The 230,686-nt window shown below is 54.3% G+C and carries 197 protein-coding genes, 3 tRNA genes and 2 pseudogenes (1 of these 202 cut by a window edge); 30 read left to right on the forward strand and 172 right to left on the reverse strand.

Annotated features, from left to right (window positions below):
• Window positions 1-102 precede the first annotated feature (102 nt).
• The 9 genes from ACK8P7_RS02250 to ACK8P7_RS02290 all read right to left on the reverse strand — a co-directional run bounded on the left by ACK8P7_RS02250 (window position 103) and on the right by ACK8P7_RS02290 (window position 11,076).
• A complete protein-coding gene (locus ACK8P7_RS02250; protein WP_410042606.1) occupies window positions 103-1,719 on the reverse strand; it encodes a hypothetical protein in 1,617 nt (538 codons plus the stop codon).
• Window positions 1,720-1,977: 258 nt separating this feature from the next.
• Complete coding sequence (locus tag ACK8P7_RS02255; RefSeq protein ID WP_410042607.1) at window positions 1,978-3,801, reverse strand: glycosyltransferase family 2 protein; 1,824 nt, start codon at window positions 3,799-3,801, stop codon at window positions 1,978-1,980.
• 114 nt (window positions 3,802-3,915) lie between these two features.
• Entirely contained in the window at window positions 3,916-4,659 is a 744-nt protein-coding gene (locus ACK8P7_RS02260; RefSeq protein ID WP_410042608.1) for an ABC transporter ATP-binding protein, read from the reverse strand.
• 21 nt (window positions 4,660-4,680) lie between these two features.
• Window positions 4,681-5,469: an ABC transporter permease gene (locus ACK8P7_RS02265; RefSeq protein ID WP_410042609.1), complete on the reverse strand. Its 789-nt coding sequence runs from the start codon at window positions 5,467-5,469 to the stop codon at window positions 4,681-4,683.
• A gap of 57 nt (window positions 5,470-5,526) precedes the next feature.
• Window positions 5,527-6,300, reverse strand: coding sequence for a glycosyltransferase family 2 protein (locus tag ACK8P7_RS02270; RefSeq protein WP_410042610.1), 774 nt, complete (start codon window positions 6,298-6,300; stop codon window positions 5,527-5,529).
• A gap of 84 nt (window positions 6,301-6,384) precedes the next feature.
• Window positions 6,385-7,698, reverse strand: a complete 1,314-nt coding sequence (locus tag ACK8P7_RS02275) for a sugar transferase (protein ID WP_410042611.1) — start codon at window positions 7,696-7,698, stop codon at window positions 6,385-6,387.
• 78 nt (window positions 7,699-7,776) lie between these two features.
• Entirely contained in the window at window positions 7,777-9,531 is a 1,755-nt protein-coding gene (locus ACK8P7_RS02280) for a hypothetical protein (protein WP_410042612.1), read from the reverse strand.
• Complete coding sequence (locus ACK8P7_RS02285; protein ID WP_410042613.1) at window positions 9,500-10,366, reverse strand: glycosyltransferase; 867 nt, start codon at window positions 10,364-10,366, stop codon at window positions 9,500-9,502. Before ACK8P7_RS02285 ends, ACK8P7_RS02280 begins: the two co-directional genes overlap by 32 nt.
• 125 nt (window positions 10,367-10,491) lie before the next feature.
• Entirely contained in the window at window positions 10,492-11,076 is a 585-nt protein-coding gene (locus ACK8P7_RS02290) for a hypothetical protein (RefSeq protein WP_410042614.1), read from the reverse strand.
• A 591-nt stretch (window positions 11,077-11,667) separates the two neighbouring features.
• Here ACK8P7_RS02290 and ACK8P7_RS02295 point away from each other — a divergent pair.
• A complete protein-coding gene (locus ACK8P7_RS02295; protein WP_410042615.1) occupies window positions 11,668-13,089 on the forward strand; it encodes an ISL3 family transposase in 1,422 nt (473 codons plus the stop codon).
• Complete coding sequence (locus ACK8P7_RS02300; RefSeq protein ID WP_410042616.1) at window positions 13,089-13,310, forward strand: hypothetical protein; 222 nt, start codon at window positions 13,089-13,091, stop codon at window positions 13,308-13,310. Before ACK8P7_RS02295 ends, ACK8P7_RS02300 begins: the two co-directional genes overlap by 1 nt.
• A gap of 185 nt (window positions 13,311-13,495) precedes the next feature.
• Here the strand turns inward: ACK8P7_RS02300 and ACK8P7_RS02305 are convergent, their stop codons facing one another.
• The 14 genes from ACK8P7_RS02305 to ACK8P7_RS02370 form a co-directional block, all read right to left on the reverse strand.
• Window positions 13,496-15,085 (reverse strand): hypothetical protein, encoded by a 1,590-nt coding sequence (locus tag ACK8P7_RS02305; RefSeq protein ID WP_410042617.1) that lies wholly within the window; start codon window positions 15,083-15,085, stop codon window positions 13,496-13,498.
• 306 nt (window positions 15,086-15,391) lie between these two features.
• The gene (locus tag ACK8P7_RS02310) at window positions 15,392-16,207 is read right to left on the reverse strand and encodes a ComEC/Rec2 family competence protein (protein WP_410042618.1); all 816 of its coding nucleotides are present in this window, start codon (window positions 16,205-16,207) and stop codon (window positions 15,392-15,394) included.
• Between the two features lie 304 nt (window positions 16,208-16,511).
• Window positions 16,512-18,245, reverse strand: coding sequence for an O-antigen ligase family protein (locus ACK8P7_RS02315; RefSeq protein ID WP_410042619.1), 1,734 nt, complete (start codon window positions 18,243-18,245; stop codon window positions 16,512-16,514).
• 67 nt (window positions 18,246-18,312) lie between these two features.
• Complete coding sequence (locus tag ACK8P7_RS02320; protein WP_410042620.1) at window positions 18,313-20,538, reverse strand: LCP family protein; 2,226 nt, start codon at window positions 20,536-20,538, stop codon at window positions 18,313-18,315.
• A gap of 88 nt (window positions 20,539-20,626) precedes the next feature.
• On the reverse strand, window positions 20,627-22,042 hold the full coding sequence (locus ACK8P7_RS02325; protein WP_410042621.1) for an undecaprenyl-phosphate glucose phosphotransferase: 1,416 nt from the start codon (window positions 22,040-22,042) through the stop codon (window positions 20,627-20,629).
• Between the two features lie 470 nt (window positions 22,043-22,512).
• Entirely contained in the window at window positions 22,513-22,848 is a 336-nt protein-coding gene (locus tag ACK8P7_RS02330) for a DUF86 domain-containing protein (protein ID WP_410042622.1), read from the reverse strand.
• On the reverse strand, window positions 22,841-23,311 hold the full coding sequence (locus ACK8P7_RS02335) for a nucleotidyltransferase domain-containing protein (RefSeq protein ID WP_410042623.1): 471 nt from the start codon (window positions 23,309-23,311) through the stop codon (window positions 22,841-22,843). The genes ACK8P7_RS02330 and ACK8P7_RS02335 overlap by 8 nt, the downstream gene beginning before the upstream one ends.
• A gap of 631 nt (window positions 23,312-23,942) precedes the next feature.
• Window positions 23,943-26,615 (reverse strand): glycosyltransferase family 2 protein, encoded by a 2,673-nt coding sequence (locus tag ACK8P7_RS02340; RefSeq protein WP_410042624.1) that lies wholly within the window; start codon window positions 26,613-26,615, stop codon window positions 23,943-23,945.
• A 15-nt stretch (window positions 26,616-26,630) separates the two neighbouring features.
• Complete coding sequence (locus tag ACK8P7_RS02345; protein ID WP_410042625.1) at window positions 26,631-27,605, reverse strand: glycosyltransferase family 2 protein; 975 nt, start codon at window positions 27,603-27,605, stop codon at window positions 26,631-26,633.
• A 1,055-nt stretch (window positions 27,606-28,660) separates the two neighbouring features.
• Window positions 28,661-30,130 carry an alcohol dehydrogenase catalytic domain-containing protein gene (locus tag ACK8P7_RS02350; protein ID WP_410042816.1) on the reverse strand — a complete coding sequence of 490 codons (1,470 nt, stop codon included), beginning with the start codon at window positions 30,128-30,130 and terminating at the stop codon, window positions 28,661-28,663.
• A 221-nt stretch (window positions 30,131-30,351) separates the two neighbouring features.
• Window positions 30,352-31,614, reverse strand: a complete 1,263-nt coding sequence (locus ACK8P7_RS02355; RefSeq protein WP_410042626.1) for a class I SAM-dependent methyltransferase — start codon at window positions 31,612-31,614, stop codon at window positions 30,352-30,354.
• Between the two features lie 104 nt (window positions 31,615-31,718).
• The gene (locus ACK8P7_RS02360) at window positions 31,719-32,972 is read right to left on the reverse strand and encodes an NAD-dependent epimerase/dehydratase family protein (RefSeq protein WP_410042627.1); all 1,254 of its coding nucleotides are present in this window, start codon (window positions 32,970-32,972) and stop codon (window positions 31,719-31,721) included.
• Window positions 32,973-33,120: 148 nt separating this feature from the next.
• Window positions 33,121-35,637, reverse strand: a complete 2,517-nt coding sequence (locus ACK8P7_RS02365; protein ID WP_410042628.1) for a thiamine pyrophosphate-binding protein — start codon at window positions 35,635-35,637, stop codon at window positions 33,121-33,123.
• A 1,420-nt stretch (window positions 35,638-37,057) separates the two neighbouring features.
• Window positions 37,058-38,098 (reverse strand): hypothetical protein, encoded by a 1,041-nt coding sequence (locus ACK8P7_RS02370; RefSeq protein ID WP_410042629.1) that lies wholly within the window; start codon window positions 38,096-38,098, stop codon window positions 37,058-37,060.
• A gap of 46 nt (window positions 38,099-38,144) precedes the next feature.
• Between ACK8P7_RS02370 and ACK8P7_RS02375 the strand changes: the two genes are divergently transcribed.
• On the forward strand, window positions 38,145-38,384 hold the full coding sequence (locus tag ACK8P7_RS02375; RefSeq protein ID WP_410042630.1) for a hypothetical protein: 240 nt from the start codon (window positions 38,145-38,147) through the stop codon (window positions 38,382-38,384).
• Window positions 38,385-38,735: 351 nt separating this feature from the next.
• Here the strand turns inward: ACK8P7_RS02375 and ACK8P7_RS02380 are convergent, their stop codons facing one another.
• Window positions 38,736-39,503 (reverse strand): sulfite exporter TauE/SafE family protein, encoded by a 768-nt coding sequence (locus tag ACK8P7_RS02380; protein WP_410042631.1) that lies wholly within the window; start codon window positions 39,501-39,503, stop codon window positions 38,736-38,738.
• Window positions 39,504-40,688: 1,185 nt separating this feature from the next.
• Between ACK8P7_RS02380 and ACK8P7_RS02385 the strand changes: the two genes are divergently transcribed.
• Both ACK8P7_RS02385 and ACK8P7_RS02390 read left to right on the forward strand, forming a co-directional pair.
• On the forward strand, window positions 40,689-44,372 hold the full coding sequence (locus tag ACK8P7_RS02385) for an HRDC domain-containing protein (RefSeq protein ID WP_410042632.1): 3,684 nt from the start codon (window positions 40,689-40,691) through the stop codon (window positions 44,370-44,372).
• Window positions 44,373-44,687: 315 nt separating this feature from the next.
• Window positions 44,688-45,497 (forward strand): hypothetical protein, encoded by an 810-nt coding sequence (locus ACK8P7_RS02390; protein WP_410042633.1) that lies wholly within the window; start codon window positions 44,688-44,690, stop codon window positions 45,495-45,497.
• A gap of 789 nt (window positions 45,498-46,286) precedes the next feature.
• Here the strand turns inward: ACK8P7_RS02390 and ACK8P7_RS02395 are convergent.
• From ACK8P7_RS02395 to ACK8P7_RS02775, 77 genes are all read right to left on the reverse strand, one after another.
• On the reverse strand, window positions 46,287-47,465 hold the full coding sequence (locus tag ACK8P7_RS02395; RefSeq protein ID WP_410042634.1) for an ABC transporter permease: 1,179 nt from the start codon (window positions 47,463-47,465) through the stop codon (window positions 46,287-46,289).
• 73 nt (window positions 47,466-47,538) lie between these two features.
• Entirely contained in the window at window positions 47,539-48,726 is a 1,188-nt protein-coding gene (locus ACK8P7_RS02400) for an ABC transporter ATP-binding protein (protein WP_410042817.1), read from the reverse strand.
• Between the two features lie 248 nt (window positions 48,727-48,974).
• Window positions 48,975-50,183: an NEW3 domain-containing protein gene (locus ACK8P7_RS02405; protein WP_410042635.1), complete on the reverse strand. Its 1,209-nt coding sequence runs from the start codon at window positions 50,181-50,183 to the stop codon at window positions 48,975-48,977.
• A gap of 377 nt (window positions 50,184-50,560) precedes the next feature.
• On the reverse strand, window positions 50,561-51,166 hold the full coding sequence (locus ACK8P7_RS02410; RefSeq protein WP_410042636.1) for an ATP-binding cassette domain-containing protein: 606 nt from the start codon (window positions 51,164-51,166) through the stop codon (window positions 50,561-50,563).
• A gap of 175 nt (window positions 51,167-51,341) precedes the next feature.
• Window positions 51,342-52,076 (reverse strand): ABC transporter permease, encoded by a 735-nt coding sequence (locus ACK8P7_RS02415; protein ID WP_410042637.1) that lies wholly within the window; start codon window positions 52,074-52,076, stop codon window positions 51,342-51,344.
• 234 nt (window positions 52,077-52,310) lie between these two features.
• Window positions 52,311-53,078 (reverse strand): LamB/YcsF family protein, encoded by a 768-nt coding sequence (locus tag ACK8P7_RS02420; RefSeq protein ID WP_410042638.1) that lies wholly within the window; start codon window positions 53,076-53,078, stop codon window positions 52,311-52,313.
• Window positions 53,079-53,198: 120 nt separating this feature from the next.
• Entirely contained in the window at window positions 53,199-54,545 is a 1,347-nt protein-coding gene (accC, locus tag ACK8P7_RS02425; RefSeq protein ID WP_410042639.1) for an acetyl-CoA carboxylase biotin carboxylase subunit, read from the reverse strand.
• Window positions 54,546-54,563: 18 nt separating this feature from the next.
• Window positions 54,564-55,010, reverse strand: a complete 447-nt coding sequence (gene accB, locus ACK8P7_RS02430) for an acetyl-CoA carboxylase biotin carboxyl carrier protein (protein WP_410042640.1) — start codon at window positions 55,008-55,010, stop codon at window positions 54,564-54,566.
• Between the two features lie 125 nt (window positions 55,011-55,135).
• The gene (locus tag ACK8P7_RS02435) at window positions 55,136-56,149 is read right to left on the reverse strand and encodes a biotin-dependent carboxyltransferase family protein (RefSeq protein WP_410042641.1); all 1,014 of its coding nucleotides are present in this window, start codon (window positions 56,147-56,149) and stop codon (window positions 55,136-55,138) included.
• A gap of 1 nt (window position 56,150) precedes the next feature.
• A complete protein-coding gene (gene pxpB, locus ACK8P7_RS02440) occupies window positions 56,151-56,879 on the reverse strand; it encodes a 5-oxoprolinase subunit PxpB (protein ID WP_410042642.1) in 729 nt (242 codons plus the stop codon).
• A 210-nt stretch (window positions 56,880-57,089) separates the two neighbouring features.
• On the reverse strand, window positions 57,090-58,295 hold the full coding sequence (locus ACK8P7_RS02445; protein WP_410042643.1) for an NRAMP family divalent metal transporter: 1,206 nt from the start codon (window positions 58,293-58,295) through the stop codon (window positions 57,090-57,092).
• 528 nt (window positions 58,296-58,823) lie between these two features.
• Window positions 58,824-59,978 carry an ABC transporter substrate-binding protein gene (locus ACK8P7_RS02450; protein WP_410042644.1) on the reverse strand — a complete coding sequence of 385 codons (1,155 nt, stop codon included), beginning with the start codon at window positions 59,976-59,978 and terminating at the stop codon, window positions 58,824-58,826.
• 232 nt (window positions 59,979-60,210) lie between these two features.
• Window positions 60,211-60,603 (reverse strand): 30S ribosomal protein S9, encoded by a 393-nt coding sequence (gene rpsI / locus ACK8P7_RS02455; protein WP_410042645.1) that lies wholly within the window; start codon window positions 60,601-60,603, stop codon window positions 60,211-60,213.
• A 14-nt stretch (window positions 60,604-60,617) separates the two neighbouring features.
• On the reverse strand, window positions 60,618-61,046 hold the full coding sequence (rplM, locus tag ACK8P7_RS02460; RefSeq protein WP_410042646.1) for a 50S ribosomal protein L13: 429 nt from the start codon (window positions 61,044-61,046) through the stop codon (window positions 60,618-60,620).
• A gap of 354 nt (window positions 61,047-61,400) precedes the next feature.
• Complete coding sequence (locus ACK8P7_RS02465) at window positions 61,401-62,087, reverse strand: HAD family hydrolase (protein ID WP_410042647.1); 687 nt, start codon at window positions 62,085-62,087, stop codon at window positions 61,401-61,403.
• Window positions 62,088-62,185: 98 nt separating this feature from the next.
• Entirely contained in the window at window positions 62,186-63,124 is a 939-nt protein-coding gene (truA, locus tag ACK8P7_RS02470) for a tRNA pseudouridine(38-40) synthase TruA (RefSeq protein WP_410042648.1), read from the reverse strand.
• A 107-nt stretch (window positions 63,125-63,231) separates the two neighbouring features.
• The gene (locus ACK8P7_RS02475) at window positions 63,232-64,041 is read right to left on the reverse strand and encodes an energy-coupling factor transporter transmembrane component T family protein (protein ID WP_410042649.1); all 810 of its coding nucleotides are present in this window, start codon (window positions 64,039-64,041) and stop codon (window positions 63,232-63,234) included.
• Window positions 64,035-66,059: an energy-coupling factor transporter ATPase gene (locus ACK8P7_RS02480; protein ID WP_410042650.1), complete on the reverse strand. Its 2,025-nt coding sequence runs from the start codon at window positions 66,057-66,059 to the stop codon at window positions 64,035-64,037. Before ACK8P7_RS02480 ends, ACK8P7_RS02475 begins: the two co-directional genes overlap by 7 nt.
• Before the next feature lie 164 nt (window positions 66,060-66,223).
• Window positions 66,224-67,801, reverse strand: coding sequence for a hypothetical protein (locus ACK8P7_RS02485; RefSeq protein ID WP_410042651.1), 1,578 nt, complete (start codon window positions 67,799-67,801; stop codon window positions 66,224-66,226).
• Between the two features lie 184 nt (window positions 67,802-67,985).
• Entirely contained in the window at window positions 67,986-68,522 is a 537-nt protein-coding gene (locus ACK8P7_RS02490; protein WP_410042652.1) for a bL17 family ribosomal protein, read from the reverse strand.
• Between the two features lie 96 nt (window positions 68,523-68,618).
• On the reverse strand, window positions 68,619-69,575 hold the full coding sequence (locus tag ACK8P7_RS02495; protein ID WP_410042653.1) for a DNA-directed RNA polymerase subunit alpha: 957 nt from the start codon (window positions 69,573-69,575) through the stop codon (window positions 68,619-68,621).
• Between the two features lie 26 nt (window positions 69,576-69,601).
• Complete coding sequence (rpsD, locus tag ACK8P7_RS02500) at window positions 69,602-70,195, reverse strand: 30S ribosomal protein S4 (protein WP_410042654.1); 594 nt, start codon at window positions 70,193-70,195, stop codon at window positions 69,602-69,604.
• Between the two features lie 146 nt (window positions 70,196-70,341).
• Complete coding sequence (gene rpsK, locus ACK8P7_RS02505; RefSeq protein ID WP_036607960.1) at window positions 70,342-70,731, reverse strand: 30S ribosomal protein S11; 390 nt, start codon at window positions 70,729-70,731, stop codon at window positions 70,342-70,344.
• A gap of 142 nt (window positions 70,732-70,873) precedes the next feature.
• Window positions 70,874-71,242: a 30S ribosomal protein S13 gene (gene rpsM, locus ACK8P7_RS02510; protein ID WP_410042655.1), complete on the reverse strand. Its 369-nt coding sequence runs from the start codon at window positions 71,240-71,242 to the stop codon at window positions 70,874-70,876.
• A 21-nt stretch (window positions 71,243-71,263) separates the two neighbouring features.
• On the reverse strand, window positions 71,264-71,377 hold the full coding sequence (rpmJ, locus tag ACK8P7_RS02515; RefSeq protein WP_003022746.1) for a 50S ribosomal protein L36: 114 nt from the start codon (window positions 71,375-71,377) through the stop codon (window positions 71,264-71,266).
• Window positions 71,378-71,488: 111 nt separating this feature from the next.
• Window positions 71,489-71,707, reverse strand: coding sequence for a translation initiation factor IF-1 (gene infA / locus ACK8P7_RS02520; protein WP_007157657.1), 219 nt, complete (start codon window positions 71,705-71,707; stop codon window positions 71,489-71,491).
• A gap of 13 nt (window positions 71,708-71,720) precedes the next feature.
• Window positions 71,721-72,506 (reverse strand): type I methionyl aminopeptidase, encoded by a 786-nt coding sequence (gene map / locus ACK8P7_RS02525; RefSeq protein ID WP_410042656.1) that lies wholly within the window; start codon window positions 72,504-72,506, stop codon window positions 71,721-71,723.
• A gap of 69 nt (window positions 72,507-72,575) precedes the next feature.
• Window positions 72,576-73,223, reverse strand: coding sequence for an adenylate kinase (locus ACK8P7_RS02530; RefSeq protein ID WP_410042657.1), 648 nt, complete (start codon window positions 73,221-73,223; stop codon window positions 72,576-72,578).
• 82 nt (window positions 73,224-73,305) lie between these two features.
• A complete protein-coding gene (gene secY, locus ACK8P7_RS02535) occupies window positions 73,306-74,646 on the reverse strand; it encodes a preprotein translocase subunit SecY (RefSeq protein ID WP_410042658.1) in 1,341 nt (446 codons plus the stop codon).
• Between the two features lie 2 nt (window positions 74,647-74,648).
• On the reverse strand, window positions 74,649-75,092 hold the full coding sequence (rplO, locus tag ACK8P7_RS02540; RefSeq protein ID WP_410042659.1) for a 50S ribosomal protein L15: 444 nt from the start codon (window positions 75,090-75,092) through the stop codon (window positions 74,649-74,651).
• A gap of 11 nt (window positions 75,093-75,103) precedes the next feature.
• Entirely contained in the window at window positions 75,104-75,289 is a 186-nt protein-coding gene (gene rpmD / locus ACK8P7_RS02545) for a 50S ribosomal protein L30 (protein ID WP_410042660.1), read from the reverse strand.
• Between the two features lie 14 nt (window positions 75,290-75,303).
• The gene (rpsE, locus tag ACK8P7_RS02550) at window positions 75,304-75,813 is read right to left on the reverse strand and encodes a 30S ribosomal protein S5 (protein WP_410042661.1); all 510 of its coding nucleotides are present in this window, start codon (window positions 75,811-75,813) and stop codon (window positions 75,304-75,306) included.
• A gap of 21 nt (window positions 75,814-75,834) precedes the next feature.
• Window positions 75,835-76,197, reverse strand: a complete 363-nt coding sequence (gene rplR, locus ACK8P7_RS02555; protein ID WP_410042662.1) for a 50S ribosomal protein L18 — start codon at window positions 76,195-76,197, stop codon at window positions 75,835-75,837.
• Window positions 76,198-76,213: 16 nt separating this feature from the next.
• The gene (gene rplF / locus ACK8P7_RS02560) at window positions 76,214-76,756 is read right to left on the reverse strand and encodes a 50S ribosomal protein L6 (RefSeq protein WP_410042663.1); all 543 of its coding nucleotides are present in this window, start codon (window positions 76,754-76,756) and stop codon (window positions 76,214-76,216) included.
• A gap of 118 nt (window positions 76,757-76,874) precedes the next feature.
• A complete protein-coding gene (gene rpsH, locus ACK8P7_RS02565) occupies window positions 76,875-77,276 on the reverse strand; it encodes a 30S ribosomal protein S8 (protein ID WP_410042664.1) in 402 nt (133 codons plus the stop codon).
• Between the two features lie 330 nt (window positions 77,277-77,606).
• Window positions 77,607-77,792, reverse strand: a complete 186-nt coding sequence (locus ACK8P7_RS02570; protein ID WP_410042665.1) for a type Z 30S ribosomal protein S14 — start codon at window positions 77,790-77,792, stop codon at window positions 77,607-77,609.
• 12 nt (window positions 77,793-77,804) lie between these two features.
• Complete coding sequence (rplE, locus tag ACK8P7_RS02575) at window positions 77,805-78,344, reverse strand: 50S ribosomal protein L5 (protein WP_410042666.1); 540 nt, start codon at window positions 78,342-78,344, stop codon at window positions 77,805-77,807.
• A gap of 20 nt (window positions 78,345-78,364) precedes the next feature.
• Window positions 78,365-78,670: a 50S ribosomal protein L24 gene (rplX, locus tag ACK8P7_RS02580; RefSeq protein ID WP_410042667.1), complete on the reverse strand. Its 306-nt coding sequence runs from the start codon at window positions 78,668-78,670 to the stop codon at window positions 78,365-78,367.
• 12 nt (window positions 78,671-78,682) lie between these two features.
• Window positions 78,683-79,051: a 50S ribosomal protein L14 gene (rplN, locus tag ACK8P7_RS02585; RefSeq protein ID WP_410042668.1), complete on the reverse strand. Its 369-nt coding sequence runs from the start codon at window positions 79,049-79,051 to the stop codon at window positions 78,683-78,685.
• A 25-nt stretch (window positions 79,052-79,076) separates the two neighbouring features.
• Window positions 79,077-79,331 carry a 30S ribosomal protein S17 gene (gene rpsQ, locus ACK8P7_RS02590; RefSeq protein WP_410042669.1) on the reverse strand — a complete coding sequence of 85 codons (255 nt, stop codon included), beginning with the start codon at window positions 79,329-79,331 and terminating at the stop codon, window positions 79,077-79,079.
• Between the two features lie 17 nt (window positions 79,332-79,348).
• A complete protein-coding gene (gene rpmC / locus ACK8P7_RS02595) occupies window positions 79,349-79,552 on the reverse strand; it encodes a 50S ribosomal protein L29 (RefSeq protein ID WP_410042670.1) in 204 nt (67 codons plus the stop codon).
• Window positions 79,552-79,980 carry a 50S ribosomal protein L16 gene (gene rplP / locus ACK8P7_RS02600; RefSeq protein ID WP_410042671.1) on the reverse strand — a complete coding sequence of 143 codons (429 nt, stop codon included), beginning with the start codon at window positions 79,978-79,980 and terminating at the stop codon, window positions 79,552-79,554. Before rplP ends, rpmC begins: the two co-directional genes overlap by 1 nt.
• Before the next feature lie 2 nt (window positions 79,981-79,982).
• Complete coding sequence (gene rpsC, locus ACK8P7_RS02605; protein ID WP_410042672.1) at window positions 79,983-80,645, reverse strand: 30S ribosomal protein S3; 663 nt, start codon at window positions 80,643-80,645, stop codon at window positions 79,983-79,985.
• Window positions 80,646-80,660: 15 nt separating this feature from the next.
• The gene (gene rplV, locus ACK8P7_RS02610; RefSeq protein ID WP_410042673.1) at window positions 80,661-81,050 is read right to left on the reverse strand and encodes a 50S ribosomal protein L22; all 390 of its coding nucleotides are present in this window, start codon (window positions 81,048-81,050) and stop codon (window positions 80,661-80,663) included.
• Window positions 81,051-81,083: 33 nt separating this feature from the next.
• On the reverse strand, window positions 81,084-81,356 hold the full coding sequence (rpsS, locus tag ACK8P7_RS02615; RefSeq protein ID WP_410042674.1) for a 30S ribosomal protein S19: 273 nt from the start codon (window positions 81,354-81,356) through the stop codon (window positions 81,084-81,086).
• Window positions 81,357-81,375: 19 nt separating this feature from the next.
• Window positions 81,376-82,221 carry a 50S ribosomal protein L2 gene (gene rplB / locus ACK8P7_RS02620; protein WP_410042675.1) on the reverse strand — a complete coding sequence of 282 codons (846 nt, stop codon included), beginning with the start codon at window positions 82,219-82,221 and terminating at the stop codon, window positions 81,376-81,378.
• 73 nt (window positions 82,222-82,294) lie between these two features.
• Window positions 82,295-82,594: a 50S ribosomal protein L23 gene (gene rplW / locus ACK8P7_RS02625; RefSeq protein WP_410042676.1), complete on the reverse strand. Its 300-nt coding sequence runs from the start codon at window positions 82,592-82,594 to the stop codon at window positions 82,295-82,297.
• Complete coding sequence (rplD, locus tag ACK8P7_RS02630) at window positions 82,594-83,214, reverse strand: 50S ribosomal protein L4 (protein ID WP_410042677.1); 621 nt, start codon at window positions 83,212-83,214, stop codon at window positions 82,594-82,596. Before rplD ends, rplW begins: the two co-directional genes overlap by 1 nt.
• Window positions 83,215-83,239: 25 nt before the next feature.
• Entirely contained in the window at window positions 83,240-83,869 is a 630-nt protein-coding gene (rplC, locus tag ACK8P7_RS02635) for a 50S ribosomal protein L3 (protein WP_410042678.1), read from the reverse strand.
• 52 nt (window positions 83,870-83,921) lie between these two features.
• Window positions 83,922-84,239 carry a 30S ribosomal protein S10 gene (gene rpsJ, locus ACK8P7_RS02640; protein ID WP_410042679.1) on the reverse strand — a complete coding sequence of 106 codons (318 nt, stop codon included), beginning with the start codon at window positions 84,237-84,239 and terminating at the stop codon, window positions 83,922-83,924.
• A gap of 624 nt (window positions 84,240-84,863) precedes the next feature.
• Window positions 84,864-86,111: a cell wall-binding protein gene (locus ACK8P7_RS02645; RefSeq protein ID WP_410042680.1), complete on the reverse strand. Its 1,248-nt coding sequence runs from the start codon at window positions 86,109-86,111 to the stop codon at window positions 84,864-84,866.
• Between the two features lie 302 nt (window positions 86,112-86,413).
• Window positions 86,414-87,424, reverse strand: a complete 1,011-nt coding sequence (locus tag ACK8P7_RS02650; protein WP_410042681.1) for a class I SAM-dependent methyltransferase — start codon at window positions 87,422-87,424, stop codon at window positions 86,414-86,416.
• Between the two features lie 7 nt (window positions 87,425-87,431).
• Window positions 87,432-88,745 carry an acyltransferase family protein gene (locus ACK8P7_RS02655; protein WP_410042682.1) on the reverse strand — a complete coding sequence of 438 codons (1,314 nt, stop codon included), beginning with the start codon at window positions 88,743-88,745 and terminating at the stop codon, window positions 87,432-87,434.
• A gap of 168 nt (window positions 88,746-88,913) precedes the next feature.
• Window positions 88,914-90,128, reverse strand: coding sequence for a ribose-phosphate pyrophosphokinase (locus tag ACK8P7_RS02660; protein ID WP_410042683.1), 1,215 nt, complete (start codon window positions 90,126-90,128; stop codon window positions 88,914-88,916).
• A 186-nt stretch (window positions 90,129-90,314) separates the two neighbouring features.
• On the reverse strand, window positions 90,315-91,286 hold the full coding sequence (locus ACK8P7_RS02665; RefSeq protein WP_410042684.1) for an ATP-binding protein: 972 nt from the start codon (window positions 91,284-91,286) through the stop codon (window positions 90,315-90,317).
• Entirely contained in the window at window positions 91,261-92,070 is an 810-nt protein-coding gene (locus tag ACK8P7_RS02670) for a DnaD domain protein (protein ID WP_410042685.1), read from the reverse strand. Before ACK8P7_RS02670 ends, ACK8P7_RS02665 begins: the two co-directional genes overlap by 26 nt.
• A gap of 526 nt (window positions 92,071-92,596) precedes the next feature.
• Entirely contained in the window at window positions 92,597-94,000 is a 1,404-nt protein-coding gene (murC, locus tag ACK8P7_RS02675; protein ID WP_410042686.1) for a UDP-N-acetylmuramate--L-alanine ligase, read from the reverse strand.
• An 18-nt stretch (window positions 94,001-94,018) separates the two neighbouring features.
• Window positions 94,019-95,128: a TRAP transporter substrate-binding protein gene (locus tag ACK8P7_RS02680; RefSeq protein WP_410042687.1), complete on the reverse strand. Its 1,110-nt coding sequence runs from the start codon at window positions 95,126-95,128 to the stop codon at window positions 94,019-94,021.
• A 78-nt stretch (window positions 95,129-95,206) separates the two neighbouring features.
• Window positions 95,207-95,707, reverse strand: a complete 501-nt coding sequence (locus tag ACK8P7_RS02685) for a YcxB family protein (protein ID WP_410042688.1) — start codon at window positions 95,705-95,707, stop codon at window positions 95,207-95,209.
• Between the two features lie 102 nt (window positions 95,708-95,809).
• Window positions 95,810-97,144 carry a TRAP transporter large permease gene (locus ACK8P7_RS02690; RefSeq protein ID WP_410042689.1) on the reverse strand — a complete coding sequence of 445 codons (1,335 nt, stop codon included), beginning with the start codon at window positions 97,142-97,144 and terminating at the stop codon, window positions 95,810-95,812.
• 2 nt (window positions 97,145-97,146) lie between these two features.
• The gene (locus ACK8P7_RS02695; protein ID WP_410042690.1) at window positions 97,147-97,707 is read right to left on the reverse strand and encodes a TRAP transporter small permease; all 561 of its coding nucleotides are present in this window, start codon (window positions 97,705-97,707) and stop codon (window positions 97,147-97,149) included.
• Window positions 97,708-97,804: 97 nt separating this feature from the next.
• Window positions 97,805-98,968: a TRAP transporter substrate-binding protein gene (locus ACK8P7_RS02700; RefSeq protein WP_410042691.1), complete on the reverse strand. Its 1,164-nt coding sequence runs from the start codon at window positions 98,966-98,968 to the stop codon at window positions 97,805-97,807.
• Window positions 98,969-99,218: 250 nt separating this feature from the next.
• Window positions 99,219-100,037 carry a response regulator gene (locus ACK8P7_RS02705; RefSeq protein ID WP_410042692.1) on the reverse strand — a complete coding sequence of 273 codons (819 nt, stop codon included), beginning with the start codon at window positions 100,035-100,037 and terminating at the stop codon, window positions 99,219-99,221.
• Between the two features lie 129 nt (window positions 100,038-100,166).
• A complete protein-coding gene (locus ACK8P7_RS02710; RefSeq protein WP_410042693.1) occupies window positions 100,167-101,693 on the reverse strand; it encodes a sensor histidine kinase in 1,527 nt (508 codons plus the stop codon).
• A complete protein-coding gene (locus tag ACK8P7_RS02715) occupies window positions 101,686-104,319 on the reverse strand; it encodes an NYN domain-containing protein (protein ID WP_410042694.1) in 2,634 nt (877 codons plus the stop codon). Before ACK8P7_RS02715 ends, ACK8P7_RS02710 begins: the two co-directional genes overlap by 8 nt.
• A gap of 34 nt (window positions 104,320-104,353) precedes the next feature.
• Window positions 104,354-104,878 (reverse strand): shikimate kinase, encoded by a 525-nt coding sequence (locus ACK8P7_RS02720; protein ID WP_410042695.1) that lies wholly within the window; start codon window positions 104,876-104,878, stop codon window positions 104,354-104,356.
• Window positions 104,879-105,003: 125 nt separating this feature from the next.
• Window positions 105,004-106,722 (reverse strand): putative manganese-dependent inorganic diphosphatase, encoded by a 1,719-nt coding sequence (locus ACK8P7_RS02725; RefSeq protein ID WP_410042696.1) that lies wholly within the window; start codon window positions 106,720-106,722, stop codon window positions 105,004-105,006.
• 497 nt (window positions 106,723-107,219) lie between these two features.
• Complete coding sequence (gene rny / locus ACK8P7_RS02730) at window positions 107,220-108,713, reverse strand: ribonuclease Y (RefSeq protein WP_410042818.1); 1,494 nt, start codon at window positions 108,711-108,713, stop codon at window positions 107,220-107,222.
• Between the two features lie 297 nt (window positions 108,714-109,010).
• Window positions 109,011-109,457: a MarR family winged helix-turn-helix transcriptional regulator gene (locus tag ACK8P7_RS02735; RefSeq protein ID WP_410042697.1), complete on the reverse strand. Its 447-nt coding sequence runs from the start codon at window positions 109,455-109,457 to the stop codon at window positions 109,011-109,013.
• 183 nt (window positions 109,458-109,640) lie between these two features.
• The gene (locus ACK8P7_RS02740; protein ID WP_410042698.1) at window positions 109,641-110,339 is read right to left on the reverse strand and encodes a hypothetical protein; all 699 of its coding nucleotides are present in this window, start codon (window positions 110,337-110,339) and stop codon (window positions 109,641-109,643) included.
• A gap of 158 nt (window positions 110,340-110,497) precedes the next feature.
• On the reverse strand, window positions 110,498-111,058 hold the full coding sequence (locus tag ACK8P7_RS02745) for a regulatory protein RecX (protein ID WP_410042699.1): 561 nt from the start codon (window positions 111,056-111,058) through the stop codon (window positions 110,498-110,500).
• Between the two features lie 208 nt (window positions 111,059-111,266).
• Window positions 111,267-112,379, reverse strand: a complete 1,113-nt coding sequence (recA, locus tag ACK8P7_RS02750) for a recombinase RecA (protein ID WP_410042700.1) — start codon at window positions 112,377-112,379, stop codon at window positions 111,267-111,269.
• 371 nt (window positions 112,380-112,750) lie between these two features.
• Entirely contained in the window at window positions 112,751-114,121 is a 1,371-nt protein-coding gene (locus tag ACK8P7_RS02755; RefSeq protein WP_410042701.1) for a TolC family protein, read from the reverse strand.
• A 14-nt stretch (window positions 114,122-114,135) separates the two neighbouring features.
• The gene (locus ACK8P7_RS02760; protein ID WP_410042702.1) at window positions 114,136-115,317 is read right to left on the reverse strand and encodes a hypothetical protein; all 1,182 of its coding nucleotides are present in this window, start codon (window positions 115,315-115,317) and stop codon (window positions 114,136-114,138) included.
• Between the two features lie 121 nt (window positions 115,318-115,438).
• Window positions 115,439-118,630: an efflux RND transporter permease subunit gene (locus ACK8P7_RS02765; RefSeq protein ID WP_410042703.1), complete on the reverse strand. Its 3,192-nt coding sequence runs from the start codon at window positions 118,628-118,630 to the stop codon at window positions 115,439-115,441.
• Window positions 118,631-118,648: 18 nt separating this feature from the next.
• Window positions 118,649-119,812 carry an efflux RND transporter periplasmic adaptor subunit gene (locus tag ACK8P7_RS02770; protein ID WP_410042704.1) on the reverse strand — a complete coding sequence of 388 codons (1,164 nt, stop codon included), beginning with the start codon at window positions 119,810-119,812 and terminating at the stop codon, window positions 118,649-118,651.
• A gap of 88 nt (window positions 119,813-119,900) precedes the next feature.
• A complete protein-coding gene (locus tag ACK8P7_RS02775) occupies window positions 119,901-120,569 on the reverse strand; it encodes a TetR/AcrR family transcriptional regulator (protein ID WP_410042705.1) in 669 nt (222 codons plus the stop codon).
• A 252-nt stretch (window positions 120,570-120,821) separates the two neighbouring features.
• Here ACK8P7_RS02775 and ispE point away from each other — a divergent pair, with 252 nt between their 5' ends.
• Both ispE and ACK8P7_RS02785 read left to right on the forward strand, forming a co-directional pair.
• Window positions 120,822-121,739, forward strand: coding sequence for a 4-(cytidine 5'-diphospho)-2-C-methyl-D-erythritol kinase (gene ispE, locus ACK8P7_RS02780; RefSeq protein WP_410042706.1), 918 nt, complete (start codon window positions 120,822-120,824; stop codon window positions 121,737-121,739).
• Window positions 121,740-121,765: 26 nt separating this feature from the next.
• Window positions 121,766-122,482, forward strand: a complete 717-nt coding sequence (locus tag ACK8P7_RS02785; RefSeq protein WP_410042819.1) for a GntR family transcriptional regulator — start codon at window positions 121,766-121,768, stop codon at window positions 122,480-122,482.
• A gap of 85 nt (window positions 122,483-122,567) precedes the next feature.
• Here the strand turns inward: ACK8P7_RS02785 and ACK8P7_RS02790 are convergent, their stop codons facing one another.
• From ACK8P7_RS02790 to ACK8P7_RS02805, 4 genes are all read right to left on the reverse strand, one after another.
• The gene (locus ACK8P7_RS02790; protein ID WP_410042707.1) at window positions 122,568-124,895 is read right to left on the reverse strand and encodes an AAA family ATPase; all 2,328 of its coding nucleotides are present in this window, start codon (window positions 124,893-124,895) and stop codon (window positions 122,568-122,570) included.
• An 88-nt stretch (window positions 124,896-124,983) separates the two neighbouring features.
• A complete protein-coding gene (locus ACK8P7_RS02795) occupies window positions 124,984-126,177 on the reverse strand; it encodes an exonuclease SbcCD subunit D (protein ID WP_410042708.1) in 1,194 nt (397 codons plus the stop codon).
• 198 nt (window positions 126,178-126,375) lie between these two features.
• Entirely contained in the window at window positions 126,376-127,821 is a 1,446-nt protein-coding gene (locus tag ACK8P7_RS02800) for a low temperature requirement protein A (protein ID WP_410042709.1), read from the reverse strand.
• 207 nt (window positions 127,822-128,028) lie between these two features.
• Window positions 128,029-128,898, reverse strand: a complete 870-nt coding sequence (locus tag ACK8P7_RS02805) for a phosphoribosylaminoimidazolesuccinocarboxamide synthase (RefSeq protein WP_410042710.1) — start codon at window positions 128,896-128,898, stop codon at window positions 128,029-128,031.
• Between the two features lie 230 nt (window positions 128,899-129,128).
• Here ACK8P7_RS02805 and ACK8P7_RS02810 point away from each other — a divergent pair, with 230 nt between their 5' ends.
• Together ACK8P7_RS02810 and ACK8P7_RS02815 are read left to right on the forward strand one after the other, a co-directional pair.
• Window positions 129,129-129,704 carry a CidA/LrgA family protein gene (locus ACK8P7_RS02810; protein WP_410042711.1) on the forward strand — a complete coding sequence of 192 codons (576 nt, stop codon included), beginning with the start codon at window positions 129,129-129,131 and terminating at the stop codon, window positions 129,702-129,704.
• Window positions 129,705-129,706: 2 nt separating this feature from the next.
• The gene (locus tag ACK8P7_RS02815) at window positions 129,707-130,399 is read left to right on the forward strand and encodes an LrgB family protein (RefSeq protein WP_410042820.1); all 693 of its coding nucleotides are present in this window, start codon (window positions 129,707-129,709) and stop codon (window positions 130,397-130,399) included.
• A 54-nt stretch (window positions 130,400-130,453) separates the two neighbouring features.
• Here the strand turns inward: ACK8P7_RS02815 and ACK8P7_RS02820 are convergent, their stop codons facing one another.
• The 4 genes from ACK8P7_RS02820 to ACK8P7_RS02835 form a co-directional block, all read right to left on the reverse strand.
• Window positions 130,454-131,551: a sugar kinase gene (locus ACK8P7_RS02820; RefSeq protein ID WP_410042712.1), complete on the reverse strand. Its 1,098-nt coding sequence runs from the start codon at window positions 131,549-131,551 to the stop codon at window positions 130,454-130,456.
• A 116-nt stretch (window positions 131,552-131,667) separates the two neighbouring features.
• Complete coding sequence (locus ACK8P7_RS02825; protein ID WP_410042713.1) at window positions 131,668-132,393, reverse strand: HAD family hydrolase; 726 nt, start codon at window positions 132,391-132,393, stop codon at window positions 131,668-131,670.
• 496 nt (window positions 132,394-132,889) lie between these two features.
• The gene (locus tag ACK8P7_RS02830) at window positions 132,890-133,663 is read right to left on the reverse strand and encodes a YesL family protein (RefSeq protein ID WP_410042714.1); all 774 of its coding nucleotides are present in this window, start codon (window positions 133,661-133,663) and stop codon (window positions 132,890-132,892) included.
• 125 nt (window positions 133,664-133,788) lie between these two features.
• Entirely contained in the window at window positions 133,789-135,339 is a 1,551-nt protein-coding gene (locus ACK8P7_RS02835) for a BCCT family transporter (RefSeq protein ID WP_410042715.1), read from the reverse strand.
• 192 nt (window positions 135,340-135,531) lie between these two features.
• Here ACK8P7_RS02835 and ACK8P7_RS02840 point away from each other — a divergent pair, with 192 nt between their 5' ends.
• The gene (locus ACK8P7_RS02840) at window positions 135,532-136,158 is read left to right on the forward strand and encodes a DUF6553 family protein (RefSeq protein ID WP_410042716.1); all 627 of its coding nucleotides are present in this window, start codon (window positions 135,532-135,534) and stop codon (window positions 136,156-136,158) included.
• Window positions 136,159-136,170: 12 nt separating this feature from the next.
• On the opposite strand, the gene ACK8P7_RS02845 is transcribed toward ACK8P7_RS02840, so the two are convergent.
• The 22 genes from ACK8P7_RS02845 to ACK8P7_RS02950 all read right to left on the reverse strand — a co-directional run bounded on the left by ACK8P7_RS02845 (window position 136,171) and on the right by ACK8P7_RS02950 (window position 169,067).
• Window positions 136,171-137,214 carry a galactose ABC transporter substrate-binding protein gene (locus ACK8P7_RS02845; protein WP_410042717.1) on the reverse strand — a complete coding sequence of 348 codons (1,044 nt, stop codon included), beginning with the start codon at window positions 137,212-137,214 and terminating at the stop codon, window positions 136,171-136,173.
• Between the two features lie 38 nt (window positions 137,215-137,252).
• The gene (locus ACK8P7_RS02850) at window positions 137,253-138,230 is read right to left on the reverse strand and encodes a sugar ABC transporter substrate-binding protein (protein ID WP_410042718.1); all 978 of its coding nucleotides are present in this window, start codon (window positions 138,228-138,230) and stop codon (window positions 137,253-137,255) included.
• Window positions 138,223-140,403 carry a sensor histidine kinase gene (locus ACK8P7_RS02855; RefSeq protein ID WP_410042719.1) on the reverse strand — a complete coding sequence of 727 codons (2,181 nt, stop codon included), beginning with the start codon at window positions 140,401-140,403 and terminating at the stop codon, window positions 138,223-138,225. The genes ACK8P7_RS02850 and ACK8P7_RS02855 overlap by 8 nt, the downstream gene beginning before the upstream one ends.
• A 94-nt stretch (window positions 140,404-140,497) precedes the next feature.
• The gene (locus ACK8P7_RS02860; protein WP_410042720.1) at window positions 140,498-142,129 is read right to left on the reverse strand and encodes a response regulator; all 1,632 of its coding nucleotides are present in this window, start codon (window positions 142,127-142,129) and stop codon (window positions 140,498-140,500) included.
• Between the two features lie 122 nt (window positions 142,130-142,251).
• Window positions 142,252-142,650: a hypothetical protein gene (locus tag ACK8P7_RS02865; RefSeq protein ID WP_410042721.1), complete on the reverse strand. Its 399-nt coding sequence runs from the start codon at window positions 142,648-142,650 to the stop codon at window positions 142,252-142,254.
• A 167-nt stretch (window positions 142,651-142,817) separates the two neighbouring features.
• Window positions 142,818-143,822, reverse strand: coding sequence for an ABC transporter permease subunit (locus tag ACK8P7_RS02870; protein WP_410042722.1), 1,005 nt, complete (start codon window positions 143,820-143,822; stop codon window positions 142,818-142,820).
• A 31-nt stretch (window positions 143,823-143,853) separates the two neighbouring features.
• A complete protein-coding gene (locus ACK8P7_RS02875; RefSeq protein WP_410042723.1) occupies window positions 143,854-145,362 on the reverse strand; it encodes a sugar ABC transporter ATP-binding protein in 1,509 nt (502 codons plus the stop codon).
• Window positions 145,363-145,469: 107 nt separating this feature from the next.
• Entirely contained in the window at window positions 145,470-146,588 is a 1,119-nt protein-coding gene (locus ACK8P7_RS02880; protein WP_410042724.1) for a galactose ABC transporter substrate-binding protein, read from the reverse strand.
• A gap of 310 nt (window positions 146,589-146,898) precedes the next feature.
• Complete coding sequence (locus ACK8P7_RS02885; RefSeq protein ID WP_410042725.1) at window positions 146,899-147,831, reverse strand: glycosyltransferase family 2 protein; 933 nt, start codon at window positions 147,829-147,831, stop codon at window positions 146,899-146,901.
• A gap of 47 nt (window positions 147,832-147,878) precedes the next feature.
• A complete protein-coding gene (locus tag ACK8P7_RS02890) occupies window positions 147,879-148,835 on the reverse strand; it encodes a phosphorylcholine transferase LicD (protein ID WP_410042726.1) in 957 nt (318 codons plus the stop codon).
• 99 nt (window positions 148,836-148,934) lie between these two features.
• Window positions 148,935-150,284 carry a lipopolysaccharide biosynthesis protein RfbH gene (gene rfbH / locus ACK8P7_RS02895; RefSeq protein WP_410042727.1) on the reverse strand — a complete coding sequence of 450 codons (1,350 nt, stop codon included), beginning with the start codon at window positions 150,282-150,284 and terminating at the stop codon, window positions 148,935-148,937.
• Complete coding sequence (gene rfbG, locus ACK8P7_RS02900; RefSeq protein WP_410042728.1) at window positions 150,281-151,492, reverse strand: CDP-glucose 4,6-dehydratase; 1,212 nt, start codon at window positions 151,490-151,492, stop codon at window positions 150,281-150,283. Before rfbG ends, rfbH begins: the two co-directional genes overlap by 4 nt.
• A gap of 122 nt (window positions 151,493-151,614) precedes the next feature.
• Window positions 151,615-152,388, reverse strand: coding sequence for a glucose-1-phosphate cytidylyltransferase (rfbF, locus tag ACK8P7_RS02905; protein ID WP_410042729.1), 774 nt, complete (start codon window positions 152,386-152,388; stop codon window positions 151,615-151,617).
• 124 nt (window positions 152,389-152,512) lie between these two features.
• Entirely contained in the window at window positions 152,513-153,937 is a 1,425-nt protein-coding gene (locus tag ACK8P7_RS02910) for a hypothetical protein (protein WP_410042730.1), read from the reverse strand.
• Window positions 153,938-154,013: 76 nt separating this feature from the next.
• Window positions 154,014-155,720: a hypothetical protein gene (locus ACK8P7_RS02915; protein ID WP_410042731.1), complete on the reverse strand. Its 1,707-nt coding sequence runs from the start codon at window positions 155,718-155,720 to the stop codon at window positions 154,014-154,016.
• A gap of 10 nt (window positions 155,721-155,730) precedes the next feature.
• Complete coding sequence (locus tag ACK8P7_RS02920) at window positions 155,731-156,549, reverse strand: glycosyltransferase family 2 protein (RefSeq protein ID WP_410042732.1); 819 nt, start codon at window positions 156,547-156,549, stop codon at window positions 155,731-155,733.
• A gap of 98 nt (window positions 156,550-156,647) precedes the next feature.
• Entirely contained in the window at window positions 156,648-160,346 is a 3,699-nt protein-coding gene (locus tag ACK8P7_RS02925) for a glycosyltransferase (RefSeq protein WP_410042733.1), read from the reverse strand.
• The gene (locus ACK8P7_RS02930; RefSeq protein WP_410042734.1) at window positions 160,346-161,815 is read right to left on the reverse strand and encodes an ABC transporter ATP-binding protein; all 1,470 of its coding nucleotides are present in this window, start codon (window positions 161,813-161,815) and stop codon (window positions 160,346-160,348) included. The genes ACK8P7_RS02925 and ACK8P7_RS02930 overlap by 1 nt, the downstream gene beginning before the upstream one ends.
• Before the next feature lie 157 nt (window positions 161,816-161,972).
• Window positions 161,973-162,794 (reverse strand): hypothetical protein, encoded by an 822-nt coding sequence (locus tag ACK8P7_RS02935; RefSeq protein WP_410042735.1) that lies wholly within the window; start codon window positions 162,792-162,794, stop codon window positions 161,973-161,975.
• A gap of 141 nt (window positions 162,795-162,935) precedes the next feature.
• Window positions 162,936-165,524, reverse strand: a complete 2,589-nt coding sequence (clpB, locus tag ACK8P7_RS02940) for an ATP-dependent chaperone ClpB (protein ID WP_410042736.1) — start codon at window positions 165,522-165,524, stop codon at window positions 162,936-162,938.
• Window positions 165,525-165,888: 364 nt separating this feature from the next.
• Window positions 165,889-167,733: a phospho-sugar mutase gene (locus tag ACK8P7_RS02945; RefSeq protein ID WP_410042737.1), complete on the reverse strand. Its 1,845-nt coding sequence runs from the start codon at window positions 167,731-167,733 to the stop codon at window positions 165,889-165,891.
• Between the two features lie 2 nt (window positions 167,734-167,735).
• Window positions 167,736-169,067 (reverse strand): sugar phosphate nucleotidyltransferase, encoded by a 1,332-nt coding sequence (locus ACK8P7_RS02950; protein WP_410042738.1) that lies wholly within the window; start codon window positions 169,065-169,067, stop codon window positions 167,736-167,738.
• A 375-nt stretch (window positions 169,068-169,442) separates the two neighbouring features.
• Here ACK8P7_RS02950 and ACK8P7_RS02955 point away from each other — a divergent pair, with 375 nt between their 5' ends.
• The 11 genes from ACK8P7_RS02955 (at window position 169,443) to ACK8P7_RS03005 (ending at window position 180,511) form a co-directional block, all read left to right on the forward strand.
• Window positions 169,443-169,940 carry a prepilin peptidase gene (locus ACK8P7_RS02955; protein WP_410042739.1) on the forward strand — a complete coding sequence of 166 codons (498 nt, stop codon included), beginning with the start codon at window positions 169,443-169,445 and terminating at the stop codon, window positions 169,938-169,940.
• Between the two features lie 171 nt (window positions 169,941-170,111).
• Complete coding sequence (locus ACK8P7_RS02960) at window positions 170,112-171,146, forward strand: hypothetical protein (protein ID WP_410042740.1); 1,035 nt, start codon at window positions 170,112-170,114, stop codon at window positions 171,144-171,146.
• Between the two features lie 119 nt (window positions 171,147-171,265).
• Window positions 171,266-172,447: a CpaF family protein gene (locus ACK8P7_RS02965; protein WP_410042741.1), complete on the forward strand. Its 1,182-nt coding sequence runs from the start codon at window positions 171,266-171,268 to the stop codon at window positions 172,445-172,447.
• On the forward strand, window positions 172,383-173,174 hold the full coding sequence (locus ACK8P7_RS02970) for a type II secretion system F family protein (protein ID WP_410042742.1): 792 nt from the start codon (window positions 172,383-172,385) through the stop codon (window positions 173,172-173,174). Before ACK8P7_RS02965 ends, ACK8P7_RS02970 begins: the two co-directional genes overlap by 65 nt.
• A gap of 2 nt (window positions 173,175-173,176) precedes the next feature.
• Window positions 173,177-174,607 carry a hypothetical protein gene (locus ACK8P7_RS02975; protein ID WP_410042743.1) on the forward strand — a complete coding sequence of 477 codons (1,431 nt, stop codon included), beginning with the start codon at window positions 173,177-173,179 and terminating at the stop codon, window positions 174,605-174,607.
• 125 nt (window positions 174,608-174,732) lie between these two features.
• A complete protein-coding gene (locus ACK8P7_RS02980) occupies window positions 174,733-175,038 on the forward strand; it encodes a Flp1 family type IVb pilin (RefSeq protein WP_410042744.1) in 306 nt (101 codons plus the stop codon).
• Between the two features lie 11 nt (window positions 175,039-175,049).
• A complete protein-coding gene (locus tag ACK8P7_RS02985; RefSeq protein WP_410042745.1) occupies window positions 175,050-177,131 on the forward strand; it encodes a DUF5702 domain-containing protein in 2,082 nt (693 codons plus the stop codon).
• A 138-nt stretch (window positions 177,132-177,269) separates the two neighbouring features.
• Window positions 177,270-178,154, forward strand: a complete 885-nt coding sequence (locus ACK8P7_RS02990) for a hypothetical protein (RefSeq protein ID WP_410042746.1) — start codon at window positions 177,270-177,272, stop codon at window positions 178,152-178,154.
• A gap of 117 nt (window positions 178,155-178,271) precedes the next feature.
• Complete coding sequence (locus ACK8P7_RS02995) at window positions 178,272-178,805, forward strand: hypothetical protein (protein ID WP_410042747.1); 534 nt, start codon at window positions 178,272-178,274, stop codon at window positions 178,803-178,805.
• 136 nt (window positions 178,806-178,941) lie between these two features.
• Window positions 178,942-179,181 carry a hypothetical protein gene (locus tag ACK8P7_RS03000; protein WP_410042748.1) on the forward strand — a complete coding sequence of 80 codons (240 nt, stop codon included), beginning with the start codon at window positions 178,942-178,944 and terminating at the stop codon, window positions 179,179-179,181.
• Window positions 179,174-180,511 (forward strand): DUF6382 domain-containing protein, encoded by a 1,338-nt coding sequence (locus ACK8P7_RS03005; protein ID WP_410042749.1) that lies wholly within the window; start codon window positions 179,174-179,176, stop codon window positions 180,509-180,511. Before ACK8P7_RS03000 ends, ACK8P7_RS03005 begins: the two co-directional genes overlap by 8 nt.
• Before the next feature lie 66 nt (window positions 180,512-180,577).
• On the opposite strand, the gene pepT is transcribed toward ACK8P7_RS03005, so the two are convergent.
• From pepT to ACK8P7_RS03020, 3 genes are all read right to left on the reverse strand, one after another.
• On the reverse strand, window positions 180,578-181,867 hold the full coding sequence (pepT, locus tag ACK8P7_RS03010; RefSeq protein ID WP_410042750.1) for a peptidase T: 1,290 nt from the start codon (window positions 181,865-181,867) through the stop codon (window positions 180,578-180,580).
• A 166-nt stretch (window positions 181,868-182,033) separates the two neighbouring features.
• A complete protein-coding gene (locus ACK8P7_RS03015) occupies window positions 182,034-183,386 on the reverse strand; it encodes an MATE family efflux transporter (protein WP_410042751.1) in 1,353 nt (450 codons plus the stop codon).
• A gap of 17 nt (window positions 183,387-183,403) precedes the next feature.
• Window positions 183,404-184,195, reverse strand: a complete 792-nt coding sequence (locus ACK8P7_RS03020; RefSeq protein WP_410042752.1) for an SDR family NAD(P)-dependent oxidoreductase — start codon at window positions 184,193-184,195, stop codon at window positions 183,404-183,406.
• A gap of 127 nt (window positions 184,196-184,322) precedes the next feature.
• Between ACK8P7_RS03020 and ACK8P7_RS03025 the strand changes: the two are divergent.
• Together ACK8P7_RS03025 and ACK8P7_RS03030 are read left to right on the forward strand one after the other, a co-directional pair.
• Window positions 184,323-184,889 (forward strand): annotated as a pseudogene (locus ACK8P7_RS03025) (DUF6382 domain-containing protein).
• 142 nt (window positions 184,890-185,031) lie between these two features.
• A complete protein-coding gene (locus ACK8P7_RS03030; RefSeq protein ID WP_410042753.1) occupies window positions 185,032-185,445 on the forward strand; it encodes a hypothetical protein in 414 nt (137 codons plus the stop codon).
• Window positions 185,446-185,592: 147 nt separating this feature from the next.
• Here ACK8P7_RS03030 and ACK8P7_RS03035 read toward each other — a convergent pair whose 3' ends face one another.
• The 8 genes from ACK8P7_RS03035 to ACK8P7_RS03070 form a co-directional block, all read right to left on the reverse strand.
• Window positions 185,593-186,903 carry a serine dehydratase subunit alpha family protein gene (locus ACK8P7_RS03035; RefSeq protein ID WP_410042754.1) on the reverse strand — a complete coding sequence of 437 codons (1,311 nt, stop codon included), beginning with the start codon at window positions 186,901-186,903 and terminating at the stop codon, window positions 185,593-185,595.
• A gap of 312 nt (window positions 186,904-187,215) precedes the next feature.
• Entirely contained in the window at window positions 187,216-187,866 is a 651-nt protein-coding gene (locus tag ACK8P7_RS03040; protein ID WP_410042755.1) for a GntR family transcriptional regulator, read from the reverse strand.
• 123 nt (window positions 187,867-187,989) lie between these two features.
• Complete coding sequence (locus ACK8P7_RS03045; RefSeq protein ID WP_410042756.1) at window positions 187,990-188,757, reverse strand: ThiF family adenylyltransferase; 768 nt, start codon at window positions 188,755-188,757, stop codon at window positions 187,990-187,992.
• A gap of 241 nt (window positions 188,758-188,998) precedes the next feature.
• Window positions 188,999-189,748, reverse strand: coding sequence for a phosphotransferase family protein (locus tag ACK8P7_RS03050; RefSeq protein WP_410042757.1), 750 nt, complete (start codon window positions 189,746-189,748; stop codon window positions 188,999-189,001).
• Window positions 189,749-189,863: 115 nt separating this feature from the next.
• Complete coding sequence (glgB, locus tag ACK8P7_RS03055) at window positions 189,864-191,945, reverse strand: 1,4-alpha-glucan branching protein GlgB (protein WP_410042758.1); 2,082 nt, start codon at window positions 191,943-191,945, stop codon at window positions 189,864-189,866.
• A gap of 199 nt (window positions 191,946-192,144) precedes the next feature.
• A complete protein-coding gene (locus ACK8P7_RS03060) occupies window positions 192,145-193,467 on the reverse strand; it encodes an alpha-amylase family glycosyl hydrolase (protein WP_410042759.1) in 1,323 nt (440 codons plus the stop codon).
• A 2-nt stretch (window positions 193,468-193,469) separates the two neighbouring features.
• On the reverse strand, window positions 193,470-194,633 hold the full coding sequence (locus ACK8P7_RS03065) for an aminotransferase class I/II-fold pyridoxal phosphate-dependent enzyme (protein ID WP_410042760.1): 1,164 nt from the start codon (window positions 194,631-194,633) through the stop codon (window positions 193,470-193,472).
• The gene (locus ACK8P7_RS03070; protein ID WP_410042821.1) at window positions 194,630-194,914 is read right to left on the reverse strand and encodes an Lrp/AsnC family transcriptional regulator; all 285 of its coding nucleotides are present in this window, start codon (window positions 194,912-194,914) and stop codon (window positions 194,630-194,632) included. The genes ACK8P7_RS03065 and ACK8P7_RS03070 overlap by 4 nt, the downstream gene beginning before the upstream one ends.
• Here ACK8P7_RS03070 and ACK8P7_RS03075 point away from each other — a divergent pair.
• Complete coding sequence (locus ACK8P7_RS03075) at window positions 194,874-194,972, forward strand: zinc finger domain-containing protein (protein ID WP_410042822.1); 99 nt, start codon at window positions 194,874-194,876, stop codon at window positions 194,970-194,972. The genes ACK8P7_RS03070 and ACK8P7_RS03075 overlap by 41 nt on opposite strands.
• A gap of 20 nt (window positions 194,973-194,992) precedes the next feature.
• Here ACK8P7_RS03075 and ACK8P7_RS03080 read toward each other — a convergent pair.
• The 10 genes and pseudogenes from ACK8P7_RS03080 to ACK8P7_RS03125 form a co-directional block, all read right to left on the reverse strand.
• Window positions 194,993-195,112, reverse strand: a pseudogene (locus ACK8P7_RS03080) (winged helix-turn-helix transcriptional regulator); the annotation flags it as partial.
• Window positions 195,113-195,193: 81 nt separating this feature from the next.
• The gene (locus tag ACK8P7_RS03085) at window positions 195,194-195,925 is read right to left on the reverse strand and encodes a hypothetical protein (protein WP_410042761.1); all 732 of its coding nucleotides are present in this window, start codon (window positions 195,923-195,925) and stop codon (window positions 195,194-195,196) included.
• A 344-nt stretch (window positions 195,926-196,269) separates the two neighbouring features.
• Entirely contained in the window at window positions 196,270-197,106 is an 837-nt protein-coding gene (gene proC, locus ACK8P7_RS03090) for a pyrroline-5-carboxylate reductase (RefSeq protein WP_410042762.1), read from the reverse strand.
• 472 nt (window positions 197,107-197,578) lie between these two features.
• Window positions 197,579-198,007, reverse strand: coding sequence for an ATP synthase F1 subunit epsilon (gene atpC, locus ACK8P7_RS03095; protein ID WP_410042763.1), 429 nt, complete (start codon window positions 198,005-198,007; stop codon window positions 197,579-197,581).
• A gap of 132 nt (window positions 198,008-198,139) precedes the next feature.
• Window positions 198,140-199,549 (reverse strand): F0F1 ATP synthase subunit beta, encoded by a 1,410-nt coding sequence (atpD, locus tag ACK8P7_RS03100; RefSeq protein WP_410042764.1) that lies wholly within the window; start codon window positions 199,547-199,549, stop codon window positions 198,140-198,142.
• Between the two features lie 12 nt (window positions 199,550-199,561).
• Window positions 199,562-200,470, reverse strand: coding sequence for an ATP synthase F1 subunit gamma (gene atpG, locus ACK8P7_RS03105; RefSeq protein WP_410042765.1), 909 nt, complete (start codon window positions 200,468-200,470; stop codon window positions 199,562-199,564).
• A gap of 177 nt (window positions 200,471-200,647) precedes the next feature.
• A complete protein-coding gene (atpA, locus tag ACK8P7_RS03110; RefSeq protein WP_410042766.1) occupies window positions 200,648-202,696 on the reverse strand; it encodes a F0F1 ATP synthase subunit alpha in 2,049 nt (682 codons plus the stop codon).
• Window positions 202,697-202,699: 3 nt separating this feature from the next.
• Window positions 202,700-203,206: a F0F1 ATP synthase subunit B gene (atpF, locus tag ACK8P7_RS03115; protein ID WP_410042767.1), complete on the reverse strand. Its 507-nt coding sequence runs from the start codon at window positions 203,204-203,206 to the stop codon at window positions 202,700-202,702.
• Between the two features lie 43 nt (window positions 203,207-203,249).
• On the reverse strand, window positions 203,250-203,471 hold the full coding sequence (gene atpE, locus ACK8P7_RS03120; protein WP_410042768.1) for an ATP synthase F0 subunit C: 222 nt from the start codon (window positions 203,469-203,471) through the stop codon (window positions 203,250-203,252).
• A 184-nt stretch (window positions 203,472-203,655) separates the two neighbouring features.
• Window positions 203,656-204,342, reverse strand: coding sequence for a F0F1 ATP synthase subunit A (locus ACK8P7_RS03125; RefSeq protein WP_410042769.1), 687 nt, complete (start codon window positions 204,340-204,342; stop codon window positions 203,656-203,658).
• A gap of 363 nt (window positions 204,343-204,705) precedes the next feature.
• Here ACK8P7_RS03125 and ACK8P7_RS03130 point away from each other — a divergent pair, with 363 nt between their 5' ends.
• Window positions 204,706-205,596 (forward strand): LysR family transcriptional regulator, encoded by an 891-nt coding sequence (locus ACK8P7_RS03130; protein ID WP_410042770.1) that lies wholly within the window; start codon window positions 204,706-204,708, stop codon window positions 205,594-205,596.
• A gap of 52 nt (window positions 205,597-205,648) precedes the next feature.
• On the opposite strand, the gene ACK8P7_RS03135 is transcribed toward ACK8P7_RS03130, so the two are convergent.
• The 5 genes from ACK8P7_RS03135 to trmB form a co-directional block, all read right to left on the reverse strand.
• Window positions 205,649-207,250: a peptidoglycan-binding protein gene (locus tag ACK8P7_RS03135; RefSeq protein ID WP_410042771.1), complete on the reverse strand. Its 1,602-nt coding sequence runs from the start codon at window positions 207,248-207,250 to the stop codon at window positions 205,649-205,651.
• Window positions 207,251-207,470: 220 nt separating this feature from the next.
• A tRNA-Lys gene (locus ACK8P7_RS03140) sits at window positions 207,471-207,543 on the reverse strand.
• 25 nt (window positions 207,544-207,568) lie between these two features.
• Window positions 207,569-207,641, reverse strand: a tRNA-Lys gene (locus ACK8P7_RS03145).
• Between the two features lie 25 nt (window positions 207,642-207,666).
• Window positions 207,667-207,739: transfer RNA gene (locus tag ACK8P7_RS03150), tRNA-Lys, on the reverse strand.
• Between the two features lie 167 nt (window positions 207,740-207,906).
• Window positions 207,907-208,575, reverse strand: coding sequence for a tRNA (guanosine(46)-N7)-methyltransferase TrmB (gene trmB, locus ACK8P7_RS03155; protein WP_410042772.1), 669 nt, complete (start codon window positions 208,573-208,575; stop codon window positions 207,907-207,909).
• A 396-nt stretch (window positions 208,576-208,971) separates the two neighbouring features.
• Here trmB and ACK8P7_RS03160 point away from each other — a divergent pair, with 396 nt between their 5' ends.
• The 4 genes from ACK8P7_RS03160 to ACK8P7_RS03175 all read left to right on the forward strand — a co-directional run bounded on the left by ACK8P7_RS03160 (window position 208,972) and on the right by ACK8P7_RS03175 (window position 215,026).
• Window positions 208,972-210,276: an SH3 domain-containing protein gene (locus ACK8P7_RS03160; RefSeq protein ID WP_410042773.1), complete on the forward strand. Its 1,305-nt coding sequence runs from the start codon at window positions 208,972-208,974 to the stop codon at window positions 210,274-210,276.
• 157 nt (window positions 210,277-210,433) lie between these two features.
• On the forward strand, window positions 210,434-211,141 hold the full coding sequence (locus ACK8P7_RS03165; protein WP_410042774.1) for a response regulator transcription factor: 708 nt from the start codon (window positions 210,434-210,436) through the stop codon (window positions 211,139-211,141).
• The gene (locus tag ACK8P7_RS03170; RefSeq protein ID WP_410042775.1) at window positions 211,141-213,315 is read left to right on the forward strand and encodes a sensor histidine kinase; all 2,175 of its coding nucleotides are present in this window, start codon (window positions 211,141-211,143) and stop codon (window positions 213,313-213,315) included. The genes ACK8P7_RS03165 and ACK8P7_RS03170 overlap by 1 nt, the downstream gene beginning before the upstream one ends.
• The gene (locus tag ACK8P7_RS03175) at window positions 213,305-215,026 is read left to right on the forward strand and encodes a D-alanyl-D-alanine carboxypeptidase family protein (protein ID WP_410042776.1); all 1,722 of its coding nucleotides are present in this window, start codon (window positions 213,305-213,307) and stop codon (window positions 215,024-215,026) included. Before ACK8P7_RS03170 ends, ACK8P7_RS03175 begins: the two co-directional genes overlap by 11 nt.
• Before the next feature lie 46 nt (window positions 215,027-215,072).
• Here the strand turns inward: ACK8P7_RS03175 and ACK8P7_RS03180 are convergent, their stop codons facing one another.
• Together ACK8P7_RS03180 and ACK8P7_RS03185 are read right to left on the reverse strand one after the other, a co-directional pair.
• Window positions 215,073-215,666, reverse strand: coding sequence for a M48 family metallopeptidase (locus ACK8P7_RS03180; RefSeq protein WP_410042777.1), 594 nt, complete (start codon window positions 215,664-215,666; stop codon window positions 215,073-215,075).
• Window positions 215,659-215,889: an HPr family phosphocarrier protein gene (locus ACK8P7_RS03185; protein ID WP_410042778.1), complete on the reverse strand. Its 231-nt coding sequence runs from the start codon at window positions 215,887-215,889 to the stop codon at window positions 215,659-215,661. Before ACK8P7_RS03185 ends, ACK8P7_RS03180 begins: the two co-directional genes overlap by 8 nt.
• A gap of 435 nt (window positions 215,890-216,324) precedes the next feature.
• Between ACK8P7_RS03185 and ACK8P7_RS03190 the strand changes: the two genes are divergently transcribed.
• Complete coding sequence (locus ACK8P7_RS03190) at window positions 216,325-216,927, forward strand: hypothetical protein (RefSeq protein ID WP_410042779.1); 603 nt, start codon at window positions 216,325-216,327, stop codon at window positions 216,925-216,927.
• Between the two features lie 171 nt (window positions 216,928-217,098).
• Here ACK8P7_RS03190 and ACK8P7_RS03195 read toward each other — a convergent pair whose 3' ends face one another.
• From ACK8P7_RS03195 to ACK8P7_RS03255, 13 genes are all read right to left on the reverse strand, one after another.
• Window positions 217,099-218,589, reverse strand: coding sequence for a UxaA family hydrolase (locus ACK8P7_RS03195; protein ID WP_410042780.1), 1,491 nt, complete (start codon window positions 218,587-218,589; stop codon window positions 217,099-217,101).
• Window positions 218,590-218,771: 182 nt separating this feature from the next.
• On the reverse strand, window positions 218,772-220,265 hold the full coding sequence (locus ACK8P7_RS03200; RefSeq protein WP_410042781.1) for a tagaturonate reductase: 1,494 nt from the start codon (window positions 220,263-220,265) through the stop codon (window positions 218,772-218,774).
• 256 nt (window positions 220,266-220,521) lie between these two features.
• The gene (locus ACK8P7_RS03205; RefSeq protein ID WP_410042782.1) at window positions 220,522-220,980 is read right to left on the reverse strand and encodes a MarR family winged helix-turn-helix transcriptional regulator; all 459 of its coding nucleotides are present in this window, start codon (window positions 220,978-220,980) and stop codon (window positions 220,522-220,524) included.
• 79 nt (window positions 220,981-221,059) lie between these two features.
• A complete protein-coding gene (fabZ, locus tag ACK8P7_RS03210) occupies window positions 221,060-221,464 on the reverse strand; it encodes a 3-hydroxyacyl-ACP dehydratase FabZ (RefSeq protein ID WP_410042823.1) in 405 nt (134 codons plus the stop codon).
• 167 nt (window positions 221,465-221,631) lie between these two features.
• Window positions 221,632-222,915, reverse strand: coding sequence for a beta-ketoacyl-ACP synthase II (fabF, locus tag ACK8P7_RS03215; protein ID WP_410042783.1), 1,284 nt, complete (start codon window positions 222,913-222,915; stop codon window positions 221,632-221,634).
• A gap of 31 nt (window positions 222,916-222,946) precedes the next feature.
• A complete protein-coding gene (fabG, locus tag ACK8P7_RS03220; RefSeq protein WP_410042784.1) occupies window positions 222,947-223,702 on the reverse strand; it encodes a 3-oxoacyl-[acyl-carrier-protein] reductase in 756 nt (251 codons plus the stop codon).
• A gap of 117 nt (window positions 223,703-223,819) precedes the next feature.
• Window positions 223,820-224,878: an ACP S-malonyltransferase gene (locus tag ACK8P7_RS03225; protein ID WP_410042785.1), complete on the reverse strand. Its 1,059-nt coding sequence runs from the start codon at window positions 224,876-224,878 to the stop codon at window positions 223,820-223,822.
• Between the two features lie 104 nt (window positions 224,879-224,982).
• Window positions 224,983-225,909: a nitronate monooxygenase gene (locus tag ACK8P7_RS03230; protein WP_410042786.1), complete on the reverse strand. Its 927-nt coding sequence runs from the start codon at window positions 225,907-225,909 to the stop codon at window positions 224,983-224,985.
• 9 nt (window positions 225,910-225,918) lie between these two features.
• Entirely contained in the window at window positions 225,919-226,932 is a 1,014-nt protein-coding gene (locus ACK8P7_RS03235; RefSeq protein ID WP_410042824.1) for a ketoacyl-ACP synthase III, read from the reverse strand.
• Window positions 226,933-227,037: 105 nt separating this feature from the next.
• Complete coding sequence (locus tag ACK8P7_RS03240) at window positions 227,038-227,964, reverse strand: acetyl-CoA carboxylase carboxyltransferase subunit alpha (protein ID WP_410042787.1); 927 nt, start codon at window positions 227,962-227,964, stop codon at window positions 227,038-227,040.
• Window positions 227,961-228,995, reverse strand: coding sequence for an acetyl-CoA carboxylase, carboxyltransferase subunit beta (gene accD / locus ACK8P7_RS03245; RefSeq protein WP_410042788.1), 1,035 nt, complete (start codon window positions 228,993-228,995; stop codon window positions 227,961-227,963). Before accD ends, ACK8P7_RS03240 begins: the two co-directional genes overlap by 4 nt.
• A gap of 84 nt (window positions 228,996-229,079) precedes the next feature.
• Complete coding sequence (acpP, locus tag ACK8P7_RS03250) at window positions 229,080-229,301, reverse strand: acyl carrier protein (RefSeq protein ID WP_410042789.1); 222 nt, start codon at window positions 229,299-229,301, stop codon at window positions 229,080-229,082.
• A 423-nt stretch (window positions 229,302-229,724) separates the two neighbouring features.
• A protein-coding gene (locus ACK8P7_RS03255; protein ID WP_410042790.1) for an AAA family ATPase crosses the window boundary here: on the reverse strand, window positions 229,725-230,686 show its end. The gene runs 1,957 nt beyond the window's last position; only the last 962 of its 2,919 coding nucleotides appear in the window; the start codon falls outside the window, past its right edge; the stop codon is at window positions 229,725-229,727.

Below are 230,686 nucleotides of genomic sequence, written 5' to 3' on the forward strand. Positions count from 1 at the left end.
ACCCTTTGGGGAGCTCTGTTAGAGTTACCCTTTTATAGCCACTGATAAAAAAGATAATTTTCTTCTAATCTATGCTTGACTTTTCATAGCTGGTCTCCTACATTAACGCGATAGTTCATAAACATTATAAACCGTGCTGAATAATGGTTTCCAATCTTTAAATCCGAGTGTAGTGCAGACTCTCTTTAAAATATCTTCCTGATCATACGTATCGCACACATATAGAATCATATGATCCTTGTTTGTATTAATTCTACTTGCAAGTGATTCTATGTTGTCTGGCGATTCCACGAATACAATGCCCATATGCTCTAGCTCCAGAGCATTCTGCACCATCATATACCAGTCCGTCGTAATATAGAGACATGTATCACCTTCATACTCCTGTATGATATTTACATGATCCTTATATTCTGGATAGAGATACTGTACATTCTTTCCATCAACTCCGTATACAACAGTCACACTTGCAAATATCAGCATGATAGCAAATACTATTTTTTCCGGAATCCAATAATGTAGTATCTCATAAATCATGAATGTTGCAATTAGTGCAATCACAGGATATATTCCAAACAAATATCGAGCTGATAAATATGGTGCAATTTTTGAAACAAGCACAAAATAGCAAACTGTCATGAAAAGCATACAAAGAATAGATATCCATCTCTTCTTTTCTTCATTCACAGTATCTGCCGTTTTAGAATCCAATTGTTCTGACTTATCATGCTTCTTTTTTCTCCCCGAAGCGGTGAAGGTCACACCACCTCCGATCAAGAGAATCAGCAGCAAAATATTTATAGAATTTGCAAATAATCCTTGGCCTATAATCTTCCAAAATGTCTTTGCATGACTGAAGAGATCCGAAACGCTAAAGAGGTTCTGAACTGCTTCACTACCCCTCTGATCAGAGAATAGCTTATAGAAGGCTATAGGGAAGGTCAGCTCTACCAAAAGTAGACTCGCAATCATAGACACACAATATTTCAGTAAATCTGCTATGCGCTTATTAAAAAGAAGATAGAAAAAATAAAACGCAGATGTAAAAAACGCTACAAGGAAAAAGTAGTAATGTGTCATAAAGCCTAAATAGGCTACAACGATTAATAACAAATAGTCCTTCCCGGGCATCTTGTTATCCATAATCCACTTTGCATGAAGATCCATGAGTGCCATAACCCATACAGTCAACAGCACGTACATACGGATATATACAACATTACTAATCGCACCTGCGCTGAATCCATAAACGATTACAGGGATCAAAGCTACCCATTCGTTTCTGAAAAGGCGCTTCGCTAATGTAAATAGTATGAGCATCGATATCGCAAAGTATACAATATTTGGCACAATGCCATACCACTTACTAAATGTGTTCGGGAAGAACGACGAAACTGTATGAAGCCCCATATAAAACAGTGGAGGATGGAAGTCATTGGCCTGATTATAAAACACTGAGCCATACGCAAAACGTTGGTTTGGGAGTACAGTCAAATAGTCACGAAAATAGCTCCCAGTTTCCCATCCTCTAGTAAATCCGCCATTTGAAAACACGTGTGGATGATAGTAACTGTTGGCCAAACCATAAGACCATAATTCATCTACAAAATATCCCTGCTTCGCATTCCCATAATAAAACATGCAAAGCAATTGAAGCACTAAAATCAAAATGAATACCCATATTGCAACTTTACTATGCTTACCTTTCACTTCAAACACTCCACATTAATAATTTATCTTCTCTTGCGTCGTAACAGTTCATGCACTTCTGTTACAACATTAGTATAGCACTACAGATTCCATAGGCGAATGAGGGTAGCCTCAAACTCCCCTAGTTAGCCAATGGGTGGCTGAACTGTTACATTTTAGGTGCTGATTTCTTCTCGAAACACTGATTCCAATTTTGCTGGACTGGCACCTCCAGCGCAACGGAATAATCAGTATTCCAAGTAATAATCTAGAAAATTCTTCATACTATTATATATCTAGATACCCCTTCCAAAACTCTACCGAAGTCATCTTATCTTTATTTTCACGATACTTTTCTACTACTGCTGCGCTTGTATTTTTATACTTCAATAAAACACTCTTATACCGTTTACTTAATTTCCGATATTTATCTTTACTTAGCACTCGCATACATCCAGTCTTCAAATCAGGGTTCACAGCCAAAAGATTTTTATGCCAGAAATTATGTTCAGGGGAATAGGACCAGTCATATGCCACAATTCCAGGTTCCTCTTTTAATACGCTTTCAAAGCAAAATCGATGTCCATTATATGTGATACGATATAACCATTTACGCAAAAAGTTTCTTGGCGGATCCTGATATACCTCATTTAGCTCTATATCTAAATCAGGAAATTCTCGAAGATCGACCATTTTCTCATTCTTCTTGCTTTTCTCCTTCATGATCTGCTCCCCCAGATCCTGCATTATATACTCCGGGCCTTTTAAGAAATCCTCTATTGCATCCAAAATCAGTTCGGCTCCATTATAATCCAAAGAAAGCATACGGGCTCGAAAAAGTTTCGTCATACGATTCATGAAATTCACCTTTGGGCAAACTCCACTTACAGCCTGCAAAATGAGGCTATTTCTATGAACCTGATATAACTCCATAGAAGCATTAAACTTATACGTGAATCCCATATGCCAGATGCAAATACCATTCATAGTAATAAATTTGGCATGATTTCGGAGGCTAAATTCCACATCATCTCCACGAATAAATAACGGAAGCGGAAGACCATTTTTCTTAATCATCTGCATTGGAATGCAACAGAACCACCAGCCTGCATACATATACTGGCGATCCAAATACTCCTTATCGCATTCCAATATATCTCTCAAAAATATATGATCCAGTCTGTTTTTCTGTGGTCCATAGGAACCATTTGAATGCACAAATCCAACGTCCTCATGTTGAATACTCATATCTTCATAACAGAGCATGGCTCCACTGACAAAATATTCGTCAAATTCCGGCTTTAACATTCTCAATAGATAAAACATACGGCGAATGCTTTCAGGCAAAATAATAACATCATCATCCATAAGAAGTACATGCGTTATACTCTCTGGCTGCTCCATTGACTCAATCATGCCACGCGCAAAGCCTCCAGAACCGCCTACATTCTTATTTGGATGAATCTTAATCTTACCGGAATTCCATTGTTCAGGAATTAACGTTCTTCCATTATCAATCACATGAATCCATAAATGATCTTTAATTTCATCATCACTATCCAGTAAATCCTTTTGTAATAGTTTTAAATTTGACTGAATAAACTTTTCTTTCTTAAAGGTTGTTGTTGCAATAGAAAGGTTCACTGTTCTCTGATTTTCGTCAGAAAACGCCCCCTCAAACCACCCCTCAAACAGTTCACAATCTGAGTCAGTTTCAATTTCAAATGCTAATAATGCACTTTCCGATTCAGGATAATACATTACAATTTCGTTAGGCTCATCATAAGTAAATATCTTTTCAGCTAAAACTGTCTTGACTGGATTATGCACATTCAAAGTATACCCGACAAGGCGTACGCAGCATTTTCCCCGCAGGTTCAAATGAAGTTTCACCTCTTGAATATCTGTATATTTCTTCCATTTATGCAATGAGAAAGAGTTTAAATATGACATAAAATCCACTACATGATATTTCGGTATGCACAATACCCCCTGTTCTTTATCATACCGCATTCTTTCACCACGATAAAATAAACTCCACTGGGTTTCAAATTTGTCCCCCTCTGGAAACAGCAGATTTTGTAATTTTAAATATATTCGTTTATCATTCATATTATCCTATATCCTTCCATATCAAATTATTCCTGACATACATTCATACTCTAGAAGACAGTTTTCTCATAAACCATCCTCAAATGTCATTTGCATTGCCAAAGAGAACATGCATCATTCTCTCTCAAACCTTAAATACTCTTCTGCAATTATTTCTACCGCACCTATATCCTTTATAACTCCTCTATCCAACCACAGGGCCTTCTCACATACATTTCTCACAGAATCCATATTATGAGATACATACAATAATGTTGTTCCTGCATTTCGCATATCTGTCATGCGCTTCTCACATTTTTGTTGAAACGCATAATCACCGACTGCAAGTACCTCATCGCAGATAAGGATGTCCGGCCGTACCACTGTGGCAATCGCAAAGCCGAGACGCGCCGCCATACCGGACGAATAGTTTTTAATCGGCATATCCAGAAAGTCTCGTAGCTCTGCGAAGTCGACGATTTCATCAAAATGCTCTTCCATGAACTTATGGTTATAACCTAAGACTGCGCCGTTTAAAAAGATATTCTCTCTGGCAGTCAGTTCCCCGTCAAATCCTGCACCTAATTCGATGAGTGGTGCAATTGAACCATTCACCGTCACAGTTCCTTTGTACGGTTTCAGAATACCGGAAATCAGCTTCAGCATCGTAGACTTGCCAGAGCCATTGGTGCCAACCAGACCCCAGGCCTCTCCTTTTTTCACTTCGAAGCTTACATCCTTTAATGCAAGAAATTCCTGAAACATGAGTTTCCCCTGAACAAGCTTCACAAAATACTCTTTCAGGTTGTCTATGCGTTCTGTAGCCATGTTAAAGCGAACCGTCGCATGATCCACCTTTACTGCAATATCTGTATCCACGTAAATCTCCTTTAGTCGATGTTAAATATAAAGAATGAATTTGTCCTGTGATTTAAAGAAAACCCAGGTGCCTAGAACAAGCATGGTCAGTGCTACTACAAACCCATACAGAACCAGCCGAGGATCCGGGCAGGCTCCATCCAGAACGATCATGCGGAACTGCTGAATATAACTATAGAGCGGGTTTAGGTGCTTTATTCCTCTCTGAAGCCATACCGGCAGTTGCTGAATCGGATAGAAGATCGGCGTCAAATACATCCATGCGGTGATAACCGCAGACCAGATGTACTGAATATCTCTGAAGAAAACCGTTGTGGCAGAGAGGAACATACCCATGCCCAGACAGAAGATATACACTTGTAACAGAATTACCGGAACAAAAAGAATCCACGGCGTGATTATCACATGACAGAATATGAAGACGATCAGCATAGCGCCAAGTGAGAAGAGCATATTCACGCATGAACTTGTAACTGTTGATAGGGTGAATACATATTTTGGTACATAGACCTTTTTAAGAAGTGATGCGTTTCCCAGAATAGCCCACATCGATTTATTCGTTGCCTCTGAGAAAAAGTTAAAAATCGTCTGGCCGATGATCAGATATACCGGATAGTTCGCAATATCAAAACGGAACATATGTGAAAACACCAGTACCATGATGCACATGATAAGCAGTGGATTCAATATGCTCCAGATATACCCTAAGAATGATCTTCTATATTTTAATTTGATGTCCTTCGATACAAGTTCATGGAATAAATCTTTGTACCCAAAGAAGGTACGTATTCTCTCTTTCATTTTCTCCATTAATCTATGCTTCTCCTTGTTGTTAAATATATAGATTATATCATATACGCTCTAATTTTACTTTATCTTCCTGTATTTCATGAAGCTCCTGAGTGCATAATGCATCCAGTTTTTGAATGCCGAAGACACGCTAAGCCCAATATGACGATACGCCCGGAATGTCATGGCAGCAGCTTTCAATTTGTTTCCAGATCTAGAGGACTTCATGACGCGATAAATCAGTAATGGTTCATCCAGACCATAGGCTTCTATCTTTTCTTTTTTCAGAATCGTAAGCCAGGTCACGAAGTCTTCATGTACTTGATCCGAGCATGGCATCGGATATTTCAGCATCAGCTTTCGCCTGATCATGACCGATGAACACGATACCACATTCTGTTTTAACAAATCTTCGAAGTCTACATGTTCCGGGACATGAAGTACAGAAGATAAAGGCAATCCATTTTCATCAATGAATGATGATCCGGCAAACAGAAAGTCATGCTTTCTCTCCGGCGCATCTTTATCTAACTGCTTCTTCAATTTCAGTTGCTTTTCGAGTTTATCCGGTGCCCACAGATCATCGCTGTCCAGAAATGCGATCCAGTCGCCAGAAGCCATCCTAACTCCAGTATTACGCGCATGGGATACGCCTTTATTCCCCGGCAAATTCATCAGATGAATCCTGGAATCTTTCGCTGCATATGATTCTACGATTTCAGCTGTACGATCCGAACTGCAATCATTCATCACCAGCACTTCAAAGTCTGCATACGTTTGTGCACAGACGGAGTCCAGGGTTTTCGCTATATACTTTTCAGAGTTGTAGCTGGGAATAATTACCGAAACCATCTCACCTTACCTAAATCAGACATACAAAAATTTATACCAGAAAGCAAAACTCCTACGTTATCACATTTCCAAACGATTGCGTTATCAATTACTGGATTTCAACGCATCTTCAAATCCATCATCGACGCCCTCTGCCGCATCCGAAGTAAAAATTACCTGTATGGTTTTCATCAGAATTTCAATATCCAGAGAAATACGGTAATTCTGAATATACATCAGATCCAGCTTCAGCTTATCATACGCAGTCGTATTATACTTTCCATACACCTGCGCATATCCTGTAAGACCAGCCTTGACCTTCAGCCGGTATGCAAATTCCGGAATCGCCTCTTCGTACTTCGCAGCAATCGCCGGGCGCTCCGGGCGAGGTCCCACCAGCGACATATCGCCCTTCAGAATATTGAAAAACTGAGGAATCTCATCCAGACGTGTTGCACGAATGAAATGACCGACCTTTGTAATTCGATCATCATCCTTCTGTGAAAGGCGTTCCTTTCCATCCTGCTCCGCGTTTTCCTTCATACTGCGGAACTTGTAAATATAGAAGCTTTTTCGGCCATATGTAAGCCGCTCCTGCTTATAAAATACACTTCCATGATCCTCCAGCTTGATAGCGATGGCAACAAGCAGCATGATCGGCGACGATATAGTCAGGAGAATCAGTGAAATGATGATATCCATCAGTCGTTTCATCACTTTACTCTCTATCGTCAGGCCTTCATTTCTCGCCATCAGCATCGGAGTATCAAACATATGCTGGCTTTCACTGGACCGTATGATAATATCCGATATTTTAGGTGATACATACGTGCGGATATTCCGAGCATAGCAGTACTTCAGAATATCATTTCGGCTTTTTGCACAGATATCACAGATGACCACACCTTCATACTGCGGAATCATCTCAATCACGCGCTCTATTCCTTCATCGATTGAAACAAGTCCACTGACTGTAAATCGATCGGTACGATTCGCAATTTTCCGAATCAGGCTGGCTGCCGGCCGATCACCATACACCATCAGTACCCTACGTGGCGGATAAGCTCTCAGATAAATCTTGTTGCAGGCCCATGCCCATGGAATAGAGAAGATCATCTGCACAAGTGTCATAAGCATAAGCGGCAGCGCATTTTCCAGATGCTTCGTCAGCAGGATAATCATGACATATGCACCCATATTTGTAATGATTGCTCCCACCGTCTGGGCAAATATGATATTAAACACACGTATATATCCGTTTTTCCAGCCGTTATAAATTCGTACCACCAGATACATCGCGATCACATAGACCGCCATGATCAGATAATGGCCTTTACGCCAGAACATTCGCTCCATCCGCAGATTATAGTACTTCGACCAGGTCAGCCAGAAGGCCACTCCATAGATGGTTAAAAGCATAATGCAGAACAACCCCCTCAGGAGTCTTCTATATTGACTTCGATTATCCAAATTCATTTCTCGTTTCTATATGATTTTTCAAGCATCAAGCTTGAGATATTTTCTCCAGAATGCTGCATTCTGCATGGTCTGGATCTTACAGCGATATTCTCGCTGTGCCTTTCTGTATTGTGTAGCAATCAGTAAATATGTCCTTCCAATCGTACATAGTACGCCCATAAGTTCACGCCAGCTCTTATGAACCACAATGCCTGTCTGCGAATCCGGATCAAACAGAATAACATTCTTTTTCCGAAAAAGAGCATATGGGTGAATCCCCATCGGATACGCATACACTTTATCACGCTGTGACGGCAGGAGCCATCCATTTACTGTAATCTGATATTTCCATTTATTCTTTACGATATATTTCTGATATACATCCGAAATATTCTCAGGCTTTTGATAATTCTTAATTTCGTTTTTCAGGCCATCATCTGCCGTCAAATCATCTATCGGCAGCATTTTGTAGCCAGCATCCATCAATTCGCGATTCTTTTCCTGCGGATTTAGATTCTTCAAATATTCTGGACCTCTGCAGAAATCTCTGACCGCCATGTAGGTCATATTCACATCCTTATAACGGAAGCGAAGTGTATTCGCCATGAACCGTTTGAAAATATACCTCTTCATGAAGCGAAGATTACCATCCTGAAAATAAACTGCATTTGTCAGCATGATATTTCGTATATCATAGTAGGATAAGCTTGATGCACGCTTATTCTCGAACACGGAATGCCATACATTGATGCCATTCAGCGTCATGACACCATTCCGGTTTCGCAGTCCATACTCCACGTCATCCATATGAAGGAAGAATGGAATCGGCATGTTATCTTCACTCACGACAGATAGCGGATAGCAGGCATACCACCATGCTGCATAATCCCCCTGACGTAGTTCTTCATTTTTCATGACATGGGCAAATGTCCGTAGATCCATCCCCTGATTCGTCACAATCGGATCACCACCAGCCCAGTTTGCTGCCACCTCATGTAAGGTATAGCGACGATCAAGGCGCAGCATTGCCCCCGCTACACTCGACTGTTTATACCGATCACGCGCAAAAGAAAGAATCCCATAGGTACGTACCAGTGCATCTGGATTCAGCACGATATCATCATCCATAAAAATCATATGCGTAAGATGCAGTTCTTCTTTCTTCTTTTGGATTTCAAGAATTCCTCGTGTAAAGCCACCGGTTCCACCCGCGTTCATATTCGGATAAACATGGATATGCTCATCCTCCAGCTTCGCTGCATCCAGTGACTGCCCGTTATCGCTGATAAAAACATGAATCTTATCATGCAAAGGAGATTCAGGATTCGTCAGAATCGCGTCTTTCAGCACGCCGATATTATGATATACGAACTCTTCTCTTTTATATGTACAAATATCAAGCGCAAGTGACACTTCCTGTTCAGGCGCATCTTTCGTATAAAAATATCCAGACTTTATCGGCATTACAGAACTGTCATCGATATTACGGACCGCAAAGTAAATAAATCTGCTAGTCTTTCCATACTCTATAGGGATGTCAACAGATTCTGCCTGTGGCATTCCGATATCCACTGAAGAAAGGATGCCATACTCATCATGAATTTCTATATGAACAGCTGAAGCACATGATAAATGAAGCCGAATATCCTGCACTGTCGTGTATGTTCTCCACTTTTCAAGTGAAAATGCGTTAAAATATGTATCAAGAAAAAATGTTCTATCGCTCACATGATAGAACATAGACGTATCACTGCATATCTGCTTATCTGGCTGCAGAAGATTCTGCAATATCATTGTTCATTCTCCGTTTTTTCTGCTTCGCTATGTCATTCGCTATAATCCCATCTAGGGTATACTTAAATGACTGCCAAGATGTAACATAATCTTTATATAAGTCTTTTTTTACTAAGGTATAGTATGCTGCATACAAAATGGATAGTGGAAGCCCAAGCATATAGCGATTTGTTATCCCCCGCTTATAGAAGAAGTCTCGATCAAAGCCATTAAACCAGGTTGATTCGGTCTGCGCCACTGTACCTATACTTTTCGGAACATAATACGCTTTCAGCCCCGCTTTTATACAGTCTCTCAGAAACTTGACCTCTTCGCCTCCGCCATTTCCGGTTCCGGCACCCATATCTTCATCAAATCGAATCCTACTCTCTATTATAGATTCTCTGCGGAATGTTATCTGCCATGACGCGATGCGCATCACGGTCCATTTCGTAAGGCGCTGCGTTTCCTGTTTCAAGCGACTCGGCTGATTCAAAATGCGGAAGCATATAATATCTGCATCTGGCAGTTTCCGATACGCATCTAAAATCGTATCTCTATAATCAAAATCCAGTTTCTCATCATCATCACATAATAGACAGACATCTCCTTCTGCATGCTGAATCGCAAGGTTTCGGCTGACAGAAAGACCTTTCGAATCCGTCGTCAACATCCTTCTTCTATGCCCATCGTTAACCTCTAAAGACATCTGTTCGATTCGACGATGAGTATCAGCAGCTCGACTATGGCTACCAGGGCATTGATTAATCATAATCGCATCTGTATATATCCCAGTCACATCGAACATCTGCATAGTTTCCTGATTCAAGCAGGAAATAAGCACCTCTAAATTCATAAAAATCCCTCTTAGTAAATACTAAGAGAGATTCTAACACAAATCATATTATATGAATAGATATACGCTCATCTCGTGGTTACAATAATATCAAAGCACCGCATTATGCCAATTTTCAAAAATGGTTAATTTGTTGCCGAAGTCGATTCTTCTGCGTCAGAGCTTTCCTCATTCGTCATCTGCTCTAGTGCTTCTTTTACAACGTCTCCATCTACACTTGGATCCAGAGGAATCTCTCCTCCAGCAGGAATGGTCTCATCATAGAGTGTTTCGCCGCCACTGGTCACTTTATATGTGTAACTATAGATATCATACACAGAACCAAACTGTGTATCGTCCGCTTTCTTCAGACGAAAATCCTGAATATACGCATTATTTGCAATCTGCTTCGTCACATCAGAGAGAAGTACCAGAACAGCCTCATCACTGATTCCCTGATGAACATCTATTTTAACTTCTATCGTTTTCTGTTCGTTATCACCATCAATCTCTAAATCGTTGATAAACGGAAAAACATCTGTCTTTCGAGAAAAGACATCGATAACATCATTATTCAGCTGAACAAAGTCCATATCATATGGGGCGTCCGCTGCCATCGTCGTCATATTCGGCGCTTCTACCGGTGCCTTATAACTAGGCTTGCATGAAGCCATCGACACAGCAGAAATAATCATCACTCCAAGAATCAGCATTTTTTTCATATATTTCATAGGTCACTCTCCTCTTCTCACATAGAGTCACTGCATTTCCGTATATTTTAACCATCATGCAGCTTCACTATCGCATTAATTTAAATAATATAACGACGCTAATCATACCATCAATATACAAAAATGCAAAGTCGATTCACAATTTCTTCATGAATCAATAATTGTCGTACGTCTAAAAGCGAACCGTCCCAAACTTCGTCTCAACGCATGTAGAATAAGATTCGCTTTAAGTCAATACAAAAAGAACGTTTGGAGATTTCTCGGGTCTCCAAACTTATTGAGGGTCTGCGTTTTTGAGGGTTTGGTTTGAGGGGCTAACTTGAGGGGCTGGTTTGAGGGGCCAGTTTGAGGGTTTAGTTTGAGGGGCTGTACTCATATAAGTAGACATAAGAGATTTGAGTTCTCATAACAAACCTATAAAGAGAATCTTTTCGGAAACGCTCGGTGCCAGCCGAGCGTTTTCTATTTCATGTATAAAACCGCCCTACTTCCGGATTGATCCGGTTGTAAGACGGCTTTATTTGAGGATTGTCCTCAGCGCCTCTCTTCCATTACGATAAGTCTGCCAAATATTATACTGAAGGAGGTACTATGAACAGTATAGCAGACTTACTGGGTCTCGAAGATCCAAACATTTCCATTTCTGACATCCAAATCGAAGGGCAAACAAAAACGCTCACAGTAGAGACGAGGCCATCGTGCACCTTCTGCCCTGAGTGCGGTTATCGTATGCATTCCCGTGGCGTAAAAGTCAGATCTATTTCTCACCCTATTTTCCAGGATGGTTACGCGCTCAAGATCAAGTTGAAGCAGCGCCGCTGGAAATGCACGAATCCTGACTGTAAATACGACATTCAGGAAACCTTCAAATTCGTCGATAAGAATCGACGGCGCACGAATGCTTCTGACCTGCTTATCATCGAAGCCTTTCGTGATCTGAGTCAGACATCTGTCGATATCGCCAAGCGCTTTCACACGACGGACACCTATGTCAATGAAGTCTTCGATCGATACATCAAGCTTGATCGTTTACCTCTGACCGATATCATCTCCGTAGATGAAGTTCATACGGAAATCCTTGATTCCTCTGACTACTCCTTAATCATTCAGGATTTTTATACAGGAGATCCGATCGATGTTTTGATAAGTCGGCGACAAAAGGATACTGAACCTTACTTTGCCGCCATCCCTATTGAAGAACGGCTCAAAGTGAGATATCTCATCTCGGACATGTACAATCCTTACATTCAGTTCGTTGATAAATACTTCCCGAATGCAACACCTGTAGTCGATTCGTTTCATGTCGTGCAGTGGATAATCCATCACATCGAAATGTTTATCAGAAAGCAAATCAAGCAGTTTAAAGAAAGGGATAAAAACGAATTCCTGCGAAAGCATCCAGAAATCAACTATACGCTTGACCGTCCCAGAATTCCTTTATCTGATGAGGTCTATATCCTGCAAAAGTATCGCTGGCTCATTCTTTCGAATCAGAACAACATAACCTATCATGTTGATCTTCGCCGGGACACACACTTTGGTCGCATGATGAATACTTATTCGTATGAAGACTACTTATTTCGGTACGTTCCACGGTTACGCACACTACGCGATTTAAAGGAGATGTACATATCATTCAATATCAGGAATGCAGGTGATCCAGTAAATGCAGCCAAAGAACTCGACGAACTTATCGCGCATTACCGTAACTGTGGTGATTCCATCTTTAAGGATTTCGCTGGAACTTTATACCGATACCGGAATCCGATCATCACATCGTTTGTGATGGTAGAAAAATGCGGTCCTGGTGGTATTTACGATGCACGTTTATCCAATGGTCCAATCGAATCGCTAAACAGAAAAGTAAAAGATTTAAAACGGGCCGGTCGCGGTTATCGGAACTTCGAGCATTTCCGTAACCGTTTTTTATTTTCTACAAGAAACCGACCGGTACTTAACGGCATATCTGATTCACGTCAGGTGCAGTATTTTGATGAGGAGGATTTTGACTGATGAAAACCATTGACATTTCGATAGATGATTTGCGTTCGCTACTTGATGAATTAAGAGAACTGGAGCAACTTTCCATGGAGCTGAGTTCTGAAAATGACTACTTGCATGGCTTTGTAACTTATAAGAAGTTAAATGCCGAATTCAATCATTTCAGAGAGAACGCTCATCAAACAAACATGATTGATGGCGAAGAGATGCCGTTTCCAATCTGGACTTTATAACAGCCCCTCAAACTGGCCCCTCAAACCAGCCCCTCAAACCAAACCCTCAAACTAGACCCTCAAAAACTCCATTAAAATAAGGGGCAGACCCTCAAGTCCGCCCCTCAACAAGATCGACAAACCCTCAAAAAGTTTGATGATCCGATTTCTCTCCAAACGTTCTCTACTGATTTAAGAAAGCGTAATTAGAAAAGGTCCTTGTTCCAAGTATTTTCCTTAGTGGTGCCGTCTTCATTCTTGGTGCTTCTCATATCGTCGTATGTCTCCTTATCTGGAGCACAGTTAACGATCTTACCATCCTTATTAGTTCTCCAGTACTGGTCATTCTCATCCTTTACAGTCTTGGAAGTAACCTTAGTACCAGAAGCATTTACAAGGTAGAGGTCGTGGTTTGCGTTAAGCTCAGCAACGATATCATTGTAGTTTGTGTACATAGCAACTGGGGTCTCACCCTCAACCTTAACAGCTGCATAGTTGTTGTCATCGTCGCTTGATGGCTTAAGGATCATACCATTGATGAGGTACTTCTTGATATCCTTGTTGTACTTAGTGTAAGCCTTACCGTTCTTCTTATCGAAGTAGAACTGATATGTGCCATCATCAAGCTCGATGTTCTGGTAACCGAACTTCATAGCGCCATCCTTAGCCTCATCGTTAGAGAAGAATGCGATGTCGCCGAATGTGGTGTTGATCCACTGATCACGAGAATACTTATCCCAATCAGCTACAGTACCCTCATAGTCCTTAGCGTCAGCAGAAATCTTTACAAAGCCCTTCTTCATGCGGCCGATCTCATCAAAAGCGTACTTCTTACCGTTGATCTTCTTGATCTGATCAACAACAAGCTTACCGCTCTTGTCTGCATAGAACCAACGATACTCATCGTCCTCGTTGTCAGAAAGGTCCATGTCCTCAGCCGGAATAGCATAAACCCACTGATTCTTTCTGGTAGAACCATCGCCATTCAGGTAAGAAACAGATGCCTTAGCTGAATCGAAGCCACTGTTCATATCAGACCATGTAGACTTAGTAGTATCATAGTAAGCCCACTCGTCAATCATGTGACCATCAGCTGCGAATACATAGTAAACGCCGTTGATCTTCTTACGCTTAGTGGCCTTTACTCCATCGCTACCAAAGTAGAACCAGTAGTTCTCAGTATCATCATCATCCTCTACAGCGATCTGAGCCCAGCCAGTCTGTGCATGACCATCATTCCAGCCGCTGAAGTAGTATTCAGCTTCCTTCCAACGATCCTCAGTAGTATCATCCTGAATCTGATAGTTATCCTCGTCAACCCAGCCATAGAGCATGTGGCCTTCCTCGTTGAAAGCATACTTGAGGCCGTTGATGGTCTTAAGCTTGTTCTTGGAAAGCTTAGTGGAATCAGTGGTGTAAGCCTTACCATCGTTTCCGAAGTAGTACCACCAGTACTCAGCATCAAGATCAGTAGCGTCGTCGTCCATAGCTACAGCCTTCCAGGTGTTCTTTACCATAGCGCCGTACTGGTCAACGTAGTAGTACTTGGTCTTGCCATTGTTGCTGGAAGTATCCTCGATCAGCTTATCGGTAGCCATAACTCCGTCGCTGTCAAGATAGAACCAATTTCCGTTTGCGGACTTCCACTCGTCAACAACCTCTGTGCCATCGTTGTTCAGGTATCTCCAAGCGCCTGTTGAGTTATCCCAACCTGCTGCCATAGAAACGGCTGAAAAACCAAGAGCAAGAAGTGCTGCAGTTGAAAGTGTTGCCATTACCTTTGTCTGCTTCTTCATAATAAATGCACTCTCCTTTTTTTCTTTTCGAGCCTGTAGGCTCAGTTACGGTGAGATTATACCTCTAAGCGTGCTACCTTGCAAGTCCTTTTCTTACGAGGTTCCGCGGAGGAAGTACTTGCTTCGTACTCTCTCATCATTTACGAGGTTATCTTACTGCGATTCGATCAGAATGTATATAACAGAGTCATTACTAATTCTTACGAATTTCTTAATGACTATCTTTCGTACTTCTTAATCAAATCTTAATAATTAACCTATGTCTGCGATTATACATGTTTTTCACAGGATTGCAAGCACTTTTTATCACATGTTGGGTGAAGGCACGCCGAGATACATGTGCACATCGCCATCCTTCAGGGAGCGGTTATCCTTAACTCCGAGGGCGTCCATCCATGCTCGGGTCGTCAGGGTAGCCCATGGGCCGCTGCCGATGCCGCCGCCGTTATCGTCATTCCAGAGCCAGGCAGGTGTCGGCCAGAGGCAGGTGCTCGGTGCGATCAGTGCATAGGCGTCCTGATCTACGCCCTGCTGCCCGTGGTGTGCCATCTGTACGATATCGGATTTCAGTTCGGCTGCGGTGCAGGTTTTCATCAGGTCTTTTCCGCCGTCGTAGGCGAGATCGCCGAGGATCAGGATAGACTGGCCGCTCACACAGATCTTATAGACCATACTGCTGTTGTTTACACCGTTATAGGTATATACGCCACGGTTGTTTAATACCCGGATATTTACATCATCGATGCTGATTTCTGTGCCACGGCCGATATTATGCGTCACGGTACCGACCGGAAGCTTCATAAAGGCGCTCAAGAGCTGATCTGCGATGCCCGCTCCCGTCGGGGAAACCTGGCGATACCAGTCCGGCGTTGCCAGTGAGCAGTAGATCTTTTCGATTTTGATTTTTCGGGCGGTATCATTCAGAATCGCGCAGAGTGCGCCGACATGATCCTCGTGCGGATGCGTGATGAGCCATGCATCTACCTTTCCGCCCTGCTGCAGGATAAGTGATGACAGTTTATCTGCATCCGCTTCCCAGCCGCCATCGATGACGATGAGCTTTCCGTGTGGGCTCCTGATGACGATGCTTAGATTCTGCGCACCTGTTGTGCTTCCCAGCATCCACAGTTCACCCACACCACTTGCCCCGGACGAAGCCGTAGTGGATATCGTCGATGTCGACGATGTCTGTGCGTTATACGCTCCTGGTATAAGTGATGTTCGGGATGTCGTCGTATCGATAATCGGTGCGGCCTGTACTGGAATCATACTGTTCATCGTACATATCATGAGCAGCAGGCAGACAGCCATCACTCGAGAGATGCAGCTGCTTTTCCTATTTAAGGTCTTCAGAGAATTCAAGTTAAATTTCATAGCTTCTTTTCCGTTTTCACTATTCCTGTTTTCTATTCCTATTTTCTGTTTTCTATTTTCGTTTTTCCATTTCTGTTTTCCCATCCGCTGATTCCCTTGCGATGCTGATTCCCATATAGAGAAGCATCATCAGAATCGGGGTCGTGATCGGAATGGCGATATTGACGACCGCCTGAACCGCATACGCGAGCACTGCGAATCCGCAGGCGATGGCAAACATATTCTTCGGTTTTTTAAACATCTGTCGAAGGCCGGTCGTCAGTATACCAAGATACGTAAGCGTGCCTAGAATCCCGATGGTGGTAATATACTCTATATACTCGTTATGTGCCGAATCGAAGTAACCATAGCCTGCTGCCTGCATAAGCTTCTTAAAGCGATCCATCGTGATGATGTAGTAGGTATCCGGTCCATATCCGATCAGCTTTTTCAAAAGACCTGCATCGTTCACAAAATAGTCGCAGGCCAGGCGCCAGTTCAGTCCTCGACCGGTTCCCCAGCTGTCGCTGAACATCAGGATATTGTGATACGGTGCCCAGATGTCTGCATGGTTTCCGCTGTTTGCATCGATCAGGATTCCCAGCGTTACGGCCACACCGAGTACAACAAGCAGTGTCCAGATCCGTCTCGCACGCTTCGCAATCTGATTTTCCTGTAGCGCTTTCTTCGGTCGGAAGAAATAAACCATCATGATGGTGAAGGCCCAGAGCAGGACAACCAACACGAGAAATGGTTTGGTTTTTCCCAGGGTCACCAGTACACTTCCACCATCGCAGTCTGCCATCGTCGCACGGCCGACAGTCAGCTGTGCCGTGACCGCAACACTCGTAGCAAAGCTGCTGAGCGCGATAAAGTATCGTGCGATGGCCTTCGTATCCGTCCATGCAACAAACGGAAGGAAAGCAAAAACAGCGGCCGCTGCGAGGAGTCCGTTATCGCTGATGCCCATTACCATCGCGAAGGACGAAATCATAAGCGGAATCCAGCAAAGAAGGGCTTCCTTCGTTTCCTTCGAAAGAACAAACATCGCTGCAGAAGCGCCGAGATGCAGGGCAAGCATATTGGTGTAGGTGTTGATGTTTCCAACGCTCGATACGAAGGTATAAATATACCGTGGATCCGTTCCGTCATGAAAATGGAAGAGGTCCAGAAGAAAGAAATCGGTGAAGCCCCAGATTTCAGGAAGGCATTCCAGGGCGAGATAAGCGTAAAGATGCCATTTCTTAAAGTGATAAAATCTGGTTACCAGCCAATAGGCTATAAAGAACATCAACCAGAGAATCAATCCGTTAAAACGCCCCTCATTTCCCCAGAGTGCTTCATACTGGTAGTCCGCGAAAATCACCGACAGGGTCATGATAAAGATCAGGGCGATGAAGCAGATGTCGGTCTTCGTGAGCTTCCTCTTCAGGACGTTCCACTTCAGATTCTCTCTCAGCTTCGCGGTGAGGGCACCGCCATTACGACGCTTATCGGAAATCAGATAGAGGATGCCCAGCACGAGAAAGAGGATGCCGTAGATGAGGGTCGGGATCCAGTAGAGCTGGAAGCGGAATTTCAGGATATCAAAGTACTTATCGTGGGTTGCGAGTGGGAAGATGCAGAGATAGAAAAGCACGTAGATGGTCATCAGGGTGCTGGTGATGCGGCTGAAGTGCTTGTTAATGCGAGCGCTTTCAGGATCATCCTGCTGGTTCACTGCTGCTCTGGCCGCTTCAGCTTCTTTCACTGCCGCTACATCCTTCACTGCTTTCTCTGTGTTTCCTGCTTTCTTTTGCTTGCTCATGGAGAAGCTCCTTTATTTCTTAATATGACATAATCCGGCTGTTCGCGTAGCGTACAGCCGGATTGTTTTACATGCCAGGGCCTTCGATCAGGTCGTCTGAGCTGTTCGAGCCAGGGCCGCCAGGGATGATCTCGGCGGAACTGCTTGTTTCGGTTTTGTGTGAGCCGGAGCCTGGGCCAGCGGTGCTTGTGTTGTTCATGCTGGAGCTGGAGCCTGGGCCGGCGGTGCTGCTGTTATGATTCGAGCTGGAGCCGCCCGGGCCGTCGTAGCTGTTCTCCGGGGTCTTGCCCGGCTCTTCGATGGTTTCCTTCTGGCTCTCCTTCGTCTCCGAGCTGTTGTCCTTCTTCGACTCCTTCGTCTCGTCCTTCGAGTTTTCCTTCGTTTCCTTCTGGTTTTCCTTGGTTTCCTTCGTCGGACCTTCGATGATCTCGCCCTCGTCGGTCTCAGATTCCTTGGTTTCGCCTTCCTTCGTTTCCTTCGTCTCGTCGGACTTCGTCGTTTCCGTGTCGGCCTTGATCTTATTGCCTTCGGCATCCGTCTCGTAGATGTACTTGCCGTTCTTGTCGACGCCCTTGATCAGGTAGCCGTTCTTGTCGGTCTTCGGGACCTTGACGACATTGCCGTCCGCGTCGGTTTCGGATTCCCTCGTTTCGTCGGCCTTCGTCTTCTCGATTTCGTCCTCGTCGGACTTCGTGAACTTCTTATCCGACTCCTCCGTCTCCTTATGGCTCGCATAGTAGCCGGAGTCGTCCGAGATTTTCTGGGAGTAGCGCTTCACCGCATCCGATACGGTGTAGTTCTCATCCGCGAAGAGGATGCTGTGGAGCCAGACAACATTGGACTCGAGTGTCGCTGGGATGACGCAGGCGCCCTTCTTCCCCATCATCTGATCCTTCAGATCCTTCGGGAAGCCGACGGACTCGCGGATATTGTAGCGGGAGATGCCCTTCGCGAGCTCGATGATGTCGGCGGTGTCGATGTTGAAGGCCACCTGTGGGAGCACGGTGTCGATGATCTTCGTGAGGGTCGCGAGGTCGGTCTTCTTCGCGAGGTCGAGGCACTGCGAGATGACTTCACGCTGACGCTTCGTACGCTCGAAATCGCTGTCCATGTAGCGGAGGCGGGCGTAGGCCACGGCCTGGACGCCGTTCAGGTGCTGCGGGCCGGCCTTCTTGATGTACATGGCGGCCGGGTTCTGTGCGCTGATGCCGGACTTCAGGCAGGTTTCGTGAATGTAGGCATTCATATAGTAGAAAGCTGCCTTCGAGACGTCGATGTCCACGCCGCCGAGGAGGTCGATGACGTCCGCCACGGCCTTCCAGTTGAAGGTGACGTAATTCTCGATGTCGAGGTCGAGGTTTTTATTCAGCATCGCGACGGCCTGCTCCGGTCCGCCCTCGGCGTAGGCGGCGTTACTCTTCGAGTAGCGGTCACCCTTTCCGATGTTCAGGTAGGTGTCACGGTAGACGGAGGTCAGGGTGATATCACCAGTGCCCATGTTGACGTTCGCGATGATCTGTACGTCGGCGTTCGCGCCCTTGCCGACGTCGCCGTTACGGGAGTCGACGCCGAAGACAGCGACGGTCCAGTAGCCGGACATCTTCTGCTTCTGGGAGATGTCGATGTTGTCGTTTCGCACCTTGCTGACGTCAAAGGCGACGTCGGCGGTCATGTGCATGTAGCGGAAGACGAAGCCGAAGCCGAAGATGCAGATGAGGGTCAGGAGCTCGACGATCACCATGGTGATGATGCGGGTGCGGCGGGCCTTCTTCTTTTTGTCGCGCATGCGGCGCTCGTAGTCGGCGTCGAACTGTCCCTCGCCGATGCTGTTCAGCTGGCGGACGCCCGGCTGGGCCTCCTGCGGCTTCACTGGCGTCGTGCGACGCGGACGGGCGTCGGATCTGGATGCCGGTCGTGCACCAGTGGTGCCGATCGTCGGGCGGGTGCCCGGGGTGTCGGACGGGCGGGTGCCGGTAGCTGAGCGAGCGTCCGATACCCCGGCAGCTCCTGCGCCGGTCATGCCAGCCGCTGTGCGGGCATCCGGTGAGTGCGGGGTACGGGCTGTGCCATCTGCAGCTCTGGCTGCTCTTCGCTCCGCTTCCATCTCTGAAAGATATGGGTTGCTGCGACGAGCTGTCGCCGCGTCACCGCTCTGCGGGTTCATGGCCTTATCCATGAGCCGGCCGGCCATCTGCTTATCATTTACGATTCGATCTTCGAGTGCGCGCTGTTCGGCTTCTGCCTCTGCCTGCGTGTGCGGGCGGCGCGTTTCCTTGCCACTGTCAAGTGCCATTCGTTTATCCTCATACTGCGGGTTGCAGCTACTTTTCAAAAAAACTTAGACGATTTTACCATACTTGCCCCGCTTCAGCAATTTTTACTTAATATGCATTTTTGTTTACGAATCCTTTAAAAATCGTGAGGAACAGGATTTTTACGTCGAGGGACATGGTCCAGTTCTCGATGTACCAGATGTCGTACTTCACGCGCTCGTAGATCGAGGTGTCGCCGCGGAGGCCGTTGACCTGGGCCCAGCCGGTCATGCCTGGGCGGACCTGATGCTTGATCATGTAGCGTGGGATTTCCTCCTTAAACATCTCGACGAACTGGGTACGCTCCGGGCGCGGGCCGATGAGGGACATCTGGCCGGCGAGGACGTTGAAGAACTGCGGGAACTCGTCGATGGAGGTTTTCCGAATGAAGCGACCGACGCGGGTGACGCGCGGGTCGCCCGGGACGGTCCAGCCCTTCTTTTCGTCTGCTTCGGTCTGCTGCACCATGGAGCGGAACTTATACATCATAAACGGCTTGTTATGAAGGCCGACGCGCTCCTGCTTGAAGATGATCGGGCCCGGCGAGGTGAGCTTGATGAGGGTCGCGACGACGAGCATGATTGGGCTGAAGAGGATGATGCCGACGAGGGCACCGCAGATGTCGACGGCGCGCTTTGCGGTGGCCTTGACCGGGTCGGTGAGCGGGACGTTCCGGATGTTGATGACCGGGAGGCCGTCCATGTCTTCGGTGACCGGCTTCGAGTGGATGATGTTGTTATAGTCCGGGATGAACTTCGTGTGGACGCCGGACTTCTCGCAGACGTGGACGATCCCGTCGAGCTTCGCATAGGCTGCGAGCGGCAGAGTGATCGCGATTTCGTCGATGGTGTTCTGCGCGAGGATGTGCTCGAGCTCGGAGATGCGGCCGACGACGCGAACGCCCTTGTAGCCTTCGCCGACTTCGGCGATGTCGTCGACGATGCCGTAGATGTGGTAGCCCCAGTCCGGGTTGCGGCGGCAGGCGTCGATGAACTGGTCGGAGGCGTCCGAGAAGCCGACGAGCATGACGTGCTTCTGGTTGAAGCCCTTCCGGCGGAGGCGCGAGAGGATGTAGCGGATGCCGAAGCGTTCGATCGTCGTCAGGGTGATGTCGATGATGGAGAACGCGACGAGCATACGGGTCGAGAAGTTGCCGAAGTATCCGGAGCGTCGGAACGCGAAGAGGATCGAGGTCAGCAGCATGAGGCCGACGGCGCAGGCCTGGCAGATGTGCCAGAGCTCGGCGCGCTTTGAGTGGGTGCGCTTCGGCTCGTACAGGTGGAACGCCCAGTAGAGAAGGAGGTACGCCGGTACGATCGGAATGAGCGCAGCGAAATAGACCTGCGGCGGCAGTACGCCGTGGCCCGCCGGGAAGATCGGTGCGACGATCGTCAGGAGCCATGCGAGAGCGTAGGACGCGCAGATGATGAGGACGTCCAGAAGGACGTGAAGATTATTTAAAAAACGCTGGTTATCTTTAATCATACTGGGAGTATACTCTATTTTTCTGAAAAACCTAGAGCAAGGATGTTAGAAATTTCTTAGGATTTCGAGATGATCGTAACATTTTCGATAAGACGAAGCCCTCGTGATAGATCTGCTTTTGCGATTTTTCTTGTGGCTGGCGCTGCCGCGCGAGAATGGGTCGCGATTTCCGGCGAACTGCCGCGCGCGGCCCGGAAATTTTCAGTAGTGTAACGGGCGAAATAAGTGAAAATCCGCGCCACTATCCAATAGTGGGCGATTTTTCTAATAGTGGATATTTTCAATAGTTTTTATCATTTTCCTCCGGGAGCAAAACTATCTATGATTTCATAAAACGGCACTTATTGGATAGTTTTCAGCTGGCTGACGCTTTTCAAGAGGAAAATCATATCCACTATTTTTGAAATCGTTCAATATTAGATAGCGCCATCCGATTTAGATAATATTCCTTACAGGATAAGTTTGATGATTTATTCGATATCCTCCAAATCCTCCAGGAGCTCCGGAATATCTTTTTTCACGGTATCATATACGATTGATAATACGACATTGCCATATTCATGGACGATTCGGTTGCGAAGGCCTTTCATCGCCCGCCACGGAATCGTCGCATGCTGCTGCTTAAATTCCTCGCTTAATCGATCTGAATTCTCTGAAATCTGTATCAGACGAAACATCACGGAATCAACCAAAAGTTCGTTTTCCTCCAGTTCTCCCTGAGAGATATCTTTCGTATGTGCGATGATAAAGCGAAGGTCCGTGATAACCTTCTGGAGGTAATATTTGTTTGTTTTCTTGTTATCCATACACTTTAATACCATCCTTCAGTATTTCGTTTACGAGTTCAAGATTATCTTTTAGCTGTTCCAGATTCAGCAGGTCCACTTCTTTTTTTAAAGCCTCCCGCAGGTCTTCGACGAGTTCATAGAACTTCATGCCGGAAACCGTGGTCGAAATCAGCAGATCTACATCGCTTGTTTCCGTCGCTTTTCCCTTTGCGTAAGAGCCGAACAGATAGCAATAGTCTACATCATAGGCTGCGAAAATGTCGCGGCATACATCTTTTATTCTCTGGATACTTAAGATGCCATGGCTTTCATCGATGAATCCATACTGGTCCAGCTTCTGTATCATATAGACATATTTCGGCGTATTCTGCTTTTTTTCATCCGTTTCATAGTTCTGGTATGTACGAACCGGGATGCCCAGGTACTTCGCACACTCGACCTGGGTCAGTTTCTTTTGCTTCCTTAATGTTCTTAATTTCATTTCACTGCTCATAAATTCACTTTTCAGAAAAAAGTTAGCTGTTCTTGCTACCATAATTTTCATCGAATATACTGCTGTTTCGTTCATTATATCATCAAGCAAAGAAATACGCAGCAAAAATACGCAGTTATTGCGTTCTTATACTCATGCAAATATGCGATTATTGCGTATTATGTTTTCTGATGACACGCAATTTTTGCGTGTCATTGCATGTGCAAACATGCAAAAATCACGTGTAGTTAAGAATATGTCATATTTTCAGTGCTTTTGTACTAATTTCGTACATATTCTCAACTAAATGCTACGCAGCCATTTCCCGAATCGAATATTTGATGACCTGTAGCCGTTGCCTGGAGCGGGAACGGAGTCAAGGAACAGTACGCTGGACGCATTTATGCGTCCGGGCAGTCCTTGACTGAGTGACACGGATCACCCTGCTGCCGAGAAAGGATCCACAAGATCCTTTCCTGCCTCCCCGACGAGGGGCGGGTCCGGGCAGCGCCCGGCACTGAATGTTCGGCCTCGCTATCATCTGGATGGGCTTCAGAGCTCTTTGTGGTAGATGCTTCCATATAGAAACCCCGGCATGCAAGGCAAGCCGGGGGGGTCATTTGTCTTCAATTATCTGGTTTTACGACTGGGTGCCGGCGTCGGGGCCGTCCCAGACGATGCCTTTCAGGAGGGCGTAGTGCATGGGTTCGCCGACCTGTTCCTGGGTGAGGTCCTTCAGAGCGAAATTGGCCTTGCGGAAGGTGAGGGCCGGGCTGTAGTACGGGTCGCCGTCGCGGAGGATGTCCTTCCAGGTGGTGCCGAAGGTGAGGATTTCTGAGTGGAAGCGGGCGAGCTTCTCCGGGGTGTCTTCCATGCCGCGGGACTTCGATTCGTAGTGGTAGAACTTCGCGTATGGGTTATACACGACGAGCTTTCCGAGGGCGCGAACCTTCATGCAGTAGTCGACGTCGTTGAAGGCGACGGCGAGCTTCTCGGTGAAGCCGCCGACCTCGTCGAAGAGGCTGCGCTTCGTGAGGAGGCAGGCTGCGGTGACGCAGGAGTAGTCCTGGATGCACTTCGCACGGTGCATGTAGCTGAGATCCGAGTCGTGAGTACGTACGAAGGCGGCACCGGCGATACCGCCCATGCCCATGATCACGCCGGCGTGCTGAATGTCTTCGTCCGGGTACAGGAGGCGTGCGCCGCAGATGCCGACGTCTTCGCGCTGTACGTAGCCGATCATCTCATCGATGGAATCCGGGTCGATCTCCTCGATGTCGTTGTTCAGGAAGAGGAGATACTGGCCGTGCGTGAACTGGACGCCGTAGTTGTTGATCGCGGAGTAGTTGAACGGACCGTCCCACTTCACGACCTTCACAACCGGCTGCAGAAGAACCGATGCCGCTGCGCTGTGATAAGCCGATACCTGGGCCGGATGCGATACTGCGGAGCTCGATTCCGCAGTCGACGCAGCGGATGTGGTCGAAGTTTCCGAAGTGTTCAGCGCACCGCAGGTCGCCGGATCTGCGAAATCCGCCGGGAGCTCTTCCGGGAATCGGTTCTTCAGTGCTTCGTAGTACGCCCAGGTTTCTGCCTGATCCGAGTTGTTCTCGACGATGATGAACTCGAGGTTTTTATAGTTTCCGGCGGCGAGTGAGGTGATGGCCTGATCGAGGTCGGCGCTGTGGTCCTTATTCGGGATCACGACGGAGATCAGCGGCTGCTGATTTTCGTAGATCGGGTGGTAGAAGCCGTAGGTGATGCCCTGCTCGACCTTCTTTATCGGGAGGCCGATGCGCTTGCAGTGGTCGTACACGGCACGTGCGCCGGCTTCGAAGGCGTAGAGCTTCGCTTCCGGATGCTGCGCGGTGGACGCCTGGTGCGCGCGCCAGTGATACAGCACCATCGGGATATGGATGATGTTGCTGCTCGTAAAGCGGCCCTGACGGAGCAGCGCCTGATCGAGCGGGTTCAGCGCCGCGGCGAGGGCCGGCTGCGTACTCTCCCTCGGCTCAGCACCAGCCATCGTCGACGTCACGGCATCACTCTGCTGCGCGTCCGTGACTGTGTTCGCGCCAGAAGCATTGGCGAAGGAAACGAGACGGGCGTGCTCCATGGCCTGGGCTTTTTCGGTGGCGCGGAGGATGAGGTCGTAGTCCTGGGCACCGTCGTAGGCGCTACGCTCGTAGATTTTCTGGCCGTCGGCAGCGGTCTCGGCGATGGCGTCAAGGAGGCTGCGGCGGGCGACGAAGAGGTGGCAGATGTAATTCACGGAGCGGAGCAGGTCCGGGTTGAAGTCGGTCTTGAAGTGCGGCTCGAAGTAGTAGATGTCCTCGAAATCGACCTTGTCCTCGTCGGAATAGAGGACCTGGACGTCCGGGTGGGCGTTGATCGCGCGAACGCACTCATAGAGGGCCTGCGGCTCGAGCTCGTCGTCATGGTCAGCGAGGACGATGAAGTCACCGGTCGCCATGCGGATCGCGGCGTTGGTGTTCTCCGCGATGCCGAGGTTCTCCGCGAGGGTCGCATAGCGGAAGCGGCTGTCTGCGGCGGCGTACTCAGCGAGGACCTCCTGTGGTGTACGGCCCTGCGCCGGGTCGTGCTGGATCTTCGCGTACGGGGTCGCGTCTACGAGGCAGACCTCGAACTTCGGGTAGGTCTGCTCATGGATCGAGTCGAGCATGCGGCGGAGGAACTTCTCCGGGGTCGCGTAAACCGGAATCACGATGGAGAAGGTCGGCTGCATCGCGAAATCAGTGGCACTCTCCCGCTGCTTCGCGAGCTCCTCGTCGGTGATGCGGACCTTCTTATACCACTCGTTGTAGTCGTAGTCGTCCTGGATGTTCTGGATCTTGTGGACGGATTTCTTAAAGAGGGCGCGGAGGCCGTGCTTCTGGAAGTACTCCCAGGCCACCTCGACGGTCTCCCAGTGGAACAGGGCGAGGAGCTTCTCGCGTTTCCGGTGGGCGACGGAGTTGAACTCCTCGAGGATGTGGTCGGTGAACTTCATGCGCTTCGTCTGGCCGTCGGCCTGCAGCACGAGGATGCGGGTCTCGCCCTGTGCGTACGGAGTGTGCACGTCGAAGCCGAGGTCTCGCTGGAGCGACCCGTGGGCCTTCACGACATCGCCGAAAAAGGCATTGACCACCTCATCACGGCGTACAGAGGACACGGTCGTGCCCGGGACAGGGTTGCCTGCCTGATCCACGACCGTGAGCTTCACTTCTTCTTCTGGATTTGAGCCGAAGGCCCAGCCCTGGAGCATGAGTTCGCCCTCACGCGCCAGCGCGATATCTACTTTAAATCGTAACATGATATTTCCTTTATATTATTTTGAGGCGTCCGCCATGCCGCCGATCATCGCGTCCTCCGGGAAGTTCAGGCGCTCCTCCTCGACGACGAGCGGGCGGCGCATGACGCGCTGATTGATGCTCAGGATGTACTCGCCGAGCAGGCCGATGAAGAAGATCTGCACGGAGCCGAGGAAGAGCATGCCGATGAGCATCGGGGCCATGCCGGCTGGGAAGCGATCCCACCAGATGAGCTTCATGATGAGGTAAATGATGGCGATCAACATGCTGATGCCGCTGCAGGCGGCACCGAAGAACACCGCCATACGGAGGCCGACCTTCGTGTAGCTCGTGAAGCCGAGCATCGCGGCGTCGTACAGGGTGTAGAGGTTGTTGTGTGTGATGCCGGCGCGGCGCTTCGGCTGGGTGTACGGAATTTCCTTCCGGTGGAAGCCGAGCTCGGCGACGATGCCACGTAGGAACGGGGTCGGGTCGTTCAGCTGCCGCATGACGTCGATGAAGGCGTGGTCGTAGAGGCCGAAGCCGGTGAACTGCGCGATCTGGTCGACGGAGGACATCTTCTTTATGAGCTTGTAGTAGAGGCCGCGGAGGGCGTACATGAGCGGATTTTCCTTCGAGTGGGTCTTCACGCCGATGGCGATCTTATAGCCCTCCTCCCAGGCTGCGACGAACTGCGGGATCATCTCGATCGGGTCCTGGAAGTCGGCCGCCATGAGGATCGTGGCGTCGCCGGTGGACTGCAGCATCGCGTAGTACGGACTGTTGAACTGGCCGAAGTTCTTCGCATTGAAGATGGCCTTCACCTGCGGGTCCTGTGCGCAGAGGCCGCGGATCAGCGTGCGCGTCTCGTCGTGGGAATCGTTGTCGATGTAGAGGAGCTCGTAGCGGTACTGAGGGAGGTCGGAAGCGAACATGCTCCGAAGGGCCTCGTAAAGCGGAACGACGTTCTCCTGCTCGTTATAGCATGGAATGACGATGCTGATGGTTTTCAAAATCTTATCTCCTAACGTGAAGGTGATTTGTGTGGGCGCGAGGGCCGCCGCTGTCGCGACATGCAACACGACCATGACGGATGCATGGCGACGGGCGGACACGCGAGGGCCGGGGCGCGGGGGCACTATACCTGGCTCGAGGCGGTAAACCGCGGGCACGCAGGCCCGAATCTTATCTATATTACACTCTATGGGTGAAGGTGGCAAGATTTGGGACGGGATTTATATGCGGAGGTTTGGGATGGGATTTATATACGGAGGTTTGGGATGGGATTTATATACGGAGGTTCAAACTTCGTATCCGGTCAGCCTGGGTGAAGCTATCTGGAGAAAAGGGAAGCAGAATGATCATACTTGCCCTTTTGTTTTGCTGGATGTGCGTTGGTTTCTCTGCATTTGACGCTGCCGCGCGAGCATACGGACCGATTTTCAGGTGATTATGGCGCGCGGCCCGGAAATTTTCACTGGCGAACCGGGTGAAATAGATGAAAATCGACGATGCTATCTAATAACTGGCGGATTATAAAAGAGTGGATATTATTAACATCATTTATCATTTTGTGCACGGTGCTAAAAATATCCACTATTTCATAATCGGGCACATATTGGATAGTTTTCTGTAAAATCATGCATACGCATATAAGCGTACCATCCAATTTGCCTGGATTTTTCAAATAGTAGATATGTATTTCGGGCTCCAGAGAAGAATTGTTATAAGCAGATATCCAATTAACCTTTATTTATAAAATACTGGATACTCGAGCCCGGATTCCTCTTTTGAAATAAGGCTTTTCATATCCAGTATTTTCAAAATCGCCTAAGAGTGGATATTTTCCAGTCATCTTCGACCATTCCAGCCTAGAAACATAGCCATTATTTTCAAAATCAAGCCATATTGGATAGGAATCATTTTAAAACGCTTATCATGCCTGCAGTTGAAGTTTTCCTGCTCCGCTCGGCCTGAGAAACTTGGCGGTTATCTTCCTAACCAATTAAATGCAAGGCCAACCATCGGGTAGCACTCTTATAATTATAGTAACACCACCCTCTGCACCTTAGATTTTTACAGCGATCTTGATGGCTTTTCGTTCTTTCATGTCGTCGATGGCCTGGGCGATCTGGTCGAGGCCGTCGTAGTGCTCCGTGATGAAGATGGACGGGTGCACGCCGCTCTCCTGCACGATCTGCATCACGTGTTCGAGGTTCTGGCGTCCGCCCCTGCTCAGGGAGAACTTCAGGGTTTTTCCGGCCATGCCACGACCGATGGAAAACTTCGGGATCTGGATGCAGTCGATGTTGTCGTTCAGCGTCACGGTGTGTGCTTTCCTGAGCACGTCGCCTGCTGCCTGTGCTTCTGCTTCGACAGCTGCGGCGGTGCTGGTGAGGTAGGTTTCGGCGCTGTTCATGGCTTCGAGGGTTTTCAGCTCGCCGCCCTGGGTGTCGAGGTCGGCACCGTAGTACATGACGTTCGAGACGACGCCGGTGCCGTACTTCACCATGTCGATGGCCTGCGGAAAGGCGAGGTCATCGCCACCGCAGATGAGGACCTTATCCGCGCCCTTCGTCTGTGTCTTCGTGAGGACGTAGTTCACGACGGGCGAACCGGTGGAATTTGCGAGCGGATGCATGCCCTGTGGAAGCGGACAATGCAGGCGGCGATAGTTCAGCACTTCGATGTGACAGCCTGACTGCGCAGGGGCCTGACTCTGACTTCCGCCCGAAGCGGCTGAAGCACAATCTGGCGACACGGCGTCCGGCACTGTAGCTACGCAGTCTGGCGACACGGCGTCCGCATGCTGCTCTCTTCCATCTTCTGCTGCCATAGAAAGGCTGGTGACGTCACCGCCCGCCGGAACTTCCGGAACGCCGTGTACCGACATCGCTGGGGCGAAGTCACTCATCGACTCGGCGATGCGGACATTCTCCGGGCGGGAGCCGACGGCGTAGATCGTGCGGGCACCGGCGAGCTTCGCGCCGAGGATGGCGGCGAGGCCGATGGCCCCGATGCCCATCACGACGACGGTGTCGCCTGGCTTGACGCCGGCTTCTTCGACCGCGGTGAAGCCGGTCTGGAGGACGTCAACGCACATGAGGGCGTCCTCGAGCGTGAGGCCGTCCGGGATGTGTGCGAGGTTGCGGTCCGCGTACGGAAGGTAGAACAGCTCCTGGAAGGCACCGTCGATGGTGTTTCCGAGCATGTGGGCGCTGAAATTATGGCCCGCATGTGCATAGTTCTCCTCGACGTCCGGCTGACTCCAGTCCGGGGTGATCGCGGATACGGCGACGACATCGCCGACGTGGAAATCCGTCACCTCCGCGCCGACTTCCTCGACCCGGGCGATGACCTCATGACCGAGCGTCAGGTCCGGGCGCTTCGGGCTGCCCTGCCAGATGGTATGGACGTCCGAGGTGCATGGCGAGACGAGCAGCGGCTTCAGCAGCGCGCCATGCGCGGCGAGGAGCGTCGGTCGCGCCTTCTCGATGTAAGCGATATTTCCTTTTCCTTTCAGCACCAGTGCTTTCATCATCTTCGTTCCTTTTCATCTTGATATACATCACCATTCAGACAGAAAACAGGTCCAGGAAATACTTAGGAATGTCAAGCCAGGTGCTGCTCAGACTTCCCGAAGTTCTGGTAGCTGAACGGGAACCTGATGTCACAAACTGCCAGATTCTCATCCATATGACATTATGTATTTCACAATCTCTATTCTGAGCGATGCTTGGACATGAAGTATCAAACTGTTTACCGGTACTCCTCAATCCGGTCCGTGCGGAGCACGAGGATGCGGACATTTTCGTCGAAGCGTTCGCGGATGATGCCAGCGATTTCGTCGGTGTAGCCCGGGGCGACGATGAGGATCTCGTCGACCGGGTGAGCGACGGCGTAATCCGGGGCCACGATCGGGATGTGGGAGGCCGGCGAGAAGCGGCCCTGCTTGAACGGGGCGGAGTCGATGATATACTCTACTCTTCCGCCGAGCTTCGTGGTGGCGGCGAGGGTGAAGCCCTGGTGGCTCGCACCCCAGATGGCCATGGTCCGACGACTCTCCGAGAGGTGGTCGATGTGTGCATTGACCGAGGCAGAGAGACGGTCGTAGCTATCGCGCAGGGCGGACACGTCGATGAGGCGACCGCTGTAGTGGAGCTCGCTGAGCTCGTCCGGGTCGGCCTTCCGTACGATGGCCTCGATCGTGTCACGGTTCACGAGGTCCATGCTGAGGAGCTCGAAGCCGCAGTCCTGCAGAAGCTTCTGGAGCGTGAACTCGGTGTAGTTCGCGATGTGGTCGCGGAGCAGCTCGTAGTAGCCGTTGTAACGGAGGATGTACTCGAAGCTCGGGACGGTGATGAGGCCGAGGGCCTGCGGCTTCAGGTTGCGTCCGATGTTCCGGAGCATGTCGCACGGATCCGGCTGATGCTCGAGGAAGTTAAACTGCACGAAGGCGTCGAACGGACCCTCCGGGTAGCGCACGTCGCCGGTCGCGAAGCCCTCGTAGACGCGGTACTTTTTATCGGCAACAGCATTGGCCTCCTCGACGAGGGACGGCTTATGCTCGAGGCCGACGAGGTGGAGCGGGGCGGCGTTCGGCTGGCCGGACAGGGGATCACGCGCCTGGTCGCGAGCGAGCGCAGCGGCACCTTCCGGATCCTCGGCGAGATTCTGCCACATGCGGAGGAACTCACCGCGGCCACAGCCGACCTCCACGATACGGCGACCGTGGATGTGGTGCTCCTGCATGGCGGTGAGGAGGCGCGCGTACTCCTCGTAGCGGAGGCGGGTCATGGTGCGGGTGCCACCGCCGGCGCGGATGACATCACGGTAATAGTCGACCGGCTCGGTGTCGAACTGGACGAGGCCGCAGGACGGGCACTGGCAGAGGGTGAGGCTCAGCGGATGGTCCTCCGCGAGCTCCGACGCTGCCGGGATGTTCTGCGCACTCGCCGGCATGTCGTCGAGGGTCATCAGCGGCGACAGTGCGTGGCCGCAGGCGATACAAGTCATGTTCATATATAAGTCCTTTCATCGGTCATAAGCATGCACTTTTCGAATTTTTGTCACCTGGAAATCTACATCATCAAATAAATGTTAAAAGTGTATGCAGCATCCGTGGCTCATGATTCTGAGCCTTCTTCTCGCATCGTTTTCAGGAGCATGCCGATGCCGGCTTCGAAGGAGATTTCCTGGTGGAAGCCGAGGCGCTGGAGCTTGAGGATCTCCGGCGACATGTTCGCGGCGCCCTCTGCGTTGTTCGCGCGGGTGCCGAAGCGGAGCTCCGCGCCAGTTGGGGTTACGCCAGCGGCGGTGTCGGTGGTCTGCCCGCCCGCAGTTACGGCTTGGGTTGCGCCAGCGGCGGTCGTCGCGTCCCCGTCCGCCGTCGTATCCGCATTTGCGGCGAAGCGGGCGGCAATGGCGTTCATGGCGATGACGTACTTTTTCAGCATGCGGGAGTCGGAGCCGGCGATGTCATAGATGCCGGTGCGGGTGTCCTCGGAGCTGAGCAGGATGCGGATCGCGCGGGCAAGGTCATGGACCTCGAGGTAGTTCCAGCGCTGCTCGCACGGGCCGAGGGTGACGGCTTCGTGGCGGAGGGCGGCGCGAAGCACGGTGTTCACGAGGCTCGTTTCATGATCACCGCTGCCGTACACGCTGTAGATGCGCATATGGATAAACTGCATCGGCGCGTCGTCGTAGATTTCCGAGAGGAGGCTCTGCTCGGTCGCCCAGCGGCCGAAACTGAGCTTCGCCTTTCCGTAGGGACTCACCGGCAGGGGCACGCGATGATTGCCGCGGCCATACTCTGCCTGGGAGCCGGCGAAGAGGAACTTCCGCGCACCGAGCAGCTTCGCGTAGAGGTAGGCCTTCTTCGCGTTCTGGATGTTCTCGATCTGGATGTTCGTGTCGCTGCGGCCCGCGGAGCCGACACCGTCCCACGCGAAGTGGATCCACGCATCGATGAGGGGCGCGGCATCGTCGGCCAATGCAGGCAACGGCAGGTGGGTGGCGGACGGCGGTGCAGTGACGGCAGGCGCAGAGCTGCGAGCAGGAACCGCCACCGCGGCCTGCATGGCGGCTGCCGTGCCGGAATGGCCGGCAGGCTCGGCGCTGCGGTCAGGGGTCGCCGGCGCCTGATCCAGGCCCAGCACCTCCGCGTAGTGTGTTTCGCCGAGCTCGGCTTCCGGAAGCTCACTCAGGTCGAGAAGGACGGTCCGATACGTAGGATACGCGCTGATGCCATGCGCATCGAGCTCCTGCGCGCGCCGGCTGCCCGGGCGCACCGCGCCGATGACCTCATGGCCCTCCTGAAGCAGAAGCTTCGCAGTATACAGTCCCAGAAAGCTGGTGACACCCGTGATAAGCACTCGCACGATGATTTCTCCTTCTTACTGATCTTCTGGTTTTTCACAAAACCAGGAGAATTCTGATTTCAGCATTACTGCATCCCACAAAACCCTTCGTTTGTCAACCGAGGGTCGTTTTCCTCCCAAAATCTAATGTCAATCCAGCTGAACTCACTCATTTGCCAACCCGCGGGACGAGCATGATCCGGTCCATCTCCTCGTCCGGGAGGTATGGCGCGAGGTCCTCGAGTGGCGGGCTGATGATGCTGCCGTCCGGGAGGCGCTTCGCGGCGGACTTCGGGAGGAACTGCTGGGTCAGGGTCACCATGATCTCGCAGATGGCCGGGCCGTCGGTCGCGAGGGTCTCTGCGACCGCGTCGTGCAGCTCTTCGTTGTGATGCGCGCGGATGAACGGGAAGCCGTACGCGTGCGCGATCTTCTCCATATCCGGGAAGCTCAGGTCCTGGACGCCGCCCATGCCCGAGTCGACGCCAATGCCTACAAGCGGCTCTCCGCGGAAGAGGTTGGTCTGCGTCTGGCGGATGCTGTGGTAGCCGCCGTTGTTGATGATGAAGATCTTGATCGGCAGCTGGTGGCTGATGATCGTCTGGAGCTCCTGCAGGTTCATCTGGATGGAGCCGTCGCCGGTGAGGACGAGGATGTCATGCTTCTCGTACGCCGGATAATGCTCGTCGCGTCCGGTCCAGTACGGGTCACGGAGCTCAGCGGCGAGCCGGTCATCGGCGGATTCATGGAAGGATGGATCCGCAGCCAGTGCCGAATAATCGTGGTCCTGCTGCGCGTCGCCTGCATTGGCATCCGCTGTTTCCCGTGGAAGCGAGGCGTCCGCGCCACCGCATGGGGTCGCCTCAACGGAGGCATGCACGGCCACCGCAGCACCGATCGCCGCCGGGAGTCCATAGCCCATCGAAGCGACGCCGTCCTGCGAGATGAAGCGGGTACCTGGCTTGATGCGGTAGGCCTGTCCGCCCGCCACGCACGGGGAGCCGTTGCCGACAACGGTCACCTGGCCCGGGGCCGCCTGGTCGGAAAGCTCCTTGATGAGCGCGTAGACGTTGGCGAAGGACGCCGGGTCCTCCGGGGACAGCGTCGGATCGCTCGGCGCGAGGTATTCCGGCAGAATCGTCGGGTAGTTGTCGCGGTAGAACGCACAGGTCGCAAGCCAGCTGAGGCGGGTGCCCTCATTTTTAACATCCTGACGGGCGAGCTCCGTGTGGCAAACGCGGAGGGCGTCGTCACGGAGGAGGCCTTCACCGCCCTGGAAGAGCGGGTGCGCCGGGGTGTGGCCGAGGACGTGGAGCTCGCGGAGCAGGCACTGCAGGAGCTGACGGGCGTCGGCGTGCACGGCGAGGTCACAGTGCACGGACGGCTTCCGAAGCTCCTCCGCATCGATGTCGTTCACGATCACGTAGGCGTCGCGGGCCCAGCTCTTGAAATCGTAGCCGACCTGACGGATGTTGAGGCGGGAGCCAATGCTGAGAATCAGGTCTGCATTCTGTACGGCGAGGTTGCCCGGACGGTCACCGCGGCCACCCGGACGGCCGACGTAGAGCGGGTCGTCGCTCGGGATGATGTCCGGACCGTTCCAGCCGACCACGACCGGGATACCGAGGCGATGTGCGACTTCCAGGAAGAGCGACTCGGCGCCCGCGATGCGGATGCCGTTGCCCGTATAGAAAATCGGACGACGGCTCGCGCGGATCTTCTCGAGGATGGTCTGCACCTGCTGCGGATCCACCGGCGGCACAGCTGCCTCACGCTTCGACGTGTCGGCATCCGCCGGGATACGGTGCGCCACTGCATAAGCCTCGGCCGCCACGACGTCCGGGGACGTCATCGCAGCTGCAGAACCGGATACTGCCGGGATGCTGGCAGCGGTGCCAGTGACGGATGCTCGGGCGACTGCATCAGCCTGAGCGGAGGTGACGGTTGCATGGTCGACTGCATTGGCCTGCGCGACGGTGACGGTTGCGTGATCGACTGCATTGGCCTCATACGGAGAGCGCGCGAAGGCGTTCCGACAGCGCGGGTAGGCGTCGGAGCGCGTGGTGGCGTCCGTGGAGGTAGCCCAGCCGTCGCCACCAGCTGCGTAATCCGCCGGGTCGAAGCCGATCAGCTCGTCCGTCTCGATAAACTTTCCCTGGATGTCGACCGGGATGTCGAGCCAGCAAGGGCCCGGGCGGCCGGTCTGGCTGAGATAGATGCACTTTTCGAGCGCGTAGCGGACGCGGTACGGGTCGGTCAGCATCTCCGAATACTTCGTCATACAGTCGATAGACTTCGTGATATCGAACTCCTGGTCGCCCATCGCGCGGAGGCGGGTGCCGTTCTGCTCTTCTGCCCAGCGCGCGGTGTTGTCATAGCGGACCTGACCGGAGATGATCAGCATCGGGATGGAGTCGAGCCAGGCACCGAGCACGCCGGTGATGGCGTTGGTGCCGCCCGGGCCGGAGGTCACGCAGAGAAGCGCCGGTCGGTTGTAGATGCGGGCGTAGCTCTCGGCGGCCATCGCGCAGGCCTGCTCGTGGTGCTGGTAGAGCGTGTGCATGCCCTTCTGGTGGCCGAAGGCGTCGTTCAGGTGCATGGCTCCGCCACCGGTCACACTGAAGTTCTGGGTGATGCCGTTTGCGACGAGGGTTTCAGAAATGTAGTTCGCAAGCTTGATTTTCATTACTTACTCCTGCTTTTCGTGAGGAGCGCGGCTCCTCGTGATGTAGTTTATTTCGAGGTCGTGCGTCGGCCGTGCAGCCACGCGCATAACCATGATATTCGGTGAAAGATCGAGGCCGGGTGTTCACGTTCCGGACGACTGCATTGGCCTCATGTGAGCGGCGGTCTCGACGACTGCGCGGGGCTCGGAAATGCGGTGTTTCGGGCGACCGCACGGGGCTCGGAAATGCGGTGTTTCGGGCGACCGCACGGGGCTCGGAAATGCGGTGTTTCGGGCGACCGCACGGGGCTCGGAAATGCGGTGTTTCGGGCGACCGCACGGGGCTCGGAAATGCGGTGTTTCGGGCGACCGCACGGGGCTCGGAAATGCGGTGTTTCGGGCGACCGCACGGACATCGAAAAAGTCACGTTCGGACGACGGCATGGAGCCGAAAAAGTGGCGTCCCGGGCAACGGCTCGGGAATCGGAAAAGCGGTCTTTCTAGACTTTCTATTGTACTAGTTCACGGGAAGCGGCGCAAGGGGCCAGGGGATGAAGGACAGTAAGGCTCCAGAGGACAGGGGACGAAGGCCAGTAAGGGGCGCGCCGATGAGTTACCGTTCTAACGTACTTAAGTCAAGGTGTGGCTGGGCGGACAGTAACACCGAGGATGAGGGCGATAAGAGTGAGATACGATGGATATCCCGATGAGAAGCATTCAAACGCAGCAGACAGAAGCGAACCTCGCAGGCTCCACGATCGAGTTCGCGAAGAAACATCCAGGAGCAGCTGAAAGAAACATCACTCTCAGCATGGCCAGACTGCCTGACGGCTGGACTGTCGTACCCGTATCTAATTTGGATCGAATTTCAGAATAGTGGATATACTTTTTGCCTAAAATGTTTGAATACGAATGCAAACTATCCAATTACTGGCATATTTAAAAATAATGGATATTAAAGTCTTTATTTCGTAAGAGAGTTCTGCTCTCTGGTATCCATCTTTAAAAAAAAGATGGATTATTGGATATGCACCCACAGAAATTCTTCTCTGAATGTAAAAATCTATATCCATTATTTCAGAAGGCAAGGTTTATTGGATAGTACGCTTATAAACGCCTGCCGGATTTTGAAGAAAACTATCCAATACATGTCATATTTTGAAATCGTGGATATTCACGCTCCTCTCAGGAAAATGATAAAAAATGTTAAAAATAACCACAATTTCAAAAAGCGCCACTTATTGGATAGTAACATCGATTTCCGTTAATTTCGGACGCTGCGCCAAAGAAATATCCGGCAGTGCCTACGTCGAGTGTCACTAGTGCGCGCGAAACAGATCGCTGATCGGAGATTGCGGACAGCGCCTTCGTCGAGCGCCGCTAGTGCGCGCGAGACAGATCGCTGATCGGAGATTGCAGACAGTGCCTTCGTCGAGCGCCGCTAATGCACGCGGGCCAGATAGTGCTCGAGGAGGCGGCGGTTTACGCCGTCACTTCGACGGAGGTCGCGGGTGTCGTCGAGGAGGCGACGGCAGGCATTGTAGGCGGGTTCGCCGCAGATGTCGACGCCGAGGATATGGATGTCGGGGCCCATGGCGAAGCGGTCGAGCTCGTGCCGGAATTCTGCTTCGGTCATGATGCCCTGGTCCCAGTTGGTGCGCAGCACTTTTCGCGAGAGGACGTCCTTATCGATGGAGATGTAGACCGGGAGGTGGAGCGCGTCGAGAAGGTGTGGAAGCTCGCGCGCGACGCGACCATCCAGGATGTCATCCTCTGTGAAGCAGCAGACGCGGACAGGTGCGAATGCGCATGGACGCTGACCGTCGGCTTCCCGGCGCACGGTTGCAGTTGAGCGAGGGGGCTGATCGTTGGCTTCCCGGCGCACGAATGTCCAGCTGTGGGATGCATAATCCGCCGCTGATACGTAGAATGGCCGAGCTGCCGCCGATACGCGGGGAGGGTGATTTGCGGCTGAAGCGAGAGGCGGCTGACCCGCGGCTGAAGCGTGGGTCGCCTGATCTGCGGTCTTCCGCCGTTCAGTTGCTGTTTCGGACATGTTTTCATCGCTGAAGCTGTCTTCATCCGCGAGACTCTGCAGCTCACGTTCGATGATGTCGGCCTGGGCACATTCAGGGCCAATGATGAGGACGGCGCGGCAGTGGCTGTTTCGGAGGAGAACGTCGCGGATCCAGGAGCCGCAGCTCATGAGGCCAGGGAAGACGGGTTTTCGGAGATCGACGTGATGGTCATAAACGACGAGTGCGAAGTCTTCGCTGATTTTTTCGCACCAGAAGCGCGTGAGGTAATGGAAGTTGCCGTTGTCAAGGAAATGGATGCCGCGTGCCGGGAAGTCCGCGATGCGACGACGGATTTCATCCGCGGCGGCATCGTCGCAGAAGCCAGTGGTACCGGACAGCGTGGTGAAATCGAGGATGCTCGGAGTGAACGGCGAAGACGGCGTGCGCGCGACCGTGGCCGACATGCACCGCGGTGATATAGTTTGCGCGCACGCGGGGCTGCCAGAGACGATGAACGACGCGCAAGATGCTGCTCGTACAGGTGCGGAGTCGCCGGAGCCTGCAGCCCGCGCGGTTGCAGGGCCGCTGGATGTTGCGAGCGACATGGGGCGGTCGAACGGCGCGCCAGATGCAGCCCGTGCGTTTGCAAGGCCGCTGGATGCTGCGAGCGATACGGGCGCGGGGCCACTGAGGGGCGTGAACGATGCTTCACAGCTGCGGGATGTGCTGCTCTTCTGCTCTGAAATATAGAACGTTTCGTCTTCGTAGATGTGCGTGAAGTTCATGATGACGACGGGATCCTGCATGTGCCTGCCTCCTTTTCGCGTTTATGCGGACGGGTGCCTGTGTCGAGGGCACCTGCATTGGCCACTGAAACGGTGGCTTTTAAAACTGTATTTTACTCGGTCGGGGATGTGGGTGCAAGTGTGCTGCGGGTCAAAAAAAGAGCGTTGCGATGGGACGCAAAGCTCTTAAGATGCATAGGATCTTTTCAGTAGCCCGGATGTGGGAAATGGCACACGGACGGTCGACGCTGCATGCTGCTTCGAAGGTGCCTCATAGGATGTACTCGCTGACAACCTTCATGCCTTCGAAGATGCCTCACAGGATATACTCGCTGACGACCTTGATGGCGAGGAGAACGAGTACGACGAGGATCGACGGGCGAACGATTTTCATACCGTTTTTCATCATGAGGCCGGCGCCGATGTAGTTACCGATCATATTGCAGATGGCGCACGGGATGCCGATCAGGAAGACGGTCTGGCCGTGCAGGATGAAGATCACGAGGGAGGTGATGTTCGTCGTCAGATTGATGACCTTCGTCTGGCCGTTGGCGGTTTTGATGCCAAGCTTCGCGAAGACGGTGAAGGCGATGATGAGGAAGGTGCCGGTGCCTGGGCCGTAGAAGCCATCATAGAAGCCGATGATGAGCGCGGCGAGGATGGCGGTCACGTACACTTTCGGGGTGTCCGTCTGCGCTTCTTCGACATTGTCGTGAAAGATGTGGCGGTTCAGGACGATGAAGGCGGTCACGGGCAGGACGACGAGGAGGATCGTGACGAGGACCTGCTCCGGGATGAGGAGGCTGATCCGGGCACCGATCGAGGAGCCGATGACGGCGGCGACGATGGACGGAATGGCGAGCTTCCAGTTGACGAGGCCTTCGCGGATGAAACGAACGGTCGCGACGGTGGTGCCACAGCAGCTGGAAAGCTTGTTGGTGCCGATGGCGTAATGCGCCGGGAGGCCGGCGAGCAGATAGGCCGGAAGGGAAATCAGACCGCCACCTCCGCCGATGGCGTCGACAAGACCGGCGAGAAATATAAGCGGACAACAGATAAGATAGGTCAGAAATGTGATGTGCATAGTGATGGTACCTCAGTGTGTGGTGGGTATGGCCGGGCGCGGCAAGCGCAGCAGTGCGGCAGGCGTGGTGCGGGCGGCGGGCTCAGCGGCCGCAGTGCGGGGCGGGCAGCGGCGCGGGGCGGCGACGCGGGTGCGGTGCGGGCGGCGCGGCGGGCGCAGCAAGCGGAGCCATACAGGTTCCGGTCGTCTGCATTGGCGCAGCTGAGCATGCCTGAATAATGATGTTCATGTTATACTTTTCTCTTCGCAAGCGCAAGTCCTGAAATGAATATGATCTCTATATCTGAAATGAATATGATTTCTATATGCGGTGGTTGGAGAGCGAGCGGCCATCTAGCCAATATTGGATGCGACGGCCAACTATCCAATATATGACGATTTTTCAAAAGATAGTTATGATTTTCAGGTTGACAAAGGATTTATCCTGGGAAATTATCCACTTCGGTGCTTTTTCGAAATTACTGGATATAGTAGCTGCTAATTCAGAAAGCCTGCTCTTCTTTGAATAACCACTATTATAAAATGTCACGATTATTAGATACTTATTCCTTGAAATCAAATCAATCATCACCCAAAACACTATCGGTTATTTTTCTAAAAGCACTTTTCTAGATAGTACGCTTATATGCGTATGTTCTTTTTTTCGAAAAAATATCCAAAATATAGGCTTTTCAAAAATAGTGGATGATTTATTAAACTGCCAGGTGGTAGATGGATCCGAGACAACAAGTTCGGACGATTTCGAAGCAGTGACATAATCGTAGGTAATACCGCAGGCAGCTGTTAAAAGCAAATATAGTCCGTTTGTCGACCTTGTCAAAAGCAAGGACTTATATTACGATACAGATATACAAAACGACGGATTTTTTTAAGAACGCATGCAGTTATTCTATACAAGCTATAGGCACAGCATATACTTTACACTGATTTCTGCTCTTTACTTTCTGCCTTCTGAATTTTGATTTCAGAATTCTAATTTCGTCGTTGCTTCTTTTCAGAATTCTGATTTCATCGTTGTTTGATTTCAGAATTCTGATTTCGTTGTTGCCGTCTTGATTATTATATTCCGAGCGAAAGGAACTACTCGAAATGCCCGATGTACATCGATCTGAAGCTTCTGTGAAGTCCGCCATATCAACCACCTCCACCTCTTCCCTACAGAAATCATCTGGAGAAACTAAAAACATGGCAGCCGCATGTCCGGCGGTCGATGATGTACAGTCTTCTCTGCCGCCTCCGAAAAAGCCACAGCACATGACATGGGCAATGTCTCTGGCCTCAGCCTATGCGCGTATTTTTTCTGCGTTGGAAAGCGGCAGGGATGTGCTGGCGATGCCACCGGTCGGTTCGCTTCGTCTGGACTGCTACCGGCAGCTTGTGAAGCAGCTTATAGGCATCACGCTGATCATTTCTTCATATAAAGAGCGTATGGAAAAAGAAATCGACATCCTCGAAAAGGATGGCATCCCTGCGGCGATGCTGCATTCCGGACTGTCGGATTATGCCATGGCTGCACAGCTCGAGCGCATCCGACGCCGTCATTTCCAGGTGCTCTTTGCCTCACCGGGCCTTCTGGAGGATCCGAAAATGCGCTCGTTTCTCGTCTTCAAAACGACGATATCTCTGATCGTCATCGACGAAGCACAGATATGTTCGATCCACGCACCACATTTCCAGCCGCTCTATCACTCGATTCCACTTCTGCTGAAGGATCTCGAACGCCATGCAGCAGTCAGACAAGCGTCGGGAGAGCCGACCATGCCTTACCGAGGTGCCGCTTCCGGTACTTCCATCGAAGGATCGCCCGAAACAGACTCTTTCAGTGCTGTTCATATCGAAGCATCTGAACGGCGGAAATTCACAGCATCCTCCCGTCCGCCGGTCCTTGCGCTGACACTGCCGACAACGCGTCAGATGGAGCAGGATATCGGACACTTTTTCTCACTTCAGCATCCACTTCTCGTCCGTCACGCGTTTGAATGTCCGAATCTCTTTCTATCCGTGCATCGCCCGCAGCGCAAGGCACCATTTCTTCTCGATTTTCTGCGCCGCCACGAAGATGAGGCAGGCATCATCTACTGCACCGAGCATCGGCTGACGGAGCACATCGCGCAGCTGCTCAATCGCAGCGGTTTCCCGGCATTGTCCTACCACGCAGGTCTGACCCGCGAGGAACGCATGGCGAATGCCCGTGCATTCTGCGCCGGCGCAGCGTCGTCCGACCAACAGACCTCAGGAAGTCGGCATCCGAACGCACGAATGACAGATGCCCACGCTTTCTGCGCCGGCACAGCGACGGCGGCCCGACAGACCTCAGGAAGTCGGCATCCGAACGCACGAATGACAAATGCCCGTGCATTCTGCGCCGGCGCTCCTTCGTCCGACCGGCGTATACAGCGGCCGTCCACACACGATGCCGAGGCCCATGCCGGTGCCCGGATCCTCGTCGTGACGCCGGATCCTTTTCTCGAGCTCGACCGGTCGGATGTGCGTTTCGTGCTGCACTACACGATGCCGGAAAGTCTCGAGCGCTACTATCAGGAGCTCGTCCACGCGGGGCGTGACGGACTTCCGGCCGAATGCATTCTCCTCGCGAACGAGCGCGACTTCGAGCTCCAGCGCACGAAGCTCGAGAAGGTGACGCTCGGCTACCCGGCGTATCCGGAAGCCGTCGCGCAGGTGAAGCGACAGTTGGAGGCGATGCGTCGCTACGCGATGACGCACCAGTGCCTGCGATCCTTTCTCCGGGATTATTTCGGGGGTGAAGATCCCGTCGATTATGAAGTCATCACGCTGCCGTCGCGGAATCGCGTGCTGACGAGCGCAGAGCTGCCGGTCGACGAAAGTCTGCGGACGATCCGACAGTCCGGACACTACCCGAAAAACCGCGTCCAGAAGGTGTCGATGCAGCTCAAGCGTGCGGAGAAGCAGCATATCTTCATCCGCTACGCAGATCAGGCATACATGAAGAACCAGGCTTACAAATATGAACATCTCCGCACGGATCCATGGGAGCTGTGCGAGCCCGGCATCCGCGTGCAGCGCTTCCGGGCATTTTCCATCCCACGTGACAGCTGCTGCGTGAACTGTGATCCGGAACACTTTCTCGAAGAAGACCGCTATGGCATCAGCGACACCATGGGCCTGCAGGAACGGATGCGCGAACATCGGCACCAGCTCGAAACGGATATGGATGTCGGGCGGAAGATCCGTCTGTGGAAGGCAGGCGAAAAACCGTACCACTTTGATTATGATGCGCACACGAAGTGCACAGGAAGGATTATGGCGATGCGAAAAGTCGAATATCAGAAAACAGCAGCTACGATGGCCGCGGTGCTCGGTCAATCATCCAAATCGTCGATCGAAACACCTGCGCACGCATCGACTGCGCCGGGGGCATCATCAAGCGTGCCAGAATCCCCAGCGGACGACCGTCTCCCGGCTACCACGCCATGCGAGGGCAATGCCTCTGTCCGGACCAGTGATGGCAAGGCCGGCAGGGGCGGATATGCGCGTGGCAGCGATGACGAGGCCGGCAGTGTCGGATATGCCCGGACTGACGATGCCGAGGCCGGCAGGGGCGGATATGCCCGGACCAGCGATGGCGAAGCGGAAGCACAGCAGCTTCGGCTGCTTGAAAACGCCCGTCTCGAGATTTCGCCCGAGATGCGGACACACCTGCTCGGAAATCTGAAGGCGCTTCGGAAGCGGCTCGCGATGGAACGGAGTGTGCAGGCGTATCTGATTTTCACCGACAAATCACTGGTGGAGATGTGTCGTATGCTCCCGCTCACCCGCGAGGAATTCGCACGCATCTATGGCGTCGGTCAGCGGAAGCTGGAACTCCACTACGAAGCCTTCACCGATGAGATCCGGAAAGCCCTCGATCCTGCGTATGTCGCAGATTTCTATGAAAACGTGTCGGAAGAGATGCAGGTGGATATGCAGGATGGTACCGGAGCCTGTGTGACCGGAGAGCGTACCGGCATGAATGACTCAGCGGACCCGGTACGCGTCGCAGAGTTCTATGCAAATGCGTCGGAAGAGGTTCAGTGTACAGCCGGAGAGCGTACCGGCATGAATGACTCGGTGGACGCTGCACGCGTAAAGCGGGCGCCAGGTACATATGCGCCGTCTTCAAATCCTGTCATACCGACGAGTGTTATAAAGCCGATTCCACAGGAAAGGTCAGAATCACAGAGAAATCCGAAATATCGTTTCATCCCGGATGATGTCCTGCTGGCCTTCCTCGAGGAGAAGTACCTGCAGCAGCGGACGCGAAAGCAGGTGAAGAAAAAGCAGGACTTCTTCCTGACCGTGGCAGAAGCCGCCTCCTTCCGCTGCGCAGATGGCCTGCGCTCGCCGGAAATCGCCGCGCTTCTGAACGCGCTCGTCGCGGAAGCGGAGGAAATCTCTTCTACGAACAGTCCCATCGCGTCAATCGATGTCGGCGTTTCGGACAATGGATCAACATCAGCCGCAGTAGCGACGGAGAACCCGGGCGAAACGCAGACATCGAATGCAGTGGCGATGGAGAACCCGGGCGAAATACAGATATCAGATGCAGTGGCGGCGAAGAACCCGGGCGAATTAACGAATCAGCCGAAGCTGCGCGTTCGGGAACGAAAGAAGCTGTCTGGTGCGACCATCAATCGAAAGCTGGCGGAGCTTGGCTATCTGAAATTAAGCGAATACAGATTCAACGGCAGGCCGCATCAGACCTTCCTCCCAACCACCAAAGGAGAGGCTGCCGGCATTGTCCTAGGCACCCGTAAGAGCCAGGGTGGCGTGGACTACCCGACCGCTTACTTCAGCGCAGCCGCCGCAAGCTGGGTCGCGACGCTGTTCGTCCGGGACGAGACGAAGTGAAGCCGGAAACATTGGCAGACCATGCAGAGGTCCGAGAAATGGCGGGAGCTGGGGCTCGGGATGACAAGTGCAGGCGCTGCAGATGCCGAAGATGACAAACAAAGACGATGCAGATGTCGGAGATGACAAACACAGGCGTTGCAGATGCCGAAGATGACAAACACAGGCACTGCCGGGGCTCGAGATGACAAGTGTATGCGAGCATGGCCCGGTGGGAAAGCATGGGCGGACGCTGCCTGTCATCAGAGAAGTACAGACATGAAACACAAGCGTCATGTTTTTTTAGGAAAACCACTTGACGATATAGGGAGGATTATGGATTTATCTGAAAAAATGAAATATGAAATCGAGCGGCTGCAGCGTACTCGCACGCAGTATGAAGGCTGGCTGGAAACCGCGCCGGAGGGAACGATTCACTTCCAGGCGAATCCACAGGGCTGGAGCTGGCTCTATCGCGCACCAGACTCTGAGAAAGCACGTTATCTTTCAAGAACAGAGGTGGAGCTCGCAGAAAAGCTAGCGCTGAAGCGTCTCTATCGTGCCCGGCTCAAGGATATCGATCAGCAGATCGCCGCCTACTCAAACTGTTTGAAAGCGCTGGAAAAAGCTCATCGAGTAGAGCATTTGCTGGAACGTTCAGAAGCACTGCGCGTATTGACGGCCCACTACCTCTACTATTTGCCACAGGATCTTGCGGAGTGGGTCAATGCTGACTACGAAAAAAATCCGGCAAATCCGGAAAATCTGAAAGTGCCTACAATAGCTGGTGAATATGTTCGTTCGAAATCCGAGCGCGCAATTTACAACCTGCTGCGCAATGCGAATCTTCCATTCCGTTATGAATGCAAGTTGGAGCTGGAGCATGCCCGAAGGCCGAACTATCCGGATTTTACGATTCTGAATCCAAATAATGGGAAGACCTACTACTATGAACATTTCGGCATGATGGATGATCCGAATTACCAGCAGGACTTCTTAAGCAAGATGCGAACCTTTCTGAATAACGGAATCTATCCTGGCGTGAACCTGATCATGTCGTTTGAAACAAAGGATACGCCGATCGATGAGGTTTATGTGAATCATCTGCTCGAATACTACTTCGGAAATGTGATGGAAAAAAGATAAATATTTGTCTGTTGTGGATTTCAAACGCTGTCAAAATGTGGTCGCAGATGTAATTTGAGTCCAAAGCATTCAGTTGATCAGTGATCCACATCCAGTCAGTCAACGATATCTACATTCTTTCATATTCGAAAATACTGGATAAAATTGGCAGATCCATGAACACCTTTGCCGGATTCAAAACTATCCACTATTTTAAAATCAGATCCTTTTTGGATAGTTTTGCTCGAAATCGCACATACGCTTAAAAGCGTACTATCTATAATAGATTCCTTTTGAAAAAGGTGGATAGTTGATTTGGCTATTAATGCTCCATTTGGCTAAGGGCATATCCAATATGTAATCTTTTCGAAATTTATAGATAGTCCAGTATGAAGCTTGCTTCGGAATAAAAGGATTGAGTATCCATCATTTAAAAAATCGTCCAATATTAGATAGTTTTCTCTCGTAGGCTCATAAAAAACGCCAAATAGATATCCAGTATTTTTAAAATCCGCTGATACTAGATACTGCGTCGCGGGACGGCTTCCGCTATGGATACGGATTGTCAATACGGAGGAAGCTGAGCACGCTACAATGTCTGCTTTCTAATCGTGGACGGTACTAATGTCAGAAAAACTGAAACCGCGTCGCGGGACCAGTTTCGAGGTCCTGCGGCGCGGTTTCTCTCATGTTTCAAATATATTCGTATGACATCGGCGAAAGCATCCGTATCCATAATCTTCACGCGCGGATGTCCGAGCTCATGCTCCCTGGAGCCGAGCTCGATTTCTGCCGGCGTTCTTCACGCCTTCACGCGCGGATTTCCTTCCGCATGAAGCTGATGTAAGCGAGGGCGAAGCCGATGACAACTTCCATGATCATGGCGACGAGGTGCGGCCAGATCTGAAGGAGCGACTGTCCGAGGCTCAGGTACGAAGCGAGGGCACCGTTCTGGTACTCGACGAGTGACATGATGTCGAGGGAGCGGACGTTCGGGTTCATGAGGACGGAGGCGGCTTCACTGAAGAGGTAGTACGGCGAGATACGGTTGATGCCGGTCTGCAGGCGGTACGCGCTGATCACATCCTGCGCAGAGGCATGGGTACCGGCGAACATCGCGTTTGCGAGGCCGCTCGCCACGAGCGAAAGGAACATGGTGAGGAAGAGCCAGAGCGCGATGGAGGAAAGCGCCGAGGTCGCGGCATGGCGTGAAAGTGTCGAGAAGAGGACAGAAATCGCGAGCCATACCGAGATGTACACGCCGCTCAGCAGCAGAAAGATCACGAGGCGCACCCACTCTTCGGCCACCGGCTTTGTGCCGCTCAGCAGCAGCCCGAGTCCGGACAGAACGCCACCGAGTGAAAAGACCGTCAGGAAGACGACCGTCGCACCCGCGAGGAACTTCGCGTTGATGATGGTATCGCGGTAGATCGGCTGTGCAGCGAGGCGGTTCAGCGTGCCCTGCGCCTGCTCGTTGTTGATGGCGTCGAAGCCCAGCATGATGCCAAAGATCGGACCGAGGAAGCCGAGGAAGCTCTGGAAGCTGTAGATCGAGCTTCCGGCGGTCGTAAACAGCTTCAGAAACTGGAATTCACTGACGCCCTGTCCCTGGGACTGTGCGGCCAATGCTGTCTGCCGGAGCGATCCGATGGCGCCGTAGAGGCTCGCCACCGAGACGATCATGAGGAGCGCAAAAAGTGCCCAGAAGCGACGGCTGCAGAGATGATCCGCGAGCTCCTTCCGGTAGAGCACCGCCATGCCGCGGCGGTTGGTCCGTACATTCGACGCATGACTTTCCGGTGTCTCGCCCGGCAGGAGATCATCCTCCTCCATGAACCAGTCGACGATTTTTTTCAGCAGGTTCCCGGCAGATTTCTTACCTGCATCTGGCGTTGTAGCCTTTGAAGCCTCCATCCCATCATTTTGTGCGTCAAATGGAGATGATTCTGCTGCAGTCGCAGAAGCTTCCGCTACAGATCCTGTCATCATATTTATGCCAGCCGCATTTATCGAAACACTGCCATGCATCGGTGCCGCTCCAACTCTACTGCACTGCGAAAAATCAGCGGCTGCGCCTGAGAAGCTTCTCTCTGAGTGATCGCTTTTCTGTCTTGTTTTCTGTGTGATTTGTGCGATTGTCATAGTTCTCGTCACCTCCTGCTTTTTCGAAATATTTGCGATAGATTTCATCGAGGTCACCGCCACGCTCGTGGAGCTCGCTGAGAAGATATCCGGCGTCCGTCAGCTTCCGGAAGAGCTCCGCGCGGATGTCGCGGCCGGACTCGACGTGGAGGGTTCCATCCTCCTTCACGCCGACGAGACGCACGCCCGCGATGCCGCGCACCAGAGCCTTCAGCTCTTCGGTCTCGCCAGACGCGCTCTCTTCCGCTGCGCCGCTCTTCACGGCAGATGTCGAGGTCCCATCCGCAGAGGCCAATGTCTCTGCCGTGGTCTTCATCGTGTCCCGTTCTGCATATGCATCCGACACTGTTCTATGCGCTGCAGCACGCTGCCCATTCGCAGTCTTCTCTGCGCGGAAGTCTACCATATAAAGGCCTTCGTTCTGCAGCTGTTGTCCGAGCTCGTCGATGCGTCCGCAGGCGATCATCCTTCCTTTTACGAAGATGCCGACGCGGTCGGATATTTCCTGGATCTGGTAGAGCTCGTGGGAGGAGATCAGGATGGTACGACCATCCTTGACGCTCAGCTCACGAATCAGCGCGGTGAGCTCACGCATGCCGGACGGGTCGATGCCGAGGGTCGGCTCATCCATGATGATGATTTCCGGATCCTTCATGAGAACATCGGCGATACCGAGACGCTGTCGCATACCACGTGAATAGGTGCCGGTTTTTCGATCAGCGGCGTAGGTCATGCCGACCCGCTCGAGGAGGCCGCTGGCCCGCTCTTCCGCTTCTTTTCGTGTGAGGCCGTTCATCATGCCGGAGAAAATCAGGTTCTCACGACCGCTCATATCCGGATAAAAGCCGACATTATCCGGCAGGTAGCCGACGATTTTTTTGACCGCCAGCGCATCGCGCGTACAGTCGAGGCCGCTGATTTCAGCGGTGCCGGACGTCGGATCCGTAAGGCCGAGCAGCATCAGGGTCGTGGTGGTCTTACCGGCGCCATTCGGACCGAGCAGACCGAAGACCTCGCCCTTATGAATCTCAAGGTTCAGGTGATCGACCGCGGTCACGTCGCCGTACTGCTTCACCAGCTCGCTGGTCCGGATGATGATCTCATGCAGTCCCTCATTCCGCTCGGAACGCCAGTCGGCAGGGTCCCCGACCGCCTCATCGCTGTCGACAGATGCCTGGTCTGTACACTTCTCGCTGCATGCGCCACCCGCTACATGCGGATGAAAAAATCGGGCGCTGCATTCAGGCTTCGTCGCCCCAGCGCTGCCGGCGACTTCCGCAGCGCACTCGGCGTAGTGGTCGTCTGCATTGGCCGTGACCCGCGTGGCGACTGTTCTATTCTGAAGCTCGGTCATGATCAGTGCCTCCCGTACTTATGGAATACCTCGCCGAGGCCGCAGATGACGGCTGCGATGATGAGGATGCCGACGACGCCCCAGAGGGTCGAGGTCTTAACGGTGACACGGAAGGACTGGTCGAGCGAGGTGTCTTCATTCTGTGCGCTGACGGTCATCGCGTAGTCACCGGACATGGCGTCCTTCGACGGGGTGACGTACATGACGACGTCCTTCTTCTCGCCGGCCGCGAGGGTGTCGATCGTGCTCTCAGAGAACTCGATGGTCCAGCCGGACGGTGCCGTGGTCGTGAGGTTCACGTTGTTTAGGTCGATGTTGCCGCTGTTGGTGACGGTGATCGGAACCGACTGCTTCTTGTTGACATTCGCGTCGAAGCTGAGGGTGACGTCCGTGGTCGTGAGGTCGATCTTATAGGTGCCGGTGATGGTGACCTTCAGGGTCTGGCTCAGGCTCTGGGCTGAGCTCGTCGCGGTGATCGGGATCTCGTAATCGCCGGCAGCGACCTTATCCGGCGGCGTTACAGTGACGGTCACACTCTGAGAGCCGTGGGCATCGACGTCGACGCTGGACGCGGCATTGCTCGCACCACTCGGCTTGAAGCTGACGGTCCAGCCGGTCGGTGCATCGGCGGCGAGGCTGTAGGTCTGGGCACCTGATGAATTATTCTGTACGGTGGAGTTAAAGGTGAAGGTCGTGCCGCTCGCGCCCTGCTGCTCCGGGTAGGTGGTCGTGAGCTGGTTCGTGCCCGTGGTCTCGTCGGAGACATTGATCGTCAGCTGGAGATCACTGCTGGCCTCGCCCGCGCTCGCCGCATGCAGGAGCACGTTGTAGCTGCCCTTCTGTGCGTCGTCCGGGACGGTCACACTATAGGTGACGAGGCCGTCGTTCGAATCCGCGACTGCACCAGACTTCACGAATACGTTCGAAACCTCCTTGTTGTTGCCCTCGAAGTAGCCCTTCCAGCTGTCGTCGAGGCCGCTCGCGCTGAGGCTCGTGTTGAGGCCCGCGCCGGTCTGGTTCGTGAAGTCGAGGCTAAAGTTCAGGGTGTCGCCCGGCTTCGCGGTGATGCCCGTGTAGTCTGTGGACATCTCGAGTCCGCCTGCGGCCAATGCCGGCGTCGCGAGGCAGGTGGCGCTGAGTAAGGTAAAAGCGCCCACGCAGGCTGATAAAGCAAGTGCATGAGCGCCGGAAATATGTTTCGAAGTAGTCATGATGTTTCCCCCAATAAATTTCAGATTTGTTGGAGGATTTTTCTTCTCCAACTAAAAGCTGGTTTTAGTCGGAAAATGTGTTTCAATTGTGTTCAGAATAAGTTGATTTTGTGAATTCAGGAGGGCGATGTCCAGTACCCCGGAGGGCAGGTGCCGGAAACACAATACTCCGAGTTCGGAAGACTCTAAAATCGCATCCCTAAGAAGCACTAAGCCCTCTGCAATCACTGAGTTTTCTTGATGAAAACTCAGCGTTGCAGAGGGTGCTGAGGAAAATTGCACTAAGTGCTTCTAAGGGATACGATTTTGATTCTTCACGAACTCTCCGTATGGCTTCCGGCACCTGTCCTCCGGGGTACTGACTAGCTTCAACAAATTTATCTGGCTTTCAGATGCAATATTCTCATCTGTGGAAGTCCTTCGGTTTCGTGGGTGGCGAGGATGAGGGGGCGGTGGGCTTTGGTTTCGAAGATGTAGTGGATGACCTGCTGGCGGGTCTGGTCGTCGAGGCCGGTGAAGGGTTCGTCCATGAGGAGGAGGTCGGAGGCGGGGAGGAGGGCGCGGACGAGAGCGACGCGGCGGCGCATGCCGCCGGAGAGTTCGCGGACCGGCTTCGTGAGGGCGTCTTCCGGGAGGAGCTTCGCGAGTTCTGTCGCCGCTCGTTCACGGGAAATCATCGGCGAAACGGCGGAGACATTGGCGATCGCATCGAGCGAATCCAGAAGACGGTCCTCCTGAAAGACCATGCCGATCCGGAGATGTGCGCCGGCGGTCGCGGCCTCGCCCATCGTGATGTCGATCGTGCCGCTGTCTGGTTTCTCGAGCCCGGCGAGGATGCGGAGCAGGGTTGTCTTTCCGACGCCGGACGGGCCGAGCAGCAGGAGGTCGCGGTTGTCGGCCTGGCTGTCGATGCGGAAGCTGAGGTCGTCGAGGACCCGCTGGCCGTCATAGGATTTGGTGAGATGATTGCATGTAAGCAGCATGATTTCTCCTTTGATTGTTGCAGGAAAGCCGGAGGGCCGGCACTAGAAGCACAGTACTCCGAGACCGGTTCAATCTAAGCCAGGGACCCTAAGCGGCACTAGGCCCTCCGGATTCCCTCCCTACTTGAACATTTTCTGTTATAAAGCTGTGCCTGAATCTGGCATCATTTTTGTGTCATTTCTGGTGAAACAGTGCGCGGAATCCGGCGAGGAAGAGGTGCTCGAAGAGGTACGAGGTTAGGATGATGGCGATCGTCCAGCTGAGGAGTTCGCCGGTTTCGAGGTAGATCTTCGCGTTGTAGAGGCCGTTGCCCATCGAGCCGAGGGGCTGGCCGATCACTTCGGCGGCGACGCCGCTCTTCCAGGCCATGCCGAGCGCGGTCTGGAAGGCGCTGTAGAGGTACGGGAAGAGCGCCGGGAGGTAGATGAAGCAGAGGCGGCGCGTGGTCGGCATGTGAAAGACCGTCGCCATCTCGAGGAGCTTCGGGTCCGTCGCCTTCAGACCGCTCAGGGTGTTTAAATACAGGAGCGGGAGGACGACGAGGGCGCTGATATAGAGGGAGAGCATGCGGTTGCCCGCCCAGATCAGCAGGATGATGACGAAGCTCGCCACCGGCACGGCCTTCAGCGCGAGGATGAAGGGCGCGAGGAGTTCCTCGAGGAAGGGGCGGCGGTAGCTTTCCCACGCGAGGAGGATGCCGAGCGCAGAGCCGATCAGGAAGCCCGCGATGATGCGGACGAAGCTGAAGGCGAGGGACTGCCAGAACATCGTGGTCTGGAGCATTGCCCCAAGCGAACGGAGCGTCTCGACGGGCCCCACCATCAAAATCGAGTTGTGAATAAGAAACGCCAGCGCCTGCCAGAGCAGAAGCCAGAAGGCGATGATTAGAAGTTTCCTTGATGTTTTCATAATATTCCCAGCGCCGACGAGGGCGCGTACATTTCGTTACTGTTCACTTGTGGTTCGGCAGGCAGTAGCCACGCCTTGACTTAATTACGTTTGAACAGTAACTACGTTCAGTAGACGTCAAGAAGCCGGCCAGGGCATACACGCCCTGCCGACTCCTCTATTCTATCATATATTTACAGCATCTGTGCAAGCAGACAGATCATGATGCCGACGGCGTTTGGGACGCGATCGCACTTACAGCATCTGCGCAAGCGGACAGATCTCGATGCCTTCCTTCGTGAGGGTCTCGCGGATCTTTGCGACGAAGGCGAGGGCCTTTGCGCCGTCACCATGTACGCAGATGGAGTCTGCCTTCAGCGGGATGTCCTTTCCGGTGATGGCGGTGACCTTCTGCTCCTTGATCATGCGTACGACGCGGGCGATGGCCTCGTCTTCGTCGGTGATCATCGCGCCTTCCTTCGAGCGGTTCACGAGGGTACCATCCTCCTCGTACGCGCGGTCGGCGAAGACCTCCGAAGCGGCACGGAGGCCGCAGTCCTCGGCGGCGCGGATCATCTCACTGCCGGAGAGGGCCATGAGGATCAGCTTCGGGTTGTACTCTGCGATGGCTTCGCAGATGCCGTGTGCGAGCTTGTAGTCCTTCGCGGCCATGTTGTAGAACGCGCCATGCGGCTTCACATGCTGCATCTCCAGACCGGCGGCCTTACAAAAGGCATCCAGTGCGCCGATCTGGTACAGTGTATAGGCCTTCGCTTCCGCCGGGCTGATCGTCATGTTGCGGCGACCGAAGCCCATGAGGTCCGGATAGCCCGGATGTGCGCCGACATGGATGCCGGCCTCCCGTGCCATCTCGATGGTCTTTTTCATCACGACCGGATCAGATGCATGAAATCCACATGCCACGTTGGCCGAGGTGATCAGCGGGATGATCTGATCATCCGAGCCCAGGGTATAGCGGCCGAAGCTCTCGCCGAGGTCGCTGTTTAAATCTACACGATACATCGTTTCTTCCTCCTGTTATCCATCATTCGCGTGAGGTGCCACCCCTCGCGCCATGCTGACCGAGGCTGCATGCTGCCCCGGTCCTGCCCTGTACAGATGTCCTGCACTTCGAAGTCTGCATCACGTAAGATGCATGATGTCCTCGATGAAGCCGGTATCCGCCTTTCCTTCGGCGAAAACCGGATGCTTGATGATCTGGTACTGGAAGTCGAGGTTCGTCTCGACACCGACCACGAGCATCTCGTTGAGGGCGGAGCGCATCTTCATGAGGGCGGCTTCTCTCGTCGGAGCATGGACGATCACCTTCGCGATCATCGAATCATACTCGGACGGGATCCGGTAGCCGGTATAGAGTCCGGTATCGACGCGGACGCCGTTGCCGGCCGGCAGATGCAGGTGCTTCACCACCCCCGGGCTCGGCATGAAGTTCTTTGCCGGGATTTCCGCGTTGATTCTGCACTCGATGGCATGTCCACGCGGCTTCACATCCTCCTCCGTGAAGCTCAGCGGTTCGCCCGCCGCGACACGGATCTGTTCGATGATGAGATCGGTGCCGGTCACCATCTCCGTCACGCCATGCTCGACCTGGATTCGCGTGTTCATCTCCATAAAGTAGAAGTGCCCCTGCGGGTCCACGATGAACTCGATGGTGCCTGCATTGGTATACTGTACAGTCTTCGCTGCGAGGATCGCACAGCGGTTCATCTCGGCACGGGTTTCGTCGTTGATGGCCGGGGATGGCGACTCCTCGATCAGCTTCTGGTGATTTCGCTGGACGGAGCAGTCACGGTCGCCGAGGGCGACGGCATGACCGAAGTCATCCGCCATGATCTGGATCTCGACATGGCGAGGCTTCTCGATATAGCGCTCGATGTACATGGTGTCATCCCCGAAGGCGTTTGCAGACTCGCGCTGCGCGAGGCCGAACTCAAACTCAAATTCATCCTCAGATGTCGCGACGCGCATGCCCTTGCCGCCGCCCCCGGAGGAGGCCTTGATGATCACCGGATACCCGATCTCACGGGCGAGCTTCTTTCCGGTCTCGGCATCGTAGACCGGCTCGCGGGTGCCCGGAACGACCGGCACACCGGCATCCATCATCGTCTTTCGGGCATGGGACTTGTTGCCCATGCGGTCGATGACGTCGGCGTCCGGACCGATAAAGGCGATGCCGTTTTCCTTACAGCGGCGTACGAACTCACTGTTCTCCGACAGGAAGCCATAGCCCGGGTGGATCGCATCGGCACCGGTGTTGATGGCTGCCGTGATGAGCTGGTCCATATTCAGGTAGTTGTTTTTCGCCGGACCCTCTCCGATGCAGATCCGCTGATCCGCGAGCTGCGTGTGCAGACTGTTCTGGTCCTCCTTCGAGTAGACCGCGACACTCTGGATGCCCATGTTCCGGCAGGCCCGGATGATGCGGACCGCGATCTCGCCTCGATTGGCAATTAGTATTTTTTCAAACATCGGCCGCGCCTCCTGTTCTTATAGTTTCTTTACGCGGAACAGAGGCTGACCATACTCGACCTTCTGCTCATTGCTGACGAGCACGGCCTCGATCTCGCAGTCATAGTCCGCCTGAATCTCATTCATGAGCTTCATCGCCTCGAGGATACATACCGTCTGACCGGCCTTCACATGATCGCCGACCTTGACATAGGCCGGTACATCCGGTGCCGCAGCGGAGTAGAAGGTGCCGACGATTGGTGCGAGGATCAGCTCGAACTCGTCCGCGGCCTCCGCCTTCTCTTCTGCAGCGGCCGGCTGTGCCGGTGCTGCGGCCAGCGGTGCAGCCGGAACGCCAGCGGCGATCACCGGTGGATGGGTGAGCTTACTCATCGTGATCTCCGTCTCCCCATCTCGGATGGAAAACTCTGTCAGGGAGGAATTCTCAACGATCTTTACCAGTCCTTCAATCTTCTCTAAATCCATATGAACATCTCCTTATCATCAATCTATAACCACTTCTGACGCACTGCCTGCACACCGGTCGGCTTCCCGCTTCGGTCTGCACGTGCCCCGCATACAGAAGTTCGTATCGTTTACTCCGGTCCCGATCAGTCTTCATCCGGGAACAGACGGCGGATGCGCTTCGCTACCTGCCGCACAACCAGTACTTCCTTACATGGCTTATGGATCAGCGCGTGCATCGCGATGTAGCTGTTTTCCTCTTCCTGATACAGTCGCTGTGCTTCCTCGACGGACACCGCCTCGAAGCGGATCTTCTGATCGGTCTTCCGCTGTACCAGCTTCGGAATGTCGACACTGATGACCGTCGCGATCTTCGCATAGCCACCGGTGGTCTGTCGGTCAGCGAGCAGGATGATCGGCTTGCCATGCGACGGCACCTGGATGGAGCCGAGCGCGATTCCCTCTGAAATGATATCCGAGGTGGTCTTCGGTGCGATAAACGGGCCCTCGAGTCGACAGCCCATACGGTCGAAATCACTGGTGACGGTATACTCCTCGTTCAGGAAATTATGGATGCCCTGCTTACTGAACATGTCATCCTGTGGGCCCATCACCACGCGGAGCGTCACGCTCTCCTCGTCATACTCGTGAAGCTCGAGCTTTCTCGAGAGGAAGAACGGGAGGTAATTCCGCTTGATACGGAAGCTGATATAGTCGCCCTCCATCAGCTTTCTTCCCTTGAAGCCACCGATCTTACTCTTTAAGCTCGTGCAGCGGCTGCCCATCACGACCGGAATCTTGAGATAGCCGGAAAAGGCGATGTAGCCGCGGCTTCCGGTGCGCGCACTTCCGAGCTTCAGAATATCGCCCTTTTTCATATAGAGTGCCGTGTACATCGGCGCCGGCTCCCCGTTCACCTCCGGATGAAAATCACCGCCGGTGATGGCGATGATGCAGGCGGACGTAAACTCCAGCGTCGGTCCGATCAGGGTGAACTCCAGCACCGCCTCGTTCTCCGGGTTATCCAGCAGAAGGTTTGCGATCTTAAAGGAGCGAACATCCATGACGCCGGAAACGCCGAAGCCCTGGCTCTGGTATCCGGTGCGCCCCATATCCTGCACGGTCGTGAGCAGTCCCGCTTTTAATATACGAATTCCCATACTACACCTCACCTTCGCGAATCGTGCACTCGTATTCACCGCGTGCCACCTGCTCCTTGATTCGCAGGTACTCATCCTCATCCACCGGCACGAAGCGGATATAGTCGCCCGCCTCGAACAGGATCGGCGTTTCACGCTCCGGATCGTAGGTTTTCACCGGTGTCATACCCATCAGCTGCCAGCCTCCCGGCGAGTCCATCGGATAGATGCCGGTCTGGGAGCCGCCAATGCCTACACTGCCGGCGTCGATTTTAATTCTCGGCGTCGCGAGTCTCGGTGTGTGCAGGCGCTCATCGAGACCACCGAGGTAGCAGAAGCCCGGCAGGAAGCCGAGCATGTAGATCAGGTAATCCTTCGAGCTGTGGAGAGCGATGACCTCCTCTTCGCTCATGCCGGCATGCTCCGCGATGAATGCAAGGTCCGGACCATACTTACCGCCATAGCAGACCGGAATCTCATACACCTTCTTTTTCTCGCTGCCTGCACTGGTTTCCACCTTCAGGAGCTTCTTCATCCGCCGTGTGATCTCCGCATAGGAGGTGACACGCGGATCATAGTTGATGAGCAGAGAGCAGAAGGCCGGGATGACATCCAGCACACCTTCGATGTGCTGCTCCTTCATGAGCTCCACCATCGATTTGATCTTTCGATTGATCTCCGGGTTGATCTCGTGACCGAACTCGATCAGCAGCGAGCTGTCCCCGGCGGTTAAGATACGAATATCTTCCATACTGTAAATCTCCTTTCTCCAGGTAAGACGCGGTACGTAAACCTGAAGACGATATCATGTCATGCATACGGGTCTACCACATCCATGTGTCCGAAATGTGTTGCGTAGACCGTTCTATATATGTGCAGAAAATTGGTACAGTGAAACGCTGTACCAATTCCCTGTGCTGCATCGGTTCCGGCTCAGATCACCCTCGCCGCTGCAGGTCTTTTAGAATAATCCGCCGATCTTCGTAACGAAGGTCGGGATGCCCATATAGGCCGATAAGATCACGACGAGGACGCCGAGTACCAGCAGGACGGTCGGATGATGATAATCCGCACCCATGATCGACTTCTTCTGGGAAGCGATGAGGCAGATGCCGAGGGTGATCGGAAGGATGAGGCCGTTGAATGCACCTGCGAGTACGAGGAGGGTCGCCGGATTTCCGAGGACGATCATCACGGCTGTCGAAACGACGATGAATCCGATGATGACGGCATTCTCGTTCTTTGCGATCGCCGGGTGGAAGGTCTTTAAGAAGGATACAGAAGTGTACGCGGCACCGATGATGGAGGTTACGGCTGCACACAGAAGTACGAGTCCTGCGAAGCGGTATCCGATCTCACCTGCACCCTGCTTGAACGCGTCTGCTGCCGGGTTCGACGCATCGAGCTCTACACCTGCCCTGCTGACAACACCGAGCACGGCGAGGAAGAGGAAGATACGTACGATGGTGGCGATGCTGATACCCATGACCGAGCTTCTGTTGATTTCGGCTGCATTGTCCTTACCGGTGATGCCGGCATCGATCAGACGGTGCGCACCGGAGAAGGTGATGTAGCCGCCGACGGTGCCACCCATGAGGGTCAGGATTGCCGGGAAGAGTGGCTGAATACCGGTGGACGGCGCGACGGTGTTCTTCAGTGCATCACCTACCGGTGGCTTGACCACGATGATCACGATAAAGATGACCACGATCATGATGGCGCCGAGAACCTTCGTCAGGGTGTCCATCGCGGATTTCGCGTTCTTGAAGAGGAAAACGACGATGGCGATGGCTGCCGCGATGACATATCCGATGGTGGTCGGAATACCGAGCAGGGTGTTCAGGCCCAGCGAACCGCCGCCGACATTGCCGATGTTAAAGACGAGGCCGCCGAGCACGACCATGAAGGATACGAAGTAACCGAGTCCAGGGAGAACCTTGTTCGCGACATCCTGTCCGCGAAGACCGGTCGTACAGAGTACGCGCCAGATGTTAAGCTGTGCGACCGCTGAGAGAATGATCGATACCAGGATGACGAAGCCGAAGCTCGCCTTGTACTGGCCGGTAAATGTGGCGGTCTGTGTCAAGAAGCCAGGTCCGATCGCGGATGTGGCCATCAGAAATGCTGCTCCTAAGAGCGCGCCGCTGCTTTTTTTCTTCTCACTCATGATGAAGTCCTCCTGTTCTGGAAAAGTTCGCAGTTTCTGTGTCTTTAACTGCTGTAGAATACAGAAAACATAAGCCCCCTTCTTTTTCTGCACGTGTCTTTTTGTTTCAAATCCCCTGTTTCATGAATCCCGAAACATGTTCAGAGCGATCTTTATAACTTAAAGCAATCACTTGCTCTGATGAAATAAGTATGCGTCATGATTTGTAGAATAGCAAGTAGAAATCGAGCGTCAGTCTTTCGGATTTGGCATATCAGACATTCTTGATGTGTCTTTTAAGTTATCACAGAGTGATCCTGAACCCCGGAGGGCCGACCACAGAAGCACAGTACTGCGAGACCGGAAAAATCACAAATTGGGCTCTAAGAACCAGTAAGCCCTCTGCAATCGCTGAGTTTTCTTCATAAAAACTCAGCGTTGCTAGAGGGTCTAAGGAAAATTACTAACTGGTTCTAAGAGCCCAATTTGGATTTATTCACGGTCTCTCCGTATGGCTTCTGTGGTCGGCCCTCCGGGGATTTCATGACATCACTTCTGGATGTAATAGAAGTCGTCGTCTGGCATGGTGCCGCCGACGGACTTCGGGTTTGCGTCGAAGAGTACCTGGAGGTAGCCTGCGAGGTCGGTCTTCAGCTCGTCACCGGCGATGGCGACGATGTTGCAGTTCGGGAGTGCCTTCTTCGCTACCGGTGCCTTCGCGATGATGCCGTACTTCGCGACGAGCTCTGCGGTGGCGTCGACGTCGGTGGCTGCCTTTTCTGTGGATGCCTGGTGATCGGCGATGAACTGGTCGACTTCTGCGGCACGGTTTTCGAGTACTTCGTTACGAACGACGGTGACGCCGGTGAGGAGCTTCGAATCCGGGGATACGCTCTTCCACTCGTCGGTGAGAGAGAAGGCGACCTTCAGCTGGTCGTTCTGCGCGGTGGCCACGGTGACGAACGGCTGTGGGAGGATCGCGATCTGGGCTGGATCCTGCTTCAGGAGCGCGGCGATCTCGGTGGCCTCGGACTTAAACTGCACGTCACAGTCGGTGACACCGTTCTTCTCGAGGAGATAGTTCAGTACGTACTCCGGGGATGCGCCCTGGCCGGTGGAAAGTACGGTCTTGCCGGCGAGGTCCTTCACGGACTTGATGTTCTCATCGCCGGTCACGCAGTAGAGCACGCCGAGGGTGTTGATGTCGATGGCGCTGACGCCGTGGTTCGTCTTGTTATATGCGACCGCGGCTACGTTCGCCGGGAGCAGGGCGATGTCGAGCTTGCCGGAAACGAGCTCACTCATGATGACGTCCGGCTGGCTCTGCATCTCGAAGCTGTAGCCGCTCTTCGCACCGCTCTCGACCTCACTCATGAGATTTACGAGGCCCATGGTGGTCGGGCCCTTCAGGGAGCCGACACGCAGCACCTCGTCCGAAGCCTCGCCGATGGTCAGCACTTCTGCCGCACTGGTCTCTTCGGTCTTTTCTGCGGCAGCGGTTGTTTCTGCTGCGGTTTCCGTCGCCTTCTCTGTTTCCGCAGCCGTCGTCTCCTCAGCAGCAGCACTCGTCTCCTGGCCGTCTGCATTGGCCTCAGTTGCAGCTGCGGTCGTCGCCTGCGGGGTGGTGGATGCGCCACAGCCGGCGAGCATCGATGCCGCGAGTACAGCGGCAAGCATCCTATTCCAATATTTCATTTTTTTCATCATCGTCCTCCTGATCAGCATGAATGAAATTCTGGTCTCTGCCCCACGCGACACCGCATACCGTTGTAGCGAACGGGGCGATGACGCGGAAGCAGACTGATTGTGAATTATATCTCAATCATCATAATCTTATCTCGGCAGATAAGCAAATTCTAAAAGAAATACAATAGAAAAACCCGGAAAGCCGAAGCTTTCCGGGTCTGATGCACCTGAATGCACTGTGGAGATGTAATTATCGCTTGCTGAACTGAGGTGCGCGACGAGCGGCTTTGAGGCCGTACTTCTTTCTCTCCTTCATTCTCGGATCTCTGGTGAGGAATCCTGCCTTCTTGAGTGCTGGTCTGTACTCAGCATCCATCTCGCAGAGAGCTCTTGCAATACCGTGACGGATTGCACCAGCCTGGCCAGCGATACCACCACCGCAAACATTTACGAGGATGTCAAGCTTGCCCTCGTTCTGAGTCAGAACGATCGGCTGATTAACGATGGTCTTGAGGGTATCAAGGCCGAAATACTCGTCGAGGCTTCTCTTGTTGATTGTGATCTTACCAGTGCCCGGCATGATGTATACTCTGGCAACGGAAGACTTTCTTCTACCTGTACCGTAATTTCTGTTTGTAGCCATTGTAATATCCTCCCTTAGAATGTAAGCTCAACAGGCTTCTGTGCCTGGTGCTTGTGATCTGCGCCAGCGTATACGAAAAGCTTCTTATACATCTGTCTGCCTAATGGTCCGTGAGGAAGCATACCCTTAACAGCATACTCGATTACCTTCTCAGGCTTGTTATCGCGAAGCTCACGAAGTGTGGTCTCCTTCATGGAACCTACATACTTAGAGTGTGTGCGATAAACCTTCTGATCCAGCTTCTTGCCGGTTACAGCGATCTTGTCTGCGTTTACGATGATTACATAATCGCCGCAGTCAAGGAACGGTGTGTAGGTTGGCTTGTTCTTTCCACGAAGAACCTTAGCAACCTCTGATGCAAGACGTCCGAGCGTCTTGCCCTCTGCATCTACTACATACCACTTTCTGTCGATTGTAGAAGCTGTAGCTACGTATGAATTCATAACAACCTCCTGTGATAAGGCTACTTACTCTGGTCTCTGTCCAAAACAGAACTTCTGTAAAACGGTCACCGCATTTGGGTTTGAATGCTCGCGCTCTGCAAGTGGTCCACTCTGAGACTGATTTCAGTATTTAATGTAGCCTGGGTCTCAGTTTCTGAGCCCTTGCTTAATTAGTTCCCCGTCGCATTCCGGACATGATATGCCCCTTCAGGCGACAGCTTTAATAGTATATGCGGAATCGTTCGGCCTGTCAATGGATTTTCGTGAAATTCCGTTGACAGGCCGAACCCACAGGCCGGACTCGGAGTACTGTGCTTCTGGTGGCAGCGCTCCGAGTCCGGCCTTTGTATCCGTTCATTTCAGTCCAGAGATTTCCTTCGGGAGGGACTCCATCCACGGGATGATACGGTCGAGACTGTCGATCTGAGCGTCACAGAGGTCCACGAGACCGGAGAGGTCATTCATGTCCGGGATGCCGAGCACATAGCCACCGGCGGCGTAACCAGCCTTCACGCCGTTTACAGAGTCTTCCACGACGACACAGGCGCGCGGGTCTACACCGAGGCGCTCTGCGCAGATGAGGAAGAGATCCGGCTCCGGTTTTCCGTGGGTGGTGAGGTCACCGCAGCCGACGAAGTCGAAGGTATCCTCCATCTTCGCTTCGCGGAGGTAGTGCATGACCTGTGGGGTGCGTGTGGAGGAGCCGATGGCGATCTTATAACCGTGCGCCTTCAGCCAGGCGAGGGTTTCGTCGAGGCCCTTCATCTTCGGCACGCCTTCGCGGTCGACGTAGCGGAACACCTCTTCCATGCGAATCGCGCGCTCTGTGGCGTAGCTGTAGCCCGGATTCGCGGCTTCGAAGACCTGTGATCCGTACTCGAGGGAGGCACCGCGCATCTGATCGAGCATCTCGTCGTCGATGTGGAAGCCACGGATCGGTGCGAGCTTGAACCACATTGTGCGGTACAGGCGCTCAGTATCGAAGAGTGTACCGTCCATATCGAAGATAAATGCCTTAATCGGAAGTCTCTCTGAAGTCATACTGTTTCTCCTTTTTTCTGCAGATACGTTTATATCAAATGGTCTCTGCATCTTGGCCGATATTCGGCGCGTTCCATCTTGCTTTCACAGACTGGGTATCATTCATTTTCAGAAACCCTATCTTGTGTGGCCAATGTCTTTATATCCCCATCGTCACGCGCATCATCTGCGGTGGCGGCTTCGTCGTAGTGAAGTGCGCAGAGGCACAGTCCGTGCGCGGGCACGGTCGGTCCCGCGGTGGTTCTGTCCTTCGCCGCCAGCATGGTCCGGATATCCTCTGGCGCGCGTCGTCCGTTTCCGATGACGAGGAGCGTGCCGACGATGATGCGGATCATGTGGTAGAGGAAGCCGTTGCCGCGGATGCGGATGACGAGCTGTGAACCCTCCTCCAGGATATCGATGCTGTAGATTTCGCGGATGGCGTCGCCACCGTGTTCGAAGACCTGGCTGTCCGGGTTCACGAAGCTCGTGAAGTCATGGACGCCGACGAGCTCACGGGCGGCTGCCCGCATGCGCTCGAGGTCGAGCGGGTAGGTGTAGTTGTACGCATAGAGGCGCGTCAGCGGGTTCGCGACGCGGCCATGATCGATGCGGTATTCGTAGCACTTTTCGTGTGGCACGAAGCGCGGGTGGAAGTCCATGCTGACCTCGTCCGCCTGCATCACACGGATGTCCGGGGGCAGGTAGCGGTTGATGGCCTTCGGAAAGTTCGCCGCCGGGATCGTGCTTTCGGTGTCGAAGCAGGCGACGTTCCCGAGCGCATGGACGCCGCTGTCGGTGCGGCTTGCGCCCACGACCGGGAGGATGCCCGGAGCTGCGGCTTCGTCTACATGGTCTGGTGACGTCAGCGGATCCAGACTTTTTTCCGGTGCTGCGCCGTAGACGGCCTCCTTCGGCAGGAGCTGTCCGAGCGCACGCTGGAGCTCGCCCTGGATCGTCGGGAAACTGCCCTCCGGGTGGGCTGCTGTAGGCTGCTGGATCTGCCAGCCCCGGTAGTTCGTGCCATCATATGCGATTGTGAGCCTGATTCTTCTCATCTGATCTTTCCTGTGCACGCTGCTTCCTCCGCAGCGCCATAAAAGTGAAGGTCGCCTGCATTGGCCCAGGAAAGGCGATGCGGCGACCAAAGTCATGGGTGTCCGTGTCAGAACGGCAGCGCCACGAAGCGGGAAACCACAGACAGGCCGAGGTAGAGGAGCATGAGGGCGTAGGCGATGCGGTCGCGCGCAGCATAGCGAAGCGGCTTCATCTTCGTACGACCCTCGCCGCCGTGGTAGCAGCGGGCCTCCATCGCCATCGCGAGGTCGTTCGCGCGGCGGAAGGCACTGATGAAGAGCGGTACCAGGATCGGCACCATCGCCTTTGCGCGCTGGAGCAGATTCCCGCTCTCGAAGTCGGCGCCGCGGGCCTGCTGTGCCTTCATAATCTTATCCGTTTCCTCGATGAGGATCGGGATAAAACGGAGTGCGATCGACATCATCATCGAGATTTCGTGGACCGGCACGCCGACCTTTTTCAGAACGCCGAGTCCCTTCTCGAGGCCGTCGGTGAGCTGGTTCGGCGTGGTCGTCAGTGTCATGAGCGAGGAGCCGAGCACGAGGAGGATGAGACGTGCACCCATCATGAGCGCGATGTGGAGACCCTCACGGGTGATCTTCAGAATCCAGAACTGCACGAGCACCTCACCTGGAGTCAGGAAGAGGTTGAAGCTCACGGAGATCAGGAGCAGAATCACGATGCTCTTAAGCCCCCGCGTCATGAAGCGGAAAGGCACGTTACTGATTTTGATGAGGATCGCGAGGGCGAGCGCGGCGACGCCATACATGATCCAGCTCTTCACGATGAAGAGGGAGATCAGGAAAAGCACGGTGCCGAGCAGCTTCACCCGCGGGTCCAGGCGATGAATCACGGAGTCGACCGGATAGTACTGTCCTAAGGTTACTTCTCTCAGCATACGCCGTCCTCCTTTCCTTCCTCTTCTCTACTGTCCTGCGGAGCCGCTGCGGCTGGCTTGATCTGAACATCCTGCGCCGGCGAGCCGTCGGCTGCTGTCCTGCTGTCCTGAGCTGTTTTCACCGGTTGTTTCCCGGCAAGGGATGTCGTATAGCGCTTCCAGAGGTCCACGATGGCATCACACATCTCATCCACGGTGTCCGGGCGGTCCTTGAAGCGGATACCGACATCCTTCAGCTCATGGATAAGGTAGGTCATCTGCGGTGCGCCGAGTCCCATCTCCTCGAGATCGAGGTAGCGCTTGAAGATCTCCTCCGGAGTGCCGCTCATGCGCAGCTCACCGTGATCCAGCACGATAACCTGCTCCGTGTAGCGTGCCACGTCGTCCATCGAGTGTGATACGAGGACGATCGTCATGCCGCTCTGCTTATGCAGGAGCTGGATCTGATGGAAGAGGTCGTCTCTTCCGGCCGGGTCGAGGCCGGCGGTCGGCTCATCGAGGATCAGAATCTCTGGGCGCATCGCCAGTACGCCGGCGATCGCAACACGCCGCTTCTGTCCGCCAGAGAGCTCAAACGGCGACTTCTGCCAGAACGCCTCGCCGAGGCCGACCATACGCAGCGCTTCCTCTGCACGCTTCCGTGCTTCTGCCTCCGGCACCCCCTGGTTCTTCGGGCCGAACATGACATCCGTGATGACGTCGACCTCGAAGAGCTGATACTCCGGGTACTGGAACACGAGGCCCACCTTGAAGCGAAGCTCCTTCATGTTGAACTCCGGTGCATAGATGTTCAGGAAGCCGTCCGGGCTGACGAGCGCGGCTGCATCCGCTGCCTGTGCCGCCTTCCGGGTCTTCGCGCTCTGGTCCTTCCGCGGCTTCCGGAAGTCGGTGTCGTCCCGGAACTTCACTTCGATCGTGCCCTCCGTCGCTTTCAGAAGGCCGTTCAGATGCTGGGTCAATGTTGACTTGCCGGAGCCTGTGTGGCCGATAAATCCGACGATGGAGCCCCGCTGGATCTCGAAGGAGACATCCTTCAGGGCATAGCTCTCCATGGCCGTACCCTTCTGATAGACATGGCTTAAATGCTGTACGCGGATGACCGGATCGGTGATGTCCATATGAGCCGGCTTCTTCTTCACGAAATTCGGCTCGAAATCCACCTGCTTCGGAAGACAGCACTGGAGACAGGCCACGAGCTCCTCGCGGGTGAGGACGGCATCCGGTACCGGCATCCCGGCCTTCTGCAGCTTCCACGCAAGCTCCGTCACCTCCGGTACATCCATGTGGATGGCCTTCAGCTCCTCGACATGGCAGAACACTTCACGTGGTGCGCCGTCCATAACGACCTTACCGCCGTCCATGACGATGATTCGATCCGCATCGACGGTTTCCTCCATATAGTGGGTGATGAGGATGATCGTCACACCCATCTTCTGATTCAGCTCCCGGATGGTCTCGATCACTTCTTTCCGACCGCTCGGATCGAGCATCGCCGTCGGCTCATCGAGAACGATGGTTTTCGGAAGCATCGCCATCGTACCGGCGATCGCGACACGCTGCTTCTGCCCGCCACTGAGACGGTTCGGGGACTTCATACGGTACGGCACCATATCGACGGCTTCAAGCGCACGATTCACACGTGTCCAGATCTCGTCGGTCGGTACGCCGATGTTCTCCGGGCCGAAGCCGACATCCTCCTCGACGACGGAGGCGATGATCTGGTTATCCGGATTCTGGAAAACCATGCCGGTTTCCTTTCGGATATTCCAGATTTCCTTTTCATCCTTCGTATCGCGGCCACTGACGAGCATGGTTCCCTCACTCGGCAGGTTGAGACCGTTGATGAGCTTTGCCAGGGTCGACTTGCCGGAACCGTTGTGGCCGAGCACACACACGAAGCTCCCGGCCTCGATGGACAGGTTGATGTTATCCAGGGCCCGGGTCCTCTCTACGACTTTATCGTTCTCATCTGTGCGGATGTAGTCATACGCCAGATGTAATGCATCTATGATTTTCAATTTGTTAACCTCATATCAGCTTTGTGGTTTATAGCCCAATTAGTATATTAGAAACGGCTGAAAAACACAAGAGCGGACCCCTGTGGTCCGCTCTTTCATACATTTTCAGGTAGCAGTTTGGGCAGGGGCCCCTACCTGAACGGGTATGATTTTTAATTCGATCTTCAGTGCACCCAGTGGCCGTCGGCGGCGATGGTGTACCCGCCGAGGACGGTGGTGCTTTTCGCCATGTGGCCGTAATTGCTGTCGTTTTCCGAGGTCTTCGGATAGAAGTAGTAGTACTGGTCCTGGCCGCTGCTGTCCTTCATGATGACCCAGCCGGTACGCATGCGTCCGTCATGATCGAAGTAGTAGGTCTTCGGTCCGACGATGGCGATCTGGTTTTTAAACATCATACCGTAATATGGGCCTTCAGCCGGATTGAAGTAGTACCATGCGCCGTTGATCACGGCCCAGGAAACCTTCATCGCCCCGGAATCCCTGAGGTAATAGGTGGCGCCGTTGGTATCCGTGTAGAAGCCGGTCAGCATACGACCGCTCGCATCGAAGCGATAGTAGTGATCCTGCCAGAGGAGCCAGGTGTTCGCCATGTTCTGACCGGTCACGGTACGGAAGTACCAGCTTCCGCCGCTCTTATACCAGCTGCCGCTGAGTGCGCCCTGTGACTGTGTGCTGCCGTTCGTCGTATCGCCGTACACCGTATAGGTCGTGTTGTTTCCCGTACCGAGCGTTTGCGTCCCGGTCGTGGTGCCAGTTCCGGTGCCAAGGTTGACTCCCGGGAGGGTGCTCGTGTGCCCGGTGTTTGCATTATACACCGTATAGGAGGTACCGGAGTTATACAAATCGACGCCGGTGCTTGTACCGTTCGTACTGATCACCGTGTTCGTGCTGCCGGAACCGTAGAGGTTGGTGATCGTCTGATTCTGGTTCTGATTCAGGATATACGTGCCATTCGGATACTGACCGGAGCCTGAAGAGATCTGACTCTCCGTGACGATCAGGCTGTCGGACTGAATGCCGAGGGACGCCTGTCCACCACTCTGGCTCGTTCCATACGGTATGCTGCTGACCTCGAAGTAATACCCGCCAGCCCGTGTCATATACGGATACAGGTTCAGGTTCGTCTGGTCGGTCGTGATCGTCGTAACGCGGCTTCCATCCCGGAAAAGCGTCACCTTATAGTAGCCGGAGCTCATCGTCGGCTGACCCCAGGTCGCCATGCCGAGGGCCGTACTCCATCGCGGGCTAACCGGCTCGCCGTAAGTGCCCTTGATCCCCTTCAGTGAAAGAACGACGCGCAGCCCATAATTTCCGATGGTCTGAGCCGATACGAAGGTACCGCCGCTGATACGGACGTTTGAGCTGTTATACGAGCCGTTGAAGTAGTAAAACGTACTGTAGCCATTGGCGTGTTCCTTCTCCTGGGCTGAAAGGTAGAGGAGAACCTTCGGCTGCGTGCCCACCGTAAGGCTGCCGTTCGTGTCATACCACTCTGCACTGTCGATGACATACTGGTCGGTATCCGGGACAGCGAAATCACTCTCGGACAGGGATGGAAGCTCATGATCTCCTCCCTCGAGGCTCAGATCCTTCAGATAGTCTGAAACCGTAATCTTCACCGTACTGATACGTGCATTTCGATCGGCCGCCCAGACGGTCACACTCATCATCAGAAGCAGGACGATAAGCAGCAGGCACTGCCACAAGGATCGTTTCGCGCTCTTCTTCATCTGTCTTTTCATACGAACCTCCCTAGTATTCTCTAATCTAAGTATACTAGACCAGGATCAACAATCAATCTCAAATAGTTTACGAAATTCTGACGCACCACGCTGCGGATGGCCCTCTCATGGATATGTACAAAAAAGACGAAACCATCCGAAGATGATTTCGTCTTTAAAAAATCGCCTGATGTTCTCTTAAGCATTAAACGAGCTCAAGAAGAACCTCCATAGCAGCGTCACCCTTACGGAGACCGATCTTTACGATACGAGTGTAACCACCGTTACGGGTAGCATACTTCGCACCATACTCGTCGAAAAGCTTGGCAGCGAGATCAACACTCTTGGTGTTCTTCTTCTGACCAGCCTTAGCTGCAGGAACCTCCGTTACCGGGTAAAGGTATGCAAGCATCTGACGACGTGCATGAAGTCTGGATGGCTTATCCTTCTTGATGGTCTTCTCGATCTCGTCATAAACGGTAACCTTCTTACCATCAACTACTTCCTTTACACGCTTGCCATCGGCGTCCTTACGAGCAACCTTAGCCTTAACGGTAACCTCTTCGTAGTTGTCCTTCTCACGAACTGCAAGTGCGATCAGCTTCTCAGCCTGCTTACGAACTTCCTTCGCACGAGCCTCGGTTGTAACGATCTTGCCGTTTGCGATCAGAGAAGTGGTCAGTGCGCGAAGCATGGCCTGTCTCTGGCTGGACTCTCTACCTAACTTTCTATAATTTGACATAATCTATTTCCCCCACCGTGCACTTCGGTCTTACCGGTTTTTATGTATCTCAGCTTCTGCAGCTCCCTGCAGACGAATCAGACCATCCCGGATGGATCACTCCTCCTGAGTGGAAAGGCTGAGATTTAACTCCTTCAGTTTTGCAAGAACTTCCTCAAGTGACTTACGACCCAGGTTACGAACCTTCATCATATCATCCGGTGTCTTCGCACAGAGCTGCTGTACGGTGTTGATCCCGGCTCTCTTGAGACAGTTATATGAGCGAACGGAAAGCTCCAACTCATCGATGTTCATCTCGAGGATACGCTCCTTACCGTCGACTGGTTTCTCAACCATAACTTCGGTCGTCTGCGTATTCTGAGACAGATCAATGAAGAGGGTCAGATGCTCGGAAAGAATTTTCGCTGCTTCAGAAACAGCATCATCCGGGCTCATCTTACCGCTGGTAAATACATCCAGTGTCAGCTTATCGTAATCGATCTTGTTACCGACACGTGTGTTGCTGATGGCCATATTTACACGCTCTACTGGTGTGTAGATCGCATCCACGTCGAAAACTCCTTCCGGAAGTTCTGCGATTCTGGAACGGTCTGCACCGACATAGCCTCTGCCCGATGTGATGGTGATTTCCATCTCGAGCTTCGCATCCTGAGCGTCAAGAGTTGCAATCTTCTGCTCCGGATTCAGGATCTCCAGACCTTCTGCCAGCTGGATGTCGGACGCCGTAACGACGCCCTCACCCATATGCGAAAGATATACAACCATTGCGTCATCGGAGGCTGAAGTGTTCTGAATCTCGAGACTCTTAAGGTTCATGATGACCTCAGTCAGAGACTCCTTTACACCCGGGATCGCATCGCCATCCCGATCGGCACCGGTAATCTTGACCTGAGAAACTGCAGCACCGGTCAGAGCAGAGAGCATGATGCGCTTCAGCGCATTGCCCAGCGTAGTACCGTAGCCTCTTTCCAGCGGCTCGCATACGAATCTGCCGTACTTCTTATCATCTGAAATCTCAACAATCTCAATGTTTGGTTTCTCAAAATCGAACATGCAATGCCTCCTTTATTGCAGGCTAATTATTTTGAATACAACTCGACGATAAGCATCTCGTTTACTGGAACGTCGATTTCCTCTCTGGAAGGAAGCTGCTTTACAGTCGCCTTGAGGTTCTCCTGGTCGCAATCGATCCATGCCGGAACCATACGGCCGTTGGTAACCTCGAGGATATCCTTAAATCTCTGAAGAGACTTCTTGGACTCCTTGACAGCAACTACATCGCCAGCGGATACAAGGTAGGAAGGAATGTTAACAACCTTGCCATTTACAGTGATGAGTCTGTGATCAACGATCTGACGTGCCTCACGACGAGTACGAGCAAGGCCCATACGGAAGATCACATTATCCAGACGAGACTCAAGAAGAACCATGAGGTTGGTACCGGTCTGTCCCTTCATCTGGTTAGCCTTTGCATAGTAGTTACGGAAAGGCTTCTCAAGTACGCCATAGATGAACTTCGCCTTCTGCTTCTCACGAAGCTGAAGACCATACTCAGACATCTTACGACGCTGGTTTCTGAGCTGTCTGTTTGACTTCTTATCAATTCCTAAGAATACAGGGTCAAGTCCGAGTGACCTGCATCTTTTAAGTACGGGAGTTTTGTCAACTGCCATAATTCTTTCTCCTTATAATATCAAGTAATTTACGTGATACGTCCTTTACACCCGTGGGCTTCGTCGGACAGATCTGCCGCTATTTTATACATACTGCGGCCTATGTCTGTGGTGAATCAACTCAAGATAATCCAGAAAAATCAGGATTATACTCTTCTGCGCTTTGGTGGACGGCATCCGTTGTGTGGAACCGGTGTTACATCCTTGATGGAAGTAACCTCGAGACCGTTGGCCTGGAGTGCACGAATAGCTGCCTCACGTCCTGATCCTGGTCCCTTAACACTTACATCCACATACTTTAAGCCGTGTACTAAAGCTGCCTTAACAGCAGTTTCAGCAGCCATCTGAGCTGCATATGGAGTAGATTTTCTTGAACCCTTGAAACCAAGACCACCAGCACTTGCCCATGAAAGAGCGTTTCCTTCAGCATCTGTCAGTGTAACGATAGTGTTGTTGAAAGATGCCTGAATATGTGCCTGTCCGCGTTCAACGTTTTTCTTTACGCGCTTCTTTGTAATTCTCTTACCTGACGCCATATTAAAACTAACCTACTTTCCTTTTTCTGTCTTCCTGTATTTAAAACATGAAGATCACAATAGTTACTTCTGATTCTACATCAGTGTGATCATTTCTGATCTGGACTTTCTCTTACCTTAAAGAAGAATACTCTCTAATAGATTACTTCTTCTTGTTAGCAACAGTCTTACGCGGTCCCTTACGTGTTCTGGCATTGGTCTTGGTCTTCTGACCTCTAACCGGAAGGCCTCTTCTGTGACGGATGCCACGGTAGCAGCCGATCTCCTGAAGTCTCTTGATGTCCAGAGCTGTTGATCTTCTGAGGTCACCTTCTACTACCTGGTGCTCAGCGATGTAGTTCGCAAGCTCCTTGACTTCATCGTCAGTGAGATCCTTAACACGTGTGTCAGGGTTAACGCCTGTTGCCGCGAGAATCTTATCAGCGCTGGACTGACCGATACCATAAATGTATGTCAGACCAATCTCGATACGCTTCTCTCTCGGTAAATCGACACCTGCAATACGAGCCATTTTTGTTTCCTCCTGTAAAAATTAACCTTGTCTCTGCTTGTGCTTAGGGTTTTCGCAGATAATTCTGATAGAGCCTTTCCGCTTGATGACTTTGCATTTCTCGCAGATAGGCTTTACTGATGATCTTACCTTCATAGTAATTCCCCTTTCTAATAACGAATTCGAACAAAGTTGCCGTATCATTCTAACAAAGCGCTCCACTATTGTAAAGCCCTTTTTAAAGGAATTGTAAGAATATCGACCGCTTTATTTGTCTCTCCAGATGATACGTCCCTTGGAAAGGTCGTACGGTGAAAGTTCGATGGTCACCTTGTCACCTGGAAGAATTCGAATGTAATTCATACGAAGCTTTCCGGAAATGTGTGCCAGTACCTGATGGCCATTCTCAAGCTCAACCTGGAACATGGCATTCGGAAGTTTTTCAATTACTTTGCCAGTAATCTCGATTACATCTGATTTAGACATTCAGTTCTCCTTCTTATTTATTTAATGTGATTAATAAACTCTTATCCTCACCCGGCATCGTCAGCAGCTCCGGCTCACCGTCGGTGATGAGAATCGTGTTTTCATAGTGGCAGGAAAGACTGCCGTCATCCGGAACGACATTCCAGCCGTTATCCCGTGTATGGCAGATCGGTGATCCTAATGTGATCATCGGCTCCACCGCCAGTGTCATACCAGCGCAGAGCTTCGGTCCTTTCCGATGCATATCATAGTTCGGAATTTCCGGATCCTGATGGATCTCCGCTCCGATACCATGTCCGCAGTATTCTCTCAGGATGCCACAGCCCTGAGACTCTACATAATTACCGATGGCCGACGTAATATCGTTCAGATGATTACCGGCGACGGCCTGCTTCATACCTTCGAAGAAGCTCTGCTGGCAGACTCTGATCACCCGCTTCGCATCCTCGGAAATCTCACCCACCGCCCAGGTTCTGGTCGCATCTGCATTATAGCCATGATAGCTGGTGCAGGTGTCGATGGAGACGATATCACCATCCTTCAGAATCACATGACGATCAGGGATACCATGGATGACTTCTTCGTTGACAGAGATGCAACAGGTTCCCGGGAAGTCATATAAACCCTTCATGCTTGGGAAGCCACCGAGCTTCCGCATGATGCCCTCGGCCAGTTCATCCAGTTCCTTCGTGCTGATACCAGGGGCGATCTTCTCTCCGAGACGATTGTGCATCTCGAAGAGAATCTTGCCTGCCTCACGCATCAGTTCGATTTCACGTTTTGATTTGATTTCGATCATGAGTACTTCTTTCTGAATACGCTTAATGTTTTACAGCAGAGGCTGTTCTGTCACTCACCTTCCGAAGAATCAGTTCTCGGAAAGGATCGCTACGACATCCTCAAATACCTTCGGAAGCTCCTGTGTTCCATCAACTTCACGAAGCACGCCGGCGGTCTTGTAGTACGCGATGAGCGGCTCTGTCTGCTGATGGTAAACATTGAGACGATCCTTTACGGTCTCCGGCTTATCATCCGAACGAATGATGAGCTCGGTACCGCACTTATCACAGATGTTTTCTGTCTTCGGTGCTGCGTATACGATATGGTAGGTTGCACCACACTTCGGGCAGGCACGTCTGCCGGACATACGCTTGATGATGGCTTCATCCGGAACATCGATGTTCAGTGCGAAGTCGATCCGATCGCCCTGGCTCTTCAGTGCCTCTGTCAGACTTTCCGCCTGCGGAATCGTACGTGGGAAACCATCGAGAACATAACCGTTCTTACAGTCATCCTGTGCGATACGATCCAGCAGCATTCCGATCGTTACCTCATCCGGAACCAGCTCGCCCTTATCGATGTAGGACTTTGCCTTCTGTCCGAGCTCTGTACCACCCTTGATGTTCGCACGGAAGATATCACCCGTCGAAATGTGTGGAATATCATACTTATCAGCAATCTTGATCGCCTGTGTACCCTTACCGGCACCAGGCGCACCTAACATAACAATCTTCATTTGCGTTCTCCCGATAGTACTATAGTAATAAACACTGATAGCCTCCCCAGATCGTATGTCTGAGGAGGCTTGGTGTTGACGATTAATCGTTCAGGAATCCCTGGTAGTTTCTTACAACCATCTGAGACTCAATTGCCTTCACGGTCTCAAGCACGACACCGACGATAATGATCAGAGACGTACCGGCGAAGGAGATACGACCAACATTGAACACTCCGGAGATAAAGATCGGAATGATCGCGACGATGGCCAGTCCTGTCGCACCGATGAAAATAATATATGTAAGAATATTATCAAGGTAATCGCTGGTTGGCTTACCCGGACGGATACCCGGGATAAAACCGCCCTGTTTCTTCATGTTATTTGCAATCTCTAACGGATTAAAGGAAATCGATGTATAGAAATATGCAAAGAAGTAAAGCAGCAGAATGTAGATCACCAGTCCGATCGAGTAGATCGGTCTGTCCGGATTGCACCAGGAGCCTGAGTTCAGTGCCATAAGGATCTGACCAGGAATCGTGCTGTAATCCACCTTGATGATCTGACCGACCACAACCGGCATGGTCATCAGTGAGCTGGCGAAGATAACCGGCATAACACTTGCTGTATTGACCTTCAGAGGGATGTTGGAGGACTGTCCGCCCACCAGGCCTCTGCCCTGCACACGCCGGCTGTACTGAACCGGGATGGTTCTCTGCGCGTCGTTGAGGATGATCGTAAATACAACCAGTCCGATAATTGCTGCAACGATGATGATCGCTGCGACAACCATCGTTGCCACATTCTTTCCGCTTATGAATCTGATGTACAGCGTCTGGAAATCGCTCGGAACAGAAGACAGAATATTGAAGAGGAGGACGAGGGAGATACCATTGCCCACACCCTTATCTGTGATCTGCTCACCGATCCACATCAGAAGTGCCGAGCCCGCCGTCATCGCTATAACAGCGATCGCGATATCAGCGATCTTTCTTCCTGTGCTCGCCTCGGCGAAACCGATCAGAAGTCCCTGACCGCCAAATCCGATAGCCATCGCAAGTGACTCGATAAGAGCCAGACCGATCGTTACGTATCTGGTGTACTCAGTGAGCTTCTTTCTTCCCTCTTCACCATCCTTCTGCATCTCCTCGAGGGCCGGAATGGCCACGGTGAGCAGCTGGATGATGATGGATGAAGTGATGTACGGTGTGATGGACAGTGCGAAGATCGACAGCTGCTCGAAGGAGCCACCGGTCATCGTATTGAACCAACCGAATGCATCATTATTGGACATGCTGTTAAACAGCTCGCTAAAGTACTGCGCGTTCACACCCGGGATAGGAAGATTCGATCCAAACCTAATTACTACGAGCATCAGGAAAACGAACAGAAGCTTTTTCCTCAGTTCTTTTACCTTAAATGCATTAAGTAGTGATTTGAACATTATCAGATTACCTCACAGGTGCCGCCTAAAGCTTCGATCTTCTCCTTAGCAGATGCTGAGAAAGCATTCACCTTTACATTGAGCTTCTTTGTAAGCTCGCCGTTACCAAGAATCTTAACGCCATCGTTAACCTTCTTGATGATGCCCTTCTCGAGAAGAGCCTCGATGGTTACTTCCTCACCCTCGTTGAAATGAGTGTCAAGAGTAGAAAGGTTGATACCTGTGATAACCTTAGAATTACGATCAGTGAATCCTCTCTTCGGGATACGTCTGAACAGAGGCATCTGACCACCCTCAAATCCTGGTCTTGGTGCTCCAGATCTTGCCTTCTGGCCCTTTGCACCCTTACCTGCGGTCTTGCCGTTTCCTGAACCATGGCCACGGCCACGTCTGAAGTTCTTTGACTGCTTTGCGCCGTCAGCCGGCTTTAAATTAGCTAACTCCATTTTATGCCTCCTTAGATTTCTTCAACTTTTACAAGATGGTTAACTCTCTGAATCATACCTCTTGTAGCACCGTTGTCCGGAAGCTCTACACTCTGACGGATCTTACGGAGACCAAGAGCCTGAACAGTAGCTCTCTGCTTAGGGATAGCTGCGATTGGAGACTTAACAAGTGTAATCTTTAACTTCTTATCTGCCATTTTGATACCCCCTATTAACCTGTGATCTCAGCTACAGTCTTGCCGCGGAGTGCAGCAAACTCCTCAGGAGTCTTCATGGAAGTGAGGCCCTGAAGGGTAGCGAGTACAACGTTTGTCTTATTGTTCGAGCCCAGAGACTTGGTACGAATGTTCTTGATACCAGCAAGCTCAAGTACAGAACGAGCAGGACCACCAGCGATGATACCAGTTCCTTCCGGTGCCTTCTTCAGAAGAACAGTAGAGCTTCCGAACTTACCAACATAATCGTGCGGCACGGACTTCTCCTCGGTTACAGGGATTGTAACGATAGCCTTTACAGCAGCCTCACGAGCCTTACGGATCGCCTCTGGAACCTCGACTGCCTTACCGATACCACAACCTACATGACCATTGCCGTCACCAACTACTACGAGAGCAGAGAATCTCATGGTACGACCACCCTTAACGGTCTTCGCAACACGCTTGATGGCTACGACGTTGTCGTTTAATTCTAACTGATTTGCATCAATTCTTTCACGCTTCATCTTGCTTGTTTCTCCTCTCGATTAGAATTCAAGGCCAGCTTCTCTTGCAGCATCTGCGAGAGCCTGAACCTTACCATGATACAGGAAGCCGCCACGGTCAAATACAACCTGCTTGATTCCCTTAGCCAGAGCCTTCTCCGCGATGGCCTTACCAACGTACTGAGCAGCCTCAATATTGCTTGTGTTCTCTAAGTTTGCATCCTTATCAAGAGTAGAAGCAGCGCAAAGAGTGTTGCCTGCTACATCATCGATAATCTGTGCATACATATGCTTGTCAGATCTGAATACGGAAAGACGTGGTCTCTCTGGAGTACCAGAAAAACGGTTTCTAAGTCTCTCGTGCTTCTTCTGGCGAAGTTCAGCTTTATTTCTCTTACTTACCATTTCACTTTCCTCCTAATTATTTCTTACCTGTCTTACCAACCTTACGTCTGATGATCTCATCAGCATACTTGATACCCTTGCCCTTATATGGCTCCGGTCCTCTCTTGCTGCGGATCTCAGCTGCGTACTGACCAACTGCTTCCTTGTCAATGCCGCGAACGAAGATGGTATTTGTGCCATCAAGTACAGTCTCAACACCCTCCGGATCTTCCATGGTAACCGGGTGAGAATAGCCGAGTGTAAGGGTCAGTGTCTTGCCCTGCTTCGCTGCTCTGTAACCTACGCCGTTGATCTCAAGCTTCTTCTCGAAGCCGTTGGTTACACCATCAACCATGTTGTGGATGAGCGCTCTGGTAAGTCCGTGAAGGGACTTCTCCTTCTTATTATCGTTTGGTCTGGTAACAACGATCTCGCCGTCCTTCTGCTCGATGCCGATTTCTGGAGCGAACTGCTTCTCAAGAGTACCCTTCGGTCCCTTTACAGAAAGAACGTTGTTGTCCTTCATCTCAACAGTAACGCCTGCTGGGATTACTACCGGTAATTTTCCGATACGTGACATACTAATGTCTCCTCTCTTAAATTCTCTGCCTTTTCAGACAGTTTTCAGATTACTAGTTACTATTTGTAAGCCTGTTCAGACTGTTCAGAATATAGTTTAGTGGGTTAATTAAACTAAATTACCAAACAAATGCCAGAACTTCGCCGCCTACGCCCTTTGCTCTTGCTTCACGATCAGTCATAACGCCCTGATTGGTGGAAACAATGGCGATACCAAGACCGCCCAGTACGGAAGGCATGTTCTCCTTGCCAGCGTATACTCTCAGACCCGGCTTGGAAATCTTACGGATGCCGCCGATGATCTTATCGTTCTTCGTAGCGCCATACTTAAGAGTAACCTTGATGTCCTTGAACTTGCCGTTGTCAACGAGCTCATACTTTGCGATGTAGCCCTCATTTACCAGGATGTCAGCGATAGCAAGCTTCATCTTGGAGGATGGGATAGTTACTGTCTCGTGCTTTGCAGTGTTTGCATTACGGATTCTTGTAAGCATATCTGCGATTGGATCACTCATACTCATGTTTACGGATATCCTTTCTTAAAAAAATATAGTTTGTTATATGTCCTTATAATTTCGGACAAAGCAAATGCCGCGTCAACAGGGTGATCTCACCTGACCAGTCCATAGGATACGTGATCCGATGCTTAGTCAAATGGCACAGCATATGCTGTGCGGCCTGCGGCGCAACATTTACATTATAACCATTTTTCTCCGAGTTGCAACCCGGTCCGGCGTATCTTTTTGAAGTAAATTATGTACTTCTTTAAATACAATCCAGAAATTATCGCCCTTAACAACACAATCCCGAAGGATCACATTGCCGCAGGCTCAAATGGTGAAAGGTCCTGATTACCAGGAAGCCTTCTTAACACCAGGGATCTCGCCCTTGTATGCAAGCTCACGGAAGCATACACGGCAGATACCGTACTTCTTAAGAACAGAGTGAGGTCTTCCGCAGATCTTGCATCTGGTATATGCTCTGGTGGAGAACTTCGGAGCCTTCTGCTGCTTTAACTTCATTGATAACTTAGCCATATTTTCCTCCGATTACTTTGCGAACGGCATGTTGAACAGTCTAAGAAGCTCTCTTGCCTCTTCGTCCGTCTTTGCAGTCGTAACGAAGATGATATCCATACCTCTTACCTTATCAACCTTATCAAACTCGATCTCAGGGAAAATGATCTGCTCCTTGAGGCCAAGTGCATAGTTACCTCTGCCATCAAATGCGTTCGGGTTAACGCCTCTGAAGTCTCTTACGCGCGGAAGTGCGAGGTTGATCAGACGATCAGCGAACTCGTACATTCTCTCGCCACGAAGAGTAACCTTACATCCGATAGCCTGTCCCTCTCTGATCTTGAAGTTTGCAACAGACTTCTTCGCCTTGGTGGTTACAGCATGCTGACCAGTGATGATCTCGAGATCACGCACTGCACTGTCGAGAACCTTGGAATTTTCCTTAGCTTCTCCAACGCCCATGTTGATAACGATCTTATCAAGCCTAGGAATCTCGTTAACGTTCTTGTAACCGAACTTCTTCGTCATAGCTTCCTTGATCTCGCTATTGTAAAGATCCTTTAATCTAGCCATCTTAAAATTCCTCCTTTCTCTTACTCAACGACCTTACCGGTCTTCTTCGCAACTCTTACCTTCTTGCCGTCCTTAACCTCGAAGCCTACGCGAGTAGCCTGTCCGTCAACAACGAGCATCACGTTGGAAGCGTCGATCGGAGCCTCCTTGTGAAGGATGCCACCCTGCGGGTTAACCTGAGATGGCTTCTGGTGCTTGGTTACCATATTGCAGCCTTCAACGACTACCTTATTGGTTGCCGGGTCAAAGGAAAGGACCTTGCCCTGCTTACCATTGTCCTTACCGGCAATGATCTTTACCATATCGTCTTTCTTAATTCTACGCATCTGGCAACCTCCTTACAGTACTTCCGGAGCGAGGGAAACGATCTTCATGTAACCATGATCACGAAGCTCTCTTGCTACCGGTCCAAAAATACGTGTTCCCTTAGGTGTTCCATCGTCCTTAAGGATAACAGCTGCATTCTCGTCGAACTTGATGTAGCTGCCGTCCTTACGACGGATATCATCAACGGTTCTTACTACAACAGCCTTGACAACGTCACCCTTCTTTACCTGACCGCCTGGGATGGCATCCTTCACGGATGCGATGATTACATCTCCGACAGCAGCATATCTTCTGGTTGAGCCACCCATAACGCGGATGCAAAGAAGCTCTCTTGCACCTGTGTTATCAGCAACTCTAAGTCTTGTTTCCTGCTGAATCATATAATGCTCCTTCCTTGCCTCTTAATTACTTAGCCTTCTCAACGATCTCAACAAGTCTCCATCTCTTTGTCTTAGAAAGAGGTCTTGTAGCCATCACCTTAACAGTGTCGCCTACGCCAGCTTCGTTGTTCTCGTCGTGAGCGTATACCTTAACGGTTCTCTTTACGATCTTACCGATGACAGGATGCTTAACGTGATCCTCGATAGCGATAACGATGGTCTTGTCCATCTTTGCACTAACGACCTTACCGGTACGTGTTTTTCTCAGATTTCTCTCCATTGTTGTGCTCTCCTTTCTCACGCTTTTGCTTTCTCTGTGATAACTGTCTGAATACGCGCGATGTTCTTGCGAACCTCGGTGATTCTTGCTGTATTATCGAGCTGGTTGGTAGCGTTCTGGAATCTCAGATTAAAGAGCTCCTTCTTTGCAGAAACAAGCTCAGCATTGAGCTGCTCTGTTGTCTTCGCCTGTAACTCTTCTACGTAAGTTTTCTTCTTCATTAGTTATCACCGCCTTCCAGATCGGCCTTCGTAACGATCTTGCAGTTGCAAGGAAGCTTGTGACTAGCAAGTCTAAGTGCCTCTCTTGCCGTCTCCTCAGGTACGCCGGAAATCTCAAACATTACTCTACCTGGCTTAACTACAGCTACCCAGTACTCTACAGCGCCCTTTCCGGAACCCATTCTGACGCCGAGTGGCTTAGCTGTGATCGGCTTGTCAGGGAAGATCTTGATCCATACCTGACCGCCACGCTTGATGTATCTTGTAAGGGCAACTCTGGCTGCCTCGATCTGATTGGATCTGATCCAGCAAGGCTCAGTTGCGACAAGACCGAACTCACCATAAGTAACCTTATTACCTCTCGTAGCCTTACCCTTCATGTTTCCACGAATCTGCTTACGATACTTCGTTCTCTTTGGCATTAACATAATTACTTATCGCTCCCTTCCTTGGTATTCTTGGTAGGAAGAACCTCTCCCTTGTAGATCCATACCTTCACACCGAGTCTGCCGTATGTGGTAGCAGCCTCAGCGAAGCCATAGTCGATGTCAGCTCTGAGTGTCTGAAGAGGAATGGTCCCCTCGGAATAGAACTCACGTCTTGCGATATCAGCACCGCCGAGACGACCACTTACAGAAGCCTTGATACCAAGTACGCCGGACTTCATGGTTCTCTGCATTGCCTGCTTCATCGCTCTTCTGAACGATACACGGTTCTCAAGGGACTGCGCGATGTTCTCAGCTACGAGCTGTGCATCGCGATCCGGTCTCTTGATCTCCTTGATATCGATGTTGACATTCTTGGAGGTAAGCTTCTGAACTTCCTTTCTTACCTTCTCGATCTCAGCGCCGCCCTTACCGATAACGAAACCTGGCTTAGCAGTGTAGATCACTACGCGAACCTTATCGTTTGCAGCTCTCTCGATCTCGATCTTCGCAATTCCTGCAGAGTAAAGTCTCTTCTTCAGGAACTTACGGATGTTGTAGTCTTCAACAAGTGCATCTGAAAAAGTATTCTTGTCAGCATACCACTTGGAATCCCAATCTTTAATAACGCCGACTCTCATGCCGTGCGGATTGACTTTCTGACCCATTTATATGCCTCCTTCTTACTTTCTCTCGTCTAAAACTACAGTAATGTGTGAGTTTCTCTTCAAAATTCTGTAAGCTCTGCCCTGTGCTCTCGGATGAATTCTCTTCATCGTAGGAGCTGCACCAGCATAGCACTCAGCAACATAAAGATTATCTCTGTTCATGTTGTTGTTGTTCTCTGCATTAGCAGCAGCAGACTCAAGAAGCTTCTTAACTAAAGTAGAAGCGTATCTAGGATTGTATGTAACGATACCGAGTGCCTCGTCGAGGTTCTTGCCTCTGATGGCGTCAAGAACGAAGCATGCCTTCTGTACGGATACTCTTGCATATGAAAGAGTAGCTGAAGGTCTCTTTACAGTATTCGCATTTCTCTCTCTCTTAATCTGAGATCTATGACCCTTTGACATTTTAGAAATGTCCTCCTTTCAAATATGCGTGAGTTATGCTCTCTTCTCGTTGCCAGTGTGGCCGTGGAAGGTTCTGGTTACAACGAACTCTCCGAGCTTGTGTCCAACCATGTCCTCTGTAACATATACAGGAACGTGCTTTCTACCGTCATGAACTGCGATGGTGTGACCAACAAATGACGGGAAGATGGTGGAACGACGAGACCAGGTCTTGATAACGGCCTTGTTTCCGGAAGCATTCATATTATCGACAGCCTTCTTCAGCGAAGCGTCAATAAATGGTCCTTTTTTAACTGAACGTGCCATATTATTCTCTCCTCCTCAATTACTTGATGGCTCTACCATCACGTCTTCTGATGATAAGCTTGTTGGAAGCCTTCTTCTTATTACGTGTCTTAAGACCAAGTGCTGGCTTACCCCATGGAGTGCAAGGACCAGGTCTTCCGACAGGTGCCTTACCTTCTCCACCACCGTGCGGGTGATCGTTAGGGTTCATGACAGAACCACGAACAGTAGGTCTCCAACCCATGTGTCTCTTTCTACCAGCCTTACCAAGGTTGATGAGGTTGTGGTCACCGTTACCTACAACACCGATGGTTGCACGGCACTCTACAGGAACCATTCTCATCTCGCCGGACGGAAGACGAAGAGTTGCATACTTGCCTTCCTTCGCCATCAGCTGAGCAGCGTTACCAGCAGAACGTACCATACGTGCGCCCTTGCCAGGGATAAGCTCGATTGCGTGAACGTTTGTACCTACAGGAATCTTGGAAAGCGGTAAGCAGTTACCAACTCTTGCCTCAGCCTCAGGTCCGTTCATAACCTTCATACCGTCGGTCAGACCGTTCGGTGCGAGGATGTATGCCTTCTCACCATCAGCATAAGCGATGAGTGCGATGTTGGCTGTTCTGTTCGGATCATACTCGATTCCGATAACAGTTGCAGGGATACCATCCTTGCTGTTTCTCTTGAAATCGATGATTCTGTACTTCTGTCTGTTTCCACCACCCTGGTGACGAACAGTGATCTTACCCTGATTGTTTCTACCAGCGTTCTCCTTTACTGTAGAAAGAAGAGATCTCTCCGGAGTCTTCTTCGTAATCTCAGAAAAGTCAGAACCGGTCATGTTTCTTCTCGAAGGTGTATAAGGTCTATATGTCTTAATACCCATGACTTATTTTCTCCTTTTTACTAGTCACGTATAATAGAGAATTTTTCACGTGACGTACTATGCTATCTGTAAATTAAAGGCCCTTGAAAATCTCGATTTCCTTGGAATCCTCAGTTAAAGTAACGATAGCCTTCTTCGTTGCAGCTGTCTTGCCGAGCTTGAGACCTCTTCTCTTGGCCTTGCCGTCAGCGTTCATCGTATTTACAGCCTTTACCTTTGTACCCTCGAACATCTTCTCAACGGCCTCACGAACCTGAGCCTTGGTTGCGTCCGGATTTACAAGGAATGTATACTTCTTGGATGCCATCTCGCCCATGGACTTCTCAGTGATAACCGGGCGGAGAATAACGTCGTAATACTTAATGTCTGCCATTATGCGTATACCTCCTGGATCTTCTCTACAGCTGCCTTCGTAGCAACTACAGTCTGGTACTTAAGAACGTCGTATACATTGAGCTCGTTCACACCGGCTGTCTTGATGTCAGCGATGTTTCTAGCAGAAAGAACGGTGTTCTTATCGTTCGAATCAAGAAGAACGAATGCCTTCTCAACCTTGAGTGCATCCAGCATAGCCTGGAAGTTCTTGGTCTTGATCTCGTCGAACTTGATCTCATCAACAACGATGAGCTTGTTCTCCTGAACAGCGTTGGTGAGTGCAGACTTAAGAGCTGCTCTCTTCTCCTTCTTGTTCATGGTTGTTGTATAGTCACGTGGTACCGGTGCGAATACAACTCCGCCGCCCTTCCACTGCGGTGCTCTGATGGAGCCCTGTCTTGCATGACCTGTGCCCTTCTGTCTCCAAGGCTTTCTTCCGCCTCCGGAAACCTCTGCACGAGTTAATGCCTTCTGTGTGCCCTGACGCTTGTTTGCAAGCTGAGCAACAACTGCGAGGTGAAGGAGATGCTCATTGATCTCAACGCCGAATACGGCATCGTTAAGATCCATCTTTCCAACTTCCTTGCCCTGCATATCAAATACTGATACGTTAGCCATTTATGTGTTCCTCCTTTCGTACGTTTCAGGCCTTCACTGCTTCTCTGACAGTTACAAGAGCCTTCTTAGGTCCCGGTACAGCTCCCTTTACAAGAAGCAGGTTGTTCTCAGCATCTACCTTAACGATGGTAAGGTTCTGAGTTGTAACCTTTACAGCACCCATGTGTCCTGGCATTCTCTTGCCCGGAAGTACACGTGAAGGTGTTGCGGCAGTACCATTGGATCCTGCGTGACGGTGGAACTTGGAGCCGTGGCCCATCGGTCCTCTGGACTGGCCATACTTTCTGATAGCGGACTCGAATCCCTTACCCTTGGAAATAGCGGTAACGTCGATCTTGTCGCCCTCAGCGAAGATGTCAGCCTTGATCTCGTCCTTAACGTTGTAGTTCTCAGCGTCCTCAAGTCTGAACTCCTTCACAAATCTCTTGCAAGGAACACCAGCCTTGTCGAACTGACCCTTCATAGGCTTGTTTACGAGATTCTCTCTCTTATCCTGGAAGCCTACCTGGATCGCTGCGTAACCGTCGTTCTCAACAGTCTTAACCTGTGTAACAACACAAGGACCAGCCTGAAGTACAGTTACTGGAATTAACACGCCATCTTCGTTCCAGATCTGTGTCATTCCTACTTTTGTTGCTAAAATAGCTTTCTTCATGTGTTCTCCTTTCTACAGCGGAGCCCGATTTCTCAGACTCATACTAGAATCATTACTTGTTCTTCATCTTGATATCGACATAAACGCCAGCCGGCATCTCCAGTCTCTGAAGAGCATCCATGGTCTTCTGGTTCGGACTGATAACGTCGATAAGTCTCTTGTGTGTTCTCTGCTCGAACTGCTCACGAGAGTCCTTGAACATGTGTGTAGCACGAAGGATGGTTACGATCTCCTTCTTCGTCGGAAGTGGAACCGGACCGGATACCTGTGAACCCGTCTTCTTGCAGTTCTCCACAATCTTTGCGGCTGACTCGTCTACAAGGACGTGATCGTAAGCCTTAAGTGTGATTCTCATTACTTGACTTGCCATAAAAAAAGTCGCCTCCTATCGGTGATTTGACGATAAGTCGGTGACTGTACATTAACGCGCACACCTGTCCCATGTGAGATAAAGGATCGATCTGCGCAAATCCATCTGCTGTTTGATGGATTAAATTGTAGTACAGTGACCTGCCGTCAGTTTCTAAACTAGACATTCGCTCCCTGAAGTTCTCTTACATGACTTATACTTGGTTGCCGTCTCAACTCTCAGGCGGAGCCCGGAGGCTCACTGGATCCAAAGGATACTGTTGTACGGATCTTGGCTTTCGTCCATGCAAGCAATCTTCATTTCAACGCTATCATGTCACAGCGTGTACAAAGATAACACACATGCTTTTTTATTGCAAGCAATTTTTCTGAAAACGTGCATAAAATCCGATACACGTTTCCACACTGCCGTGTGTATCACGATATAATGTACAGCACAGCAGGTAACCACCTCGCTGTGCGTGTCATATCATACCATCTGTTTTTCTGAATTGCAAGACCTTTTTTGATCGCAGTTCAGCGGGGACCCGGACTGCAAACGAACGAATGCAACCATCTGTTCTATACTAGAAGAGAGCCCGCTCCTTTCGGAAACGGGCCCTCTTCTATTATAGAAAGGAAATCATCAGTCGATGTCATCGACATCCGGCGGAGTCGCGGTCATCGCCTCGAGGCTGCCATCGAGGTTTGCCTTCAGCGTACCGTCGGCATTAGTCGATACCTTATTACCATCCGCATCGCGGAGATTTGTTTTACTCTTCATGACCAGTCCGGAGTAAGAGATGACGTAGTTCTTTCCATCTACGTAGCAGGTCTGGTACTTCGCACTCTGATCCGCCTGCTGCAGTCTGCCCTCATAATAGAGGTAACCGTTCTTCACGCCGGTGTAGCCGCGGCCGTTGCTCTCTGCATAGTAAGTGATCTTATCGCCATCCGCCTCCGTCATCACGAAACGTCCGGTCTTTACCGAGCAGTCTGCCCTACTGGATCCACAGTAGTAGTAATGCACGCTTGCGTCAGTCGTCGTGGAGCCCTTCTGCATGCCATATACCGGATTTCCCTTTTCGTTGAAGAGGTACTTCTTACCGCTGATCGACTGCACGAGGAAGTTGCCGGTCGTACCAGCTGCCGGTCGTCCATTCGAGCGGAAGTAGAAATACTCTACATCACCGCTGGCGAGACTCTCATCATAGGAGCCGTCGCTGTTCTGCGGTCCGGTCGTCGTATACCAGGTGTTCTCGATCAGCTGGCCCTGCTTGAAGTGATCGTCGGTTTTCATCGCGAAATACATGTATCCGCTGATCTCCGGGGTCGTATCCTGTACCTTCGACCATCCGAGCTGCATCACGCCATTCTCATCGAAGCCGTACTTGAGACCATTGATGGTCTTTACGGTAACGTTATAGCTGTCAGACGCGTACTTTTTATTCGTTCCAGTGGCGAAGAAATACCAGGCTGCATGATTCGTGCTGTAGTTCACATCGTCCTCATAGAAGCTCTGGTCCTCCTCCGGAATCGTCAGGTACTGCCAGCCTGAAACAGCGGCACCTGTGTTCGGATTACAGTAGTAGCTGTTTCCATCTACCCAGCCGGTCTGCATCACACCCATCTCATCGAAGTAGTAGCGATAGCCGCCGACGGTCTGCCAGCCGCCCTTTTTCAGGGTGCCGTTCCCGGTAGCGTAGTACCAGATCACCTGACCGTTGCTCTCCGCCTTGATCCAGGCGTTCGCCGCCACGGTTCCGTTATCCTGCATATATACCGGCTCGCCGCTGGTGTTCGTCGTCCAGCCGGCCGCAAATGCACTCGTCGCGGAAATCACCGCAAGCGCACTGGCTGCGATCAGAAGTTTTCTAAGCTTTTCTTTCATCATATCGTATCCCTCCGGACCCGGCTCTACCGGCCCCAACGCCTGTGGATGCACTGGCTCCGGTCGCCGCCGTCCTCTTTCGGACCGGATGTATGCGCTCGTGTGCGCCTCACCGGACGATTTTCCAGTCTGCATCATACTTATGCTATAATAATAGCCTTTCACTCATGCAAATGCAATTTCTATTCCATGAAGAATACTGAATAATCCCGGCGAAATGCTTACGATTCTCTTACATTCACACGCGTCACCGTGGCTTCGTTCGTCACGCCTACCGCCTTCGGCCAATGCTGTTTTCTCTACTATTATGACTTTTCGCAGCTTTCCCAGCGGCCGCTGCAGCCGCATGGCAGCACGAGTCCGGTTTCCGTCACCGGCAGGCCGACCTCTTCCGAGTGGATCACACCGCCGAGGCGTGCACGGATCGCCGTGCCGAGCATATAGCTCATGACCGCCGGCTGCAGTCCGGTCGTGTAGGAATTGATGAGGAAGAAGATGCTGTCTTCCGTCAGCAGCTTCGCCGCCTGCTGCACGAGCGGATAGACCGAATCCTCGATCTTCCAGATCTCCCCCTTCGGTCCACGACCATAGGATGGCGGATCCATGATGATCGCATCATAGGTATTGCCACGACGGATCTCTCGCTCGACGAACTTCATACAGTCGTCGACGAGCCAGCGGATCGGCGCATCCTTGAGATGGGAGGCCTCTGCGTTTTCCTTCGCCCACTGTACCATGCCCTTCGAGGCGTCCACATGGGTCACCTGGGCACCAGCCGCGGCCGCGGCCAGGGTCGCACCGCCCGTATAGGCAAAGAGATTCAGCACCTTCATCGGACGGTCGATACCTGCCTGCTTCCGACGCTCCACTTCCCCGAGGATACGATCCGCGAACCAGTCCCAGTTCGCCGCCTGCTCCGGGAAGAGACCGGTATGCTTAAACGTAAACGGCTTCAGGTGGAAGGTCAGGGTGCGTTTTTCTATAGGAAGCTTCTCGAGCTGTGCATAGACCGGTGCCGTCGGGCAGTAGGTCGCACGCACGTCCGGCTTCAGGGTCGAGGCGGCCGCATCCGCGCCACCGAGCACGTAGGAAATCTTCCACTGCTTCGGAAGATCGAAGAACTCCCACTCGCCGCCGCCCTTGTTCGAGCGATGATAGTGGCCGTTCAGCTTCTTCCAGTACGGATTCCGGAAGGGTGTCTGCCAGATAACCTGTGGATCCGGGCGACGGAGGATATACTTCCCCCAGCGCTCCAGCTTGTCGCCGTTTGATGTGTCGATAACTTCATAATCTTTCCAATGATCTGCAATAAACATAGAACTCCTATCGTCCTCCGCTGAGAATTTTCCACTGCAGCGGCAGGTACCGTTTCAGTACACGCTTCAGCCCATACGCGGCCGCGACAGCGACCACCGGGGTCAGCAGGTACAGCGCGAGGCGCACCGCTTCTCCCCATCCGTCGTACGGAATGCCCAAGTACTGTATCATATAATACTGTGCGCGCGCAATCGGATAATGCACTGCGTACAGAAAGAAGCTGTTTTTCATATAGGGTTTCGCTTCCGGCAGACGGTCTCCGGGCAGGACGAACCAGACGCCGAGCACGAGCAGCAGTCGTCGCACGATGGCGACGAGCGCCTGCGGACCACTCCCGGACAGTGAAAGCACAAACAGTGGAAGCTGCTGAAGGCACTTTCCGATCCAGCGCGCCAGTGCCCCTCCGCTCATCAGGTAGGCCGGCATCGACATCCGCGCGATGCCGCTCCCATCATAGAGCACGAAGCTCATCAGCTTCGCCGGGGTCAGGATCTGCAGCAGCCATGCTAGCAGCAGGAGGCCAATGCCGGCGATGCGGCACCCTCTCTCCATGGAGCTGCGACGCTGACGGGCGTTCGCTGCCACTGGCAGGACGACGATCTCCGCCTCCCCTTTCACCTTTCCAGGCATCGCCTTCCGGAGAAGCCGGGCGTCCGCTGCGGCGCCTTCGAACAGCCCCCGTCCATGACAGGCGAACAGGGCGCCGACGTCATAATAGATGAGGGCGTCTGAATTGACCAGCGGGAGCGTGGCGCCTGCACCGATCGCGGTGGCGAGCAGGAGAAGTGACAGAAGCATAACGAACGCGTTCCGGAGCAGCAGGTAGAGAAGAGGCGCGAGGAGCGTCAGCAGCATCAGCTGGTACATATACCAGAAGGTCGGATTACAGCTGTGGTTCGCAGCAGCCTCACTCATCGCCGTGAGGGAGAAGTGCCGACGGCCGGTCAGCACGTAAGCGAGATACCAGAGCACATTCCATGCGCCATAGGGTACGAGCAGCGACCAGACCCGCTCCTGCCACTTCCGCCCGATATCCCGGAAGCCATGCAGTGTCCGGAAGAAGAGGTAGCCGGAGATCAGAAAGAATCCCGGCACCGCCATCTGCCCGAGGGCGTTCGACAGAAGGTGCTCGACGTGGCCGGCGACGCCGGTGATGCCGGCAAGCTCTGCACCGGTATGGTCTGCGGTCAGGATCATCGAGCTGAGCGTCGTGTTGTCGATCGCGAGGTTTACGCTGTGAATCAGGACGACGAGCAGGGACATCAGGAAGACGTACCAGTTTATTTTATTTCGAAATCTGTTTTCTTGTGTCGGATTCATAGCCTTTATTTTACATAGAAAAAGAGCCGCCTGCAACGGCGACTCTTTCGTATATCGATCCATATATCGGTCAGCGGATCCTGTGGATCGGAACGTCTTTTGATACACACTGCCATCTCCGGGCAGTTGGTTCAGTATCACGTCCGAACACGGCACAATCCATGCGATTTACAGTGGAAGCTCCATCTGCTGGGTCATCTCCTCGCGATGTGCTCTGTAGGCAGCGACCTTATCGTTGATTTTCTGGCTGGAATCCAGGATCGAGGAGATCGACATATCATGATTCAGGTTGTCGATGATGAGGGCGATGTACTTCGCCATATCGACGCTGATGTACCACGGCTTCGTCAGAAGCTCCGGCTGCTGGTAGATCAGGTTCGTGGTGAAGACACCGTTTAAGGTGCCGTTTGCGTACGCCTGGTCGAACTTGTTGAAGCCGGAGGTGAAGAGACCGAAGGTGCAGCATGCGAAGACACGTCTCGCCTTACGCTCCTTCAGCTCCTTGGCCGTATCGATGAGGGACTCACCGGAGGAGATCATATCGTCGATGATAAATACATCCTTACCCTCTACGTCTGCGCCGAGGAACTCATGGGCCACGATCGGGTTACGGCCGTTGACTACCTTTGAGTAGTCACGTCTCTTATAGAACATACCCATGTCGATGCCGAGCACGTTTGCGTAGTAGATCGCACGGCTCATGCCACCCTCATCCGGAGAGATGATCATCATGTGGTTCTTATCGATATCGAGGTCCTCTACATGTGCGAGGATCGACTTGATGAACTGGTAGGAGCAGGAGATGTTGTCAAAGCTGTCCTGCGGGATCGCATTCATGACACGTGGATCATGTGCATCGAAAGTGATGAAGTTCTCCACGCCCATCGCATGAAGCTCCTGGAGCATCATCGCGCAGTCGAGGGACTCACGTCCGGTACGCTTGTGCTGGCGGGACTCATACATGAACGGCATGATGACATTGATGCGCTTCGCCTTGCCGGTCGTCGCTGCGATGACGCGCTTCAGATCACTGTAGTGATCATCCGGGGACATGTGGTTCACCTGGCCGAACAGGCTGTAGGTCTGTGCATAGTTCATGACGTCAACCATCAGATACAGATCTACGCCACGTACGGTCTCGAGGATGTTCGCCTTCGCCTCACCGGAGCCGAAGCGGGACACCTTCGCCTGTACGATATAGCTGTCCTTCTGGTAACCGTTGAACGCGATGGTCTCCTTGTGATCACTCTCACGCTGGGTACGCCATGTAGAAAGATACTCATCGACCTTCTGGCCCAGTGGCTGGATCGAATCGAGCGGCATCAGCGCCAGTGGTCCCACCGGGATACGCTCAATAAACTCTGAAGTTCTGGAATCTGACATTTCTCTCTCCTCCTTAGAAACGTTCCAATCTCAAATCAACCTTCTTTATATATGTAAACAGTCATGACTGTCAACATTTTTTTACCATACATTCTATAACTACAGCTTTTTCCATAACAGTACAGACAGAGGACCCGGTGGGCGGTAGCTTTTTCCACCTATCCCAGAGGCCTATGGGCTTTCGGCTCAGCGCAGCCTCTGGTCCACTCCGTAGAGCGGGATGTAGTCGTACTCCGCCATGATACGGGAGACGATACGATCAGAATAACGGTCCTGCATCGCCCGGAAGTTCAGATTCGTCGAAATCATCACGGACTTGTGCAGTACCATCCGCTGATTCAGCACATAAAAGAGACGCGAGGTCGTATAGCTGTTGTTCATCTCCGTACCGAGATCGTCGATCACGAGGAGATCGCAGTTCAGGATCGCATCCTCTGTTTCCTCCTGCTCCTCCACATCATGCCGGAGCGCTCTCGAAAAGCTGTCGAAGAGATCCGTGCTGGTGAAGTAGATCACCGAATGGTAGCTGTCCATCAGCGCCTTCGCCACACAGTTGATGAGGAAGGTCTTTCCGGTACCCGGATTTCCCATCAGGATCACGTTGCCGTGCCGCTCATCGAAGTTCTGCGTCCAGTCCAGCAGCAGATTCCGGACCTCCGCCATATACTGACGGTTCGTCTTTCCGCCCGCACCATCGATCAACTCCCGATCATCGAAGCGTGTGAGATCGAAGTGATCGAAGTTCTGTGTTCGTACGATACGCCCAAGATGGGACTGCTGATAGATAAACTGCATCTGCATATTTTTGAAGCAGTGACACTTCTCTCCACCGATGAAGCCGGTATCCTGGCAGTCCGGACAGGTATACTGCATCTCGAGATAGTCTGCCGGGAAGCCGTTTCGCACGAGCAGATCCTTCTTCTCCTCGCCGATGGCGCGGATATGGTCCTTCAGGTTCCGAAGCTCCTCCTTCTGTCCCTCGCGCATCAGCTGGAGCGTGCGCCCCGCCTCTGCGCGCACAGAAGCCTCCAGAGCCTTCAGCTCCGGAAGCTTCTGATACGCGTCCTTTTTCCGTGCCTCGAGATGCATCGCATCCTTCATCCGACGGACGTCATAGACGTGCATGATTTGATTATACTGTGCATTCGTGAGTGCCATTCTTCATCCTGTCCAGCACACGCTTCTGTGCGATGCTGTCATAATCGATTTCTGACTTTTCGATGTTAAGGAACTTGTTGTTTCTGGAGCTGGAACCACGGGTCTTCTTTTTCGTCTTCTTCTCTTCGAAGGACCTGATCAGCTCCCGTGCCTGTGCCAGCGTGACGATGCCCTGCTCGTGCCAGTTGATCGCGACAGCCTGCAGATACTTGCTGGTCGTCTTCTTGATGCTCGCACAGTACTCAAGCAGATACTCGATGACATCTGCCTGCATGTGGAGATCTTTATACATATACTGAAGCGTCTCCACCTGACGGATGCTCGGAAGTGTCGGCAGCACATGCTTCGCCACAAACAGAATACCGGCGAACTCCTCGTCATCGAACACATCATCGACGGTACCGGAAAGCTTCTCGAGCTTCTGCTCGGCCTGCTCCATCGCCTGTGCCGGAATCGCGGTCGAAACAGCCGCCGCAGCGCTCTGCGCCTCTGCTTCCGCCTCCATATCGCAGGTCTCGCGGAGCTCCTCGCGAACGAGGGCATCGGTCCCCGCCTTAAAAACGCCCTGCTTCTCCCAGTAGCGCACGGCACGCTCGATATCACCGTCGGTCAGGTTCAGTGCATCCGCCGCATCCGTCACCGTAAACTGCTCTCCCTTATGCCGAAGCATCAGAAGATATACTTTTATATAATCCCCGTTCGCCGATCCCAGATACTTATCCAGAAAATCGTTCGAAATACAGGTCGCATGTACCGCAAGGTTATCAACAATATTTGTGCCCATCTCAACTACCCGGTTCTATCTACATTCCGTGATACGGAAATCTACAGTTAAAAAAATCCGATGCAAAATCGATCACGCAGACGTCGTTCTCAGGGTACGCGCCCACCGCAATGCCCGGTGGCAGAACCACCGTTTGCTTCGGTGAAATGATGATAACACAGGGTGCAAAGCTCTTCAACCGATCCAGTCCACAACTTTATCCACCTAAGTTATCCACATCGCGGTGGATAATGTTCACAGCTGAAAAGTCAAGACCTACATCTCGATTCTAAATTGTTTACAATTTTATTGCAATGTGTAAAAGCGCGTAAAATCGATGTCAAGAGCGGCAGCGGATTGTATTTAAATAGTACAATCCGGTGTTTATCCACAGCATAGCGGTGGATTTCCATTAATATCTGTTGATGAAAACTTATTTCTTTTTGGTAAACGCTTACATTTTCAGTCGGATCTGGCAGGTGGCCCGGCGGGATTCGTAATACAAAATGAGGCCAGAACCCGCGTAAGGGGTTCTGGCCTCGTCTGATCAGGCTTCTTCCACGATGGCACCCGGCTGCTTCAGCAGGTCGTCGCCGACCTTATAGATGTCGCCCGCGCCCATCGTAATCAGGACATCCCCCTCCTCTACATGCTGCAGGAGGAAGTCCTCGATGTCTTCAAACTTCGGAATGTAATATACATTTGTATTCTGCTCGAGCATATGCTTCCGCAGATCATCGGAGCTGATGCCGATGGTGTTCTTCTCTCGTGCCGCATAGATGTCCGCCAGCACGATCTCATCCGCCTGGCTCAGCGCGCCTGCAAAATCATCCAGCAGCGCCGCCGTACGACTGTAGGTATGCGGCTGGAATACGATCCAGAGCTTCCGGTGCGGATACTTCTTCGCCGCCTCGATGGTCGCTGCGATCTCCTGTGGATGATGCGCATAGTCATCGATGATGGTGAAGCCGTTCACACTGCCCTTCTTCTGGAATCGGCGATCTGTACCGGTGAAGCGCTTCAGACCACGCAGGATCGTCTCCATCGGGATATCGAGAGAGCGAGCGACGGCAACCGCCGCAAGCGAGTTATAGATATTATGCTCGCCGGTAACGCCGAGCTCCACCTGTGCCAGCTCTTCGCCCTTATAGAAAAGGGTATAGCTCGGGTGTGCGAACTTATCGTAGCTGATGAAGTTTGCCGTATAGTCTGCATCCTTCTCGTGTCCGAAGGTGACTACCCGGCACTTCAGCGCCTGCGTGAAATACTCACTGTGCTTGATGTCCTTATTGATCACCAGCAGGCCATCCTCCGGCAGCTTCTCTGCGAAGAGCTTAAAGCTGTGACGAATATCATCGATGTCCTTAAAAAAGTCGAGGTGATCGGCTTCGACGTTCAGGATGACCTCGATGGTCGGGAAGAAGCTGAGAAACGAGTTCGTGTACTCACAGGCCTCCACGACGAAGGTCTCCTGTCCACCGACGCGGATGTTTCCACCGATGTCCTTCAGCATGCCGCCGACAGAAACGGTCGGATCCTTATGCGCCTCGAGCAGGATCTCCGTGATCATCGAGGTCGTGGTCGTCTTTCCATGGGTGCCCGAGACATTGATCGCCTCCTTATAGTTCCGCATGATCTCACCGAGAAGCTGGGCCCGGGTCAGCATCGGGAGATTCTTCTCCTGTGCGGCTCTGAACTCCGGGTTATCCGGGTGAATCGCCGCCGTATAGACGACGACGTCGATGTCATCTGTGATGTTCTCTGCCATCTGCGGATAGTGGACCACCGCGCCCTGCGCTGCCAGCTGGTCGGTCAATGCTGACTCATGGCTGTCAGAGCCGGACACCGGAAACTTCCGTGAGAGCAGGATCTCGGCGAGACCGCTCATGGAAATACCGCCGATACCGATGAAATGAACGTGTACAGGCTTATCAAACTGAATCTGATACATATATTCTCTACCTTCTTATCAATCTCTTATTTCATTGATTTTTTCAACGAGTTCAGCATAATCCCCGCAGTACTTTTTGTAAAGAGGATAAACCGCATCCCGGAAGCGCTTCTTTTCCCGCTCTGGCAGCACGATTTCGACGGTGCCCTCCCGAAGGCACTTCTCCCGTGCACTCGTTTCACGTGCCGTCCAGAGCTCACGCTCATAGAGGCCGGCCGCATCCGCACAGCGCTGAATCGTCGCCTGATCCTCCGCGGAAAGCTGCTCCCAGGTCGCACTGCTGACGAGCATCAGCTCCGGAACGCGCATATGCTCATCCACGGTATAGTACCGGGCGATTTCGTCATGCTGCATCGCCTCGTAGGACGCCCAGTTATTTTCCGCGCCATCGATCTCACCGGTCTGCAGCGCATCCTTGACGGCTTCGTAGACGATCGGCACGGCTTCCGCCCCCAGCGCCTCGACCATATCTTCTGCGAGTTCTGCCTGCTGGACACGGATCTTCATCCCCTGCATGTCCTCGAGGCAGTGGATCGCTTCATCCGTCGTATAGAAATTACGAACGCCGGCATCAAACCAGGAAAGTGCAACCATACCGCTTCCCTGGAAGCTGTCCTTCACCTGTGCACCGATCTCCCCATCCAGTACCCGCCACATATGGTCTCGGTCCTCATATAGATAGGGCAGCTGCAGTACGAGCGTTTCTTCACTATAGTCCGGCAGATTCGAGAGCGAACAACGACAGAAATCGATGCCACCATAGGATACCTGTCGTACCGTAGAATCCTCATCCCCGAGCTCTGCGTTCGGATATACACGTATCTCGATGCGGCCATCGGTTTCCTGGTTCACCTGGTCTGCAAAGCGGCGTGCTGCCTGGACGGTCGGATAATTGCCCGTCTGGTTATCGGCATAGCTGAACACATATTCCGGGACCTTTCTCTGCCTCTCCTGTGATGTCTGCGACTGATTCGTCTGTGCGTCTGTGATCCCCGCAGCATCCGCACTCGCTGTCGACGCCACACCGGCACCGCCTGTACTCTGCGAGCTCGCCTTCTTCGACGCATCGGCCGCTGCCGTACTGCATCCAGGCAGCTGACTCAGCAGAACGACGCCGCCAAGACTCAACAGCAGGCACTTTCTGCGTCCTCTGAAAGAAAAAATCGTCTGTCTCTTCATGTCACTGCGTCTTTTCACTGTCTACCGTCACTTCGTCTTTTTCGCCGGATGAGCCTTCACTGCACTTGCCTCTGCAAACTGCAGGAAGGATTTGCTTTCTTCTTTACTCTGAAAGGCATAGCCCGGAATCACCAGTCCGTGTCCACGTCCAGTGTACAGTACCGTCAGATTCAGAAAGCGACGAACCGCATAGATTTCCTTCCATGTCAGTGTCTGGTGCTGCTCCCCTACGGTGATATAGATATGCTCCTCCGAAAATGCAAGCTCTGTATCCTCCTGGATCTTCACTGCATTTTTTCTGCATCGAACATAAACGATAAGCGGCTGAATGAGCGGGAAATAAACTGTACCGATCGCTGAAACGATGAGCCAGCCCATCCAGTGATTTCCGTAGCTGGCACCCGCGAGGACCGCCATCGCGAAGGTAAAGACGACATTGACCACGCCAACCAGCGAGCTGTACTGATAGATCATCGCGAGCTCCCACATCTCCTTCACGCCGTTTCTGTATTTAAAATGATAACGCATGCATGCACCTCTCTTCCTGTTTGCATCCATCTTATAAAAAAAGCACGGCGGATTCAACCGCCGCGCTTTTTAATCGCATAAATTCACATGTAGACACGCTGCTTACAGCTTGCCGATCATGGAAAGAACACCGGTACCCTGCTGTACATATCCGAAGAGCTTCGGAATGAGGAGGGAGATGTTCGGAATGAAGGTGATCATCATGAGTGCGACAACCATCATTACATAGAACGGAAGCATCGCTACGACGATCTTCTCCATCGGACGCTTCGCAATCGCTGCACCGATAAAGAGAACCGAGCCAACCGGCGGTGTCAGAAGACCGATACCACAGTTGAGAACGAGGATGATACCATACTGAACCGGATCCATACCGATGGACATAACGATCGGAAGAAGGATCGGGGTCGAAATCAGGATGATCGGCGCCATATCCATGATGCAGCCGAGGATCAGAAGGATGAGGTTCACGAGCAGTGCGATGACAACCGGGTTGTTCGAAACACCGGTGATCAGGTTTGCTGCGAGATCCGGAACATGGAGTCTGGTCAGGCAGTAGCCGAAGATCGAGGAGGTAGAGATAAGGATCAGCACGATACCAAGGGTCTCTACACAGCTGTCGAGGCACGCCCATGCCTGCTTCCAGGTGATACCCTTATAAACGTAAATCGATACAAGCAGTGAGTAGATAACGGCGATCGCAGCAGACTCCGTCGCTGTGAACACGCCGGCTACGACACCGACTACGACGATCAGGATGCACAGCAGTGCCCAGATGGAGGTTGCGAGGCTGCGTCCCAGTCTCTTCAGTGAGAACGGCTCACCCTTCGGATAGTGTCTCTTCTTCGAGATGATGTAGGAACCGATCATCAGGGAACCTGCGAGAACAACGCCTGGAAGGTAACCTGCGAGGAAGAGCGAACCGATGGAGATACCACCTGCCGTGGTCGCGTAAATAACCATATTGTGGGATGGCGGAACCAGCATACCCTCAACAGAGGATGCGATGGTAACAGCCGTCGCAAAGTCAACATCATAACCACGGTTTACCATCATCGGGATCTCAAGAGAGCCGAGGGATGCGGTATCTGCAGAAGCGGATCCGGAGATACCACCGAAGAAGTAGGATGCCAGGATGTTTACCATGGCGAGACCACCGGTCATCCAGCCGACGAAGGCGTCTGCCAGATCCAGCAGCTTCTCAGAGATACCACCGGTTCCCATGTATACACCCATGGTGATGAAGAACGGAACGGCCATCAGGGAGAAAGATGAAATACCCTTTACCATCTGCTGTGCAACGGTGTTCAGCGGAAGTCCCTGATACATCAGGCAGCAGACCGATGAAAGTGCTACAGAGTACGCAATCGGCACTCTAAGGAAAACCAATGCGAAGAATGTAATCAGGAGAACTGCAATAGCGGTTGTATTTGCCATAATTATTTCGCCTCCTTTTCATCCGGTGTATCAAAATGCATGCCGTCATCCGGCTTATAATTCTTATCCAGAATGTGCTCGATATCGATCACTAAGCGCTCCAGCTCGAAGAAGATCATCGCGAAGCCGGCCAGCGGAATCGGGAAATACATCCACTTCTTACTGAGCCATGGCATGGAGATGAAGGAACCCTTCGCACCGATGCCGTTTGCATACTTCCAACCGACGATCAGCATGATGAACGCAAGTACCATGACAGCGATATCATCGAGAAGATCCAAGGCCTTCAGAAGCCCCGTCGGAAGATAACGATCGAAGGTCGTCATACGAATATGCGCATTACGACGGATAGCCAGTGCCGCAGAAAGCACGGACATATAGGCCATCAGTGTCAGGATCGTCTCCTCGCCCCAGCCTGGCGCCGGTAAGAAGGTGAGGTAACGTCCCAGTACAACCCAGGTCATGATGAGGATATCAGCCACGAGAAGCAGCTTACAGAGCACCATGACGATTTTGTAAACCCAATCATAGATTGGCTCAAACTTTTTTAAAGCGTCAAGCATAGAATCCCCCTTCTAAAACTATGAGGTGCTCACGGACACGCCGTGAGCACCTCACTACATGTCATTCGAAAATGACGTTTGGTTACTTTTTTACAGATTAAGCAAGTGCCTTGATCTGATCAAGCACATCCTTAAGCTCGCCGGTAGCATACTCCTCGGTGATCGGTGCGCATGCAGCCTCCCACTCGGACTTGTCAGCGATCTCGATGACGTTGCAGCCACGACCCTTGAGCTCCTCGAGAACCTTATCCTCAGTCTCAGCAGCGATCTTCTGGCAGTAATCAGAAGCGATCTTGGAAGCCTCGGTGATAACGTCTCTCTGGTTGTCGGTCAGCTTGTTGTTCCAGGACTCATCAGAGATAACAACCTCGATTGCACCCAGTGTGTGACCATCCAGTGTAAGGTTTGGACCAACCTCGTCGAAACGGTTGGAAGCGTAGTTTGCGATCGGCTGACCAGCACCATCAACGGTGTTTGTCTGAAGTGCGGAGTAAAGCTCGGTCATGGAAACAGATGCAGGGTTTGCACCGAGAGAAGAAACCATCTTCTGCATGATCGGGTCATTGGAAACACGGATCTTCATGTTCTTAAGATCAGCAACGGTAGAAACCGGCTTGCTCTCAACTGTAAAGAAGTGTCTGAAGCCCTCCTCGCCGTAGAAGAGACCCTTGATACCAACACCAGCCTCCTCAGACTCGTTCAGAATCTCTGCACCGAGATCGCTGTGTACGAAGTTCCAGAAATGCTCTCTGGACTCGAAAACGTACGGGAGAGAAAGAAGAACGGACTTGGATGCGCCGTAGGAAGTCAGCGCGAATGCAGAGATACGGGACATATCGATGTCTCCGCCACCGCCGAGCATAGAGTCAAGAACGTCCTGCTCTGCGCCGAGTACGCCGGATGCCTGAAGGTCGATGGTGATGGAACCACCGGAGATTGCCTCAACAGCCTCCTTGAACTTGGTATCCATCTGTCCGCAGATAGTACCCTCGAGCGGGTTAACCTCAGCCATGGTCAGGGTAACCGCCGGATCAGCTGCTGCAGCCTCGTTTACAGTGTACTCACCGTCTGCTGCTGCGGCCTCGGTCGTCTTCTCCTCTGCTGCTGCAGTGGTCTCCTCAGCTGCGGCCTCAGTAGCTGCCTCGGTTGCTGCTGCAGTGGTAGCTGCTGCAGTGGTCTCAGCCGGCTTGGATGAGCCACAGGCTGCAAGGGATGCAACCATGGTTGCGGCGAGAACGCCACTTAAGATTCTCTTCTTCATAATAGATATCCTCCATTTTGTATAATTTTGACATCCACACTCTGCGGATGTCTTTCACACACAAGCACATTATAAAGAACAATCCTGCGTGGAAACAGAGGAAAATTCTGACATTTGCCGTACTATTTTAACATTTTGTTCACATTTGTTATTCACTTTTATCAAAGTACACAAAACAAGAAACCATAATCTGTGCGATACTCACAACAGATTATGGCTTCTCTCACCATTATGACGTTTTTATGAACAATCAGCCCAGCTGATTTCGATACTCAGATGGGCTCATGCCGGTGATCCGGCGGAACACCTTCGTGAAATAATTACTGTCCGCATAGCCGACCCGCTGGCCGACTTCCTTTACGTTGCAGGAAAGCTCAGCGAGTGCCTTCTTCGCGAGCTCTACCCTGTACTCTGTCAGATAGGTCACGAAATTCTTTCCGAAGTTCTGCTTGAAGAGCTTACAGAAGTACGCCTCGCTGTAGCCGAAGGCACTTGCGATATCGAGCACGGAAACGTCCTCCATATAATGCGCCTCCACGTAGCGGCGCATGCGGGATACGATCCGGTCCTCACCACTCTCTTCCTGCGCGTGGTCTGCTTCGCCCTCCCCCGGCGTTTCCACTCCGGAGGATCCACCTGCCGCTGCTTCCGTCTCCACCTGTGGCAGCGGCTGAAGCTGACCCGCCTTCACCTGATCGACATAGTGCATCGCCGAATCAATCGAGAGAAACAGCTCCGTCTCATCATACGGCTTCAGAAGATAATCGAGCGCATGCACGGAAATCGCCTTTCGCGCATAGTCAAACTCGTTAAAGGCGGTCAGAAAGAGGATGGCACAGTTCCGGTCCTTCTGCCGGATCTGCTCCGCTGCCTCCAGTCCCGTGATACCGGGCATCTCGATGTCCAGCAGCAGGATATCCGCCCCCTTTTCCTCATACAGCTTCAGTACCTCACGTCCGTTCTCCGCCTCATAAAATACCGCCGATTCCTCACCGAACTTCTGGCGCAGCTTTTTCAACAGTACCTTCCGCTCGATGGCCTCATCATCTGCCACCAGGATTCTGTACATACCAAGCTCCTTTCCTCCATATAAACTGAAACCTGACGGGATCTGCTCCCGTTCGTCTTAAGAATTTCGTAAGGGGGTCTGACCCCATAAAATTTTTCTAAACAAAATCTAAAGCCGAAGTTTATGGGGTCAGACCCCCTCCAGCGCCGGACGCGGTTCCACTCCCTCCCGTTCCTGTGGGATCGTCAGTGTGATGCGTGTACCGACGCCTTCCTTTGCGTCAATGCGGAGATCGCCACCCTCCGGATAGAGTGTACGAATCCGGCGATAGATATTGCCGAGACCGATGCCGATCCGCGCCGTCTTATTTTCCTCCGGGTTATGCATGCGGGCGTTCAGTGCAGACAGCCGCTCTTCCGCGATGCCCAGTCCGTCGTCCTCGATCAGGAGGGTGACGATCTCGCTCGTCGAATCCTCGGTCACGGTAACCGAGACTGTACCGCCCTGCTCCTTCTTCGACAGACCGTGTACGATGGCATTTTCCACCAGCGGCTGCATCGTAAAGGACGGAATACGAATATGGCTGACGTCTTCCGGCGTGTTCACCTGATACTGTATGCGACTTCCGAAACGCATCTTCTGAAGATACATATAGTTTTCAGCGATGCGGAGTTCCATATCGATCGGCACGATCTGCTCGCGTGTGTTCAGATTATACCGGAAGAGCTGTGCAAGCGACTGCGTCATCTTCTCGGTCGTCGGGGCATCCTCGAGATCCGCCATGGAGCCGATCATATTCAGTGTATTAAAGAGAAAATGCGGGTTGATCTGACTCTTCAGCAGCTCGAGCCGATTGGCATTGAGCCGTTTCTCCATCTCGCTGTTCTCGAGCTTCTCCTGCTGCAGCAGCTCTGTCATCCGATGGTTTTCCTGAATCGTCTGGATATTCTCCTCCATCGCATGCTTCATATCGTTAAAGATCGACACGAGCTCACCGAGATCGTCCCGGTTTTCTACATGGATATCCTCTCCAGAGAAATCGGAACGAGCGATGCGCTGCGCCTCCTGGCTGAGCTCCCGAACCGGCTTCGCGATGGATTCCTTCATCACGTTTCCCATCTCCACGACGATGACGAGCATAATCAGGGTGAAGTTGATAAAAATAAACGGCAGCACCCGGAAGAGCGGGAGCTTCTCGGTATACGCACTCGAGCCAGCCTCTACGGTCAGCTGCAGCAGCCGGCGGGAATACTGCTCGAGGTAATCCTCCCGCTGATTGTATTCATTGAGACGCTTCAGGAAGCCGGTCCGGTTCATGCTGTCAGACAGCATCTCATCACGGAGCGCCGCATACTGCTGATACGCATTCCGGATATTCCAGGTACGGGCATAACGTTCCGCTCCGATGATTTCATAATCAAACGGAAGCGCTTCGATCGAGCGTTCCGTACGGTGAATCGCCTTCTCGAGCATATCCCGTGCCGTTTCGGTACCGGCAGAAACATAGCTGTCGAAGGCAAGGCCCTCCTCTTCCATCGCTTTCATAAAGGACTGGCAGGCGCGGTTTTCATCGAGGAGCTGACCGTAGTCCCGGAGAGAATAGTTCATCGTGAACATGGCGAAGCCGGCCGAGACCAGTATGATGAATACGATCACAGCCGCAAAGCTCTGCACCTTCCGGTCGATGGACATACGCCACCACTGACGTTTAAACATGCCACTCCTTTCGGATCTCTCCTTCACAGCGCTGCACCTCGCGAAGCAGGTCCTGGGCGGACCACAGGACGGCACCACTTCCCCAGGTGATGACCTGCACTACCTTATCTGAGGTCGCCACGGTGACGTTATACTGCTTCGAGAGCTCGTGGGTCTCCTCCTCGATGTACTCGTCGGCCGTCATCGCTTCCCGCGTGAAGACCACGTAGATATTATGGTACTTCGTCTGCTCTACGACATGCCCTGCCACACGATAGGCATCGAACACGACGATCAGCTCGATGCCGGTGTAGCCGGCATAGTTCGACAGGATATCGAGGAGCTTTCCACGCGCAGCATCGAGATTCACCGCGGCCAGTGCCTTCAGCTCCTCCCAGGCAAATACGATGTTATAGCCATCCACGAGCAGATAATTCTTTTTCTTCACCAGCGGTTTCTTCGTCCGGCGGTTCTCTGCGAGATTTTCTTCCTTTTCCCGTGCACGAATGGTGCGGGCACTCGCGATATTCATGTCCTTCGCCCGGTTTTTGATCGGTCCGTAGGTACGCACGAAGATATCCTCGAGCTCCTGATCCGCGATGTAATGACCGCCGCTCTTGTAGCCCTCGTCCTTCTTGCCCTCATGCATACGCTCGAGGCGCAGGGCATCCGCTTCGAAGTCGCGCTTCTCCACCGGGCCCTCCAGCTCGAGCGGCGACTCGACATGCATGTAGCTCTCCACCTCGTCAAACGGCACGATGAAGCCGGTACCATGCGCACAGAAAACGGAGGAGCATGGATTCAGGATATCCTGATCCGGGTCATAGCCCCGGGCAAGGATTACCTCCTCCGGATTATGACAGCGGTCGTAACCGCTGAAGCGCAGAGAGAGACTACCCAGACCCTTCGTGTAGGCCATCAGCTCCTGATGGTAGTTCCGCATCCGAACGACCGGTGCGGTACCCTCGAGCACTGCCCGCTCCCCCTTCATCTCCGGAGAGCCGAAGTGTGCATTCATATTCGAGAGATCCGTCATCGCACGGCCGATATAGTCGGTCGGAATGTCGAGCGTGAAGGCATAGTACGGCTCCAGCAGGATGTTCTCCGCCTTCCGGAGTCCCTGGCGCACCGCACGGTAGGTCGCCTCACGGAAATCGCCGCCCTCGGTATGCTTGTTGCTGGCCCGTCCGGCCACGAGTGTGAAACGAAGATCGGTGACCGGGCTGCCGGTGAGTACACCGATATGCTCCCGCTCCTTGAGATGGGTCAGTACGAGACGCTGCCAGTTGATGGCCAGCGCATCGGTGGAGCAGTCGGTTCGGAACTGAAGACCGCTGCCACGCGGGAGCGGCTCCAGCAGAAGATGCACCTCGGCATAGTGTCGAAGCGGCTCGAAATGGCCCACACCCTCGACCGGTCCTGCAATCGTTTCCTGGTACAGGATGCGACCGGCCGAAAATCCGATCTCGATACCATAGCGTTCCTTCACCATACGCTTCAGGATCTCGGTCTGGACCTCACCCATGAGATGAATGTGAATCTCCTTCTGCGCACTGTCCCAGCGGATATGGAGCTCCGGGAATTCGTCGGCGAGCGACTGCAGCTTCCGATAGAGCTCCAGCGCATCCACATCTTCGGATACGAGCTGATAGTCCAGCACCGGGCGCAGACTCGGGTCACGTCCTGCCGGCTCACAGCCGAGGCTGTCGCCGGTCTTCAGTCCCGGAAGATCCGGGATCGCCACGACAGATCCGGCTTCCGCCGTATCCGCAGTGGTATACTTCACACCGCTGTAGAACCGAAGCTCCGGCACCTTCTCGCCCGGCAGAAGCTCGGTACGCACCTTCAGCTCGCCACCGGTAATCTTCATATAGGAAAGGCGATGGCCCTGCGCATCCCGTCCGATCTTAAACACGCGGGCCCCGAAGCTCGTCGGATAGAGCGGAATTTCGATCAGCTGGTACATCCCCTGGAGCAGTGCCTCCACGCCATCGCCCTTCAGGGCCGAACCGAAAAATACCGGAAAGAGCTTCCGGTCGAGGATCATGTTCCGTACATCCTTCGGCTCGAGGTCACCGGTTTCGAGGAAGCGCTCCATGCAGTGCTCGTCACACATGGCGATATTTTCCTTCAGCGCGTCGGACATCGCATAGCGACCGGCCTCGCTGAAATCAACGAGGCTCATACCGAAGTGCTTTTCCAGATCCGCCATCAGGGCCGGCTTCTCCGTCCCCGGCTGATCCATCTTGTTTACGAACACGAAACACGGAACATGGTAGCGTTCCAGCAGACGCCATAGGGTCTCGGTGTGTCCCTGTACACCATCGGCACCATTGATCACGAGGATCGCATAATCCATCACGGACAGAGTCTTCTCCATCTCGGCGGAAAAATCCACATGTCCCGGCGTATCGAGGAGGGTCACCGCGATATCCTGAAGCTGAAAGCTCGCCATCTTCGAAAAGATGGTGATACCGCGTTCCTTCTCCATCTGGTCTGTATCGAGGTAGGCATCACCTTTATCGACACGCCCCAGCTTCTGGATGCGTCCGGAGCTGTAGAGGATCTGCTCCGAGAGGGTCGTCTTTCCTGCATCTACATGCGCAAGGATGCCCAGCACCAGGCGTTTCGTATACTTATCTGCCATCTCGTTTTTTCCTGCTCTTCCTGTGCTGCCAGATTTACTTCGGCAGCTTCAGTTCATCCTTATACTGTGTTGTGAAGATCCTGCGCAGCTCATCCACGACCTGTCCCAGGCTTTTGCCGCGCTCGTCGATGCGGATATCCGCATACTTTTCATAGAGGCGGGTGCGTTCATCATACAGGTCCTTCAGTGTGTATCCCTCCGGAATCGCGACGCCACGGTCGACGATGTTCCCGATGCGGCGTACCATCTCATCGTAACTGATGTCGAGGTAGACGACCTTACCGATGGAACGGAGGTGCTGCATCGCCCAATCCTCGTAACAGATGGAGCCGCCCGGTGCGATGACCGCGTTCTCCACATCGAGACCTGCCGCGATATCGCCTTCGACCTGCAGGAAACCCTGCTGTCCTTTTTCAGCGATGATCTCCTTCAGAAGCTTCCCCGTCTTCTCCTGGATGACGATATCGACATCCACGAAGTTCATTCCCAGTCGCTTCGCCAGCAGTACCCCGACGGTAGACTTGCCGCTGGATGGCATTCCGATCATCGTAATATTCATAGTGTCTCCTCTCTGTTCTGTTTTAACGTCTGAAGGGCGGACTTCAGCCTCCGCTCGTCGGAGCCAGAAGTCTGCCCTCCGGTGCATTCGTCACGACTGCCGCTTCAGACTGCACGAATGTCTGTTTACAGCTGTTCGGCGAAAAGGGTGAGCTGTGGCACAAGCTGCTTCTTACGGGAAACCACACCTGGAAGCTCGACGGACCAGGCATCGAGCACCTTCCCGTCTTCGCTTCGTGCAGGTCTCCGCACAGATTCTACGGCGAAGGCATTGTTCACGAGCGGACCTGCGCCGGCTCCGATGGCCAGGAGGTCGGTACTGCGCTCGAGGATGTTGGTCAGCATGATGAAGCTCATGTCGATCCCCTCGATCTTCATCGCCTCAAGGGCGAAATCCTCCAGCTTGTCCTTCATGCTTTCGAGCTCTTCCTTATTCAGGGAGGTCACCTGGCTGACACCGAAGTCGACCTTGCCGGCCTTGAAGTGCTTGAAATCCTGGTAGAAGATTTCCTTGATGGTTTTTCCCTTCAGGTTCGAGCCGGCGGAGAACATATCGAAGGCGTACTTCTCGATATCGACACCGACGATCTCCGCGAGCTCACGTGCGGTCTTCTCGTCCTTCGGCGTGCAGGTCGGCGAGCGGAAGAGCAGGGTGTCGGAGATGATCGCAGACATCAGAAGACCGGCCGTCGTACGATCGATCTCTACGCCGCTCTCACGGTACATCATCGTGATGATCGTCGAGCAGCAGCCGAGCGGCTGGTTTCGGAAGTATACCGGGGACATGGTCTGCACGGCACCGATCTTATGGTGATCGATGATCTCGAGGATGTCGGCAGATTCGATGCCCTCGACCGCCTGTCCGGCTTCGTTATGATCCACGAGGATGACCTGCTTGCCATGATTTCCGAGGAGATTTCGGCGGGAAATCATGCCGAGGTAGGTACCGTCCTTACTGAGGACCGGGAAATCACGGTGACGTTTGTTTGCCATGATGTCATGGATATCATCCACGAAATCGTCCTCGGTGAAGGTGATAATATCATCCTCCGTCATGAAGTAGTTGATCGGCATCGACTGGTTGATGAGTCGCGCTGCGGTATAGGCGTCGTAGCTGGTGACCATGATGATCATGCCGTTCTGCTCGGCCAGTGCCTTGATGGTCGGAGAAACATCGGCCCCCTCACAGATGATGATGCAGTCGGCACCGTTATCCATCGCAGAGAGCTGATTCTCCGCACGGTTTCCGAGGAGGACGATGTCGTGCTTCTCGATATAGTAGGACATCATCTCCGGGTTTGCGGCTGCGATCAGCACCTTACCCTCGGTGCAGAAGCGCTTGACATCACCGGTAACGACGGTCGCTTCCAGTGTTTCCTGAATATTTGAAAACTGCGTATGTGCCTTCGAGATGATCTGCGAGTCATAGACATTGAAATAGGACTTCGCGATATCGCCGATGGTGATGACGCCTTCAAGGGCGTTCCGTTTCGTGACGACTGGAAGGGTGACGACATTGCCCTCATTCATGATGGTCCATGCCTTCTTGAGGGACATGTTTTTATTTACACCCGGGGTCTGACGGTACTCGATATCGGAGACCTGGGTCTTTACGGTGGTGATCAGCCGCGGTTCTGGAACCTCGAAGTAATCGAGGACGAAGGCGGTCTCACGGGATGGCTCGCCGGCGCGGCAAGGGATGTACTTACTGCTGCCAGTGATTTTATTTTTCAGGTTTGCGTATGCGATCGCAGCGCAGATGGAGTCGGTATCCGGGTTACGATGGCCCGTAACCAGCACCTCACGCTCCGTGTTGTGTGGGATCAGTGTTTTATTTTTCGGCATGTATTCTCCTCACAGATAAAGCTAAGTTTCCTTGTTATACGTTACCACAAATGCGACGGCAACTCAATGCAGGTACTCGAAAAGGGACATGGCCGGTGAGCGGTTACTTTACTGCTCAAACAGGGGACCCGGAGGGGCGGCTAAAGATGACGGTTCCAGCGGCAGTCAAAATATTTCGAAAAGTGAAAAGCATTTACCGTTTGTTCATAATTTATTCATATTTCGATACTATATTAACAATGTACAGAAAATTAGATAAAGAAAATCCTCTGTATGATATGAATGTTGGTATTTTTCTCCAATTGATAGATTTTTCATAATTGCCCCGGTGGAGCTTCGGCTTCACCGGGGTCTCCTCATTTCAGGGAGAACCTTCCGACTGAAAGCTCATCGGTCAGCACCACGCATAAAATCCTACAGTTCTGTGAATATATAAGAAATCCCTGCAGGGCATCGCCTGCAGGGATTTCTCTACATCATATGATGATTTATTCTGTTTACTTCGCGTAGTCTACGGCGCGGGATTCGCGGATCACGTTGACCTTGATGACGCCAGGATACTGCATCTGATCCTGGATCTGCTTCGCGATATCGTGTGCCATGATGGTCATATCATCGTCGGATACCTGATCCGGGACAACCATGATACGTACTTCTCGTCCGGCCTGAACAGCGAAGGACTTCTCTACGCCCTTGTAGGAGTTCGTGATATCCTCGAGCTCCTTCAGACGATTCGTGTAGGTCTCGAGAGACTTACGACGTGCGCCCGGACGGGCTGCGGAGATCGCGTCGGCTGCGGCGACGAGGCAGGCAATCAGAGATGTCGGCTCGGTACCGCCATGATGGGATGCCACGGTGTTGATGACCACCTCCGGCTCATGGTACTTCTTGCAGAGATCGACGCCGAGCTGGACATGCGTTCCCTCCATATCATGATCGATAGCCTTACCGATATCATGCAGCAGACCGGCTCTCTTCGCCATACGAACGTCGAGTCCGAGCTCCTCGGCGAGGAGTCCGGAAATCTGGGCGACCTCAACGGAGTGACGCAGTGCATTCTGACCATAGGAGGTACGGAACTTCATACGGCCGAGAAGCTTCACCAGCTCTGGATTCAGGCCGTGTACACCGACCTCGAGGACAGCGGCATCACCCTCCTCACGGATGGTTTCGTCGACTTCCTTCTGTGCCTTCTCTACGACCTCTTCGATTCTCGCCGGATGGATACGTCCATCGACGATGAGCTTCTCGAGGGCGATTCTTGCGACCTCTCGACGCACCGGATCAAATCCGGAAAGAACAACCGCCTCCGGCGTATCGTCGACGATCAGCTCTACGCCGGTCAGCTGCTCCAGTGTACGGATATTACGTCCCTCACGGCCGATGATGCGGCCCTTCATATCATCATTCGGAAGCTGCACGACGGAAACGGTCGACTCGGTCACCTGATCAGCTGCACAACGCTGAATCGCATCCACGATATAGTTGCGGGCACTCTTTTCGGCCTCTTCCTTCGCCTGATTATCATACTCGCGAATCATCTTCGCATAATCGTGCTTTGTGTCCTCTTCGAGGGACTTCAGAAGCTCTGACTTCGCCTGATCTCTCGTGAGACCGGACACACGCTCGAGCTCCGTCACCTTCTGATTATGCAGCTCGTCGATCTCGGCTTCCTTCTGCTGCATCCGATCCTGCTGTTTCCGGAGTTCCTGTTCCTTCTGATCCAGGGCCACAGCCTTTTTCTCAGAGGCTTCCTCTCTCTTCAGCATACGATGCTCGAGATCGGATACCTCCTTACGACGGTCCTTGATCTCCTTATCAAGATCGTTTTTCGCCTTTAACGCCTCTTCCTTCGTCTCGAGAAGAGCTTCACGCTTCTTATTCTCAGCTGTTCTGATCGCATCATCGATGATCTCTCTGGATTTCTTCTCAGCGGAGCCGACTGTCTTTTCGAAGTCACTCTTTGCCTTGTTTGTTCCAGCGAAGAACATGATGAGGCCCACCACAACGGCCACTGCCACAACGATAACGATGGTCACTTTGTGTTCCTCCTTCACTATTATGTTGTTAATGTACAAACAGATATGTGAACGAGTCAAAACGGCAGACTGTCCGTCCCGGCCCAGACCAATTCTATTTATAATACAGCTTATATTTGAAATTATTTTCAAATTACATTAACTCAACCATTTAATTTTATATAAATATAACAATCATGTCAACAAAAAGGGGAAGAACAAAAAACTGCCCGCAGCAGGCTGCGAACAGTTTTTCATACATAGCGTTTCCTATGCGATGGACGCTTCAACGCCGTCCAGGGTCTTATAAAGCAGTGTATACAGTGCATGGATCTCATCCTTCTGAAGCTGCATACATGCGTTGATTTCCTGTGGAATATCGAGTGCGTCTTCCCGAAGCGCTTCGCCCTTCTCGGTGATGGAGACATCCAGCGCACGCTCGTCGCTGTGAGAGCGGGCCCGTCGGATGAGTCCCTTCGTTTCAAGTCGCTTCAGCAGCGGGGTCAATGTACCGGAATCCAGGTACAGATTCTCTCCGAGCGTCTTTACGTTCACACTTTTCTTCTCCCATAACACCATCATCACGATGTACTGCGTATAGGTCAGATCCAGTTTATTAAGGAACGGCTTATAGTGCCGTACGACCTCCTTCGCACATGCATAGAGCGGGAAGCAAAGCTGGTTTTCCAGTTTTAAGCAATCGTATTTATCTGCCATGATACCCTCCGGCTTTTTTTCGTCACGAATCGGTATCTTAGCATATGCGGCCCGGGCATGCAATTATATTTTGCACGACAGATCTGCTCCGCAGTAACGAGTCACCGTTCAGGCAGTGGGGCCCGAACGGGCGGCAACGAAGGCGCAGTACTACGAGACCGGTGAAATCTAAGCCGGGGACCCCTACTTTCTGAACGGTGACCGTAACGAAAAGAGGAGATGCACGAGAAAGGAACCGAGGACGACGCAGCCGAGGTACAGAAGGATCCCGACCGGGCGTCCGATGACGGCATCGATCGAACGAAATACCGGCTGAGAGCTGAGATGATATGGCGTAATGTAGAACATATCACAGTCGCCATAGCGATGCAGTGCGATGTTGATGAGCTCTGCGAGGACGACGGCGATGCCGAAGATCGGGAGGGTACGCCGGAATCCCCGACAGGATCTGTCCGAAAGTCCAGTGGCATGAATATAGAGCGCCGTCAGCAGCATCACGATATGCCAGATGAAGCCATGAGCCGTCAACAGCGGATGTCCCGGATGCAGGAGGCCTTCATGTACGATCAGTGCCAGTGCACCGCCGAGAAAGCCGTAGTCCTGCAGAAAGGTCAGGAGGGCCCGTTTGATGATGAAGGCACGCCGCCCTGTACGCTTCCGCAGCATACCATAAAGGAGGGCGAGGTACATCGGGAGGGAACAGAGCTGAAACGGGAAGTACCAGACATTATACTGTCCGCCCTCCACGAGAAGCCACAGCGTCAGCTGCTTCCAGAGTTCCATCGCGATCAGCACGATGCCGGCGACGACGACCGGCTTTCCATACCTCTGATCCCGCGCCAGCGCCTCTCGCATCCCGGATTCACTGTTTTCAGATTCCATTACGGATGTTGCTTTTTCGGATTCTGTTGTATCTCCCCTGTTCTTCATCTTCTCATGCAGCCTCTCACGTACGTATGCGTCCGCGCATCGATACCGATGCTTCATCCCCATCTTTTACGCTTCCTGTGATCATCTGTCAAGGCTGCAGGGGGAAGAAGCTACAGGCTTTCTTCAGCATCGAGCGCCAGTGCCCGCGTCACGAGCTCATAGCTGAAGCCCTTCCGGAGCAGTGCGGCATAGAGCTTCCGCTTCTCCTCTACGCCGAGTGCCTCCGTATCCTTACACTTCTTACGAATCGCCCGCTGCACGGCTGCAAGCTCCGCGTCGCCGGCGCGCTGGTCGTCTGCGCGGAAGGCATCCATCGCCGCGCGGATTTCCGCCTGTCCGACGCCCCGCTGGTAGAGCTTCTGCTCGATCTCCCGGAGCGACTTCTGTCCGGCATAGGTTTTAATCAGCTGCTCGGCGAAACGACGGTCATCGATGTACCCATAGCGCTTCAGCATCTTCATCGCTTCATCGATGATGTCCTCTGTGTATTTTCCGGATTTCCGAAGCTTCTCCCGGAGACGGGACTCGCTCTTCTCTGCGTGCTCGATGAGATAGAGGCAGCGCTCCTTGCAGCGATTCACGAGCTTCTCCCGCTCACTCAGCTGATCCGGATCCAGCACATATCGCTCACCGCCACCATGCTCTCTCTGAAAATCTTCCAGACTTTTCAATTCATCTTCCTTTCACATACAGCTGACCGAAGACATGAAAACGTTCCGTGGTCCGATCATGCGTGAAAACCGATTGCTCTTTTCTATCATATACAGAAAAAGCCAGCCGGATCATCCAAAAGGATCATCCGGCTGATGATTATCATGCTTACATCCGCACTTCTCTCACCCACTGATACGTACCCGGGTTATAGAGTATCTGCGTTCTTTATACTTCATCCTGCTCTTCCGTGTCTGTATCCGGCATCTGCTGCGCAGCCGCAGCTGCCGCCTCAGCAAACTCGTCCTTCGGCAGGCCGTACTTCTCGCGTACGAGGCCTTCGATCTCCGCCATGACCGCCGGATTCTGACGGAGGTACTCCTTCGCATTCTCACGGCCCTGTCCGATCTTTTCGCCATTATAGGCGAACCATGCTCCAGACTTCTCGACGATGTTCTCATTGACCGCAAGATCCAGGACGTCACCGGCCTTCGAGATACCCTCGCCGAACATAACATCGAACTCTGCCTGCTTAAACGGCGGGGCGATCTTGTTCTTTACCACCTTTACACGTACACGGTTACCGGCGGCATCCCCGTTCTGTTTCAGGGTCTCCACCCGACGGATATCCAGTCGTACGGAGGCGTAGAACTTCAGTGCCCGTCCACCGGTCGTCGTCTCCGGGCTTCCAAACATCACGCCGACCTTCTCACGCAGCTGGTTGATGAAGATCAGGATACAGTTCGACTTCGCGATGACCGCCGTCAGCTTACGAAGCGCCTGCGACATGAGTCGAGCCTGCAGACCGACGTGGCTGTCGCCCATCTCACCATCGATCTCCGCCTTCGGAACGAGGGCTGCGACCGAGTCGATGACCAGGATATCGATCGCGCCGGAGCGCACCATCGTCTCGGCGATCTCCAGTGCCTGCTCACCGGAATCCGGCTGGGAAATATAGAGATTATCGATATCAACGCCGATGTTCTGCGCGTACTTCGGATCCAGTGCATGCTCTGCATCGACGAAGCCGGCGATCCCGCCACGCTTCTGTACTTCGGCCACGGCATGGAGCGCGAGCGTCGTCTTACCAGAGGACTCCGGTCCATAGATTTCGATGATTCTTCCCTTCGGGTAGCCGCCGGCACCGAGCGCGATATCCAGGGAAAGGGATCCGGTCGGTACGGTTTCGATATTTAGATTTGCGGCGGACTCACCGAGCTTCATGATCGAGCCCTTACCAAAATTCTTTTCGATCTGTGTGAGTGCCACATCCAGGGCCTTCAGCTTCTGCTCATGATCCTGATTATAGTCAACCGGTGCCTTACTGGTCTTCGCTGCCATGTCTATCCTCCATAAAAACGTATGTTCTTTTAATTCATCATTTTAAGCTTAAATTCCATCTCTGTCAAGGAGTTACTATTTCCTTTGCACGAAGTATAGCATAGTGTTTATTCTTTGAATATAGTCGTTATACCGACCATAGTCTGTCTGCGGACCATAGTTCTAGTCTGCGGACAGACTAGAAAAAACGATGCACAAAACCCGCACAGGAGACGCTTTTTCAAGCTTTCCGACATCCCGTATCCTAGCACACGGGGCGCGCATAATTTTGCACATCGTTCATTAAAAAATTTATTACAGTCAGGACTGGAACCCGGTGTCTCTTCCGAAGGTACATCGGAAACCACCATACCACGATGAAAGCGAAGGGCTCACAGAATTCCCTGCAGTGCGTTCTGGTAGTTCAGCACCGCCGCAGAGGCGTTGATGGCGGACATGTCCGCCTGCATCTTCGATGCGATATACTGCACCGATGCGGCCTTATAATCCGTGAGGCTCATCATACCGGCCGCCAGCATACGCTCCGCCGAGTCCTTCTGACGGTCCGCGATCCGGAAGCCGAGCTGCGCCGACTCCGCAGTCGTCCCCGCCTGCACGGCCGTGTTATAGAGCTCCGTCATCGTGATATTGAGGTTCTGCTCCGCCGACCTCCGCTGGATATCCGTCGCGGTATAGCCGGTGATGTTCTTATCGACCGTCCCCATCGCACTGCCATAGGCTACATTATGCAGCCGTGCCTCGGCGATGTCCGCCTCGATGTTCCGACCGGCCATGAAGCCCGCGTCATACGCCGGAAGCTTTCCGATCGTCACCTTCGCGGTATCCGCCGCATTCCATCCGAGCGTCAGCGCGATGGCGTCCTTCACGGAACGCAGCTTCTCCTCGGTGTCGGAGAGGCTCAGCTTCGCGCCATCGAGATTCACCTTCGCCTGCTGTACCTCGAGTGCCGTCGCCGAACCGAGAGCCTGCTGCCGCACAGCACGCTCATACATCCCTTCGTACATCCCGACCTGGTCCGCGTACATCTCCCGAAGCTCCACGAGACTCTGGTAGCCCACGAAAGCACCGTTCATGCCGGATATCAGGGCCACCTTCGTCGGGTGCAGTCCCTGCTTCAGCTTCGTCACAAGGGTCGAAATACCACTTTCTGTCTGGTTCTGGTTTCCGGCCAGACCCGTGCCGCCGGCAGTACCGATCATGCCTTCCAGCACCTGCACCTGCATCAGCAGCGCCTGCTTCTCCTCCGCGCTCGTACTATCTGCCGCCCGATCCCGGAGATCCGAGATGGTATCTCTCAGATCACGGATCGTACTCGACAGCGCATTCGTCATCTGCACCATGCCGTCGGCTCGTCCATCGATCATCGCCGTCTGCGTGCGCCCGATGATGCTCCGGTACTCCACGAGATCCGGGATCTCGCTGTACTCGATGACATCATCCATGAGCGCTGCCCAGGTGGCGTCATCCATCCCGTCCGGACGCCCTGAGGCATCCTGCCCCGTCAGCGTGTGGCTCTCACCGTACAGCGGATGGCTGACGATCGTGGTCGCGGCCAATGCAGGCGATCCTAAGCCGTAGGCACCGAGCGTCAGGATCAGAAGCGCGGTCATAGATTTTTTCTTCTTCATCGTCACTCTCCTGTTTATACGATCATCGTCGTGGCAGGCACGCTTACGACCTGTGCAGCCATACAACTCCGGCGTACCCTGTACGCCCTCGTCACGCTGATCGATCAGATGCATGCTTATCCGTCACGTCAGGACGCACTGCTGCCCGCGAGGCCGTCACGGCCGGCGAGGTAGCTGAAGTATGCACTCTGAAGCGCATAGCGATCGAGCTTCACGGTATATTCTGCTGCCGCCGCACTGTACTGTGCATCCTCGAGATCACGCGCACTCGCCGCGCCTGCTGCGTAGCTGCGGGTCACACGTCCGAGGGTCGTCTGCTGATTCTGAAGATTCAGCTCCGCCTTCCGAAGCTCATTCTGTGCACTCAGGACGGCATTGTAGCGGGCCGTCATGTTTGACTGCACCTGATTCTCGTCGTTCGTCACGGTGATCTGCGTCGTGTTCTTCGTGCCGTCGCTCTCGGCGAGCGCGAGCTTCCGCTGATCGATGCGCAGCTGATAATTATTCTGAAGTGCCGTCTGCGTATCCTGGGCGAGATCGAGTGCCGCAATCATCGCGTCCGTCACCTCCGGCACCGCACAGATCTGCGGCGTCGCATCATAGTTCCAGCCGAGGTTCACGAGCACGGTCTGCCGTGCCTTCGTGGCATCCGCGGTCGCGGCCTGCAGTGCAGCCTCGGCATCCTTCGCCGCCTTCTGTGCCGTCAGCACCTCGAGCTCCGTACCAGTGCCCGCCTGCAGCTTCCGCTCGGCGACGCCTATCTTCGTCTCGTTATACTCCGCCGTCAGCTGATCAAGCTCCTTCGTAAGCTCCGAGGTATAGATCGCGATGATCTGCTGCCGGATGGCCTCCGTCATGTTCCGCTCGGTCTTCTGATTCGTGAGCTCCACGATCTGACGGTCCGAATTCTGAATCGTCGTTTCGATCCCCGCGAGCGAGGTACTCCGGGTCATCTCTGCCGTGGCATCCGAGATGTCTCCGTTTCCCAGCGAATTCGAATACGTGCTCTCGATGGCGTCGAGCACATCATCGTAGTCGAGGTCATAGGTGCCGCTGTTCTCGTTATTCCGGTAGTTCAGCCACATCGCCGACACCGTCGGATTGTACTCATGCACGAGGTCCTGCAGCTCATCCCAGCTGATCACATCATCACGCAGCGTCGCCCACTGCTCCACCGTCCGCTCCCGCTCATAGGAGGTCTGCGCCGGCGCATAGTCCACCGTCGCGCCCGTCACGGCGAGGACCTGTCCGGACATCGCCATGCTGAGCACGAGCGTCAGGGCGGTCATCTGCTTTCTGCTTTTCTTCATTGAACTCTCCTTTTCGACGGACCGTCACATCCCGGCGGTCCGCCGCCTGTTTCTGCCAATGCAGGCATCCTGTCACGTTTCCGTGGCTATTTTATCACGAGTTAGCATATACTAACAGCTTTTAATCTGGAAATCCGTCGGTCATATCCGAATCGTTCATCGGGGTCGGATCATCGTCCGGGGTACCGTAGCGCTCCCACTCCGATGCAGCTTTCTGCTGATAATACTCGGCCGGATTACGGTCAACCATATAGCCGGCCTCCGGAACATCCCGCTCGACGTTTCTCTTCCGCTTATCCATGACCGCATAGTAGGTCGGCAGCATCAGAAGCGCGAGGAGGGTTGAGGCGGTGAGACCGCCGACATCGACGAGGGCGAGGCCCTGCATCATCTGTCCGTTGTCGCCGATGCCAATTGCCATCGGAATCATGGACACGACGGTCGTGAGGGTCGTCATCAGGATCGGGCGAAGTCGGGTCGCACCAGCCTCGATGAGGGCACGCTGGAGCGGCATCGCCATACGGTACTGGTTCACGGTATCGACATAGAGGATGCCGTTGTTTACGACGGTACCGATCAGCATCAGGAAACCGAGGAGGGACGGCATGGAGATCGTCGCATCCACGATCCACAGCAGGAAGAAGGAACCGATCAGCGCAAACGGCAGGGTCGTCATGACCATGAACGAGAAGCGCATGGACTCAAACTGTGCCGCCATGACCACCCAGATCAGGAAAATCGCGATGACGATGGCCATGCCCAGCGAGCTGAACTCCTCCATCATCATTTTCGTGCTGGAGCTCTCTGCGTAGCCGATACCGTTCGTGAGATACTTCGCGATGACCTCCTGATCGATGGTCTTCGAGGTCATTTTATCCGCGAGATCCGTGTAATCCGCCGTGATGGTCAACTGATACTTACGATCATCACGTACGATGGTCGCCGGAGAATCCTCGAATTTAATATCACAGAGATCCTTCAGCTGTACCTGGGTGCCGGTCGGCGTGCTCAGGAAGATATCCTCTACCTTCTGAAGATGGTCATACTCATCCTTCGGGTACTCGACCTTGACATCCACATCCTCATCGTCGACCTGCATGGTCATGGCCTTCGTACCGGACAACATGCTGTAGAGCTGCTGTCCGACCTGTACCGGGGTCAGGCCCTCGGCGGCCGCCTTGATCGGATCAACATGGAACTTGATGAGCGGTGCCGCATTCTCGAGCGAGGAGTGAACGGCGGTAACATCCTTCCGCTGACGAAGCTCGTCAATGATCTGATCGGAGGCCTCCTTCAGCTTGTCATAGTTCGTCGAGGTGATGATCGTAGAGTAGGTATCGTTCGAAGTCGACATCGTCGACATCATACTGTAGGACTCCACGGTGATGACCGCGTCCTTCGTGCCATCGAGGGCCTTCCGCCATTCGTTCGCCTTTTCCTTCGTGGACATGCTGCGATCCTTCTTCAGGTACGCCGTCACACTGTTGCCGCCACTGCTCATCATCGACATCATGCCCGAGCTGCCGGCGCTCACCATATAGTCCTCGGTGTCCGGATCGGCCGCGACCATGGCCTCGATGTTCTGAAGGATCTTATCTACCTCCTCGATGTTGAGACCTGGCTTCGTCGAAACCGTGATATCGATCTGGCCCTGATCGGTCTGCGGCATCATCTCCATACGGATCCGGGATGCCAGAAGGAAGGACAGAATCAGGAGACCGACGGTCGAGATAAGCACCATCTTCTTATGCCGAAGCAGCTTCTCCATGATCCGGCGATAGCCACCCTGCATGCTGCGGACCGCCTTATAGGCCGGTGCCTTCGTGTTCTCCTTCGGCTTATAGAAGACGAAGCAGAGCGGTACGACGGAAACCGCCGAAATCAGCGAGGCGATCATACAGAACACGATGGTGAAGCCGAGCGGTGCGAAGAACTGTCCCGACAGACCAGACATGAAGCCGAGCGGCAGGAATACGACGCAGGTCGTGACCGTCGATCCGAGAACGGATTCTCCGACCGTCTTTACGGCCTCGACCGCTGCGCTGCGCCGCGTCTTCACGCCGATCGCCACATACTTATCCATCGCACGGAAGCAGGCCTCCAGGACGACGATCGAGTTATCGACCATCATGCCGACGCCGAGCACCAGCGCAGACATCGTGATCATGTTGAGGGAGTAGCCCATCGCCCACATCGCGATGAGGGCCGTCAGGATCGAGATCGGGATGGAGGTACCGACGATGAGGGATGCCTTCCAGTCACCGAAAAAGATGAAGATGATGACCATCGAGATGATGACGGCGGCAATCATGGTCTGGAAAACGGATGAGAGCGAGCTCTTGATCATATCGGCCTCATCCTGTACGACGATGATGTCGAGGTTCTCGTCCTTCGCCTTCAGCTCGTTCACTTCGGACATCACTTCCTTCGACATGGAAACAGCGGAGGAGTCCTGGGTCTTCGTGATGCTCAGCATCATCGTATCGTTGCCATCATAACGGCCGATGGCCGCCTTGTCCTCCAGTGCGAGCTGCACGAGGGCGATGTCCTTCAGGTAGATCGTACTGCCGTTTCCGGTGACGATCGGGATATTCTGAAGCGACTGCACATCCGGGTAGCTGACCGAGGTGGTGACGGAAAGATCCTGGCTGCCGACGCTGGTCGTACCCGCCGGATAGCTGAAATCTGCGGCACTGACAAGCTGTGCCACGGTCGACATGGAAAGATGATACTGCTTCAGCTTCTCCGGAATCAGCTGGATCTGTACGTACTGCTTCTGTCCGCCGGTCGTATCCACCGACGCAACCGTGCTCAGCTTGTTGAACTCCGGTGCGATGTCATTCTCGACATAGTTGTACATGTTTTCCTGCGTCGGATTCTGGATGGTGAGGTACATGGACGGCTGTCCGTTCATGCTCATCTCGAGGAAGGTCGGATCATCTGCGCCATCCGGAAGCTTCGACTTGATGGCATCCATTTTCTTTTTCAGCGCATCATAGGCCTCATCCATATCCGTACCATACTCATACTGGATGATGGTCATGCCGTAGTTTTCTGCGGAACGGGAGGTGACCTCCTTCACATCCGACAGGACGGATACACCGTCCTCGATCGGCTTCGTGATCAGCTTATCCACATCCTCCGGTGACGCGCCTGCATAGGTCGTGGTGACGATCATCATCGGCATCTCGATGTCGGACATGAGCTCCATCTTCTGGTTCGTGATGGACATGAATCCGAAAAAGATCAGACTGACGACCACGAGGAAGGTGGTAACCGGTCTTTTCAGGACAAATTCGGTTATTTTATGCATAGTATTCTCTCCTCAGGTTCAGTCTGCTGCGTGGGTCTCTTCCGTCTCTGCACCTGTGGATGCATCCTCGGTCGTCTGGCCATTTGCATCCACGATGCGGACCTCGGCACCATCATAGATGTCATCGGTCCAGCTGTTCACGATCTGCTCCGTGCCATCGAGGCCATCCGTCACTTCATAATACTGATCATCGGAGATACCGGTGGTGATGAAGACACGCTTCACGAGGCCATTTTCATAGGTGTACACGTATGGATTTCCACCGGAATAGTACACCGCATCCACTGGGACGAGAAGGGCATGGTCCGCCTTCGCGGCCACCAGCGAAAGCTTCGTGCTGCTGCCGTCGGAAAGAGCGTCGGCACCGGAAAGGGTCGCCTCTACCGGGAAGAGTCCCGACTGCGGATCCACGAGCTTCGTCAGCTTCGTGACCGTACCACTATAGCTGCTACCGTTCTTTTCCACCGTCACGGTCTGACCCAGCGTCAGGTTCTGAAGGACATCCTCGGTCACGTTAAACTTGACGACCTTCGCGCCGGTACCGGTGATGACGCAGAGCTGAGAGGACTGGGACACCATACCGTGCAGGGTCATGTTCTGGTTCTGTACGACGCCGGCTGCCGGTGCGGTCACCGTAGCAAACTCCACCTGAGTATCGTAGTTCAGCTTCGCACTCGCCGCCTGGGCCTTCGCAGCATCCACCTGGGAAGCTGCGGCCTTCGCGGAGTTCGCGGTCTGGTTATAACTCTGCACCGAGATATCGCCGGACTCGTAGAGCGGTGTCATACGATTCACCGCATCCTGCGCCGTCGCGGCCTGCTGCGAAGCCGCCTGAACGGAAGCATTGGCCGCCTCCATCTGAGACTTCGCGGCATCGATCTGCTTCTGGTTATCGATCTTCGCGATCGGCGCGCCCTCCTCAACGGACTGGCCGTTCTGAACGTAGATCTCGACGAGTTCACCGGCCACCTTCGGGGTGATGTAGTAGGTGTCGGACGGCTGAACCGTACCCATAAGCGCGGTCGTCTGCTCGATGCTTCCCTCCGTCGCCGTGGTCAGCGTGACCGCCGGCAGTCCCTTCGTCTGCATCTCCTCCTGTGGCTTCATCATGCGCGTCGCCACGAGCCCTGCAAAGCCGAGTACGATGACGGCACCGATGGCGATCTTTACCTGTTTCTTCATATATAATCTCCTGTTTTCTGATCTTGTAATTTTACTGTTCCTTCACATCCGGGTCCTGGCCAATGTCGTCGGCCTGAACACTTATGGCTTACGCGCCTGCGCTCACATCGCCGATCGGCGCCTCCCCCACACGAAAATGCGGATCCGCACCCTCTCGCAGGATGGCAAGCTCTGTTTCAAAGTTTCGAAGGACACGCGCGTGCTCCTCCGGCGCATGTGCGACCAGCGCCATCACGGTCATCATCGCGATGGCGTTTCCGAGTCGGATGATGACGGCAAACTGTCCCGGACGATCGCTATGACGGAAGCAGGTCGGATCGATCTGCCTTCGGAACCACTCGTTCTTCATGCACTCCGCATGGTCCATCTTTCCACTTTCGGTGAACGCAAGGATACGCTGCATCATACCGCTCTGCATCATGATGTTGATGTCTTCCTGTATCGAACCCTGATCGATGAGCTTTTCGATGCTGTACACCCATTCATGAAGCGCTTCCCAGTAGTTCCCCTGCTTTCGAAGCAGAAGTTCCCGGAAATACTGCTCGTTTCGCATCCCCTCATCGCGAAATACATAGTGGAGAAGATCCAGCTTATCCTCGAAGTAGGTATAGAAGCTACCGCGAGAAATCCCGGCCTCCTTGATAATCTGATTGATCGAGGCATCCTCGAACGGGACCCTCGCAAATTCATGCCTTGCTGCCTGTAATATTCTGTCTTTTTTATCCTGGGAAAGCTTAAGAAATCTTTCCGTCGCCATAGATTCTCCTCTCCTTGACGGCACCTCGAATGCTCCGCATATCGTCGCTTCACGTCGGTGCCGGTTTCGTCATGTTAAAAAGATGACATGTCATCACCAAAAGTGACAGTCTGTCACTCATGTCAGAGAGTATACTCATCCACTTTTCTTTTGTCAATAGAGCAGAGGAGCGCTTGCTTTAAACGTCGGGATGCCCTAAAATAAGAGTAATGTATACAAAGGCCAAAATACAAATCAAGGAAACAGGGAGTTATGAATCATATCAAACTTCAGGCATATGGAAAAATCAATCTGTCGCTCGACGTGCTGCGGCAGCGCCCGAACGGTTATCATGATGTTCGCATGATCATGCAGACCGTGAAGCTCCACGACAACATCGATATCGAGCGCACCGACAGGCCGGGCATCGTGCTGAAAACCAATCTGCCGTTTCTGCCGGTCAACGAAAACAATCTCATGTACCGGGCGGCGAAGATGCTGATGGACGAGTTTCATCTCGAGGGCGGTGTGAAGATGAATCTTCGAAAGATCATCCCGGTGGCCGCCGGCATGGCCGGAGGATCTGCGGATGCGGCCACGGTACTGTACGGTATGAACCGGCTGTTTGATCTCCGGCTGAGTCTCGAAGAGCTGAAGAAGCGTGGCGTCCAGCTCGGGGCAGACATCCCGTTCTGTCTCATGCGCGGGACGGCACTTTCCGAGGGCATCGGAGAGATTCTGACTCCGCTCCCGGCACTGCCGGCCTGCTCGATCGTGCTCGCCAAGCCGGCGATCTCGGTATCCACGAAGGCCGTCTACGAGAACCTGCATGTAAACACGCTCCCGGCGGAGGCACACCCGGATGTGGATCAGGTGATCGAGGCGCTGAAGGCGCGGGATGTACGCGCAGTCGCCGGACGGATGGGGAATATCCTCGAAACCGTCACCAGCCGGCAGCATCCGGAAATCGACGCCATCAAAGAGCGTATGATGGCGCTCGGCGCACTGAATGCCATGATGTCCGGCTCCGGCCCGACGGTGTTCGGCCTCTTCGATGATCCCGAAAAGGCACAGGCCTGCTATCAGGCGCTGCTTTCCGCGAAGGAAAGCGGCCTCGCGAAGCAGGTATACCTCACCGAGCCATGGTTGCAGCCATCCAGAACCTCACCGAGCCGTCCGGCTCGCCTGTGAACGACTTTCTTCGGAGGACAAGTACAGTGATGAATGATTTTACAGTAAATATGAATGAATATCTTCCTTTACGGGATCTCGTGTTCAACACACTCCGTCAGGCGATCCTGAAGGGCGAGCTAAAGCCGGGTGAGCGTCTTATGGAGATCCAGCTCGCCGAGAAGCTCGGTGTCTCCCGTACACCGATTCGTGAGGCGATCCGAAAGCTGGAGCTGGAAGGTCTCGTACTGATGATTCCGCGTCGTGGTGCCGAGGTCGCGAAGATCTCCCACAAGAATCTGCAGGATACCCTCGAGGTGCGTGGTGCCCTGGAGGAGCTGGCGACGGACCTCGCCTGTCAGCGGATCACGGACGAAGAGCTTCGTGAGCTGAGCGCAGCCGAGGATCATTTTCAGAAGGTCGTGAAGAACGGCGGCACGGAGATCGAGATCGCCGAGGCCGACGAGGCCTACCATGACATCATCTATAAGGCCTCCGGAAACGAGAAGCTCGTCCAGATGATCAATAATCTCCGGGAGCAGATGTACCGCTATCGTCTCGAGTATATCAAGGATGAGGCGAAGCGTGGCATCCTCGTGCATGAGCACGAGGAGATCCTGCAGGCGATCCGGATCCGTGATCTCATCCACGCGAAGACACTGATGAAGGAGCACATCGATAATCAGGAGATGACCGTTTCGCAGAACCTCGTTGAGGAAGCAGAGGCCACTTCGGAAGTTGGGAAGAAAACAAGAAAACGTTAAAAAAGACGACCGCGCTGCATCTTCAGTATGTAGCGAACAGAAAAACCACCGTACAGCCTGCGTAAGGCTTGTACGGTGGTTTCTTTTATTTACGGCTATCATGACAGGTGAAGTAAATCACCTGGTGGTCACGGGCGATGGCCTCGAGGAAGCGCATGCCGCCCTCGACCTTCGGCGGATCGAGGTTGATGAACGGGTCATCGAGGAGGATGAACGGCTTCTCCTCCTTATACATGGCGTCAATGAAGGCCATGCGCCGCGCGAGCTCCACGAGGTTCCGGTAGCCGGCAGAAAGAAGCTCCGTATTACGTGCCTCCCCTTCTGCGAGGAGATGCACGTTAAAATCCGCATCCATGCGGAACGGAATCGCCGACGGCGAGGAGACGACCGCTTCACTGCCTGCTGCTGTGTCCGTCAGCGAAGACGTCACGTGTGCTGTCCCGTTGCCAGCAGGCGCATCCATTCGCGCTACCGTTCCGCCCGGGGTAGTCACCAGCGCTTCGTCCGAGGCATTGGACAGGATACAGTAGTACTTCGTGAACGCATCCATCATCGGGTCCATGTACTGCTTCGTGAAGTCGTTCCGTGCCTTCGTGAGGTGGTCGCGGACGAGCGTCAGCAGATGGTGGCGCTGCTCCATCGCCGCGAGATCCTCGAGGGCCTGCTGTGCATGCCGCTCCATCTCGTACAGCTCCTCAAGTCTGCGCTCCGCTGTTTCCTGTTCAGCGGACAGCTGCTGGATACGGGCCTCGAGCGCTTCGAGCTGTGCCCGCAGCGTCTGCATCTGCTGGCTCAGCGCTGCGAGACTCTCCGCTGCCTCCGCCGGTCTCTGGATGGCGCGCAGCTTTTCCATATCATGGCTCTGCTCGAAGGCCTCCTGCGCCTGCTGCCGCTTCGAAAGCTCGATAGCGATCGTTCGGATATCCGTAAGCCGGCTGTAGCTGAGCATGTCCGTGCCGAGCCGGCGAAGCAGGGCTGCCCGGTTCGGGTGTCTTCGGTCAATGTCATCGCCGTCGACATCCTCCCCCTCCGCCGCGGTGGGATCATCCGCAGCGGCACTGTAGTCCATCTCCGGATAGAAACGGCCCAGAAAGCGGTTCAGCTCCTGGTTCAGGTGCTCGAGCTCCACACGCATATTCTGCAGCGCGGCCATGCGCTCCTGATCATCACTCCTCGTTCCTGTGCTTTTCACGAAGCGAGCGGCAGACAGCAGCAGCGCAAGCGCTCCGAGACCGAGCAGCACGACACTCGGCATGATGTTTCCGCCGAAATGAAGAAGACAGTACACACCGAGGAGCAGCAGAAGGAGGGACAGCAGCAGTCCGGCGAAGGCGCGTGTCTGCTGTGTACTCTTCTTCGGCGATACCTTCCGTCTCCGACGGCCGCCCTGCTGCTCGAGGCCGGCGATGCGATCTGCCAGCCAGGCGATGCGACCGAGATGCTTCTCCGCGCCGCGCATCTCGGCTTCCGATGGGAGTCCGCTTCGGAAGGTCTCCTGAAGACGCCGCAGCGCCCGCTGCAGCTGCTGTGCCCGCTGCTCTCCGCTCAGCGTATCGAAGGAAGCACCGAGGTAACGCCGCTCCTGCTCCAGGAGCCGTGTCAGGCTGTCGCTGCGATCCGCGCACAGGCGGTCATACTCCATCCGGTCGCGGATCGCGTCCTGCTGCTGACTCTGCTGGACCAGTCGCCGGTTCGTGCTTTCCAGCACCGACTGCAGGCGCTGCTTCGTTTCGCGCACCTGGTGGAGTGCGGCCGCCCCCTCGACCGCCTGCTGCTCTTCCGCTTCCCTGCCGGCACAGCCGTTCTTCAGCTCCTCGAGCTCCAGACGTTTCTTAAAAATCGCACCCGTCCGCCGCGCCGGTGAGAGTGCATTGATCTCATCCTTCAGCTGCTCCAGCACCGCTGCATAACGGTTCATATCCTCCGGATCCTCTGAGACATTACCGATACGCGCATTGATCTCCGAGGTCACGCCGGTTTCGAGCGCCTGCTGTCCGATGAAGCAGGTACGCCGGAAGGAGGTCTCATCTATGCGGAAGAGCTCCTCCCCGATGCGCTCACTGTAGTCCTTCGACGGCAGATTCGTCTCCGCATCGTAAAGCATGAACTGGTCCTGCCCCTTCCGCTCGCCGAAGTGTCGTGTGATGCGGTAGCACCTTCCGTCGTCGAGCGCGAAGCAGAGCGAGCCGCCGAAGCTGCCGCCCTGCCATGGACGGTATTTCTTCCGCTCATTGTCGCTGTCCTGCGCCTTCCGCTCACCGGACAGTCCATAGAACATGACCCGGATAAAGGCCGCCAGCGTCGACTTCCCGAAGCCGTTCTCCCGGAGGAAGACATTGAGCCCGTCCTGGAAATCAAGCTCCAGATTCTGCAGCTTTCCGAAATTTTCGATTTGACAGTTCAGTAATCTCATCTACAAATCCTTCGATTCTCTCTTTCTTTACTGGGCAGCGCGCCTCGGAAGCGCCGCCCGATCCGTCCCGTTCTGCCACGGCCCCCACTCACAGCAGCTCCTCGCCCCGCAGCAGCCGGAGACCTGCTTCGATCACCGCCGCCTTCGTCTGCTCGTCGAGCGTCGCATCCGCCTCGACCGAGTGGACGAACGCGCCCTTCAGCGATTTATCATGCTGATACATCGACGGGTCGATGAAACGCCGTGTCTCATCCACGACCCGAAGGAAGTAAAACATCGGTGCAAGCTGCGTACGGATGAAGTCGAGGCTAAGCTCCACATCCATCGCAAGCGCGCCGCGAAGCTCCAGCTTCACGAGGTCCTGCGCGCGCATGCGCACCCCGGCCCCCGCCTGAAGGATCGCCTCGACGCGTTCCGCCGGGATCTCCGCGATCGCCGGATCCGCACTCGGCGTCCCGGAAAGCAGTGACAGCAGGGCACGCGCACGCCGCACGATCGCCATCGACGAGTCAAGCCCCTGCACCTCCAGCGGCACCGTCCAGAGGTGGCGCGTACTGATATCCACGAGCTGACGCCGGAGCTGATGTGTCGCCTCATCGACCTCGAGCAGGACGAAGCCATGCCGCGTACACTCATCGAAGCCACGCCCCTCGAGGCAGCCCGGATAGCACCAGCTTCCGCGCCCGTCGAGGCTTCCCTCCTGGTACTGATGCACATGTCCGAGCGCCAGATAATCGATGGCCTGATGCGCATAGTCCGCGAGACGGATCGTCTCGGTCGACGCACTGTCCTGCGCTGTGCCTTCGCTGACCTGCCCATGGAGGAGGACAATGTTTACATCGGCCTCCTCAAGGCGCAGGGTCTTCGCCGCCAGCTCGTTCAGGGTGCCGGATTCCGTAAACTCTCGGCCGGCGATCACGAGATGATCTGACAGCCGGTACTTCCGCCAGGTGTCCTGGAAGGTATAGAGATTCTCTGGCAGACTCTCCGCCTGGTTCAGAAAGCTGTCCGTGTCATGATTTCCTTTTAAATAGAAAAACGCGATTTCCGGGTGGGTACGTACGCTCTCGAGGACGGCATGCGCCGTCGTCCGGCTCACGGCCGGCCGGTCGAAGAGGTCGCCGGCGATGAGGATCGCGCGCACCTGATGCTGCTCCGCGTACGCGACGAGGCGGAGCCAGGTGCCGAGCAGCTCCTGCCGCCGCTCCCGGGCTGCCGCATCCCCGAGATGCGTACTCATCCGGCTGTCGAGATGCAGGTCTGCACAGTGAATCAGTTTCATAAAAAAACTCCTCTGAAAAGAGAATAATCCGTCAAACAAATGTACGTGACTATTCTAGCATTTCAGAGGAGTGAACTCAATCAGTATTCTACGTTTCATCCGGGGTGCTGCTGTTCAGACGTAGCTCGGCGAACGACAACCGGAAGCACAGTACTCCGAGACCGGTGAAATCTAAGCCGGGGCCCCCGTATCCCAGGTTTACGAGATGTATCCGCCGACCTTCATCTTGCGGAGGCTGCTGTGGTGGATGTGCAACAGGAGCGCGAAGATGCCATATACAAAGACAAGCGTGATAAAGGCACCCACCAGCTGATTATGTCCGGCGAGCAGCATCAGGCAGAGATAAGCCGCCAGGATCGAGAGGACGAAGCCTATGAACTTAAAGCGGTTCGTCCGAAGGTGCTCTTTCGCATAACGCTCGGTCGCCAGCAGGCACAGATAGTAGACGAGCAGCATACTGGTCATCCACATGGTCTTCGGAAGAAGCGGCACCAGCGGGCGAGCGAGGAGCTCGAGCGCGATGGTCGTCGAATTGATCGCGAGGATCATGATGACGTGGATCGCGAGGAAGCCGAGGCCGGAGGTCTTTCTGTGGTGGTCGAGGACATTGTCATTAAAAAAGCCGTAGCTCAGGAACATGCCGATGACGATCAGGAAGGAAATGATGTTCAGAAGCACATTCTTCCCCGCCTCGAAGAAGCTGGCGATGCCGATGATCATCTCACCGAAGGTCAGGATCACGAGCAGCAGATTTCGCTCGGCGAGATGCGGGAAGTCGCACGGTCTCGCCTTATAGGCGCGGAACTCACTGGCCTTTGCGACATAGCCGTAAATCAGCGCAAGCGGCGAGAGCACGACGCCGGTGGTTTCATGCACCGGGATCGACACGAGGATGATGCCGCACTCGATGAGATGATGGACGACATTCGCCCCGAGTATCCTCCGGTCGATGTCATCGAGATGCGGGGCGAAACGCAGCTTATCCCAGCTTCGATACGCGAGGTTCAGCATGATCAGTGCCCAGGCTCCGTGGTAGCGGATATAATGATCGAGCCAGTGGTGGTTCGAGCCGCTCGCCATGTAGTACAGGAGATACATATTAGTGAAGATACTGATGTAATCCCGGAGGGCTTTCCGGCCGTAACGGTTGAAAAACATCGTGGTAAACATCCAGACCTGCATGACGACCGCGGTCAGGAAAAGGAAGGTCTGGATCGCACTCATCGGCGGGAAGGAGTGCTCATAGGCATGAAACAGTGCGTTGATCGTACGGAGGCTGTACACGAAGATGAGGTCGAAAAAGAGCTCGACGTACTCGACCTTCTTTTCGACGATGCCGGCGACGGCCTCCTCGCTTTCGTGATTCACGCGGGACCAGATGCGGTAGAGCAAGGAGTTTTCGGCGTTCGGGCCCAGCCCCTCCGCTGCCTGTAATGCTTCATTCTCTGCTTCACCGACGACCTTATTAAAGTATTCGCGTCGGGCATGCTCCTGTTCGTCGATATCGTCGCTCGTGGTGCGGACGAAAAATTCAGACGGTCGACGAATCCGTCCGTCATCGATATTCTCTGTGCGTTCGCCATCGGTATCTACGCCCGGAAGGGATACCACTTCCTCGTAGTTCTCATCGTAATGATCTGCCATGGTGGACTCTCCTTTAATTGTGCTCAATATAAAAAAATTATACAAAAAAAGAGCGTCATGTACATACATGGCGCCCGATGTTTTTGAATTTGTTCAATAAGCAGAATCACAGGATCTGTTATAATCCGACGTCTCCCTTCGCGGTCAGTATCGCGGAAGGGATTCCGGTCCCGGAAACTGCTGAAATCACAGGATCTGTTATAATCCTCAGATTTCCTTGCCGGTCAGCATAGTGTACGCTTCCTTGTAGAGGGCGATGGTCTTATCAACAACCTCCTGCGGAAGGGTTGCGTTGTTGTCCGGGTTTGCCTTCAGCCAGTTACGTACGAACTGCTTATCGAAGCTGGACTGTCCCTCACCCGGCTTGTACTGGTCGAGTCTCCAGAATCTGGAGCTGTCCGGTGTCAGTACCTCATCGGCGAGGAGCACATTACCCTCCTCATCGAGACCGAACTCGAACTTGGTGTCGGCGATGATGATGCCCTTCGAAAGCGCATAGTCTGCGCACTTCTTATATACAGCGATCGTTGCATCCTTGATCTTCGTCGCGATCTCCTCGCCTCTGCCAGGGAATGCCTTCTCGAGAACCACGATGGACTGCTCGAAATTGATGTTCTCATCGTGATCGCCGATCTCTGCCTTCGTCGACGGAGTGTAAAGCGGCTCAGGAAGCTTCGCGCACTCGACGAGGCCCTCCGGGAGCTTCATGCCGCAGATGGTGCCGTCCTTCTTGTAGTTCTCCCAGCCGGAACCAGTGATGTAGCCACGTACGATGCACTCGATCGGGATCATCTCGAGCTTCTTGCACAGTGTCGCTCTGCCCTCAAACTCCGGCTGCTGGAAAAACTCCGGCATATCCTTGTTCTCAACAGAGATCAGATCGTTCGGGATTACATCCTTCGTCAGATCGAACCAGAACTTCGACATCTGGGTCAGAACCTTACCCTTCTCTGTGATCTGGTTGTTCAGGATCACATCAAATGCGGAAATACGGTCGGTTGCGACCATGATGAGCTTGTCTCCGAGATCATAGATCTCACGAACCTTGCCTTCCTTCACTGGCTTAAAATCTGTCATCTTTACCCTCCATATGAAATTGAACGTAGTAAATCATTAACCACCGCATTTTAGTATAATGGAATTTTCACAAAGCACAATAGGGGAAATGCACAGAATCACATACTTTTATATGTACGGGTTATGGCAGTGTCTGGATAATAAATTAACGCTTTACAGCGTCCGTCATGAGTGTATAATGGAGGCCATTGCGTGCACTGATGGACCTATAGTAAAGAAAAGAGACAAGTATGAAGTATGTAAAAGAAATCATGTGGATCATCGCATTCACCTTTCTCGGTGAACTGCTGAACACGCTCCTGCCCCTTCCGGTTCCGGCGGGTGTGTATGGTATGATCCTGCTGCTGATCGCACTGGTGACCGGGATCGTGAAGCTTCCGGAGGTCGAGGGCGCGGGTAATTTCCTGCTCGACACCATGACCATGATGTTCATTCCGGCGGCGGTCGGCATCATGAGTGCCATCGATATCCTGCTCCCGGTGCTCCTGCCGTACCTCGTGATCATCGTCGTGTCGACGGTGCTCGTCATGATCGTCACGGGCCTGACCGCCACCGCGATTCTTCGGCGCAGTGAGTCGAAGGAGGATCAGGCTGCAGAGGACGCCGAGCTTTCACTCGAGCCGCACGAGACTTTCGGCATCGGTCGCCGGACGCTCAGTCCGAACGGTGAGATCGATGGTGCGAACGGCTACCGTGAGATCCTGCACGAGAAGGAAGTGCAGCGCCACGCGTCACAGGCGGAGGCCAATGCTTCCGGCGCTGCACAGATAACTTCCGCGGAAGCGGAGCGAAAGGAGAAGGCATGATGATGAAGGAAGCACTGCAGAGCTCTGGCTATTTCGGTTTAATCTTAAGTATCTTCTTATTTCTGCTGGCCGTCCGGCTGAAGGCGAAGTTCCGTGTCGCCATCCTGAATCCGCTGCTGGTGTCGACGATCATGGTCATCGCGGTGCTGGTGATCTTTCAGATTCCATATGAGGATTACAAGGCGAGTGCGAATCTGCTCAGCTACCTGCTGACACCGGCGACGGTCTGTCTCGCGATTCCGATGTACAAGCAGCTCCGGCTGCTGAAGGATAATCTGGTGGCGGTGCTGGCAGCGATCACCGCCGGCACGCTATGCTCGATTCTCAGCATTCTCATCATGGGAAAGCTGTTCGGACTGACAGCGGAGCACATCGCCACCCTACTGCCGAAGTCGATCACGACGGCGATCGGCATGGGTGTCTCAGAGGAGGCGGGCGGTATCGTCACGCTGACCGTGGCGGCGATCATCATCACGGGCATCCTCGGCAATATGATCGCAGAGCTGGTCTTCCGGCTTTTCCATATCGATCATCCGATCGCGCGGGGGCTCGCGCTCGGTACCTCGGCACATGCGGTCGGTACCGCGAAGGCGTTGGAGCTCGGTGAGATCGAGGGCGCCATGGGTTCCATCAGTATCTGTGTGGCGGGAATCCTCACCGTGGTGCTGGTGCCGCTCGTGATGAACGTAGCATAACAAAAAAACTCTCTACCTTACGGTAGAGAGTTTTTTTATGTTCAAAGTCAGGAATTAACGCTGTACACGTGCGCCTGCGCCGCCCATGATGGCTTCTACTTCCTTCTTGGTAGCCATGGTGGTGTCACCCGGAGTGGTCATCGCGAGTGCGCCGTGAGCTGCACCGTAGTTTACAGCCTTCTCCGCATCACCGGTAGTCATGAGGCCATATACGAGGCCGGATGCGAAGGAGTCGCCGCCGCCGACACGATCCATGATCTCGAGGCCCTTGTAATCCGCTGCCTTGTATATCTCGCCGTCTGCCCAGCAGAGTGCGGACCAGTCGTTTACGGTTGCAGTGTGAACGGTACGAAGCGTCGTTGCAACTGCCTTGAAGTTCGGGTAGGTCTTTACAGCCTCGTTGATCATCTTCTTGTAGCCGTCGATATTGAGCTCCTTCAGAGACTCGTCCTGGCCCTCGATCTGGAAGCCGAGGCAAGCGGTGAAGTCTTCCTCGTTACCGATCATAACGTCAACGTACTGAGCAATCTCCTTATTTACCTCCTGCGCCTTTGCCTGGCCGCCGATTGCGGACCACATGGAAGGACGGTAGTTGAGGTCATAGGAAACGATGGTGCCATACTTCTTCGCAGCCTTGATCGCAGCGATTGCGGTCTCGGAAGCCTGCTCAGAAAGAGCTGCATAGATTCCGCCGGTGTGGAGCCAGCGAACGCCGAGCTCACCGAAGATGTAATCGAAATCAAAATCAGCCGGTGTAGCCTTGGAAATAGCGGTGTTTGCACGGTCGGAGCAGCCCTTTGCACCACGGATACCGAAGCCTCTCTCTGTGAAGTTCAGTCCGTTTCTGCATACACGGCCGATTCCGTCGGTGTCCATCCACTTTACGAGGGATGTATCCACACCACCCTGCATCATGAAGTCCTCAACCAGGTGACCGACCTCATTGTCTGCAAGTGCAGTAAGAACAGCGGTCTTTAAACCGAAGCACTTACGAAGTCCGCGGATAACGTTGTACTCTCCGCCGCCTTCCCATGCACGGAAGGATCTGGCAGTTCTAATTCTGCCCTCACCTGGATCCAGACGAAGCATAACCTCGCCCAGAGAAACCGCATCAAATGCACACTCATTTGCTGGTCTTAAATTTAAATCCATAACTTCCTCCATTTAAAACTGTCTGCACTATGCCGACAGAACCTAACTGGTTTACCTGAAAGCGCAGTACCATTTGTAAGCGTTTTCAAAACATTTAAAGTATAGCACAGCCTCTTTTAAGTCATCAAGCATATTGTACTAAATTCAGAACTATTTTCGGTCCAGCCCCTGCTCTCATTTCGAAGCCGCTGAAGCACCTCCGGGAGCTCGGAGATTTCGTGGATCACGGCCTTCGGGTTCGCGACGGTGCCGAAGCCGTAGCTCGCATAGATAAAGCGGATGCCGGCCTGCGCGGCGCCAGCCTCGTCCATTGCGGTATCGCCGACGTAGACACAGCTCTCCTTCAGAAGGCCATTTCGCTCCATCAGAAGCCGGATGTTGCTGCCCTTTTTCTTTCCGGTTCGTCCATAGCACTCGAAGTCCTGCACATCGCCCTCGACCTCTACCGGTCCCAGGATCCAGCCGGCATCCTCGATGAGGGTCTCGATGTAGCCGTCCTGACAGTTCGACACGATGTACACGCGGTAGCCCTCCTCATGGAGACGCTCGATCGTCTCCATGCAGCCCGGATAGAAATCTCCGCTGTGGGCACGAAGGTACTGGTCCTCGTTCTCCATGCAGTCCTGCATGATCAGCGCCCGCAGCTCCTCCGAGATATCCGGCAGCATCATGCAGCTGATTTCATACATCGTGTGTCCCATATAGCGGTACATATCGTCCACCGTGATCTTCACGTCCTTTGTTTCCGGATGACGGTCCAGCACCTCCTGCCAGGCAGCCGTCACCTGACGCGCCGAGTCCCATAAGGTGCCATCCACATCGAATATCACATTTCTGATCATGCTCTTATCTCCATCTTTCTTTCTGACCGGCGCAGGACCGGGATACCGATTTTTCGGCATCGTTCTGCACTTTCTGAAGTGTAGCAGAAGTCTCCGTATTCGAAAAGTCAAATTTGAATTCTGTGTTCATAGTCCGTTCATATTTGAACCTGAATGTTAACAGAATGTTCACGTGCCCCACATACTTTGTTCACCATTGACTTATATATTATAACCAAGATAACAAATAAGTTATCGATTTAAAAAGATTTTTTTCATAATACTCGGGCAGGGATCGAAGGATCACCTGCCCTCCTCCCTTTTATGGGGGATTTTTTTATTTACAGAAAAATCACACGTTAAAAATTCAGCCGGAGAAACTCAGATCGCCGAAGACGAACGAATCGAAAACAGGACCATGCAGAAGCCCGGCAAAACTGCGCCGGAGGCCTCTGTATGGTCCTGTTTTGATTTTCATGTTTTCAGTGCAGGGTTTCTTTTACTTCTCTTTTCTCTGTCATATCTCATCTTCCGATGATTTCTTCAAGCTGGAAATCGCCTCACCGGTTTCTTCGGCAGCCCCCTCCTTCAGAGAGCCATCCATATTGATATCCTCGAGAATCGGGTGCACATCACCGTCGTGGCTGTGATCCTCCTTCGGCATGAACTTGAGAAAGATATGCTCGAACATCGTGGAGTTGATCCAGGCGATCAGTGCGAAGCCCATCAGCATCAGAAACGCGGACAGCCATGGTATATAAAATAAGAGAATATACCATACCAGCAGAATCACGACATCACAGATCAGCATCGAAATCGTGGATCCGAGATAGCGGATCGACATCAGGATGGCATTCAGGATGGTGTTCTTCGTCGTATTTTCGAAACGGCTTAAGACCGGCCATACATACAGGAAGACGAAGCTCCAGACGATGATCATGGCGAGCACGACCGCCTGCAGGAAGAACTTCACCGTACCAGAGCCGGCCATCAGCTGTCCGAAGAACCAGAAATCGAAGCCCAGCACCGCAGCGATCAGCAGCATCGGGATCCAGATGATCGTCGCCTGTCTGAAATTCTGCTTAAACGAGCGGAAGAACATCCGAAAATCACCGTAATCCTCATTACGAACATACTTCAGCGTGCAGTAGTACAGCGCCGTCGTGGACGCACCGATCGTCACGACCGGAATCGAGCAGACGAGCCACAGAAGGTTCAGCACGATCATATCGCCAAGCCGCCCCATGAAACGCCAGATCGGATTATCATAATTAAAAAAGCTCTGTAACATCATGTCCCCCTGTTAAAATAATCTCAAATCATATTCAACAGAATTCTAGCATATTCCACCATACACATTCAACGTCTCACGCCAAAACATCTCAAGCATTCAGACACAGAGGGCCATCCAAATGTCTAGTTTATCTCCTCCAGATACGCCTTCGCGTCCTTCAGGAACGCGGCGGTGATCAGGACGATGACGGCACCGATCGGGAAGGCCGCGATGATGCTGACGGACTGAAGGTTCGCCATAGAGCTGTCCGAGAAGACGAGGGCGACCGGAAGCAGGATGAGCAGCACCGACCAGAGTGCCTTGATCCAGTCCTGCGGCTCCTCGTCCTTTCCGAGCTTTTTATAGCTGTACTGGGAAGCGACCAGGGCGATGGAATCGAAGGAGGTCGCATAGAAGGCGATCATCGTCACGATGAGCAGCACGAGCACCGCCTTCGCGAGCGGCAGCTGCTGAATGATGGCGATGATGGTGGTGTACAGGTTCTGCGTCTCATCATAAAGCGCGACGATGTCGAAGCGACCAGCCATCTGAAGCCCCAGTCCATAATTCCCGAGCACGATGAAGCTTACGAAGGTGCTGCCCATGCCGAAGACATAGCCGCCGAGAATCGTCGAGCGGATGGTGCGGCCACGGGAAATCGATCCGATGAAGAACGGCGCGGCTACGCACCATACCATCCAGTATGCCCAGTAGAAAATCGTCCAGTTCTGCGCGAAGCCGGTGCTTCTCGTCGGATCCGTATAGGTCGCGAGGCCGAGGAAGTTCTGCGCGAGACGCCCCATCGCGGAGAAACCGGTCTCGAGGATGAAGCGCGCTTCTCCGCCGCAGACGAGCACGTAGAGAAGTAAGCCATAAAAACAGTAGGTGCAGACATTGGCGAGCAGAGAGACACCGAGCATACCACGCATGACCGCGCAGGTGTAGAGCACGCAGGTCGCGAGCAGAATCGCGATCGTGATGGTACGATCCGGGAGATCGATGCCGAGGAGCGTCTTCAGCGCTTCACTGAGGAGTGGCGTAGCGACGGAAAAGGTGGTTGCGGTGCCGGCCAGGAGTGCAAACACGGCGAGGAGGTCGATGAAACGGCCCGGCAGACGGTCGGTGTACTTCCCGAGGATCGGACGGCAGGCTTCCGAATACTTCTGGCGCGTCCGCTTCCGCACATGCAGCATGAAGCCGAAGGCCACCGCGAGCACGAGGTAGAAGCCCCACGGAATCGGGCCCCAGTGGAACAGCGTGAAGGTGCTGGCCCAGTCCATACGGCTGCCCATCTCCACGGTGTGCGGGTCCTCCCAGTAGAGGATCCACTCGCAGAAGGAGTAGAACAGGATGTCGGCAGCGAGCCCCGCCGTGAACATCATGGCCCCCCACTGGAAGAAGCTGTACTTCGGCTTCTCATCCGGCGCACCGAGCACGATGCGACCATAGCGTGAGAGCGCGATGTAGAGCGACATCACGGCCGTTCCGAGGCCAATCAGGAGATAGTACAGCCCGAAGCTGTCCCCCAGGAAGGTCCGGATACTGCCGAGCACGGCATTGGACGCGTCCGGCAGAAGGAAAAACAGCAGTGCCAGCACCACGATGAGCACAAACGGCACCAGCGTGATCATCCAGTCGATGCGACTCCGGTCCGCCTCTATCTGTTTGAATTTTTCATTCCCGCCTTGCTTCATGTTCATTTTCTCCTTATTTCAAAATGTTTTGAACAATATAGCACCGGCGATCCCACGCGTCAAGCAAATTCTGTGCAAGTCCGAGGAATCATGCTAGAATAGGATAACAGTTCAGGCAGAGAGGACCCGGAGGGGCAGCTTGCATGAACGGTTACAGAATAGGATCATACCGCTGGAAAGGACCGCACGAACATGCTTTTAAATAAAGAAAAAACGCCGGCCATCAACTATAAGGAAGACTGGCCGACGCACTACTATGACATCAAGGATATCGATACCCGTGAGAAGATTCTGACGGAGATGCTCGAGGACAATGCAGGCGACCGGAACGATCGCCGCCGTCTCGAGCTTCTTCGCAAGCGCTACCCGGCGAACGAGCGCGCGGGTGCGAAGCGAAAGGATGCCTTCGTCGCGGCCTGGATGGGGCTCCTCATCGATGGCCGCCTCGGTACGAACTTTCTGAACCGGAAGAAGCGCGCGCGTGATATCCGACAGTACTTCACCACGCTCTGCGTGCTGGATGAGGAGGTCGATGAAGTTCTCCTCGAGGAGTGGCGCCAGTTCGCCCGCTTCTGGATCGAGAGCTGTGCCGGCGACCGGAGCTACGACTCGACCGCCTTCGGCCTCTTCCGCCTCGGCGATGAACGCCTCGGAAAGAAAATCGCCGCTGAGATCCACGAAGTCACCAGCACCATCCCGGCCCGCTTCGGCCTCGCGGAAGAGCTCCGCGCCTTCCGTCGCGTTATGAAGGAAACCTACATCGCGATGGTCGACCACGGCGACCGCTACTGGGCCGACGTCACCGGTGACAGAGATTGAAAGAGGCCACGGTCACTTGAATTCCAGCACATTATCCCGCGTCACCTTCTCATACGGCAGACGGATATACTTGTCGCCGACGAGCGGAAGGTCCCGCAGCGGCTCCTCCAGGGCCAGGTGGTGTGCCAGCTGAAAGATGGCCGCTGCCTGGCCTTCGGCGTCGTTATAGATCGTCGCTTCGAGCTTCCCGTCGCATACCGCACTGAGCCCCGCCTCCGTGCCATCGATGCCAAAGATCAGCGGCCGCTGCGCCTTCGGAAGATCACTCGCCTCGAAGGCATCGATCGCACCGAGGGCCATCTCATCATTATTCGCGAGCACCAGCTCGATATCCGCCCCATACTGCCGGATGATTTTATCCATCTGGGTTTTCGCCTGCGCACGGTTCCAGTTTGCGATCGCATACGTAAGACGATCCAGCTTCACACCGAGCTCCAGCATCCGATTGACGGAGCTCTCCGAGCGGGCGATGGCATCCTGGTGTCCAGCCTCCCCCTCGAGCACGACATACTGAATCGCGCCGTCCCCATTCCGGTCCACCGTGCCGCTCTGGATCGCATCTACTGCCAGCTCCCCCTGCATCTTTCCAGAAACGAAGGCATCGGCCCCCACATAAAAGAGCTTATCCCAGCGCTGCAGATCATCCTCCACCAGCTCACGATTGAAAAAGATGATCGGCACATCCGCATCCCGTGCCGCATTGATGACCTCGGTCGGTGCCGTCCGGTCGACCAGATTGACACAGATCACATCGAAATTCGCTGCGATCATGTCGCGCACCTGTTCGTTCTGCTTCGTCTGGCTCTGCGAGGCATTATAGACCTCCAGCACGATATCCTGCTTTTCCTCCGCCTTCGCGCCCAGCACCTGATCATTCAGATCCTGCATCAGCTCCGCTACGAAGGCGTCGTACTGATCATAGACCGACACGCCGATTTTGATCTTTCCATCGGTTTTTCTGGCCGGCAGCTTCTGTCGCGTACCACAGCCGCAGAGAACCAGCATCACGACCAGCATCACCATGACTGCACTCCTGCGCCCTTTTTTCTTCTTCATACCATCCTCCCAGTTGTTTTCCATGACAGCGGCACCACTCACTGCACGATTGGAAACAGGATCCGCTGATTCTCATCCCGGAACAGATTATCCTGATGGACGACATTGAAGTCCTGTTCCCGATCCTCGAGCACCATCATCCGGTTTCGAAGCTTGGCCGCAAGATCCGTGAGACTCTGATAGCCCATGCTGAACTCGTTCGGGAGGATCATCGATGCGATGGTGCCGTTATCGATATAGTACGCGAGCTTCTCACTGCAGCCGGCACCATAGAGGGGCAGCTTTTTCGTCTCCGCCGTCGCCACATAGTCCACCGCCGCTTCGAGACTCGTATTATCGAGGCCGACGATCACCGCCGGTGTCACCCGCTCCATCGAGCGTTTCAGCTCCTGCTCGAGGAAACGGCTCTCCTCCACCGTCCAGACGATCTCCGGTTCCTTCGCACCCACGGCCTCCAGGAACCCCTTCAGTCGGTCCTGCATCGCATACTGCTGCTGGTTTCCGGCGATGATGCCGATCTTCATTCCCTTCAGACGGTCGCCGTAATCGATCACGAGCTCGTTTCCGATGGCCCGGCCGACCTCTACATTATCCGTCATCACCGTCGCATAGTTTCCGGAGATATCTGCATCCGCATCCACATTCGTGATGATAAACTCCACCGGCACACGGGCGATGATGTTCCGCACGATGTCCGCGGTGCCCATGCTGAGACAGAAATCCGTGATGATGCCATCCGCACCATCCGCGATTTCCTGATTGATCAGCGCGGTCTGTGTAAAGACATCATCGATGTAGTCGGTATAGACGTAGCTCAGGTCAATGTTGTTGTCCCTCGCTGCCTGTGTGAGCCCTGCCTTCAACGGCACCCAGCGATCCTGGGAGGAATCACTCACGATCACCGATACCTGATAGCGCTTCTCACCGGTGCCCCGCACCAGCATCACGGAGCAGAACAGGATGGTGACCACCAGCCCACCGATGATCGGCCATAAGAAGCTTCGATCCTCATGCATGCTGTTTTCCTCCTTCCGTTCTGCCTGCATCCTCCACCAGTACGTCTGTTATATCTGAGCTCTGCACATCTGAACGCGTCGCCGCTGCATCCTCGGTGTCGGCATTGCCCGCACTCGCAGTTTTCACATCCGCTGTTTTCCTGTCCGAAACAGCGGTCCTGTAGTGTCCGCTCTCCAGCAGCTTCTGGTTCTCCGGTGTATCCGGGATCGCCGGCAGATGGATCGTGATCGTCGTTCCCTCATCCGGCTCAGACGCGGCCATCAGCCCGTACTGTGCGCCGAAGCGGATCCGAATACGATTGTGGACGTTCACGAGTCCGACACCGGAGCCATGCTTCGGCACCCGCTGTCTCGATTCCTCATCGTCCTTCAGCAGATTTTCACACACCTCCGGTGGCATGCCATAGCCGTTGTCGCTCACTGCGATATAGATGTCGCCGACCGACATCGCCTGAATCATCTGCCTGTGTGCACGGTCGCCAGCATTGGCCTCTGTCGGATCCGGCTGCCGAGCCGTCCGAGCGGCCACCGGGCCCGACGCCGCATCGTACGTCTGCCCATGTGCTGCATCGCCTTCACCGCTCTTCTCGTTTTCTGTATCTGGGATCAGCCAGCCACGGATACGGATCTCGGCACCGTCATCTGGATCCATATCCCCAACGCCGTAATAGATGGCATTTTCGAGGATCGGCTGGATGATGAGCTTGACGCTGAGGTAGTCCCGGATGTTTTCATCGATGTCAAACACAACGGAGAAGTTATTCTTATAACGCACCTTCTGGATGTTCATATAGTTTTCCGCATGCTTCAGCTCCTGCGCAAGTGGAATGATGTTCTTTCCACGGCTCAGGCTGATACGGAAGAGGCTCGCAAGCTGGGTCACCATGAAGACCGCATCCTTGTTGTGCTCCCCCTCGATCATCCAGACGATGGAATCCAGGGTGTTGTAGAGGAAGTGCGGATTGATCTGCGACTGGAGGGCGTCCATCTCCGACTTTCGCTTCTCCTCCTGCTCGATCACGATGTCATCCATCAGCTGATTGATCCGTGTCATGGAGCTTCGAAGCGTCCGTCCGAGATGCTCGACCTCCTCGGAGCCGCCCACATAGATATCCTCCGGCACGACATCCCCGCCCTCCATCCGCTTGATGGAGCGGTTCAGCCGGTTCAGCGGCAGGGAGATCTGACGCGATACGATCTGATTCACGAAGATCATGACGAGGAGGGAGATCGATACGAGCAGGATCACGACGAAACGTAGGCTGGCCGCATCCACACCGTAGGCGCTGGCCGGGATCACGGCGATCATCTTCCAGCCGGTGTAGGAAACCGAGTTCAGCAGCACCTGGCGGCGTGTACCGAGGTAAAGCTCCTGATGATGGCCATCCTGGTAGTGCGCCTCGTTGATGTTGTTCTCTGTGAGAATCCCATAGTTGATCTGCATCTGCTTCGGATGATAGATGAGGCTGCCGCTCGAATCGGTCAGATAGATGTACTGACCGCTCGAATCCTGATTGATCCGCTCCATCATTCGATCGATGGTCGAGTAGTTCATATCGACGAGGAGGACGCCCATGGTCGGGGTACCGTTTTCATAGATTTCGACGGCGCGGCTCAGGGAGATGACCCAGCGATAGCGATAGGCCGGATCCAGGAAGAGATTTTCGACATGCGGGGTGGAGAAATGCAGATTATCGGTCTTTCGAAGCGCCTCGGTAAACCAGCTCTGGGTCGTCACATCGAGGTTTTCCTTTGTCGTGGCGATCGGCGAGGACGAAATCAGCCGGCCATCGGCGGTAAAGAGCGCCATACTGACGAGATGCTCGAGGTGTGCTTCATAGATGAGGTCCATCTCACGATCGATGCTGTCCGTGCTGAGATCTGCATTTTTGATGACATTATAGTATACCGCATCCGAGATGCGGCGCATATTGGCGAGGTAATCCTCGAGATTGATGACGGACTGCTGCACGATCTGCTCGGTGGATTCCACGGAGCTCGTCCGCATACGACGTGCAAACAGCTGATACAGGACCAGCCCCAGGATCATGAGCAGCACGAAGGAGATGATGGTGAAGGCCATCAGAATCGTTCCCTGGATGGTATGTGGGAGATAGCTTCGCTTCCCCTTTTTCCGGTTCTGCTTCGTCTCTGCCGGATGCTGTTTCTCCACTATGTCCTCCTGTATCTGCACATGGTTCTTTCTTATACGCAAGCAGAGAGGTGTCTGCAGGTTTTCTGCAAAGCACCTCTCCGTTCATCCACCATTAGGCAGGCGCGGTGCCGGCCTGCTGCTGTGCCTTATACTTCGACGGCGATACGCCGAATTTCTTTTTAAATGCATAGCTGAAGTAGTTCGGATCACTGTAGCCGACCGCTTCCGCGATCACATAGGTTTTTTCATTTTCGTCGAGCAGCATGTGGACTGCCCGGTCCATACGGATATCCGTGAGGTAGTTGATGAAGGTCTTTCCCGTTTCCCGCTTGAAGACGGTCGAGAAGTACGCCGCACTGATGCCGAGAAAATCACAGATGCTCTCGACACTCAGGTCCTTATCACTGTAATGCTCATGCACATAGGCCTCTGCCTTCGCCACGAAGGTACGCGTGCTGTCGCTGCGCGATACCCGGAGAAGCGCCTGCATCTTATGGGCGCTTTCCTTCATCCATGCACGCAGGGCCTCCAGATCAAGGTGCTGTACCTTCTGAAAGAGGTCCTCATCCTTTCCAAACACCGCCTCCATCGACAGATGATTCGCATTTATGAAGCGATGTCCCTCGGTCACGAGCTCCATCACGAAGAAGCGATACTCCTGCAGCGACGGATTGACCGGTGCCTCCGCGTCCAGAAACTGATCGATCTGACGATCGACTTCCTCCGGCGAACTCAGCTTGATGGCCTTGAACACCGGGTAGAAGCGGTCATCGCTGTCCTCGGACGGACTCTCCGCCGGCATCTCCTTCTGGGTCTCCGGCGCCACCTCCATGATGTTGATCGCCTGTCCGCGTCCATAGATGACGCGGTAGGACACGGCCTCCCGGGCACTCTCGTAGGCCTCCGGCAGGTTCAGAAGGTGATTGACCGCACGACCGATGCCGGCGGTGATGGTCGCGTTCGACACATGCTTACTGAGACGGCACAGCACCTGACAGTCATCCGTCAGCTTCGTCAGCGCGCCCGGCTGCTCGAGCTGCACGATCATCACCGTGTCGCCGAGGTAGGTGAAGAAGCGCGCATGCCACCTCGCGTCGAGGTGCTCCTCCCATAGCCGACGCACCGACATCGTGATCAGCAGCGGATTGATGCCCTCCGGCGCGAGTGAAATACTGTTGTGAAGGATCACTACACCGAAGTACGGACCGTCGAGACTGATCTGATAGTCCATCATATCGCGACTGAGCGAATTCGCCGGCTCGCGTCCCTCGATGAGCGCCGTGCAGAAATTCTCCTGCAGGATCGGCAGGCTCTCCATATAATAGTTTTTCAGCATGTTGATGTTCTGCTTCTCGTCGAACTCCTGATCCAGCGATGCGTGGATGCGCTCGAACACGGCACGCAGCTCGTCCGCATCGATCGGCTTCAGGATGTACTCCTCGGCCTCCAGACGGATGGCCTCCTTCGCATACTCGAACTGGTCGAAGCCGGAGAAGATGATGATCTTGATGGTCGGATACTGCTCCTTCAGACGCCGGCTGAGCTCGAGTCCATCCATGAACGGCATCTTGATGTCCGTCATCACGACGTCCGGCTGCTCCTCCTCGGCCATCTCCAGCGCTTCCAGTCCGTTGTGGGCATAGCCCTGTACCGTGAAGCCGAGCTTCTCCCAGTTCATCTTCCGGATGATCACCTGGATGACATCCTCCTCATCATCCACCAGCATCACTCTGTACTTGTTCAATGTAGACCTCCCTCTGCCATCACATCCTGTCCGCATCCCGGAAAGCGCATACCCTCCCGCATGCGAGCGAAGCATACCGAACCTTCGGCTGCGCCGTGTTTCACCGTCACAAGCTACTAAGCTCAGTCCTCCACCTTCTGATGATGGTCGAGATTTCCGTACTTGTCTTCGATTTTCTTAAAACGATAGAAGGTCACCGCGATGGACAGAATCATAAACAGAAGGCCCATCAGTCCATCATACTGGCTCACCACCTCCATCACGAAGATGCAGGCACCGAACATCAGCACGAGGATGCCCATCTCACGAGTATATGGGAGAAGATTCTCCTCCTTTACCTTTCCCCACTCCTTCGGACGGATAAAATCCGGATCGTGGAAGACCAGCAGCTTCACGGCGCAGTAGATCACCAGCACACCGAGTATGAGCTGCACACCGTGCTGGCTGAGGAAAAATGCGACCGGATCGTTCGTCACCGGATCCGAAGCCGTCTGTGCAAGCAGTGTCATGTTATATGTCATAGAAACCTCTCTTTTACTGTGTCAGGTCGTGGACAGACCCCGAACGTTTATCTTAAGAAAAATTTAATGGGGTCAGACCCCCTTACGAAATTCTTAAGGTCGATACAAAAATGGACTGTGGCATGCGCCACAGCCCATATTATAGACGATAGAAATCGTTCGCTCAATTACTTCTTCTGTACGTACTTTCTGATATCGAGAGAAATTGCGACGAAGATAACGATACCGATCGCGATGTACTGAGAGTTTGCATCGACACCGAGGAACTGAAGAGCGACCTTCAGGAGCTCGAGGACGGCAACACCGATGATGGCAGATGAAACCTTACCACGACCACCGGTTACAGATACACCACCGAGGGCGCAGGCTGCGATACCTTCCATCTCGTAGGAAAGACCCGTATTGATGGATGCACCACCGGCCTTTGCACCGAGCATGAAACCTGCCATGGCGAAGAATGCAGATGCCTTCGCATAGATGAGAACGAGGGTAAGCTTTACAGGAACACCAGCAACCTCTGCGGCCTGTGCATTGCCACCGATGGCATACATGTACTTACCATGACGGGTCATGTTATAGATGAACCAGGTGATCGCTGACATGGCGATGGCCATCCAGATCAGGAAGCTTAAGCCCAGGAAACGACCGGTCGAGAACATGGTGTAGCCGGTGATATATCCACCGAGCGGTGTAGCGCCGGTGTAGATCAGACCGAGGCCATAGATGATCTCCATCATCGCCAGTGTGGAAATGAATGGAGGAACACTCAGATAAGCGATAAACCATCCGGTGATGGCACCGAAGCATCCGCAGATGATCATGACGATCAGCAGTACCAGGAACGGATTCAGCGGTGTGATGTTTGCCAGGAAGCCCTCCTTAAAGAAACGGCCTGCATAATCCTGCTTCTGAAGAAGTGTACCGGCGATACATGCGCCGAAGCCGACCATACGTCCACCGGAAAGATCACATCCTCCGGTGATAACGCAGCCTGAAATACCGAGCGCGATAACCAGTCTGTAGGACATGTTTGCGAGGAGGTTCAGGAAGTTGTTGGCCGTTAAGAAGTTCTTCGTTGTCAATCCTGTGTAGATAACGAGGATGAACATAACGATGATAACACCGTTGTTAATGAGAAAATCCGTGATTTTCTTTTTCTGTGACTTTTGCATTTTATTTCCCCTTTATTCTATCGAATCAGAATCAGAACTGCGTTGCGAAGGACATTACCTTCTCCTGCGTCATATCTTCCTTCTGATCAATCTCACCTGTGATCTTACCATTACACATTACATATACACGATCGGCCATGCCGAGAAGCTCCGGCATTTCGGAGGAAATCATGATGATCGACTTGCCCTGATCGGCGAGCTGCTCCATGATCTCATAGATCTCGTGCTTGGCACCGACGTCGATACCTCTGGTCGGCTCATCCATGATCAGGATCTCCGGATCATTTGCGAGCCATCTCGATACGATAACCTTCTGCTGGTTACCACCGGAGAGGTTCTCGATATGCTGCTGCATACTCGGTGTCTTAATCGAAAGCTGCTTGATACTGTCATCTACGATCTTATTGATCGTCGGGTGATCCAGGATGAAGCCCGCCTTCAGGTGCTTGTTGTAAATGGAAATACCCGTATTATCCTTGATGGACAGGCATCCGAAGATACCATTACCACGACGGTCCTCGGTGATCATACCGAGACCTGCATCCATCGCGTCTCTCGAACGCTTGATCTTCACTTCCTTGCCATGCATTTTGATGGTTCCTGAAGCGAGATGACGGATACCGAAGAGACCCTCCATGAGCTCGGTTCTCTGTGCACCGACCAGTCCACCGAAACCGAGGATCTCACCCTTACGGATGTTGAAGCTGCAATTCTGGAAGGACTTCTCGTGAATAGAGGAAAGATGCTCTGCCTCGAGGATGACGTCGCCGATCTCATGTACGTGATCCGGATATACCTTCGTAAGCTCACGACCTACCATCTTCGCGATGATATCGTCGGTGCTCATCTCGGCTGCCGGCCAGGTACCGACATAGGTACCATCTCGCATGACCGTGATGTCGTCGGCGATCCGCTTGATCTCATCCATCTTATGAGAGATGTAGATCATCGCAACGCCCTTATCACGCAGCTGGTTCATAACCTTGAAGAGGAAATCTACTTCCTTATCAGAAAGCGAGGAGGTCGGCTCATCGAAGATGATGACTCTTGCCTCATGAGAAACCGCCTTCGCGATCTCGACCATCTGCATCTGTCCGATGGAAAGCGAGCCGAGCAGCGCCTTCGGATTATAGTCGAGGCCCAGCTCCTTCAGCCAGCGATCGGTCTCTTCAAACATCTTCTTGTGATCGATCACCTGTAAAGGACCATACTTATGTACCGGGAAACGTCCCATGTACATATTCTCCGCGATGTTACGTGCCGGTATCGGCTGCAGCTCCTGATGCACCATGGCAACACCCTTCGCCATCGCATCATCCGGGTCTGTAATCGTTGTCTTCTCGCCATCCAGGTAGATTTCACCCTCATCCATGTGATAGATACCGAAAAGGCACTTCATCAGTGTGGACTTTCCGGCACCATTTTCTCCCATGAGTGCGTGAACTGTACCCGGGCGAACAGCGAGGTTAGCGTGATCCAGCGCTTTTACACCGGGGAATGACTTACACACATTCCGTAATTCCAGTTTATACTCCGCCATTTTGCCCTCCAAGCATTAAATAATGGGTTTAAAAAACGGGTGGGGCGCAGCTCGTGCACCCGCACCCATTTCTATGTACTTCGTTAAATTCTTACGAACCTTTCGGATTAACCAAGAGATGCAAGAACGTCGTCAACGTTATCGGAGGTTACCTTTACGTAATCGCAGCCGATGTAGTGCTCATTGTCGCCGCCGGTGATGTACTTAACAGCTGCATCTGCTGCGGAATGAGACTGAGAAATGTGATCGTTGAATACAGTACCGGTCTGCTTGCCAGCCTTAACGTTGTCACAAGCCTCCTGAAGAGCATCAACACCTACAAGGTAAACATCCGTACCAACGGTCTCGCCTGCTGCCTCAATTGCCTGCAGAGCGCCGAGAGCCATCGCATCGTTGTTACAGAAAACAACCTCGATGTCCTTGCCGTGCTGTGCAAGAGAGTTTGCAACGAGAGACTGTGCCTGCGCCTGATCCCAGTTACCAACCTGATCGTCAAGCTGCTCAACCTCGATGCCGGCATCCTTCAGAGCCTTTACAGAGAACTCTGTTCTGTACTGAGCATCTACGTTCTCCGGGTCACCCTCGATCATGATGTAGGAAACCTTGCCATCGCCGTTGATATCACCGTGGTTGTCGAGGTCAGCGATGATCTCGCCCTGCATGGTTCCGGACTGACGAGCGTCACATCCTACGTAGCAAACCTTCATGTTCTCGTCTGCCCATCTCTGCTCTTCCTGAGCATCCGGCTCTCTGTTGATGTATACGAGCGGAATGTTTGCTGCGGTTACCATATCGGTGATGGTTGCTGCGGAAGAAGAGTTAACCGGGTTGATGATGAGACAGTCAACACCCTTGGTGATGAAGTTCTGAATCTGGTTGGTCTGTGTAGCCTGGTCGTTTGCACCATCCATGATCTCGATATTCTCTGCCTTGAAGCCGAGGGATACGAGATAGTTCTGAAGCTCATTTCTGAAAAGGGTCATGAAGTTATCAGAGAACTGATAGATACATACGCCGACCTTCTTATCGGAAAGATCCGCATCCGTTGCAGCTGCAGCTGCCTCTGTTGCTGCCTCAGAAGCTGCCTCTGTAGCGGCTGCAGTGGTCTCTGCCGCTGCTGCAGTCGTAGCTGCTGCAGTAGTCTCTGCCGGCTTCGAGCTGCCGCATCCTGCGAGCATCGAAACTGCCATTGCTGAAACGGTAAGTAAGCTAAGTGCCTTCTTCATAATAATCCAATCCTCCTATGATTGTTTATCCTGACGGGACTCCCCCGTCCTTTTGATCATATTATATGAAGATGTTATGGCTGATAGAATAGAGAATCCTTCTTTTCATCTTGAAAATTCTTTGATTTCTTTGTTTATTTTTTCTTAGATTTTCTTATTTTCTCGTTCTGGATTCATGCAATATGTGCTTAATTGCTTTGAAAGTCAGTGATTTCACAAAGTTCTTTCGTAAAAATCGCCATAACAGAACCCCGGAGGGCTGCCACTCGGAGTATTGCGCTTCCAGTGGCAACCCTCCGGGGTTCTGTTATCAAAGATTCCGGCTGTCCTCTACGATGTAGATCGGGCGGTCCTTCAGCTCTTCGAACAGCACCGCGATGTACTCACCGATGATGCCGACGACGATGAAGAGGACGGCAAACATGAAGCAGAGCAGGACGACGATCGTCGCATAGCCGGACGGTGCGCCATCACGGGTCACCAGGGTATAGATCAGCACGATCATCCCCAGAAATCCGCTGAAGAGACCGGCGAAGATCCCGAGCTTCAGAGGCATGTTCGAGAAGCACATGATGGTGTTCATCGCGAAGACGAAGAGCTTACGGATAGAATAGTGGCTGCTGCCCGCCACACGCGGGGCTGCCTCATAGGAAATCGTAGTCTTCCGGAAGCCGACGTTCTGCACGTAGCCGCGGAGGAAACGGACCTTCTCCCGGTAGTTTTTCATGAGCACCTTCTGTACCGGGCGGGTGATGGCGAAGAAGTCCGAGGCATTGGCCTCGAGATGGACCTCCGACATGCGGTTGATGAGCCAGTAGAAGCCGCCGGAGGTAATGTTTTTCAGAAGCCCGGCCGTTTTGTTTTCGGTGCGTACCATGGAAATCACCTGGTAGCCGGCGTCGAACTGGTCGACGATGTCCGCGAGGTACTTCGGCGGATGCTGCAGATCCGCATCCATGAAGACGAGGCCCTCGCCCGTGGCGTAGTCGAGTCCAGCGGTCATCGCCGCCTCATGTCCGAAATTCCGGGAGAAGTGCAGCACGCGCACGTGAGTCGCATCACGGGCGGCCAGATCATCCAGGATCTCGCCGGTCCGGTCACGGGAGCCGTCATTCACGAAGACGAACTCGTAATCCCAGCCCTTCGCCGCAAGCGCCTCCCCGTATTCTCTGGTCGTCTGGTAGAAGGTCTCCAGTCCGGCCTCCTCGTTATAAGCCGAAACCACCAAGCTCAATAATTTCATATGTCTTCCTTCCAGCGTTTCTATAAATTAGTAACTGTACCAGTCAATCAGTCGAGGATCTCGAGCTCCATGCCACTGTGCGATGGGTGACGGTCCTCCGGGCGCGGCAGCTTCATGTAGTCGCCATACAGCATCGTGAGCACCTTATCCCAGGCCTTCGGTCCGGTGAAGTGTTCGCCCTCAAACTGGAACTCGATCGGCTCCTCCCAGTCATCCTCCACGGTGCAGTACTGGAAGTCCGGCTGGTAGTTCGAGAAGAAGGACTTCCCGCTGACGGAACGCTTCCCACAGATCGGACAGCCCTGCTTTCCGGCATTCTTCGCACGCTCCACATCGCCCGCAGCGGTAGCCGCCGGAGCTGCACAGCCTGCCCCTTCACGGTTCTGATCCGTGTACTTCCGGGCCCAGCGCTCCTGCAGGCGGAAGATCCTCGGAAGCGGGATGAAACGGCCGACGGCGGCGAGGACCTGCACCTCCAGCTTCTGAAGGCCATGATACTTACGCCAGTCGAGCTTCCGGCGGTGGCCCATGCCGAGGCCGAAAGCGATCTGCTGCTCCAGCTTCATGAGCCGCGCGCGGATCGGGCAGGATGGCAGGCGGTCGAGGATGAAGAGGTCGACCCAGAGGTGGTTGAGCTTTCCCTCATAAAAGGCCATGTCCGCGTCGTCCTCTGCGTGACGGCGGGAGTTGAGATAGAGCACACGTGGTACGAAATCATAGAAGGCCTCGCCACCGCGATACTCATCCGGCAGCACGAGCTGCATGTTCTCCGGGAGCTCCGCCCTCGCTACATCGACGAAGCGCTCGAACTCTTCTCTACGGAAGCAGAGATCGACATCGTCGTCCCAGGGGATGAAGCCCTTATGGCGTACTGCGCCGAGGAGCGTACCGGAATCGATGAGGTACGTGATACCATGGCGATCACAGATCGTCTTCACGGCCTTCAGAATCTCCAGATTCGCCTGATGCACCCGCTCAAGATCAAATGTAAATTCTTCACTCATAGTTCTACCTTTATAATGAAAGGGCGTTTCTGCAACGCCCTCTTTCACACACTGCCGTCCGCTGCACAGGGCACTTCGTCGGTTCTCCCGGCGCAGCGCTTACTGCTGAATCGCCTCCAGGATGATGCGCGCCATGTAGCGGAGCTTCTCATCCGTCATACCTGGATACAGGCCGACCCAGAAGGTATCGCGCATGATGCGGTCGGTCGTGTCGAGGCTGCCGACCACGCGGTAGCCCTCACCCGTCGCACGCATCTCATCGAAGCACGGGTGCTTGATGAGGTTGCCGGCGAAGAGCATACGGGTCTGCACACCGTGGTCCTCGATATAGCGAACCACCGTCTCACGGTCCACACCCTCCTGACAGGTCATGAGGAAGCCGAACCAGCTCGGGTCCGAATGTGGCTCCGGCTCCGGCAGGATCAGCTTCGCATCCGCTCCGCCCTCGACGAGGAGGGACTTCAGAAGCTCGAAGTTGTGCTTACGGCGTGCGACGAAGCCCGGGAACTTCTCGAGCTGTGCGACACCGATCGCCGCCTGCATATCGGTGGCCTTCAGATTATAGCCGAAGTGGCTGTAGACATACTTGTGGTCATAGCCCTTCGGAAGCTCGCCATACTGCCCGTCGAAGCGGTGGTGACAGGTATTATCGTGCCCTGGTGCGCACCAGCAGTCACGGCCCCAGTCACGGATCGAGCGCATGATGCGGTGAAGCTGCGGGTTGTTCGTATAGCAGGCACCACCCTCGCCCATCGTCATGTGATGTGGCGGGTAGAAGCTGGAGGTACCGATGTCGCCGATCGAGCCGGTCTGACGGGTCTCGCCGTCGATCGTATAGGTCGAGCCGAGCGCATCACAGTTGTCCTCCACGAGCCAGAGCTGATGCCGGTCGCAGAAATCCTTCACCGCCTTCAGATTAAACGGATTACCGAGGGTATGCGCGATCATCACTGCCTTCGTCTTCTCGGAGTACGCCGCCTCGAGCTTCGTCACATCGATATCACAGGTCGGCAGGGTCACATCCACGAAGACCGGAATCGCACCATACTGGATGATCGGGTTCACGGTCGTCGGGAAGCCGGCAGCCACAGTGATCACCTCATCGCCACGCTTCACGCGGCGCTCGCCGAGCAGCGGACTCGTCAGTGTACTGAAGGCCAGCAGATTGGCGCTGGAGCCGGAGTTCACGAGGCTCACATAGCGTACGCCGAGGTACTCACCGAACTTCTGCTCGAAGGCCTCGGTGTAGCGTCCGGCGGTCAGCCAGAACTCGAGCGCACTGTCCACGAGATTCACCATCTCCTTGTCATCATAGACACGGCTGGCATACGGGATGCGCTCGCCCTCATGATACGGCTGCTGCATCGGTGCGACCTTATATTTTCTTGCATATTCTGCGACGAGATCGAGGATTTCCTGTCTCGCCTGCTGCTCTGTTTTCTCTGTCATGTTCTGCTCTTTTCTCTTTCATCTGCTAAAAATGCACGGATCTGCTGCTCGGTCAGGGCCCGCATATCGGCCCCCTCCGACCATGCATGGTACCATGCGACGGTTTCCTGAACGGCCTCCGTGACATGCCAGCGCGGCTGCCAGTGGAAGCGCTCCTTCAGCTTCTGCGTATCCAGCTTCAGGTACGCGGCCTCATGCGGTGCGTTCGCCTCGGCATCCGTGTGCCAGGCCGCGCCCGCGCCCCAGCTCTGTACGAAGAGATCCGCGAGTGCGCCCGTCGTGATGGCGTCCACCTCATCCGGACCGACGTTATAGCATCCGGCCACGTCTCGGGCCAATGTCTCCGTCGTGCGCTCGTCATGCCCCGCTTCGTTCATCTCAGCGGAAGCGGCGGACGCCTGCGTGCCCGTAGTCTGCTGTCCCTGCGCCTGGGTCATCGCAATCAGGAGGTAAACATACAGCGGCTCCAGCACATGCTGATACGGACGCGTGCTGTACGGGTTCCGCACATGGATGGTTCGGCCGGCGATCGTATCCCGTACGCAGTCCGGGATGATACGGTCCACCGCGAAATCACCACCACCGATGACATTGCCCGCACGTGCAGTGGAGATCGCCGTCACCGTAGCGGATGGGTCCGCGCCCGGTGAGAAGAAGGACTTCTGGTAGCTGTGGGTCACGAGCTCGGAGCAGGACTTCGAGTTGCTGTACGGATCGTAGCCGTCGAGCTTCTCATCCTCCCGGAAGGCGTGATCCGCGAGATCCGGGTTCTCATAGACCTTATCGGTCGTCACGTTCAGGAAGGACTGCACCTTCTCCGCATGCTGCGCATTATAGCGACGGATTGCCTCGAGGAGGTTCACGGTGCCCATGACGTTCGTCTCGAAGGTCTCCCGCGGATAGAGGTAGGAGGTGCGGACGATCGGCTGTGCCGCAAGATGCAGCACGACCTCGGGACGCGCGGTCTCCATGAAGGCGCTGAGATGCGGAAAATCACGGATGTCGCCGATCTCCGAGTGCATCTCCTCTGAAAGCTTCAGGATGTCGAAGAGCGCCGGCTCGGTCGGTGCCGCGAGGGCGTAACCGTAGACCTCTGCGCCAAGCATTCGGAGCATGAGGCATAGCCAGCTGCCCTTGAAGCCGGTGTGGCCGGTCACGAGCACCCGCTTTCCTTTATAAAACTGCTGTAAGGATTCAAATTTGGTCATAAAAAATGTCTTTCTATTTACAAAGCCCTAAACTCGGGCTGAGGAGGCCCGAGTTTAGCCCTGCGGGAGCAGAGCATAGCTCTGCTGGATATCGTTCCAGCGTTTGCTTTATGCAAACGCTTTCACTCCCATCTTTTCCATGGTGCCTTTCCACTCGCCCAGAGGTCTTCGAGGAGCTTTTTCTCGCGCTGGGTGTCCATGCACTGCCAGAAGCCGGCGTGGTAGAAGCTCATGAGCTCGCCGTCCGCGGCGAGGCGGTGCATCGGCTCCTGCTCGAGGACGCAGCGATCATCCGTGAGGTAGTTGAAAATCTCCGGCTGGAAGACCATAAATCCGCCGTTGATGATGGCACCGTCCTCCCGCTCCTTCTCGCGGAAGGCCCGGATCTGGTTGTTTTCGTCGATGTCGAGGACGCCCTTCTGCTGTGCGAGGGAAACGGTCGTGATGGTCGCGATCTTCCCATGTGCATGATGGAAGTTTACGAGCGCCTCGAGGTCCACGTCAGAAACGCCATCGCCATAGGTGAGCATAAACGGCTCATCCCCGACATAATCCTGCACGCGCTTGATGCGTCCGCCGGTCATGGTGTTGAGGCCGGTGTCGACGATGGTCACGCGCCACGGCTCGTTCATGTTGTGATGGACCTCCATCTGGTTGTTGCTGAGGTCGAAGGTGACGTCAGAATTATGCAGGAAGTAGTTCGCGAAATACTCCTTGATGACGTACTGCTTGTAGCCGGCCAGAATGATGAAATCGTTGTAGCCGTAGCTCGAGTAGTACTTCATGATGTGCCATAGAATCGGCATCTCGCCGATTTCGATCATCGGCTTCGGACGGAGATGCGACTCCTCGGAAATACGGGTTCCGAAACCACCTGCTAAAATCAATACTTTCATAGCTTACATCCTTTTATGCATCGTAAACGGAAGCGCATGTCTCAGAAATCATGACGCATGTACCGCCTGTATGACTTCCATCAGGCCGTACATGCATGCACCCCAGGACATGGCACATGTACCGTCACTTCCGGAAAACATTCCACTGGTTTTCCTTTAAAATATCCATGGCATGGCGAACGCGGTTCGGGCCATGGTGGTATTCGAAGATGAGATTCAGCTCATCATCGCTCAGGTTTTCATAATCACGCGCGGCGTCCGCTATGGAGGCGAAGTACATCTGCCGGAACGGCATCGCGTCGATTTCACGCTTATCAGTATAACAGGTCCCCGCAGTGAAGGAAAGAAGCACCACGAGGGAGAGCATCACAGGTGTGACCTTATGCTGCTGCCGGAAGCGCGTGAAAGCCGCGCCATAGATGAGCAGGAGGCCGAGGGTGCCCGGCAGGTACTGAAGGCCGTAGCGGCTCTGCCATGCGTAGGTTTCCGTCAGGAAGATGTAGCGGGACAGGAAGACGAGGACATGGCTTCCGGCACCGCTCACGAGGAGCAGCATCGAGAAGATCGTCCGGCGGTACTGTCCGGTCCGGAAATAGAGCAGCACGGCACCGGCATAGAGCAGGATCACGAGGGCACCGAGAAGGTACACCATCGGATACGTGAGCGTCCCGGCCGCGAGCATATCCTCCAGCACCGAGCCGGAAAGCAGGGTGCTGGCGAAGCCGTTCAGCAGAAAATGCAGCGAAAAGCCGCGGTACTGCTGCAGGGTTTCCAGGAGACCGATGTCCTGCGCTCCCGTATGCTCGAAGGTGGCTGCAGCGTTGCTCATATAGTAGAGCACCAGCGGGACCAGCGCACAGAGGCCGTACCACGGAAGCCGGCGGCCGTCGACATTGCGATTCCGAAGAAAGGCGAGGTAGCCATAGGCCACGAGGAGGGTCGCCGTGTACTGCGCGATATACGGGCCGGCCACCAGCAGGGCGAGCCACGGAAGCAGATAGAGCCGCCGCACATCCCCCGGCTTCTGTGTGCCGGTGAAGACGCGCTCGAGCACGAGGTAATGATAGAAAAACAGGCCGTAGCTCAGGAAGTGCACGCAGCCGGTGCCGTTCAGAAGCATCTCCCACTTATCGAGGCTGAAGCCGACGAGCATCACTGGCAGGATGATCCAGACGCCGCTTCGCTCCCGGATCAGGTACTGCGCCACCGAGCACATCAGCAGCACACAGCCCAGGATGCAGAGCCCCCGGTCAAACAGCACCGAGTAGCCGAAAAACGTGACATTGATCCAGCGAAGCGGATAGTTGATCGGAATCCGGGTCAGGATATCCGGCACGAAAAAGCTCGTCGGGTCCAGGGTATCCGGGAGGTAGCTGTTGATGATGCGGATATAGTCGGAATAGACCACATCCACCGTCGCATGCAGCACATACCAGAGCAGAAACAGCCCTCCGATGAACGGCAGAAGGAGGAGTCCCTTCCGGCACTCCCCCACCCGCTTTCTGCTTCGATTTTCCGTTTTTCTGCTTTCGTGCTTCACTATGGACATCGCACACAGCCTTTCCGTATATCCGCGGGGTGCCCCGGGAACCTTTTCATCTTGTTGACGCTGCATCGAGCGCATCCTACGTCTGCGGAAGCGCCTCCCACGCGGCCAGTCCGAAGGTCTGGGCGGTCACATCGATGTAGCTGCGGTTTCCATGCTCCATGAGGACGACGCTGTTCTCCACCGTCGCGTCGGCCGGCAGCTCGTCCGGGCGGTTGATGAAGTGAATCTCCGTGCCCTGTCCGGTCTTCTCCGGGTCAAACGGCTTATAGAAGTACTCCGCATAGAAGTCGCTCATCTCGTAGTAATTATAGTAGATATACACCTGCTTCTTTCCGAGGAACTCCCCGGCACCGACTGCGTCGATCGTACAGTCCGCGAGCGAATTCACACGATCCTGGTCGAAGAAGAAAAAGATGTTCGGATAATGCTGTCGATCATAATGCTCCACCGGTGTCATCACGGCCCCGTACGCCATAAAAAGCAGCGAGAACGCGAGGACCATGGCCATTCCGCGGCACGCTGCCCGTTCACCCGAGGCACTTACGGAAGCTGCCGACGCTCTCTGCACGGTGGCTGCACGCGTGCGCACTGCCCTGCCGGCTTTCGCTTTCACAGCTCCAGACTTCGCGATCTCTCCGAGCATATAGGAGAGATACAGAAGCGCGGCGGTATAGCTCACATAGACCCAGCGGGTTTCCAGACGGATCGTGATGGAGCTCGAGCCGATGCAGAGGGCGATGAAGCAGATGAAGAGAAGGTTCTCCCCGATCAGACGCGGCGTGATCCGTCCCCTCTTCCAGGCCATACGTACATAGAGCACGAGCATCAGGAGAAGGCAGAGCCAGCTGAGGACGATCAGTCCCTGTACCCAGCGGGCGGAATCCGCGAAGGACACGCCACAGAAAATCGCGTGGCCTGCATTGATCCCGAAGATGTAGGCGACCTGCGAAAACGCGAAGCCGAGGGCCTCGGCGAGGGAAAAGGTGTCCTGCACCTTCGTGCCGGCCGTACCGACCGGGATCGCTTCCCCAGCCACCACCATACGGGTGCCGAAAAAGACGGCGAGGATCAGAAGCGGCAGAAGCAGCTCGACGGTCCGCCCGAGGCGGTTCATCGCTGGTATTTCGTCCGAAGCCGCACAGGACGACCGGGACGGTGCGAAGCGTCGGCAGAGCCGCCGCTCCGTGAGGTACTGCGTGAGCACCGCGAGGTAAAAGAGCGGGGCCAGCGCGATATAGCGCTCATGGGTGAAGATCACGAGGAAGAAGCAGAGGCAGGCGCGCAGGTAAGCACGCATGCCGCGGCCCTCCATGTAATCGAAAAGGCCCCAGAGGGTCAGCAGCGCAAGCAGCAGGGCGAGGGACTCGAGGAGTCCGAGCACCTGTGCGATCTGGTAGGCCGCGAAGTGCGACTGCAGGTAGAGCATACCGGTCAGAAGACCGACGGCCTGTCCGATCCGCATGCCCTGCGGCGTTCGCGTGAGGCGGCTCAGGCGGCGGCTGAAGAAATAGATCATCCAGGCGATCGCGACGTTCAGGAGCACATTGAAGCGGGCATACCAGTGCACGTGCGGGCCGATCAGACGAAACTCGAGGTAGCTCAACGCCCAGTAGAACGGGCGGAAGTTTCCCTTCGTCACCTTCGGAAAGGTGAAGGACCAGAAATCCTCACAGCCATAGAAGGACCAGAGGTAGAGGTCGTCACCATAGAGTGCCCGTATGCTGAGGTGCCGGTTGATAAACAGCCCAAACAGAAGGAGCAGGACGAGTGCCACTCCTGTCATAAGAACATGTTTACTGTTTTGGGTCTTGCTGATATGCGCCATACGCCTTCTTATAGAAGTGCATCAGCAGATCCGTCACCGGTGCCGAGTGCAGCTTCCGGAACACTTCCCGTTCCTCTTTCTCCCGATTGTGATTTTCGATGTTTCGCATCGTCTCCGCTCCGGCATGCACACGGTAGGCCATGAGTGGTTTCTCGATGCAGATGAAGCGCCCCGGTTCACGTGCAAGGCGGATCAGGGTATCCCAGTCGATGACGAACTTATAGTCGTTCCGGAACAGCGGTGCCGGACAGTACTTCGTGTGATAGGTACAGCTCGGACAGCCGATGCCGTTGCCGTAGCGGAGGGCCGAGAGCTTCACAATCGTACGGTCCGCATGCGCATGGTCCTTCAGCCGAAGCCGCAGGATGCGCTTCACCTTCTCCGAGCTTCCGTCGATCGTGTTGCCCTCGCCATCGATCGTATCGTAGCGACAGCAGAATACCGACATATCCGGGAAGTGCTGGAAGGCATGCAGCAGTGCCTTCGTGTAGTCCGGAAAATACAGATCGTCCTGGTGGGCGATCGTCACGAGCTCCGAGCGCTCCGCGCCCATCTCATAGGCGAAGTTCCAGTCCTGCTGCAGCCCGTGTGCGCCATTCCGCACATAGACCGGGTAGCCGAACTGCGCGCTCAGCTTCGTGATATAGCGGTTCGGGGTCGAGGTACAGATGATCACCCGGCTCTCGATACTCTGCATTTTCAGCGAATGCAGAAGAAGTGGAAGGTAGGGTGACTCTCCATAGGCTGCGACCGCGAAGCAGTGTTTATAATGCTTACGTGTATTCATGTTTCTTTAGCATCTGCAGAATGCGTCTTTCGAAGCATCCTGCACTTCATATCTCATATGCCGCTGTCATAAACAGCGGCATGGTACTTCCATATGGTTTATACGTTCCGGCCGGTTTCGAAATCATCTTTAATCTTCGCCCAGGCACCCTCCGGTGAGTAGAAGGTCGAGATGAAGCTGACGGCGTTGTGCGCCATCTGCTCGATCTCCTCCGGATGCCTGTAGAGGTGGATAACCTCCTGTGCAAAGCCGGTCGGATCATCCTTTATACGCAGGGCCGTCTCTGCCGCCGGGATACCCTCGGCACCACAGCTTGTCGTCACCACCGCGGTTCCCGCGTGCAGCGCTTCGACGACCTTGCCCTTGACACCGGCACCGAAACGAAGCGGTACCACGACGACGCGGCTCCGACGATACATCTCGTCGAGCTTCTCGATGCTGACAAAGCCAAGCACATCCACATCCGGCCGCGCGTTCAGCGCGAGCACCTCGTCATCTGCATGAGACCCGATAACGTGGAGTACCACGCCCGGAATCTCCGCCTCGATCTGTGGCAGGATATCCTTCACGAACCACAGGAGGCCATCCTTGTTTGGCGGGTGCGCGAAGCCACCGACAAACAGGAGATCCTGCTTCTTCGCATAATCCTCATCGAGGACGGCCGGCGCATCGTATACAAAGGAGGTGATGGCCTTCACATGGATGGTCGGATCCTCCTTATGCACGATCTCCGCCTCTACCTCGGACGGGAAGTAGCTCATGTCGGCCTTGCGCATCACGGCGTACTCGACGCCATGCCAGTACTCGGCCTCCTCACGGGTCTTTTCGTTATGGTCGATCGCATACTCGCGCATCAGACGGAGGGAGTGAAGATCGGATCCATGGTAGATGATCTTCATATCCGTATGGTCGCGGATGTAATCGATGTAGCGTGCCGCGATGTGCGGACGGCTGAGATAGGCGATCCGGATGAAGGCGCTGTTCCGCTCGATCCAGCCCCAGATGTCCGCCTGGAGCTTCGCACCATAGAGCACCTCGATGCCGAGCTGCTCGAGCGCGGAGGTGTACGGCTCCTCATGGGCGAAGTTGTCGCCGAGGAACTTCACGCGCCAGCCCTGACGCAGGAAGAGCTGCATATACTGATAGTCCAGCTTACTGCCGGCATCCTTATCCCAGGTCGGTACATAGTGGTCGATCATCAGCATGCATGGCCGGTGCTGACCACGCTCACGGGCGTCAAACGGGTTCGGGTTGCCATCATTGACACACTGCTCCCGAAGCTCGGCCGCCCACTTCTCGCGGAACTTCTCCTGGTTCACGACCTGATAATGCTTCAGGCTCGAGGTATCCGAGGTGTCCGTGCCGTTCGAGATGCCCTCGAAGTGGATGACGACGGACTTCGGCTGGAACATAACCTTCTTTCCGTGCTTCCGCACCTCGAAGGCAAGGTCGGTATCCTCATAGTACGCCGGCGCGAAGCGCTCATCGAAGCCGCCGATCTCCTTCCAGAGCTCGGTACGGATCATGATCGCGGCACCTGAGATGAAGTCGACCTCCTTCACATAGTTGTACTCCGGGTCCGCCGGATCCTGCAGACGGCCATAGTTCCAGCCGGAGCCATCCGACCAGATGATGCCGCCCGCCTCCTGGAGACGACCGTCCGGGTACACGAGCTTACTGCCGACCATACCGATGCTCTCATCGCGCTCGATCAGCTCGACGAGGGAGGACAGCCAGCCCTCCTGCACCTGCGTGTCGTTATTTAAGAAGAAAATATATTTACCACGGGCGATGGAGGCCGCCTGATTACAGTTCTTCAGGAAGCCCATATTCTCGCGGTTTCGTGCCACGACGAGGTTCTCCGCATACTGGCCGATCTCACGGGTCGCGTCGGTCGACACATCGTCCGCGATGATGACCTCGTATGGGGTCGCTGCGAAATCCGTATGCTCCTTGATGCTGATGAGGCACTGGTAGGTATAGTGGATCTGGTTGTAGCATGGGATGACGATGCTGACAAGCGGTGCATCGCTTCGCTCAAACTTCACTTTTCCGTAGCTTGCATACAGATCGCCGACATTGAAATCCCCACGGATCCGGTTCTTGCCATCCTCCGTGAAGTACATCGGAAGCATCTTCGCCGGGTGGCGGAGGGTCCGCTTCACATAGCTCAGCACCTTCCGCTTACGGGAGCCGACCGGGAAATGGTGGTTCAGGCTGTTCCGAAGGCGGGTGCCCACGCGGGCCTTCAGGCTCTGGCGGGCCATATAGTAGTCGCGTTCGGCGATGAGGGACTGGATGTCACGCTCATGCACCTGAATCACGTTCGTGAGGTTTGCGACATGCACCTGGGTGAGGCGGTTGACCTCGCGCTCCTTCTGGATCGTGATGTCCCGCTCCTTCACCTCGCGCTGCAGCTCCTGTGCATCGTGGAGGGTCTTCGTATACTCCTCCTCGAGGGCGCGGAAGCGCTTTACGGTGACCCTATCGTTCAGGAAGGCATGCATGCGCTCGCCGTCCTGTCCATGAATCTCCTCCTGGAAGGATCGCTCACGCTCAGCGAAGGCGTCGAGCTCCGGCTTCGAGAAGCCGAAGTTCCGGAGGAAGGCCAGCACATCCTCATAGGCCAGGAACTCCCGGTACTCCATGTACCAGTAGTAGAGGATACGGTACTGCAGGAAACGGACGTCGACGGCTTCCTCGAAGACCCACTCACAGTCGATGAGGGTCGGCCGGTCAGCGGACATGATGATGTTATCAAACTGGCAGTCGAAGTTCGCCGGCTGCACACTTCCATCCTTCGCGCCGAGCACGAGGTCGACGCTCTCTGCGAGCTCCCGGATCGGTGCGACACCGTCCTTTATCATATCCCGCAGGATCTCGCTCAGACTCTGTCCCTCGACGAACGGATAGCGGATGAAGCTCAGGAACTGATAGCTTCCGAGGGCACGACTGGTCTCGACGGCACGGAGTACCGTGAGCTGCGGGTTCGCTGCAGCGATCGCCTCTGCCTTCTCGCTGAGTGACTCGATGTGTGCATTGGCCGCAGGCGTCGTACCGGCCTTCACCGCGAAGCGCTTCCCCTGATCATCCCGGTAGAGCAGGGTCTTGATGGCGTATTCCGGCTTGCGGGTCGAATTATACTTGATGTAGTCCGGAAGGAAGCGGCGGTAATCCCTTGCCTTCGGGCGGACGCTGCCATCCGGCTGATAGATGTAGAAGTAGGCCGGCGCGAACTCGCGGAAGCGGTTCTCCCGGATGAGGAGTGCGGTCTTTTCGTCCTCCTCAGAGACGTCCGGCATGCGCGCATCACTATAGAAGTGAAGCGGTACGCTGAGCTCCGGCGTCAGATAGTAGAGGGTATCCCGTGCGCCCGGCTTCTCCTCACGAAGGGTCGCACGCAGGGACGCGAGCTCGGACCAGCGAAGATAGAGGACATCCTCCTTCCGGTCGCTGGAAGCCATACGGTCGATGTCGAGGGCGTTTTCGATGCCCATCAGGATACGGCCACCCTTCTTCAGCCAGGTTTCCGTCAGGGCATGCAGCATCGTGTGGACGTCGCCCTGAAACAGACGGAGGATCTTCTTCGTCAGCACCGGGATCACGACATAGTCGTAGGTGCTGTCGTCGAGACGGCGGGATACCTGATGTACGCGCGGCTCGAGGAGGGTCACGAAGGGTGCCGTCGTCTCCTTATCGCCGAGCACCAGAACCGACGCGTCGCGCTCGCGGCCCGAGGTTACGTCCTCGAAATAAAACCATTCGATGGTATTGGTGATGTGTCGTGAAAAATCCATTAGTGTTCACGCCTTTCCAGAGTCACCTCGGACTCCATATCGTACACACCCACGGTGTTCTTGTTCGAAAGAACGGTGATGGATGCGACGTCATACTTTCGGTCATAGACCACATGCTCGCCCTCCTCGAAGCCCGTGCAGGACATACTGAGGAGATACTCGCCGCCCTGCAGGGTCATCCGCTGGGTGAAGGTGCAGGTATATTCATCGCCCGCCTTCACCGGCTGGATATCGCAGCCCTCGATGAGGGTGTTCGTGCCGGTGAGATCCGCGCCGCGCTTATCCTTGATGGTGAAGGTAAAGATCGGGGCCACGATCGGGGCGTTGAAGCGGATCCTTTCCTTGATGGAGAAGGTCTCGCCCTTTACAATGACGTTCGAGATCTTCCCGCGCTGGTCGAGGATGCCGAGATCCCAGATGGTCGCGCGTCCGTCGCCGTAGTGCTGGACGTTCGGGTTCAGGTTCAGGCTGTCCTGCATGAGCGGTGCTGTCTCGCTACCCGCGGAGGTACCGGTGCTGTGGTCGTCTGCATTGGCTTCCCCGGACGCGTCCTTCGAACGCTGGATGCGGGTTGCCGGGCCGTCCTCGCCCTCTGCGAGGGCCGCGGCACCGACGCTGTCGACGCCGAAGTTCTGGCCGTCGATGAAGTCCACTGCTGCCTGTGCGTCGGCCTGGTGCTGCGCATAGCGCTGATCCTCCTCGGTGAAGCGGCCGGCGAGAATCTTCTTATACAGATCAACCATGTCGCCCGGCAGTCCCTCGGAGACCTTCTCACCCTTGTTCAGCAGGATGACGCGGTCGCAGTACTTCATGACGGAGCCGAGGTCGTGCGTGACCATGAGGATGGTCGTGCCGTTCCGGCGGAGCTCGTCCATGCGATGATAGCACTTCGCCTGGAAGAAGACGTCGCCGACGGACAGTGCCTCATCGACGATGAGGATCTCCGGGTCCATCGCGACGTAGAGTGCGAAGGCGAGGCGGACGAACATACCGGAGGAGTAGCTCTTGACCGGCTGGTGCACGAAATCGCCGATGTCTGCGAAGTCGAGGATCTCCTGGAGCTTCTCGTCCATCTGCTCCTTCGTGAAGCCCATCATCGTACCGTTCATGTAGACGTTCTCGATGCCGGTGTAGTCCGGGTTGAAGCCGGCACCGAGCTCGAGGAGCGCACAGACGATACCGTGGATGCTGACCGCACCCTCGGACGGTGTCAGGACGCCGGTGATGATTTTCAGCATGGTCGACTTACCGGAGCCGTTGGTACCGATGATGCCGACGGCTTCACCCTTTCGTACCTGGAATCCGACGTGGCTCAGGGCATAGAAGTCCCGATGGTAGTTCCGGTGCGTGAGGCTCACCGCCTCCTTCAGGCGGTCGATCGGCTTATCGTACAGGCGGTATATTTTCGTGACGTCCTGAACATCGATGACGATGTCGGACGAGCTGTGTTCTGTATTCTTCGTTTCCATATAGTTTATAAGTGAAGGCACCGTGGTTTCCGGCGCAAACAAAAATCCCCAGATGCGTTTCTGCGCATTTGGGGAATATTTTAGCATAGTTACTTCTATTTTTCCATATAGGATGGTAAGTCTCCAGCCGGGTCCTCTGGCTGAATGAATTATACGATCAGGCCTGTGGGGTCTTGTAGGTGTTCACGTTGGTTGCGCCGGTTGACGGGAGGGTGCCGGTGTAGCTCATGCCGGTGCTGGTCTGCGTCGTGGTGCTGCCCGTCGTGCCGGTCGTTGTCGTTGTGGTGGTGCTGGTCGTGGTCTGGGTGGTCGTGCCGGCGGTCGGGCCTACGTTCGGGGAGCCTGCGTTCGTCACGAGGTGTCCGTCACTTGCGTAGTAGCTGTAGGTGCCGGTCGTGGTGTTATAGTTATAGGTCTTCGTCGTCTGCGCGACACCAGCCGGAGAAAGGTAGGTGCCGGCGGTTACGCCGCTCTGATTCAGCTGGCTCTGATCCTGGGTCTGGATCGTCGGGAGTGTCGCGTTCGTATAGGTATTATTCGGGCCGGTGCCACTGCCCCTCTTCGGCAGTACCTTCGCGATCGTGGTGACATCACCGATCTGGAGGTTTGCGTTCGCGGCTGCGGTGTTTGCAGCGAGCTGCTCGGTGGTCAGGGTCGTCTCCTGCACGACGTTTCCTCCGCGGGCGGCCTTCGCCGCATCGACGGCAGCATTGGCTGCGGCGATGGACTGTGCGGTGTTTGCGCGCTGCGCGGCCTCAGTCGTGAAGGTTTCGGCGGTCATCGTGACGGTCGGTGCCGGGGTGCCGTCCGGAGCCGGCTGTCCGGCGTATACACATACCTGCTGTCCGGTCGTCGTCTCGGTCCAGATTGCGATCGGGCCCTGCAGGGTATACTGCCATGCGGCCATCGCCGGCATCGCGCTCAGCAGGGTCATCGCCGTCGCGCTAGCCAGAAGCTTCGTCCAGTTTAATCGTCTCATATCTCTTCTCCTTTAAGGATCTCTCTTCGTTCTTAATGGGAGTATAGCACAGAATAGCGTACGGAATGCTTACAATTTTCGACACAGTTTCAGATCATAGTTTCAGAGCCCCGGAGGACCGGCCCTCCGGGGCTCTTTGAATTATCTGTGGATCTCTGCGTCGAGCCGATCACCCTTCAGATCGAGGGTGATGGTGTCGCCTTCCTGCACCTTATCCTCGAGGATGATGCGGGCGACGAGGGTTTCGACGTTCTTCTGGATGAAACGACGAAGCGGACGTGCACCGAACTGCGGATCATAGCCGTGCTCGGTGACATAGTCACGCGCCGCGTCAGTGAGCTCGATCTTCAGCTGACGATCCGCGAGACGGCGGTTGATGTCGGCCACCATGAGCTCTGTGATGTGCGCGATGTTGTCCTTCGTCAGCGGCTTGAACATGATGATCTCATCGAGACGGTTCAGGAACTCCGGACGGAAGGAGCGGAAGAGCTCGTCGTGTACCTGCTTCCGTGCGTCTTCAGTGATCTCACCGTTTGCGTCGATACCGTCCAGCAGATACTGCGCACCAAGGTTCGAGGTCAGGATGATGATGGTGTTCTTGAAGTCCACAGTCTTGCCCTGACTGTCGGTGATCCGACCGTCATCGAGGATCTGCAGGAGGATGTTGAAGACATCCGGATGCGCCTTCTCGATTTCGTCGAAGAGCACAACAGAGTATGGCTTTCTGCGGACAGCCTCGGTCAGCTGACCACCCTCCTCATAGCCGACGTAGCCAGGTGCAGCGCCGATCAGTCTCGATACGGAGTACTTCTCCATATACTCGGACATATCGATACGAACCATGGCGTTTTCGTCATCGAAGAGGTTCTGTGCGAGGGACTTCGCCAGCTCCGTCTTACCGACACCGGTCGGACCCATGAAGAGGAACGAACCGATCGGCCGTGTCGGATCCTTGATACCGGCCTTCGAACGCTGGATGGCTTCGACGACCTTCTCTACCGCCTCGTCCTGGCCGATCAGGCGCTTGTGGATCTCATCCCCGAGATGCAGCACCTTCGAACGCTCGGACTCGTTCAGCTTCGATACCGGGATACCGGTCCAGCGGCTGACGATCTTTCCGATCTCATCCTCGGTCACGGTCTCCTGCAGAAGTGCACGATCCTCCCCATGGACGCTGTTCTCCGCGTCCGCCAGCTTCTTTTCGAGGGCTGGAAGGTCAGCATACTGGATCTGGGAGGCCTTTGCATAGTCGCCCGTCTGCATTGCCCGCTCCATATCCTTCTTCAGCTGATCCCGCTGCTCGCGGAGTGCCTGCAGGTCGCCGGCTGACTTCTTCTCGTTGTCCCACTGTGCCTGCTTCGTGTCGAACTGTGACTGCAGCTCGGCGAGCTCCTTCTCGATGTCGGCGAGACGCTGCTTCGAGAGAGTATCGTCCTCCTTCTTCAGCGAGATCTGCTCCATCTTGAGCTGTGTGATCTTACTCTGCAGGGCAGCCATGTCCTCCGGCATCGACTCCATCTGGGTCTTGACCATCGCGCAGGCCTCATCCACGAGGTCAATGGCCTTATCCGGCAGGAAACGGTCGGAGATGTAACGGTCACTGAGGGTCGCCGCGGCGACGAGTGCGTTGTCGCTGATCGTCACACCGTGGTACTTCTCGTAGCTTTCCTTGATACCACGCAGGATATAGATGGTATCCTCGACCGTCGGCTCATCGATCGTGACCGGCTGGAAACGACGCTCGAGCGCCGCATCCTTCTCGATGTACTTATGATACTCATTCAGCGTCGTCGCACCGATGCAGTGGAGCTCACCGCGCGCCAGCATCGGCTTCAGGATATTACCTGCATCGAGCGAGCCCTCCTGGTTGCCGGCACCGACGATGGTGTGCAGCTCATCGATGAACATGAGGATCTGACCCTCGGACTTACGGACCTCATCGAGGACGGCCTTCAATCTTTCCTCGAACTCACCACGGTACTTCGCACCGGCGACGAGGGAACCCATGTTGAGGGCGAAGATCTTCTTATCCTTCAGGCTCTCCGGTACCTCGCCCTTCGCGATCCGCTGTGCGAGGCCCTCGACGACGGCGGTCTTACCGACACCCGGCTCACCGATCAGCACCGGGTTGTTCTTGCTCTTACGGCTGAGGATACGGATGATATTCCGGATCTCATCATCACGCCCGATGATCGGATCATCCTTCTGATCCTTCGCACGCTGCACCATCTCGTAGCCGTACTTGTTTAAGGTATCATAGCTGTCCTCCGGATTATCGGACATGACACGCTGATTACCTCTCACCTCGGCGAGTGCCTTCAGGAAACCATCCTTCGTGATGCCATACTGCTGGAACAGCTTCTTCAGCGTCGGATCTGCTTCCTTCATGAGGCTGAGGAAAATGTGCTCCACGGAAACATACTCATCGCCCATGGACTTCGCATGCTCCTCCGCCTTCGTGAGCGCCAGGTTCGCCCCCTGCGAGAAGTACATCTGACCGGCACCCGATACCTTCGGGAGACGACTGATCTCCTCTGTGATGGATGATTTAAACTGCTCCATCGGCACACCCATCTTCTTCAGAAGCTGTGCGATCAGACTGTCATCGATGGTGATCAGCGAGTAGAGAAGATGAACCTGCTCCACATACTGATTTCCATATTCACTGATGATATTCTGACAGTTATTGATCGCTTCGATCGATTTCTGTGTAAATTTATTAATATTCATAAGACTGAACCTCCTTATTTCCTTCGGATAAAAATATTATAGCGCGGTTGTTAGCACTTTCAAGCATCGAGTGCTAATATAAATCTAAATTTTTTATAACGAAAATTGTTCAGTCAGAGCCCCGGAGGACCGGCTGCAGAAGCACAGTACTCCGAGCTCGGAAAAATCAAAAATCGGCCCATAAGAACCAGTAGGCCCTCCGCAAACGACTGAGTTTCCTTCATGGAAACTCAGTGTTGCGGAGGGTGCTAAGGAAAAATTACTCCAACTGGTTCTAATGGGCCGATTTTGATTTATTCACGAGCTCTCCGTATGGCTTCTGCTTCCGGTCCTCCGGGGCTCTATTCATTGTCTGTATATCCCATCACTTCATCCGATTGCCAAGCTCGGCGGCGATGGCGGCTTCGCAGGCTTCTGCGGCAGCCTGATTCTCCGCGCTGATGGAGATATAGATCTTCAGCTTCGGCTCGGTGCCGGACGGGCGTACCACGACGGAGCAGTGGTCGCTCAGCAGGTACTTGAGGACATCCGACTTCGGCAGTCCGTCGAGACCCGGCAGGTAATCGAGGACCTTCTCCACCTTCTTTCCGGCGAAGGCGTCCGGCGCATCCGTACGGAAGTTCTGCATGATCTTCTGCATCTTCCCAAAGCCGGCGGATCCCTCGAAGGTGAAGCTGTGGAGGGTGTTCAGGCAGTAGCCGTACTCCGCATAGAGCGCCTGCAGACGGTCGAGGAGGCTGATGCCCTGCGTCTTATAGAAGCTGAACATCTCACAGATCATGAGGGCACCATCGACGGCATCCTTATCACGGACATAGCTGCCAGTGAGGTAGCCGTAGCTCTCCTCGAAGCCGAAGACATAACGCTCCGGATGGCCCTCCTTCTCGAGCCGACCGATCTGCTCTCCGATGAACTTGAAGCCGGTCAGGACATTGATGGTTTCGACGCCGTAGTGCGCGGCGATGCGCTCGCCGAGGTCCATGGTCACGATGGTCTTCACCATCACCGGATCCTTCGGCAGCGTTCCGTGCTTCGTTCGCTGCGCGAGGATGTAGTCCAGCAGCAGGATGCCGGTCTCGTTGCCGCTCAGAAGCTGATAGCTTCCGTCGGCTCTTCGTACGGCGATGCCGACACGATCGCAGTCCGGGTCGGTTGCAAGCAGGAGGTCTGCCTGTACGCGCTTCGCATAGTCCATGCCGAGGGCCATCGCTTCCTTGATCTCCGGGTTCGGATACGGGCAGGTCGGGAAGTGACCGTCTGGCATCTCCTGTTCCTTCACGAGCGTAATGTTCGTGTAGCCGCACTCCCGGAGGGTCCTGGTCACCGGCGCGCGACCGGTGCCGTTCAGCGGCGAGTAAACGATTGCTACGTTTCGGTCAATGCTGTCATCCGGACCAAGTACGGACTGCTTCTTTACATTTTCCACGAAGTCGGTGTAGACGGCTTCCCCGATCCAGAAGATATGTCCAGTCGCAGGCGCATCCATGTCCACCGCAGCTGTCGCGCTGTGTAATGACGCAGCTTCCTTTTCTGTCGATGTCGCGTCGGCCGTAGCGGTCTCCAGCATGACCGGGGTGGTGACGCTGTGCGCGACGGAGACATTGGCCTCCGCCGTGTCGCGGATGCCGGCGATCTCGAACTCGGTCATGCGGATGTCGGCGAAGAGGTCGAGTGCCTCGATTTCTGCGAGGATCTCGGCGGCTGCCTCGGTCGTGATCTGACAGCCATCGGCGCCATAGACCTTATAGCCGTTGTACTTTGCGGGGTTGTGGGACGCGGTCAGCATGATACCGGCAGCGCAGTGAAGCGCACGGGTCGCGAAGCTGAGGCACGGGGTCGGCATGATGTCCTCATACATGTAGACGTCGATGCCGTTCGCTGCGAAGACGCGGGCCGCGGTTTCAGCGAAAAGATCCGACTTGATACGGCTGTCGCGGGAAACTGCGATGCGGCGGTCGGCGGCTGCGAAGCGCTTCCGCACATAGTTTGCGAGGCCCTGGGAGGCCTTCGCTACCGTGTACACATTCATGCGGTTCGTGCCGGCGCCGATCACGCCGCGGAGACCGCCCGTACCAAAGGCGAGGTCACGGTAGAACGCGTCCTGAATCTTCTCTTCCTCTCCACGGATCGCTGCGAGCTCCTGCTCGACATCGGCATCCAGTCCCTTCGCAAGCGCGCACCAGCGCGTATATTCCTTCCTGTAATCCATCGTTACTCCTTCTCTGCCGGCATATCGAACTTCGTCTTGTCGGCGACGGCGATGTCCTCGCCGAGCTGCATCTCCATGAGGGTCAGCGGGGTCTCCGGGTCTGCGCGCATCGTGTGCTTCGCGCCGCACGGAATCGAGATCACGTCGCCGGCGCATACGCTGCGGGCCTCGCCATCGACGATGGCGGTGCCACGGCCGTCCAGGACGGTCCAGATTTCGTTGCGGGCGTGATGTGCGTGATAGCTCATGTGGGCACCCGGGCGCATCTCGATTTTCACGGTCATCGAGCCCTGGGAGACGTCGAGGATGCGGAAGTCGCCCCAGGATTTGCGGGCGAACATGATCTGGTCCGGGAGCTGGTCCACGTATGGCTTGATGCGGGCGCTGGCTTCGAGGTTACTGACGAGGATGCCCTGCGGGCTTGCAGAGATCACCGCATGCTCGAGCCCCATCGCGAGGATCGGCACGCTCAGCTCGTTCACGATGTGGACGTCCTCGCAGTGCTCGCCGAGAATGCCGTGGCCGATGACCGGCTCGGACATCTCTTCGGTCAGGGTGTTCCAGGTGCCGAGGTCCTTCCACTCGCCGTGGAAGCACATCACCTGGATCTTCGCTTCATGCTCGACGACGGCATAGTCGAAGCTGATTTTGCGGAGCTCGGCATAGTGGTCGAAGAGGGTCTGATAGTCGCTTGTGTCGAGGAGGGTGCGGGCACGGTCCAGCACGTAGCCGAGCTTATAGGCGAAGACGCCGCCGTTCCAGAGGGCACCCTGCTTCAGGTACTCGCGGGCGGTCGCCTCATCTGGCTTCTCCTTGAAGGTGCAGACGGTCGACACCGGGGCCTTCGCCTCCGGGATGATATAGCCGTACTTCTCGGATGGATAGGTCGGCTCGATGCCCATCAGGACGAGATTCGCCTCGCCCTTATCCGCCTGCTCAGAGAGTGCCTTCAGCGCATGGAAATAGTCATCGTTCACATACGGGTCCACCGGGCAGACCACGACGGATTCGTCCTCCGGGACCTTACACTTTTCGTGCAGGTAGGCACTCGCGAGGGCGATCGCCGGGAAGGTGTCCCTTCTCGTCGGTTCGACGGAGATATTCACGTCGGTGCCGAGCAGGTTCAGGATGGAGGATACCTGGGTGCGGGAGGTCGCGATGGTGACACGGGCCTCCGGGTCCACGGTGCGGATCTGGCGGTAGACGCGCTCGATCATCGACTCATAGCTTCCGTCCGGGCGTTTGAAGAGCTTGATAAACTGCTTGGAGCGGATATCGTTGGAAAGTGGCCACAGGCGTTTGCCGGAGCCACCGGATAGTAAAATGATATTCATAGTACGGCCTTTCTTAAAAACACGACAGTATTCTAGCATACTCGCGGGGTTTCGACTAGATGGGGACAGGAACCCGGAGGGCCGGCCTGAACTACGAGACAGAATCCGTCAACTCACAGTGGTTTGAGATTTGCCTGTGCACTATGCTGCAAATAAATCAGACGTTTTGTGAATATCATCCAGGCATTACGGGATTCTGTCTTTTGGTTCATTTCAGCTTCTTGATTTTGGGTTCCTGTCCTGTACTTCACTTGCATTTTTCTAAGCTCCATGCGCGGGGCGTCTAGTCTGTCCTGGGACTATAGTCCACATGACGACTATAGGCGATTCGCGCTGTCTCCTCTATACTCGGGCTATACCAAACGCGGAGGCCACATGACAGTATCTCAGCTTATCCTCCTGCAGTGTCTGACCATCGCTGCGGGCTATGATCTACGAGAGCGGCGTATCCCTCATGCGCTGATCTACACCTATTTATGTTCTGGTTATTTCCTTTCATACAGGGGCCCCCTGACGCTGCCGGCGTGCTTCTTCTGCTCCAGCGGAAGGGGTGTCTCCTATCTTCTTCGCTACTTCCTCGCACTCGTCATGTTTCGTGCCCTGGCCTCACTGACCCATGCAGGTGGTGGAGACGCACGACTGATGGCACTGGTCATCGCGTGGTGCGGTGTCGATGCCGGATGTCAGCTTCTGCTGCCGGGGCTCGTGTTGGCACTGATGTATCTTCTATGGATCAGAACAGATTCCGGCAGGTGGAGGTTCCGGGAGCGGCACATGCTTCCGACACTTCCTCTGGCCCTGCCACTGCTTCTCGGTGCGATTCCGGGACTGATCTTCTCTCCCGCGTCGTACGGTTCATTTCCCTACCCCTGAACCCTGAACCGGCGAAGCGGGAGATACTCTCAGAACGTAAGCGTTCAGCGCTGGAGTCCCCGGAGGGCGGCAACGGAGGATCACACTCCGAGACCAGTGAAATCCATGCCGGGCTCTCTGCCTGAGCTGTACGCTCCGAAAAATGATTTATCTGTATGAAAAGAGGCTTCTATGAATCAGATTCTCGCACTGCTGGAACAGGATCCCAGCTACTGTGAACGTTTTTTAAAGTATGCATCTTCGCGGACGGAGTGTCCGTTTACCGTCTATACCTTTCAGACCGTGACGGAGCTGCAGCGTTTCGCACACCAGAACGACATCGACCTGCTGCTGAGTGATGCGCAGACGTTCGGGGATGCGGAGCTCGAGAAGCTCCCGGTGCATACCCGGGTCGAGCTTACAGAGGAACCGATGGGTGAGAAGCAGGTGCTCGACGGAGCGCGTCCGGATGCGCCGCGCAAAATCTATAAGTATCAGTCCGGAGAGAAGATCCTGCATGAGCTCGTTTCGAGCTATCAGCTCGCGAAGAAGTCGGAGCCGAAGAATCGGCAGGGACTCGCCAGGCTGTACCTCGTGTACAGTCCGATCGGACGATCCGGGAAGACCTGCTTCGCCGAGAGTCTCACGAAAACACTGCAAAAGGATATGCGGGCACTCTATGTCAGTCTCGAGGAGGTATCGGCGTGGGCCGATGCATCACTGCAGAGTGGAAACGCCTCACTCAGTGATGCGCTCTACTTCTATAAGAAGGAGCGGCTGGATACCGAGCGGCTGCGCTCGATGATCACGCGTGTCGACGGCATGGACCTCATCCCGCCGGTCCGTTCACCGGAGGATATCGCGACGCTGCGGGATACGGAGCTTCCACAGTTTATCCAGGTCCTGCGCGCCTCGGTCGACTACGATGCCGTCGTCCTCGACACCGACAGTATCCTGAGCCGCGTGGAGGGCATCCTCCCGCAGGCCGACTGGATTTTCATGCCGGTCACCGACCAGCCTGCGCACTACCGTAAGCTGTCCGCCCTGGAGCATTATCTCTCCGGCTCTCCGCATCGCGCTGCACTCGACCGTATCGTGAAGCTCATCGTACCTCTGGAGCATACAGGATACTCCGAAGTAGAGGCCTCGGATCGACTGTCCGAATTTACTGCGGCGGTCATACGAAACTACCTCTACGATGCGCAGCCGCAGCGTGCGGTGCGCTAGCAGACATGCGTATCGCAGTACCATACACGATACATGCAGATCGAAGCGCATGCACATCGCAGGTCATGTACAAACGGAAGCGGATCATGCGGCTCTATCATACAAAGGGAATATAGCATATGAATACAATCATGGATCAGACCGAATTAAAGAAGGAGCTGAAGCAGCAGCTGCTCGCCGGACTCGAGGAGCAGCGGAGCTTCAGCGATGCGGAGCTGTATGACCGCATCGACGAGCTTCTCTTCGCACATCCAGAGCTCTGCCTCCGGGACAAGCTCTATCTGCGCGATGCTGTCTTCAACAGCTTCCGTCGTCTCGATGTGCTTTCCGAGGTACTCGATAACGCCGATGTCACGGAAATCATGATCAACTCCGAGCAGGAGATCTTCATCGAGCGCAGCGGACACATGCAGCGCTGGGACCGGAGCTTCGAGTCCCGGGCACAGCTCGAGGAACTGATTCAGAGCATCGTAAGCCGCATCAACCGCGTGGTCAACACAAGTACGCCGATCGTTGATGCCCGTCTCGAGGATGGTTCGCGTGTTCATGTCGTCCTGCCGCCAATCGCACTGAAGGGACCGACGGTCACCATCCGAAAGTTCCCGGAACCGATCACCCTCGAAAAGCTGATTCTCTACGACTCCCTGACACAGGAAGCCGCCGACTTTCTGATTTCGCTCGTACGGGCACGGTACAACATCTTCATTTCCGGGGGGACCAACTCCGGAAAGACCACCTTTCTCAATGCACTTAGTCAGTACATCCCGTCGGATGAACGGGTCATCACGATCGAGGACTCCGCCGAGCTTCAGATCCGAAACGTACCGAACCTCGTCTCCCTCGAAACGCGAAACGCAAACGCAGAAGGTGAAGGCGAGATCAGCATGCAGAACCTGATCAAGGCGTCCCTCCGTATGTCGCCGGACCGCATCATCGTCGGCGAGGTGCGAGGAAAGGAATCGCTCGACATGCTGAATGCTATGAATACAGGACACGACGGCAGCCTGTCCACCGGCCACGCGAACTCCGCCCAGGATATGCTCCGCCGTCTGCAGACCATGGTGCTGCAGGGCGCGGAGCTTCCGCTGCCGGCGATCCGCAGCATGATCGAGTCGGCGCTCGACATCATCGTTCACTTAGGACGTACCCGTGACCACAAACGACGGGTACTGGAAATATCGGAGGTGATCGGCATTGAACATGACGAAATCAAACTTAATCCACTGTATAAATTCGATGGTCAGAAGCTTGAAAAGCTTGCGGATCTCACGTCCCGACAGAAGCTCCTCGATCGATTATAACGAGTATATCCTGACGCCCCTCGAGTATCTCCGCCTCTTCATCACGGCGCTGCTCGCGGATATGCTGGTCGCGTATACCTTTTACCAGAGCCGCCGCGTGCTGCTCGTCACGCTGCCGCTCTGCCTGCTGTACCCCTTCTCCTGTCGAAAGGCGCTCTGCGAGAAGCGGCGACAGCAGCTGCTGACGGAGTTCAAGGAATCCCTTGCGATCCTTTCCTCTTTCTTAAGTGCCGGCTACTCCACGGAAAATGCCTTTCGGGCCTCCATCGGTGAGCTCGAGCATCTCTTCTCCCCGGACGCGATGATCGTGCGGGAGTTCGAGCAGATCGTGCACGGTATGAGCCTGCATACACCGGTCGAGGAGCTGCTCGCGGACTTCGCCTACCGCTCTGGACTCGAGGATGTCGCGAATTTCGCCGAGGTCTTCACCGTCGCGAAGAAAAACGGCGGTCAGCTCGTGAAAATCATCGCGCACACGGCCTCCGTCATCCGTGACAAGGTGCAGATCTCCGAGGAAATCCTCACGATGAACGCCGCCAAGCGCTATGAGCAGCGGGTCATGAACCTCGTCCCGTTTCTCATCATCCTGTATATGAACTTCAGCTCGCCGGAGTTTTTCCGGACCCTGTACACGACGGTGCTCGGGCGCATCACCATGACGCTCTGTCTCCTGCTGTATGTCCTCTCCGTCTGGCTCGCCGGACGCATCATGGATATCGAGGTGTAGCTATGAGGACACGACATTCTCTGCGCCGCACGCTGGAGAAGACGCTGCGGCCGTATCTTCAGAAGCTTCGGCAGCAGGCACAGGCGACCCCCGCCGGGATTCGAAAACAGATGCTTCTCTGCATCAGTGCCTCTCTGCTCCTGACGATCCTGGTATTTTTTCTGGGACTTCAGGACGGCGTACTGAAGGAGGGCTTCCGCCTTCCACGAAGCGGCTACGGCGGGTCGAAGCAGTATATCACCCTGGAGGTCTCCGGACTCACGGAGGATACATCGGTTCCGCTCGATATCACGGTCAGCCCGAAGCGCTACACCGAGGAGGAGGCCAATGCTGTCTTCCGTGAGATTTATGACCAGCTCGAGGAGCTCGTGGTCGCGGAGGGTGAAAGCTTCGCAAATCTCCAGCACGATCTCCGCCTCATGACGAAGCTTCCGAAGTACGGCGTGCAGCTCTCCTGGGACTTCTACCCGGAGCTCGATCCGGCGCTCGCCGCCGGTTCCGTGACGCCGGATGAGGCGCGGGCCTACTATCGGAAGTACCGTCACCTGATGGACAGCGACGGCACGCTGCATAACGAGACGCTGGCACCCGGCACCGTGGTGACCGGCTATCTGTCCCTCATCATGAGTACGGACATCGTGCCGACGGGTACCGACGGAGAGACGAAGTATCTGAAAACGCAGTATCACTCGGCACCGTACCGTATCTATGTCGGTATCGTCCCACGGGCGCTGTCCCGCTATGAGTCCCTGCTGCTTCAGCTGCAGCAGGCCATCACCACGGAGGACGAGGGCAGTCTCGGCGAGAATATGCTCTCCCTGCCGACGGAAATCGACGGACAGCGCATCTACTACAGTGAGCACGAGGACCGGAGCTATCTTCTGCTTCCGCTGCTCGGCGTCATCGCCGCTATGGCCATTTATATGCGCCAGGGGCAGGCACGCCGGACGGAAAAGAAGCAGCGGGAGGCACTCCTGATGCTGGACTATTCCGAGCTGGTATCGAAGCTTATGGTCTACATCGGTGCCGGTCTCACGGTCCGCAATGCCCTGGAAACCATCTCACAGCACTTCGACGCGCTCATCGCACGCGGCATCAAGGAGGACCGACCACTCTATCAGGAGCTCCGCACGATGGTCATCCAGTTCCGGCGCAACATGCCGGAATCGGAAATCTATCTTTCATTCGGGCGGCGGGTGAATCTGAAGCCGTATACGAAGCTCGTCAGTCTGATCGAGCAGAACCGGATGAACGGCGCACGGAATCTCCGCGCCATGCTGGAGCTCGAGATGGAGGACGCCTTCGAGCAGCGGAAAACGACCGCACGGCGCCTCGGCGAGGAGGCCGGCACGAAGCTGCTGCTCCCGCTGTTTATCATGCTCGGCATCGTGATGATCATCGTCATCGTGCCGGCCATGAGTGCTCTCGGATGAGGAACTGCCGCTAAACGCTTACATTTTATCACATGTACACTATGAATCTGCGTGGCATCCTGCCCCGGCATATGTCAGGAGGATACTACGCCCCACACGAGGCGAGGCCTCAGGAGGAAAAAAACATGACAACAAGCTTCACTATGTTCCCAACTGCTTCTGGTATACTGCCGCACACGATGCTGGATACCGTCTTCGGTGTACTGCACCGACTGTATGATCAGTTCCTGTTTGCATGGATGCTGTTCATCACGGCCTGCCGGAAACGCCTGCGCGCACTGCTCCAGGATGATTCCGGCATCGGTACCATCGAGCTCGTACTGATCCTCGTCGTGCTGATCGCGCTCGTCCTGATCTTTAAGGATCGTATCAAAGCGCTTCTCAATGACATCTTCGATCAGATTGAGAGCTCCGCGAGCAGCGTGTACTGATGAAGCGGCGCATGACACGAGGCCCTGCACACACAGACGCAGAACGTCGCCGCACAGCGACGGCAGCGCTCGCAGCTCAACGCACGCAGGGCTCGGTCACTGTGTTTCTCGCACTTAGCTTCGCGATGATCGCTGCGCTGCTGCTCACCATCGTGGAGTCCTGCCGCACCGTCTCGGAGCGCCTGTTCTGGCAGACGGCGGTGGACAGCTCCATGGAGTCACTCTTCTCACAGTTCCATCGCCCGCTCTGGGAAAACTACCGGATCTTCGGACTGCAGTACCGGACGGACGAGGATCTCTCGGAAGAGTTCTATGACTTCATGAAGCCCTACCTCGGCGCCCGGGACCTCTTTCCGGGCAGCATCCGGGAGGACAGTGTCTCCTTCCTGGAGCATGTGCATGTCACCGAAGGAATCAGCTTCGAAGAGGAGGTGCTGGAGTATATGAAATATGGACTTCTGGATTCGCTGATCAGCTTCGCGGGCAGTGAATTTCAGGAGCAGGAGGTCGTGGAGGAGCTGGAAAAGGTGTTCCGCCGTGCAGATGAATCGAAGGAAATCCGGGAACTGCAGCGGAGCTATCAGCTCGACACGAAGGACCTGAAGGCCGTCGAGGATGCCATCGCTCAGGTGGATGCCGCCACGCGCAGTGCGGAAGCCGCCCACCAGGAGGCCTGGAACGCACTCCGGCGGGAGGACCCGTACGACTTCTACTCTGCGAAATACTCCTTCACTCGCGCACTCACTGAGCTTCAGCATGCAGTCAGTCGTTATACGAAGGCAGCCGACCAGCTCGCGGAAAAGGTCGCTGCACTTCGCACGGACTTTGACACCCGCTCGGCTTCCCTCTCCGAGGAGGGACGACAGGCGATCGAGGCGGAAATCTCCGAATATGAGAACTATGTTTCCAGAAGCGGCGACGTCCGTGCAGAGATCGAAGCGATGCCGGCGAAAGCCGCTGCCCTCATCGCCGAAGCCGATCGCGTCGAGCAGGACGTCGATGACTTCGAGGAGTGGCTGGCGGATGCCATCTCGGATGCGTGGGATGACGACGATGAGGACGAACCGGACTTTTCCTATGAGATCCGGCGCTTCTACCGCACTGCCGCCGCAGACTGGCACAGCTTTTCACTGATTCACTATCGTGGCGAGCTGTCGAGGATCAATGCAAAAAACAAGGCCCTGCTCGATCAGATCAGTGATCTGCTGCAGGGAAATCTGCTCTCGCTGGTGCTGCCGGACGGTGCTGCTCTTCCGTCGAACACGGCCATTCATGACCGCTCACCGGCATTTCCGGCGGATTCCACGGCCCATCCGGTGGAGGTCGCCATCCTCGGAGAGTATGCACTGAAGTTCTTTCACTACTACCATCCGGGCGAAACGCCGAAGGAGCAGCTGCCACCGAGTGGTGCGCAGGCGCTCGAGCTCGAGTATCTGCTCGGTGGCGAAAGCAGCGACTACGAGAATCTCTCGGAATATGTCACGAAGCTCGTCGCACTCCGGGAAGGCATGAATCTGATCTACCTTTACTCGAGTCCGGAAAAGCGGAACGAAGCCCGACTCTTCGTCACGTCCTTTCTCGTCGCTACGGGAAACCCGGCGCTGATTTCCGTCTTCACCTTTTTCGTCCTCGGCATCTGGGCACTGGTTCAGGCGATTCAGGATGTAAAGACCCTGCTGTCTGCCGGACGTGTGCCACTCTTTCATGATAACAGCAGCTGGTCTGTCGATATCTCCGGACTTCTCCGTTTCGGTGAGCATCCTTCCGCAGGTGCCGATGTACGAAAAAACGGCCTCTCCTACCGGGATTACCTCCGGGCGTTTCTGCTCGGCGAGGGCCTTCTCCGGCAGGCAGAGATCAACCAGCGGATGCTGAGCCGAATCGAGAAAAACATACGGCAGATCGGAAAGGATCCGGAAACGGGCTTCGCCCTCGACGAGTGTCTCTATGCGCTCGAGGCCACCGTTCACCCGGACACGCGGCATGTCATGTACAGCACCGGTATCCTGCAGATGGTCGCCGATACGGTACCAGCCATCGACTACTCGATGGAAATCAGCAGCTACTACAAGTATCGGAATGATACGCAGTAAGCGGCCTGCTGCGACATCGTGCGGCTGAAAGCCTACGGTATGCGCCGTACACCTGCACCCGAAACATTGACCGCTGACAAACCTGCGGATGATTCCGCTGCACTGCAGCGAATCACATAAACTCATCTGAGGAAACGCATGAAACAGGAACGAAGTACCCTGCCCCGGCACAAGTCACACTCCAGGTACCATCACCGGGCATCGGAATACAAGAAAAAACTGAATACACTTCTTCTGACGCCATGCCGCTCCTCCCTCACCGTGGAGGCTGCGCTCGCCCTGACCCTCGTGATCCTCGCGAGCGTCGTCCTCATGGTGCCCATGCTGATCCTGAACCACCAGCGAAACGCCGCCCTCGAGATGCATGAGAATGCACGCCAGATGGCGAAGCAGAAATATGTCGAGTACTACCGTGCGAAGGACGGCAGTCTCACCCTCGATCAGGACCTCCTGAACAGTGGGGAGACGGTGCTCACTGCCCTCGGCCTCGGGCATCAGATCAGCCAGCCCGGTATGCAGAACATCGACCTTCTCTCCGATTCCGAAATCACGAAGGAAACGGTTCGTTATATCGCAAACTATGATGCGGTTCTGCCGTTTTCCGTGCTCGGACTCGACCATCTGTCGCAGCAGGTCGTCGTCAGCCGCCGTGCATGGATCGGTACAAAGGGCAATCGCTGGATGGAAAATAACGGTGGAGAGACGGAAGATGATCCCGTCGTCTATGTCAGTACCCGCGATACCGATGTCTACCATACCACACGCGCCTGCTCTTATCTCACCCATGACATCCTGGAAGCCCGCGGTGAAGACATGCGAACGCTTCGGAACAAATTCGGCGGAAAGTACAGTCCCTGTGCCACCTGCCGCCCGAACCTCACCATGCCGACCGTCTACTATACCCTCGCGGCACGCAGCTATCATACGACGCCGAGCTGTCGTACCATCTCCAGCAACGTGCAGGAGATGAAAAAATCTGAAGCCGAGTCCTATGGAAAGCACGGCTGTGTGCGCTGTGGATAAGGAATTCACGATGTTCAATGAGGAATTCGCTTTCGCTGGCACCCTCGTCATCCACACTGTATTTTATGATTGATTACGTAGTATATAGCGAAGAATATCGCTGGGGAGAAAACCGTGATGCACTGTTTGACCTGTTTCTTTTTTATATATGCACTGCTCTGCATCGCGTACGATCTCCGGAGCCACAGCGTGCCCCTGATGGTGCACCTCCTGTTCGTACTCCCCGGACTGATCGTATTCGGAAATCAGCTCCACGGAGCGCTTCAGGCATGTGCGCTCACAGCGCAGCGGATGATCTCTGCTACTTCAGCGGATGCTTCATCCGCTGGTCTTCCAATCTGGCATCCGATCTGGGCCGCACTGCTTCCACTGCTACCGGGGCTTCTGACCCTGCTGATCAGCAGGCTCTCACGGGAAGCCCTGGGCCTAGGTGACGGACTCTTTCTGCTGATCGCCGGCCTCTATCTCCAGATGCGCTCGATGCTTCTGCTGCTCCTGTCCGGTATTCTGGTCGGTTTTCTCGTGAGCGTGATCCTGCTCATCCATGGCCATATCCACGGCCGGAGCATGCGAAAAGTGTGCTTCCCGTGGATTCCCTGTACACTGCCGGCGCTCTGCGCGATCGCTTTCTCACAGTTCCCGCTGGTCTGATCCCGTTTCCCATGCAGCGCCTCTCGCTGCTTCCGACAGGAAACTTACTTCATCCATCCGATGACACATCGCGTCCTGTCTATCCCTGGATGCCCTGCTTCATCTACTGAACACGTTTTTACATTCAGGAGTTCCCATGTATACCATAGAAGCCGCCTATATCTTTTCCATCATCCTGCTGGTCATCGGAAGTCTCGTCACCAGCGCTATCAAACTGCAGTCAAAAATCAATGGCTTCACACGTTCTGCGCTCGAAACAGAGGTCAACAGCCATCTTCCGGATGGCGCGAAGGATTTCCAGCCGGAGGATTTCATCCGCATGGTCACCCTTTTTGAACAGGACATCGATCCAGCCGAAGGAGAACAACATGAATAAACCGATTCTGGAGCGTATGTCCTACGAGCATAATCTCCGTCACAGTTACATGCATATCAATGCACAGTCCGTGGACCCGCAGTCCTATGAGCTGAAGCTGCTCCGTGAAACGAGCGTCCCGGATACGCTGCCCCTCTCGATCCGCCCGGATGCGGAGGATCCGGCCCAGGCGACCCTTGAATACGAGGTCTCCGGTCTGGAATCCATGGCAAGCTACTACGCGAGTCGAAAGCTCCGCTACCTGGCCCTCGCACAGCTCATGGAGAACATCCATGGCCTGCTCGGGCATCTCGAGGAGTATTTCCTCCCGGAGGATATGGTGCTCCTGGATCCATCCGCAATCTTCTACAATCCGGAAAAGGAAAGCTGGATCTTCACCCTCGTGCCCGGCTACAGCAGTTCCTTTCATGAAGCATTGAAGGCACTCATCGCCTGGCTTCTGAAGCGGATCGACTACAACGAGGACCGCGTCGTCGTTCTGGCGTATACCCTCTATAACGAATCCCTCAAGGAATTTCTCGTGATGGAGAATCTTCTTCGCATCTGCCGACAGAACATCGAGCGTGAACGCATGCTTCAGCTGGAACGAAGCGGTGGCCGTGCAGCCACAGCGGCTGCCTCTTCCTTCGGTATGGACAGCCGCGCCTCTGCGCAGGCTCCTGCTTCCGGTTTATTCGCTGCAGACGAGCAGCGCACAGCTGCCTCCACGCCACGTCCACGCATGATTTCCACCGATGGCATCTTCCGTCCGATCGACGCCGGCCTTTCGGAGCCGGCAGAAGATGCTGAGCCACGACCAGCGAGGCCCGCACAGTCATCTGCCGCAGCGCCTGACAACATCCGCTTCCCATCCGATTATGGTGAAGACGAGTACAGTAAGACGGTTAGAAAGCTGCAGGAGCACACACCAGGGGATGCCCAGGTGTACGAGCATGACGCATCTCTCTGCACGAATTATACAGGCTTCGATGATCCTGCGCTCGACGGTGTCAGCGTATCCTCACTGGTTCCAGCCCCGGAAGTGAAACGGAGTATTCCACTTTTTCGTCGCCGGAAAGACGGGAAATCAGAGAAAACAGAACGACGAACGAAAAAAAGTGTGGAGAAATCCACACTGAAGGAAGCACTGTCCACCGAACAGAGTCAGAGCTCCTTTAAGGCGAAGACCCTTCTCTCTGTCGCACTCATGATTCTCATCCCTTTCCTGATCTGGTTCCTGAAGGGCGGGGTCGTCCTCCGTCGCATGCTCCCTCTGGTACTGGCCCTCGAAGCCGGCATCCTCGTCGTCATCGCCCTCGATTACCTGATGGCGAAGCTGCCGGATGACTAGCGAAAACACACTAAAACAGCCGTTGCCTGACTGGAGAACACCTTCGTCAGACAACGGCTGTTTACATCACTCTGCGATTCGCTTCGCAATCTCTACAAGGATCTCCGTGGTTTTCTCCAGCGATCCTACCGGGATGAACTCATACTTTCCGTGGTAGTTGTAGCCACCGGTGCAGAGGTTCGGGCACGGCAGGCCCATGTAGGAGAGACGTGCGCCATCGGTGCCGCCACGGATCGGCACGACCACCGGCTCGACGCCGCAGGCACGCATCGCTGCTTCCGCAGTGTCGATGAGGTACATGCACGGCTCGATTTTTTCCTTCATGTTATAGTAGCTGTCCTTGATTTCACATACGACGGTACCCTCACCGTACTTGCGGTTAAGAAATGCCGCTGCATCTGTGAAGAATTTCTTCTTCTCTTCAAACTTCGTGCGGTCATGGTCACGGATGATGTACTCCATCTTTGCTTCCTCAACACCGCCGCTCATTCCGTCGAGATGATAGAAGCCCTCATAACCTTCTGTGTACATCGGATTCTCGAACGTCGGAAGCAGGCTCTGGAATTCCATGCCGATGAGCAGTGCATTCTTCATCTTGAGCTTCGCGCTGCCTGGGTGAATGCTGACACCGTGAATCATAACCTTCCCGGAAGCAGCATTGAAATTCTCATACTCGAGCTCACCGAGGGCTCCGCCGTCTACCGTGTAGGCGATATCCGCGCCGAAATCCGCAACATCGAAACGGTCTGCACCTCGACCGATTTCCTCATCCGGTGTAAAGCCAATGCAGATTTCTCCATGCTTTATCTCTGGATGCGTCAGAAGATGTTCTGCCATGGTCATAATCTCTGCGATGCCCGCCTTATCGTCGGCGCCGAGCAGCGTCGTACCGTCCGTTACGATCAGATCCTCTCCCTTAAGTCCCGGAAGAAATGAAAAATCCGCTACCTTCATCACGATCTGCTTCTCTTCGTTCAGGACGATATCTCCGCCGTCGTAATCCTGCACGATCCGCGGCTTCACATCCGCCCCGCTCAGTGCCGGCGAGGTATCCATGTGCGCGATGAAACCAAGCACCGGCGTGCGCCCGCCATACTGCTGCCGGACAGAGCCTGCGGCCATCTGCGCCCCGTCGCCTGCATCAGCCAACGTTTCATCCATCGTCGACGGAATCCGCGCGAAGACATAGCCGAACTCGCTCACGCGCACATCGGCTGCACCCAGCTCGATGAGCTCCTGACGAAGCTGCTCTGCAAGAACCAGCTGCTTCGCTGTACTTGGGCAGCTCGCGCTCGCCTCATCAGACTCCGTGTCGTAACTTACGTACTTCAAAAATCGTTCGATTGCTGTTTTCATATACTAACCCTCGTTTTCTGCAATTTCTCTGCATAAGAGCATAGCACAGATTCCGCATTTCCGCTCCAGGATATGCCGTCACTGGTGTTTTCGTTTGAAGACGTCACCCGCGTCATGTTCACACGCGATGATCTGCCAGCGAATCTGTCGGAGGACCGAAAGCTAACTATGCCAGCTGGTTTTTCAACTGGTGCATATAACGTTCGAAGACCACGTACGTAATCACCGCCGTCAGAGGATTCGATACGGCTTCGGCTGCATAGATTCCCCATACACCGATAAAATGCGGGAGTACCAGGGCGAGTGGAACCAGGAACAGCAGCTTTCGCATGATCCCAAACAAAAAGGAATAGCGTGTATTTCCCATCGCCACGAAGGCATTCTGATTGATCATCTGCATCCCGATCACAAAAAAGGTCGAGAACATGATGCGCATGGAAAGCTTCGTCAGCACAGTCAGCTCCGGGTTTCGCGTAAACAGCATGCTTACCAGTTCCGGCCAGAACATAAGAATCGCCCATGTCAAGGTTGCACAGCTCATGCTCAGTATTCTGGCATAGCGGATGGTCTCCCGCAGCCGCGGATAGTTTTTCGCCCCCAGATTATAGCTCAGCAGCGGCTGTGCTCCGGTGACAATCCCGATGAGTGGCATGAACAGTACCTGACTGATACTGCTCAGAATCGCCATAGACGCGAGATGCAGATTTGCCTCCGCTCCGCCATAGATGATCAGGAGACGATTTAAAAGGATCACCACGACAGACTCATTCACCCGAAAGGTACATGGCGAAATGCCCAGTGCACAGGTCGTGCAGAGTATCTCTTTATCCGGTCGCATATCCTCTGCGCAGAGGCGGATGCTCGAGCGAGGCGATGACAGGAAATGGAGAATCCATACGCAGGACACAAACTGCGCCGTGACCGTCGCGATGGCCGCGCCCCGGACGCCCATGTGCAGTACATAAATCAGTATCGGGTCCAGCACGATATTGATGATCGCCCCGATCACCACCGACATCGTCCCGATAAAGGTATATCCCTGGGTATTAATAAAGGGATTTAAGCCGAGCGAGAGCTCAACAAATACAGTTCCCAGCAGATAGATGGTCAGATACTGCGATGCATAAGGCAGGGTGCTGTGATCTGCACCGAACAGAATCAGCAGAGGTTTTAAAAAGATGAGGCATCCTGCTGTCATGATCACTGAAATCGTAAGCAGCATCGTCAGTGCATTGCAGAGATACTTCTGCGCACGTCCGACCTCTCCCTTTCCCAGCGCGATGGACGCCAGCGGTGCACCACCCATACCCGGGAGGCAGCTTAACGCAGCAACCAGCATCGTGATGGGATAGGTCAGCCCGATGGCGCTTAACGCGAGCGTTCCATCGCCCGGCATATGTCCGATATACATTCGGTCCACGATGCTGTACAGCGCATTTACAAGCTGTGCAGCCGTGGCCGGAATCGTAAGCCTGATGAGGAGTGGCAGAATTTTCGCAGCTGCCAGTTCCTCATTCATCTGTTTCTTTTTTGCATTTATAAGGTCCACGGCTTAACCCAAGGAAGGTCTGAATCCTCCACACTGTCCTTTCCGCCATCAACATGGAATACGGTTCCGCTGACATAACTGAAGCGGTCACTGGCCATGCAGACGATCACATCGCCCACTTCCTCCGGTTTTCCTGCGCGTCGAAGCGGGATTCTGGACATCGTATACTCCGTCTGCTCGTAAATCGCCTTTGCCGAGAGTACGGTATCGATGATGCCCGGTGCCACCGCATTCACACGAATACCATATGGCGCAAGCTCAGAGGCCGCTCCGGTGGTCAGGACGTTCACTGCCGCCTTTACGGCACCATAGGTCACACGATAGTCTACCGGCACCTTCGAGGAAATCGACGAAATACTGATGATCACGCCGCTCTTCTGTGGAATCATATAGCGGGCAGCCGCTTTGATGCCAAAAAAGACAGAGCTCAGATTCAGATCCACGATATAGCGGAAGGTCTCCTCCGGTAGTGTCGCGAGCGGACCATGCTTGTTTCCACCTGCACAGTTAACCCAGATATCGATCCGTCCGAACTTCTTTACGGCACGCGCTGCAAAGGCATCCACTTCTTCTGCAACCATCGCATTTACCTGCTCACACAGGATATCTCTGTAGCCCGCCGTTTCCGCCTGCTGCCGGAACCCCTCTACCTTTTTCTCCGAGCTGCTGCAGATCGCCAGCTGACAACCCTCCTCCAGAAAACGCATCGCCGCAGCTGCTCCGATACCGGTGGTACCGCCGAAGATCACCGCTACTTTTCCTTTTAATCCGAGATCCATACGAACCTTCCTTTCCTTTTACAGTCAGCTTAAGAGTGTCCCGGACACACTGCCACTCTCGATTCGTCCATATACAGACGATCCATCGCAGGTAACCATTGAATATGGGCTCTCTGGTCTCGAGTCCATGGCGAGCTACTATGCGAGCCGTAAGCTTCACTACCTGGCCATCGCACGACTCATGGAAAACATCCATGCTCTGCTCGAGCATCTCGAGGCATATTTTCTCCCGGAGGATATGGTGCTTCTGGATCCGTTGGCGATCTTTTACAATCAGTAGCAGGAGCGCTGGATCTTTACCCTCGTACCCGGCTACAGCAGCGCCTTCCATGAAGCTCTAAAGGCGCTCATCGCCTGGCTTCTCAGGCGCATCGACTATAACGAGGACCGCGTCGTCGTCCTGGCCTATACGCTCTATAACGAGTTCCTCAAGGAATTTCTTGTGGTGGAGAATCTTCTCCGCATCTGCCGACAGAACATCGAGCGCGAACGCAGGCTTCAACTGGAACGAAGTGGCGGCCATGCATCCACTTCGGCTACATCGTCTTTCGACACGGACAGTCGTGCCTCTGTGCAGGCTTCTGCTTCTGTTTCATTCAATGCAGACGACCGGTACCCGGGTAGCTCTGCGCCACGCCCACGCATGATTTCCACCGATGGCATCTTCCGCCCGATCGACGCCGGCCTTTCGTAGACGAGTGAAGTCGCCAAACCGCAGCCGACGCTGCCCGCGTCACCATCTAAAGAAGCGCCGGACAGCATCGGCTTCCCCTCTGATTATGGTGAAGACGAGTACAGAAAAGCAGTAACAGCGCTGAAGGAAGGCAGCTCCGGCTATGCCGGCATCGGTAGCGCTGACAGTGTCCAGTGCACAAATTACACCGGCTTCGATGACGCTGCGCTCGATGGTGTCAGCGTCATCACTGGCCCCGGCCTCGAAGACCAAAAGAACTTTTCCACTTTTTCGTCGCAGGAAAGACGATGCATCCGAGAAAGCTGAGCGCCGGACGAAAAAAGGCGTAGAGAAATCCACACTGAAGGAAGCGCTGTCCACAGAACAGAATCAGAACTCCTTTAAGGCGAAGACCATCCTCTCTGTCACCCTCATGATCCTCATCCCTTTCCTGATCTGGTTCCTGAAGGGCGGGATCGTCCTCCGTCGCATGCTGCCGCTGGTACTGGCACTCGAAGCCGGCATCCTCGTCGTCATCGCACTCGATTATCTGCTGGCGAAGCTGCCGGATGAGTAGCCGATGACGATGACATCTGTTTCTTGTTTGATTTTATCATGTCCATATCGGAACCTCTTTACGGCAGATAAACAAAAGTCGTCGCGCGGCCAGTCGGTGCTGCCGGTCGTGCGACGACTTTTGTTTTATTCTCTTTTCAGACTTCTCTTACAGGCAGGAATCGACGTCTGCCTTATCGATCATGACATTCAGAATTTCCTTATCAGTCGACTTCATACCGACTCTGCCGATGTAGCCCATATTCTTGATTGTTTCCTCTACATCATACTCCACGATACCCTCGCCAGGCTGGAACTGCTTATCGTTCATGCTCATGTAATGTGCAAGCAGCGCTGCATTTACCGATGCTGCAATCTTCGCTGCACAGCTCCGCTTCGCGCCATCACAGACGATACCGCCGACATTGGCCAGCGTACTGGTAATCGTCCGGCCGATATGCTGGTAGTCACCACCTGCCATATAGGTGATGGCCGCACCTGAACCGCAGGCCGCGCTGACCGCGCCACAGAAAGCGGAAAGAGCGCCGATATAATGCTTGATATAAATGGATACCAGGTTACTTACCAGCATCGCGCGATACATTTTCTCTTCCGAAATCTTCCACTCGCGGGCATAGACAAGTACCGGCATCGTGACGGTGATGCCCTGATTGCCGGAGCCGGAATTGATGACAACTGGAAGCGGACATCCGCTCATACGTGCATCCGAACCAGCCGCTGCCGCTGCACAGGCTTCAGTACGTACATCATGGCCAAAGCTGCCGAGGATGGTCTTTCCGACCTGCGCACCCCAGGCGTTATCTAGACCCTCCTGTGAAATTCTCGAATTCATCTCGATCTGACGTCCGATCACATCTCTGATTTCTGCGAGATCGACCGTGTCTGCATAGTCGATCAGTCCCTGGAGACTCATCTTACTGCGATCGGCACATACGATTCCCTGACTGGCCTCTTTCGCGATCGCATGCTCTTCATCACGAAGGACTTCATCATCTTTTTTCATGTAGACGATCTCGGTGTGATGATAAGCGATACGTACGCAGGCTGTATGCTCTTCGGATTCCATACTGATCTCGATATAGAGATTCGGAACGTTTTCTGCCAGATTTACATCACAGATCTTCGCCTCATTCAGTCTTCTGCACTCTTCACGATCCTCATCGGTCACACCGGCGATTACTTCCAGCTTCTTATCCGGATCACCACCGACCATACCGAGGATGGCTGCAACTTCGATCCCCTTCTGTCCACCGGAATTCGGTACCGTTACACCCTTCACGTTCTTGATCATGTTACCAGAGCAGTTCACCGTCATACGTGTCGGCATCTCTCCGAGAAGCTTCCGTGCCATGGATGCCGCATAGGCGATCGCGATCGGCTCCGTGCAGCCCATCGCCGGAATCAGCTCCTCATGTAAGATGGCTGTATAATTCTTATAATCCTGTTCACTCAGCTTCATAATCCTCTTCCTCCTTCGTCATGCGATTCACCTTCCGGAATCGTGCTCTGCTCCTGTGCACACATATATTTTTATCTTCTGTATGTGCATTTTCACTGTTCGTGGTAATAACCGTAATAATAACCGTAGCAATAACCACATCATTAATATTATCAGCTTTGATAAATTCAATAATACCATATAGATTCGATTGTGCAATTCGTAAAAACAGATAAAAAGAGCGGTATGCATTTGTACTTTTTATACAAATACATACCGCATACAGCTGTTTACCATATTTTTCTTCCTGTAAAATCAGAAAAACAGCGGCCGCTATCTCGCCTGCCGGAAGAAATCTTCGAAGCCGCCGAAATTATGCAGATCCATACTGATAAAACGGATGGCTTCATCTGCATCCTTCTTGCGAAGACTCTCGATGATATCGGTATGATGTTCCGTATCACGAGACAGAAGAACATCCCGGTTGCTGTTCCAGTAGAACTGTGCATACGCACGTGTGAGACGGTGCATCGTAAGGCGCAGTTCCTGAAGGGCATAGTCGTTATGCCAGAAGCTCATCAGCTTTAAGTGAAAGTTCTCATTCGCAGCCCAGTGCTCAAACGGTGTTCTGTCATCATTCTGGCAGTCAACATTGAGCGTTTCCAGCTCATCGATCTGACGATCCGTTAAGGTTACGATGCGCTGCTTCAGAAAGCCACTCTCTAAAACGAGACGGAACTGCAGCATGGAGTAAACATCCTCTACCGAATAGGTGATCACTTCATATCCATAACGCGGGATGCTTTTCAGGATACCATCGGCACACATCGCGATCAGCGCATCGCGCACCGGTGACTTGCTTACGCCGTACTTTTCCACCAGATCCTTCTCATTGATGATATCTCCGGAATGCAGATTTCCGGCCAAGAGATCCGCCTCAATACTTTTATATACGAAATCCTTCAGATTTGATGGTGCTCTCATTTTCCCCCCATACGTATGCATCCGCTCTATCACGGATACAAAATACTGTTATCATCTTATCATGCTTTTTACGAATTGTATGTACAGCTTTCCATGCAAAATCTGTGAAAAATTCATGCATATTTAACGTAATGCGCTCTGCGCTTCCTTCGTGAGGTCCTTGATCACCTCTCCACCGATGATCAGTCCGGCGACGGAGGGTACAAACGCGACGGAGCCCGGGGTCGAGCGGCGCCCGCTGATGTGCTCGACATCCGGTGATATTTCCACGGCGGAGACAGGATCCTCCTCTTCCACGAGCGGGGTCAATGCTTCTTCCGTGGAGTATACGACCTTCAGATGCTTCACATTGCGCTTCTTTAGTTCTCTGCGCATGACACGGGCGAGCGGGTCGATCGAGGTCTGATAGATGTCCGCGACCTGGAATTTCGTAGGATCGAGCTTATTACCGGCGCCCATGCTGCTGATGATCGGCGTACCGGCTGCCTGACAGACCATGACGAGCTGGATCTTTGCGGTCACGGTATCGACCGCATCGATGACGTAATCATACTCCTCGAAATGGAATTCCGCACTGGTTTCCGGCAGGAAAAAGCACTCGTGTCGATGGACGACGCAATCCGGGTTGATGTCATGGATGCGTTCCGCCATCACCTCGGTTTTATAGCGCCCGACGGTCTGGTGGGTGGCGATGATCTGACGGTTGATATTCGTAAGACAGACGGTATCGTTATCCACAAGGTCGATCGTACCGACGCCGGCGCGCGCGAGGGCCTCGACTGCGAAACCGCCGACGCCGCCGACACCGAAGACGATGACACGGGCGTGCTGTAAGACATCCACGGCCTTTGCACCCAGAAGGAGACGGGTTCTCGAAAACTGATCTGGCATAAATTCTCCTCTTTCGTAAGAAAATCGTAATGGGGTCTGACCCCATTACGATTGCCTTAAGACTTTCGTAAAGAAATCTTAAGGGGGTCTGACCCCATTAAAAAATTCTAAAATTCAAAAAAGCGCTGGCGTTTATCACGTCAGCGCTTCTTATCATATTCTGTTTTTCGGATGTCTGTCAATCAGAACTGCAGGTCTTCGGACCGTGCGCTTATGCTGCCGGTGCCGAAGGCGGTGCGGATTACATCAGGTCGGCGACATTGAGCCAGCTCTCGAGGATCTCCTTCTCCTCCGGACGCTGCTTCGTAAGGTTCGCAGCGGCGACGATCGGAAGCCACTTGTGCACATAGCCCTTGTCGGTGTTGGTCTTCGCGCAGAAATCCTGATAGTACTGCTCTGCCGCATCCCGATCCTCGAGGTAGAGTGTCGTGTAGGTTCTCGCTACATCAGCACTTGCGTTACCCTGGGTGGCATGTACCCAGTCGATGAGGTACATCGTGCCATCCTCTGCGACGATGATGTTATCCGGGCGGAAATCACCGTGCAGGAGCTTGAAGTGCTTCGGCATGGACTCGAGACGGGTCAGGAGCTCATAACGCGTGCTTGCATCGATGGTGTTGAGGCCATTGATCTGGTAGGTCAGCTTATCGCGCAGCTTCTGAAGCAGCGGAGCCTTCTTCGTGAACATCAGCATCTGAAGATCGACCATCTGTGCGATGTACTCGTTCTTCTTCTCTGGATGCTCCTTCATGAGCTCCTCGAGTGTCTTACCGGCGATGTACTCACGCTCGATCACCCACTGGCCATCCTCCTCGTAGATTCCGAGAATCTTCGGTACATGGAGGCCTTCGATGGTCTCTACACGTGCATGGGCGAAGGCTTCATGAAAAACTTCTGACTTGTCAAACGACTTTTCAAAAATCTTCAGAATCTTATCACCATCGCGATAAACACTCTTGCCCGCTTTTTTCGATAATAATTCTCTAGCCATAGTTGTTCTCCTTTTTTAAGTATGAGTCTATTTTACTACACTTCATGATAAAAGGAATACAAATTTGTTAAATTAATAACAAATTTTCCCGTTATAACTTTTTATCTATACCGGCTCAATGATACTGGAAGCGGAAGACGGCACAGCCATACGCCGGGAGCGGGTACGCGACGTGGTATGGTCTTCCATCACACTCGCCCTTCTTCGCCTGGTAGGCATTCTTCCGTCCGTCCTTCGAGCTGACGGCGCCGTTTTCATCGAAAATCAGCGTATAACGGCCGCGCGTCGGAACACCGACCGCATAGTCCGGACGCTCCACCGGGGTCATGTTGACGACGAAGACAAGGCTGTTCTTTCCGGTATGATCCTTCCGGATGAAGCTGAAGATCGAGCGGTCGGCGTCGTCCGCATTGATCCACTCGAAGCCCTCCCAGCTGTCGTCCTGCTCCCACATCGCCGGGTACTTCCGGTACATATGGAGGAGATCACGCATGAAATTCTGCACGCCCCTGTGCTCCGGCTCCTCGGTGAGGTACCAGTCGAGGGCGACCTTCTCATCCCACTCGTGAAGCTGTGCGAAATCCTGTCCCATAAAGAGAAGCTTCTTGCCGGCGTGACCGAACATGAAGAGGTAGCCGCACTTTAAGTTTCGGAACTTATCCTCATAGAGACCCGGCATCTTGTTGATCATCGAACACTTGAGATGGACGACCTCGTCGTGGCTCAGCACCAGGATGAACTTCTCGGAGGAAGCATAGCTCATACCGAAGGTCATCTTGTTATGTGCCCCCTTACGGAAGTACGGATCCAGCTTCATATAGTCGAGGAAGTCATGCATCCAGCCCATGTTCCACTTGTAGGTGAAGCCGAGGCCGTCATACTCCGGCGCCGCCGTCACCTTCGGCCATGCCGTCGACTCCTCTGCGATGATGATGCTGCCGTCCTTCCGACCGAGGATGATGGAGTTCAGATGCTTGAAGAACTCGATGGCCTCGAGGTTTCCGTTTCCGCCGTACTTGTTCGGTACCCACTCGCCATCCTTGCGGCCATAGTCGAGGTAGAGCATGGACGCCACCGCATCGACACGGAGTCCGTCGATGTGATACTCGTCATACCAGTACAACGCGTTTCCGATGAGGAAGTTCTGTACCTCATTCTTACCGTAATCAAAGATCTTCGTGCCCCAGTCCGGATGCTCACCCTTCCGCGGGTCGGCATACTCATAGGTCGGGGTACCGTCGAAATCCGCCAGTCCCTGCGCATCCTTCGGGAAGTGTGCCGGTACCCAGTCGAGGATCACGCCGATGCCATGCTGGTGAAGATAATCCACCAGGTACATGAACTCCCTCGGAGAGCCATGACGGCTCGTCGGTGCGAAATAGCCGGTCACCTGATATCCCCAGCTGGCGTCAAGCGGATGCTCTGCGATTCCCATCAGCTCCACGTGGGTGTAGCCCATATCGTTACAGTACTCCGCGAGCTCATGTGCCGCCTCCGTATAGGTATAGAAGCCGTTTTTCTCCTCGCGGTTCTTCTTCCGCCAGGAGCCGAGATGACACTCATAAATCGCCATCGGCTGTGCGAAGGTCGGGGTCTTCGCGCGCGTACTCATCCAGCTCTGGTCTCCCCAGCCATAGCCCGAGAGATCCGCGGTCATCGATGCCGTACCCGGACGGAACTCTGCGGAAAATGCATACGGATCTGCCTTATACAGGATGTCGCCACGCTGTGTATGAATCGCAAACTTGTAGATCTCACCGAAGCCCATGCCCTCGATGAAGCCCTCGTAGATGCCGCTGGTCTCGAGCGGAAGCATATAGTTCGCCTCCACATCCCACGCGTTCCGGTCACAGACGATGGAAACGGCCTTCGCATGCGGTGCCCAGACCGCAAAGTGCATACCCTTCTTTCCGTGCAGCGTCGCCGGGTGCGCACCCATCTTCTCATAAATCTTATAATTACGGCCCTCGCCGAAGAGGTAGCGATCGAGCTCGGTGATGAAGACCGGGTCCAATGCTTCCGGCGAAGCGCTCGTCACCGGCCTCTGCTCCTCTTTCTTCGCTGCACTCTTGTGTGCCGCCGGCGCAACCGCTTTCGCGGTCTTCCGCGCGTTCTTTTTTACCGTGGTTTTCTGTGTATCGCCTGTGGCCGGTTTTGTACTTCCGGCCGGTTTTGCTTTCCTGGATCTGGTGGCCATGATGTCCTCCGTTTATATTTTGTCGTGATCATATTATACAACAAAACGAGGGGATTTTCCCCTCGTTTTGACATTTTTACCATATTGTATAACGGCGTTTATTAATTGACACATTCCTGTTTTTTGTCTGTTTGATTTGAGACGCCCGGAGTACTGTGCTTCTGGTGACAGCCCTTCGGTCGTCTCATCACGCACAGTACTATTTCACCTTGATCATCCGGCCGGCGTTTGCCTCGAGACGGATCATGATACGGTTATCCGGCTCGATCGGGATCGTCTCCTCGGTCTGCAGGTCGAAGGCAAGCTCCGCCTTCATCGGAAGGGTCACATAGAACACGGCCGGCTGCTCATCGTTGTTAAGCGCCGTCACAACCGCACTGTTATGGTCCACGCGGGCGTAGGCCCACTGACGGTTCTGGAGATACAGCTCCTTATACTGGCCCATGTGGAGCTCCGAGTTCTTGCCATGGATCTCCGCGAGCTTCGCAACATAGGAGGTGAAGTCGTTCGGCTTCATCTCATCGAGGTCGATGGAAGGACGCAGCGGTGAATCATCCGGTCCCTGCTTCACACCCTCGAGGCCGAACTCGCCACCATAGTAGATGGACGGCTTACCCGGCAGGGTAAACATCGCCATATAGCATGGGCGGAGATTGTTCTTATTTTCGAGCTTCGACGCGATACGATCCACATCATGGTTCTCGAGGAAGAGATACAGATCCCGTCCGATCGTAAGATTACGGTTCACATTATGCGCGATCTCAAAAAAGTTATGACTGTTGAAGCCACTGTAGATCGACTTATGCAGCTCGTAGTTCGTCACCGAGTGCAGGGTCTCCGGATTGACCCAGCGTGCATACTCACCGTGGATCACCTCGCCCATCAGCCAGAACTCCGGCTTCATCTGGTTCGTGAAGTAGCGAAGCGTATGCTGGAAGCCCATATCGAGCACGTCGGCACAGTCGAGACGGAGACCATCGATGTCGAAGGTATCGATCCAGTACTGCACGACATCAATCAGATATTTACGGACGCCCTCGCAGTTGAAGTTCAGCTCCGGGAGCTCCCAGGCACCGCGCCATGCACTGTAGTGGAAGCGGTCGCCCCATGGGGAACCGCCATCGAAACCAACGCCCTTGTACCAGTCCTTATACGCACTGTCCCAGCCCTTCTCCTGGATATCCTTAAACGCGAAGAAGCCACGACCGGTGTGGTTGAACACGGCATCGACGACGACACGGATGCCGTAATTATGCGCTGTATCCACGAAGTGGCGGAAGTCTGCATTGGTCCCCAATCGACGATCGACGGTTTTATAATCCGTGGTGTCGTAGCCATGACTGCCGGACTCGAAGAGCGGGCCGATGTAGATGGCATCGCAGCCGAGCACCTTCAGGTACGGGATGAAGGCGTCGAGCTCAGAAAAGCGTCGACGGATCTCTCCGCCATCGTTCTGCTTCTCGGCACCCACCATGCCGAGCGGATACATATGATAAAAAACAGCACTGTCATACCAGGCCATATTCACCTCCGAAAATTGCGCACGAAGGCTTCGATACGGTCGAGCGCCTTCTTCAGGTCATCGATGGAGTATGCGTAGGAGATACGCATGAAGCCCTCTCCACAGTCACCGAAGGCAGTACCTGGGACGATCGCGACCTTCTCCTCCTGAAGCAGGCGGTTCGCAAACTCCTCGGAGCTCATGCCAAAGCGCTTGATGGACGGGAAGACATAGAATGCGCCATACGGCTCGAAGCAGTCCATGCCCATGTCGCGAAGACGCGTCACAAGAAAACGACGGCGCTGGTCATAGGCCTCGCGCATGCGGGCGATATCTTCATCGCCGTTCTTCAGTGCCTCGACGGCAGCATACTGCGAGGTCGTCGGTGCGCACATGATGGCGAACTGGTGCAGCTTCAGAATCTGCCGGAGGATCGGCTTCGGTGCACAGCAGTAGCCGAGACGCCAGCCGGTCATCGCGTAGGCCTTCGAAAAGCCGTTGATGTATACGGTACGATCGCGCATACTCGGGAACTCGATGATACTGTGCATCTCGCCCTTGTAGGTAAGCTCTGCATAGATCTCATCGGAGAGGACATAGAGGTCATGCTCCTCGATGATCGGGACGAGCTTCTCGAGGTCCTCCTTCTCCATGATGGCACCGGTCGGGTTGTTCGGGAACGGCAGCACGAGGAGCTTCGTCTTCGGCGTGATCTTCTCGAGAAGCTTCTCCGGGGTCAGACGGAACTCGTCCTTCTCTTCGAGCTCGATCGGCACCGGCACACCACCCGCCATGATGGCACACGGGGTGTAGGAAACGTAGCTCGGCTGCGGGATGAGGACCTCATCACCCGGATTCAGCATGCAGCGCATCGCGAGGTCGATCGCCTCGGAGCCACCGACGGTGACCATGCACTCACTCAGCGGGTCATAGCTCACACCGAAGCGGCGGTTTACGTAGTTTGAAATCTCAACACGCAGTTCCTTTAAGCCAGCATTGGACGTATAGAAGGTACGGCCCATCTCGAGGGAGTGGATACCCTCTTCACGTACATGCCACGGGGTATCGAAATCCGGCTCGCCGACACCGAGGGAAATCGCATCCTCCATCTCCGACACGATGTCGAAGAACTTACGGATGCCGCTCGGCTGGATTTCTGTAATTCGATCATTTAATGGACTTCTCATAAGGACACCTTCATTCTCTCGTCAACACGCGGCTGCTCGATGACGGTGCCGTGATCCTTATACTTTCTCAGCACGAAATGCGTCGCGGTGGACAGGACGGAATCCATCGGAGACAGCTTCTCGGAAACGAACAGTGCCACCTCCTTCATGGTTCTGCCCTTGATCATCACGGTGAAATCGAAGGATCCGGACATGAGGTACACCGCATCCACCTCATCATACTGATAGATACGCTGGGCGATGGAGTCGAAGCCCTGTCCACGCTGCGGTGTCACCTTCACCTCGATCAGCGCATCGACACGCTCGTCGGCGGTCTTGTCCCAGTTGATGAGCGTATGATAGCCGCAGATGATGCCCTCCTGCTCCATACTCTCGATTTCTGCCTTCACTCTCTCCTCATTCTCACCGAGGATATCGGCGATGTCCTTTGTGGTCAGACGTGAATTTTTTTCGATAATTGCAAGAATCTTCTCTCTCATGGTTCTATACTCCTCTTTTTCAGATGTCGGCGCACAACATTTTTATTTTAAACATCCGACAGGCTGCAGACAACTTAATATTTACTTTCGCTTCGCGCCCTCCAGGTAACGTTCCAGCTCCTCGTAGTCCTCACGGGTGAGGTAGGCCGGCTCGACGCCATCCACGCGGAGGCGCTTCTTTCCCTTCGTGAAGCGTCCGAAGACAGCCGCCTGGATCGGCTCCTCTGTCCGGCGATGGGATGCGTCGAAGCCGGCGCGGTCTCCCTGCTCGAAAATCGCATCAGCACCGGCCTTTGCCAGGCCTGCCTGCGCCTTCAGGAAGTCCTCCACCAGCTGTGTGCCCCGATCGACGGCCAGCAGCCAGCAGTCTTCCGACCAGAGCCGGTACGGGAAGAGGTCGAACAGCTCGCAGACCTCCATCGTAAACTGACGGATCGGGATGCGATCATAGCGGAACTCGCAGCCCACACCATCGCCTCGCTTCTTCCCGGTCTCCGGGTCGATGCCCTCCGATGCGCAGAAGTCCCACAGTGCCTTCAGGGCACCGCCCTTCGCCACCGGCCAGCACTTCGTGACGCCATAGTTTTTCTGATAGCCCGGAAGCAGCTGCTCCAGCGGATCACACGAACCCGAAGGAGCGCCCTCCGGGCGGCAGGCTCGAGCATCCAGCCCCTCCACTTCCTCCGCAAGGTACGCCGTGCCGAATCGTTTTCTGATGTCTGTCATTCGCTGATCGAGAAGGACACGAAGCGCATACGTTCCGACCTCACCGATCATGACCAGATCCTGGCCAGGAGTGATATCATGTTTCATAAACGTCTCTCTACTTGTTTCTATAAATAAAGAGAGACAGCCCGCTGGGCTGTCTCTCCGTCATTCTGTGTCCATCAAAGAATATATGGAAGAACCATGGTCAGCACCATTGCGGCAACGAGGGCAATGACGATAACCGCGGATACGGTCTTTTTCTGCTTCGGACTCATCATATCGACTTATCTCCTTAAATCTCTATATCTTCGTTTTTCAAATGATGCCCTATATAATACACTCTTTCCGATGCGCTGACAAGTTTTTATTATAGGGCCACACACGCCAGAATGTCCAAAGTGCCCCTCCGGGCTTCCTGGGCTGTCTTCTTGACACCTCGACGCCCTGGATCAGTCGCCCTGGATGGCTTTGACGGCATCGATGACCGCACCTCGGAAGCCGTGCTCCTCGAGGGAAGCGATGCCGCAGATCGTTGCACCGCCCGGTGAGCAGACATCGTCCTTCATCGCAGCCGGATGCTTTCCGCTTGCAAGCTGCAGTGCTGCGGTGCCTTCGAGCATCTTTGATACGAGCGGATATGCCGTCGCACGCGGGATGCCGTACATGACGGCCGCGTCGGCCATCGCTTCCATGAAGACCTCCGCAAAGGCAGGTGCACAGCCGCCGATGATACCGCCGATGTTGAGCTGCGCGGTCTCGACCGGAATCACCATAGAAATCTTCTCAAGTAAGCTGTGAACCAGGGTTTCCTCCTCCGATGTAAGACTCGTCGCCTTCTCGGCGATGAAGATGCCTTTTCCGACCGAAACCGGGATATTCGGGATCGTGCAGAGAAGGTGCGCAGATGCCGGAAGGATTTCTTCTTTCTCATAACGTGCGAGGTCATAGCCCCACGCTACCGAAACGATCAGCTTGTCAGCGAAGTGCGCTGCGTATGGCTTGATGACCGTCGGAATCTTTACCGGCTTCACAGCGATAAAGATAAGGTCCGACGCATCGGCTACTTCTGCGACGTCATGGCAGGCATGCATACCGGCTGCGTGTTCACCGTCCGAAGGCGCAAGTGCAGAGATTTCAGCACAGCGTGCTGTGAGCTTCTCAAAGTGTCCGCCACAGGCATAAATATTACCCGCCGGGATGCCCGCACGGATGAAGCCCTCGGCCACTGCACCTCCCATATTTCCTAATCCGATAAATCCGATATGAAGTTCATTCAGTGATTTCATATTTAAATCCTTTCATAAAATACTCAGAGGTTTTATGATACCCATTTCACAGGCGTGTCCCACTCATTTCAGTGATGAGGCGTTATGATAGCACACCGCCCTACGCAATGGTTTTCCCTAGTGTAGGCCGAGGGCAACGCAGTGTCAAGATTTCACACTTCTGACGCAATAGCGTATTCCAGAAAAAGGCATTGCTGAAAACAGTAGCGGTCAGAACGCCCGGAGGGCTGTCCCCGGAAGCCATACGAAGAGGTCGTGAATAAATCCAAATCGGGCCCTTAGAACCAGTTGGAGTAATTTTTCCTTAGCACCCTCTGCAATGCTGAGTTTTCATAAAGAAAACTCAGTGATTGCAGAGGGCCTACTGGTTCTTAGGGCCCGATTTGTGATTTTTCCGACCTCGAAGTACTGTGCTGCCGGGGACAGCCCTCCGGGCGTCCTAGTGTACATTCGATTTCAGCTGCAAGCGCGATCAGATGAAGTGCTGTTTATGTGACGAGAACTCCAGTCGCGACAGTGCGCGGGCGAGGGATGACTGGGTCATCTTGAATTCGCCGACGGACTGCTTCTGGCGGAGCTGCTCGAGGGCACGCTCCTTCGCCTCCTCCGCACGACGCACATCGATCTCCTCTGCGGTTTCGCAGGTGTCGACGAGCACCGTGATTCGGTTATTCGCACAGTTCATGATACCGCTGCTGACGAGAACTTCGATGCGCTCTCCGTCCGGCTTCACGATTTCCATCGGTCCGGTCTCGACAGCCACAACACATGGTGCATGATGCGCCATCAGGCCACGGAAGCCATCTGAAGTATTGATTTTCAGATACTGTGCATGCTCATCATAAAAAACCTTATTCGATGCAATCACCTGTAAACTGAACAGTGCTGGTGTGTCTGCCATTTCAAAACCTCTTCACAATTCGATTTCTTCCGGCTGTAGCACAGCCGGAAGCCGGATACGTCGCCCGTGCTTCGTGTTCTGACCGCACGCTGCACAGGCCGTCTTGCCGGCATACTCTATATATATCCTGTTTTACGCCTTCTTCGCGTCTGCAGCCGCCATATCCTCGGCCTTCTTCTTCACATCCTCGATGGTACCGACGTTAAAGAACGCACTCTCCGGATACTCATCCATCTCACCATCGATGATCGCCTTGAAGCCCTTGATGGTATCAGCGAGCGGTACATATCTGCCCGGGATACCGGTGAACTGCTCACCGACGAAGAACGGTTGGCTCAGGAAGTTACGGATCTTACGTGCACGGTATACGGTCATCTTATCCTCCTCGGACAACTCTTCCATACCGAGGATGGCGATGATATCCTGCAGCTCCTTGTACTTCTCGAGGATCTGCAGTACACGCTGTGCTGTATCATAGTGCTCCTTACCGACGATCTCCTCGGTCAGGATTCTGGAGGAGCTCTCCAGCGGATCGACGGCCGGGTAGATGCCCTGCTCTACGATCTTACGGGACAGAACCGTCGTCGCATCGAGGTGCGCGAAGGTCGTCGCCGGTGCCGGGTCGGTCAGGTCGTCGGCCGGAACGTAGACGGCCTGTACGGAAGTAACCGAACCTTCCTTCGTCGACGCGATACGCTCCTGCAACTGGCCCATCTCCGTCGCGAGGGTCGGCTGATAACCGACGGCTGACGGCATACGACCAAGCAGAGACGAAACCTCGGAGCCTGCCTGTACGAAACGGAAGATGTTATCGATGAAGAGCAGCACATCCTTATGCTGCACATCACGGAAGTACTCGGCCATCGTAAGACCGGTCTCCGCCACACGCATTCGGGCACCCGGTGCCTCATTCATCTGTCCGAAGACGAGCGCCGTGTTCTTGATGACACCACTCGCGGTCATCTCGCTGTAGAGATCATTACCCTCACGGGAACGCTCACCTACACCGGTGAAGATCGAGTATCCGCCATGCTCCGTCGCGATGTTCCGGATCAGCTCCTGAATCAGGACCGTCTTACCGACACCGGCACCACCGAACAGACCGATCTTACCACCCTTTGCGTACGGTGCCAGCAGATCGATGACCTTGATACCGGTCTCGAGAACCTCCTGTACCGGATTCTGGTCCTCGAACTTCGGCGGCTTCCGGTGGATCTCCCAGTGCTCCTCCGTCTCCGGTGCCGGCTGTCCATCGATCGCATCGCCCAGCACATTAAACAGTCTGCCGAGGGTCTTCTCACCCACAGGAACAGTGATTCCGGCACCTGTATTCGTGACGACCATGTCCCGCTCGAGTCCCTCGGATGCACTCAGCATGATGCAGCGCACGACGCTCTGCCCCATCTGCTGTGCCACCTCCATGACACACTCTCTGCCATGATTATCTACCTTAAGTGCAGTCTTGATCTCCGGAAGCGGTGTGGTATCAAACGCCACATCGACGACCGGTCCCATCACCTGCACGATTTTTCCTGTCTGCATGTATCCTCCTAACTACTTCCGCTGCTGCGCGCGGGCGCCAGCGGCGATCTCCGTGATTTCCTGTGTGATCTGTGCCTGACGCTGCCGATTATACTGGATGCTCAGCTGCTGCTTCAGCTTGTTACCACTCCGGTTCGCGGCATCCATCGCGGTCATACGTGCATTCTGCTCCGAGCAGAAGGACTCGACCAGCGCACTGTAGATGAAACCGTTCAGATAATCCGGGATGACGTTGTCGATGATGGCCTTCGGTGTCGGACGCATACGGAACTCCTCCATACCCGCGACCATCGGTACCGTCGTTCCCAGCACACCGCCGTTCAGCTTATCCAGCGGAAGCAGCTGCTCGGTCTCGGTGACCATCTCCAGACTGTTCTTCATACGTGTATACACGATGTAGAGCGCATCGAACTCATGTGCCTCGAAAAGATCCAGCATATGACCCGTGATGACACGTGCCCGATGCAGGGTCGGATTCTGCGCCGTATAGCGGAAGTGGTGCGCGATCGGCTCGTTCTGTGCATGGAAGTATGCACGGCCCATCTCGCCGACGACGAACAGCTGATGATTCGGGCGTTCCCGGAGGATCTCCTCGGTCCGCTTGATCACATTATGATTATAGGCACCGGCGAGACCCTTATCCGCTGTCACGCAGATGACCGCCGTCTTATAATCCCTCGGTTCCATCGTTTCACGAACCGAACGACGCACATCCAGGTATGGATGCGTGAAATCCTCCGGCAGATGACGAAGGATACGCTGGATCATCGTCTGCAGCGTATAGAAATACGGCTCGGTTTTCGCCAGATCCGTCTTCGCCTTCCGGAGCTTCGTACTGGAGATGAGGTACATGGCGTTGGTGATTTTCAGCGTATTATCGATGCTCGAGATACGATCCCGAAGCTCTCTTGTTGTTGCCATGATGTACTCCTGTCTTCCGCCAATGCTTCCCGCCGGCATCCTCATGTCCCGGAGCCGATTCGACTCCGCAGGATAAAATGTCACGTCCTACGTATAGATAACGATATGGACGAGGCAATCCTCACCTGCTGCACGACGATGCTTCGCCGGAAGCATTGGCGTTATATGATGAAACGCTTAGACTGCGCTCGTGCTTCCTGATGTGCTGTGCTCGCTGTCCCAGATCTTCAGGAACTCGTCGGCGACGCTCAGAATGCTCTTCTTCGCATCGTCATCGAGCACCTTCGAAATCTCGAGGTTCTTACCGATCTCCGGATAGCGCTGTGCGAAATACGTGAGCATCTCCCCCTGGAATTCCTTGACATGCTTCGGCTCGACGCTCATCAGTTTCTTATTGAGCGCGGTGACAAGGGTGATGACCTGATCCGCCAGGGACATCGGATGACCGAGTGGCTGCTTCAGAAGCTCCATGAGCACCTTACCCTGGGTCAGGAGATCACGGGTGTTCTGATCGAGATCCGAGGAGAACTGCGTGAAGACGGCCATCTCACGATACTGCGCGAGATCGATACGGAGGGAGCCGGAGGCCTTCTTCATGGCCTTCGCCTGTGCCGCACCACCGACTCGGGATACGGACAGACCGACGTTGACGGCCGGACGCTGACCCTCGAAGAAGAGGTTGCTCTCGAGGAAGATCTGACCATCGGTGATGGAGATGACGTTCGTCGGGATATAGGCCGAAACATCACCATCCTGGGTCTCAATGATCGGAAGTGCGGTGATGGAGCCACCACCGAGCTTCTCACTGAGACGGCAGGAACGCTCGAGGAGTCTCGAGTGCAGATAGAAGACATCACCAGGATACGCCTCACGTCCCGGTGCACGACCGAGAAGCAGAGACAGCGCTCTGTAGGCGACGGCATGCTTACTGAGATCATCGTAGACGATCAGGACATCCTGTCCCTTGTACATGAAGTACTCAGCGAGGGCGGTCGCTGCATATGGTGCGATGTACTGGATCGGTGCCGGATCTGCAGCGGTGGCCGCCATGACGCAGGTATACTTCATCGCATCGTGCTTCTTCAGGTTTTCAACGAGCGAAGCAACGGTCGACTCCTTCTGACCGATGGCGACATAGATACAGATACAGTTTTTATCCGCCTGGTTCAGGATCGTATCCATCGCGATGGAGGTCTTACCGGTCTGACGGTCGCCGATGATCAGCTCACGCTGTCCACGACCGATCGGGAACATCGAGTCGATCGCGAGGATACCGGTCTGCAGCGGCTCATTGACCGGCTGACGATCGATGATGCCTGGTGCCGGCTGCTCGATGGCGCGGTACTCGTCCTCATGGATCGGACCGAGACCGTCGATCGGCTCACCGAGAGCGTTTACGACACGACCGAGGTAGTCATTGGATACCGGTACGCCGGCCATACGACCGGTACGCATACCACGACTGCCCTCGCCGAGTCCGGTCTCGTCACCGAAGAGGATGACACCGATACGGTTCCGCTCGATGTTCTGTACCATACCCTTCGTCCCGTTATCGAACTCGATGACCTCGCCATACATGGCATGATCGAGGCCGTTCATGATGGCGATACCATCACCGACGCTCTCGATGAAGCCGATTTCCTTCTTCTCGACCTTCAGGTCGAAGTTTGAGATGCCCTTCTGAAGAATCGTCAGGATGTCGGCATCGCTTGTGAGGCTGGAACGGGTATTCCGGAGCTGCTCGAGGAACTGATTCCGGCGGCCGCTCGTCGACCAGTCGTACTGATCGTTGCCTACCTCGAGGATGAAGCCACCACCGAGTGCCTTATCCTCCTGCATCTGAAAGTCGAAATACTGGGTCTTATATTTATCAAAAACGAACTTCTGAATATTCAGGAGCTGCTTCTCCGTCGGCTTCGTCACGTAGCGAAGACGAACCTGGGTCTGGCGCTCTGCAGTCGCACGGATCTCACTGTACTGCTGTGCGATGTCCTTCCAGCTTCCGAGCGCATTCTGCTCACAGAGAAGCTTCAGGGTATCTCGCACCTCGGTCGGGAACACACTGTCGATGATGGTGTTTCTCTTCTCCAGTGACACGGTCGGATCACCGAGCTCGGAAAGGGTTTCCGGCAGGACCTCAAAGATACGTGAGGTCGAACTCATCACGCTCGGAGAAACCTGCAGCTGAATCAAACGTTCTGCAATCTCTCTTGCATTCTGCGTCATCGCTTATGCCTCCTTCGTGCCGTTCGGCTGCTGCCCCTCACTGTCGTTCAGGAACTGATCAAACAGCTGGCTGTCGTTCGCTGCACTGTCATGAGAGGTCGCGATCTTATAGGCTGCCTGTGCGACGAGCACGGCCATCTGCTGCTGCATCTCATGCTGCTTCGTCTCGGCATCCTTCTCGGCCTGGATCTTTGCCTCGGCGATGATCTTGTCGGCCTTCTTGTTTGCGTTGTGGATGATCTCGTCGTACTCCTTCGACGCATCGATCTTCGCCTGATTGATGGTCTCCTGACGCTCCGTCTCGATGTTCGAGAGGCTCGCCTCATACTTCTCCTTCAGCGCTGCTGCCTCCTGGTTGACGGCATCTGCGTTCTTAAACGATGCCTCGATCTCGTTCTGACGCTTCTCGAGGACCGCGCGCACCGGCTTGAAGAGGAACTTCTTCATAAGGAAAACCAGGAACAGCAGGTTGATCACGGTAAATAATAAGTTGATATCTACTCTTAACATGTTTCTTCTCCTGTCTTCACTGTACTACTGTCTCAAACAAAGATCAGCCCAGGAAGAAGATGCAGAGGATACCGAGAACGAAGCCGTAGATCGCGGTTGCCTCGGCGAGGGCGCAGCCCAGAAGAAGGATTCTCATGATCTTGCCGTCTGCCTCCGGCTGTCTTGCGATGGCCTCTGCTGCCTTACCAGTTGCGATACCGATGGAAAGACCTGCACCGATGCAGGCGAATGCTGCTAAACCGACACCAATTGCTGTTACGCTCATAATTTTTCTCCTTTAAATTCATTCACAAATCAGCGACCATCATGGCTTTTCTGTTTTGGATGGTCGTCCTATGTTTACCGCTCTTCATTTCAAATGAAGGGGCTGTTTCACATTTGCAGCGTGACGATCTCCCGGTCGACGGCATTGGCCGAACCCAGGGAGACGGTCGCAGGACGGCTGCGGTTTACTCCACCGCGTCCTGGATGTAAAGCGATGTCAGGAATACGAAAACGTATGCCTGAATCAGTCCGTCAAATATATCAAAATAGAGACTGAAGATGGCCGGAACGCCGACCGGAACGACCATTTTGATCAGCTCCATGATGATAAATGCGCCGAGTACATTACCGAAAAGTCGCATGCACAGGGACAGCGGACGAATCACCAGCTCGAGGATATTGATCGGTGTCACGATCGCAACCGGCTGTGAAAAGCTCTTCAGCCAGCCCTTCGCGCCCTTCGCGCGGATACCCGCGACCTCGATCAGCACGATACTGATGAGTGAAAGACCGACCGTGACATTCAGATCCTTGGTCGGCGGCTTCAGTCCGAACAGACCGATCACGTTGGACACTCCGATATAGATGAGGATGACGGAAATCAGGGTTCCATACTGCTTTCCCTTCTCTCCCAGCATCCCGTTGATGAAGTTGTCCAGGAAGGTGACGATCATTTCTGCGACCTGCTGACGTTTACCCGGGTTGTGTACCTTCAGGTTCGAACCCAGATAGATGGAAAGCGCAGCCAGTACAGCCATGATCACCCAGGTGATGACGGTCGATTCGGCAACTTGAATCCCTCCGAACACCGGAATCGTGAATGCAGTGGCGACCTGCAGCTGTTCCTGGAGTTCCGAAGTAAATTGCTCCATTCTACTACCTCCATATTCTTTTACGTAAGTGCTCGAGAGTGATGCCGCTCCGGGTGCCGTATGCAATAAAAAAATTCCGTACCGAAACCGGCCAACGGAATTCATCTATGCAGGGCAGCCCCCTTTTCCGGGCAGGCATGGTGCTCCCGATTACTTCGGTTGCTATTATATTCCGCATTTTTTCATATTCAAGCCGTATTTTTTATATATTTATCATGTCATTTTGACTTCGATTGTTCATTTTGATATATTAATCACAAGCTTGTATTGTATTTTTGGAAATAATCTCTATTGGTAACAGTTCAGGCAGGGGATCCGGCGGGGCGGCCTTAACTGTTACCTCTATTGAGCGAAGAGGTCCCTATGGTTTCGTATGATTATTATCGCATCTTCTATTATGTCGGCAGCTGTCGCAGCTTCACCCAGGCAGCACGCATGCTCGGCTCGAATCAGCCGAACGTGAGTCGCGCGATGAACAGCCTCGAGGCAGAGCTCGGCTGTAAGCTCATGCACCGCGGGAAGCGTGGCATCACCCTGACACAGGTCGGGCAGAAGCTCTACGAGCATGTGTCGATCGCGTACGAGCAGCTGAGTTTCGGTGAGCGGGAGCTCCAGAAGGATGTCAATATGGAAAGCGGTCACGTCACCATCGCCGCCTCCGAGAACGCACTTCGTCTCGTGCTGCTGCCGGTGCTGCGGGACTTTAAAAAGAACTTCCCGGAAATCAGCATCAGCATCTCAAATCACTCGACGCCTCGCGCACTGAAGGCACTGCGGGACGGCCTCGCCGATATCGCACTCGTGACCACACCGCTGGCGATTCATGGTACGCTCTCGATGGAGCCACTCTTTGCCTTTAAGGAAATCCCCATCGTCGGTCCGGGGCTCCGGCACCTTGCGGAGCAGCCCATGTCTCTGCGTGAGCTCGATACCTATCCACTCATCAGCGTCGGCCGCGATACCGGCACCCGCGAGCTCTATGTGCAGTACTTTCTGAATCATCAGCTGCCGTTCGATCCGGAGCTGGAGGCCTCCTCCACGGATCAGATCCTGCCGATGGTGGCGTATGATCTCGGGATCGGTTTCTATCCAGAGGCACTCGCGCGGGATGCCCTCGCGCGTGGTGAGGTCTATCGTATCCAGCTCACCGACCCGCTGCCGGACCGGACCTTCTGCGCGGTCGTCGATCAGTCACGTTCACTGTCGACAGCGGCGGAGACGCTGCTGCAGGAGTTCGTCAAGCTTCGGCATTAAAAAACTCCGTTGGAGAGGGGCACGTCCCTTTCTAACGGAGTTTTTATATTGATCAGCTGAAGATTCTCCAGCCGGCGATGAAGTGGTTCGCCCACCATGGACCGAGTGATCTATGTACGACACGTCCGTTCGAGGAGGATGCATCGATGACGCTGCCGCCACCTGCACAGATGCCGACGTGGCCGGATACGACGATGATATCTCCTGCCTGGAGCTCGTTGTAGGATACGCGACGGAATCGTCCCGGATTACGCCATCCGGAGGAGGTCATGTAGGATACACCGACACCTGCCTGGTTAAGACACCAGTAGACGAAGCCGGAGCAGTCAAAGCTGTTCGGTCCCTTGGCGCCCCATACGTATGGGCAGCCGATCTTCGATGCGGCGATGGATACCAGTGCACCTGCGGATCCGGAGACCGTCGCTCCGCCGCCGACATTGCCGCTCACTGCACTGCTGTTATTCTTACTGCTGCTGCTCTTATTACCGGACGAGCTGCTGTTGTTCCGGTTCGTACCTGTGCTGCTCGAGCTGTTCTTCGGCCTCGACTTCGCCTTGCCGCTGTAGAACATGTTCATAGTCTGTGCACCGGCCGCACCATCCTGGCCGAGTCCGTTTACCTTCTGGAAGCTTGCGACGGCGTTCTTCGTCACTTCACCATAGTAGCCGGTGATGTTGCTCTTATCGAGGTAGCCGTACTTCGCGAGGTACTCCTGCAGGTTCTTGACGGAATCGGACTGCTCGCCGAGACGCATCGCGAACGGCATCGCGTTCGGATTCTCGAGCGCTGCTCTGGTATCCGGACCGAGGTAACCATCGACGATCTGGTCGTTTCGTGCCTGGAAGGCCTTGATGGCCGCCTGCGTGCCCTGTCCGAAGTTACCATCCGCTTCCCCACTGAGATAGCCGAGGTTGATGAGGTACTGCTGGTACTTCTTTACGAGGTCGGACTGCTCGCCGAGAGCGACGATGTTTGCCTTTACCTCATCTGAATAAAGAAGATTATAGGTTGCGGTGCCGTATATACCATCCGGATTCAGTCCGTTCTGTGTCTGGAGCTTTTTCATCGCCTCCACGGTCGTCTCGTCATAGGTACCATTGACATCCGAGGCGTGGTAGAGATAACCAAGGTTATACAGACGATACTGCGCATTCGTAACATCCGCACCCTGGAAGCCCGGCTTCAGCGCATAGTGCGGAGCCGTATCACTCATGATCGCATCCCAGGTCTGGACACCGCAGATACCATCCTGCGCCATGCCGACCTGACGCTGGAAATACTTGACCGCCTGTGAGGTCGCTTCTCCATAGTAGGTTGTCGGTTCATCAGGATCCATAAATCCGAGATCCATCAGGCGCTGCTGGAGATCGGCAACGACGGAGTTGATGACGCCGACCGTCAGGTTAACCGGTGCGAGATCCTCGGCGGATCCGTCGATGGTGACACCGGCGATGGACGGAAGGACGTTCGAGTTGACCCCCAGCGCGGCGACGGCATCGACCGTGGCGGCTTCCGGAGCCGTGGTCACCACGATCTCTGATTCTGTCTCGGTCGCCATCCGGGTATCCCCGATCTGCTGCTGACAGCCGGTCAGCACCAGCATACTGCCCGCCAGCATCAGTGCTGTCAGACGGGTAAAGTTTCGATTTAACATATATTCGTAACCTCTCTGCTGCGTGTTCACTGTGCAGGATACACCGCACAGCTTGCCACTTTAAATTTCATCTGTATAAAAGTACATTATACCATGTCATGGCCGCTGTACATTTAAAATTCTCTTACGATATGTAAATTTCGAGACAGGAGACCGAATGGTCAGCCTGAACTTTTTCATAAAAAACAAGCCACATGCTTTCACATGTGGCTCTTCGTCGTGCACCTTCAGGGACTTGAACCCTGGACAAACGGATTAAGAGTCCGCTGCTCTACCAACTGAGCTAAAGGTGCATAAAACAGATATGAACTTTTCGAGTGCACCTTCAGGGACTTGAACCCTGGACAAACGGATTAAGAGTCCGCTGCTCTACCAACTGAGCTAAAGGTGCATAAAACAGATATGAACTTTTCGAGTGCACCTTCAGGGACTTGAACCCTGGACAAACGGATTAAGAGTCCGCTGCTCTACCAACTGAGCTAAAGGTGCATTTGTCTTTCGTGTCGTGTCTTCCGCTCGACGCCTATGTAATATACAAAATCTGTTTTTGATTGTCAACAGGTTTTCAAAACTTTTTCAAAAAAATTTTGACCATATGTAACAGTTCAGGCAGGCAGGCAGGGGACCCTCCGGGTCCCCTGCCTGCAGAATTCTGTTTATGCTTCGTGTACTGGCGGTGTCGCGATCAGCTTGAAGATCGGATTTCCCTTTGCGGAGAACTTCTCTTCATATTCGGTCATGATATTGCCCTGGTTCATACGCTCGTCGTGGTGAAGGTCGCGGGTAACGGCGGTCAGGGTCCAGCCGGCTTCCGGGATGGACAGGAGGGAGTAATCAAAGAGGCCTTCGTTATCCGTCTTAAACTCGAGGTCGCCGTCCTGCTTCAGGAACTGCTGATAGATCTTCATGAAAACCGGGCTGGTGAGACGGCGGTTCGCCTGGCGGTCCTTCGGCCACGGGTCGGAGAAGTTCAGGTAGACGCGCTCGATCTCGCCGGCCTCGAAGACATCTGCGAGGAGGCGCGCGTCGATAGAGATGAAGGTGAGGTTCTGGAGTGCTGCACCTTCCGCCATCAGAGCTTCTCGCTTCTTCAGCGCCTTCAGCATCACGGTATCGTAACGCTCGATGCCGATGTAGTTGATCTCCGGGTGCGTCAGCGCCATCTGCTCGATGAACTGGCCTTTACCCATGCCGATCTCCACGTGGATCGGGTGCCCGTTACCGAAAAACTGCTGCCACTGTCCCTTGTTCTTCTCTGGTTCGTGTACGACGTACTCAGACTGCGCGACGTAGTCCTCTGAGCCGGTGATATGTCTTAATCTCATAATCTTTCACTTTCTGTTTCTATGTATAGGATGCCGATTCTGCACTCGCCTTCGAGACGTGCACGAAAACGACGGTTTTTCGCAGTGTAACATACATTCCGCGCAGTCGCAAGCAGGGGCTCGGCATTGCGCCCCGCCGATATCCACATCCCAACCCTACTTTTTCAGCACTGCTTCAGTTACGGCGTCTATACTGCTTCTGAATAACCGTTCATGCAGGGGCAGCTGCGTGACTGAAAAAATGCTTTTTCCTTGAAGTGATTTTGGAAATTGGTTATACTTAGACTGTATATTTAAAGAAGGTTTTTCCGAAAAAAGACATTCTTTTTTCTCAAAAAAATATCTTTCCGTGCCGTTTTCCGGCGCTGGGACATGTTCCCGTCAAGGAGGTTTCTGATGCCAACACCAAGAGAAGCTAGTATCTGGGGCAAAATTCGCACCGACTTAAATGAGGCTCAACAGAATATTCTGAACGGTCGCTATGCTGAAGCCATGGTTCTGGACCGTGAGATTCTGAAGCGGATCGTCCGTATGCAGGTGGATAAGGCGGTTCTCGTTTCGAACAATCTCGAGAGTGATATCGAGCAGCTGTTTGAAAACCGGCTGATTTCAAAGGAGACGCGGGATCAGTATCACGCCATCCGTTTATATGCGGAGCAGACCGAGAACGGTGTCCAGGCGACGGCGCAGGCGGCGAATGATTCCTTCTCTCTTCTGAAGGATGCACTCGAGCATTATGTAGACTCGAACGCGCAGCGTTCATCCGGAGGCGGCTACGAAACACGCAGCTTCCAGGGTTCCAGCCGCTTCTCCAGCGGTTACAGCGGACCGGCGGCAGGTGAGCGAAGTTTCGCTGCGGCAGGTTCAGATTCGTATGCTTCTACAGATGCAGCAGACGGCGTGAGCAGCAGCTATGAGGCAGACGGTTCAGACGATGCCGATACTGTGCGCCGTTATACTGCGCCAGAAAACGAGGGCGAATCGCCTGCCGGTTCGGGAGACGTCGACGCAGGCGCTGCTACAGCACCACGTTCATCCTTCGATGCGAGTGGTGTCGATCTTCCATTAGGAAATGCGCCACGTCGTTCCGGCAGTAATGTGCATCACCGCTCCAGCCGGAATACGAACCAGCGTCCGACCCGGCCGCTTCGTGATTCCGAGCGCGTATCCCGGAATGGAAATCGTCGTCCGGCCGCAACCAGTACAGCGAAGCGGGCAGCCGCTTCTGGTCGTCGCAATGCGAACCGTCCACGTGGCGGTCAGAAGGGCAGAAAGCAGGAGCTGGATCTGTACGGCATCCTGAAGTACGTGATTCCGATTCTCTGTCTCATCCTCGCGGTCATTCTGATCCGCGTTCTGATGGGCAACTCCGGCAGTGCGACGATCGAGACGACACCAGCTGCCACCGTAGCCGCCACCGAGCCGGTGATGGAGACCGAACCGATCGTTCCAGAGACGACGGCCGCACCGGAGCCGACGACCGCGATCTATATGACCACGACCGGCGTCAAGGTTCGTACCGAGCCGAATACCGACTGCCGTGTACTCGCCGTTCTCGATGCCGGCACGCAGGTCACCTATAAGGGTGAAGCCGATGGCTGGGTCAATATCGACTACAACGGCGAGGATGCCTACATCAAGAGCGATTTCGTTCAGCCGGTAGCCGCAGAAACACCAGCTGCAGAAACCCCTGCCGCCTGAATCCGCATAACATCACCCGAAGAGCTGTGCCCGCTGCACAGCTCTTCTTTTATCTTCATAAAACCGTCACATATTTCGATGCTTTCTTTTTTTGCATTGCTCCTCATAGTACGGTATACTAATGTAGTTAATTTATATTTTTTCATGGAGGTTTTCTATGCAGACAATACTGGTATGCGATGACGATAAGCAGATCGTCGAGGCGATTTCCATCTACCTGACCGGTGAGGGCTTTCATGTTTTAAAAGCCTACGATGGCTATGATGTACTGGACATCATGGAAAAGAATAAAGTTGATCTTCTGATCGTCGATGTGATGATGCCGGGGCTCGATGGTGTACACACTGTACTGAAGGTACGTGAAACGAGCTCGATCCCAATCATCATGCTCTCCGCAAAGGGGGAGGATAACGATAAGATCCTCGGTCTCAATGTCGGCGCCGATGACTATCTCACGAAGCCGTACAATCCGCTCGAGCTGGTGGCCCGCGTAAAGTCTCAGCTGCGCCGCTACACACAGCTCGGCAACATGGGTGAAACCACGAGCGAAAATATCTATGCCTGTGGTGGTCTCGTCATGAACGATGACACGAAGGAGGTCACCGTCGATGGCAATCCGATCAAGCTGACCCCGATCGAGTACAATATCCTGCTGCTGCTCGTAAAGAACGCGGGCAAGGTATTCTCTATCGACGACATCTACACCTCGATCTGGAACGAGCAGGCGATCGGCGCGGATAACACCGTCGCGGTGCACATCCGCCATATCCGTGAAAAGATCGAGATCAATCCGCGTGAGCCACGCTACCTCAAGGTCGTCTGGGGTGTCGGCTATAAGATCGAGAAGCAGGACGGCGACAAGTAATGATCAAAAAAGTAATCAGCGCGATTGTGAACGCCATCGCCATCCTGATGGTGCTCGTGAGCATCGGCATCCTCACCTTCGGCGCGGCGGGCGGAAATGCGCTCGAGTATGTGTCGCAGCCGGACTACATCGAAAGCAATGCCTTCGAGAACCAGGCCCACCAGACCATGGCTGACGTCTTCGACTATATCAAGCTCACGGATATCTTCGAGGAGGACGGCAAGTTGAATCTGAATCAGATCATCGCACAGGCCGACGTCAATGGGCAGAACGTTTCCTATTCCCTGGATTATCTCATCCAGTACGGGCGTTCCATGGGCTACTACTTCGATACGAAAAACCAGCTTCGGGAGGGCGGCGTAGCGACCGTCACGAAGGAGATGGATGAGCTGAAGCATCAGATCGTCGTACAGTACCGGGCCTACATGCCGAACTATAAGCAGCAGAGCCCGACCGATGGGCAGATGTCGCTCGGCACACTGACGAAGGAGGCACTCAGCCATCTGGCACGCTACTATGCCGTCAAGAGCGAATTTGATCCTGCACGTACAAACTTCTATTTTAATGTCATCTATCAGAAGGATCAGGAAAGCCGCGTCTATACCAACGCCCCATCACTGAGCGAGGACGAGATTCGCAGCCTTCCGAAGTACGCCTATACCGATTCGAGTTCGCTGGAGGTCATCTCTGACTACCACGACCTGCCGCAGGATCTCATCATGCTTCTGCAGGCGAGAAGTCCGTTCGGCAGTAACTGCCAGTATCGTTTTTCCACGGGTATCGACACCAGCTTTCCGGTGCAGGATGCCTTCGCAGACGCTTCACAGGAGTACAACGAGCGACGTGAAAACAGCATCATCGGTCTGACACTCCTGATCCTCTCGAGCGTCAGCTTCATCGTAAGCCTCGTGCTCCTCATCACCTGGACCGGCCATGGCGCGGAACAGAGCGACCGAAAGCCCCATCTTCTTCCGTTTGATCACCTGCCGGTCGAGCTTCGGATGCTGATCGGTGCCCTCTTTGGACTGATCGCCTTCCTCGTTACACCGGTATTCCTGAGCTCGCTCGAAAACATCCTCGGCGTCATCGATAACTGGAGCTTCTGGGAGAACTGCATCCGCTTCCTCGCGGATTACTTCGTGGCGCTGCCACTCACGCTTTCGATCGTGCGCAGCTTTAAGGCCGGTCGTCTCTGGGCGGATTCGCTTCTGAACGGCACCGCTGGCCTCATCGGGCACTATATCCATGCGGCGGAAAAAACCACCCCGAAGATATTTACCTATGTTCTCTTCGTGCTGCCGAATCTGCTGGCTGCCGGTATGGTCGTAACGCTCTTCGTCCATTTCTTCCAGGCACAGAGCCTCCGGGCCTTTCTGTCGGCACTTGGCATCGCGATCATCATCCTCGCGATCGACTGCTACGCCTGGCGGATCGCCACCGGTCTCAGTCAGGCCGTGGATGAACAGGTAAAGGCAGAGCGCCTGAAAGCAGACCTCATCACGAACGTCTCGCATGACCTCAAGACACCGCTGACCTCCATCATCAGCTACGTCGATCTTCTGAAGCGAGAGAACATCGATAATCCGAACGTGCAGGCGTATCTGAAGGTGCTCGATCAGAAGTCCACACGTCTGAAGACACTGACGGAGGATCTGGTCGAAGCCAGCAAGGCAAGCTCCGGCAACGTCAAGATTGACTTCGCCGGTATCAACTACACGGAGATCGTCGAGCAGGCACTCGGTGAGTTCGAGGACAAGACTTCAGCTGCAAAGCTCGAGATGATCCTCAGCTATCCGGAGCATCCGGTCATGATCCGTGCCGACGGCCGCCACCTCTGGCGTGTCATCGAGAACCTGCTGAACAACTGCTGCAAGTATGCGCTTCGTGGCTCCCGCGTCTACGTGGATGTCACCGAGGATACAGAGACAGGCACCGCTGCCTGCACGATCAAAAACATCTCCTCCCGTCCGCTGAATATCTCCCCGGAGGAGCTCACCGAGCGTTTCGTACGCGGTGATGTCAGCCGGACCACAGAGGGCTCAGGCCTCGGTCTCTCGATCGCGAAGAGCCTCACGAAATTAATGGATGGCGAGCTCGTCATCTCCATCGATGGCGACCTGTATAAGGCCGCGATCGTGCTGAAGACCGCCGCCAGGGATACAAATGAAGGATAAGAAAAAGAAACAAACGAAATATCTGTCACGCTTCGTCCGACGCAGTCTCCTGACACTGAGCGCGCTCTCACTGCTCTCCGCCACCGTCGTTTCGGATCCCTCTGGAACGATGCGGTCTGAGGCAATGTCGTCGACCGGGAACATCCTCACGGATGCCGGACGATCGGTGACATCAGTACTCAGCTCCGCGCTGTCTGCAAGTGGATGCGCACCACTCACCGCCTATGCAGCGACCTGGCCGACACCGGAATTCAACGTCGAATCCGAGGGCGCGATCCTCATCGATGCCGATTCCGGCGCTGTACTGTATGAAAAGAACGCGACGACCGCCTACTATCCGGCTTCGATCACGAAGGTACTGACCGCCATCATCGTCCTCGAGAACTGTACGAATCTCGAAGACAAGGTCACATTCTCCTATGCCGCGGTCAATGGGAATCTCGAGCAGAACTCGACGATCATCGGTGCGGTTCCGGGCGATAAGCTCTCCGTGCGGGACTGTCTCTATGGTCTGCTGCTTCAGTCGGCCAACGACTGCGCAAATGCCCTCGCCGAATACATCGCCGGCTCCAATGAAAAGTTTGCGGAGCTCATGAACCAGAAGGCAGCGGAGCTCGGCTGCGTGAATTCACATTTTGCGAACCCGTCTGGTCTGAATAATCCGGAGCACTATACCTGTGCGGCGGATTTCGCAAAGATCATGCAGTACGCGATCCAGAACGATACCTTCCGTTCCATCGACGCGACGCAGGTCTATACCCATGCGCCGATCAACAAGTATCCGAACGCGGATGCGCCGGAAAACACGATTTACGCCCATCACCATATGATGCGCCGTTCCTTCTCAGATTACTATCCGGGTGTGTTCGCCGGTAAGACCGGGTACACGACCCTCGCCGGCAACACACTGGTGACCGCCTGTGAACGCGACGGCATGACGCTGATCTGTGTCATCCTGAATGGACACAACTCGCAGTATCGCGATACACGAAATCTCTTCAATTTCGGATACGACCACTTCCAGTCGCTCGAGGTCGCCACCGCCGATGAGAGCTATAATAAGCTCGCCTCCAATCTGAAGGTAGACGGCATCCAGCTCGTGAATACGCTGGATTTCACCATCGATGCGTCCAACCATGTGACGCTCCCGAAGAACGAAAGCTTCGACAGTGTCCAGCGTTCGATGCGCTATGACCTGTCCGACAAGGAAAAAGCCGACGGTTCCTTCGCCCGGGTGGACTACAGTATGGACGACCGAAGCCTCGGCCAGGCCTATATCCGGCTCACGGATGACAGCGCGGCGAAGGCCGCGGCATCTCAGGATGCCGCGGTGATGGAGGCGAAGGTGCAGGAAACCGTACCAGAGACGATCCATCTCTCGGGGAAGACCGTGGAGGATACGAAGCCGAAGGTCGCCGGTCAGCTGCCACAGGAAAGCACGGCGAACCACGCACCGATCGTCCTGAACCGGGAGAAGGGCCGGATCGAGCTGCCGAAGCCGATCGTTCGGGTGCTGCTCATCCTGGCGGTCATCGCACTCGTCGCCGGACTCGTCTTCGTCATCTACTATCTTCTGGAGCGTCGGGAGGAGTTCCTCCGCTCGCGTCGCCGGAAGCGTATGCTGAAGCATACGAGGGACCTTACGCGGGAGCAGAAGGCCCGACGCGATATGATGCTGAACAGTCGTACCGGACGCCGGAAACGCAAATAAAAACCAGGGCGGAACGCCGCCCTGGTTTTTTATTATTTATTTTCACTTATGCTTCCAGCCGTCCGATGATGACACCACCGTGCTCCCGCAGCCAGCGCTTCTGCTCTGTATAGTCCGGAAGAATCGATGCAACCAGCGTCCAGAAGCGCGCGGAATGGTTCATTTCCTTCCGGTGACAGAGCTCATGCACGATGACATAGTCGATGACCTCCGGCGGCGTCAGCATGAGGAGACAGTTGAAATTGAGATTTCCCTTCGTGCTGCAGCTTCCCCAGCGGGTCCGCTGATGACGGATCGTGATACGTCCATAAGAGACGCCGATGCGCTCCGCGTACAGCGCTACACGTGGTGGGATGTACTGCGCCGCCTGATGGCTGAGCTGCCGCAGCTCCTCGTCCGTCAGCGGAGACAGTGTATCGGCTGATGCACGCGCAGACTGGACCCGTGCCACGTGGGTACGGATCCAGTCCTGCCGTTCGAAGAGTATACGATTGATTTCTGCGTTCGTCGTCCGGTAAGGCACCTTGAGGATGACCTCCGCCCTACTGTTCACGGACAGCACGATCGATCGGCGTCGACTCCGCTCGATGCGAACGGAATCGTTCTGCTCGACGGTATGCCCCTGTGACAGCTTACTCAACGATGAACTTGTGAAGGGTCTGCTTCGCTGTCGGCAGATGCTCGGTATCGAGCTTCAGATTAAGAACCTTGCCAAGACCCATATATAAAATACCAAGAAGTGATTTTGCATCAACAACGCGAGAGCCCTGTACGAGATCCATATCAAACGGCATGCTGGTCGTTGCAGCCACGAACTCTGTAACCGCGTCGCGATCCTGTAACATAATGTTTAATGTGCTCATAATTTCCTCCTGCAATAACGTGAGAGTAAAACAGTGAAAACCTCTCGAAATACATCTCTGTTTTCCGGGATGATACCATCGAAAAAGCGCTCTTGTCATCGACGAAATAGGCTAAAATTTGCACAGTTACGCGTGCCTTACTTCAGCATAATAACGAAAAAATATTACAGTTTTGTCACTATGTAAAATTACTGTGAATTTTTTCGGTAATTACACTGAAATGGCGGAATTCCGTCACTTTTTCAGCGTTTGACTGATATATCAGTTGTTCAAAAAGTTCGATTACCTGCCCGTAAAATCCGGTACCACACGTTTTAAAACTGTTCCGCTGTTATTTATAGTGCACTTTTATTTTTACGTTCATTCTGCTATGCACTTGAGAATCAAGGAAAGAAAAGGTAAAATTTACGAATGATGAAAAAGGAGATTTCCAGTATGGATCAGCATAAATTAAATGAAGTAAATGAACTTATGGCGCGGAATCAGGTGGAGGGTCCAGACGATCCTGTCTCCGGTGAATCGACGGAAGACCGCGCAGAAACTGCGGAGAGCACCGTAGTGAATGAAGCGGAGACGACGAACGCTCCGACGCCGAAGCCCCCGGTGCAGGCGGGCGAATCGGCGCTGGGAACCTATCGAAAGAATGCACGGAAGTTTGCACTGCTTGGTGTGGGCGGCTGCGTACTCGGTCTTGCCGCGCTTCTCATGCTACAGCAGCAGAATAATCCGCTGATGATTCTGGCCGCGGTGGTGATGCTCGGTGGTGCACTGTTCATGGTGACCGGCATGTCCGCGCTGCGCCCGGATGGCATGGTACGCGCCTTTGCACAGGTGGCAGCGATACAGCCGACGACCGCGCAGATGCAGGACCTTCTGGACGCCGTAAAGGGCCTGAGAGGTGGCGCCCTGCATCCGCAGGTGAAGCAGCAGGTACTTTCCGCTGTCGCCCGCTATCGTGGCTTCGAGGGCTATGACGAGGCGATCGCCGCTGAGATCGAAGAGATCATACAGCATACACGGAAGCGCGGCATCATCTGAATAAAGACCGCTGACGACTTCTGTCTTTGTCAGCGCTTTTTCCATATATGAACGCATTAAAAACGTCCCTGGAAACATTCCGGGGACGTTTTTAATGCAGATCGCCAGCCTCGGGCGTCCTGCGAGAAGTTCGCAGGACTGTGCCTCCGAATACTGGCATCATCATAAAATTTACAGCACGACGCCATCCTTGAAGATGGAGATCTCACGGAAGCCGTTCTGCTCTGCCTTCGTCTTCTTACCAGACGCGATTTCCTTCACGAGGTCGAGGAGACGACGACCGGCGTCATCGACGGACTCACCCTGGGAAGCCACCGGACCAGCGTTGAAGTCGATCCAGTTTGCCTTGCGCTCGGCGAGGCGATCGTTGGTCGCGATCTTCGCAACGGGTGCCGGTGCGCCGAACGGTGTGCCACGGCCGGTGGTGAAGAGAATCACCGTGCAGCCGGCAGCGGTCAGGTTCGTGCTGGATACGAGGTCGTTGCCCGGTCCATAGAGGAGGTTCAGGCCCTTCGTATGTACCGGCTCTGCATAGGCGAGGACGTCGGAAATCGCCGCCTTGCCGCCCTTCTGTACACAGCCGCAGGACTTGTCCTCGAGGGTCGTGATACCGCCCTGCTTGTTTCCAGGGGACGGGTTATCATAGACCACCTCGTTGTGGCTGATAAAGTAATCCTTGAAGCCGTTCAGCATGTGTGCTGCCTTGTCAAAGATTTCCCGATTCACGCATCTGCCCATCAGCATGCTCTCGGCACCGAACATCTCCGGGACCTCGGTGAGGATGGAGGTACCACCCTGCGCCACGATCAGATCGGATACGCGGCCGACGGTCGGGTTCGCCGTGATGCCGGACAGGCCATCGGAGCCGCCACACTTCATGCCGAGCACCAGCTTATCGAGACCGACCGTCTCACGCTTAAACTGGCCGGCATACGCTGCGAGCTCATGAAGCAGCTTCGTTCCGGTCTCGAACTCATCCTCGACGTCCTGGCAGGTCAGGAACTTCACACGATTCGGATCGTACGCACCGAGCTCCTCGAGGAACTGCTCGTGGGTCAGATTCTCGCAGCCGAGGGAAAGCACCAGCACGCCGCCTGCATTCGGATGACGTACGAGATCTGCGAGCAGCTTACGGGTGGTCGCGTGATCACGACCAGTCTGAGAGCAGCCGAACGGATGCGTATAGGTATAGAGGCCCTCGATGCTGCCCTGCACGATGTCCTGATTCATCTCCACGAGATGCTTCGCCACATCATTGACACAGCCGACGGTCGGGATGATCCAGATTTCATTTCGCGTGCCGACCTTGCCATCCGGACGCACGAAGCCCTCGAAGGTCTCGACCGGCATGGTCTTCTTCTCCGGCACCGCCGGCTCGTAGGTATACTCCACCTCGCCGGACAGATTCGTCTTCATATCGTGGGTATGCACCCACTGACCTGGCTTCACATCCTCGGTGGTGTGACCGATCGAAACGCCGTACTTGATGACCTGGCCCTCTGCCGCGATCGGCGTGACGGCCACCTTATGTCCCTGTGGGATGTCCTCCGCTGCGACGAGGTCAATGTCATCGACCTTGATTTCATCACCCTTCGCGATCGGAGCGATGGCCACGACGACATTGTCCTCCGGGCTGATATGCACTACCTTTGCTCTTGCCATAATTTTCCTCCTGAAACCACAGGCCGGAGCAGTGATCTGTCCCGGCCGATGATGTAAGCATTGAACGAATCCACATCACGAAAGGTCCGCGATGCGAAGCCGCTGTTCGATTGTTTGCCACGCTGTCCCAGGCGATATGCTTTCCGGCTCTTCCAGAAAGCATATGTGCCGACAGGTTCACTTTACAGTACGCTTGCGTAAGCCGCCTTCGCACCCTGTTCACGGATGAGGGTGAGGTTCTGTACGGTCGCCTCCTCGAAGCCGGCGATCTCGGTGAGATCCTGGCCCAAGAACTCGGTGTTGGTCATCACAGCGTGTACGAGGGTCTTCACATCGTCATCCTTGTGTGCGAAGTAGAAGTCGAGGACGAAGGCGTCGTCCTGAATCTTGTACTCGTTGCCTGCCGGACGCTTGCATACGAGGCCATCCTCCTCACGACGCTGGATATCACAGCTGTAGAATGCCATGTACGCTGCGAAGCTCATCGTGAGCACTGCCGGAAGCTTACCGAACTTCTCAACATACTCGAGGAAGGAAGGCATATTTCTCGCTCTCCACTTCGAGGTAGAGTTGAGAGAAATACTCATCAGCTGGTGATCAACGAACGGGTTGTTGAAGCGATCCTCAACCGCAGAAGCGAACTTCTCGCAATCCTCCTTATCCAGCGGAAGGATCGGGATGATCTCATCCTGGAGCATCTTGTTCATGTAGTCACGGATGACCTCGTCGTGCATGCAGTCACGCACGATGTCGAAGCCTGCGAGGTATGCACCGAGTACGAAGCCGGTGTGTGCACCGTTCAGGATTCTTACCTTTCTCTTCTTATAAGGAGCAACCTCTGGAACGACATGTACATTTACGCCGGCCTTCTTGAACGGAAGCTTGTCCTCGAGCTCCTTCGGTCCCTCGATGTACCATACACCGAATACCTCGCCGACATCGGTCAGCGGATCGGTGTAACCGTTCTCCGCCTCGAGCTCTGCAACCTCCTTCGGATCGCGGATACGGCCCGGAACGATACGGTCTACGAGTGTGGAGCAGAACAGAACCTTCTCGTTTACCCAGTTCTTGAAGTCCTCGCCGAGGCCCCACTCATCGATGTGACGGTTTACGATCTGCTTCAGCACCTGACCGTTCGCGTCGATCAGCTCGCAGGAGAGAACGACGAGTCCGCCCTTGCCGGCCTTGAAACGCTCATAGAGCACTCTCGTCATCTTACCAGGGAAGGAAACCGGCGGCTCCTGATCGAACTTCGTGTCCGGATCATAGACGATACCGGCCTCGGTGGTGTTCGAAACGATGTACTCGAGATCATCCGACTTTGCAAGCTCCAGGAGTGCCTTAAAGCCCTCTGCAGTATACGGATTGATGCAGTCCTTGACAGCGGAGATCACACGCTTGTTGTTCACCTTCTGACCATTCTCAGAACCACGAAGGTACAGGGTGTAGAGACCCTCCTGCGCATTGACATACTCGGTGAGACCCTGTGCGATCGGCTGAACGAGGGTCACCTTACCGTTCCAGTCCGCATGCTCGTTTGCCATATCGAAGAAATAGTCAACGAATGCACGGAGGAAATTACCCTCGCCAAACTGCATCACCTTCACAGGTGCATCCTTCAGGACATATCCCTGATAACCAGACTGCTCAAGTACCTGATAATTTAACTTCTCCATCTTAATTCGTTCCTTTCAGCTGTGAAATGCTCTAAAAATCGATGTCTATGCTTACCAGGGCAGCGCTTCCCTGCTCTTTATGTAAGCGCTTACATAGAATATATGCTTCTTCTCAAAATATGTCAATCAGAAAATCAGAATTCCCGAAAAGAAACGCAGAATTCGTCAAAAGAAACGAAAAAACCGGCCTGTTTTATGCTGATAGCACAAAAAGCCGGTTGATATCCCTCTTCTCCTGTTCACATTGATTTCCGAATCAGTCCCGCTTTCTGAGGTGCTCCGGATCGAGCTCCGGGATCATCTCCTTCGTGATGACCTGCAGCATCTCGTCGAGCTTCGCGAGGTCCTCCTCAGAGAAGCGTTCCTCGAAGCGCTTCACGACTTCATCGAGAAACTGGTAGCTACGGTGATAGTAGTTCTCGAGCTTTTCCGTCGGGTGGAGGTAGAACTCGCGGTGGTCTTCGTCCGACTGCACCTTCTCGATATATCCCTTCTGGACGAGTGCATTGACTTTATATGCCGCGTTCGGAGCCGAAATGCCCATCATCTTCGCAAACTCCGCCACCGTCGGCTCCCCGAGCGCCTTGATGCACTCGAGACTGAAGGCCTCAACCGAGGTCAGAGACTCATCCCGGCTGCTTTCCTTCGAAAAGACCCGCTTGTAGAAGTGGATGCGGAAGCGATTATAGAGATCGGCGATAGACTGGTTCAGCATGTAGCACCTTTTCCTTTAACTTACATTTCGTATGAACAGTTCGATTATATCATGCTCTCGCCGATTCTATACAATTATTTTACTGTACCGCGAAGGTGAGCTCCGCCTGCACAGCGGTTTTTCCGTTGATGGTGGCGACGGCGGTACCCATGCCGACCGGGCCGTGCATGCGGGTGAGCTCACAGTGGAGCTCGAGGACGTCGCCCGGACGTACCTGCTTCTTGAAGCGGGCGTTCTTGATGCCGCCGAACAGCGCGATCTTTCCCTTATTCGCCGGCATGCTGAGGAGCGCGACGGCGCCGGTCTGTGCGAGGGCCTCGATGATGAGGACGCCTGGCATCACCGGATACTGCGGGAAGTGGCCCTGGAAGAATGGCTCGTTCACCGTGACGCACTTTCGTGCATCGGCGAACTTTCCCGGCTCATAATCCACCACCTGATCGATGAGGAGGAACGGATAACGGTGCGGGATGATCTCCTTGATCTCATCGACACGGAGCGGATGCGCTGCGCGTGCCGCCTCGACCGTGGCTGCGTTTTCGCCCGCTTCCGAAGAAGTGTGCATCTCTGCTGCCGCTGCGGTCATGATCTCAGCATCCGCCTCGGAAACAGACGGGTTCGTGTTCATCTCTTCTGTCATGGCATCTCCCTTCAGGCCTTCTTGAAAATCAGGCAGGCGTTGTGTCCGCCGAAGCCGAGGGAGTTCGAGAGGACGTAGTCGAGCTTCGCCGCACGTCCTTCGTTCGGCACGATGTCGAGGTCGCACTCCGGATCCGGCACCTGGTAGTTGATGGTCGCCGGGATGAACTGCTCCTCGAGGGCCTTCACGCTGAAGAGGGCCTCGACGCCGCCGGCCGCACCGAGCAGGTGACCGGTCATCGACTTCGTGGAGGAAACCGGAATCTCGTAGGCCTTCGCTCCGAAGACCGCCTTGATGGCCTTCGTCTCACAGGCATCATTGAGATGCGTGGAGGTACCGTGGGCGTTGATGTAGGAGATTTCCTCTGGCTGGATGCCCGCGTCTGCGATGGCGAGGCGCATGCAGTCGGCACCGCCCTCGCCCTCCGGGTTCGGGCTTGTGATGTGGTAGGCGTCGCAGTTCGCGCCGTAGCCGACGATCTCTGCGAGGATCTTCGCGCCACGGTGGAGCGCATGCTCACGCTCCTCGAGCACCAGGATGCCGGCACCCTCGCCCATGACGAAGCCGCCACGCTCCTGATCGAACGGGATGCTCGCGCGCTTCGGGTTCGTCGCAGCGCAGAGGGCACGCATGCTGGCGAAGCCGCCGATGCCGAGCTCCGTGATGCTCGCCTCGGTGCCGCCAGCCACCATGACGTCCTCATAACCATCACGGATGCGGTGGAAAGCGTCGCCGATGGCGTTCGAGCCGCCGGCGCACGCGGTCACCGGACAGGTGCACATGCCCTTGAAGCCGTGACGGATCGCAACGTTCGCTGCCGCCATGTTGGAAATCGCCATCGGAATGAAGAACGGAGACACACGCTCGAAGCCACGCTGAAGGGCCTTCGTATGCTCCTCCTCAATGGTGCTGAGGCCGCCGATACCGGACGAGATGATAACGCCCATACGGCTCGCCTCATATTCCTTCGGGCCGATGCCGGCGTCCGCGGCGTCGGAAGTCTTCAGCTCCGCTGCGCTCCCGATGCCGCTCTCGCGGATCGCCTCCTCGGCAGCCACGATGGCGAACTGCGCATAGCGCGACATATGCTTCTGCTCACGACGGTCGATGATGGCAGACGGATCGAAATCCTTCACCTCACCGGCGAGCTTGATCGTGAAATTTTCTGTATCGAAATGGGTGATCGGGCCGATGCCGCACTGTCCGGCGCGGATGGCTGCCCAGGAAGTCTCTGTATCATTGCCGGTCGGATTTACCGTACCGAGACCGGTGACGACGACTCTACGTTTATTCATTGTGTTCTCCTATATTTCTATATTAACTTTATCAGCAGCCCATGCCGCCATCCACACCGAGTACCTGACCGGTGATATAGCGGGCGTCGTCCGATGCCAGGAAGGCCGCCGCCTTCGCGACATCCTCCGGGCGTCCGAACTGGCGAAGCGGAATCTGCTGCAGCATCGCTTCCTTCACCTTCTCCGGCAGCACCTTCGTCATGTCGGTGTCGATGAAGCCCGGGGCGATGGCGTTCGCGGTGATGCCGCGGCTCGCATACTCGAGGGCGGTGGTCTTCGTGAGACCGATGAGACCAGCCTTCGAGGCCGCATAGTTCGCCTGGCCGGCATTGCCATGCACGCCGACGACGGAGGAGATGTTTACGATGCGTCCGGAGCGCTGGTGCAGCATTTCCTTTCCGACGTACTTCGTCATCAGGAAGGCACCACGCAGGTTCTTCTCGATCACGAGGTCGAAGTCCTCTGCGCTCATGCGAAGCATCAGATTGTCACGTGTGATGCCCGCGTTGTTGATGAGCACATCGATGCGTCCGAAGCGCTCGAGCGCACTCTTTACGAGACCCTTTACGGCGTCCTCGTCAGATACATCCGCCTGCACAGCGAAGGCATCGACGCCTTCCGCCTGGCAGAGTGCAACCGTTTCCTCGGCGGCGGAAGCATTCCCCGCATAATCCACGAGGATGTGATAGCCATGACGCGCGAGCTCCACCGCGATGGCACGGCCGATCCCCCGGCCTGCACCGGTGACGATCGCTGCACCTGTGATCTTTTCTGTCGTTTCTGACATTTGTTTTTCCTCCGGCTGTTTCCAGACAGTCACTTCTGTTCCTGTGGAACACTGTATTTATAGAAAAATTGCGTTAAAAATGGATTTCTTCGACGCGACGCTGCGGGCGCTCTGCCCTCAGGCTTCCGCACAGAGCTTCGCGATGTCCTCAGAGGTCTCGATCGCGGTGACCGTGAACTCCGTGATGCCCATATCGCGGGCGACCTTCTTTACGAAACCGGCGAGCGTATGGCCCGGGCCGATCTCGATGAAATTCGTCACGCCGTCCTCAAACATCTCACGGAGAATCGCCTCCATGCGGACCGGCTTCTGCACCTGCTCTTCGAGAAGCTCCGGGATCGCCCGGCGAAGTCCAGCGAGGGTCGTCGCCGTCGTGGACTCCACGGATGCACTGACCTCCTCACAGGTCCCGCCGAGGTAGTTAAACATCACCGGGCACTTCGGGCGCTGAAAACGGATGCTCTTAAAGTAGCGTGCGAGCGCATCGCCAGCGCTCTTCATAAAGACGGTATGGAACGGTCCGGACACGCGAAGCGGGATGCTCTTGCCGCTGCCACTCGCGCTGATGATTTCGGCCGCCTTCGTGACAGCTGCCTTCTCACCACCGATGACGATCTGTCCCGGGCAGTTCAGGTTGCAGAGAGAAACGATCTTTCCGGTCTCGAGCTGCGCCTGACGGCAGACCGTCTCGAGATCCTCAGCCGCTACACCGAGGACCGCGCTCATGCCGCAGTCGATGCCCTCGGACGCAGCCGCCATGCTGGCACCACGGAAGGCGACCATGTTCACCGTGGTCTCTGCGTCCATCACCTCTGCCGCCTCGAGTGCCGAGTACTCACCGAGCGAAAGGCCGGCGGTCACATCCGGACGGATGCCATGTACACGGAGGATCTCGGTCACGCCACAGGCGAAGGCCACCATCGCCGGCTGGGTGTAACGGGTCTCGTTGATGACACCATCCGGATCCTGGAAGACGAGACGGTGGAGATCATAGTTCTGATCGACGCCCTCGCCCCCTGCAAATTCCTTACGGAAGTCCTCACTCTTCGTATAGCGCTGAAGCGCATCGCTGACACTGTCAAACACCCGGCGGAACTCCGGATAATCACGGTACAGATCGGCACCCATGCCGACATGCTGGCTGCCCTGTCCTGCGTATAAAAATGCTGTTTTCATGTTCTACCTTTCTATCTGCTTTCGATGACGGCCCGCGTGAGGCTACGCCACCGGAAATGCATCCTTTCTCACGTCCACCGACGCTGCACGAAACGCGCTTCGATTTATCCCTGACAGATATCCTCGAGGATCTCCGCGAGCGGTCGAATCGTATGCAGCTGTCCGCATACCTGCCCAGCCATCAGGGAGCCGGTCTTCACATCGCCCTCGAACACGGCGCGACGGAGGGAACCCAGGGTGAACTTCTCGAGCTCCATCTTATCGGCGCCAGCCTTCTCCTGCTTGATATAGGCGACGGTCATCTGGTTTTTCAGTACACGCACCGGTGTACCGCCGATCCGTCCGGTCACGATGGCGTCACTGCCCTGTGCCTTCAGAAGCGCGGCCTTATAGTTCTCATGGATCGGGCACTCCTCTGCGGACAGCAGCACCGTACCGATCTGTACGCCACAGGCACCGAGGGCCATGGCTGCCTTAAACTGACGGTGATCTGCGATCCCGCCGGCCGCGATGACCGGAATCGACACGGTGTCCACACACTGCGGCACCAGGGTCATCGTCGTCATCTCACCGACATGTCCGCCGGACTCACAGCCCTCGGCGATGACGGCGTACGCACCGAGGCGCTCCATCAGCTTCGCGAGGATCGGGGCACCGACCACCGGAATCACCTTGATGCCGGCCTCCTTAAAGGCCGCCATATACTGTCCCGGATTGCCGGCACCGGTCGTCACCACCGGCACCTTCTCTTCGATGCACACCTGCACAAACGCCTCCGTGCATGGATTCATCAGCATGAGGTTCACACCGAACACCGGCTCGTAATCCGGTGTCGCAGCCTCCTCGATCAGCTTCCGTGCGGTCCGGATCTCGGTACGGAGCTCCTCCGCCAAGTGGATACCACCGGTTCCGATGAGGCCGAGCGCGCCGGCACAGGCACAGGCCGCCGCGAAGCGACCCGTGGCGATGTTGGCCATACCGCCCTGGATGATCGGATATTTCGTTCCCAGTAATTCATTCAGTAATGTCATATCTCTCCTTTACCGTGTCGGTGCGTCATAGCTCAGGATGCAGCCGCCCCAGGTGAGTCCGCCGCCGAAGCCTGCGAGGATCAGTCGCTCGCCACGCTGAAGGCGTCCCTGCTGCTGCATATCGTAAAGCGCCGTCGGAATCGATGCAGCGCTGGTATTTCCAAGCTTTTCCATATTCATAAAAAACTTCTCTGCCGGCCAGTGCATCGCCCGGTAGACATGCCGGATGATGCGGGCATTTGCCTGATGGCAGACCACGTGATCGATGTCCTCCATCGTCTCGCCGGACTGTTCGAGCAGGCCGCCGATGATGCGCGGGATGATGTCACAGGCGAACATAAACACTTCCTTACCGTCCATCAGCATATGGTCAATGCAGACGGTCTCTGCGTTCGTCTCCTCCCGCGCTTCATACGCACCCGTGTAGACCCCCGGCGCGAGGATCACATCGGATCCGCGGGAGCCGAAAAGACGTACGTACGGTGCCGCTTCTTCTCTGTTTCCCGCTGTTTCTGTGCACTCGATCACGGCTGCACCCGCACCATCGCCGAAAAGAATCGCGGTGGAGCGGTCCTCCATCGAGAGGAGACGGGACAGCTGCTCTGTGCCAACCACGAGGGCATAGCGCCGGCCGCTCACAGCGGCGAGGCTGCGTGCGACCTCGAGGCCATAGATGAAGCCGCTGCAGGCAGCGTTGATGTCGAGGGCCGGCACCTCCGGAAGTCGGAGCTCCCGCTGAAGGATCGCTGCGATGCTCGGGGTTGCAAGGTCTGCGGACATGCTTGCCACGACGATCGCGCCGATGTCCGACGCCGGCACGCCCTGGCTTTCCGCCTCTGCGAGTGCCTTTCCGGCCGCCTCGATGGCGAGGGTTACGGCACTTTCCTCTGCCGTGCAGAAGCGGCGTGCGTGGATGCCGGTACGTGGATAGATCCAGGCATCGGAGGTATCCATCTCCAGACTTAAGTCGTCATTGGTCACCAGTCGGCCCGGATACGCGGCCCCGAGGCCGATGAGTTTCATTTCGTTCAAGGTTTCTCCTCACTTATGTCAAAGCGCCTCCGCACCGGGCGACAGTGGTGTTCACACGCCGCTGCGCACCGGTGTACGCGGTGCCTGCGCTCACAATTAAATATTCCGGTACTTCTCCTGGCGCTGCTTCCGAACCTCCTCCGGGCTCAGCTTCAGAAGGTCATTCAGGCTCTTTTCAAGCACGATGTCGAGGCTTGCATAGAGGCGCTCCGGATCGGTCTGCGCACCACCGAGCGGCTCCGGGATCAGATGATCCGCGACACCGGCCTCACGAAGATCGCGGGCGGTCAGCTTCATGACCTCGCAGGCCTCCTCGTGACGGCCTGCGTCCTTCCAGAGGATTGAGGCGAAGCCCTCCGGGCTCAGTACCGAGTACACGGCGTTTTCGAGCATGAGGATCTGGTTGGCAACGGAAATCGCAAGCGCTCCGCCGGAGTTGCCCTCACCGGTAACGACCGCGATAACCGGCACATGCAGGCTGCTCATCGCCGCGAGATTTCGTGCGATGGCCTCACCCTGTCCGTGCTCCTCTGCCTCCATACCAGGATAGGCACCCGGCGTATCGACGAAGGTGATGATCGGGCGTCCGAACTTCTCGGCCTGCTCCATGAGGCGAAGTGCCTTACGATAGCCCTCCGGACGCGGCATGCCGAAATTGTAACGGATATTCTCTTCCATCGTGCGGCCCTTGCGATGCCCGAGAACGGTCACCGGCATACCCTTGTAGCGGGCGATGCCACCATAGATGGACGCATCCTCATCATAGAGATGATCCCCCTTCTGCTCGAAGAAGTCGGTGAAGAGATGCTCGATGAAATCGTCGATGTGCGGACGCTTCGGATGACGGGCCAGATAGACACGATCCGCCGCCGAGAGATCCGCACACTGGGCGAGCAGCTGTGTACGCTCCTGGTCCAGACGGCGGATTTCCTCCGCATTGGCCTCCATCTCTTCTTTCGTCAGTGAAAGCGTATGGATTCTCTGTTCGAGTGCTTCGGCCTGTTCGATGATGTCTTTAATCATGCATTTACCTCCCTGGTGGTGACCGCTCCAGGCTGCATGCCGGAATCGACATGCAGCTTCAGGATGTCGGTCAGTACATCGCGCATCTCACTGCGCTTCACGATGCGGTCCACGAAGCCGTGGTTCTCGAGATACTCGGCGCGCTGGAAGCCCTTCGGGAGCTTACGGTTGATGGTCTGCTCGATGACACGTGGTCCGGCGAAGCCGATCAGTGCGCCCGGCTCTGCGAGGGTGATGTCCCCGAGGGTCGCGAAGCTCGCGGTGACGCCGCCTGTGGTCGGGTGGGTCAGGAAGCTGATGTAGAGACCGCCGTGCTCGCTGAAGGTCTCGATGGCTGCGCTGGTCTTCGCCATCTGCATGAGGCTGTAGATGCCCTCCTGCATACGGGCGCCGCCGCTTGCGCTGAAGATGAGGAGTGGCAGATGATGTGCGTCGGCATACTCGACCGCACGGGTCACCTTCTCGCCGACCGCACGGGACATGGAGCCCATGAAGAAGCGGCTGTCGAGGACGACCGTCACGAGGCGGATGCCCTCGATGGTGCCGACCGCGGAGATGACGGACTCGGAAAGGCCGGTCTTCTCCTCCTGCTTCTCGATCTTCTCCTTATAGCCTGGGAAGCCCAGCGGATCCTCGGCCGCGATATCTCGATCCAGCTCCTTGAAGCTGCCTGGATCGAGGATCAGCTTGAGACGATAGTAGCCGCCGAGCGGTGCATACTTTCCGCAGGTCGGACAGATGAAGCAGTTCTCCTCCCATCTACGACGGAGTGCACGACGTCCGCAGCTCCGGCAGGTGATGAAGCTCGACGGGATCATCACCGCCGGAAGACTCCGACCGCTGCTCTTCTCTCCCTCTGCCTTCGTATCCGCCTTCGCCTCTGCCTTTTCTGCCTTCTCAGCACCCGCGCTCTTTCCGGCAAGCGGCCAGGTAAAGTGAACACCGACGTGTCCGATCATATCCTCCCGGGCCTTCTTCTCGAACGCACGGTTCTTATACAGCTCATAAACCTTCTTGATAGGCGACTTCATGGCCCACCTCCTATATAAACCTTCTCTTTAGAACAGCCCGATTTTCTGATGAAAACCGAGCTGAACGCTTACATATACTCTGTTTTAGTTCTGGCAGTAATCAACGAGATCCTGTACGGTCGCCATCTTGCCGATCTCGCCATCCGGGATGGTCTTACCAAGTGCATCCTCGAGGGCCATGTGCAGCTCTACGAGCGAGAGGGAATCCACCTCGAGGTCCTCCTGGAAGCGTGCCTCCGGGGTAACCTTCTCCTCATCACATGCGAGTGTATCTACGATAATGTCCTTAACCTGCTCGAAATCCATTTTGTTCTCCTTTTGCCGTAGCCCGGCGATTCATCTTATGTTTGTGTTCTGTTTACGAGTATTTATAGTTAAACATTTTTTATTAAAATATTTTAACTTTCCTCGCGATGGTGCATAGAATACGTGAAATAGCATAGGAAGTCAATGGAAGAAATTCAGAAGTGGAAATAGTATTGAAAACTATGACAAACGGAGAGGAATGGAAAAGACGCATTTCCGTCCTTTTCATCCTCTCCGTTCTTTAAAAAATTTGAACTATGTATATTTTTTTAAATAATCGATGAACCATGTTTCGTATCTGGAGTCAAAGGGGTCTGACCCCCATAGGGCAGAATTCAGGTTCTCTCCGTAAGCAAATGGGGGTCAGACCCCATGCTTCTCACCACTTCATCGAAGCCGGTGAACACAGCTTCTTACCTGTTTTCAGGCGATCACCTCGACCTGGCTGCCGCCGGCGCGGTCCTTCGTGACGACGAGCTGCTTATCGATCTGCTGCTTCAGCTCTCCGACATGGGAGATGATCCCGACGAGGCGATGCCCCTCGGTGAGCTCCGCGAGTGCCTGGATCGCCGCATGCAGCGAATCCTCGTCGAGGGAGCCGAAGCCCTCATCGACGAACATGGTGTCGAGACGGATGCCGCCGACGCTCGAGCTGATCTCGTCGCTGAGTCCGAGGGCGAGGCTGAGGGAGGCCTTGAAGGACTCTCCACCCGACAGCGTCTTCACCGAACGCAGTGTTCCGTTATAGTGGTCGAGCACGTCCAGCTCGAGGCCCGATTGCGATTTGATATTGTCGGCACTCTTCCGACGCACGAGCTCATACTGCGCATCGCTCATGATCATGAGGCGCGTGTTCGCCCGCCGAAGGATGCGGTCGAAGTACGTCGTCTGGATGTAGGTCTCGAGCGTCATCTTCTCGCTGCCGGCTACCGTGCCGTTTGCGGTGTTCGAGAGCTCGCTCATCCAGGCATAGTGCCGCTCCTTCTCGCTGAGCTCTGCTGCGCCCTCCTTGATTCGTGTAAGCTGCGCCTTATTCGTCTCTATACGGGCAATGACACCATCGGCCTCCGCCCGCCGCTGCTGTCGGAGACCGCTGAGGCGTGTCTGCTCCGCCCGCTCCGTCCCGGCATCATACTGCGCACCTTCCGCCATCTTCACCTGCTCCGAAAGCTGCTGCAGCGAACCGCGCAGCTCCGCGAGTGTCTTCTCTTCGGCACGAAGCGCCTGCTCTGCCTGTGCGAGTGCCGCGTCGGCCTGGGTCCTAAGACCATCGAGGCGACTGATTTCTGCCCGGGCTTCGCGTTCCGTCGGGAACGGAAGCTTCGCCTGCTGCTTTTCGATTTCATCATGGGTGGCCTTCTGTGCCGTCTGCAGCTCGATCTGCT

It is taken from the genome of Oribacterium sp. P9, assembly GCF_046365365.1.
GTDB lineage: Bacteria > Bacillota > Clostridia > Lachnospirales > Lachnospiraceae > Oribacterium.

Bases quoted from the DNA above. Each gene is read 5' to 3' on its own strand.
- ACK8P7_RS02255 (WP_410042607.1), bottom strand. From the start codon at position 3,801: ATGAATGATAAACGAATATATTTAAAATTACAAAATCTGCTGTTTCCA.
- ACK8P7_RS02265 (WP_410042609.1), bottom strand. From the start codon at position 5,469: ATGGAGAAAATGAAAGAGAGAATACGTACCTTCTTTGGGTACAAAGAT.
- ACK8P7_RS02270 (WP_410042610.1), bottom strand. From the start codon at position 6,300: ATGGTTTCGGTAATTATTCCCAGCTACAACTCTGAAAAGTATATAGCG.
- ACK8P7_RS02275 (WP_410042611.1), bottom strand. From the start codon at position 7,698: ATGCTTTTAACCATCTATGGAGTGGCCTTCTGGCTGACCTGGTCGAAG.
- ACK8P7_RS02280 (WP_410042612.1), bottom strand. From the start codon at position 9,531: ATGATATTGCAGAATCTTCTGCAGCCAGATAAGCAGATATGCAGTGAT.
- ACK8P7_RS02285 (WP_410042613.1), bottom strand. From the start codon at position 10,366: ATGAATTTAGAGGTGCTTATTTCCTGCTTGAATCAGGAAACTATGCAG.
- ACK8P7_RS02290 (WP_410042614.1), bottom strand. From the start codon at position 11,076: ATGAAATATATGAAAAAAATGCTGATTCTTGGAGTGATGATTATTTCT.
- ACK8P7_RS02295 (WP_410042615.1), top strand. From the start codon at position 11,668: ATGAACAGTATAGCAGACTTACTGGGTCTCGAAGATCCAAACATTTCC.
- ACK8P7_RS02300 (WP_410042616.1), top strand. From the start codon at position 13,089: ATGAAAACCATTGACATTTCGATAGATGATTTGCGTTCGCTACTTGAT.
- ACK8P7_RS02305 (WP_410042617.1), bottom strand. From the start codon at position 15,085: ATGAAGAAGCAGACAAAGGTAATGGCAACACTTTCAACTGCAGCACTT.
- ACK8P7_RS02310 (WP_410042618.1), bottom strand. From the start codon at position 16,207: ATGCTGGGAAGCACAACAGGTGCGCAGAATCTAAGCATCGTCATCAGG.
- ACK8P7_RS02315 (WP_410042619.1), bottom strand. From the start codon at position 18,245: ATGAGCAAGCAAAAGAAAGCAGGAAACACAGAGAAAGCAGTGAAGGAT.
- ACK8P7_RS02320 (WP_410042620.1), bottom strand. From the start codon at position 20,538: ATGGCACTTGACAGTGGCAAGGAAACGCGCCGCCCGCACACGCAGGCA.
- ACK8P7_RS02325 (WP_410042621.1), bottom strand. From the start codon at position 22,042: ATGATTAAAGATAACCAGCGTTTTTTAAATAATCTTCACGTCCTTCTG.
- ACK8P7_RS02330 (WP_410042622.1), bottom strand. From the start codon at position 22,848: ATGGATAACAAGAAAACAAACAAATATTACCTCCAGAAGGTTATCACG.
- ACK8P7_RS02335 (WP_410042623.1), bottom strand. From the start codon at position 23,311: ATGAAATTAAGAACATTAAGGAAGCAAAAGAAACTGACCCAGGTCGAG.
- ACK8P7_RS02340 (WP_410042624.1), bottom strand. From the start codon at position 26,615: ATGTTACGATTTAAAGTAGATATCGCGCTGGCGCGTGAGGGCGAACTC.
- ACK8P7_RS02350 (WP_410042816.1), bottom strand. From the start codon at position 30,130: ATGAAAGCACTGGTGCTGAAAGGAAAAGGAAATATCGCTTACATCGAG.
- ACK8P7_RS02355 (WP_410042626.1), bottom strand. From the start codon at position 31,614: ATGAACATGACTTGTATCGCCTGCGGCCACGCACTGTCGCCGCTGATG.
- ACK8P7_RS02365 (WP_410042628.1), bottom strand. From the start codon at position 35,637: ATGAAAATCAAGCTTGCGAACTACATTTCTGAAACCCTCGTCGCAAAC.
- ACK8P7_RS02370 (WP_410042629.1), bottom strand. From the start codon at position 38,098: ATGTCGGCCACGGTCGCGCGCACGCCGTCTTCGCCGTTCACTCCGAGC.
- ACK8P7_RS02375 (WP_410042630.1), top strand. From the start codon at position 38,145: ATGAACGACGCGCAAGATGCTGCTCGTACAGGTGCGGAGTCGCCGGAG.
- ACK8P7_RS02380 (WP_410042631.1), bottom strand. From the start codon at position 39,503: ATGCACATCACATTTCTGACCTATCTTATCTGTTGTCCGCTTATATTT.
- ACK8P7_RS02385 (WP_410042632.1), top strand. From the start codon at position 40,689: ATGGCAGCCGCATGTCCGGCGGTCGATGATGTACAGTCTTCTCTGCCG.
- ACK8P7_RS02390 (WP_410042633.1), top strand. From the start codon at position 44,688: ATGGATTTATCTGAAAAAATGAAATATGAAATCGAGCGGCTGCAGCGT.
- ACK8P7_RS02395 (WP_410042634.1), bottom strand. From the start codon at position 47,465: ATGATGACAGGATCTGTAGCGGAAGCTTCTGCGACTGCAGCAGAATCA.
- ACK8P7_RS02405 (WP_410042635.1), bottom strand. From the start codon at position 50,183: ATGACTACTTCGAAACATATTTCCGGCGCTCATGCACTTGCTTTATCA.
- ACK8P7_RS02410 (WP_410042636.1), bottom strand. From the start codon at position 51,166: ATGCTGCTTACATGCAATCATCTCACCAAATCCTATGACGGCCAGCGG.
- ACK8P7_RS02415 (WP_410042637.1), bottom strand. From the start codon at position 52,076: ATGAAAACATCAAGGAAACTTCTAATCATCGCCTTCTGGCTTCTGCTC.
- ACK8P7_RS02420 (WP_410042638.1), bottom strand. From the start codon at position 53,078: ATGTATCGTGTAGATTTAAACAGCGACCTCGGCGAGAGCTTCGGCCGC.
- accC (WP_410042639.1), bottom strand. From the start codon at position 54,545: ATGTTTGAAAAAATACTAATTGCCAATCGAGGCGAGATCGCGGTCCGC.
- accB (WP_410042640.1), bottom strand. From the start codon at position 55,010: ATGGATTTAGAGAAGATTGAAGGACTGGTAAAGATCGTTGAGAATTCC.
- ACK8P7_RS02435 (WP_410042641.1), bottom strand. From the start codon at position 56,149: ATGGGAATTCGTATATTAAAAGCGGGACTGCTCACGACCGTGCAGGAT.
- pxpB (WP_410042642.1), bottom strand. From the start codon at position 56,879: ATGGAAGATATTCGTATCTTAACCGCCGGGGACAGCTCGCTGCTGATC.
- ACK8P7_RS02445 (WP_410042643.1), bottom strand. From the start codon at position 58,295: ATGAGTGAGAAGAAAAAAAGCAGCGGCGCGCTCTTAGGAGCAGCATTT.
- ACK8P7_RS02450 (WP_410042644.1), bottom strand. From the start codon at position 59,978: ATGAAAAAAATGAAATATTGGAATAGGATGCTTGCCGCTGTACTCGCG.
- rpsI (WP_410042645.1), bottom strand. From the start codon at position 60,603: ATGGCTACAAACAGAAATTACGGTACAGGTAGAAGAAAGTCTTCCGTT.
- rplM (WP_410042646.1), bottom strand. From the start codon at position 61,046: ATGAATTCATACGTAGCTACAGCTTCTACAATCGACAGAAAGTGGTAT.
- ACK8P7_RS02465 (WP_410042647.1), bottom strand. From the start codon at position 62,087: ATGACTTCAGAGAGACTTCCGATTAAGGCATTTATCTTCGATATGGAC.
- truA (WP_410042648.1), bottom strand. From the start codon at position 63,124: ATGAGAAGAATCAGGCTCACAATCGCATATGATGGCACGAACTACCGG.
- ACK8P7_RS02475 (WP_410042649.1), bottom strand. From the start codon at position 64,041: ATGCTGAGAGAAGTAACCTTAGGACAGTACTATCCGGTCGACTCCGTG.
- ACK8P7_RS02485 (WP_410042651.1), bottom strand. From the start codon at position 67,801: ATGAAAAGACAGATGAAGAAGAGCGCGAAACGATCCTTGTGGCAGTGC.
- ACK8P7_RS02490 (WP_410042652.1), bottom strand. From the start codon at position 68,522: ATGTCAAATTATAGAAAGTTAGGTAGAGAGTCCAGCCAGAGACAGGCC.
- ACK8P7_RS02495 (WP_410042653.1), bottom strand. From the start codon at position 69,575: ATGTTCGATTTTGAGAAACCAAACATTGAGATTGTTGAGATTTCAGAT.
- rpsD (WP_410042654.1), bottom strand. From the start codon at position 70,195: ATGGCAGTTGACAAAACTCCCGTACTTAAAAGATGCAGGTCACTCGGA.
- rpsK (WP_036607960.1), bottom strand. From the start codon at position 70,731: ATGGCGTCAGGTAAGAGAATTACAAAGAAGCGCGTAAAGAAAAACGTT.
- rpsM (WP_410042655.1), bottom strand. From the start codon at position 71,242: ATGGCTCGTATTGCAGGTGTCGATTTACCGAGAGAGAAGCGTATCGAG.
- rpmJ (WP_003022746.1), bottom strand. From the start codon at position 71,377: ATGAAGGTAAGATCATCAGTAAAGCCTATCTGCGAGAAATGCAAAGTC.
- infA (WP_007157657.1), bottom strand. From the start codon at position 71,707: ATGTCTAAATCAGATGTAATCGAGATTACTGGCAAAGTAATTGAAAAA.
- map (WP_410042656.1), bottom strand. From the start codon at position 72,506: ATGATCGAAATCAAATCAAAACGTGAAATCGAACTGATGCGTGAGGCA.
- ACK8P7_RS02530 (WP_410042657.1), bottom strand. From the start codon at position 73,223: ATGAAGATTGTTATGTTAGGTGCGCCTGGTGCCGGTAAGGGTACACAG.
- secY (WP_410042658.1), bottom strand. From the start codon at position 74,646: ATGTTCAAATCACTACTTAATGCATTTAAGGTAAAAGAACTGAGGAAA.
- rplO (WP_410042659.1), bottom strand. From the start codon at position 75,092: ATGGAGTTAGCTAATTTAAAGCCGGCTGACGGCGCAAAGCAGTCAAAG.
- rpmD (WP_410042660.1), bottom strand. From the start codon at position 75,289: ATGGCAGATAAGAAGTTAAAGATTACACTTGTTAAGTCTCCAATCGCA.
- rpsE (WP_410042661.1), bottom strand. From the start codon at position 75,813: ATGAAGCGTGAAAGAATTGATGCAAATCAGTTAGAATTAAACGACAAC.
- rplR (WP_410042662.1), bottom strand. From the start codon at position 76,197: ATGGTAAGTAAGAGAAATAAAGCTGAACTTCGCCAGAAGAAGCACGAG.
- rplF (WP_410042663.1), bottom strand. From the start codon at position 76,756: ATGTCACGTATCGGAAAATTACCGGTAGTAATCCCAGCAGGCGTTACT.
- rpsH (WP_410042664.1), bottom strand. From the start codon at position 77,276: ATGAGTATGAGTGATCCAATCGCAGATATGCTTACAAGAATCCGTAAT.
- ACK8P7_RS02570 (WP_410042665.1), bottom strand. From the start codon at position 77,792: ATGGCTAAGTTATCAATGAAGTTAAAGCAGCAGAAGGCTCCGAAGTTC.
- rplE (WP_410042666.1), bottom strand. From the start codon at position 78,344: ATGGCTAGATTAAAGGATCTTTACAATAGCGAGATCAAGGAAGCTATG.
- rplX (WP_410042667.1), bottom strand. From the start codon at position 78,670: ATGCGTAGAATTAAGAAAGACGATATGGTAAAGATCATTGCCGGTAAG.
- rplN (WP_410042668.1), bottom strand. From the start codon at position 79,051: ATGATTCAGCAGGAAACAAGACTTAGAGTTGCTGATAACACAGGTGCA.
- rpsQ (WP_410042669.1), bottom strand. From the start codon at position 79,331: ATGGAGAGAAATCTGAGAAAAACACGTACCGGTAAGGTCGTTAGTGCA.
- rpmC (WP_410042670.1), bottom strand. From the start codon at position 79,552: ATGAAGAAGAAAACTTACGTAGAAGAGTTACAGGCGAAGACAACAGAG.
- rplP (WP_410042671.1), bottom strand. From the start codon at position 79,980: ATGTTAATGCCAAAGAGAACGAAGTATCGTAAGCAGATTCGTGGAAAC.
- rpsC (WP_410042672.1), bottom strand. From the start codon at position 80,645: ATGGGTCAGAAAGTCAATCCGCACGGCATGAGAGTCGGCGTTATTAAA.
- rplV (WP_410042673.1), bottom strand. From the start codon at position 81,050: ATGTCAAAGGGTCATAGATCTCAGATTAAGAGAGAGAGAAATGCGAAT.
- rpsS (WP_410042674.1), bottom strand. From the start codon at position 81,356: ATGGCACGTTCAGTTAAAAAAGGACCATTTATTGACGCTTCGCTGAAG.
- rplB (WP_410042675.1), bottom strand. From the start codon at position 82,221: ATGGGTATTAAGACATATAGACCTTATACACCTTCGAGAAGAAACATG.
- rplW (WP_410042676.1), bottom strand. From the start codon at position 82,594: ATGGCAGACATTAAGTATTACGACGTTATTCTCCGCCCGGTTATCACT.
- rplD (WP_410042677.1), bottom strand. From the start codon at position 83,214: ATGGCTAACGTATCAGTATTTGATATGCAGGGCAAGGAAGTTGGAAAG.
- rplC (WP_410042678.1), bottom strand. From the start codon at position 83,869: ATGAAGAAAGCTATTTTAGCAACAAAAGTAGGAATGACACAGATCTGG.
- rpsJ (WP_410042679.1), bottom strand. From the start codon at position 84,239: ATGGCAAGTCAAGTAATGAGAATCACACTTAAGGCTTACGATCACGTC.
- ACK8P7_RS02645 (WP_410042680.1), bottom strand. From the start codon at position 86,111: ATGATGAAAGAAAAGCTTAGAAAACTTCTGATCGCAGCCAGTGCGCTT.
- ACK8P7_RS02650 (WP_410042681.1), bottom strand. From the start codon at position 87,424: ATGTTTATTGCAGATCATTGGAAAGATTATGAAGTTATCGACACATCA.
- ACK8P7_RS02655 (WP_410042682.1), bottom strand. From the start codon at position 88,745: ATGAATCCGACACAAGAAAACAGATTTCGAAATAAAATAAACTGGTAC.
- ACK8P7_RS02660 (WP_410042683.1), bottom strand. From the start codon at position 90,128: ATGTCAGATTCCAGAACTTCAGAGTTTATTGAGCGTATCCCGGTGGGA.
- ACK8P7_RS02665 (WP_410042684.1), bottom strand. From the start codon at position 91,286: ATGGCACTCACGAATGCACAGTATAATCAAATCATGCACGTCTATGAC.
- ACK8P7_RS02670 (WP_410042685.1), bottom strand. From the start codon at position 92,070: ATGGGCACAAATATTGTTGATAACCTTGCGGTACATGCGACCTGTATT.
- murC (WP_410042686.1), bottom strand. From the start codon at position 94,000: ATGTATCAGATTCAGTTTGATAAGCCTGTACACGTTCATTTCATCGGT.
- ACK8P7_RS02685 (WP_410042688.1), bottom strand. From the start codon at position 95,707: ATGCGTTATCATTTTAAATACAGAAACGGCGTGAAGGAGATGTGGGAG.
- ACK8P7_RS02690 (WP_410042689.1), bottom strand. From the start codon at position 97,144: ATGGCAAATACAACCGCTATTGCAGTTCTCCTGATTACATTCTTCGCA.
- ACK8P7_RS02695 (WP_410042690.1), bottom strand. From the start codon at position 97,707: ATGCTTGACGCTTTAAAAAAGTTTGAGCCAATCTATGATTGGGTTTAC.
- ACK8P7_RS02700 (WP_410042691.1), bottom strand. From the start codon at position 98,968: ATGAAGAAGAGAATCTTAAGTGGCGTTCTCGCCGCAACCATGGTTGCA.
- ACK8P7_RS02705 (WP_410042692.1), bottom strand. From the start codon at position 100,037: ATGTACAGAATCCTGGTGGCAGATGATGAGGCCATCGAGCGGAAGGTA.
- ACK8P7_RS02710 (WP_410042693.1), bottom strand. From the start codon at position 101,693: ATGTTTAAACGTCAGTGGTGGCGTATGTCCATCGACCGGAAGGTGCAG.
- ACK8P7_RS02715 (WP_410042694.1), bottom strand. From the start codon at position 104,319: ATGGCAGATAAGTATACGAAACGCCTGGTGCTGGGCATCCTTGCGCAT.
- ACK8P7_RS02720 (WP_410042695.1), bottom strand. From the start codon at position 104,878: ATGAATATTACGATGATCGGAATGCCATCCAGCGGCAAGTCTACCGTC.
- ACK8P7_RS02725 (WP_410042696.1), bottom strand. From the start codon at position 106,722: ATGCCGAAAAATAAAACACTGATCCCACACAACACGGAGCGTGAGGTG.
- rny (WP_410042818.1), bottom strand. From the start codon at position 108,713: ATGTTCTTCGCTGGAACAAACAAGGCAAAGAGTGACTTCGAAAAGACA.
- ACK8P7_RS02735 (WP_410042697.1), bottom strand. From the start codon at position 109,457: ATGGCAGATAAATACGATTGCTTAAAACTGGAAAACCAGCTTTGCTTC.
- ACK8P7_RS02740 (WP_410042698.1), bottom strand. From the start codon at position 110,339: ATGGAATCTGAAAACAGTGAATCCGGGATGCGAGAGGCGCTGGCGCGG.
- recA (WP_410042700.1), bottom strand. From the start codon at position 112,379: ATGGCAGCGAAGACCAGTAAGGCACCGGTTGACTATAATCAGGATCAT.
- ACK8P7_RS02755 (WP_410042701.1), bottom strand. From the start codon at position 114,121: ATGCATCTGATCGATCAGCGTGACGAGGGCGTACAGGGTACGCCGGAG.
- ACK8P7_RS02760 (WP_410042702.1), bottom strand. From the start codon at position 115,317: ATGAAGAAAAGCAGAAAGCAGATGACCGCCCTGACGCTCGTGCTCAGC.
- ACK8P7_RS02765 (WP_410042703.1), bottom strand. From the start codon at position 118,630: ATGCATAAAATAACCGAATTTGTCCTGAAAAGACCGGTTACCACCTTC.
- ACK8P7_RS02770 (WP_410042704.1), bottom strand. From the start codon at position 119,812: ATGAAGAAACAGGTAAAGATCGCCATCGGTGCCGTCATCGTACTCGGC.
- ACK8P7_RS02775 (WP_410042705.1), bottom strand. From the start codon at position 120,569: ATGGCGACGGAAAGATTTCTTAAGCTTTCCCAGGATAAAAAAGACAGA.
- ispE (WP_410042706.1), top strand. From the start codon at position 120,822: ATGAATCATATCAAACTTCAGGCATATGGAAAAATCAATCTGTCGCTC.
- ACK8P7_RS02790 (WP_410042707.1), bottom strand. From the start codon at position 124,895: ATGAGATTACTGAACTGTCAAATCGAAAATTTCGGAAAGCTGCAGAAT.
- ACK8P7_RS02795 (WP_410042708.1), bottom strand. From the start codon at position 126,177: ATGAAACTGATTCACTGTGCAGACCTGCATCTCGACAGCCGGATGAGT.
- ACK8P7_RS02800 (WP_410042709.1), bottom strand. From the start codon at position 127,821: ATGGCAGATCATTACGATGAGAACTACGAGGAAGTGGTATCCCTTCCG.
- ACK8P7_RS02805 (WP_410042710.1), bottom strand. From the start codon at position 128,898: ATGACAGATTTTAAGCCAGTGAAGGAAGGCAAGGTTCGTGAGATCTAT.
- ACK8P7_RS02810 (WP_410042711.1), top strand. From the start codon at position 129,129: ATGAAGTATGTAAAAGAAATCATGTGGATCATCGCATTCACCTTTCTC.
- ACK8P7_RS02815 (WP_410042820.1), top strand. From the start codon at position 129,707: ATGAAGGAAGCACTGCAGAGCTCTGGCTATTTCGGTTTAATCTTAAGT.
- ACK8P7_RS02820 (WP_410042712.1), bottom strand. From the start codon at position 131,551: ATGGATTTAAATTTAAGACCAGCAAATGAGTGTGCATTTGATGCGGTT.
- ACK8P7_RS02825 (WP_410042713.1), bottom strand. From the start codon at position 132,393: ATGATCAGAAATGTGATATTCGATGTGGATGGCACCTTATGGGACTCG.
- ACK8P7_RS02830 (WP_410042714.1), bottom strand. From the start codon at position 133,663: ATGTTACAGAGCTTTTTTAATTATGATAATCCGATCTGGCGTTTCATG.
- ACK8P7_RS02835 (WP_410042715.1), bottom strand. From the start codon at position 135,339: ATGAAGCAAGGCGGGAATGAAAAATTCAAACAGATAGAGGCGGACCGG.
- ACK8P7_RS02840 (WP_410042716.1), top strand. From the start codon at position 135,532: ATGCTTTTAAATAAAGAAAAAACGCCGGCCATCAACTATAAGGAAGAC.
- ACK8P7_RS02845 (WP_410042717.1), bottom strand. From the start codon at position 137,214: ATGAAGAAGAAAAAAGGGCGCAGGAGTGCAGTCATGGTGATGCTGGTC.
- ACK8P7_RS02850 (WP_410042718.1), bottom strand. From the start codon at position 138,230: ATGCATGAGGATCGAAGCTTCTTATGGCCGATCATCGGTGGGCTGGTG.
- ACK8P7_RS02865 (WP_410042721.1), bottom strand. From the start codon at position 142,650: ATGACATATAACATGACACTGCTTGCACAGACGGCTTCGGATCCGGTG.
- ACK8P7_RS02870 (WP_410042722.1), bottom strand. From the start codon at position 143,822: ATGCAAAAGTCACAGAAAAAGAAAATCACGGATTTTCTCATTAACAAC.
- ACK8P7_RS02875 (WP_410042723.1), bottom strand. From the start codon at position 145,362: ATGGCGGAGTATAAACTGGAATTACGGAATGTGTGTAAGTCATTCCCC.
- ACK8P7_RS02880 (WP_410042724.1), bottom strand. From the start codon at position 146,588: ATGAAGAAGGCACTTAGCTTACTTACCGTTTCAGCAATGGCAGTTTCG.
- ACK8P7_RS02885 (WP_410042725.1), bottom strand. From the start codon at position 147,831: ATGAAATTATTGAGCTTGGTGGTTTCGGCTTATAACGAGGAGGCCGGA.
- ACK8P7_RS02890 (WP_410042726.1), bottom strand. From the start codon at position 148,835: ATGAGTGAAGAATTTACATTTGATCTTGAGCGGGTGCATCAGGCGAAT.
- rfbH (WP_410042727.1), bottom strand. From the start codon at position 150,284: ATGACAGAGAAAACAGAGCAGCAGGCGAGACAGGAAATCCTCGATCTC.
- rfbG (WP_410042728.1), bottom strand. From the start codon at position 151,492: ATGACCAAATTTGAATCCTTACAGCAGTTTTATAAAGGAAAGCGGGTG.
- rfbF (WP_410042729.1), bottom strand. From the start codon at position 152,388: ATGAAAGTATTGATTTTAGCAGGTGGTTTCGGAACCCGTATTTCCGAG.
- ACK8P7_RS02910 (WP_410042730.1), bottom strand. From the start codon at position 153,937: ATGTCCATAGTGAAGCACGAAAGCAGAAAAACGGAAAATCGAAGCAGA.
- ACK8P7_RS02915 (WP_410042731.1), bottom strand. From the start codon at position 155,720: ATGACAGGAGTGGCACTCGTCCTGCTCCTTCTGTTTGGGCTGTTTATC.
- ACK8P7_RS02920 (WP_410042732.1), bottom strand. From the start codon at position 156,549: ATGAATACACGTAAGCATTATAAACACTGCTTCGCGGTCGCAGCCTAT.
- ACK8P7_RS02925 (WP_410042733.1), bottom strand. From the start codon at position 160,346: ATGGATTTTTCACGACACATCACCAATACCATCGAATGGTTTTATTTC.
- ACK8P7_RS02930 (WP_410042734.1), bottom strand. From the start codon at position 161,815: ATGGAAACGAAGAATACAGAACACAGCTCGTCCGACATCGTCATCGAT.
- ACK8P7_RS02935 (WP_410042735.1), bottom strand. From the start codon at position 162,794: ATGAGACGATTAAACTGGACGAAGCTTCTGGCTAGCGCGACGGCGATG.
- clpB (WP_410042736.1), bottom strand. From the start codon at position 165,524: ATGAATATTAATAAATTTACACAGAAATCGATCGAAGCGATCAATAAC.
- ACK8P7_RS02945 (WP_410042737.1), bottom strand. From the start codon at position 167,733: ATGGATTACAGGAAGGAATATACGCGCTGGTGCGCGCTTGCGAAGGGA.
- ACK8P7_RS02950 (WP_410042738.1), bottom strand. From the start codon at position 169,067: ATGAATATCATTTTACTATCCGGTGGCTCCGGCAAACGCCTGTGGCCA.
- ACK8P7_RS02955 (WP_410042739.1), top strand. From the start codon at position 169,443: ATGACAGTATCTCAGCTTATCCTCCTGCAGTGTCTGACCATCGCTGCG.
- ACK8P7_RS02960 (WP_410042740.1), top strand. From the start codon at position 170,112: ATGAATCAGATTCTCGCACTGCTGGAACAGGATCCCAGCTACTGTGAA.
- ACK8P7_RS02965 (WP_410042741.1), top strand. From the start codon at position 171,266: ATGAATACAATCATGGATCAGACCGAATTAAAGAAGGAGCTGAAGCAG.
- ACK8P7_RS02970 (WP_410042742.1), top strand. From the start codon at position 172,383: ATGGTCAGAAGCTTGAAAAGCTTGCGGATCTCACGTCCCGACAGAAGC.
- ACK8P7_RS02975 (WP_410042743.1), top strand. From the start codon at position 173,177: ATGAGGACACGACATTCTCTGCGCCGCACGCTGGAGAAGACGCTGCGG.
- ACK8P7_RS02980 (WP_410042744.1), top strand. From the start codon at position 174,733: ATGACAACAAGCTTCACTATGTTCCCAACTGCTTCTGGTATACTGCCG.
- ACK8P7_RS02985 (WP_410042745.1), top strand. From the start codon at position 175,050: ATGACACGAGGCCCTGCACACACAGACGCAGAACGTCGCCGCACAGCG.
- ACK8P7_RS02990 (WP_410042746.1), top strand. From the start codon at position 177,270: ATGAAACAGGAACGAAGTACCCTGCCCCGGCACAAGTCACACTCCAGG.
- ACK8P7_RS02995 (WP_410042747.1), top strand. From the start codon at position 178,272: ATGCACTGTTTGACCTGTTTCTTTTTTATATATGCACTGCTCTGCATC.
- ACK8P7_RS03000 (WP_410042748.1), top strand. From the start codon at position 178,942: ATGTATACCATAGAAGCCGCCTATATCTTTTCCATCATCCTGCTGGTC.
- ACK8P7_RS03005 (WP_410042749.1), top strand. From the start codon at position 179,174: ATGAATAAACCGATTCTGGAGCGTATGTCCTACGAGCATAATCTCCGT.
- pepT (WP_410042750.1), bottom strand. From the start codon at position 181,867: ATGAAAACAGCAATCGAACGATTTTTGAAGTACGTAAGTTACGACACG.
- ACK8P7_RS03015 (WP_410042751.1), bottom strand. From the start codon at position 183,386: ATGAATGAGGAACTGGCAGCTGCGAAAATTCTGCCACTCCTCATCAGG.
- ACK8P7_RS03020 (WP_410042752.1), bottom strand. From the start codon at position 184,195: ATGGATCTCGGATTAAAAGGAAAAGTAGCGGTGATCTTCGGCGGTACC.
- ACK8P7_RS03030 (WP_410042753.1), top strand. From the start codon at position 185,032: ATGCCGGCATCGGTAGCGCTGACAGTGTCCAGTGCACAAATTACACCG.
- ACK8P7_RS03035 (WP_410042754.1), bottom strand. From the start codon at position 186,903: ATGAAGCTGAGTGAACAGGATTATAAGAATTATACAGCCATCTTACAT.
- ACK8P7_RS03040 (WP_410042755.1), bottom strand. From the start codon at position 187,866: ATGAGAGCACCATCAAATCTGAAGGATTTCGTATATAAAAGTATTGAG.
- ACK8P7_RS03045 (WP_410042756.1), bottom strand. From the start codon at position 188,757: ATGCCAGATCAGTTTTCGAGAACCCGTCTCCTTCTGGGTGCAAAGGCC.
- ACK8P7_RS03050 (WP_410042757.1), bottom strand. From the start codon at position 189,748: ATGGCTAGAGAATTATTATCGAAAAAAGCGGGCAAGAGTGTTTATCGC.
- glgB (WP_410042758.1), bottom strand. From the start codon at position 191,945: ATGGCCACCAGATCCAGGAAAGCAAAACCGGCCGGAAGTACAAAACCG.
- ACK8P7_RS03060 (WP_410042759.1), bottom strand. From the start codon at position 193,467: ATGGCCTGGTATGACAGTGCTGTTTTTTATCATATGTATCCGCTCGGC.
- ACK8P7_RS03065 (WP_410042760.1), bottom strand. From the start codon at position 194,633: ATGAGAAGTCCATTAAATGATCGAATTACAGAAATCCAGCCGAGCGGC.
- ACK8P7_RS03075 (WP_410042822.1), top strand. From the start codon at position 194,874: ATGGAGTCGAAGCCCTGTCCACGCTGCGGTGTCACCTTCACCTCGATC.
- ACK8P7_RS03085 (WP_410042761.1), bottom strand. From the start codon at position 195,925: ATGAAACATGATATCACTCCTGGCCAGGATCTGGTCATGATCGGTGAG.
- proC (WP_410042762.1), bottom strand. From the start codon at position 197,106: ATGAAATCACTGAATGAACTTCATATCGGATTTATCGGATTAGGAAAT.
- atpC (WP_410042763.1), bottom strand. From the start codon at position 198,007: ATGGCAGACACACCAGCACTGTTCAGTTTACAGGTGATTGCATCGAAT.
- atpD (WP_410042764.1), bottom strand. From the start codon at position 199,549: ATGCAGACAGGAAAAATCGTGCAGGTGATGGGACCGGTCGTCGATGTG.
- atpG (WP_410042765.1), bottom strand. From the start codon at position 200,470: ATGGCAACAACAAGAGAGCTTCGGGATCGTATCTCGAGCATCGATAAT.
- atpA (WP_410042766.1), bottom strand. From the start codon at position 202,696: ATGACGCAGAATGCAAGAGAGATTGCAGAACGTTTGATTCAGCTGCAG.
- atpF (WP_410042767.1), bottom strand. From the start codon at position 203,206: ATGTTAAGAGTAGATATCAACTTATTATTTACCGTGATCAACCTGCTG.
- atpE (WP_410042768.1), bottom strand. From the start codon at position 203,471: ATGAGCGTAACAGCAATTGGTGTCGGTTTAGCAGCATTCGCCTGCATC.
- ACK8P7_RS03125 (WP_410042769.1), bottom strand. From the start codon at position 204,342: ATGGAGCAATTTACTTCGGAACTCCAGGAACAGCTGCAGGTCGCCACT.
- ACK8P7_RS03130 (WP_410042770.1), top strand. From the start codon at position 204,706: ATGGTTTCGTATGATTATTATCGCATCTTCTATTATGTCGGCAGCTGT.
- ACK8P7_RS03135 (WP_410042771.1), bottom strand. From the start codon at position 207,250: ATGTTAAATCGAAACTTTACCCGTCTGACAGCACTGATGCTGGCGGGC.
- trmB (WP_410042772.1), bottom strand. From the start codon at position 208,575: ATGAGATTAAGACATATCACCGGCTCAGAGGACTACGTCGCGCAGTCT.
- ACK8P7_RS03160 (WP_410042773.1), top strand. From the start codon at position 208,972: ATGCCAACACCAAGAGAAGCTAGTATCTGGGGCAAAATTCGCACCGAC.
- ACK8P7_RS03165 (WP_410042774.1), top strand. From the start codon at position 210,434: ATGCAGACAATACTGGTATGCGATGACGATAAGCAGATCGTCGAGGCG.
- ACK8P7_RS03170 (WP_410042775.1), top strand. From the start codon at position 211,141: ATGATCAAAAAAGTAATCAGCGCGATTGTGAACGCCATCGCCATCCTG.
- ACK8P7_RS03175 (WP_410042776.1), top strand. From the start codon at position 213,305: ATGAAGGATAAGAAAAAGAAACAAACGAAATATCTGTCACGCTTCGTC.
- ACK8P7_RS03185 (WP_410042778.1), bottom strand. From the start codon at position 215,889: ATGAGCACATTAAACATTATGTTACAGGATCGCGACGCGGTTACAGAG.
- ACK8P7_RS03190 (WP_410042779.1), top strand. From the start codon at position 216,325: ATGGATCAGCATAAATTAAATGAAGTAAATGAACTTATGGCGCGGAAT.
- ACK8P7_RS03195 (WP_410042780.1), bottom strand. From the start codon at position 218,589: ATGGCAAGAGCAAAGGTAGTGCATATCAGCCCGGAGGACAATGTCGTC.
- ACK8P7_RS03200 (WP_410042781.1), bottom strand. From the start codon at position 220,265: ATGGAGAAGTTAAATTATCAGGTACTTGAGCAGTCTGGTTATCAGGGA.
- ACK8P7_RS03205 (WP_410042782.1), bottom strand. From the start codon at position 220,980: ATGCTGAACCAGTCTATCGCCGATCTCTATAATCGCTTCCGCATCCAC.
- fabF (WP_410042783.1), bottom strand. From the start codon at position 222,915: ATGAATAAACGTAGAGTCGTCGTCACCGGTCTCGGTACGGTAAATCCG.
- fabG (WP_410042784.1), bottom strand. From the start codon at position 223,702: ATGTCAGAAACGACAGAAAAGATCACAGGTGCAGCGATCGTCACCGGT.
- ACK8P7_RS03225 (WP_410042785.1), bottom strand. From the start codon at position 224,878: ATGAAAACAGCATTTTTATACGCAGGACAGGGCAGCCAGCATGTCGGC.
- ACK8P7_RS03230 (WP_410042786.1), bottom strand. From the start codon at position 225,909: ATGACATTACTGAATGAATTACTGGGAACGAAATATCCGATCATCCAG.
- ACK8P7_RS03235 (WP_410042824.1), bottom strand. From the start codon at position 226,932: ATGAAACTCATCGGCCTCGGGGCCGCGTATCCGGGCCGACTGGTGACC.
- ACK8P7_RS03240 (WP_410042787.1), bottom strand. From the start codon at position 227,964: ATGATTAAAGACATCATCGAACAGGCCGAAGCACTCGAACAGAGAATC.
- accD (WP_410042788.1), bottom strand. From the start codon at position 228,995: ATGAAGTCGCCTATCAAGAAGGTTTATGAGCTGTATAAGAACCGTGCG.
- acpP (WP_410042789.1), bottom strand. From the start codon at position 229,301: ATGGATTTCGAGCAGGTTAAGGACATTATCGTAGATACACTCGCATGT.